This window comes from Streptococcus sp. 27098_8_91 (genome assembly GCF_041432385.1).
In the GTDB taxonomy this organism is placed as follows: Bacteria; Bacillota; Bacilli; order Lactobacillales; family Streptococcaceae; genus Streptococcus.
In genome coordinates this window covers 1-196,438 of sequence record NZ_JAPVZN010000003.1, presented here as the reverse complement: position 1 = coordinate 196,438, position 196,438 = coordinate 1, and the positions used below count along the sequence as shown (strand labels likewise).

Below are 196,438 nucleotides of genomic sequence, written 5' to 3'. Positions count from 1 at the left end.
TAATCCGCCATAGCTCAGTTGGTAGTAGCGCATGACTGTTAATCATGATGTCGTAGGTTCGAGTCCTACTGGCGGAGTATGTAGACGTTCCGAGGAACGTCTTTTTTTATCTTTCAGGGGTCATCTTGATCCTTTTTAATTTTGCTCTTTATTAATATTTAATATCTTTTATAAGTTTGTTAGATTTGAGTGTTTTATTTGAAGTAATTTTTATTCCTTTTAATAGGTCTTAAAAGATTTTCTAGGCATTCTATTTCTTTTATCAGCGATAGCTGATAAATAATGTTCAGAAATATTAGTAAAATCCATTTATTTCGGTTGTCCATTTTGTCTTAATAAGCCATTAGAATGTTCATTGAGCCCCCGTTGACCAGGACAGTCTGAACCCGCAAAGAAAATATCAATGTCATGCGCATTGGAAATAGATTTCCAATTAGAAAATTCTTTCCCACAATCAAAAGTTATAGACCTAAAAAGGTGGCTAGGGACTTGAGACAACCATTGATTAATAGAAGCCTCAATATCACTTGCTCTCCGTCCATTGGTTTTCAGTGCGATGATGTTTTTGAGCAGCGTTCTACTTTGGTAATAACTGCATTTTTGTATTTTTCTCCCACAATTGTATCCCCTTCTAGATGACCGAATTCCGTCTTAAAATCGGGATAACTGTCTGCTCTCTCACGTAAATCTCTACGAAACGCTTGTTTTTCTTGTTTTTCGCTATGATCATTTGCTTTTCTGGAGGTCCTCTTTCTTAAAAATACCGTGGGTCTGCTAGTCGATAGAGAGTTCTCATAGAATCTGGATGAGCTCCGTTAATGACATCAAGGCTCCAGCTTCTAAATGAGTTTGAATAAAGTTTTTTTCTGCTTGCGAAAGACTGGTTTTATTCCTGCCACAGCGATTCTTATTGACTTTATATTGCTTATAGCAATCATAAGCAGAGTGCCCTTCTTTCAGATAGTTGATGACCTTGTAGATTGTCTGTTTTGATCTTCCTAGTGAGTTCGCAATATCTAGAACTTTTATGTTTTCTTGAAAGTAAGCCTTTATCATTACGAGTTCGTTTGTGGTAAGATGTATATAGGTTATTTATGTTAGTTCCTATCAGACAAATGTGTTAGTTTATCTGAGCCTAACAAAGATGGCTTTTTCTGTCTAGTTTAATTTTACAAATTGGGATTATAAAGTATACTAGCATAATTCCTACAGTATTATTTTCATTACAGAAATTTTAGATGTTTTTTTGAAATGTAGTATTGTGCCCCTGATCTGTTAGTTTTCTTTATCTGTTATTTATTTGAATATTCATTATAGTACATGATGGAAGTATCTGCCCTGGTTCTTCTATTTTTTTGTTATACTCATTTTATCAATAGAAATGGAGTCAAATAAAATGATTGAACAGATTTATGAACAATATCTTGATTTTTATGATGTTATTGAAAAGGAATATAGTTATTTAGTAGATAATGATTTAGAATGGGAAGTTTTTCATCTTCGATTTTTACTCTATTATTTAGTTCGGTACAAGTTTGATATTATGCATCCTTTATTTTCTTACCACTATAGAGCTTGCTACCGTTTGTACATTGAACAGTTATTGATTTCAAATGATTATGTTCTAGTTTAATCTTTATTTATCGTTATTTCCGAACAATTTTATTATTTTATCTTATCATAATAAAAATTTGCAATATTTTTTCAATATGATTTTTTCAATTTTCTCTAAATTCCTAATGTTTCAGGTATTTGGTCTTGAAAAAATAGAGAATCTTTATTATAATAAATTGTAAGATATAATTGCAGGTGAGATTCCTGCCATGTATGTGAGAAAGGAAGAGCCTAAGGGCTCAGACAAGATTATGACTTCAGTTGTTGTTGTAGGTACCCAGTGGGGTGATGAAGGTAAAGGGAAGATTACAGACTTCCTTTCAGCTAATGCAGAAGTGATTGCACGTTACCAAGGTGGTGATAATGCTGGTCACACAATTGTGATTGATGGAAAGAAATTTAAGTTGCACTTGATTCCTTCTGGAATTTTCTTCCCTGAAAAAATTTCTGTCATTGGGAATGGGATGGTTGTAAATCCTAAGTCACTTGTGAAAGAGTTGAGCTATCTTCATGATGAAGGTGTTACAACAGATAATCTACGTATTTCTGATCGTGCGCATGTTATTTTGCCGTACCACATCGAGTTAGACCGTCTGCAAGAAGAAGCTAAGGGTGAAAATAAGATTGGTACTACTATCAAGGGTATTGGTCCAGCTTATATGGATAAGGCTGCTCGCGTTGGGATTCGTATTGCGGATCTTTTGGATAAGGAGATTTTCCGTGAGCGTTTAGAACGTAACCTTGCTGAGAAGAATCGTTTGTTTGAAAAATTGTATGAAAGCAACCCTATTTCAATTGATGATATTTTTGAAGAATATTATGAATATGGTCAACAAATTAAGCAATATGTGACAGATACTTCTGTTATCTTGAATGATGCGCTCGATAATGGTAAACGTGTCTTATTTGAAGGTGCCCAAGGTGTCATGTTAGATATTGACCAAGGTACGTATCCATTTGTTACATCATCAAACCCTGTTGCTGGTGGTGTGACGATCGGTTCAGGTGTTGGTCCAAGCAAGATTGACAAGGTTGTAGGTGTATGTAAAGCCTATACAAGTCGTGTTGGTGATGGGCCTTTCCCAACTGAATTGTTTGATGAAGTGGGAGAACGCATTCGTGAAGTAGGTCATGAGTATGGTACAACTACAGGTCGTCCACGTCGTGTAGGTTGGTTTGACTCAGTTGTGATGCGTCATAGTCGCCGTGTTTCTGGAATTACGAATCTTTCTTTGAACTCTATCGATGTTTTGAGTGGTTTGGATACAGTTAAAATCTGTGTAGCTTATGATCTTGATGGTCAACGCATTGACTACTATCCAGCTAGTCTTGAACAATTGAAACGTTGCAAGCCTATCTATGAAGAGTTACCAGGTTGGTCAGAAGATATTACCGGAGTTCGTAATTTGGAAGATCTTCCTGAGAATGCGCGTAACTATGTTCGTCGTGTGAGTGAATTGGTTGGTGTTCGTATTTCTACTTTCTCAGTAGGTCCTGGTCGTGAACAAACAAATATTTTAGAAAGTGTTTGGTCCTAAGAGATTTTTAAGATTTGTTTAAGATAGGTCGGGTATACTATAGACAGTTACAAGAAGACCTCCTAACTTGTTGTAACAAATATCCTAAACTTTTCTTTTTCATAATAATCTCCCTATAAAGTCACCGCATTCGGTGGCTTTTTTTGTGTTGGGATTCATGATATAATAATAAAACTGACAAGTAGGAAAAGGGAAATTGATGAATTATACAGTTGAAGAAAAAGAAGTCTTTATGAGGGAAGCTTTGAGAGAGGCGAAGATTGCTTTAGAGCATGATGAAATCCCAATTGGTTGTGTGATTGTCAAGGATGGAGAAATCATTGGTCGTGGGCATAATGCGCGTGAGGAGTTACAACGAGCGGTTATGCACGCGGAGATTATGGCCATAGAGAATGCGAACCTGAGTGAGGAGAGCTGGCGCTTGCTGGATTGCACGCTTTTTGTGACTATTGAGCCGTGTGTCATGTGTAGTGGGGCGATTGGGCTTGCTCGTATCCCTAAGGTAGTTTATGGGGCTAAAAACCAGAAATTTGGCGCTGCTGGCAGCCTCTACGATATTTTAACAGATGAGCGCCTCAATCACCGTGTGGAAGTTGAAACTGGGATTTTGGAAAGTGAATGTGCAGGTATTATGCAGGAATTTTTCAGAAATCGACGGAAAAAATAATTTCTCTTTTAAAATCTTGGGAAATGTGGTATAATAACTAATGGAGCAACAGTTCTGCGTGAAGCGGGTCAGGGGAGGAATCCAGCAGCCCTAAGCGAGTGTGAATTGTGTGCTCTTTTTTCGTGCTTTTTTCGAATAAATAAGATAAAATAGCCTAGAATAAAAGACAATAGAAAAGAGAATAATATGAAAATTCGTGGTTTTGAATTGGTTTCTAGTTTTACAGATGAAAATTTATTGCCCAAGCGTGAGACAGCGCATGCGGCTGGTTACGACTTAAAGGTTGCTGTGCGTACAGTTATTGCGCCAGGAGAGATTGTCTTGGTTCCGACAGGGGTTAAGGCTTATATGCAGCCGACTGAGGTTCTCTACCTCTATGATCGTTCTTCAAATCCTCGTAAGAAGGGTTTGGTTTTAATTAACTCAGTTGGAGTCATTGATGGGGATTATTATGGAAATCCTGGGAATGAAGGGCATATTTTTGCGCAGATGAAGAATATCACAGACCAAGAGGTTGTTCTTGAAGTTGGTGAACGTGTGGTCCAGGCTGTCTTTGCTCCTTTCTTAATTGCAGATGGAGATGCGGCTGATGGTGTTCGAACTGGTGGATTTGGATCGACAGGGCACTAGAATGAAGATTATCTTTGTACGTCATGGGGAGCCAGATTATTGTGAGTTAGAGGAGCGTTCTTATACGGGATTTGGGATAGATTTGGCACCCTTGTCTGATAAGGGACGGCAGCAAGCCCAGGAACTGAGAAAAAATCCTTTACTACCTTCAGCTGAAATAATCATATCTTCTGCAGTCACAAGAGCTTTAGAAACGGCTTTTTATGTGGTTTGTGCTACGGGACTTCCTTTGAGAGTGGAGCCATTATTACATGAATGGCAGGTCTATGAAAGTGGCGCAGATAATTTTGAAAAAGCTCGTACTATGTTTCTAGAAAATAAGGGGGAGTTACTTCCTAATAGTCCTATTCAATATGAGACAGCTACGGAAATGAAGTCTCGTTTTCTAGAATGTATGTCTAAGTATCGAGAACATCAGACTGTGGTAGTTGTTGCTCATCGAATGCTCATGCGCCAGTTTGTGCCAAATGAGAAGATTGATTTTTGCCAAGTGATTGAGTGTGAGTTAGAGATATAGAAAGAGGTTTATCATCGCAAAGAAAAAAGCGACATTTGTGTGTCAAAATTGTGAATATAATTCACCAAAGTATCTAGGACGGTGTCCAAACTGTGGATCTTGGTCTTCTTTTGTAGAAGAGGTGCGACCGGGCACTAAGATGAAGATTGTTTTTGTGCGTCATGGAGAGCCAGATTATAGTATGCTTGATAAACTTGAAAATCCGCGACTCTATAGTGGTTTTGGTCGTGATTTAGCACCATTGACAGGAAAAGGTCGCAGTCTGGCAAAAGAAGTTGCTAAAACTGCATGTTTTGGAAAGGCAGAGATTATTATTTCATCGTCTGTGACGAGGGCTTTAGAAACAGCACATTATATAGCGGTTGAAACAGGATTGGACTTATTTGTGGAGCCGTTTTTTCATGAGTGGCGTCCAGACTTAGATGGCACTAACTCTGATTTAACTAGTGTATTGGTAGCTCATGAATATTATCTAAAACATCAAGGAGGTTTATCTGAAGATTCTCCTTATCGCTATGAAACTGATCTAGAGATGCGTCATCGTTTTTTAAGTGCTTTGGAAAAATATAAAAATTATAAAACTATTATCATTGTAACTCACGGAATGCTCATGCGGCAATTTGTACCAGACGAGAAGATTAATTTTTGCCAAGTGATTGAATGTGAGATAGAAATTTAGAAAGAGGTTTATCATCGCAAAGAAAAAAGCGACATTTGTATGTCAAAATTGTGGGTATAATTCCCCTAAATATCTAGGACGTTGTCCAAACTGTGGGTCTTGGTCTTCTTTTGTTGAGGAAGTTGAGGTTACAGAAGTCAAGAATGCGCGTGTGTCCTTAACAGGTGAGAAAACCAAGCCCATGAAACTGGCTGAAGTAACATCCATCAATGTCAATCGAACCAAGACCGAAATGGAGGAGTTTAATCGTGTTCTCGGTGGAGGTGTGGTACCAGGAAGCCTCGTCCTTATAGGTGGAGATCCTGGAATTGGGAAGTCGACTCTCCTCTTACAAGTATCAACCCAGCTGTCTCAAGTCGGAACAGTTCTCTACGTCAGTGGGGAGGAGTCAGCCCAGCAGATTAAGTTACGAGCGGAGCGCTTGGGGGATATCGATAGTGAGTTTTATCTCTATGCCGAGACCAATATGCAAAGTGTTCGTGCAGAAGTAGAGAGAATTCAGCCAGATTTTCTCATCATCGACTCCATCCAAACCATTATGTCTCCTGAGATTTCAGGGGTTCAAGGCTCTGTTTCTCAAGTGCGGGAAGTAACTGCAGAGCTCATGCAGTTGGCTAAGACCAATAACATCGCCATCTTTATCGTCGGCCATGTGACCAAGGAAGGAACCTTGGCGGGTCCGCGTATGTTGGAGCACATGGTGGACACGGTGCTTTACTTTGAAGGGGAGCGCCACCATACCTTCCGTATCTTGAGAGCAGTCAAAAACCGTTTTGGTTCCACTAATGAGATTGGCATCTTTGAGATGCAGTCAGGTGGACTGGTTGAGGTTCTTAATCCGAGTCAAGTTTTCCTAGAGGAGCGTTTAGACGGTGCGACTGGTTCCTCCATCGTAGTGACCATGGAAGGAACACGTCCGATTCTTGCAGAAGTGCAGGCCTTGGTAACACCGACTATGTTTGGAAATGCCAAGAGGACTACAACAGGACTTGACTTCAATCGTGCTAGTTTGATTATGGCTGTTTTGGAGAAACGGGCAGGCTTGCTCCTTCAAAATCAGGATGCTTATCTTAAATCAGCTGGAGGTGTTAAATTAGATGAGCCTGCTATTGACTTGGCAGTTGCGGTTGCTATAGCTTCGAGCTATAAGGACAAGCCAACCAATCCTCAGGAATGTTTTGTAGGAGAATTAGGTTTGACTGGAGAAATTCGGCGCGTCAATCGTATCGAGCAGCGCATCAATGAAGCAGCGAAACTTGGATTTACAAAAATCTATGTACCGAAAAATTCCTTGACAGGTATTAATCCACCTAAGGAGATTCAGGTGATTGGGGTGACGACTATCGGAGAAGTTTTGAAGAAGGTTTTCTCCTAATAGTTGTATCCAGGTATAGATTACTAATCATTTTATTGCTAACATTTATTAAAACAAGGAGGAATTTCTGATGAAATTTTCTATGGACAGTCATATGCAATTTCCTTTGGTAGAGTTGTCTCTCAATCAAGGAGAAACCGTCTATATCCAGCGGGGTAGCATGGTCTACCACACACCCAATGTAAGTCTCAATACTCAGCTCAATGCTAGCGGTTCTGGTTTAGGACGTTTTGTCAAAGCTGTGGGGCGTTCCATGGTTTCTGGCGAAAGTACCTTTATCACCCAAGCTATTGCTGAGTCTGACAACGGCAACCTTGCTCTAGCACCAGATACTCCTGGTCAAGTGATTGCTCTGGAACTAGGTGAAAAACAATATCGACTGAATGATGGGGCTTTTCTAGCTCTTGATGGTACGGCCTTCTATACAATGGAACATCAGTCTATTGGTAAAGCTCTCTTCGGAGGGCAAGGCGGTCTCTTTGTGATGACTACCCAAGGCCAGGGAACTCTCTTGGCCAATACTTTTGGCTCTATCAAAAAAATTGAGCTTCAAAACCAAGAAATAACTATTGACAATGCCCATGTGGTGGCTTGGAGTCAATCTTTGGACTATCATATTCACTTAGAAAATGGCTTCTGGCAGTCTATTGGTACGGGTGAAGGAGTGGTTAATACCTTCCGAGGTACTGGTGAAGTCTATGTACAAAGTCTCAATCTTCAGAGCTTTGCAGGTTCACTCAATAAGTATATCCAAAAAGGATCATAAACATAAAACTAGGACAGAAGCCCAAGCTAGAAGCTGGATGTCTCTGTCCTGGTTTTTTAATAAGGAGGTTGACAGCTGACAAGACAAAGAAAAGATGGTAAGATAGAAGATAAATAATTTGGTATTCAAATTATCTGGTAGACTAGAAAGTGAATTGTCATGTCCTATTTTGAAAATTTTTTAAAAGCCAATCAAGCCTATGTAGAACTGCATGGAGATCTTCATTTATCAATCAAACCAAAGACCAAGGTTGCAATCGTAACTTGTATGGACTCGCGTTTACATGTTGCGCCAGCTCTTGGGTTGGCTCTGGGAGATGCTCATATTTTGCGAAATGCGGGTGGTCGAGTGACGGAGGATATGATTCGCTCGCTTGTGATTTCCCAACAACAAATGGGAACAAGGGAAATTGTGGTGCTCCATCATACAGACTGTGGTGCACAGACATTTGAAAATGGTCCTTTTCAGGAGTATTTGAAAAAAGAACTAGGAGTGGATGTTTCTGACAAGGACTTTTTGCCTTTTCAAGACATTGATGAAAGTGTTCGTGAGGATATGAGATTGCTACAGGAATCTCCTCTAATCCCAGATGATGTTGTTATTTCAGGTGCGGTTTACGATGTGGATACAGGAAGGATGACAGTCGTAAAACTGTAAGGATTAAATGTAGAAAGATAGTGTATGAAGAAAAATATTATTTTATTTGTTTTTATTGTATTAGTGTGTATTGGTTTACAGTATGAGACCATGTATTTTACAGATGGATCGATGTCTGGAACGGAATATGGAGTGATGGGACTTTCCATCTTTCTAGCACTCTTTTATATGATTCCAGCTGTTTATCTCCTATACCGCATTGGACATAAATGGGGAACACCAAGAAAGTCTATAACTTTGTCCTTATTGGGTGGGATATTTATTTCGGGTTGGTTATCTAGCTTTGCTAATACCTATATCCATGATTTACTGGGGGATCTTTTCCCAGATAGTGCATTTTTAAATGCCTTTGAAAGTGCCATTGTTGCTCCGATTGTAGAGGAACCTTTAAAATTACTACCTCTTGCCTTTGTTTTGTATTTAATTCCAATTAAAAAATTGAAATCAATCTTTTTACTAGGGATTGCTTCAGGTTTAGGGTTTCAAATGATTGAGGATATCAGCTATATTCGCTCGGATTTACCAGAGGGCTTAGCTTATACAATTTCTCGGATTTTAGAGCGAATAACGTCTGCTCTTGCCTCGCATTGGACTTTTTCAGGACTTGCCATACTAGGTCTTTACTTGCTTTACAGGGCTTATAAAGGTCAGAAGGCAGAACTGAAGTCTGGTTTGAACTATCTTGGTTTGGCTTTTGGAACGCACTTCTTATTCAACTCGCCTATTGTAGAGTTAGAGACAGAGTTGCCCCTTGCTTTTCCTCTTGTAACAGCTATTACTCTTTATAGCTTTTATCAGGCTTTCCACTTTGTTGAGAGGGACAATGATGTGATGACAAAATAGATTTCTTAAAAGATTATAACAAGAGTATAAATGTTTGTTCTTGTTTTATTTTTTATTGAAAAATCAAGAAAAAAGCGCTACAATGGTAGTTGGAAAAATGTTGTGAAAAAACACAAGTGATACATAAATACTGGAGGAAATCATGTCTTTTTCTGATTTAAAGCTGTTTGCCCTTTCTTCAAATAGAGAATTGGCAGAGCGTGTGGCGCAAGAGATTGGGATAGAGTTGGGAAAATCGACTGTACGTCAATTTTCAGATGGAGAAATTCAAGTTAATATCGAAGAATCGATCCGTGGGAAACACGTCTTTATCCTACAATCAACTAGCTCACCTGTAAATGACAATCTGCTAGAAATTTTGATTATGGTAGATGCTTTGAAACGCGCCAGTGCAGAATCTGTCAACGTTGTTATGCCTTACTATGGCTATGCACGTCAGGATAGAAAGGCGAGAGCGCGTGAGCCAATCACTTCAAAACTTGTGGCAAATATGCTTGAAGTGGCTGGAGTGGATCGTTTGTTGACGATTGACTTGCATGCTGCACAGATTCAGGGATTTTTTGATATTCCTGTCGATCACTTGATGGGTGCTCCTTTAATTGCAGACTACTTTGAGCGTCGTGGCATGGTTGGTTCTGACTATGTGGTTGTCAGTCCGGACCATGGTGGGGTGACTCGTGCTCGTAAATTGGCAGAGTTTTTGAAAACTCCGATTGCCATTATTGATAAACGTCGTAGCGTGGACAAGATGAATACCAGTGAAGTGATGAACATCATTGGTAAGGTAGAAGGTAAGACTTGTATTTTGATTGACGATATGATCGATACAGCTGGAACTATTTGCCATGCGGCGGATGCTCTTGCAGAAGCTGGTGCTGTCGAAGTTTACGCAAGCTGTACGCACCCAGTTCTTTCAGGGCCTGCTATGGACAATATCCAGAAATCAGCGATTAAAAAATTAGTTGTTTTGGATACCATCTACTTACCAGAAGAACGTTTGATTGATAAGATTGAGCAAATCTCTATTGCTCACCTTCTTGCGGATGCTATCGTCCGTATCCACGAAAAACGTCCTCTATCTCCATTATTTAGTATTGAGAAAAAAATCTAACGAATTCATTGGATAAGACAAAACTCCTAACAAAGTGATAGACCTTGTTGGGAGTTTTTTGGTAGCAGAATTCTGCAAACCCTTTCAAAATATGCTATACTGATGAAAAAGGAGGATTTTTATGACTCAAGAATTTATCAATCCAAGTGATGGTGTGATTCGTCAGTATCTAGCAACTAGTAAGACTCTAGCAGTAGTGGGCTTGTCTGATCGTGAAGAAACAACTAGCAATCGAGTGACAAAGGAAATGCAGGCTCGTGGCTATAAAATCATACCAGTAAACCCCAAGGCTGCAGGTGGTGAAATCTTGGGAGAAAAGGCTTATGCCAGCCTAGCTGAGATTCCTTTTCCTGTAGATATCGTTAATGTCTATCGTCGTAGTGAGTTTCTACCAGATGTGGCACGAGATTTTCTCAAGGCTGATGCTAAGATTTTCTGGGCGCAACTAGGACTTGAAAGTCTAGAAGCGGAAGAAATCTTGCGTGCTGGAGGTTGCAATGATATCGTGATGAACCGTTGTATTAAGAGAGAACATACACGCTTAATTCTTGAACAATAAAAAGGTAGCTTGCGGGCTACCTTTTGTCTTAGAAAATACCGATGAGTGTTTGCATACCCAGGCTAGTCAGGATGATGGCAATCCAGCAGAAGGCACCAAGAAGAATGGATTTACCGCTGGACTTAATCATAGCAATGAGATTGGTTTTGAGACCGATAGCGCTCATGGCCATGATGATGAGGAATTTAGATAGTTGTTTGAGAGGTGCAAAGAAGCTACTGCTGACACCGAAGGAAGTAAGGATGGTGGTTAGCAGGGAAGCTAGGATGAAGTAGAGAATGAAAACAGGGAAGATTTTTTTAAGTTTTACTCCTTGGTTGTTGCCTCGTTGATGACTTTGCCAGTAAGAGAGGAAGAGAGTGATAGGGATAATAGCTAGGGTACGGGTCAATTTGACGATAGTAGCAGACTCAAGAGTGTTTGTGTGGTAAAGACTATCCCAGGCGCTGGCAGTGGCTGTTACAGAGGAAGTATCATTGACCGCAGTACCTGCAAAGAGGGAGAAGCCCTCATTTGATAGGTGAAGCCAGGTTCCTAGGGTTGGGAAAATAAGCGCTGCTAAGACATTGAAGAAAAAGATAACAGAGATGGATTGGGCGACTTCTTTTTCCTTGGCATGGATGACGGGAGCTGTCGCTGCAATGGCAGAACCTCCACAGATAGAGGAACCAACACCGATCAAGGTAGCTAGTTTTGTATCTAAATCAAAAAAGCGTTGGAAAAGATAAGCTACAATCAAGGCTATAGAAATGGTAGATAGAATGACAGGAAGGGAAGATTTTCCTACTGCAAAAACTTGAGAGATATTGAGTCCAAACCCAAGCAAGATAACAGCATACTGAAGCAATTTCTTGGAGCTGTAAGTCAAACCAGCATCTAGTTGTTTATAGGAAGTGAGAAATGGGTGGAGAATCATGCCAATAAAGATGGCAAAAACAGGAGCTCCTACAACAGGCAGAAAGCCTCCTAAAACCCAAGAGATGATAGAAATGATCAGACAGGCTAACAGTCCTGCCCAATTTTTTGATAGAAATGACATAAAAACCTCCGAAAATAAATACTCCTTATTATAATCTTATCTCGGAAAAAAGTAAATAGAAAGCCTTTGGAAGGCTAATTCTGGATGTAATTTTGCGGTCAGAGAGCTTTTGTAGTATAATAGACATATGTTCTTTAAGCAAGGAGGGTATCTATGGACTTAACCAAGCGATTTAATAAACAATTAGATAAGATTCAAGTTTCCTTGATTCGTCAGTTTGACCAGGCTATTTCAGAGATTCCTGGAGTCCTGCGGTTGACCTTGGGAGAACCAGATTTTACAACGCCAGATCATGTCAAGGAGGCTGCAAAGCGAGCCATCGATCAAGACCAATCCTACTATACAGGGATGAGCGGTTTGTTGACCTTACGCCAAGCAGCTAGTGATTTTGTAAAAGAAAAGTATCAGTTGGACTACAATCCTGAAAATGAAATCTTGGTTACAATTGGTGCGACAGAAGCTTTATCAGCTACTTTGACAGCCATTTTGGAGGAAGGAGACAAGGTTCTCTTGCCAGCTCCTGCCTATCCTGGCTATGAGCCAATAGTTAATCTAGTTGGTGCAGAGATTGTCGAAATTGATACAACTGAAAATGGTTTTGTTTTGACGCCTGAGATGTTGGAAAAGGCAATTTTGGAGCAGTGGGACAAGCTCAAGGCAGTTATTCTCAACTATCCAGCCAACCCTACAGGAATCACTTATAGTCGCGAGCAATTAGAAGACTTGGCAGCTGTTTTACGTAAGTATGAGATTTTCGTAGTCTGTGATGAAGTCTACTCAGAATTGACCTATACAGGGGAAAATCATGTATCGCTGGGTACTATGCTGAGAGATCAGGCCATTATCATCAATGGTCTATCCAAATCCCATGCCATGACAGGTTGGCGTTTAGGTTTTATCTTTGCACCAGCAAACTTTACAGCTCAACTCATCAAGAGTCACCAGTACTTGGTCACTGCCGCAAACACCATGGCTCAACACGCAGCGGTAGAAGCTTTGACAGCTGGTAAGAATGATGCGGAACCTATGAAGAAGGAATATATCCAACGTCGGGACTACATTATCGAGAAGATGACTGCACTTGGTTTTGAGATTATCAAACCAGATGGTGCTTTTTATATCTTTGCTAAGATTCCAGCAGGCTATAATCAAGATTCCTTTGCTTTTCTGAAAGATTTTGCCCAGAAAAAGGCTGTCGCCTTCATCCCTGGTGCTGCCTTTGGACAGTATGGAGAGGGCTATGTTCGCCTATCTTATGCAGCTAGCATGGGAACCATCAGAGAAGCTATGAAACGACTTGAGGAGTACATGAGAGAAGCATGATTCAATCTATCACAAGTCAGGGTTTAGTACTTTACAATCGAAATTTTCGAGAGGATGATAAGCTTGTTAAAATCTTTACAGAACAGGCAGGCAAGCGCATGTTTTTTGTGAAACACGCTGGTCAATCAAAACTGGCTCCGGTTATTCAGCCCTTGGTGCTAGCTCGTTTTCTCTTGCGCATCAATGATGATGGACTCAGTTATATTGAGGATTATCATGAGGTGATGACCTTTCCAGGGATCAATAGTGATCTCTTTACCATGGCTTATGCGACCTATGTGGCAGCCTTGGCTGATGCGAGTTTGCAGGATAATCAGCAGGACGCTCCTTTATTTGCTTTTTTGCAGAAGACATTAGAGCTGATGGAAGAGGGCTTAGATTATCAGGTCTTGACTAATATTTTTGAAATTCAGATTTTGACACGGTTTGGGATTGGTCTAAACTTTAATGAGTGTACTTTTTGTCATCGAGTAGGTCAGGCCTTTGACTTTTCTTTCAAATATGGAGCCTGTCTTTGCCCAGAGCATTATCATGAGGATGAGAAACGATGTCATCTAAATCCCAATATTCCTTATCTGCTCAATCAATTTCAAGCCATTGATTTTGATACTCTGGAGACTATTTCGCTCAAGTCAGAAATTAAGCAAGACTTGCGTAAGTTTATGGACCAGATTTACGAAGAGTACGTCGGGATTCACCTAAAATCAAAGAAATTTATTGATTCCCTAGCCGATTGGGGACAATTACTAAAAGAGGAAGACAAATGAAAAAAATCGCAGTAGATGCAATGGGTGGCGATTATGCACCTCAAGCTATTGTAGAGGGAGTCAATCAAGCTCTTGCTGACTTTTCAGATATTGAGATTCAACTTTACGGAGATGAAAGTAAAATTAAGCAATATCTAACAGCTACAGAGCGCGTTAGTATTATCCATACTGATGAAAAAATCGATTCAGACGATGAGCCTACAAGAGCCATCCGTAAGAAGAAAAATGCCAGTATGGTCTTGGCGGCCAAGGCTGTCAAAGATGGAGAGGCAGATGCTGTTCTTTCTGCAGGAAATACAGGTGCTTTGCTTGCGGCCGGATTTTTCATCGTAGGTCGTATCAAGAATATCGATCGACCTGGGCTTATGTCAACCTTGCCAACTATTGATGGGAAAGGTTTTGATATGCTAGATCTCGGTGCCAATGCAGAAAACACAGCCCATCACCTTCATCAATATGCCATCCTAGGTTCTTTCTACGCTAAAAATGTTCGTGGAATTGCAAAACCACGAGTTGGTTTGCTTAATAACGGGACCGAGAGCAGCAAGGGAGATCCACTCCGCAAGGAAACTTATGACTTGCTAGTAGCTGATGAGAGTTTGAACTTTATCGGTAATGTGGAAGCGCGTGATTTAATGGATGGCGTTGCTGATGTAGTCGTAACAGATGGTTTCACGGGAAACGCTGTGCTCAAATCCATTGAAGGTACAGCCATGGGAATCATGGGCTTACTAAAAAATACCATTACAGGTGGCGGTTTGCGAGCTAAATTAGGTGCTCTTCTTCTTAAGGATAGTCTTAGAGGTTTGAAAAAGCAGCTCAACTATTCTGACGTTGGAGGTGCAGTCTTGTTTGGTGTCAAGGCGCCGGTTGTCAAGACTCATGGATCAAGTGATGCCAAGGCTGTGTACAGTACGATTCGTCAGATTCGTACCATGCTAGAAACAGACGTAGTTGCTCAAACTGCGCGTGAATTTTCAGGAGAATAATATATATGACAGATAAAGAAATTTTTAACCGTATCGTGACCATCATCCAAGAACGTCAAGGAGAAGACTTTGTAGTCACAGAGGCCTTGAGCTTGAAGGATGATTTGGATGCTGATTCGGTAGATTTGATGGAATTCGTACTAACCATTGAGGATGAATTTGGAATTGAAATCAGTGATGAAGAAATCGACCATCTTCAAAGTGTGGCAGATGTATTAAAAGCCATTAAAGATAAAATCTAACATATAGCAACATGCAAGTCATGTTGTTTTTTTGTTTTTCGAAAAAGATAAGATTTTGAAATTTTATAGTTGAGTTTACGAATAAAGAGATAAGAACAAAAAAGGAGGATTGCTGATGTATGTGACAGGTCTTTATCCGTGGTTGATCAAGTGGTTTTTAAAATAAATTTGATTTAATTGTTTATTTTAAAATGATTTCTCGAATAGACAAGTGAGAAGAAGAGGAAGGAGATTACTTCATGTTTATACCAAGCTTGTATCCATGGTTAATTAAGTGGTTTTTGAAATAAATAAATTTATTTTAAATTATTTTTCGAATAGATAAGTAAGAAGAAAAGGAAGGAGATTAGAAATGATTATTTCAGTTATTTATCCAATTTGGCTTTTAAAATGGTTTAAAGGTTAAAAATTGCAAACAAAAAACTATAAAAATAAAGGAGAAAAAAGATGACAAACTTTGACAAAATGGAACAGAACTTTGTAGCTCTTACAGAAGAAGAGCTAATGGAAGTGGATGGGGGGTCGGTTACCGCCGTAGTTGTAGGAGGTGTCTTACTAATTGGTGGTATTGCTTGGGGCTATTTTATGTAATAATAAGGAGAGAAAAAATGAATTTAAATAAATGGACAGAATTGACAGAAGAAGAATTGATGAATACAGAAGGTGGATCAATTACCATAGCCACGGTTGGTGCAGGATTGGCAATTTTCCTTGGTGGTCGATTAATTGGTCAAGATTTAAAACGTAAATTTGGATAGAAGTGAACTTGTATGAAAAATCTAAAAAATGTAATGGGAGCCTTTTTAATTATTTTTGGAGTGCTTTGTATATTGGGGGATTTACATGTAATCACCTTTAATGTTGAAAAATATTTCCAAACAGAGTTATTTGTTCCGATGCTTATTTTGATGATGAGTTATTTAGATTCAGGTAAAGACAAGGTTTAAAGAGAACTATTATTAGTATGTGGCAAATGCTATAGAATAATCATCTTTTAGTTGTTATCAATGAAATAAGAACTAAAAAAATGGAGAAATAAATGAATATCTCAGAAGAATGTGCGGCTATAATTATATCAGCCTCAGGAATAGTAGGACTTTTGGTTGGAGTAGCTATTGGATTAGCTAGTATTATTTAAAAAGGAGTAGATGAAAGATGAAGAAACTGGATGAAAAATTTGCTATTATGACAGAGGAAGACTTGGCTGTAACTAAGGGAGGTTTCATTGTTACTACTTCTACAGCAGTGGCTTGGGGTGTTTTAGGAGTCGTTACCTATATGTATGGGCGTCATTTGGGAAGTAGACGTTAATTTAAAAATTTGTGGCAAATCGTAAAAGAAAATCAAGTATGAATCGCAACACTGATCTCAATACATTGTTACCATAGTTCCTTTGGTGGCAATGGGTCTCAATCTCGTACTTCATGTAATTCGTACAGGTTCGTTGTTATCCTTTGATTGGAAATGGTATTTAGTTGGATTGATTGCCTCAGGCTATTTTGGGATTTTTTGCAACGATTTGTCAAAAAATAATCCAAACTATAAATGATGAATCTGAATGAAAAGATTTTGTGCGTGTGAATGGCGGAAAAACTCTGCCATTCTTGTCAGATAAATAGGAGTCTGCTATGAAAAAATTTTTATTGGGATTTGCTGAAGGTTATTTTATCGTGTCAGTCATTATCTATATTGTAACGTATTTGATTCTGAAAAAACCGATCAATACCTTGTTTTATCTATAAGCCTATCCAATTCTGCTTGGGTTGGTTTATGTAGGATATAAGTACAAAACAAAAGAAAGTAAGATTGGAAATTGATGGAACATCAGATTGGGGTTTGAGATGAAAGTCGTTCAAGTGTTACAAAAAGCTTGGCTAGAGTTTACTGTATGCTGCAGTTCGATGGTTTATATCATTGTTAGAATAGTCGCTGATGTAAACAAAATAAATCTACCTGAATGGTTTGAAAATTTTGACATACCTACAATTTCACTATTCTTGATGGCATTTATTTTACTTTATAGAAGTGAAGAAAAATATGATAAAGGATGATAAAATGAATCTGAACTTTGTGGCTCCAGTATTAGGGCAATCTTGGGGAATATTGGGGTGTTAAGCTGATGAACTGTTGTCTGATTTTAGTTAGAAAGATATTCGTATGTTTAAAAAAGAAGTGATATTATTAGGGCTGCTTCTGCTAGTACGTATTGTACTTTCTATCATGCAAGTTTTAATGGATTTTAAACTATTGCTAGGAAAGTATAGTGTAAATTTCATGGAACTTTCAGATTTATTCTCTTATCCCCTACTTTTTTTAATCATTTACATAGCGGTAAAATATCATGCTATCCAGAAAATAAGAGGTAAAGAAGATAATCAGGATGGCAATAAATAAGACTTAAAAAATTTTTCTAACATTCCTTTTCTTATTTCTGATGAATCTTTTGCTTTTTAAAGTACTTGCTGGTCTAAGCTTTAAGGTGACAATGAGTGAAAAAACTATCTTGTACCACCCTTGTTTTCATTATATGATTGACAAAAAATTGGAAAAGGTAAGAAATATTAATCATTATATTTTCTAGGTAGGACGTTTGTTCTACCTATTTTTATTTAGGAAAAAGTGCTGTTCAGGTGCAGTTATTGTTTTTTTAGAAATAATTTTCTTTTTGCTTCTTTGTTTGTATAAAATAATCTTACAAAGTTTTCTTTGGAGATTGTTAGGAAAAGGAGTAGGATATGAAATTTGGGAAACGTCATTATCGTCCGCAGGTGGATCAGATGGACTGCGGTGTAGCTTCATTGGCCATGGTCTTTGGTTATTATGGTAGTTATTATTCTCTGGCTCACTTGCGAGAGTTGGCCAAGACGACCATGGATGGGACTACGGCTTTAGGCTTAGTCAAGGTTGCTGAGGAGATTGGTTTTGAGACGCGAGCAATAAAGGCGGACATGACCTTGTTTGATTTGCCGGATGTAACTTTTCCTTTTGTGGCTCATGTGCTTAAGGAAGGGAAAATGCTCCATTATTATGTGGTGACTGGGCAGGACAAGAACAATATTCATATTGCTGATCCAGATCCTAGTGTTAAGCTGACCAAGATTTCTCGTGAGCGCTTTGCTAAGGAGTGGACAGGGATCACTATTTTTATGGCACCATCTCCGACTTATAAGCCTCATAAGGAACAAAAAAATGGCCTTCTCTCCTTTATCCCTATATTAGTGAAACAGCGAGGTTTGATTGTTAATATCGTTTTGGCGACCCTCTTGGTAACCTTGATTAACATTGTGGGTTCTTATTATCTTCAATCAATCATTGACACTTATGTACCAGATCAGATGCGTTCAACCTTGGGCATTATCTCAATAGGGCTAGTCATCGTTTATGTTCTTCAGCAAATCTTATCTTATGCTCAGGAGTATCTCTTGATTGTTTTGGGGCAACGCTTGTCCATTGATGTGATTTTGTCTTATATCAAGCATGTTTTTCATTTGCCCATGTCCTTTTTTGCGACACGACGGACAGGGGAAATCGTGTCTCGTTTCACGGATGCAAATAGTATCATTGATGCGCTGGCTTCGACTATTCTGTCAATCTTTTTGGATGTATCTATTGTCTTGATTATTTCAGTAGTTCTATTTTCGCAGAATAGCAATCTCTTTTTCATGAGTTTACTAGCTCTTCCTATCTACACAGTGATTATCTTTGCTTTTATGAAGCCCTTTGAAAAGATGAATCGGGATACCATGGAAGCCAATGCGGTTCTGTCTTCTTCTATCATTGAGGACATCAATGGCATTGAGACCATCAAGTCTTTGACCAGTGAAAGTCAACGTTACCAAAAGATTGACAAGGAATTTGTGGATTATCTAAAAAAATCTTTTACCTACAGTCGGGCAGAAAGTCAGCAAAAGGCTCTGAAAAAGATTGCCCAGCTCTTGCTCAATGTTGGCATTCTCTGGATGGGGGCTCTCCTAGTTATGGACAATAAGATGAGTTTGGGCCAGTTGATCACCTATAATACCTTGCTTGTTTATTTTACAAATCCTTTGGAGAATATCATCAATCTGCAAACCAAACTTCAGACAGCGCAGGTAGCCAATAACCGTCTGAATGAAGTTTATCTGGTTGCATCTGAGTTTGAGGAAAAGAAAACAGTCTCAGATTTGAGCTTTCTAGAAGGAGATCTGACTTTCAAGCAGGTTCACTACAAATATGGCTATGGTCGAGATGTCTTGTCGGACATCAATCTGACTATTCCACAAGGCTCTAAAGTGGCTTTTGTGGGAATTTCAGGATCAGGTAAGACGACCTTGGCTAAGATGATGGTTAATTTTTACGATCCAAGTCAGGGGGAGATTAGCCTGGGTGGCATCAATCTCAATCAGATTGATAAAAAGGCTCTGCGCCAGTATATCAACTATCTGCCTCAGCAACCCTACGTTTTTAATGGAACGATCTTGGAGAATCTTCTCCTCGGAGCTAAGGAGGGGACGACCCAGGAGGATATCTTGAGAGCAGTGGAGTTGGCAGAGATTCGGGAGGATATTGAGCGCATGCCACTGAATTACCAGACAGAATTGACTTCGGATGGAGCGGGCATTTCAGGTGGGCAACGTCAGAGGATCGCTTTGGCGCGTGCTCTCTTGACCGATGCGCCTGTCTTGATATTGGATGAGGCGACTAGCAGTCTGGATATTTTGACAGAGAAGCGAATCGTGGATAATCTCATGGCTTTAGATAAAACCTTGATTTTCATTGCTCACCGCTTGACCATTGCTGAGCGGACAGAGAAGGTTGTTGTCTTGGATCAGGGCAAGATTGTCGAAGAAGGAAATCATGCCGATTTGCTTGCACAGGGTGGCTTTTATGCCCATTTGGTGAATAGTTAGAGAGGAGAAAAGATGCAATCAGAATTTTTAGAAAGTGCGGAGTTTTATAATCGTCGTTATCATAATTTTTCTAGTTATGTGATTTTTCCGAGTTTTATCTTGTTTTTGTTTCTGCTAGTCTTTTCAATCTTTGCACAAAAGGAGATAAGCTTGACAGCTGGGGCTACTGTCGAACCTAGTCGCATCCTTGCCAATATCCAGTCAACTAGCAACAATCGCATTATTGCCAATCATTTGGAAGAAAATAAGTTGGTCAAGAAGGGAGAACTTCTCGTTCAATACCAAGAGGGAGCAGAAGCAGTGCAGGCTGAGAATTATGCTAGTCAGTTGGAAATGCTCAAGGATCAGAAGGTTCAAATGGAGTATTTAAAAGCAAGCCTTCAAGCAGGAAGTGATCAATTTCCAGAAGCAGACAAATTTGGCTATCAGCATAGTTTTTTAGATTATCTAAATCAAGCTGCTAGTCTGCGGAGTCAGGTTGAGCAACAAAATGCTAGTATATCATCTCAAAATGCAGCAGCCAGTGGTAGTCAGGCAGAATTAGGCAATATCATTGGCGAAACCCAGTCCAAAATTAAAGAATATCAGCAAGCCAAGTCTGCCATTCAGGGTGATGGACACTTAGAGAGTGATCATCCAGCTTATGCTATTTATCAGTCTTATCAGTCAACAAAAGAGCAGGGATCGGAATCCAAACAGCAGGCCCTATCTCAAATAGATGCTCAAATCACTCAGTTGGAGTCAACTCTTGCAGGTTATCGAGTACAGTATGCAGGTTCAGGAGCCCAGCAAGCTTATGCATCTGGATTAGGAAGTCAGTTGGAGTCATTAAAATCTCATCAACTAGCCAAGGTAGGTCAGGAATTAACGCTCTTGGATCAGAAAATTCTTGAAGCGGAGTCGGGTAAAAAGATTCAAGGGAATCTTTTAGAGAAGGGGAAAATTACAGCAACAGAAGATGGTGTTCTACATTTGAATCCTGAGCATAGTCGATCTACCATCATTCCAGAAGGAACGATCCTCGCTCATCTTTTTCCGCAGTTGGCTAAAGAGAGGAAGGCAAAACTAACAGCTTATATCAGTTCTAAGGAAGTTGCTGGTCTCAAGCATGGAAATGAGGTACGATTTACAACGGTAACGGATGCCAATAAGCAGCTAGTGTTGACATCCAAGATTACCAATATCGATACCAGTGCGACTCAGACAGAAAAGGGTAATTTCTTTAAATTAGAGGCAGAGACGGATTTGAATGCTGAACAAGCAGAAAAACTTCGTTATGGACTTGAAGGTCGTTTGACTATGATTACAGGTAGGAAGAGTTTTTTACGCTACTATCTTGACCGCTTTTTGAAACGAGAATAAGGTTCGCATTCTAATTCAAATCAATCTTAGAAAATCGCAAATGAAAATTCGTTTGCGATTTTTCTGTACTTTTTCAGATATGATATCAAATATAGTTCGTGAAATATTTGATTTTTAGTATCTGTTGTGTTAGAATGATGTAAAGTAATACGAAAGGCGAACAAAAAATGTCCAGTAAACTTATTTATACGGGAAAAGCTAAAGATATCTATACTACAGAAGACGAAAATGTGATTAAGTCGGTCTACAAGGACCAGGCCACCATGCTGAATGGAGCTCGCAAAGAGACTATTGAGGGTAAAGGTATGCTGAATAATCAGATTTCGTCTCTTATTTTTGAAAAATTGAATGCTGCTGGTGTAGCTACTCACTTTATCGAACGTATTTCTGATACCGAACAACTTAACAAGAAAGTTACCATCATTCCTTTGGAGGTTGTCCTTCGTAACGTGACTGCGGGTTCTTTTTCAAAACGTTTTGGTGTGGAAGAAGGTTTGAATCTGGAAACTCCAATCGTTGAATTTTACTACAAGAACGATGATTTGGATGACCCATTCATCAATGATGAGCATGTCAAGTTCTTGAATATTGCCAACGATGAGCAAATTGCTTATATCAAGGAAGAAACGCGTCGTATCAATGAATTGCTGAAAGATTGGTTTGCACAAATTGGTCTTCGCTTGATCGATTTTAAACTGGAATTTGGTTTTGATAAGGATGGCAAGATTATCTTGGCAGATGAATTCTCACCAGATAACTGCCGCCTCTGGGATGCTGAAGGGCACCATATGGACAAGGATGTTTTCCGTAGAGATTTAGGCAGTTTAACGGATGTATATAAGGTTGTGTTGGAGAAATTGCAGGGCTTGAAATAAGTTGTTTGAAACGAAAAACCTTCGTCTTTCAAGTAAAAGGACTCAGGCTGAAAAGGTCTACTAGACCTTTTCACTCCGTAGAGATTTAGGCAGTTTAACGGATGTATATCAGGTTGTGTTAGAGAAGTTGCAAGACTTGAAATAAGTTGGTTGAAGCGGGAAACCTTCGTCTTCAATAGCCTGTTGGAATAGAAATAAAGGAACTAAAATGGATAAACGTATTTTCGTTGAGAAAAAAGCTGATTTTCGTGTGAAATCGGACTCTTTAGTAAAAGAATTACAGCATAATCTTCAGTTGAAAACTTTGAAGGATCTTCGGATTGTTCAGGTTTACGATGTTTTTGGTTTGGCAGAGGACTTGTTTGCGCGTGCGGAAAAACACATCTTCTCTGAGCAAGTGACTGATACTGTTTTGGACGAGGCTGTGGTTAAAGCTGATCTTGAGAAGTATGCTTTCTTTACCATCGAAAGTTTGCCTGGTCAATTTGACCAACGTGCGGCATCTTCACAAGAAGCTTTGCTTTTGCTTGGTAGTTCAAATGATGTAACAGTGAACACAGCGCAACTTTACTTGGTTAACAAGGATATTGATGCAAATGAGTTGGAAGCTGTCAAAAACTACCTTTTGAACCCAGTGGATTCTCGTTTCAAAGATATCACTGTTGGCATTGCGAAACAGGATTTCTCTGAGTCTGACAAGACCATTCCAAACTTGGATTTCTTTGAAAGCTATACGGCAGAAGATTTTGCCAAGTATAAGGCTGAGCAAGGCTTGGCCATGGAAGTAGATGACCTTCTTTTCATTCAAGATTACTTCAAGTCAATTGGACGTGTACCAACTGAGACTGAGTTAAAGGTTTTGGATACTTACTGGTCAGACCACTGCCGTCATACAACTTTCGAGACTGAGTTGAAAAACATCGACTTCTCAGCTTCTAAATTTGAAAAACAATTGCAAGCGACTTATGACAAGTATATTGCCATGCGTGATGAGTTGGGACGTACCGAGAAACCTCAAACCTTGATGGATATGGCCACTATTTTTGGTCGCTATGAGCGTGCCAATGGTCGTTTGGATGACATGGAAGTGTCTGATGAAATCAATGCCTGCTCAGTTGAAATTGAAGTGGATGTTAATGGTGTGAAAGAACCATGGCTTCTCATGTTCAAAAACGAAACTCATAACCACCCAACTGAAATTGAACCATTTGGTGGGGCGGCTACTTGTATCGGTGGTGCCATTCGTGACCCATTGTCAGGACGTTCATACGTTTATCAAGCCATGCGTATCTCAGGTGCTGGTGATATTACAGCGCCGATTTCAGAAACTCGTGCTGGTAAATTGCCACAACAGGTTATTTCTAAAACAGCGGCTCATGGTTATTCTTCATATGGGAACCAAATTGGTCTTGCAACAACTTATGTTCGTGAATACTTCCACCCAGGTTTCGTTGCTAAGCGTATGGAGCTAGGTGCCGTTGTCGGTGCGGCTCCTAAGGAAAATGTGATCCGTGAAAAACCTGAAGCTGGTGACGTGATTATCTTGCTCGGTGGTAAGACTGGACGTGACGGTGTCGGTGGTGCGACAGGTTCTTCTAAAGTTCAAACGGTTGAATCTGTTGAAACAGCTGGTGCTGAGGTTCAAAAAGGGAATGCCATCGAAGAACGTAAGATTCAACGTCTTTTCCGTAATGGGGATGTGACACGTCTGATCAAGAAATCAAATGACTTTGGTGCTGGTGGTGTCTGTGTGGCTATCGGTGAATTGGCTGATGGTCTTGAAATTGACCTAGACAAAGTGCCATTGAAATACCAAGGTTTGAATGGTACAGAAATTGCTATCTCTGAATCTCAGGAACGTATGGCTGTCGTGGTTCGTCCCGAAGATGTAGATGCCTTCGTGGCTGAATGTAACAAAGAAAATATTGATGCTGTTGTGGTGGCGACAGTAACTGAAAAACCAAATCTTGTCATGCACTGGAATGGTGAAACAATCGTGGACTTGGAGCGTCGTTTCCTTGATACAAACGGTGTACGTGTGGTTGTAGATGCTAAGGTGGTTGACAAGGATGTCAAGCTTCCAGAAGAACGTCAAACATCTGCTGAAACCCTTGAAGCTGATACTCTTGAAGTCTTGGCTGACCTTAACCATGCAAGTCAAAAAGGTTTACAAACCATCTTTGATAGCTCAGTTGGTCGTTCAACAGTTAACCACCCACTTGGTGGTCGCTACCAAATCACACCAACTGAAGCTTCTGTACAGAAATTGCCAGTTCAACATGGCGTGACTACAACTGCTTCTGTTATGGCGCAAGGATTCAATCCTTATGTAGCAGAATGGTCTCCATACCATGGTGCTGCTTATGCGGTTATCGAAGCAAGCGCTCGTTTGGTTGCTGCTGGTGCCAACTGGTCTAAGGCTCGTTTCTCTTATCAAGAATACTTCGAGCGTATGGATAAACAAGCAGAGCGTTTTGGTCAACCAGTAGCTGCTCTCCTTGGATCCATTGAAGCTCAGATTCAACTTGGTTTGCCATCTATCGGTGGTAAAGACTCTATGTCTGGTACCTTTGAAGAATTGACCGTACCACCAACCTTGGTTGCTTTTGGGGTAACAACTGCAGATAGCCGTAAGGTTCTTTCTCCAGAATTTAAGGCTGTTGGTGAAAATATTTACTATATTCCAGGTCAAGCTTTGGCACAAGAAATTGATTTTGATCTTATCAAGTCTAACTTTGCTCAATTTGAAGCAATTCAAGCTGACCATAAAGTCACATCTGCATTAGCTGTCAAATATGGTGGTGTGGTTGAAGCTCTTGCCCTTGCAACATTTGGTAACCATATTGGTGCAAACGTCGAATTAGCAGACCTTGACACTAGCTTGACAGCTCAATTGGGTGGATTCGTCTTCACATCGCCTGAAGACATTGCAGGTGTTGCCAAGATTGGACAAACAGTAGCTGACTTTACACTTTCTGTCAATGATGTAACGCTTGATGGACACAAGCTTGACAGTGCCTTCCAAGGTAAATTGGAAGAGGTCTACCCAACGGAATTTGCACAAGCAACTGAGTTGGAAGAAGTACCTGCGGTGGCATCAGATGCTGTGATCAAAGCTAAAGAAACAGTTGAGACACCAGTGGTTTACATCCCAGTGTTCCCAGGTACTAACTCTGAGTACGATTCAGCTAAGGCCTTTGAAAAAGAAGGTGCAAAAGTCAACTTGGTACCATTTGTAACACTTAATGAAGAGGCTATTGTCAAGTCTGTTGACACCATGGTTGACAATATCGAAAAAGCTAACATTATCTTCTTTGCAGGTGGCTTCTCAGCTGCGGATGAACCAGATGGATCAGCTAAATTTATCGTGAACATCTTGCTCAATGAAAAAGTGCGTGCAGCTATCGATAGCTTCATCGAAGGTGGTGGTTTGATTATCGGTATCTGTAACGGATTCCAAGCTCTTGTCAAATCAGGTCTTCTTCCATACGGTAACTTTGAAGATGCAAGCAGTACGAGTCCAACCCTCTTCTACAATGATGCCAACCAACACGTGGCTAAGATGGTTGAGACACGTATTGCCAACACCAACTCACCATGGCTTGCCGGAGTTGAGGTTGGTGACATCCATGCCATCCCAGTATCACACGGTGAAGGTAAATTTGTCATGACAGCTGAGGAATTTGCAGAGCTTCGTGACAATGGTCAAATCTTTAGCCAATATGTTGACTTCGAAGGCCAACCAAGCATGGATTCAAAATACAATCCTAACGGATCTGTGAATGCGATTGAAGGTATCACCAGTAAGAACGGTCAAATTATTGGTAAGATGGGTCACTCAGAACGTTTCGAAGACGGTCTCTTCCAAAATATTCCAGGAAATAAAGACCAACACCTCTTTGCATCAGCGGTTAAATACTTTACTGGAAAATAAGATTTGCAGATTTTCTAATAGATAGTATCAATAATGTAAAAGTCATGTAGGTCTAGCTCATGATGATTGCAAATGTTTTGTTTTGCGAGTGAAGCGAGCTTCTACCGTATCATTCCGCTCTACTGAAGGAATGATACACAAATAAAAATTAGGTATATAAAATGAAATACGAAGTAAAATCTCTTAATGAAGAATGTGGTGTTTTTGGTATCTGGGGTCACCCAGACGCTGCCAAATTGACCTATTTTGGACTCCATAGTCTTCAGCACCGTGGTCAGGAGGGGGCAGGAATCCTCTCCAATGACCAAGGGAAATTGAAGCGTCATCGTGATATGGGGCTTTTATCAGAAGTCTTCAAAAATCCTGCGAATTTGGATAAATTGACAGGAACTGGAGCGATTGGGCACGTGCGTTATGCGACTGCGGGAGAAGCTTCTGTAGACAATATCCAACCTTTCCTCTTCCGCTTTCACGATATGCAGTTTGGTTTGGCTCATAATGGGAATCTGACCAATGCAGAATCGCTCAAGCAAGAATTGGAACAAAGAGGAGCGATTTTCAGCTCAACCTCTGACTCAGAAATCTTGGCTCACCTTATTCGCCGTAGCCACAATCCAAACCTGATGGGTAAAATCAAGGAAGCACTCAGTCTTGTTAAAGGTGGTTTTGCTTATCTCTTGATGTTTGAAGATAAGTTAATTGCAGCGCTTGACCCAAATGGCTTCCGACCTCTGTCAATCGGGAAAATGGCTAATGGAGCAGTAGTGGTTTCATCTGAAACCTGTGCCTTTGAAGTAATCGGTGCTGAGTGGATTCGCGACGTAAAACCAGGCGAGATTGTCATTATTGATGACAATGGCATCCAGTATGACAGCTATACAAATGATACTCAACTGGCTATCTGTTCCATGGAGTATATCTACTTTGCCCGTCCTGACTCCAATATCCATGGTGTCAATGTCCATACGGCTCGTAAGCGAATGGGAGCTCAATTAGCACGTGAGTTCAAGCATGAAGCTGACATTGTGGTCGGTGTGCCAAACTCCTCACTCAGTGCAGCGATGGGCTTTGCCGAAGAATCAGGTCTGCCAAATGAAATGGGTCTTATCAAGAACCAATATACACAACGGACATTTATCCAACCGACTCAAGAATTGCGCGAGCAAGGGGTTCGGATGAAATTGTCTGCCGTTTCTGGTGTCGTTAAAGGCAAACGTGTGGTCATGATTGATGACTCTATCGTGCGAGGAACAACATCTCGTCGTATTGTCCAACTCTTGAAAGAAGCGGGGGCATCAGAAGTTCACGTTGCCATCGGTAGCCCTGCTCTTGCCTATCCTTGTTTCTACGGGATTGATATCCAGACACGTCAGGAGTTGATTGCGGCCAATCATACCGTTGAGGAAACTTGCCAAATCATTGGTGCGGATAGCCTGACTTATCTTTCGATTGATGGCTTGATTGACTCTATTGGGATTGAAACAGATGCGCCAAATGGCGGTCTCTGTGTGGCTTACTTTGATGGGAAATATCCAACTCCTCTCTATGATTATGAAGAAGAATATCGTAGAAGTTTAGAAGAAAAAACGAGTTTTTACAAATAAAATTCCCCATTGGAGGAAAGGAAAAGGAATAAACAAATGACAAATAAGAATGCATACGCTCCACGTCTCACTACTGACTAAAAGCTAAAGCATTTGTCAGTAGACGCTTTCTCCTATGGGACCAAAGCTAGAGACCTGACTAGTATTTTTAGATAAAATAATCGTTTATCTAAAAATACGTCGTAGTCTTTCTCAAAAAAGAAAAGGAATGAATAAAATGACAAATAAAAATGCTTATGCGCAATCGGGTGTGGACGTTGAAGCGGGTTATGAAGTTGTTGAACGGATCAAAAAACACGTGGCTCGTACAGAACGCGCAGGTGTTATGGGAGCTCTGGGTGGTTTCGGTGGCATGTTTGATCTTTCAAAGACAGGTGTCAAAGAACCTGTTTTGATCTCAGGGACGGACGGTGTCGGAACCAAACTTATGCTGGCTATCAAGTACGACAAGCATGATACCATTGGTCAGGACTGTGTGGCCATGTGTGTCAACGATATCATCGCTGCAGGTGCAGAGCCTCTTTACTTCTTGGACTATATCGCAACTGGTAAAAATGAACCAGCTAAACTAGAACAAGTTGTTGCTGGTGTGGCTGAAGGTTGTGTGCAAGCTGGTGCAGCCCTTATCGGTGGTGAAACGGCTGAAATGCCTGGTATGTACGGTGAAGATGACTATGACTTGGCTGGTTTTGCTGTTGGTGTTGCAGAAAAATCTCAAATCATCGACGGTTCAAAAGTAGCTGACGGAGATGTGATTCTTGGACTTGCCTCAAGCGGAATACATTCAAATGGTTACTCACTTGTTCGTCGTGTCTTTGCTGATTACACAGGGGAAGAAGTTCTCCCAGAGTTGGAAGGTAGAAAACTTAAGGACGTCCTTTTGGAACCAACTCGTATCTATGTCAAAGCAGCTTTGCCACTCATCAAAGAAGAATTGGTTAACGGTATTGCCCACATCACAGGTGGTGGTTTCATTGAAAATGTACCACGTATGTTCGCGGATGACTTGGCTGCTGAAATTGATGAAAGCAAGGTTCCAGTTCTTCCAATTTTCAAAGCTCTTGAAAAATATGGCCAAATCAAACACGAAGAAATGTTTGAAATCTTCAACATGGGGATTGGTCTCATGCTTGCAGTAAAACCAGAAAATGTGGAACGTGTCAAAGAACTTCTCGACGAACCTGTCTATGAAATCGGTCGGATTGTCAAGAAGACAGATGCAAGTGTGGTGATTAAATAATGGCTAAAAAGATTGCTGTTTTTGCCTCTGGCAACGGCTCAAACTTTCAGGTGATTGCAGAACAATTTCCAGTAGAATTTGTCTTTTCAGATCACCGGGATGCCTATGTCTTAGAACGTGCCGAAAAGCTTGGTGTTTTATCTTATGCCTTCGAACTCAAAGAGTTTGAGAACAAGGCAGACTATGAAGGTGCCATCGTCGAACTCTTGGATGAACACCAGATTGACTTGGTTTGTCTGGCAGGCTATATGAAAATCGTCGGCCCCACCTTACTAGCAGCTTATGAAGGCCGTATCATCAATATTCATCCAGCTTATCTCCCTGAATTTCCAGGAGCTCATGGTATTGAGGATGCTTGGAATGCAGGCGTTGACCAGTCTGGCGTGACTATTCATTGGGTGGACTCTGGTGTCGATACCGGTAAGGTCATCAAACAAGTCCGTGTGCCACGTCTTGAAGGGGATACCCTTGATACTTTCGAGACTCGAATCCACGAAACAGAGTACAAACTTTATCCAGAAGTCTTGGATAGTTTGGGAGTGGGGAGTAGATAAGAAGTAAATCAAGTTTTGATTTTGCAATATTGCTAGGAGAAAAAATGATTGAGATAAAATTAGTAGATGAGAACAGTTTTCAGGCAGTGCTGGATTTGAAAATATCTGAAGCTGATGAACGAGCACGTTTCGTGGCTCCAAATGTACGCTCTTTAGCTGACGCATGGCTCTACCGAGAGAATGGGGATGTGTTTCCAATGGCAATCTATTGGAATAAGCTTGTAGTTGGTTTTCTCCTGTTGGAAATAGATAAGGATGAAGCGGAATACTTTATCTGGAGGATAATGATTGGCCAGCAGTACCAAGGAATAGGTTATGGACGAAAAGCCTTGGAAGTTTTGATCAAAAAGGCTCAGATGGATAGAGCTTGCAATCATATTATCGCAGATTATGTAGTTGGAAATGAAAAAATGAAGTACCTGCTGACTAGTTTGGGTTTTCAGGAAACAGGATTTATAGAAGAAAATAACGAAGTCGCTATGCGGTTGGATCTAAAGAAAGAGGAATAGAATGACTAAACGTGCACTAATTAGTGTCTCAGATAAAGCGGGCATTGTAGAATTTGTCCAAGAACTCAAAAAACTCGGTTGGGATATTATCTCAACAGGTGGTACCAAAGTTGCCCTTGACAATGCTGGGGTGGACACCATTGCTATCGATGATGTGACTGGTTTCCCAGAAATGATGGATGGTCGTGTCAAGACTCTCCACCCAAATATCCACGGAGGTCTCCTCGCTCGTCGTGACTTGGATAGCCACCTAGAGGCTGCTAAGGACAATAAGATTGAGTTGATCGACCTTGTTGTGGTCAACCTTTATCCATTTAAGGAAACGATTCTTAAACCAGACGTGACTTACGCTGACGCAGTTGAAAACATCGATATCGGTGGTCCATCCATGCTTCGTTCTGCAGCAAAGAACCACGCTAGCGTCACAGTTGTGGTAGATCCTGCTGACTATGCGGTTGTTTTGGACGAATTGGCAGCAAACGGCGAAACATCTTACGAAACTCGCCAACGTTTGGCAGCAAAAGTATTCCGTCACACAGCAGCCTATGATGCCTTGATTGCAGAATACTTCACTGCTCAAGTGGGTGAAGAAAAACCTGAAAAACTCACATTGACTTATGACCTTAAGCAACCAATGCGTTACGGTGAAAATCCTCAACAAGATGCAGACTTCTACCAAAAGGGTTTGCCAACTGCTTACTCAATTGCTTCAGCGAAGCAGCTTAACGGTAAAGAATTGTCCTTCAACAATATCCGTGATGCTGATGCCGCTATCCGTATCATCCGTGACTTCAAAGATCGTCCAACTGTTGTGGCTCTCAAACATATGAACCCATGTGGGATTGGTCAAGCTGACGATATCGAAACTGCTTGGGATTACGCTTATGAGTCTGATCCAGTGTCTATCTTTGGTGGTATTGTCGTTCTCAACCGTGAAGTAGATGCTGCGACAGCTGAGAAGATGCACGGCGTTTTCCTTGAAATCATCATCGCACCAAGCTATACGGATGAAGCGCTAGCTATTTTGACCAACAAAAAGAAAAACTTGCGGATCCTTGCCTTGCCATTTGATGCTCAAGACGCTAGCGAAGTAGAAGCAGAATACACTGGTGTTGTTGGTGGTCTCCTCGTTCAAAACCAAGACGTGGTCAAAGAAAGCCCAGCTGACTGGCAAGTGGTGACTAAACGCCAACCAACTGAGACAGAAGCGACAGCTCTTGAGTTTGCTTGGAAGGCTATCAAGTATGTCAAATCAAATGGTATCATCGTGACCAATGATCACATGACACTTGGTGTTGGCCCTGGGCAAACCAATCGCGTGGCTTCAGTTCGTATTGCTATTGACCAAGCTAAAGACCGTCTTGACGGCGCTGTTCTTGCTTCAGATGCCTTCTTCCCATTTGCGGATAACGTGGAAGAAATCGCCAAAGCAGGTATCAAAGCTATCATCCAGCCTGGAGGCTCTGTCCGTGACCAAGAATCCATCGAAGCTGCTGATAAATACGGCTTGACCATGGTCTTCACAGGAGTGAGACATTTTAGACATTAATATATAATTAATTCCATCAGTTATGATGGAATTTTGCTATAATATAGACAAAAGAATAAGAGATATTAAAGGTGTTATGATGGCTGAGTTAGTGTATACATATATAGAAAAAATGGATATTGGTATTAAAAACAGTGAGATATTTTTTTCGGAGGAACATAAGTTTAGCATGAAAGAAAGAACTTTGTTTTATACAGAGAATAAAAACAAAAGGTTTTTTGGTGAAAAAATATCTAACTTGTCATTAATTGTTGGAAAAAATGGTATAGGTAAAAGTAGTTTATTGGATTTAATTTCTTTTTCGAATAAAAATATCAATTTACGAAGAGGAGGAAATAGTTACGTTAATATTTTTCATATTAAAGATAATATTTTTTTTATTGAGGGAAGTTCAAGTTTAATTAATCAAATAAATAATCTGAAATCGAATGAAGGTTTATTTATGATTATTGGGAACAATAAGTTTGTGCCATATGATAATAAAGTAGATATTGAATTGCAAATATCCTTAGTAAGATCTAGCCCGATTGTAAGTTGGTTTAGCAGAGATTTACATAGATATTTTAATTCAAATAAGAGTCCTATAGTAAGGAATGTAAAACGTGTATCATCTGCTGAGAATGTATTTCGATTTATAGTAGAAGCTAAAAATAGCAATGTCACAGAGAAACAAATATTCTTAAGGGTTAATCAAAAACAGTTTTATTCTACCAATAGTCCAGCAATATTAGATAAGATTTATGGTAATAACAGAATTACGAATATTGAAAATGAGTTAGCAGAAAGTTTGAAAAGGAAACTAAGATTGGGAGAAGGAGAGGATGCAGTAAGTTTTAATAGTCGAACAGTTCAAAACAACTTTTTTAGAGAACATAAGGAATATTTTTTTATAGTTCAGTTTTTAGAAAAATATTTATTGTATCTTATAGAATTTCTCGAAAAAAAAGGGGAATCCAGAAATAAAATCTATTCTATTATTAAAGATAAAATAAGTCATTCAGAATTTATTGAAATCAATCCGACAAATTTATTATATTTGTTGGATAAAAATTATTCAGAGAAATTTTTAATTTATAAAATAGATATTTTAAAAAACATAGTAAATGATTTAAGAGGTTGGAGTGAGAGGATAAAATATTTTGAAGGAAAAAGTGATAGAGATACTCCGTTTATTGAGCGTGAAGATTTAAATACTCTTATTTCTAACTTTAAGAATTCGGGGGAGTATGGATATTTCCAAGGGGGCTCTTATAAAATTGAGGTATCTAGTTCTTCTTTGAAGAACAAAGATATAAATTTTAAATTTATTGAATTACTTATGGTAGAATTTTCGGATTTATTCTCAGTTCAATTTGAAAATCTAAGCGACGGAGAGATTGTCTATTTTAACACGTTTTCTTCAATATTCATGGAAATAAGGAAAGCGAATAAAGATGGAAGAGATTGTGTGCTAGTATTAGATGAACCTGATTTGAACCTTCATCCAGAGTGGTGTAGAAGGTTTATTGATGATTGTATCACTCTTGTTAATAACTATTCAGATGTGAATGTCCAATTTATTATAGCGACGCATTCGCCATATATGATTTCAGATGTTCCCAAAGAAAACGTTTTTTCTCTGGAAGTGAAAGAGAAGATGGTAGAAATCAAAAGAGCAGAAAAAACTTTTGCCGCAAATATTATTGATATACTGTCAGATACTTTCTTCTTGGACTACTCAATCGGAGAATTTGCTAGAAAAAAATTATTAAAACGTGATAAAGAGATTTATCAATATATTGATGATCCAGTTTTGAAGATACTAATTGAAAGAAGTATAGAAGATAGTGATTAAATTAGAATTACCTCAGGAACCACAAATAAAAGAAATTAATGCATGTTTCGAAAATTACTACAAGAGTTTATTAGAAAAATTATCTACGGGAGGAAATACGTATAGAATAATTCCAGAAATTTTGAAATTATGTGGCAATATGAATAATTTTAAATTATTGATAACTGATGAATGGTTTAATATAAAAAACAAATCAGACAGTTTATTGTTTGAGTATTATTTAGTAGGTAGATTTTATTTGGAGCTAAAAAAAATGAAAGCTTCGGATGAAAAGAAATATAGAATAGAGTGGGTTTCTAATATTCTGCAATGTACAACTCACTATCCCAAAATGGAAGAATTAATTGATTGTAATTATCTCTACTATAGGACTGCTAATTTTTCTAATTTTAAAAAAGAAAATAATAAGGTTTTTAGTAAATTTATAGAATTGAATGAAAAACTCGAAAAATTTTTAAATTATAAGCAGTTTAGAAAATTATATAGAGTAAGATTATGGGGGTTATACAGCTGCGAGGTTTGTCCGTATTGTAATTCAAACTCTATTGTTAACCATAGAAAATTTACGACGGCAGATATAGAGCATTTTTACCCTCAATCAATCTTTTCTCTATTTTGTGTATCAAAATTCAATTTAGTTCCATCTTGTAAAGATTGTAATCAACAGTTTAAAGGGTCAAAATACTTTCACTATAACCCTCGTTATTATGGGCTTGATGAATATTTTAAATTTAATTTTTCTGTCAATGCCTCTTTTGAGCAGACAATTGATAATTACTTATCACATTCTAGAGATATTGAAAAGGATAATATTATTTTAACAACAACATTATACACTAAAGATAAGTATGTTAAAAAAACATTATCAGATTTAGCTATTGAGATTCGATATAATGCTTTAACTAGTAATCTAGATGCTGTATTTGATTTCATACAGCACACTAGAAAGCTTAGAAATGGATCATTAAAACATTTAAAAGAGTTTGAAGATGAAGAAGGTATTTTTCGCTTACTTTTTTCATTAGATAGAGAAGTTTATAGGAATCGAAAATTTATGAATGTACAAAAGGGAAAATTTAAAGCAGATATAATTGATATGTTTCAGGATTACATAGGAGAGCTTTTGTAGATTTTGTTTTTGTTGATAAAGTGAAAGTAATCTTTAAAACCGGCATCAAGGCCATCATCCAGCCAGGGGGGTCAGTCCGTGACCAAGAGTCTATCGAAGCTGCTGATAAATACGGCTTGACCATGGTCTTTACAGGCGTGAGACATTTTAGACATTAAGAAAATAAAAGGGAAGAAAACAGTTTCTTTCCTTTTTTTACTTTAAAAGCGAAACGAAACAAGATTAAAACGAACGTTTATGATATAATGTTAGTAAATAATTCGCAAAAGAGGTTAAGAGATGAAACTGTTAGTTGTCGGCTCGGGTGGTCGTGAACATGCCATTGCTAAGAAGTTACTTGAGTCAAAAGACGTTGAAAAAGTCTTTGTAGCTCCTGGAAATGACGGGATGACTCTGGATGGTCTGGAATTGGTGGGTATCTCTATTTCCGAACATTCTAAATTGATTGAGTTTGCAAAAGTCAATGATATCGCTTGGACCTTTATCGGGCCAGATGATGCCCTTGCGGCTGGTATCGTGGATGATTTTAATAAAGCTGGTCTCAAGGCTTTTGGTCCGACTAGATTGGCAGCGGAGTTGGAGTGGTCTAAGGATTTTGCTAAGGAAATCATGGTCAAGTACGGCGTTCCGACAGCAGCCTATGGAACCTTCTCAGATTTCGAGGAAGCCAAGGCCTATATCGAAGAGAAAGGCGCTCCAATCGTAGTCAAAGCAGATGGGTTGGCGCTTGGGAAAGGTGTCGTCGTTGCTGAGACAGTCGAGCAAGCAGTAGAAGCCGCTCACGAGATGCTTTTGGACAATAAATTCGGAGACTCAGGTGCGCGTGTGGTTATCGAGGAATTCCTTGACGGGGAGGAGTTCTCACTCTTTGCCTTTGTCAATGGTGACAAGTTCTATATCATGCCAACAGCTCAGGACCACAAACGTGCCTATGATGGCGACAAGGGGCCTAACACTGGTGGGATGGGTGCCTATGCGCCAGTTCCTCACTTGTCACAGAGCGTGGTTGACACAGCGGTTGACACCATTGTCAAGCCAGTCCTCGAAGGCATGATTAAAGAAGGTCGTCCTTATCTTGGTGTACTTTATGCCGGTCTTATCTTGACAGCTGATGGGCCCAAAGTCATCGAGTTCAACGCTCGTTTTGGAGATCCTGAAACGCAAATCATCTTGCCTCGTTTGACATCTGATTTTGCGCAAAATATCACGGATATTTTGGATGGCCAAGAGCCGGCCATCACTTGGACGGACAAGGGTGTGACACTAGGTGTGGTTGTAGCATCAAACGGCTACCCACTCGCTTATGAGAAAGGTGCCAAGCTTCCTACCAAGACAGAAGGCGACATCATCACTTACTATGCCGGAGCTAAATTTGCTGAAAATGGGCAAGACCTTCTTTCAAACGGAGGCCGTGTTTACATGCTGGTTACCACGGCTGATACCGTCAAAGACGGCCAAAACATTATCTACAAGGAACTCAACAAACAAAACACAGAAGGCCTCTTTTACCGAACAGATATTGGAAGTAAGGCAATTAAGTAAAGATATAAGAATATGCGACGAAGTCGCCAAACCCGATAATGGTCGCCGTGGTGAAAAGACCAGAACAGTATCTGTTCTGGTCGGAGAAACTTTGAGACCTTAGGCTCAAAGTTTAGGAATGAAACCGAAGGTTTGCTTCCGTCCCCACCACCTAAGACCATTATCAAAAAAGAAAAAAAGGAAAAATTATGACTAAACCAATTATTTCCATCATCATGGGCTCAAAATCCGACTGGGCAACCATGCAAAAAACCGCAGAAGTCCTAGACCGCTTCGGTGTAGCCTACGAAAAGAAAGTTGTCTCTGCCCACCGCACACCTGACCTTATGTTCAAACATGCGGAGGAAGCCCGTAGCCGTGGCATCAAGGTTATCATAGCAGGTGCGGGTGGTGCTGCTCACTTGCCAGGCATGGTCGCTGCTAAAACTACACTTCCAGTCATCGGGGTACCCGTCAAGTCTCGTGCTCTTAGCGGTGTGGATTCACTCTATTCAATCGTTCAGATGCCAGGTGGAGTACCAGTCGCAACTATGGCGATTGGTGAAGCAGGGGCGACAAACGCTGCTCTCTTTGCCCTTCGTCTCCTTTCAGTAGAGGATCAGGCTATTGCAATAGCGTTAGCAGATTTTGCAGAAGAACAAGGAAAAATCGCAGAGGAGTCTAGTAATGAGCTCATCTAAAACAATCGGAATTATCGGTGGCGGTCAGCTGGGTCAGATGATGGCCATTTCTGCTATCTACATGGGGCACAAGGTCATCGCGCTGGATCCTGCGGCAGATTGCCCAGCCTCTCGCGTTGCAGAAATTATCGTGGCGCCTTATAATGATGTGGATGCCCTTCGTCAGTTGGCAGAGCGCTGTGATGTTCTCACTTATGAATTCGAAAATGTCGATGCTGACGGTTTGGATGCGGTTATCAAAGAAGGTCAGCTTCCTCAAGGAACCGACCTGCTCCGCATTTCCCAAAATCGCATTTTTGAAAAGGACTTTCTTTCAAACAAGGCCAAAGTCACCGTTGCACCTTACAAGGTTGTGACCTCAAGTCAAGACTTGGCAGATATCGACCTATCGAAAAACTATGTCCTCAAGACGGCGACCGGTGGCTACGATGGGCATGGACAAAAAGTTATTCGCTCAGAAGCAGACTTGGAAGAAGCTTCTGCACTAGCAGATTCAGCAGACTGCGTCTTGGAAGAATTTGTCAACTTTGACCTGGAGATTTCTGTCATCGTGTCTGGAAATGGCAAGGACGTGACAGTCTTCCCAGTTCAGGAAAATATCCACCGCAACAACATTCTTTCAAAAACCATTGTGCCTGCTCGCATTTCAGAAAGTCTAGCTGAAAAAGCCAAGGTCATGGCAGTACGAATAGCAGAACAACTAAACCTTTCTGGAACCCTCTGCGTGGAAATGTTTGCGACAGCTGATGACATCATTGTCAACGAAATAGCGCCACGTCCACACAATTCAGGCCATTACTCGATTGAAGCTTGTGACTTCTCCCAGTTTGATACTCATATCTTGGGCGTTCTCGGAGCACTACTCCCAGCAATTCACCTTCATGCTCCTGCTGTTATGCTCAATGTTCTCGGCCAACACGTCGAGGCTGCTGAAAAATATGTCACAGAAAATCCAAGCGCCCACCTCCACATGTATGGTAAAATAGAAGCGAAGCACAACCGCAAGATGGGACATGTGACTTTGTTTAGTGATACGCCAGATAGTGTGGATGAGTTTGGGAAAGAGATAGATTTTTAAGAGGTGAGTTTGAAAAAGTGTTCTTAAATTTTAAAAAATTTTTAAGTTTATGTAGTATTGGAGTATTTTTATTAGCAGTATGTTCAAATAACAAAACTTTATTATTAATATCCTGCATATTACTTTTCTTCATTTCTAGATATTATTATATTAAAGGAGACAACCCGTTTAACAATATAAAGAATTTAATTAAAGAAGTAAGGGATAAAAATTATTTTTACATTTTAGATGAATCTATGAAAACAGATATTGAAAAAAGAAGAATTATAGATAAACGTTTATTCGAATTTTCGTCTTTTATTATCATGCTAATAATGAGTGTGTTTGCATTAATTCTTATTTTTTTTTCAAATGAAGTTGTTATATTCGTTATAAGGATAATAAGCTACATTTTATTTTTTGTAGATTTGATGATATATTTGTTGAGATATAGGTACTACTGGGTTAGCTTCCAATATTACTTAATTCCAATAACAGTTTCAATATTAATACTTAATTCCTTTGAGGATATTCAAAAGTTTAGTGTAATTTTATTTTACTTTTTTTTAGTGCTTATTTGTTACCTTGCTCTAACAATTGTTTTACCTCTCCCCTACCTAAGAAAAGTTTCGAAAAGCACATTTTTTGTGGGAGTTATCTTATCGGTTACTATTCCAATAATCATTAATAATTTTTTAAATCCATATATGGTGGATGCAATAAAAAAGTGTATCCAAATTGTTGTAACTCCAGAAATGATAGAACAAATTGGATTACCTAAGGAAATAAATGAATACTTTAGCAATAAACAATTAGCTGATATTATTAGTCAATATAGAGAGATTGTTGTAGATGTAAAATTGGATGCTGAAAAAGAGGTGTTTACAACCATCGGAAATATGTGTATTTCATCTTATACTTTAGGAACATTAATAATAAATTATAAGATAAAGCTCGGAGAATATATTGCAAAAGAAAAGTATAGACAGCTAAGTAAATATACTGGAGTAGATTTGTATAAGGAGATTCGCGATTGTGTATTTTATGGTGGTGAAAACTATAAAGATAAAATAATGGAAAATAGAAATTACGCAGAATTAGTTCAAATAAATGAATTAAATAAAGATATCCCCAATCAAAATGTTCCAAATCCCTTTTTTTTAAGAATGTTACTATAATTACATTTATGAAAATGTAAAAACGGAGTTTGAAGAGCTGATTACTCAATACTCTGAAAACCATTTAGCTTAGCGATTTATGATTTGTCGTTGGATGTCTATCTCGACATTTTATCGCACTATCCGTCTGTATGGATTGGGAAAGAGGAGTTTGAATAGTGAATTAAGTTTTGATTATATCTTTCTTATCTGAGGACGAATATGTCTGTTATAAATATTGAAATAAGTAATATAAGAATAAATCAATTATTGAAAGTGAGTGATAATTAGAATGAATGAGTTTAGTCAGTTTATTCCACAAAACATAGTAACTAAATTTAAACAATTCGAAGCTAAGATGAAAGATAATCTTCAAGAGTATGTAATGTTAAACAAAGCAATGAGGGGGTATAATCTTGAGGATATTCCTTATCCGAGTATATATTCTGGTGAGTTAATTTATTCTAAGGCGGCATTTTATTCTGGCAAGAAATCTCATTTTATAGATTTTAAAAATACAAAGCTTCACTTTATTGAAGCCATCACAATGTTTGAGAGTTATATTAACTATTTAGCTGAAATTAATTTTAATAATTTCCCTAGGAAATTAGGCGAGTCACCTTTGGACTCCTCAAAGTTAATGAACTTAATCTATGAGTACGATCGTTCTGAGGATATTATCGAAAAAATTATTGAAGAAAAAGTTCGATCAATTTTTTATGGTAATCCTAAAAATATTTTTTTAAAGGATCCATGTAAGTTGGAATTAAAAAATTATTTTAATGATAATTATAGAGAAGAAATTACATATTTTTCGAATATAATTGCTAGAAGAAATGCCATAATCCACAATAATTCACGAGTGGATACAAAATTTTTAAAAGAATGTAAAAATTCAAATTATAATATAAATGAAAAAATTATTATAAGCGAAGAGTATTTATTGGCGACAATCTCCCTTCTTGTTGGTTTAGCTGGGGAAGTTACATCATTATATTTAGAAAATGTTTATAAATTTTCTCCGAGAAAAACTTCGATTCTATATGATAGTACAAAAAAATTTAGAACTCTATGTAGAATAGGTGATTTGTTAAAGGTTTTATAGTTATGGAAATAGAAATTATAGATTCTTCTTTATCCGGTTACTCTGAGGATGCGAAGAATAATATTAAGGAAGCGATTGAAGAGTATTCAGAAATACTAATTGAAGAAACTGATAAGGTAGAAAAAACTCATAGGAGTAGAACATCTTCGAGCGTTAAAGAAGTAGTTGGAAGTCATGTTTTAGAGGCGAATTCTAATCTTAAAGAGAATTTTAGACAATCCAAACGAGATAAAATAATTATAGGAATACTTCAAGTGTTTACATCAATATTATCGGTCGTAGTAGGATGGATGTGGGATAGTGATGCTAATAAAATTAATTTACCAATGTTTATTCTTATAATAGCTGTCACTTTACTCATTTTATTTGCACAGTTTTATTACACTGTGTTAAAGGAGAGATAATGCTTATGAATAATAAAATATTTGATTACTTAGATGACGCGGCAGAGGAATATAAAAAATTATTATTGAAAAAACTTATGGAAGATTCTAGAGATGTAGGTGATATTACGGTAAATAACTTAGTAATTATAGATGAAAAAATAAAGGTTCCTTTACGTAATAAACTGGAGAATCGTTACAGTAGATTTCAACTATTAGGTCTATTATATGCTTTTAGTGGCTTAATGCTACTGTTATTTTCTTTTGTTTACAAATCGGATTATTTATATTCTAGAGATAGTATCTTTGTTATAATATCAATAGTGTTAATATTTTTAGGAGTATATATATATTTGTTTACACTTCTTTCTAAAAATTTAAAACTAAGAAGAAGATATAATTTGGAGAAAAGTAATGTTTCCCTTGATAGTCTTATTATTTCTCAATATAGAAGATTAGAATATATTTTGAAAGAGTGCATTCCAAATGCGCCAGAGAAATCAATACAAATAGCCTTGATGGAACTCAAGGATAAAAAAATTATTACGGATGAAGAATTAAATTTTCTAAGAGATTTTATAGGGCTTAGGAATCATTTTGTACATTATAGAGACGATGCAGTAGATTATTATAATAGTTTCAAGGTGATTTTTCGTGCTGAGGAAGTAATTAATAGATTAGAAAAAGAGATTTAAACTAGTCTTTTAATTGATTCTTTATTATTCTTGGTAAGAAATTTGAAGTAGAAAAAGAAAGGAAAATAAAACAATGATCGAACGTTACTCTCGCCCAGAAATGGCGAACATTTGGAGTGAAGAAAATAAATACCGTGCTTGGCTTGAGGTGGAAATCTTGGCTGACGAGGCATGGGCTGAGTTGGGGGAAATCCCTAAGGAAGATGTGACTTTGATTCGCGAAAAAGCGGACTTTGACATCGACCGTATTTTGGAAATCGAGCAAGAGACTCGTCACGATGTGGTGGCTTTCACGCGTGCGGTTTCTGAGACGCTTGGTGAAGAGCGTAAGTGGGTTCACTATGGCTTGACTTCTACTGACGTGGTGGATACGGCCTACGGTTACCTCTACAAGCAGGCCAACGACATCATCCGTCGTGACCTTGAAAACTTCACCAACATCATCGCTGACAAGGCTAAGGAGCACAAGTTCACCATTATGATGGGTCGTACCCACGGTGTGCACGCTGAGCCGACAACTTTTGGTCTTAAATTAGCAACTTGGTACAGCGAAATGAAGCGCAATATCGAGCGTTTCGAGCATGCGGCTGCTGGTGTAGAAGCTGGTAAGATTTCTGGTGCGGTTGGGAACTTTGCCAACATTCCACCATTTGTTGAAAAATACGTCTGCGAAAAATTGGGTATCCGTGCTCAGGAAATTTCTACACAGGTGCTTCCTCGTGACCTTCACGCTGAGTACTTTGCAGTTCTTGCCAGCATCGCGACTTCCATCGAGCGTATGGCGACGGAGATTCGTGGCTTGCAAAAGTCTGAGCAACGCGAAGTAGAAGAGTTCTTTGCCAAAGGTCAAAAAGGTTCATCTGCTATGCCTCACAAACGCAACCCTATCGGTTCTGAAAACATGACAGGTCTTGCGCGTGTTATCCGTGGTCATATGATTACAGCCTATGAGAATGTCGCTCTCTGGCATGAGCGTGATATCTCTCACTCATCAGCTGAGCGCATCATTACACCAGATACGACCATTTTGATTGACTACATGCTCAACCGCTTTGGAAATATCGTCAAGAACTTGACGGTCTTCCCAGAAAACATGATCCGCAACATGAACTCAACTTTCGGTCTGATCTTTAGCCAGCGTGCTATGTTGACCTTGATTGAGAAAGGCATGACCCGTGAGCAAGCCTATGACTTGGTACAACCAAAAACAGCTTACTCTTGGGACAATCAAGTAGACTTTAAACCTCTTCTCGAAGCAGATCCAGAGGTGACTTCACGTTTGACACAAGAGGAAATTGATGAAATCTTCAACCCTCTTTACTACACCAAACGAGTGGATGATATCTTTGAGCGCCTCGGGCTTGGTGACTAATATTTTGTAATAGACCCACAAGCAAAATAGTTTTTATATCTAATGCAAAGAGCGAGACTTAAGTCCCGCTTTTTATCTTATATCAAAAGATTCATCTTTAATCTTTTTTCTTGCTAAGTCCGTAAGCTGTAAGAGCTGACATAAGACCAGTAGCAATTAACCATTCTGAGCCTTGAGTTCCTGTTTCAGGTAGTTTTTTCTCTTTTGCTACAGGAGCTGGACCTTGAGGAAGAGCTTTATTTTCCTTAGCAGGAACAGTTGCTGGAGCTGGCTCGCTTGGGATTTCTAGTGTTGGTTTTTCTTCGGCGATGGCAGCTTGTCCATGTTCATCACCAGCATGAGTGACAGGGTTCCCCACTTCAATCACTTGAGTAACAGGTTCTTGCGCTACGACACTTGTAACCAATGTTCTAACTTCAGTTCCGTCTGCAGCCGTAGTTACAGAATAGAAATGACTACGACGACCGTTTACACCTTCAGTCACGATACGAGATTGTCCTTTAGGTAACTGATTAGTTTCACGAGTGATGGTTGTAAATGGAATTTCTTCATTTTGGATGTCAACTCTTGGTTTGTTTTCAGCGATAGTAGCTTGTCCTTTTTCATCACCAAGGTGAGTAACAGGGTTCCCCACCTCTACCACTTGGGTGATAGGTTCTAGGCTTATTTCACTGCTTACTAGAGTTTTAACTTCAGTTCCATCTGTAGCCGTAGTTACAGAATAGAAATGACTACGACGACCGTTTACACCTTTGATCACGATACGAGATTGTCCTTTAGGTAATTGATTAGTTTCGCGAGTGATGGTTGTGAATGGAATTTCTTCATTTTGGATGTCAACTCTCGGTTTTTCTTCAGCGATAGTTGCTTGCCTATGTTCATCACCAAGGTGAGTAACAGGGTTCCCCACCTCTACCACTTGGGTGATAGGTTCTAGGCTTACTTCACTGCTTACTAAAGTCTTAACTTCAGAACCATCAGCAGCAGTAGTCACAGAATAGAAATGTGTACGACGACCGTTGACACCTGCAGTTACTAGACGAGTTTGTCCCTTAGGTAGCGAAGGAGTCTCGCTAGTGATCGTTGTAAATGGAATTTCTTCATCTTCGATGACTACACGAGGTTTGTTTAGCACAGGAGCTTGACCTTTTTCGTCTCCTACATGTGTTGCTAATGTTCCAACTTCGACAACTTGATTGACAGCTTCTTTCGTTACTTGATCTTCAAGAACTGTTTCTGTCTGCTTGCCATTTTCAGTCACAACTGAAAGATACTTAGTACGTTCTCCTTTGACACCAACAGTGATGACTTTCTCTTGTCCTGCTGGAAGGTTAGGATTCTCTTTCTTAACGATCTCAAACGGAATTTCTTCTGTCTTAACAAGAAGCTCTGGTCGGTTTTCAACTGTAGCAGCAGTTTCACTCTCATCGAGGCTTCCTGAGTGAGTGGCAGCTGGTTTAAGACCAAGTCTAGCAGCTTTGAGATTAGCTACAAGTGTGTCCAATTCAGCTTGTTTGTTACGATTGAGGTTGTAGTTAAGAGCGTCTTTAGCAGCCTTGAGAGCATCGAGACTTTCTGTGCTATATCCTTCTAAGTTTTCAGGGATTTGAGCAAGTTCCTCGCGTAGCGCTTTGTAGTCAGCACGGAAGTAGTCCTTGTTGTGGTCTGCAAAGGCAGTCATGAGTTCAAAGATTTCTTCTTCCTTGTATTCTGCGCTTGGTCGATCAGCCCAGATAGCTAACATACTACCAACAGTAGGTAGGTCAACTTCAGGATATTTAGTTGATGCTAGTTGGTTAAATGGAGTTTTTTCAGTATTTTCAATAGCTTTCTTGAGGAAGCCACCACCATCTTCTGGTTTTTGACCGAGAATGTAGTACCAATCTCCATTCGTGTTAAGGAATTTGTACCCCTTACTTGCTAGATATTGAGGAGATGCAAGGTTGTAACCCCACCATCCTTTAGACCAGTAAGAGATGATAACGTCTTTATCAAACTCAACATCATCCTTGTCTTCATAGTAGAAGCCATCGTTAAAGGCCATTGGTTGAAGACCTTTTTCTTTAGCCATGGCAGCTAGGCTATTAGCATAATCCGCAAACTTACCATAGAGTCCATACCACTTGAGGTAGTACCAACCTTGAGCATTGGTAGCGTCATTGGCATACTCATCTGTACCATAGTTGAAGATCTTAGTCTTGCCTGCAAAGAAGTCCATGTACTTGCCAATAAGGGCTTTTGTAAAGTTCATTGCTTCTTCGTTTTCAAGGTCCATAGTTGTTTTTGAAACCTTGTCAAAATTAGCTTGAGGGTTTGCGATGCCTAATTTTTCCATAGCAACAAGCATAGCATCCATGTGACCTGGGCTATTGATAGCTGGGATTAGTCCAATACCTTTGTTTTTAGCATACTGGATAAGCTCAGTGATTTCGGCTTGGTTCAAAGTAGTTCCATTAGGATCATCGTAGTAAGATTTTGTTCCTTCGATGATGGCGTTTTTCACATCGTCGCTTGCATAAGTCTTGCCGTTTGCTGAGATACTCATATCATCAAGTAAGAAGCGAAGTCCATCATTTCCAAGGAGGAGATGAAGGTCAGAGTATCCAAGTTCGCTGGCTTTGTCAACGATTCGTTTAAGTTGGTCTAGCGTGAAGTATTTACGACCAGCATCGATAGAGATTACCTTATTTTTAGCTAGTTTTTCAACTTCGCGTTTAGCATCTTCTTCTTTTTGAGCTTCTGGAGTGAAGGTCAAGTTGCTAACAGCTTCTTGGAGTTTTGCAATCGCTTGATCAATGCTATCTTGTTCAGCACGGCTGAGGTTGCTATTGAGAGCACGGATGGCTTTTTCGGCTTCTTTAACGGCTGCAATACTTTCTTCTGTGTAGCGAGTAAGGTCTGTTGGAACTTCTTTCAGAGCTTGTTCAGCAGACTCGTAATCAGCAGCGAAATATTCAGCATTTGAGTTTGCGAATTGACGCATGAGTTTGAAGAGACGAGATGGAGAGTAGCGAGCAGATGGAGTATCAGCCCAAGCTGCTACCATACCACCAATAATAGGAACGTCAGCTCCTTCTGTTTTTGGTACAGAAGTGATCGGTGTGCTCTTAATGCCGTTCAATCCTTGATCAAGGTTGTACCAACCTTGTCCGTCAGCATTACGGCCGAGAACATAGTACCAAGCATCGTTAGTATTGAGGATTTCGTGTCCTTTTTCAGCTAGTAACTTAGAAGAAGCGACATCGTAACCACCCCAGCCACCAGTCCACATAGAGACGATGATGTCCTTGTCAAAGGTACCAAAACTTGTATCGCTATTATAGTAGATACCGTCGTTGAAGGCCATAGGTTTTAGACCGTGAGATTTGACGATACGAGCTAGGTCATTTGCATAGGCGATGAATTTGTCATAGCCTTTGTCTGGGAATCCATCTTCTGGATACCATTTATAGGCTTGAAGCACGCTCCATCCCTTAGCATCTGTAGCGTCGTTAGCGTACTCATCCAAACCGATGTTGAAGATTTCAGACTTACCAGCAAAGTAGCCTGCATACTTATCAATCAAAGCTTTTGTGAAGGCAACAGCTTTTTCATTGTCAAGGTCAACAGTACGTGCTGATTCTTTACCAAAATAGTTAAAGTTAGGCTTTTCAATACCTAGTTTTTTCATGGCATTGAGGATAGCATCCATGTGACCAGGACTGTTCACTGTTGGGATAAGGCCGATACCTTTATCCTTAGCATAGTTAATCAAGTCGGTCATTTGGCTTTCAGTTAGATGATTGCCGTTTGGATCGTTGTAGTAGGCATTTGTTCCGTTTTCAACAGCGCGTTTGACATCATCGCTTGCATAAGTCTTGTCCCCTACAGTTAGAGACATATCATCAAGCATAAAACGCAAGCCGTCATTTCCGACTAGGAGATGAAGATCAGTATAGCCATAGTGTTTGGCTTTGTCGATGATTTCTTTCAGTTGTTCAGGAGAGAAGTATTTACGCCCTGCATCGATTGAAACGATTTTCTTTTTAGCTAGTTTTTCATTGACTTGAGCTGCTTTCTCTGTAGCGACTACAGGAGTTTCAACTTTAGCAACTTCTTTGTTTTCTGCCTTTTCTGGTTCTGGCTGCTTAGCTTCTTCAGTTACTTCTGGTTTTGCTGGAGTTTCTTCGGTTGTAACAGTTTTTTCTACAATAGGTGCAGGAGTAGCTTCAACTTTTGGTGCTTCAGTGTTTGTTACAGGTGTCACTGGAGCTGCAGGAACTACGGCTTCTGGTGTAGGACTAGTTTCAAGTTTTTCTTCGCTGGCCTGTGGAGACGATTCTCCTGCGGCTTGGATAGTAGGTTGATTCTCTGTTGTAGTAGGTACGACTCCATCAGCGGCAACAGCTTGCGCATGAAAGGCAAAGCCGATCAAGACAGAGGCTGCTCCGATTGCGTATTTACGAATAGAGAAACGCTGTTTATTTTCTGGTTTCATTAAATAACCTCCTAATTTATTGTTTTGGTAGCGTTTTCACAAACTGATTCCATTGTATTATCTGAATCTAGTAAAGTCAAGTATTTTAATAAAATACCTATAAAAAATATAAGAAGTTATTTAATTTGAACTGCTTTTCAATCTTTACTCTGTTTTTAGTAAAATTTCTCCAAATTATAGTTTAAAGCCATTTGATATTTCCTACTAAAAGCTAGCGTGTTATAATGAAAAATAGAAAAGCCTGAAACGATTGTCTCAGACTTTTTAATGTTTAGTGATCGCGATCACATGAGATAAATTTAATCTTATAGAAATCAGAACGTTTGTATGTTTCAATGTATTCCAACACTTGGCCAGTTGACTCAAGTTTAGTTGTCTTGGTTTGGAGAACAGTTGGGAACTGAGAGTCGATTCCTAGGATAGAAGCAGCATGTTCTGGAGTTGGAAATACAATTTCATTGATTTCTTCAAAATGCTCGTCATTCATGTGAATGTGGTAGTCCAATTTGAAACGATTATAGATAGAACTATAGTATTCAAGATTTGGATAGTTTGCATTGATGTATTGTTCAGGGATATAAGATGTGTGGTAGATATAAGTAACACCGTTAGATTCACGGATACGTTCGATTTTGTAATAAAATTGATCGCCACGCAATCCCAATTTTTCTAAGTAGTTAAGATCGTTACCGCGTTCAATGGAAAGAACAGTGACTTTATCGTCCTTGGTTTCAAAAATTTCTACATCAGAAAATTCTACGAGTTTGTGCTTGCGAGCGCGAGCTACAAAGGTTCCTTTTCCTTGTTGGCGGACAATATAACCGTCTTTAGCAAGGTCGTTTAAGGCGCGAACAACAGTGATCGAACTTACGTCATACATTGCAATCAATTCTGCTTCAGTGTAGAACTTGTCGCCACTTGCAAATTGACCTGAAATGATTTTGTTTTTCAATTCATCTTTGATATATTGATACTTTGGAATTGCCATATTTTTACCTCATTTTTTCCTTCTCCATCTTCGATTTTATCATAAATGGTTTGGAAATGATAGTAAATAATGTAAAAAAAATAAAATAATAGGCTAAGTGATTGACTTACATATTATTTGAGGTTATAAACTTATATATTTATGCTATCTGGATCGAAAATATTTAAGAAAAAAATTTTTTTAAAAGAATTTTAGAAAATAATTCAGTAAAAAAAAGAAAAATTTTAAATAATTTTTGAAAAATCTATTGACAAGATGGATTCATTAGTTTATCATTTAATATAACAACAAATGAAAGCGCAAACGAAAAAGTATGGGGTGGTAAAATGACAAGGTTTAAAATTGAGGATGACTTTTACCTAGATGGGAAGCCATTCAAAATCTTATCTGGTGCCATTCATTATTTTAGAATTCCTGAAGAAGACTGGTATCATTCATTGTACAATCTCAAGGCTTTAGGTTTTAACACTGTTGAAACCTACGTCGCTTGGAATTTGCATGAGCCAACTGAAGGAAACTTCAATTTTGAAGGCAATCTTAATATTGACAAATTTCTTCAGACAGCTCAGGATTTAGGCTTGTATGCTATTGTACGACCATCTCCTTTCATCTGTGCAGAGTGGGAATTCGGTGGTTTACCAGCATGGCTTTTAAATAAAGACATGCGAATCCGTTCCTCTGATCCAGCCTTTGTTGAAATGGTAGGACGTTACTATGATCATTTACTTCCACGTCTTGTTTCAAGATTGTTGGATAATGGTGGTAACATCCTCATGATGCAGGTTGAAAATGAGTACGGTTCATACGGTGAGGACAAAACCTACTTGCGTGAGATTCGCCGATTGATGGAAGAACGTTCAGTGACTTGTCCGCTCTTTACATCTGATGGTCCATGGCGAGCAACTCTGAAAGCTGGTACCTTGATTGAAGATGATCTCTTTGTGACAGGGAACTTTGGTTCAAAAGCAAACTTTAACTTCTCGCAAATGCAAGAGTTCTTTGATGAGTATGGCAAGAAATGGCCACTCATGTGTATGGAATTCTGGGATGGATGGTTTAACCGATGGAAAGAACCAGTCATCACGCGTGAGCCAGAGGAGTTAGCAGAAGCCGTACATGAGGTACTAGAGCAAGGCTCTATCAACCTTTACATGTTCCACGGTGGAACCAACTTTGGTTTTATGAATGGTTGTTCAGCTCGAGGAACTATTGATTTACCACAAGTAACATCTTATGATTATGACGCTCTCCTTAATGAAGCTGGCAATCCAACTGCTAAATACATGGCAGTTAAAGAAATGATGGCGACTTACTATCCTGAGTATCCACAATTAGAACCGCTTTACAAAGAGAGCATGGAAGTTGAAAACATTCCACTGGTTGAGAAAGTTTCTCTGTTCGAAACCTTGGATAGCTTAACAAGTCCTATCGAGAGTCTCTATCCTAAGAAAATGGAAGAGTTGGGACAAAGCTACGGTTATCTACTCTATCGTACAGAAGCTAGTTGGGATGCAGAAGAAGAACGTATCCGTATCATTGACGGTCGAGACAGAGCTCAGCTATTTGTAGATGGTAAATGGGTTACAACTCAGTACCAGACAGAAATTGGTGAGGACATCTTCTATCAAGGAGAAAAGAAAGCGCTCTCTCGTTTTGATGTCCTGGTAGAAAATATGGGGCGTGTCAATTACGGGCATAAGTTCCTAGCAGATACACAACGAAAAGGGATTCGTACAGGTGTCTGCAAAGATCTACACTTCATGCTGAACTGGGAACATTATCCGCTTCCACTAGATAATCCTGAAAAGATTGATTTCTCAAAAGGATGGACAGAAGGACAACCTGCCTTTTACGCCTATGACTTTGAAGTTGAGGCTCCGAAGGACACCTACTTAGAACTATCTGAGTTTGGTAAAGGGATTGCCTATGTCAATGGCCATCATCTAGGTCGTTTCTGGAATGTTGGTCCAACCTTATCGCTTTATATTCCGCACAGCTATCTCAAGGAAGGTGCTAACCGCATCATTATCTTTGAAACTGAAGGGGAGTATAGAGATCACATACACTTAACTCGTAAACCTACACTAAAACATATAAAGGGGGAAAATTTATGACAATTGTAGGATGCCGTATTGATGGACGTTTGATCCACGGACAAGTAGCAAACCTTTGGTCTGCTAAACTGAATGTTTCACGTATCATGGTCGTTGACAATGAAGTTGTTAACAACGATGTTGAAAAGAGCGGATTGAAACTTGCAACACCACCAGGTGTAAAACTTAGTATTTTGCCAGTTGAAAAAGCTGCAGCCAATATCCTTGCTGGAAAATATGATAGCCAACGTTTGTTTATCGTTGCTCGTAAACCAGACCGCTTCCTTGGATTAGTGGAAGCAGGGGTACCGCTTGAAGCAGTCAATGTTGGTAATATGTCTCAAACACCAGAAACACGTTCTATCACACGTTCAATCAACGTTGTAGATAAAGACGTAGAAGATTTCCACAAATTGGCGGAAAAAGGTGTTAAACTTACTGCTCAAATGGTTCCAAATGATCCAGTTTCAGACTTTTTGAGCTTATTAAAATAGGAAAAAATTTTTAGGAGGTCATTGTTATGATACAATGGTGGCAAATTTTACTTCTCACTTTGTACTCAGCTTATCAAATCTGTGATGAGTTGACGATCGTTTCTTCTGCAGGTTCCCCTGTATTCGCTGGTTTCATTACTGGTTTGATCATGGGAGATTTGACAACTGGTTTGTTTATCGGTGGTAGCTTGCAGTTGTTTGTCCTTGGGGTAGGTACCTTCGGTGGTGCTTCTCGTATCGATGCAACTTCTGGTGCGGTTCTTGCGACAGCTTTCTCAGTTTCACAAGGTATCGAAACAGATCTTGCGATCACTACAATCGCTGTACCAGTAGCGGCACTTTTGACTTACTTCGACGTACTTGGTCGTATGACTACTACATTCTTCGCACACCGTATTGATGCTGCGATCGAACGCTTTGACTATAAAGCAATCGAACGTAACTACCTTCTTGGTGCGCTTCCATGGGCTGCTTCTCGTGCCCTTCCAGTATTCTTCGCCCTTGCTTTTGGTGGAGAATTCGTACAAGCAGTTGTAAATCTTGTTAAAGAATTCCAATGGGTTGCAGACGGTTTGACTCTTGCAGGTCGTATGCTTCCAGGTCTTGGATTCGCTATCTTGCTTCGTTACCTTCCAGTTAAACGTAACCTTCACTACCTTGCTATGGGATTTGGTTTGACAGCTATGTTGACTGTACTTTACTCATACGTAACAGGTCTTGGTGGAGCAGTTGCTGGTATCATTGGCACTCTTCCTGCTGACGTTGCTGAAAAAATTGGCTTTGCCAACAACTTCAAAGGTTTGTCTATGATCGGTATCTCTATCGTAGGTATCTTCCTTGCAGTTGTTCACTTCAAGAACAGCCAAAAAGTTGCTGTAGCAGCACCTTCTACACCATCAGAAAGTGGGGAAATTGAAGATGACGAATTCTAATTACAAATTAACAAAAGAAGATTTTAATCAAATTAACAAACGTAGCTTGTTCACTTTCCAATTGGGATGGAACTACGAACGTATGCAAGCATCAGGTTACCTTTACATGATCTTGCCACAATTGCGTAAAATGTATGGAGATGGAACTCCTGAGTTGAAAGAAATGATGAAAGTTCATACTCAATTCTTCAACACTTCACCATTCTTCCACACAATCATCGCTGGTTTTGACCTTGCCATGGAAGAAAAAGATGGCGTTGGCTCAAAAGATGCGGTTAACGGTATCAAGACAGGTTTGATGGGACCATTCGCTCCTCTTGGAGATACTATCTTTGGTTCACTTGTACCTGCTATCATGGGATCTATCGCTGCAACAATGGCTATCGCTGGTCAACCTTGGGGTATCTTCCTTTGGATCGCAGTTGCAGTAGCGTATGACATCTTCCGTTGGAAACAGTTGGAATTTGCTTACAAAGAAGGGGTTAACCTCATCAACAACATGCAAAGCACTTTGACAGCTTTGATTGAAGCTGCATCTGTACTTGGTGTCTTCATGATGGGTGCTCTTGTAGCAACAATGATCAACTTTGAAATTTCATACAAATTACCAATCGGTGAGAAAATGATTGACTTCCAAGATATCTTGAACTCAATCTTCCCACGCTTGCTTCCAGCAATCTTCACTGCCTTTATCTTCTGGTTGCTTGGTAAGAAAGGTATGAACTCTACAAAAGCTATCGGTATCATCATCGTGCTTGCCTTGGCTCTTTCTGCCTTTGGTAAATTTGCACTTGGAATGGGCGCATAATTTATGACTAAATCATTAATTTTAGTGAGTCATGGACGTTTTTGTGAAGAACTTAAAGGTAGCACAGAAATGATTATGGGTCCACAAGAAAATATTCATGCAGTTGCTCTTCTTCCAGAAGATGGACCAGAAGATTTCACTGCGAAATTTGAAGCCGCTATCGAAGGTTTGGATGATTTCCTAGTCTTTGCTGACCTCCTTGGTGGAACACCATGTAATGTGGTGAGCCGTCTGATTATGGAAGGTCGTGACATTGAACTTTACGCAGGAATGAATCTTCCAATGGTTATTGAATTTATCAATGCAAGCCTTACTGGCGCTGATGCAGATTATAAAAATCGTGCTTCAGAAAGTATTGTCAAAGTTAATGATTTATTGGCAAGCTTCGACGACGATGAAGATGAATAAGGTGTAATAACAGAAATACTGTTAGAACATATTTCATAGAATATAAATGGGAATGGGGCTTACTCCCATTCCCATATTTTAAATAAAAAACAATATAATAATAGATTAGAGGAACTCAATGCTAGATTATACAAAAGAAGAATTGCTTGAGTTGGGGGCAGAAATCACAACTCGCGAAATTTACCAACAACCAGACATTTGGAAAGAAGCTTTTGAAACTTATCAAGCACGACGTGATGAAATTGCAGCTTTCTTGCAAGGAATTGCAGATAAGCATGACTATATCAAAGTAATCCTAACTGGTGCTGGAACTTCTGCTTATGTAGGTGATACTCTAGTTCCTTACTTTAAGGAAGTTTATGATGAACGTAAATGGAACTTTAATGCTATTGCGACAACTGATATCGTAGCAAACCCACAAACTTATTTGAAAAAAGATGTGGCGACTGTTTTGGTATCATTCGCGCGTAGCGGAAATTCGCCTGAGAGTGTGGCAACAGTTGACTTGGCTAAGGCCTTGGTTGATGAACTTTATCAAGTAACCATCACTTGTGCGGCTGAAGGGAAATTGGCTCTTCAAGCGCATGGTGATGACCGTAACCTCTTGCTCTTGCAACCAGCTGCTTCTAACGATGCTGGCTTTGCTATGACTTCAAGCTTCACTTCAATGATGTTGACAGCGCTCTTGGTATTTGATCCAACAGACTTTGCTGTTAAAGCTGAACGTTTCGACGTGCTATCTAGTTTAGCTCGCAAAATTCTTGACAATGTGGCAGATGTCAAAGAGTTGGTTGACCTAGACTTTAACCGAGTGATTTATCTAGGTGCGGGCCCATTCTTCGGACTTGCTCACGAAGCCCAGCTTAAAATTTTGGAATTGACTGCTGGTCAAGTCGCGACTATGTATGAAAGTCCAGTTGGCTTCCGTCACGGTCCAAAATCTCTTATCAACGAAGATACAGTCGTTTTGGTATTTGGTACTACAACAGATTACACTCGTAAATATGACTTAGACTTGGTTCGTGAAGTTGCAGGCGACCAAATTGCTCGATGTGTTGTTCTCTTGAGCGACCAAGCCTTCGGACTTGAAAATGTTAAGGAAGTCGCGCTTGGGTGCGGTGGGGTTCTGAATGATGTTTACCGTGTCTTCCCTTACATCGTTTATGGTCAGTTATTTGCTCTCTTGACTTCACTTAAAGTTGGTAACAGACCAGATACACCATCACCTACAGGTACAGTGAACCGTGTTGTTCAAGGTGTCATTATTCACGAATTTGAAAAATAAGGAAGAATCTATGAGTAAATTAACATTAAGCCCAAATAAACTTGCTTGCTTGCAAAAACTCTCAGACGAAAATGGGATCATCTCAGCTCTTGCTTTTGACCAACGTGGTGCTTTGAAACGCCTCATGGCTCAATACCAAACAGAAGAGCCAACAGTAACTCAAATGGAAGAACTCAAAGTATTGGTAGCGGATGAATTGACTAAATACGCTTCATCTATGCTTCTTGACCCTGAGTATGGACTTCCAGCTACAAAAGCTCTTGATCCAAAAGCTGGTCTTCTCCTTGCTTATGAGAAAACTGGATACGACACAACAAGTACAAAACGCTTGCCAGACTGCTTGGATGTTTGGTCTGCAAAACGTATCAAAGAACAAGGGGCAGATGCTGTTAAGTTCTTGCTTTACTATGACGTAGATAGCTCTGACGAACTTAATCAACAAAAACAAGCCTACATCGAACGCATTGGTTCTGAGTGTGTGGCTGAAGATATTCCATTCTTCCTTGAAATTCTTGCTTACGATGAAAAGATTGCTGACGCTGGTTCTGCAGAATACGCTAAAGTAAAACCACACAAGGTTATCGGCGCTATGAAAGTCTTCTCAGATCCACGTTTCAACATCGATGTCTTGAAAGTAGAAGTTCCAGTTAACGTGAAATACGTTGAAGGCTTTGGTGATGGAGAAATCGTTCATACACGTGAAGAAGCTGCTACCTTCTTTAAAGCCCAAGACGAAGCTACTAACCTTCCTTACATCTACTTGAGTGCAGGTGTATCAGCTAAACTTTTCCAAGAAACTCTTGTCTTTGCTCACGAATCAGGCGCAAACTTCAATGGTGTTCTTTGTGGACGTGCAACATGGGCTGGATCTGTTGAAGCTTACATCAAAGATGGAGAAGCAGCAGCTCGCGAATGGCTTTGTACAACTGGATTTGAAAACATTGATGAACTCAATAAAGTACTTCAAACAACAGCTACTTCATGGACTGAACGTGTAGAAGCATAGATCAGAAATAGAAGAAACGACTTTTGTTAATAAAATATCTATGGTTTCTTGACAAAGGTGTCTGTAAATCATACAATAAAACCATAGAACGTGAATGCGCTTTCTATGGTTTGTTTACTTAATTGAATTAGAAAAAGGAGAGAAGGATGAAAGCATACACAGAACGTGTATTTGGGAAAGTTGATGGCAAGGATGTCCTCGCTTACCGTTTTGAAACGGAGGCAGGATACCAACTGGAAATCATGACTTATGGAGCAACAATTTTACGCTATGTAACTCCAGATAAGACTGGCAATTTTGCCAATGTTATCCTAGGTTTTGACGATTTCGAAAGCTATGTGGGAAATAGCCCTAAACATGGAGCAAGTGTAGGTCCAGTGGCAGGTCGTATTGCAGGAGCAACATTTGAACTCAATGGTAAGACCTATGATCTTGAAGTCAACAATGCTAGCAACTGTAACCACAGTGGCTCAACTGGTTGGGATTCTAACTTGTTTGAGCTAGTCGAAGTGAGTGACCATGGTTTGACTCTTTACACAGAAAGAACAGATGGGACTGGAGGTTTCCCTGGAAATCTTAAGATCTGGATTAGCTACAACTTGGAAGAAAGTGGTGCCTACGAAGTTAGCTACAAGGTGACGACAGACCAGGATACCTTGGTCAATCCAACCAACCATAGCTATTTTAACCTGTCAGGCGATTTCACTCAGACTGTTGACCGCCATGTTTTCCAATTGAATACAGAGGGGATCTATCCAATCGCTCCTGACGGTGTCCCAGCTAAAACTCCAGATGCTAATCGTGATGTGGTCAAACATATCTATAATGGTGCCTTGTTGAAAGATATCTTTGCAGAAGAAGATGAGCAAATCCAACTCGTATCTGGTTTGGACCATCCATTTGCTCTTCCTGCAGGACATGACAATGCTGGCTTCCTCTATGACCAAGGTTCAGGTCGCTTCTTGCTCTTCAAGACAGAGGCTCCTTGCTTTGTGGTCTACACAGCAAACTTTGTGGATGAGAGTGTCATCATCGCTGGTCAGCCAATGATTCAGCACAATGGAATTGCTCTTGAGGCGCAAGCTTTGCCAGATGCTATTCATAGCGACCTTAAAGATCAAGTCATCCTCAAAGCAGGTGAAACATTCGCCAGCAAAACTCGTTATGAGCTTGTTGTGAAATAATGATTGTTTTCTGAGTAAACCTAGACTTTAACCGTTAGTTATTTACTAGCTGTTAGAATCTAGGTTTTTTGATTCTTGAAAAATAAGGAAATAATCTAAAGTTTAGAAGATAATTCTATATATCAAATATTCTTACTGAATAAAGATGATTGACTTATATTGATAGTTGAATGCGACAATAATATCTAATAGATATATTTATATGATAGCTCTTTTGCTAAAAATAAGGTATAATTAAAATGGAATAAATCTAGGCTTTTGACTAAAAAATACTAGATTTTTATAAAGATTTTTGGGAAAAAAACTCTCTATAGAAGACTCGTGTTCTTGGTCAAAGTTATAAGGGGAAGATTAGCAATGGTATCAGTATCTGGAAAATTCTGTATATTTTTACATAAAAATAAGCAACATCAGCGCTTTTTTTAACTGTTACCCGATGGTCAAATCAAGGATATTGGTGGAACCGGTCAGAGGAGTTGACTACTGAGAGGCTGGATAAAATCATGAGTAAAGATATCTCAGCTTTCATCAGAGAATTTTTCCGCAAACTATAGAAAGCTAGTAGTGAATTGGGAATCCTACTGAAGAACCGTTTTTCATAACTTTGGAAAAGTATAAAGAGAAATATAAAAATGACAGAAAAATTAGTATAATTGTATCAGTTTACAACGTTGAAAACTACTTACGACAATGTCTAGATAGTATTCTCAATCAAACCTATCAAGATCTAGGGAAAAACTGTGCTGCCCTTAGATATTGTAGCCCATCAAGCAGAACTCTTTGATAAAGTAATCGCCCATGAAGAACCTCAAAAATGGTAGATGAAATTCGACAGATTTTATTAGTTAATAGAAAAAGAAAATAAACGTTAGATAAAAGGGATTGAAAAATGAAGAAAGCAATCGTACTTGGAGCAGATAATGGATATATGGATAAGGTGGAAACTACTATCAAGTCTGTTTGTGCTTATAACGATAATATAAAATTTTATGTTTTTAATGACGATCTACCTTCGGAATGGTTTCGTATTATGAATCAGCGATTGAAAGCTATTCATTCAGAAATTGTAAATGTAAAGATTTCTAATAATCATCTCCGAAAATATCATTTACCAACGGCGCATTTATCATACGCAGCTTATTTTCGCTTTTTTATTCCAGACATACTGAAGGAAGATAAGGTTTTATATCTTGATTCGGATATTATTGTCAATGGAGATTTAACACCCCTTTTTGCAATAGATCTAGGTGATAGCCCAGTCGCAGCAGTTAGAGATGAATTGCAGCAAACAAATTTCAATTCAGGCGTTTTATTGATAAATAATGCCCATTGGAGAGAGCATGCGATTTCAACAAAATTGTTTGAATTAGCAGATCAGTACCATGAAGTTGAGTTTGGTGATCAAGGAATTTTAAACCGATTTTTTGTAGGGCAATGGAAAGAGCTAGACGTCAATTACAATTTTATGGTTGGAATGGATACTATTGCGACACGTTTTCAAAAAGATGAATGGTATGTAAAAGCGAATCAATATGAATCAGAGGTTTCTGTTATTCATTATACAGACGAAAAACCATGGTCAGCTGTATATAATAATCGCTTGGGAGATAAGTGGTGGTTCTTCTATGCTTTAGATTGGTCAGATATTATCTTACGGAAAGAGATTATCAAACATGGTTTAGATGAGCTTACAGAAAAAGAAAAATATCATACTGCAATCTTTACAAATGCTTGCGAGATGGAGCACTTGGAGTTTTTGATAAAAGCACTACCTGAGGTTCATTTTCATATTTTGGCTCATACAACTTTTGCCTCCCAAGTGGTCGATTTACAACGATATTTAAATGTGTCCATTTATCCACAGTTCAATCCTTATAATTTTGAAAATGTTCTTAGCAAAATCGATTTTTATTTGGATATCAATCATTTTAACGAAATTATGAATATCACTCAGGAGATTCATAAATTAGGGAAACCGATCTTTGCTTTTGATAATACCAGTAAGGACCCAACAGGAGGAAGTCAGATTTTTTCTTCACAAACTCCTGAAGTGATGGTAGTGGCGATTAAAGCTTACCTCAATTCGTTAGATAAATGAGAAAGTTTTAGTAGATAATCTAATCATTCGCTAGTTCACTTCTTTTATGGAGTCTATGATTTGATGCTTGTGATTAGAGTTTAGTTTGGAGTTAAAGAATGCTTTACACTTTTAATCTTATGGTGGGTTTAGAACCAAATGGTGTAGATGTTGCTCAAGCATATCGCGGGAAGGTTTTTCGCGACTTGGACCTTCCTGCCAGTTTTGTTTTTACACAGGTCCCTCCTCGCTTTAAATGGGACTATTACCTTTCTTTGGGTCATCTTGAGGAAGAAATCCTATTAGCACATATGTTGTTGACAGATCAGCGTGATATGAGCTTGGGGATCCGTATAGATGATATGAAGCAGCTCTTACACCTGACTGCTGAATATAAGGAAAATAATTGTGAATTGATTTTTCAAGAACAAGATGGTGTGACTACCATTCTACATAAAAACAGTCTAAAACCGGATTATGTGGATTATGTAGATTATTATGTATTTGGTCGTTTACTTCGTAGAGAACATTATGGTAAGAAAAAGCTGTTCACAGAATTTTTTACAGCAGTGGATGCTGGATTTGGTCTAGAAGCTAGAGTTGTTCGCCGACTGTTTCATAATAGAGATGGTTCCATAGCCTTTGAAGAGATTAAGAAAGAACCAGGTGAGGATACTGAAGCAGTTTATCGGTGTGGATCGGAGTGGTTCTATAGTGAGTCTGAATTTTTAGAGCGAGCCTTATCAGAGTTGCAGTTTAGTAAAGAGGATCATGTATTTATTGATCGTCTAGAGAATCTTCCCTTCACATCACCTCTTTTACGTTTAAAAGGAGAAGCAAGATTATCCTGTGTTGTGCACTCTATTCATTATTGGGGAGATCAGATCAATTCTGAATACTATCACCTTTTTCAATATGCCGAGGAATTTGATGATATTTTAGTATCAACGCAATCACAGAAGGATGAATTGGAAAAACATTTAGCATTACTAGGGAAAACTGGTCAAGTTCGCGTTCTTCCAGTAGCTGCCCTAGAACAGTTGCAATTAGCTGATGAACGAAAACCTTATTCTGTGATGATTGCCGTGCGGTTTGAACGCCGAAAACGGTTAGACTTAGCAATCAAAGCCATCGTTGCTTTTCATGAAATTTTTCCAGACGTCAACTTAGATATCTATGGGCAAGGGATGCTATGGCAGGATATTGAAGCAGAGATTGCCAATCTAGAAGCACAAAATTATATCCATCTTAAGGGGCATCAGACAATTTCAAACCGTTTCAAAGAGTATGAACTTTATTTGGCTACCTCGGAATGGGAAACTTTTGGTATAACTTTGTTAGAAGCAATTGGTTCTGGACAAGCTCTTGTTGGTTTAGATGTACCTTATGGAAATCAGACCTTTATTCAAGAGGGTAAAAATGGTTATTTAGTTCCTTTTGATGCTCGTTCGGATGAGGAAATTGTGGTTGATTTAACAAAAGCTTTAGAGAAAGCCTTCAAACAGATCAAACAGCTGAGGGAAGGCTCTTACCGCTTGGCTGAAGAATATTTATCAGACTGCATAACAAAACAATGGTATGAATTTTTGACTAGAGAATGGGAATAAAAAAGCAATGATGTATTATTATCTGACGAGGGAATGGTCTTCAGATGACGATCGCCTAAAAAAAGATTTAGAACTCATGGGGATGGATCTGAAACCATTAACGATTAACAATATTTTTACTAGTTTTTTTTCTAATCATGAAAATTCAAGTCCCTTACACATGACTCAACTTCCCTTACCTCGATTTTGGGAGGTTCTTTCTACAGGTGATATCGTAGCGGAAGGAAATAAAAAAGGGAAGATTTTCTGTTATCCTCAGTGGCCACAAATGGTGGAGTTAGTCGAATGGTATGATAACAAAGGTGTTTGTTGTGCAAGAGATCATTACGATTTATCGGGAACTTGTTTTCATAGAGAAATTTGGAGTGGTGGGAAAAAAGAGATAGACGTTTATGGTCAGGAAAATCAAGAGCAACTCTATCTTTTTTCATCTCATGATCGTGCACTTTATCGAGAAGCGAACGGTCAGGAACAGGGGCTTTCTTCAATTGATGAAGCAAGAAAACTGATTTTAGATAAACAATTATCTACAGGTGATTGTTTAGTATTATCAGATATAAGCTTACTTAGGGATATGCCTAACCTCTCATCTAATCAGTTAGTATTTTATATGAGAGAAGAGTTATCCGCGAAAGATATTTGGTATCTAAAAGATCGTTGTGGGAAACTACTGACTCGAGATTTGAAATTAAAGACAGACAATATGAATCTTCCCCTGATTTATCTACCAACCTTTCTTGGCGCCTTTAGGGAGTTTCGTCCGCATATTTTAATTTTGACAGACACGCAAGAACTAGAGCAAATTGAAGTCCTTGTATCTGCCCTACCGAATTTTGAATTTCATATTGCTGCGCTAACAGTAATGGGAGGGCGTTTATTAGATCTGGATTGTCATGCAAATGTTCATCTCTACCCAGGCCTGTCTAGAGAGATATATGAGAAACTTTTACAAACGTGTAGCATTTATCTGGATATTTCTCATGCTCAGGAAATACTTGATGGTAGCCGTGCAGCTCTTGAAAATGGCATGATCCTTTATACTTTTAAGGAAACGTGTCATCAACCAGAGTTTTATGCCACTGACCATCTGTTTCCAAGGGATTGTATCGCAGAGATGATTGACGAACTATCCCAACTTGCAAATCCAGAAAAATATCAATCTGCTTATGATAAACAAAAGATGAATCCGTACTTAGCGATCAGGGAAGAGTTGAAGTTACTTTTTTAAATGATGGATAAATAAAGGAAGTATCGTGAAAGCTTTAGAGTAGATCTTCTTAGATAAAGATATCAATAACTATATAGCGTTTAGCTTAGTATTTCACTTGCTGACAATTTGTATTTCAATCATCAACTTAGTAGGGAGAAATATAATCAAGAGTTTGTGGCTAAGAGGATATGATTGTATCGATTCAGAAATATTTGAAGAAACTAGACTAAAAATTGAGTAAAGAAAGAAATAAAAATAGAAAAAATAAGTGTTATCGTTCCTGTTTATATGTCAGAGGCCTATCTTGAAAATGTTTAGATAGCATTCTTCAACAAACTTATCAAAATCTTGAAGTTATTTTAATCAATGATGGTTCAACTGACGGTTCAGCAGCTATTTGTCAACGATATAAAAATCAAGATGCGCGTGTTAAAGTTTACCATAAGCCAAATGGAGGAGTTGCTTCCCAGTCGTAATCGTGCCTTGGAAGCTGTGACAGGTGATTACATTGTCTTTGTGGATAATGATGATTGGCTAGAGTTAGACCATATCCAAAGCCTTTATGATTTATCAGATATTGCAATTGGTAATTTCACTCAGTTTATTGAAGATCAGGGGAGTTTTTTAATCCATGTAGGTGCAGACAACTATTTTGAACAAGTGTTCAGCCCTTTTGATTGGTTCCATCATCAATATGATGGAAAGTATAATCTTAGTCAATGTTTTACAGTTCTGTGGGCAAAACTCTATAAAGCAGAGCTTTTCAAGGATATTGTCTATCCAACGGATCAGAAGGTAGAGGACGATTATACGACCTATAAGGTTTACCCTCAAGCAGATAATATTGCCTATATGAATAAAGCCATTTATATTCATAGAAAACGCTCCACAAGTGTGACGAGAACAGTTAATCTTGCAGACGTTTATCCGTTAAAAAGTATTGAAGAGCGTCTGACTATTTTGAATCTGATTGGGGCACCTCAGGAGTTGTTGGATAAGGAAATTCAGGCTTATAAATGGCGATTATCCATTCATGAAGAAGAATCATTGAAACGCGGAGATATGGAAGCTTATCAACAGATTTTGGTGAAAAAAGCTATTGAGACCAAGCGTCGGTGAGAGTTATAAGTCTTATAGAATAGTTGATTAAAAAAAATAATTGCTACAAATTGTCGTGAAATAATAAAAATTCTCTGAAGTCATAGGATTTCAGAGAATTTTTTCTTATTCTTCATCTGGTGTGAGAATCATCGGAATGATGATTGGTTCACGTTCAGTATTTTCGTAAAGGAATGGTCGAATGGCATTTACGATAGCGCCATTGACAGACTGGACGCTGGCATCTTTGTTTTTCAAAGCGATACGAATAGCATTGAAAAGGATGCGTTGACTTTGGCGAATCAAGTCGCCGGACTCTCTCATGTAGACAAATCCACGGCTGAGAATATCTGGTCCAGATAGGATCATTTGAGACTTGAAGTCAACGGTTGCGACAGCCAGTACAACACCATCTTCAGATAGGTCTCGGCGATCTTTGAGGACAGCAGCGCCGATTTCACCGATACGATTTCCATCGACATAGATATCCTGAGCGTTGAAATGACCAGCGATGCGGGCAGAATTTGCAGTGAGGGCAAGCACATCACCATTACTCATGATAAAGATATTGTCCTTCTCTACGCCAGTATCCACCGCCAGTCCAGCGTGGACTTTCTGCATGCGGTATTCACCGTGAACAGGCATGAAGTATTTTGGCTTAATCAAGCGGAGCATAAGTTTTTGCTCTTGCTGACCACCGTGTCCAGATGTATGGATGTTGTTAATCTTACCATGGATTACTTCAACACCGGCTTCAGAAATGATGTTAATCAGCTTGTTAACGCTAGTGGTGTTTCCTGGAATTGGGCTAGATGAGAAGATGACAGTATCGCCAGGTTGGAGTTGCACTTGACGGTGAGTTCCGTTAGCGATACGAGAGAGGGCTGCCATAGGCTCGCCCTGACTACCTGTACAGAGGATGAGAACCTCGCCTGCAGGATAGTCTTTGATTTCATTTGGTTCGATGAAGGTTCCCTTAGGAGCTTTGATGTAGCCAAGCTCGATTCCGTTGACAATGGCCTTTTCCATAGAGCGACCAAAGACAGCGATCTTACGCCCAGTCTTGACAGCGGCTTCCGTTGCTTGCTGGAGACGGAAGATATTTGAGGCAAAGGATGCAAAGATGATACGTCCTTCGATACCTTGGATAATCTTCATGATCGACTGGCCGACAACCTTTTCAGAGTTTGTAAAGGTTGGAACCTCAGCATTGGTCGAGTCAGAGAGTAGGCAAAGCACTCCGTCTTCACCTAGGGCTGCCATACGGTGCAAGTCTGCAGGTTCACCAACTGGTGTAAAGTCAAACTTGAAGTCTCCCGTACAAACGATTTTCCCTTGAGGTGTATGGATGACGATTCCCAATGGCTCTGGAATCGAGTGGGTTGTTCTAAAGAAAGTTGCTTTAAGGTTTTTAAAGGTCAACTCCGTATTGTGGTTGATTTCGTGAAGTGTAGCATTGCGCAAAAGTCCATGCTCTTCGAGTTTTCCACGGATTAAGGCAAGGGCCAGTGGACCAGCATAGATAGGGATGTTTGCTTGCTTGAGCAAGAAAGGAATCCCTCCGATATGGTCCTCGTGTCCGTGTGTAATCAAGAGAGCCTTGACGCGGTCGATATTTTCTACAATGTAGGAGTAATCAGGGATAACGTAGTCGATACCAAGTAGGTCATCCTCAGGGAATTTAATCCCTGCATCAACGATGATGATTTCGTCTTGGTATTCGATACCATATGTGTTTTTTCCGATTTCTCCTAGACCACCAATGGCAAAAACGCCGACTTCTTCTGGTTTAAGAGTGTAGGCCATATTAGAACTCCGTAATTTCGAATGCGCCAGTTTCTTTTTCGTAGTCTAGCAGTTTGTCAGACAAGAGTTCGATATACTCGATATTATATTCTGGACGATTTTCTTCGACAAGTTGGCGAGCAGCGATACGTCCTTCAAGTTCTGAACTAGCATCGATGTCTAAGTATAGTGAGCGTGTTGTTTCACGACGTGGGCTACGGTCTTTTGTTTCTTGATAAAAAACTTTGTAAATCATATGTTTCCTTTCTGCTTTCAGGTCAGCTATATTCAAAAATGCTCAGTTTGAAGCTGGTTTGATTCCAGTTCATTTTTTGTCTTTATTGACCTTGATTCGTTACAATTATCTCAATTATAACATAAAAAGGGGAATTAGTAAAAGCAGGAAACATGAAAGTAAGGAGCTTGAAATGGGTTTCATTATACCTTGTATAAGTATTTGAAGACATCCGATGCAAGTGCTATAATAAAGTTAGAAAAGAGGTTTTTCTTGATTAAGGAGGACTAGCTATGCTTGATTTTGTGTTTCACCTATTTGGATGGAAATTCTACATATTGCTACAACTGCTTGGGCTCCTTTTCGTTAGATGATGATTTTGAAATATTTGCCTTTAGAATTGGAGAAAGGAGGCTCTCTATGTTTCAACTAGCTATCGCGATTCGTCTCTTGGTATTTGCTGTTTTTGTTGCCTGTGTTTACGGTGGCAATCTAGTATTTGTTCGGCTGGAACATAGAAAAACAGCTGTACACTGGAAAATTCTCTTTGTAACACTGTATTCCATTTTCCTCCTTCTTGTAACCTATGTGGTTTGGCTTGTATTTTACTTTGGTTTGAATGCTTAAGTACTTGTCCTGTCTGTTTGGCAGGACATTTTTGCTTCAAAACAAAGAAAATTCCCATGCGCCTTCTTTTGTAGTATAATAGTAAACAGACAAAAAGATAGGAATGTGTTATGAAAGTATTAGCATTTGATACGTCTAGCAAGGCTCTGTCTCTAGCCATTTTAGAGGACAAGCAGCTTCTTGCCGAGACGACAATCAATATCAAAAAAAATCACAGTATTACCCTTATGCCAGCCATCGATTTTTTGATAGCTAGTCTAGATTTGACGCCCAAAGATTTGGATCGAATCGTTGTAGCAGAGGGGCCAGGTAGCTACACAGGTTTGCGAATCGCGGTAGCAACTGCCAAGACCTTGGCTCATACCCTGAACATTGAGTTAGTGGGGATGTCTAGCCTTTTGGCTCTGGTACCAAGCCAGCAAGTAGGTCTTGTAGTACCTTTGATGGATGCGCGTCGCAACAATGTTTACGCAGGATTTTATGAAAATGCTCAGCCTGTCTTTCCAGAGGCGCATCTGTCCTTTGCAGAAGTTTTGGAGCAAGTCAAAGATGCTGAACAAGTCACTTTTGTCGGTGAAGTAGGAGCCTTTGTGGAGCAGATTCAAGAACAACTACCACAGGCTAACTATCAGGAAACCTTGCCAAATGCGGCTAATCTAGCTCTTTGGGCTTGGGATAAGGAAGCAGAATCCTTGCATGACTTTGTGCCAAATTACCTCAAACGTGTTGAAGCTGAGGAAAACTGGCTCAAAAATCACACTGAGTCTGGAGAATCTTACATCAAACGCCTATGATTGAAATCAAACGAATCCAACAGCAACCTGACTTGGCGCAGGCAATTTACGCTGTCATGACGGATGTTTACCCAGTCAGTCCTTGGACGCTGGAACAAATCCAAGCAGACCTGTCCCAAGACCAGACTTGGTATGCTCTAGCTTATGATGGGGAAGAAGTGATAGGTTTTCTAGCAATTCAGGAGAATCTTTTTGAAGCAGAAGTCTTGCAAATCGCTGTCAAGAAAGCTTATCAGGGGCAGGGGATAGCATCAGTCTTATTTGCTCAATTACCGACAGACAAAGAGATTTTTCTCGAAGTCAGAAAGTCAAATCAACGAGCGCAAGCATTTTACAAGAAAGAAAATATGGCAGTCATCGCTGAGCGAAAGGCCTATTACCATGAACCAGTAGAGGACGCCATCATCATGAAGAGAGAAATAGATGAAGGATAGATATATTTTAGCATTTGAGACATCCTGTGATGAGACCAGTGTCGCCGTCTTGAAAAACGACGATGAGCTCTTGTCCAATGTCATTGCTAGTCAAATTGAGAGTCACAAACGTTTTGGGGGCGTAGTGCCGGAAGTAGCTAGTCGTCACCATGTCGAGGTCATTACAGCCTGTATTGAGGAGGCGCTAGCAGAAGCAGGGATTACGGAAGAGGACGTGACAGCTGTGGCGGTCACCTACGGACCAGGATTGGTCGGAGCCTTACTAGTTGGTTTGTCAGCTGCCAAGGCCTTTGCTTGGGCACATGGACTTCCGCTGATTCCCGTTAACCACATGGCTGGCCACCTCATGGCAGCTCAGAGCGTGGAGCCTTTGGAATTCCCCTTACTAGCTCTATTAGTCAGTGGTGGACACACAGAGTTGGTCTATGTTTCTGAGGCTGGTGATTATAAGATTGTTGGTGAAACTCGTGATGATGCGGTTGGTGAAGCCTATGACAAGGTCGGTCGTGTCATGGGCTTGACCTATCCAGCAGGTCGGGAGATTGACGAGTTAGCTCACCAAGGTCAGGATATTTATGATTTCCCTCGTGCCATGATTAAGGAAGACAATCTGGAGTTTTCATTCTCAGGTTTGAAGTCTGCTTTTATCAATCTTCACCACAATGCTGAGCAAAAGGGAGAAAGCTTGTCCAAGGAAGACCTATCTGCTTCTTTCCAAGCAGCAGTCATGGATATTCTCATGGCTAAAACCAAGAAAGCCTTAGAAAAATACCCTGTTAAAACCCTGGTTGTGGCTGGTGGTGTAGCTGCAAATAAAGGTCTTAGAGAACGTCTAGCAGCCGAAATTACCGATGTCAAAGTTATCATTCCAACTCTGCGACTTTGCGGAGACAATGCGGGAATGATTGCCTATGCTAGCGTCAGCGAGTGGAACAAAGAAAACTTTGCAGGCTTGGAGCTAAATGCCAAACCTAGCCTCGCTTTTGATACTATAGAATGAAAAGTCAGCTTGAAGCTGGCTTTTTTGCTAAAATATTTTATAATATGTTAAAAAAGTAAAAGTTTTTACGAATAGAATAGTAAAGGGAATTTTTAAAAGGGAGTTTGTCTATGATTGAAAAACAGGAATTAGGAGAATTTTACAAGGAATTACGCCTGGCGAGAAAGCTCAAGCAGTCAGATGTGGCTTGTGCAGGACTAACAGCCTCTCAGCGATCCAAGTTTGAACTAGGGCAGTCCATGCTGTCTGCGGATAAGTTGATCCTAGCGATCCAAGGGATAAATGTGACCTTTGATGAGTTTGGTCACAAGCTCAACAACTACCAAGAATCTCCACATATGAAATTTGGTAGAAGGCTTGTGGATCGCTTTGCCCATCAAGATATAGCTGGTTTAGAGCAACTCTTGGAGGAAGTCGAGCAAGAACAGATGGCGCAGACCTATCGTCGCTTGAATGCCATCGTGATTAAAGATGCTATCCATTCACTAGATAAAAGCTACCCACTAGCAGAGGAGGATAGTGAGTTTTTAACCACCTATCTCTATGCTATCGAGTCTTGGACCTGGTTTGAACTCTATATCTTTTGCAATACTATGCTTTTTTAAGCAATCAAGATCTGATCTTTTTATCAACCTCTTTACTCGAAAAATCCAAGGAATTTAAAGAATTGGCACACAATAGACTGTATATGAAAAGTTGCTTTCTAAATATCATCTCAGAGCTCATGGAGCGCAAACTTTTCTCTTACATCCCAATCTTTGAAGCCGAGTTGGAGAGCATACTTCGCCCGTACGATGTTTTTGAGAAATTACTGTGGCAGTTTTTAAAGAAAATGAGTGTTTTCCTTCAGACCAAGGGAAGCAATCAAAAAGAGATTGAACACTTTATCCAATCTCTGCAAATATTAGAAAATCCACAATTAACAGCCCTTTTTGAACTACGCTTATAGCAGTATAAAGCACTTATCGATTAGTTAGAAATCGCAAATGTGAAATTCCTACCAGAAAAAATGTCAAATATGCGATTTTTTAAAATATGGAATTTTTCGTGTTATACTGTCTTCATTCCATAGTATAGGAGAAAAAAATGAAAAAGATCATCTCACGCTACTACTTTTTTGTAGCCATTCTACTTGTCATTGCTTACCAGTACTTCAGTGGTCTGGTTTTAAACAATGATTTTACTGCTGGTCTATCTAAATTTGGCTATTATTTTTCGGATATGATGTTGAACTTTCTTGTGGTTCTGCTTGTTTTTATTTTTATGGTAGGGGCAGGAAAATGGCAACAAATCAATAGTAGAAAATTTAAAGGATCCTATCTTTTTTATTCCTTTTTAGCTTTTCTTGCTTTATTTATTTGGAATTTTATTAAATTTTTCCTATTCCCACCTACCCAAAATGGACTTGCTTACCAACTCGCTGCTCCGACTTTTACAGGCGCTACGGCATTTTTGATGTATTTTTTCTATCCTGTGATTGCAGGTCCCATTTTTGAAGAGATGATTTATCGTGGATTGGTGATGACCGCTTTGGAAAAAGGGAAGAAATGGGGACTGGATGTGCTTGGTTCTGCTGCTTTATTTGGAATCTTGCATATCAGTAATTATGGTTGGGTCTTGACAGACTTTTTCGTATATATGGGCGGCGGTATTATATTTGCGGTCTTGTTTAGAGTGACAAAGTCTATTTATTGGCCTATTGGACTGCATATAGTCTATAACGGTATCGGGCATATACTCCCGTTGCTGTTTTAGAGGATTTTGAGAATCATAAATCAAGGGAAGAATCCTCGTCGTGGTGCTTTTGCTTGGGTTGTAGATCCAACAGGTGAGTTGTTTAAGCGTAGTAGAAGGTAGGATGCTATAGGAGTTGATTAAATGAAGAAAATGAAAGAAATGAAATTTCACCTAGCAACTGTCTTGTTGCTTTTGACCTATTACTTCATTTTTAATGTCATACCAGACTTAGATTTTACTGTAGCTTTGTCTGATGAGATCTACTATGTATTCCAGGTTTTATTGGTACTTATCCTGGGAACTGTATCTACAATTATTTTTGTCAAAAGTGAACATTGGAAAGAGTACGGTCGCTTCCAGTTTCGTTGGTCTTACCTAGGTGTTTTCTTTCTTTCTTTTTTCTTATTATTTGTGTGGGCAAATCTAGCAACACGTATCTTTCCTCGTACGCAAAATGGAAGTACGGTAGTGGAAGTAGCCACCAGTTTGACAGGAATTAGCTATTTTATTACGCGTGTACTCTACGGTAGCCTTATCGCACCTATAGCAGAAGAAATCGTGTGTCGTGGTTTTTTGATGACAAGCTTGTCTAAATTTAAAAACTACTATATTGATGTTCTTGTTTCTGCTGCCATATTTGGCGCTATGCATGTTTTACAGCATGGTTGGATAACGACAGATTTCATACTCTACTTTGTAATGGGCTTGATATTTTGCATGATGTTTCGCTGTACACGCTCTATTTATTGGACTATAGCTTTACATGCTTCATGGAATACCTTCTTGCTTATTGTTAGTTTATTGGTATTTGGATTTTAGAAGGGTGATATATGAAAAAGATAATCTCACGCTACTACTTTTTTGTAGCCATTCTACTTATCATTGCGGACCAGTTCTTCATCCGTCTGGTTTTACACAGCGACTTGGCTGCTGGTCTATCTGATTTTAGCTATTACTTTTCGGATATGATATTAAATTTTCTTGTAGTTTTGCTTGCTCTTGTTGCCATGATTTGGTCAGGAAAATGGCAACAAATCAATAGCAGAAAATTTAAATGGTCCTATCTTTTCTATTTCTTTTTAGCTCTTCTAGCTTTTTTTGTTTGGAATTTCGTTACATTTTTTATTTTCCCGTCCACCCAAAATGAAATTTCTTATCAACTGGATCTTCCTACTTTTACAGGTCTTACTGCATTTTTGATGTATTTTTTCTATCCAGTGATTGCAGGTCCCATTTTTGAAGAGATGATCTATCGTGGATTGGTGATGACCGCTTTGGAAAAAGGGAAGAAGTGGGGACTGGATGTCCTTGCTTCTGCTGCTTTATTTGGGATTTTGCATATCAGTAACCATGGTTGGGTATTGACAGACTTTTTCGTATATATGGGTGGTGGTCTAATAATGGCAGTCTTTTTTAGAGTGACAAAGTCTATTTATTGGTCTATTGGACTGCATATAGTTGATAATGCCATTGCTCAAATTCTGCCCTTGTTATTTTAGTGGGTTTTAAGAATCTTAAATCAAGGGAAAAGTCCTAATTGCGGTGCTTTTGATTGGATAAAAGGGATTTGGGTAAGTTTAGCTGGAAGATGGTGTAACTAAAACTTAAAAGGATCAACGATGAAAAGGAAAGAAACGAAATTCTACTTGTCAACTGTTTTGATAATAATCATCTATTACTTAATTTTCAATTTTGTAGCAAGGTTAGAATTTGTTAACCAATTATCAGATTTTGGATTTTATGGCTTACAAATTTTGTTGATCGCCCTTGAGGGGATTGCTGCTACAGTGGTTCTTGTAAAGAGTCAAGGTTGGAAAGAATGCGGTCGCTTCCAGTTCCGTTGGGCTTATCTGGGTGTCTTCTTTCTTTTCTTTATACTGATGTTTGTGTGGGTAAATATAACGACTCTGATTTTTCCTAGCACGCAAAATGGGAGCGAAATCATGAAAGAAGCTACTAATTTGACAGGAATTAGTTACTTTATAATGCGCATTCTCTATGGCAGTCTCATTGCTCCTATCGTTGAAGAGTTAGTTTTTCGTGGGCTTCTGATGACGGCATTGTCCAAATTTAAAAAGCACTATATAGATGTCGTCATTTCCTCCACACTCTTTAGTCTTATCCATGTTTTACAGTATGGCTGGGTGTTAACAGACTTCATCGTTTATGCAGGAGCAGGTCTCTTGTTCTGTATGCTATTTCGTTATACTCGTTCAGTTTATTGGCCAATGGCTCTTCATATCTTGTGGAATACATTTTTAATCATTGCCAGTTTATTGGTATTTGGGTATTAAATCTAAAATAGTTTATAAGTTGCATCGTAAGACTGGCCTCCCAGTCTTTTTCTGTTCTTGTCAATCAGCAGACTTTTTTCTATTTTACGAATATGTTATAATAATGTTTGCTGTGACTGTTTGGAAAGCAGTTGCTGAAGGAATGATTAGTGAGGAAATCTATGAAAGAAAAAGGATTTTGGGAGGGTGTGCAGGCTGCGGTGCCGACAGCTCTGGGCTATGTTAGTATCGGTCTTGCCTGTGGGATTATCGGTGCGCCCTATGTGACATCTGTAGAGATGGGCTTGATGAGCCTCTTTGTTTATGCTGGGAGTGCTCAGTTTGCCATGATAGCCTTGATAGCAGTTCAAGCGCCTGTGGCAGCCATTGCCATGACGGTCTTTTTGATTAATCTGCGTCTCTTCTTGCTGAGTTTGCATGCGTCGACTTATTTCCGTCATACAAGTCTCTGGCACAATATCGGCATGTCCAGCCTCTTGACCGATGAGACCTATGGCGTTTTGATGGGTGAGTTGGTGCATACGGATAAGGTCAATCCTATGTGGATGCACGGGAACAACCTTAACAGCTATGTGGCTTGGTTTGTCGGAACTGTAGTCGGAACTGCTCTAGGTGGACTTCTACCAAATCCAGAAATTTTTGGCTTAGATTTTGCTCTAGTGGGGATGTTTATTGGGATTTTTACTTCCCAATTTCAGATTATGCAAAAACGGATTCCTTTGCGCAATCTCTTCATAATTTTAGCAGTTGTAGCTGTATCTTTCTTTTTGCTCTTGACGGTGGTGTCTCAGTCATTAGCTGTTCTGTTTGCGACCTTGCTAGGTTGTACCATGGGGGTGGTCTTGGATGGTCAGTAAGTATATTTTATTAGCAATTGTCTTTTCTGGCCTGGTGACTTGGATTCCAAGAATGATTCCTTTTATCCTAGCCAAGTACAAGGGTTTGCCTGCTATTGTCGAGCGTTTTTTGAAATTTCTACCAGTTTCTATTATCTTTGCCTTGATTCTTTCAAGTGTGGTGACAGGAAAAGTTGGAAGCCTTCCGCAGATAAAGTGGTTAGACTTTTTAGCAGTCTTTCCAACGGCTTTTGTAGCCTTTCGTTACCGTAATCTGGTTGGGACTGTTCTCTTTGGAGTGGTCTTGATAGCAGTCCTACGTTTGGTCTTTTAATCAGCCATAAAGAAAACCTATCACAAATATAGAAATCATATAATAGCGTAATTCCTTTTTTTCTGTTAAAATAAGATTGTATTCTATTTTGGAGGATTTATCATGAAAAAAATCGTTAAATATTCATCACTTGCTGCTCTAGGGCTTGTAGCCGCAGGTGTATTGGTAGCTTGCTCAGGCGGTGAAAAGAAAGATGCTGCATCTGGTGAAGCAACATCTAGTAAAAAAGAAATTATCGTTGTAACCAATGCTACACCAAAACCATTCAACTATGAAGAAAATGGCGAATTGACTGGTTACGAGATTGAAGTGGTTCGCGCTATCTTTAAAGATTCTGACAAGTATACTGTCAAGTTTGAGAAGACAGAGTGGTCAGGTGTTTTTGCAGGACTTGATGCTGATCGTTACCAAATGGCTGTTAGCAACATCAGCTACACTAAAGAACGTGCTGAAAAATACCTTTATGCAGCTCCAACTGCTAAAAACCCTAACGTTCTTGTAGTGAAAAAAGATGACTCTAGCATCAAATCGTTTGATGATATCGGTGGAAAATCAACAGAAGTTGTTCAAGGAACAACATCTGCTAAACAGCTAGAAGACTACAACAAACAACACTCAGATAACCCAACTATCCTTAACTACGTTAAAGGGGACTTCCAACAAATCATGGTACGTTTGAGTGATGGCCGATTTGACTACAAGATTTTTGATAAAATCGGTGTAGAGACAGTCATCAAGGACCAAGGTTTGGATAACTTGAAAGTTATCGAACTTCCAAGCGACCAACAACCTTACGTATACCCACTTCTTGCCAAAGGTCAAGATGAGTTGAAGGCATTTGTGGACAAACGCATCCAAGAATTATATAAAGATGGAACCCTTGAAAAGCTATCTCAACAGTTCTTTGGCGGTTCTTATCTGCCAGCAGAAGCTGATATTAAATAAATTTTTAAATCATCCATTCTCTCGTAGATGGATGATTTTGTAACTTTTAGACATATAGTTTAAAACTATATATCTGACTATCTAATAACAATTTGTGAAATCAAACAAATTGTGAGATACTAGTACGGTATTATTTTTAAAGGAGAACGAATCATGAAAATCAAAAAATGGTTAGGCGTAGCAGCTATCGCTACAGTAGCAGGCCTTGCACTTGCAGCTTGCGGAAATTCAGACAAGAAAGCAGACAATACAACTACAGTTAAAATTGCGACTGTTAACCGTAGCGGTTCAGAAGAAGCACGCTGGGACAAAGTCCAAGAATTGGTTGAAAAAGACGGAATTAAATTGGAATTCACAGAGTTTACAGACTACTCACAACCAAATAAAGCAACTGCTGATGGTGAAGTAGACTTGAACGCTTTCCAACACTACAACTTCTTGAACAACTGGAACAAAGAAAACGGTAAAGACCTTGTAGCGATTGCAGATACTTATATCTCACCAATCCGCCTTTACTCAGGTAAAAACGGGGAAGAAAACAAGTACACTAAAGTGGAAGAAATCCCAAATAACGGTGAAATCGCAATTCCAAACGATGCTACTAACGAAAGCCGTGCCCTTTACCTTCTTCAATCAGCTGGTTTGATTAAATTGGATGTTTCAGGAACTGAACTTGCTACAATCGCAAACATCAAAGAAAATCCAAAGAACTTGAAAATCACTGAGTTGGACGCTAGCCAAACAGCTCGTTCATTGACTTCAGTTGATGCTGCAGTTGTAAACAACACTTTTGTTACAGAAGCAAAATTGGACTACAAGAAAGCACTCTTTAAAGAGCAAGCTGACGAAAACTCAAAACAATGGTACAACATCATCGTTGCGAAAAAAGATTGGGAATCATCACCTAAAGCTGATGCAATCAAGAAAATTATCGCAGCTTACCATACTGATGAAGTGAAAAAAGTCATCGAAGAAACTTCAGACGGCTTGGATCAACCAGTTTGGTAATAAACACAGGGAGGTGGGAGAGATTTTTTCCACCTCTTGCTTTTATATAGAGACTAAAGAAAAGGAACATCCACTTGTATTGATTCCAAAGGTACAAGTCCTAGTAGAAAGGTAGAGAGAAAATGGTTTTCCCTAGCCAAGAAGAACAAATTGAAAAGTTTGAAAAGGATCATGTAGCGCAACATTACTTTGAAGTGTTGCGGACCTTGATTTCTAAAAAATCAGTCTTTGCCCAACAAGTCGGCCTTAAAGAGGTGGCTCGTTATCTAGGCGAAATCTTCAAGCGTGTAGGTGCAGAGGTCGAGATTGATGAGAGTTATACGGCACCCTTTGTCATGGCGCATTTTAAAAGTTCACGCCCAAATGCCAAGACTATCATTTTCTACAACCACTATGACACAGTACCTGCGGATGGCGACCAAGTCTGGACAGAGGATCCATTTACGCTTTCTGTCCGTGATGGCATCATGTATGGACGTGGGGTTGATGATGACAAGGGACATATCACCGCCCGCTTGAGTGCTCTTAGAAAATACATGCAGCATCATGATGATCTACCAGTCAATATCAGTTTCATCATGGAAGGTGCAGAAGAATCTGCCTCTATGGACTTGGACAAATATCTAGAAAAACATGCGAACAAGCTTCGTGGTGCAGATTTATTGGTCTGGGAACAAGGAACCAAAAATGCCTTGGAACAGCTAGAAATCTCTGGTGGAAACAAGGGAATTGTGACTTTTGATGCCAAGGTCAAGAGTGCCGATGTGGATATCCACTCTAGCTATGGAGGTATTGTGGAGTCAGCTCCATGGTATCTCATTCAAGCCTTGACCAGTTTGCGAGCTGCAGATGGCCGTATCTTGGTTGAAGGTCTGTACGAAGAAGTACAAGAGCCGAATGAACGAGAGTTAGCCTTGGTTGAAACCTATGCCCAACGCAATCCAGAGGAAGTCAGCCAGATTTATGGCTTGGAATTGCCACTTTTACAAGAGGAACGTACAGCCTTTCTCAAACGGTTCTTCTTTGAACCAGCACTCAATATCGAAGGGATTCAGTCTGGTTATCAGGGGCAAGGAGTTAAAACGATTCTACCAGCAGAGGCTAGTGCCAAGCTAGAAGTTCGTTTGGTTCCTGGCTTGGACCCGCATGATGTTTTGGATAAAATCCGGAAACAACTAGACAAAAACGGCTTTGATAAGGTAGAATTATACTATACCTTGGGTGAGATGAGTTATCGAAGCGATATGAGTGCACCATCTATTCTCAATGTTATTGAGTTGGCCAAGAAATTCTATCCACAGGGCGTATCTGTCTTGCCAACAACTGCAGGGACAGGACCTATGCATACGGTCTTTGATGCCTTAGAAGTACCTATGGTTGCCTTTGGTCTAGGAAATGCTAATAGCCGAGACCATGGTGGAGATGAAAATGTGCGAATCGCAGATTATTACACCCATATTGAATTAGTAGAGGAGCTGATTAGAAGCTATGAGTAGAGATATTATCAAGTTAGATCAGATCGACGTGACTTTTCACCAAAAGAAAAGAACCATCACAGCGGTCAAGGATGTGACAATTCACATCCAAGAAGGGGATATCTACGGAATCGTTGGATATTCTGGAGCAGGGAAATCAACCCTAGTTCGTGTGATTAACCTCTTGCAAAAACCATCTGCAGGTCGAATTACTGTAGACAATGATGTAATTTTTGATGGCAAGGTTACCTTAACTGCGGAGCAATTACGTCATAAACGTCAAGATATAGGGATGATTTTCCAACACTTTAACCTGATGAGCCAGAAAACAGCAGAGGAAAACGTAGCCTTTGCCCTCAAACACTCTGGCCTCAGCAAGGAAGAAAAGAAGGCTAAAGTAGCTAAGTTGTTGGACTTAGTTGGTCTTGCAGATCGTGCCGAAAACTATCCTTCACAATTATCTGGTGGTCAAAAACAACGTGTGGCTATTGCGCGTGCCTTGGCCAATGATCCAAAAATCTTGATTTCAGACGAGTCAACTTCAGCTCTTGATCCAAAGACAACGAAACAGATCTTGTCACTCTTGCAAGAATTGAACCGTAAACTAGGTTTGACCATTGTCCTGATTACACACGAGATGCAGATTGTCAAAGATATTGCTAACCGTGTTGCTGTTATGCAGGATGGTCGATTGATTGAAGAAGGTACCGTTCTTGAAATCTTCTCTGATCCTAAGCAACCATTGACTCAGGACTTTATCTCGACTGCGACAGGTATCGATGAAGCTATGGTCAAGATTGAGAAACAAGAAATCGTGGAACACCTATCTGAGAATAGCCTCTTGGTGCAACTCAAGTACGCAGGAGCTTCTACAGATGAGCCACTTTTGAATGAATTGTACAAACATTACCAAGTAACAGCCAATATTCTCTATGGAAACATTGAAATTTTGGATGGTACTCCTGTGGGTGAACTTGTGGTTGTCTTGTCAGGAGAAAAAGAAGCCTTGGCAAGTGCTCAAGATGCTATCCGTCAGGCTGGTGTGCAACTAAAAGTATTGAAGGGAGGACAGTAAGATGGCAGAATTGATTAAAGCATACTTACCAAACGTCTATAAGATGGGTTGGTCTGGTCAAGCTGGCTGGGGAACAGCAATCTACTTGACCCTTTATATGACGGTTCTTTCCTTCATCATCGGAGGTTTCCTAGGGCTGGTTGCAGGGCTTTTCCTTGTCTTGACAGCTCCAGGTGGTGTCTTGGAAAATAAAGTTGTTTTCTGGATTTTAGACAAGATTACCTCTATCTTCCGTGCGGTGCCATTTATCATTCTCTTGGCTGTATTGTCACCCTTCTCTCATCTAATCGTAGGGACAAGTATCGGACCAAATGCGGCTATTGTACCCCTATCTTTTGCAGTCTTTGCCTTCTTTGCTCGTCAGGTACAGGTGGTATTGGCAGAGCTAGATGGCGGTGTCATCGAGGCAGCTCAAGCTAGCGGAGCTACTTTCTGGGACATCGTAGGTGTTTACCTATCGGAAGGTCTACCAGACTTGATCCGTGTGACAACTGTGACCTTGATCTCACTAGTTGGTGAAACAGCTATGGCGGGAGCGGTCGGAGCAGGTGGTATCGGTAACGTAGCTATCGCCTATGGATTTAACCGTTTCAATCATGATGTAACAGTCCTTGCGACACTCATCATTATCCTGATTATCTTTACAATTCAGTTCTTGGGAGACTTTTTGACCAAGAAATTAAGCCATAAATAAAAAAGAGCCAGCTGGCTCTCAGATTGAAGAAAAAGTCAATTTTGGACAATTTTCTTCAATCTTTTTCTATTATTAGAGAAAATAAAAAACTCTTAATACTCTTCGAAAATCAATTTCAAACCACGTCAACGTCGCCTTGCCGTACTCAAGTACAGCCTGCGGCTAGTTTCCTAGTTTGCTCTTTGATTTTCATTGAGTATAAAAAGAGCATAGAACAGCAATTCTAAGAGTTTTCACTATATGGTAACCAACCTCTATAGGGGCAATTTTTAATTATGGATAGGGGTTGACTACTTTTGAAGAGCCGTGTGGCTCTTTTTATAAACTATATTTGTTATTCAAGTGGAATAAACTTTTGGAAGTATGGTATAATGAGAAAGCATATTTCGATATGACTAAGGTAGTGATCTATCTGTAGAGAATTATGAAATGATAAAGGAGTTCGGCTAGTATGAATTATTTTGAGGGGAATGAGTTTTTCCTTCTATTGTTTGTAGTTTTACTGATTGGCTTTGTTTTAAACTACTTTGGCAAGCGTAAGGATTATTATATTTTAAGTCTGTCAATTTTATTTGCAGGAGCCATCTATGGTAAGAGTAAAGCCATGGTTGTTTATTTACTGGCATTCATCATTTACCAGTATTTTCTGGTTTTCATAGCACAAAGAATGGATTCAAAACGGTTGAAGCCACTGGTTATGTTATCCATTTTACCTTTAGTAGTCAATAAAGTCTTTGCCTTAACCCAGCTACATTTGTTGGCTTTTATTGGGATTTCTTATATGTCCTTTAAAACTATCCAAATCATGCTGGAAATATCGGATGGTTTAATCAAAGAAAAAATCAGTGTAAAAGATTATCTTCAGTTTCTACTCTTTTTCCCTACAGTTAGTTCGGGACCAATCGATCGTAGCAGAAGATTTCTAAAAGAGATCAATGAAGTCATGCCTAGAAAAGACTACCTAGAGTTAGCAGGTGATGGTATTTATCGCATTGTTCTAGGCCTTCTCTACAAGGTGGTTCTATCAACCTATATTTACCAGATGCTGCTTGCTCTAAGCAATACTGGTACAGTTGTCTACTCAATCAAATATATGTATTTGTATACACTCTATCTGTTCTTTGACTTTGCGGGTTATAGTTTGATGGCTGTTGGGAGCAGTAATATTTTGGGCATTCAGACACCGATGAATTTCAATAAGCCTTTCTTGAGTATTGATATCAAGGATTTCTGGACTAGATGGCACATCACCTTGTCAACTTGGTTGAGAGATTTTGTATTTTCAAGAGTTTTGATGCAGGTTATCAGAAAAAAATGGTTTAAGAATAGATTGCACAATGCAGCCTATGCCTATATGGTCAATATGCTAGTCATGGGATTTTGGCATGGAATTAGTGTCAGCTATATCGCTTATGGATTTTACCATGGCGTTCTGATGTCTGGATTTGAAATTTATCAAAAGAAAAGCACTTTTTATAAGAAACATAAGAATAAAACTTGGTACAAACTAATGAGTTGGTTTGTGACCATGAATTTAGTTATGGTTGGTTTCTTTATCTTTTCAGGAGAACCTTATAAGATTATCAGGATAATTTTAAGTAGATAAAGAAATTTAAAGGAATCTGCTAAATCAAGGAGATTGGACAAAACAAGATGATTAAGTTAAAAGCATTTTTACTATCGCTTGTGCTCGTAATTGCGACACTTGCCCTTTTAAATGTGACATATGTCAAGAAGGTTGATGATTATTATAAAGTCAAGGACAATAGTATTCGCTACAGCACTTCTTATGAAAAGTATAAAAGTAGGGATATTCTAACAAATAATATCACTCCCAACACACTAGTTCTACTGGGTTCCTCAGAGTTAGTTGCGACGGTAAAGGAAGATTACCATCCTAATAAAATTTTTAACTACAATGATTTTAATATCATGCAGATAGGAACCAGTTATTCTCAAAATATCATTCAAGCTACAACCTTGGGCTCGATTGAAGGAGCTATGAGTAAGCGAAAAGTAGCCATCGTAGAGTCTGTTCAATGGTTCGAAAAGGATGGAACCCATCAAGATGCTTTTTTAAATAAGGCTTCTCAGGAACACATTTTTCACATGCTAGATAACGAGAAAATCAGTAAGGAAACCAAAGAAAAACTGATCAATCGCATTATTGAGATTACCAAAGGGAATAAACAACAGAACGATATCTATAAAAAGTATAAAAGCTACTTTATAGAAGGAAAAGGAACCATTGTTGATAAAAAACTATTGGAGTTAGATAACACGATTTATTCCTTTAAGCTTAAACAAAAATTCTATGAAAATCATGCCAAATCAGATTATCCTTCATTAGGGGATAAAACACCTGACTATAATTGGGAGCAGCTGACAGATCAGTTTGTAGCAGAAGTTAAAAAGAAAACAGACAATAATGATTATGCTGTAGATAACAACTACTACAATACTTATTTGAAAGATCGCTATGCTTCATTAAAAGATTCTAATAAAGATTTGAGCTACCTGGAGTCACCAGAGTATTCAGATATGGAACTCTTCTTGACAGTTGCTAAGGAATTGGGAATTGAAGTTGAAGTTATTATACTCCCAGTAAATGGTAAGTGGAATGATTACACAGGTGTTTCACGAGAAATGCGTGAAGAAACTTACAAAAAAATAGAAAATGTTGCCCAAAGCCATGGTGCTACTGTGTTAAACTATGGAAATAAAGAGTATGAAGATTACTTTTTATTTGACGTGATGCACGTTGGGGTGAAAGGATGGATGGAAGTTGAAAAAGAACTTTACAAATTTGCAAATGAAACTAACTGACACACAACGTTTACTATTGTGGACCTTGTTTTTCTACACGGTTATTTTAAGCATCGTGATTTATTCTCTTGTCACAGATTTTTCAAACATCCAAGAATTTATTTACAGTGAATTTTAAATATTTCATTAAAAAAGCCCCTTGTCTCAAATAAATATTAGAGACAAGGAGCTTTTTTGTTACTGTTTATGTGTTAATTTCTTGCTAAGGGCTTGTCCGATCAAGGCACCAAGTAGAGCACCGATAAGGACGCTTGCTACAAAGAGAAGGATGGTAGTGAGATTTGGTGCAACCATGATGCGATCGATATAGTCCTGGGATTTTCCGCGAGCTACGAGAGTTGCGATATAGGCTTGAGGAGTTATCCACATAAGTAGGATGGGACCAGTAGTACCAAAAGCAAAAACTAGGAAGGAAAGAAGGTTCTTGACCTTATCTTTGTAGTGGCCAAGATGAGCAATGCCATCTGCAACAAGTCCACAGATGATTCCTGGCAGGAAGGCTCCAGCTCCATGCTTGCTCCCGAGGAAAAATAGAGAAATTACAAGTCCAATCGTAGTAATCGCTCCAAAACGAGGCACTTTTTCTAAAAGGATCATATAGACGCTACCACCCACAAGAGCAGAAAAGGCAGGGGCGTAAAACATATTTCCAGTGTGGTCGACAAGGTTTCCTAGTAGAACCCCTACTCCGATGCAGAGAAAGTAGACAAGGGCAGCCACAAGAGTTGTCAAGATATTCTTTTTCATAAGTTCTCCTTCGTATATCTGATGTTATTCATTGTATCATGCCTGTGGCAGATTGTAAATGCTAGCTTGGAACTAGTATTTATTAGGAAATGTGGTAAAATAGGAAAAAATAAAAGACGAGTGGTAAGAGGATGAAGAATTTAGGAAAAGTTTTTAAAGAGTTACGAGAATCAAGAAAAATTTCCTTGAGAAAAGCAACAGGTGGACGCTTTTCAGCATCCTTATTGTCGCGTTTTGAAAATGGTCAGAGTGAAATATCTGCTCCAAAGTTAATAACAGCTTTGGAGAATATTCATGCGAGTATGGAAGAATTGTTATTTTTGGCGAGAGGTTTTCATCAAGATGCCTATTCTGAATTTAGAAACAGAATAGTTGAGGCTATTGACCCTCAAGATTTGACATCCTTGCGCACTCTCTACCAGAGAGAGTATCAACAACTTCCTTTTTCAAAAGATAGACAGCAACATATTCTCAATGCTATTTTAATAAAATCCTATATGAAAGCCATTGATGAGACGGTTACATTGACCGCTGAGGAAGAAAGAGTCCTACATGATTATCTATTTTCTGTCGAAATTTGGGGACACTATGAATTGTTGTTCTTTTCTTCCTGCTCTCCGCTTTTATCAGTCCAGCTTTTTACAAAGTACTCTCGAGAAATGTTGCGGAAGTCAGATTTCTTGCAAGGAGTTGGGAAAAATCGAAATATAATGCATACCTTGCTCCTCAATGGTTTTATGGCCTGTATTGAAGTTGATGATGTTACCAATGCCCTTTATTTCAAAAAACAAATTGAAAAGAACTTCTTTGAAGAAAATGAAACCTATTTTCGAATAGTCTACCTCTGGGCAGAAGGTTTGCTTGATAGTAAGCAAGGAAGAGCAGAGGAAGGGCAGAGAAAGATGGAGGACGCTATTCGTATTTTCGAGATGATTGGTTGTAGCAGATCTGCTGACTATTATAGAAGCACCATGGAGTGTTGAATATCTGCAACTAGATAAAATAACTTGAAACGATAGGACTGTGAAGATACTTATTAGCATTAGACAAATTCTATCGTTTTCGTTATCAGTTTAGTCTGTTGCATATATTCAAAAATGTCTTCTCGTAAGATTCTTGATGCTATACTAGAGCTACCATAAAAGTAGTATGTGAGAAAGAGAGGAATCTATATGAAACTATTACTAAGAAATCAAGCATACAGAGTTTTGAGTTTATCACGATTTTTCAATGCTTTTGGAGCTTCCATTTTTAATTTAGTGTTTGTGGTCTATGCCTCGACTTTGCCAGAGGCTTCTGTTGCCGTTGCCATGGCGAATGTTGTGATGATGCTTCCAACTCTTTTTACAGTTTTTGTGGGGATTCGGGCAGATTATACCAAGGACAAGGTCAAATGGATGACCTATGTCGGTTTATTTCAGGCGGTTTTATTTTTTCTAGCAGCCCTAGTTGTTCAGCAAGCTAGTTTCTTTGCCTTTTCGACCCTTTGCCTCATCAATGTCATTAGTGATGTAGCCAGTGATTTTGCGGGTGGCTTGCGAATGCCTCTCGTTAAAGAAAAGGTAGCAGAGTCAGATCTGATGGAGGCCTATTCCTTTTCTCAGTTTATTACCTACATCTCTGCGATTGGCGGCCAAGCTTTTGGAGTTTGGCTATTAGGGGTGTCAACACAGAACTTTTCGCTCGTAGCGGTAATCAATGCCATATTTTTCCTAGTGTCAGCTCTCGTTCTCTTTTTAGGAAGGGCTGAATTAGGCTTATCAACTCCACTTGTTGATAGTAAATCACTGAAAAATGAGAAACTTTCTATCAAAGATCAATTTTTAACGATTTACCGAAACTTACGCCTCGTTTTTCTTAAAAGTGGACAGAAAAACTTTGGTTTTATGCTCTTTGCTATCTTGATTATCAATGCTTTGGGTGGTGCCTTAGGTGGTATCTATAACATCTTCCTTTTAAATCATTCCTTACTGAATTTTTCCTACAAGGATGCATTGTTTATCTTACAATTGATTACCTTATTAGCGGTTATCATCAGTAGCCTTACGGGCAATGATTATTTTGGGAAGCAATCTCTGCCTAGATTGATGATGTGGGTTACATTAGGAGCCAGTCTAGTTGGTCTATCTAATTTGTTAAACCAAGTCTTGCTCGGGATGCTTTTCGTCTTTTTTACCATGTATGTTTCTGGGAAAATTTCTCCAAAAATTAGTGCTCTGCTCATGAAAAATCTTGCTCCAGAGGTTCTCTCTCGTACTAGTAATTTTTTAGGTTTGTTGTTTACTCTATCTATACCAGTGGGGACGGCCTGTTTTTCACTGGTGGCAGTATGGGATATACAGTTAACATGGGCTCTGTTTGTTGGGCTTTCCTTGCTTGCGATTCTCCTAGCTAGTCTTAACCTCAAAAATGAAATTTAGGTGTTAGTCTTCTTTTCACACTGTCGCTATCCCTTCATTTATGGTAAAATAGGACTATTAAGTTAGAAAGAGGATTCCCTATGAAATTACAAAAACCAAAAGGAACGCAGGATATTTTACCTGCTGAGTCTGCCAAATGGCAGTACGTTGAAGGCTTTGCGCGTGAAATCTTCAAACGCTACAACTACGCAGAAGTACGTACCCCAATTTTTGAGCACTACGAAGTCATCAGTCGTTCTGTTGGAGACACAACGGATATCGTAACCAAGGAAATGTACGATTTTTACGACAAGGGAGATCGTCATATTACCCTCCGTCCAGAAGGAACTGCTCCAGTCGTTCGTTCTTATGTGGAAAACAAACTCTTCGCCCCAGAAGTGCAAAAGCCAAGCAAGTTCTACTACATGGGTCCAATGTTCCGCTATGAGCGCCCACAAGCAGGTCGGTTACGCCAATTCCACCAGATTGGTGTGGAGTGCTTTGGCTCTAGCAATCCAGCTACCGATGTAGAAACGATCGCTATGGCAGCCCACTTCTTGAAAGCAATCGGCATTCAAGGCATCAAACTACATCTCAACACTCTTGGAAATCCTGAGAGCCGTGCGGCCTATCGTCAAGCCTTGATTGACTACTTAACACCGCTCAAGGAGACCTTGTCTAAGGATAGCCAACGTCGTTTGGAGGAAAATCCTCTCCGTGTCTTGGACTCTAAGGAAAAAGAAGACAAGGTAGCTGTGGAGAATGCACCATCTATCTTGGATTACCTGGATGCAGAAAGCCAAGCTCACTTTGATGCTGTTCGTCAGATGTTGGAAAATCTCGGAGTAGCCTATATCATCGATACCAACATGGTGCGTGGTTTGGACTACTATAACCACACGATTTTTGAGTTTATCACAGAAATCGAGGGCAATGACTTGACCGTCTGTGCGGGTGGTCGCTATGATGGCTTAGTTGCCTATTTTGGTGGTCCTGAGACTGCTGGATTTGGTTTTGGACTTGGTGTAGAGCGCCTGCTTTTGGTCCTTGAAAAACAAGGTGTAGCACTTCCTATCGAAAACGCCCTAGATGTCTATATCGCAGTCTTGGGAGAAGGAGCAAATGTTAAGGCCTTGGAATTAGTACAGGCTCTTCGCCAACAAGGTTTCAAAGCAGAGCGTGATTACCTTAACCGCAAGCTTAAAGCTCAGTTTAAGTCAGCCGATGTCTTTGCGGCTAAGACTATCATCACTCTAGGAGAGAGTGAAGTCGAAAGCGGACAAGTGACAGTTAAGAATAACCAAACTCGAGAAGAAGTTCAAGTTTCGCTTGGTGCTATCAGTCAAAACTTCTCAGAAATCTTTGAAAAACTAGGATTTTAATAGCATATAAACTGGTCAGGATACTATTCCTGACCGTTTTCTTTTGCAAAATGACAAAAATCTTAAACTTTTTGACAAATATACTTGTCAAAAATAAAAAGATGTGTTACAATGAAATCAAGTTAAGAAAAGTATAGCAGAAAGGAACGATTATGTGGGCATTAGGATTTGTACCTCTTGTGTTTATGTTTTATCTCTATCATACCCAAAGGGTCAAGAAACTAGAGAATAAAATCAAAAGAATTGAGCAAAAACAGAAAGGAAATAAAGAAATGTCAAGATTATTAAAAGAATTGATTGGGAAAAAACCAACAATCTTTGGACAAGTTTTTGGGACAGACAATTGGGAAGTTGTAGATGTTGATGAGGAGTGGGTCAAGCTACGACGTGTAGATAAAAAGGGAAAAGAAAAATTCAAATTACAACGCATTGAGGATATCCAAACGATTCAATTTGACGGAAAGTAGGTGTGTGACATGCAACTAAAAAATCGTCTAAAAGAGCTTCGGGCTCGTGATGGTCTCAATCAAACCGATTTAGCCAAGCTAGCAGGGATTTCCAGACAGACCATTAGTCTACTGGAGCGAGATGAGTACACCCCGTCCATTATCATTGCCCTGAAAATATCTCAAATTTTCAACGAAACAGTCGAATCGGTATTTCGCTTGGAGGAGGACGAGTGATGAATAAGTTTAAAGTGATTTATTACATGAGTGTTCTTGCCCTCATTGTGAATGCTTTCGCTATGGTTGGAACATTACTGGGGTGGTTCTATTTTGTTGAAAGTAAGTATTTGTTTTGGCTTAATTTAGCCCTCTTGTCCATTTTCAATCGGTTGAAGAAAAAGGAGAAAAATGATGAACAAGTATAAAGTGATTTATTATGTAGTTGCCCTAGCTTTATTAGTCAGCGTATTTCTACTGATTGGGATGGACCTAGGCTGGTTTAATCCATATCAAAGCAACCAATTTATTTGGGCCTACTTTGCTCTTATCCCAGTCGTTGACTGGATTGAAAAGAAAGTAAACAATTTAGCAAGTGAAAAAGGAGAATGAATATGAAAAAGAATAAGAAAGGTGGCTTGTTATTTTTAATGTCTGTTGTCTTTGGAGGGTTCTTGGGCGGTTTTGTAGGGATGTTTAAGGCACGTGCCGAATCCTACGAAGTTATTTTAGATGTAAAAGTCTTGATACCCTGGATATCAGCTATTTGTTTACTGATAGGTTTCATTAGCATTCTTTTAACTTTCAATTTCTTAAAGAAAAGCAGAAAATTTCACTCCTTGTATCAAGAGGAAATGGATGATGATCTGAATGAAAGCTATTATGTGCAAATGTATCGGAATCTTGAGTTTGGAAGTATTGCTTTTAATAGTGCAAGTGTAGCGATTTTATTGGCTCTCTTCATTTCAGCAAGTGAAGTGGTTATACTAAATAGAAGCAATCTAACCTTATCTCTTTCTTTTTTGGCATTAGTGTTGACTTTTAATGCTCAAAAATATTTTTATAAAACCATTGCGATTGTTCGCCAGTTTGATATGGTATTTTTCTCTATGCCAAAGGATATCTTAGGTTATGTCAATTCTTGCGATGAAGGGGAGCGCCAGGCTAATTTGGAACAGAGTTTTCGGATTTTATTCCAATTACATCAGTATGTCTTGCCAGCTTTGTACTTTCTGATTGCTCTCTTTTCTTTACTGACAGGAGAGATTCAGTTACTAGCCTTCTTGTTTGTCGGAGCAATCCATATTTATATCAATGTGATGCAGTTACCTATGGTGAAACGTTATTTCAAATAGGAAAGATCACTGAAACTACTTAAGGTTATTGACTAGTTTAGATAGAGGTCAGAAAATGAATAATAATCGTAGATGGTTGAGAGTAGTAATGTGTATGTTAAGTGCTTTTGTAGTAGCCTTTGCCTACACTCTTAGAGGGATAGTTGAACAGATTCAAATGGAACAAGTCTTACCTACTATTTATGGAATCGCTCTTGTTATTGGAGGACTTTCCTTCGTTTTAGCCATGTATTATCTTGGTAAAAGTCGCGAAATTTATACTCTTTATCAAAGGGCGACAGAGGAAGAAGATAGTGACCAGACCTATGTAAGAGCTTATCGTTACTTGGATTATGGTTCAGTTTCTTCCAATGTTTTGATGATAGCAATGATGACTAGTGGGATCATACTGATTTCTCCGATATTTAAAAATACCTTGCTAATTCTTCCTACTCTTATTCTATTATGCTTATACATTATTGTTGCCAATTACTTGTTGCGAACTATTTTTATCGTTCGACACTATAAACTGTCTGCTTATTACACTCCAAAAGATATTTTAACCTATCTTAACAGTTATGATGAGGGAGAAAAGCAGGCAGAGATGGAGAGTGCCTTTTTAACTCTGTTTAGGCTGGATCAAATTATACTGCCATTGCTCTATATTTTACTGATAGTATTATCAGTTATTTTACGAGAAATACAAGTAGTTGCCTTAGTTCTTTTGATTATCATCCATCTTTATATAACTATCGCACAATTAAGAAAAACAAAACGTTATTTTAAATAGGAGAATCTTATGAAAACACTTAAAAACATTGGCTGGTTTGTTCTAGCTTTCTTATCATTTTTGTTTATCTACGGTTTTATTCAGGCTTTACCTCTGATTGCTCTTGGTTCAGGTGCACCTATAGTCGGTGTTCTTCCGCTTTATATTCTATTGGCAGGAGCTTTTACCTTCTTAACATACAAGTGGTATAAGACAGGAACTGTTACGATAGAAAAAACGGGCCTTAACAAATACATCTGGTTGCCTGCCTTGGTATGGGTCCTTATCATTGTTGTACAATCTTTCTTACCAAATGATCCATCTGTCAGTCAACAGACGGCAGAACAATTGACTCATAATCAACCTCTCTTCTCTTTCTTCATGATTGTTGTCTTTGCACCCCTGACAGAAGAGTTGACCTTTAGAGGTATGTTAGCTCGTTATGTCTTCCCTCAGCAGGATAATGTTAAGCAGACTGCTCTCTTTTTACTAGTAACAAGCATCATTTTTGCACTCGTTCATTTCCCTGGCACTCCTCAACAATTCCTAGTTTATGCTTCACTTGGTTGTAGTTTGGGATTGGCCTATGTGAATAAAGGAGGGCTTGCCTACAGTATAGGATTACATGCCTTGAACAATTTAATTTCATTTGTGATGATAATGATGCTATAATAGACTCAGGAGGAAGTCATGAAACGAGTGATATTATTAGCAGTGATTCAGGCAGTTGTTCTCTTCTTCATTATTGGAGGGCTTGCCTATGCTTTTAAAGGGGATTTCTTTTATAACTATCTAGCAGTTATCTTTGCACCAATTGCAGGTATTATGCGATTTGCGACAGCCTATGCAACGGAGATTGTTCTCCCTAAAAAGGCTGCAGAGATTGCTGAAAAGCGAAAAAAATAAAGAAATACCAAGTAAAATAAGATCCAGCGAATGACTTTGCTGGATTTTTTCATTTATAGCAGGATTCTTCTCAACTTTTCTGATGATTTTCATGAAGAGCCTGCGCTTTTATGGTAAAATAGTAACAGAATAAAAGAGGAGATAAAACATGAAACGTAGTATGTATGCTGGTCGTGTTCGTGAGGAACACATCGGACAAGAAATTACCTTGAAAGGATGGGTAGCCCGTCGTCGTGACCTTGGTGGTTTGATCTTTATCGATCTTCGTGACCGTGAAGGAATCATGCAGTTGGTTATCAACCCAGAAAAAGTATCTGCAGAGGTGATGGCAACAGCTGAAAGCCTTCGTAGTGAATTTGTCATCGAGGTGACTGGTCAAGTTGCTGCACGTGAGCAAGCCAATGATAAGTTGGCGACTGGTGCAGTTGAATTGAATGTAACAGCTCTTTCTGTACTTAACACAGCCAAAACAACACCATTTGAAATCAAGGATGGCATTGAAGCGAACGATGATACGCGTCTACGTTACCGTTATCTTGACCTTCGTCGTCCAGAAATGTTGGAAAATCTTAAACTTCGTGCCAAAGTAACACATTCTATCCGCAACTACTTGGATGAGTTGGAATTTATTGATGTGGAAACGCCATTCCTTTCTAAGTCAACACCAGAGGGGGCGCGTGACTATTTGGTGCCTTCTCGTGTCAATAAGGGTCATTTCTATGCCCTTCCTCAAAGTCCGCAGATTACAAAACAGTTGTTAATGAATGCGGGATTTGACCGTTACTACCAAATCGTCAAATGTTTCCGCGATGAAGATTTACGTGGAGACCGTCAACCTGAGTTTACACAGGTCGACTTGGAAACTTCATTCCTTACTGAGCAAGAAATTCAAGATATCACAGAAGGTTTGATTGCGCGCGTGATGAAGGAAACAAAAGGCATCGAAGTAACACTGCCATTCCCTCGTATGAAGTATGATGATGCCATGGCTCTTTATGGTTCTGACAAGCCTGATACTCGTTTTGAGATGTTGCTTCAAGACTTGACAGATCTTGTCAAGGGTGTAGATTTCAAAGTCTTCACAGAAGCTCCTGCGGTTAAAGCAATTGTAGTTAAAGGTGCAGCAGACAACTACTCTCGTAAAGATATTGACAAGATGACAGAGGTGGCCAAGCAGTATGGTGCTAAAGGTCTTGCTTGGGTCAAGGTGGTTGATGGAGAATTAAACGGACCAGTTGCCAAGTTCTTGACTGGTATCCAAGAAGAATTGACAACAGCGCTTGGTCTTGAAGATAAAGACTTGGTTCTCTTTGTTGCTGATACGCTTGAAGTAGCTAATGCAACACTTGGAGCCCTTCGTGGACGTATTGCTAAAGAATTAGGCTTGATTGATCAGGATAAATTTAACTTCCTTTGGGTTGTTGACTGGCCAATGTTTGAATGGTCTGAAGAAGAGGGACGTTATATGAGCGCCCACCATCCATTTACTCTTCCTCAGGCAGATACTGCTCATGAGTTAGAGGGTGATTTGGCTAAGGTCCGTGCCATTGCCTATGATATCGTCCTAAACGGTTATGAACTTGGTGGCGGTAGCCTTCGTATCAACCAAAAAGAACTTCAAGAACGTATGTTCAAAGCTCTTGGTTTCTCAGTTGAAGAAGCCAATGACCAGTTTGGTTTCCTTTTGGAAGCTATGGACTATGGCTTCCCACCACACGGTGGCTTGGCGATCGGGCTTGACCGCTTTGTAATGCTCTTAGCAGGAGAAGAAAATATCCGCGAAGTCATTGCCTTTCCTAAGAACAACAAGGCAACTGACCCAATGACACAAGCACCATCAACAGTAGCTCTTAAACAACTAGAGGAACTTAATCTACAAGTAGAACAAGATGAAACAAACGAAACTAACTAAAAAGTGGTACCATTATCTTCGCCGCTTTGCGTATCGAGTAAAGATTTTGCGTGTTTTACAGAGTATCTCCCGAGAAAAATACGATGAAAAAATCTCAGCTTCTCTGGTATATGGTTTTCTATCAGCAGTAGCTGTCAATTTCTTTTTCCAACCAGGGCACGTTTATTCAAGTGGTGCGACAGGTTTGGCCCAGATTATATCTGCCCTTAGTAACCACTGGTTTGGTTTTCATTTCCCGATATCGGTAGCATTTTATGCCATCAATATTCCTCTCATGATTTTGGCCTGGTATCAAATTGGACATAAGTTCACAATTTTTACCTTTATCACGGTATCCATGAGCTCACTCTTTATCCAGTTTGTGCCTGTGGTGGTCTTAACAGAGGATCCCATCATCAATGCCCTTTTTGGGGGTGTTGTCATGGGGCTTGGAATCGGATTTGCGCTACGTCATAATATCTCCAGTGGCGGAACAGATATTGTCAGCCTAACCATTCGTAAGAAGACAGGTCGTAACGTCGGAAGTATCTCTTTTTTGGTTAATGGTACAATTATGCTGATTGCTGGAGTGACCTTTGGTTGGAAATATGCCCTTTATTCCATGATTACCATCTTTGTCTCAAGTCGTGTGACAGATGCAGTTTTCACCAAGCAAAAACGTATGCAGGCGACGATTGTGACCAATAATCCTGATGCAGTGATTGAAAAAATCCACAATAAATTACATCGTGGAGCGACCATCATTCATGATGCGGAAGGGACCTATAACCACGAGCGTAAAGCGGTTTTGATTACGGTTATCACTCGCGCAGAATTCAATGATTTTAAACTGATTATGAAACAAGTGGATCCGACGGCCTTTGTTTCTGTTTCGGAAAATGTCCATATCCTAGGACGATTTGTCGAAGTCGAAAACTAAAGATTTCAGGACATCTTCAAATTCCATTAGTGATACCTTGCTCTAGTTTACTAATAGTTATTTATAACAATGAATAGAACGAAAAACCCAACTCTGGAACACATTGTCAGAGTTGGGTTTTTTTATTTTTCAACGATTTTGTGGGCAATCAACTGGCGGTAACAAATTTGTTTGTTGTTTTTAGCATCATTGATGATCTGGAGAATAGTTTCAAAGGAAACACGACCAAGCTCCAAACTATTGATATCGACATAGGCCGCCAAGTTGAGTTTGGGATTGACTGAGTCGAAGCTGAGGACAGGGACATCCAGTTGGTGTTTTGCGATGTAATCACAGACCCCTGCAGCAAGGAGACTATCAATGGTAATAATAGCGTCAATATTTGGATTGTGTTTGAAGAGAAGTCTACTAAAGCGATAACCATTATCTTCAAGAAATTCAGTAGCAAAGTAAGTCAGATTAGTATCGAGAGGAAGTTGGTGTTGTTTTAGAGCTAGCTCGTAACCTGTCAGACGGTCTAGTGTTACGAAGAGTCGCTTAGTACCTCCGATAAAGGCAATTCGCTTGCATCCTTTTTTGATGAAATACTCTGTCGCATCAAAACCAGCTTGGACATTGTCATTATCGACAAGTGGAATGAAGGGAGATAGAGATTTACCTAAGATAAGGAAAGGAAATTGCTCGTCTACTACTAACTTAACCAAAGGGTCCTCTTCTTGGGCATAGAGGAAAATCAAACCGTCTACACGCTTACCATAGACCATCTGAGAAATAGCTTTAAGACGCTCTTTGGCATCTTTACCTGTCGCAATCTGAATGGCGTAGTGGTTTTCAGAGGCGACTTGGGCGATACCACGGAGGACAGATGGGAAGAAAGGATTTTGATAGAAGGCATCTGAGTCGTCAGGAAGCACCAAGCCAATAACTTGGGTATAACTGCTTACCAAGCTACGAGCGTTGAGGTTGGGGTGGTAATTGAGCTCCTTCATAGCCTTGCGAACGCGTTTTTTTGTTTCATCGCTAATGGTTGATTTATTTTGAATAACACGGGTTACGGTTGAAGGTGAAACACCAGCAGCCTTGGCCACGTCTTTAATCGTAACAGGCATAATAATCTCCTACTTATGGTAGTCTGGATCACGGAAATGCGTTTTGTAAAAGATAGTGACCAGGTATAGAACAAATAAAATATTTTGAACAGTAATCAAAGTTGCCATATTTTGGCCTAGGAGACCGAGAATCATGGCAAGTAAGGTTGGTAATCCTAAACAGTTCAAAATGAAATGATAGCACTCTTTGTAGCTTTTAAATGAAAAGAGACGCGATTTTTTCGTGAAGTAGATCAAGAGGCTAGCACCTAAAGCAACAATAAAAAAATTAAGTCCAAAGAGGAAGCTAGAACCAAGCACAAGAAAGAGACTAATATAGACGCGATTCTGTTGATACCAGTCTTTAGAAATGGCTTGTGTTAAACTTTCCTTGCTTTGGAAGCTCTCAGTCGTTATCGCGTGATAGCGAATGCTGGTCAATTCTTTTCCTTGCTTGCTGATGATGAGTTTCTCAGGTTCAAAGTTCAGAAGTAATTCCTCAGGGAAGTTTGAACTAGAAGGGTCTCCGATTTGGATAGAAGCTTGATGAGGAGATGAACCTGTATAGCTCAACTTACCATCTACAATCTTTGCATTGGCAGCCAAATCCTGAACCACACTATCCGCCAAAGGAGTGTAGACATCATCGATGAAAGTTTCTAAAGGATAAGTTTCCTGAGAACTGTTCTGGATGGCAATAGGGACCATAGACAAGCTAATCAGGAAAATACTGGTAAAAATCAGTTGAAACCAGTTGAGACCAAAACGTTGAGATAGGGGCTTACGAAATCCCCAAATACTATTAAAATAAGAAAATGGATATGGCAACATAATTCTCTTTCTAAGGCATTTTTCTATATGAGTATTATATAGAGAAATGTGTTTAATTTCAAGTGGGTCAGGTACAATGCTGGTTGAAAGTAGGCTTTTGCTTTAAATTGTTCACAAACAAGAAGCCTTACCTTAAACTTTTATTTCTCATCAGATTATCTAAGTAAGGACAAGTTCCAAAATGAAAAAGGGTGGCGGGGGGTATATTACCCCTTGTCGCCACCGCTTGTAAGTCCTGAAACGAAGTTCTTTTGCAAGAAGAAGAAAAGTGTACAGATTGGAAGAGCGATGAGGATAGCACCTGCTGAGAAGTAGGCAATCTTCAAGTTCTTCGCATTGCTAACGAAGGTTTGTAGACCAACGGCAACTGTAAAGTATTCTTTCTCACGAAGCAAGAAACTAGAGAGGATGTAGTCTCCGAAAGGTCCCATGAAGGCCCAGAGTGCTTGTACCGCCACCATTGGGCGAACAAGAGGGAGAACGATTTGCCAGAAGCGGCGGAAGTGTCCTGCACCATCAAGTTTTGCAGACTCATCAAGAGACATTGGCACGGTGTCAAAGTAACCTTTCATCAACCATGCATTCATAGGGATACCACCACCGACGTAGAGGAAGATGAGGAACCAGCTATGATTAAGGGCGTTCAACATGAGGGCCATAACGAAGAAGGCAGTCAAAGCAGCCATTGTAGGCACCATTTGGATAATCAAGAAGAAGACCAAACTTTGCTTACGAGCCAAGAAGTTGTAACGGCTGTAGGCATAACCAGCAAGTACGATAATACTTGTTTGTACAACCATGGTGATCAAAGCGATGATCAAAGTATTAAGGTACCATGTACCGTACAAGGTTTCTGTAAAGAGCCCTTTGAAGTTATCAAGACTAAAGTTGACATTGCTGTCGAGTTTAAAGGCCACAACGTTACCAGCCTTGAAGGCAGACATAATCGTGATTAAAAGAGGATAGATAATGACGATTGAAAGTCCGATCAAGTAGAGGTAAGTGAGGGTTTGAGTCAGTCTACGTTTGAGTTTGATTGAGTTATTCATCTTAGACGTCCTCCATATCAAATGCGTGTAGTTTCTTGAAGGCAATCATAGAAATAGAGATGACAATGATTGAAATAATCAAGGTAACGGCAGCTGCCATAGAGTATTGAGGAGCTGTACCTGTTGTTAAACGGTAAATCCATGAGATCAAGATATCGGTTGAACCAGCTCCACCACCGACACTACCAGGACCACCGCCATTGAAGAGGTACATGATAGAGAAGTTGTTGAAGTTGAAGGTGTATTGGCTGATCAAAGTAGGCGCCGCAACAGCCAAGATCATTGGGAAAGTGATGTTGCGGAATTTTTGCCAAGCGTTTGCACCGTCGATATAAGCTGCTTCATACAAGTCGTTTGGAATAGACTGTAGGATACCGAGAGTAAGGACATAGATATAAGGGAATCCAAGCCAACCTTGCATCATAATCAAGGCAACCTTAGTCCAAGTAGGGTCTGTTTTCCAAGGGATGAGTGCCCCGTCAAGGAATGGAAGAACCTTAGCAAAAAGTGGCAAAACTTGAGTGTTGATAGCACCAACACTATCGTTGAACATGTTTGAGAATGTCAAGATAGTGATGAAGGCTGGAACAGCCCAAGGTAGAAGGAAGATAACACCAAAGATACGTTTCCCTTTGATGAATGGTTGGTTAGCAATAATAGCTGTAAAGATACCGAGTACGATTTGCAAAGTCGATGCAGATAAAGCCCAGATAATAGTCCAAGAAAGAACAGAACCGAAGGCTGAACGGAAGGTACTCAAACTCCAGATATTTGTGAAGTTAGTCAATCCAACCCAATCCAACAATTTATTTGGTGGTAAATGTTGGAAATCGTAGTTAGTAAAGGCAATCATCAAGGTTACAATAACTGGGAAGATGATGGCAAATGTCATGGCAACGTAAGATGGGATAATGAGCAAGTATGGGAATCCATTTTCATAGATACCTTTAATCATATCCTTAAGTGTCAATGGGACAGGAATGCCATTATTGATACGTTTTGCAATGGTATGAGCATCTTTAATATTGAGAATATAAAATGCTAGATAAACAATTACAAAAATAGAGTGAAATGCACCACGAATCAACATAAAGAGAGAGTTGTCACGGCCAGGTTTTTCACCGAGTGTGATCAAGTTGCTCAATTCAGGTGCTGCAAGTACTATAAAATAGAGGACAAAAGCTAATGTTACAGCAAGGAAGATAAAACCTTTGGCTTTTTGTTTGTTATAGATTTGCCCCAACCCAGGAATCAATGAAAGCAAGGCTGCTTTTCTTGGTTGTTGTTCCATGAGTACTCCTTTCATAAGATGTGAACGTCAAGCTGAGTTCTGTTAATATCTAAAAATCAAGGGGGATAAATTTTAAATCCCCCTTGAATCAATCAATTAGTTACCAAATTTTTGTTGGATTGTTTCTTTGATCAATGTTACAGCATCATTTGCAGCTGTTTTAGCATCTTTCTTACCGCTTACAGCGTCAAAGAGCATTGTTTTAGCTGGGTCCCAAACTGTTGACATTTGAGAGATGTTTGGCATTGGTTGAGCGTTCTTGAACTGTTTGATAACAGCAGTAGTCAACTCATCGTTTTTACCTTCAGCGTAAGTACGAGCTTCAGTGTTAGCTGGGATTTCGTTTGTTGCATCGTAGAATGCTTTTTGTTGGTCAGTTGAAACAAGGAAGTCTACGAATTTTTGAGCTCCTTCAAGGTTCTTAGTGCTTGATGGGATGATCCAAGCTTTACCACCACCAAAGGCTGCGTAGTTTTTACCGTTTGGAAGAGTTGGGATAGTTGCAACACCGTAGTTTACTTTAGCATCTTTGAATGCTTGAGCTTTCCAAGGTCCATCAATGATAGCAGCTGTTTTACCTTCTTGGAATTGAGTTTGGATCAAGTTTCCAGCACCTTCAGTATCTTGCATACCTTTAGGCCATTTGTCATACCAAGTTTTAGCGTAGTTGATACCTGCAATAGCACCATCGTTAGCAAGACCAATATCTTTAGGGTCTTTACCGTTTTGTCCAAACACGTAGGCACCATTACCAGCAAGAAGTCCATATGCGTAGTAGAAGTTAGTCCAGTCAGCTAGGAAAGCAGTAGTTTTTCCGTCTTCACCAGCGAAGGCATATTTGCTATCTTTAGCAAGTTCTTCCAAGTCAGCAAATGTCTTAGGAGCTTCTTTCACTAAGTCTTTGTTATAGTACATAACAAGTGACTCGATAACGGCTGGAGCCCCATAAACTTTACCACCAACAGTTACAAGAGATTTAGTAGTATCGTCTGTTTTAGCACCGTCACTCAAAGTAACTTCTGAAAGTTGTCCGTCAGTACCAAGGCTACCTACACGGTCGTATGGTGCCATCATGACGTCAGCAGCTTTACCTGATTGGTTATCAAGTGAAAGATTGTCAAGTCCACCTAATTGGTCCCCTGTTTTAATAGTAACTTTTACACCAGCTTCTTTTTCGTAAGCTTTGGCAGCTGATTCTGCAAAAGCTTTATATTGATCTTCAACGTAGAAAGTGATTTCTTTCGCTTCTGATGAACCAGAGTCAGCAGTTTTATCAGCAGTTTTGCTTCCACAAGCTACTAAAAGTAAGCTAGCAAGAGTAGCAGTACCAAGTACAGCTGCGCTCTTCATGAATTTAGTTGACATAGTGTATTCCTCCTAAAGAATAACAAATTTTGATTTCAAGGAAACGCAAACGTTTTCTCTTATGAACTCAGTATAGCACAAACAGAAAACGGTTGCAAGTGTTTTTTTGAAAAAAATTTAAAAAGCTTGTAACTGGTTAATCTCTAAAATTGGTTATATAATAGGAAGGAAAGGATGAAATCATATAAATTTCAATTCAAGAATAATTTAAGGGAAACGTTTGCATAGTTTGTAGATGTTTTTGTAGAGGTGAAAAAATAAGAATATAGTTTTTTAAAAAAGCTATAAAGTAAATAAATTGAAAAGTTTTTTGTTGAAACGCTTGCATTTCTTTTTGAAATGGGTTATACTTTACTTGGCGCAAACGTTTGCGCTTGTAAAAATGAAATATTTAACTACAAACACTTGAGGTGCTATTATGAAAAAACGTCAAAGTGGTGTGTTGATGCACATCTCATCACTTCCAGGGGCTTACGGAATCGGATCATTTGGTCAAAGCGCCTATGATTTCGTTGACTTCTTGGTTCGTACCAAACAACGTTACTGGCAAATCCTTCCATTAGGAACAACAAGCTACGGAGATTCTCCTTATCAATCTTTCTCAGCCTTTGCTGGAAATACTCATTTTATCGATCTTGATGTTTTGGTAGAGCAAGGCTTGTTAGAAGCAAGTGATCTTGAGGGAGTAGACTTCGGTAGCAACCCAACTGAAGTTGATTATGCTAAGATTTATTACGCACGTCGTCCGCTTCTAGAAAAAGCAGTTAAACGTTTCCTTGAAGTTGGAGATGTCAAAGATTTTGAAAAATTTGCTCAAGAGAACCAATCATGGCTTGAACTCTTTGCTGAGTATATGGCGATCAAAGAGCATTTTGACAACCTTGCTTGGACTGAATGGCCAGATGCTGATGCTCGTGCTCGCAAAGTTTCAACTCTTGAAAGCTACCGTGAACAATTGGCAGACAAACTTGTTTTCCACCGAGTAACCCAATATCTCTTCTTCCAACAATGGTTGAAATTGAAAGCATACGCTAACGAAAACCACATCGAGATTGTAGGGGATATGCCAATCTATGTTGCTGAAGATTCAAGCGATATGTGGGCAAATCCACACCTCTTTAAAACTGATGAAAACGGAAAAGCAACTTGCATTGCAGGATGCCCACCAGATGAGTTTTCTGAGACAGGTCAGCTTTGGGGGAATCCAATCTATGACTGGGAAGCAATGGATCGCGATGGTTATAAATGGTGGATTGAACGCTTGCGTGAAAGCTTTAAGATTTACGACATCGTGCGTATCGACCACTTCCGTGGATTTGAGTCTTACTGGGAAATTCCTGCGGGTTCTGAAACAGCGGCACCTGGTAAATGGGTGAAAGGACCTGATTACAAACTCTTTGCAGCTGTTAAAGAAGAACTTGGTGACTTGAACATCATCGCAGAAGACCTTGGATTCATGACTGATGAAGTCATCGAGCTTCGTGAGCGCACTGGATTCCCAGGAATGAAAGTCCTTCAATTTGCTTTCAATCCAGAACACGAAAGTATCGACAGCCCACACTTGGCACCAGCAAACTCAGTTATGTATACAGGAACACACGATAACAACACTGTTCTTGGTTGGTACCGTGATGAGATTGATGATCCAACTCGTGAGTATATGGCTCGCTACACAAACCGTAAAGAGTACGAAACAGTGGTGCATGCTATGCTTCGTACTGCTTTCGCATCAGTAAGTTTCATGACGATTGCCACTATGCAAGATTTGCTAGAGTTGGATGGTTCAGCTCGTATGAACTTCCCATCTACCCTTGGTGGAAACTGGTCATGGCGTATGACAGAGGAACAATTGACTCCTGCTGTCGAAGAAACTTTGCTTGACTTGACTACAATTTATCGCCGTATCAATGAAAATTTGGTAGAATTAAAGAAATAAGACATTATCAGGAGACACAAAAATGTTACCATTAAAAGAATTTGTACAAAATCGTTACAATAAATCTATCGCAGAATGCAGCAACGAAGAGCTTTATCTTGCTCTTCTTAACTACAGCAAACTTGCTAGTAGCCAAAAACCAGTCAACACTGGTAAGAAAAAAGTTTACTACATCTCAGCTGAGTTCTTGATTGGTAAACTCTTGTCAAACAACTTGATTAACCTTGGTCTTTATGACGAAGTTAAAAAAGAACTTGCAGCTGCAGGTAAAGAGTTGATCGAAATCGAAGAAGTAGAATTGGAACCATCACTTGGTAATGGTGGTTTGGGACGTTTGGCAGCCTGCTTTATCGACTCAATCGCTACACTTGGTTTGAATGGTGACGGTGTTGGTTTGAACTACCACTTCGGTCTTTTCCAACAAGTGCTTAAAAACAACCAACAAGAAACGATTCCTAATGCTTGGTTGACTGACCAAAACTGGTTGGTTCGCTCAAGTCGTAGCTACCAAGTACCATTTGCAGACTTTACTTTGACATCAACTCTTTACGATATTGATGTTACTGGTTATGAAACAGCAACTAAAAACCGTTTGCGTTTGTTCGACTTGGATTCAGTTGATTCTTCAATCATTCAAGATGGTATCAACTTTGATAAGACAGATATCGCTCACAACTTGACTCTTTTCCTTTACCCAGACGATAGCGATAAACAAGGTGAATTGCTCCGTATCTTCCAACAATACTTCATGGTTTCAAACGGTGCGCAATTGATCATCGATGAAGCGATCGAAAAAGGCAGCAACTTGCACGACCTTGCTGACTACGCAGTTGTACAAATCAACGATACTCACCCATCAATGGTTATTCCTGAATTGATCCGTCTTTTGACTGAACGTGGTATCGAACTTGATGAAGCAATTTCAATCGTTCGTAGCATGACTGCTTACACAAACCACACAATCCTTGCTGAAGCCCTTGAAAAATGGCCTCTTGAGTTCTTGCAAGAAGTGGTTCCTCACTTGGTACCAATCATCGAAGAATTGGATCGTCGTGTGAAAGCAGAATACAAAGATCCAGCTGTTCAAATTATCGACGAGAGCGGACGTGTTCACATGGCTCACATGGATATCCACTACGGATACAGCGTTAACGGGGTAGCAGCACTTCACACTGAAATCTTGAAAAATTCTGAGTTGAAAGCTTTCTACGACCTTTACCCAGAAAAATTCAACAACAAAACAAACGGTATCACATTCCGTCGCTGGCTCATGCATGCCAACCCAAGACTGTCTCACTACTTGGATGAGGTTATTGGAGAAGGTTGGCACCATGAAGCAGATGAGCTTGAAAAACTCTTGTCTTATGAAGACAAAGCAGCGGTCAAAGAAAAATTGGAAAGCATCAAAGCTCACAACAAACGTAAATTGGCTCGTCATTTGAAAGAACACCAAGGTGTGGAAATCAATACAAACTCTATCTTTGATATCCAAATCAAACGTCTTCACGAGTACAAACGCCAACAAATGAACGCTTTGTACGTGATCCACAAATACCTTGATATCAAAGCTGGTAACATCCCTGCTCGCCCAATCACAATCTTCTTTGGTGGTAAAGCAGCTCCAGCCTACACAATTGCTCAAGACATCATCCACTTGATTCTTTGCATGTCAGAAGTTATTGCTAACGATCCAGCAGTAGCTCCACACTTGCAAGTAGTTATGGTTGAAAACTACAACGTTACTGCAGCAAGCTTCCTTATCCCAGCATGTGATATCTCAGAACAAATCTCACTTGCTTCTAAAGAAGCTTCAGGTACTGGTAACATGAAATTCATGTTGAACGGAGCTTTGACTCTTGGTACTATGGACGGTGCTAACGTGGAAATCGCTGAGTTGGTTGGAGACGAAAACATTTACATCTTCGGTGAAGATTCAGAAACTGTTATCGACCTTTACGCAAAATCAGCTTACAAATCAAGCGAATTCTACGCTCGTAAAGCGATCAAACCATTGGTTGACTTTATCGTTAGCGATGCAGTTCTTGCAGTTGGTAAGAAAGAACGCTTGGAACGTCTTTACAATGAATTGATCAACAAAGACTGGTTCATGACTCTTCTTGACTTAGAAGACTACATCAAGGTTAAAGAGCAAATGCTTGCTGACTACGAAGACCGTGATGCATGGTTGGATAAAGTGATCGTCAACATTGCTAAAGCAGGATTCTTCTCATCTGACCGTACAATCGCTCAGTACAACGAAGATATCTGGCACTTGAACTAATACTCTTCGAAAATCTCTTCAAACCGCGTCATCGTCGCCTTGCCGTACTCAAGTACAGCCTGCGGCTAGTTTCCTAGTTTGCTCTTTGATTTTCATTGAGTATAAGATACGAAATTTTATAGTTATTACATATCTAGAAAAAAAGCGAGTTTCAATTGAAATTCGCTTTTTTGAATGTTATGGATTTGAGGTTGACTGGTCTCAAAAGAAAAAATAATTTGTCAATAATTTCTAGACTTAAAAATCAGACCTAGAGAACACTAAGAAGGCTGGTTGTATTACCTTTAAACCTCAGGTTCTTATTAGCTGTTACCTCAAATTTCTTGTATTCGTTTACAAACAGTATTATAATAGTATTATAGTAAAGAAAGAAGGTGTTCTTATGTGGAAAAAATATTTTTCAAAATATAAATGGACTGATTTATTTTGGATTATTTTTGTAATTTGGTCATGCCTTTATATGGGTAATAGTTCTTCGTTTCCGCTTACTCATCAAGAAATCTCTTTTCATGGCTGTTGTTATGGGGCGTCACTTGCCTTATATCACTTGCTATTTATTGATAAATTTGTCATTTCAAATCGAAAATAAATGGAGAGGTCAAAATTTTTTATACTTTTCGGAAAGACAGTGAAAAATCGTGTTTTAAACCCGCATCTCAAGAAGAGGTGCGGGCTTGGTTTTATCTCATAAACTAGTTTACAGGGCTTTCCCGACAAGAATCTCTGCTTCGATGGTGATCTCTGTCAGTTGGCTCCAATCAATCTTGCTCTGGTCGACATGAAAAAGCAGGGGCGTCATGCTGAGCAAGGCTTGGCGTTGCTCTACGGTGATAGACTTGGTCAGGGAAGCAATCTGACTAGATTGGATGCTGAAGTGTCCTTGGAAGTGTTCCTTAATATCTTGATTAGAATAATCCTTCTTTGTCAGCTGATCCTGTACCATCTGACGGATTTCCTTGAGGTGGTTTTCAGTAGGAATGACCTTGATTAAGATGCCGTCCTTTGATAAGACTCGTCGGAATTCTCCGTAGTTGGCAGGGGAAAAGATATCAAGTAAGATATCCATACTGGCATCTTGCAGAGGAAGGCGAGAAAGGTCCCCAACGAACCAATTGACTGCCCAGTTTGGTTCGCTCTTGGTAGCGATTTGGACAGAATCTTTAGAGATGTCGAAGGCATAGAAGGTTTTGTCAGGATGCCTTTCTTGAAGCTTGCGAGAATAGAATCCTTCGCCGCAACCGATATCTAAAATTGTTTTGGCATTTTTTGAGTTTGCAAGCAAGTCAGATACAGCATCTAAAATAGCTTGGTAAAAGCCGGCTTCTAGGATTTGTTGACGGTTTTGAAAATTTTCCTTGTCGTAGTTAGCAGATTGTTTGATTTGAGGGGCTAGATTGATATAGCCGAATTTCGCCAAGTCAAAAGAATGGCGATTGCTACATTTGAGACTGCTCTCTACCAGAGTCAGATTTTCTTGGCAGATAGGACAGGCAAAGGCGGTCGCAGCAGCGAAGCGCTGGAGTTTGGGTTTGAGATTTGTATTCATAGTTTAAGTGTATCAAAAGAGGCAAATGAAAGCAACTTTAGGAATAAGTAGATGGGAGATTCAGTAGAAATAAAACTAATACTCTTCGAAAATCAAATTCAAACCACGTCAACGTCGCCTTGCCGTACTCAAGTACAGCCTGCGGCTAGTTTCCTAGTTTGCTCTTTGATTTTCATTGAGTATAATTCTCCAATTTATAAAATAAAATTGCTTTTATATCTAAATTGCTATATAATAATGATAAGGAGGAAATAAGTATGTTAAAAGAAGTATTAAGCGTCGCAAAAGTTGCGAAAAAATCATCACTCTTTTTGGGTGGTGTCGCATTTGGTACCCTTGGTTTGAAGATCTTGGCAAGTAAGGAAGCTAAAAAAGGTTATTCTAAAGCTTTAGCTAAGGCTTATAAGTTAAAAGACGAGCTAGATGCATCTGTTTCTGTTGTGAAGCAACATGGAGACGATGTCTTGCAAGATGCCAAATATTTGTACGAGCAAGAGAAAAAAGAAGAGCAATTAGATAGCCTTATAGGGGAATAATATGTCTTTTAAAGTGCTACATAGAGGATACCAACATATCCGCCTATCATCTTCTTTTTCACTCACCTTGGATATTCAAGACTATCTTCGTTCCTTGGCGAGAGATGAAAAGGGGATTGAGTCCATCCAGTTTTACATGGATCAACAGCACTTTACTCTACGTATAAAAGAAGGCTTTTCTGTATTAGATAATGCAGAAGCCTTTTTAAAAAGAATTGATAAAGGGAAAGTTTCTGAGTTGATGACTCTTCCCATTCGTAGAGAAGAGAGTGCTTATTCTATTGTTTCAGGTGCAGCGATTAAGCGTGTGCTTTTTCGTAGTCTTGTACCGTTTCCTATTCGCTATATATGGACTTGTTATCAGGCTTTGGGTTATGTTAGAGAAGCCTATCAGACTCTAGCGCGTAAGGAACTAACGATGGAGGTCTTGGACTGTTCAGCGATTTTATTGTCCTTATTTATGAACCAATCCAAGACGGCAAGTAATATCATGTTTATGCTTGATTTGGGGAATCATTTAGATCAGTGGTCTTTGAAAAAAACTGCAACAGATTTAGAACAAAGCCTTCTTGCAAAAGAGAGCGATGTATTCTTAGTACAGGGCGATACGGTTGTTAGTATCAAGAGTTCCGATGTTCAAATAGGAGATGTCTTGGTCTTATCTCAAGGAAATGAAATTCTATTTGATGGACAAGTAGTTTCAGGTTTAGGTATGGTCAACGAAAGTTCCTTGACGGGAGAGAGTTTTCCAGTTGAAAAAAGAGAGTCTGATTTGGTTTGTGCAAATACAGTATTAGAAACTGGAGAGTTACGCATTCGTGTAACCGATAATCAGATGAACAGCCGGATTTTACAACTGATTGAGTTGATGAAAAAATCTGAAGAAAACAAGAAAACGAAACAACGCTATTTCATCAAGATGGCGGACAAGGTCGTCAAATATAATTTCTTGGGGGCTGGGCTGACTTACCTATTAACGGGTTCTTTTTCTAAGGCTATCTCTTTCCTATTGGTCGATTTCTCCTGCGCTTTGAAAATCTCTACTCCTGTAGCTTATTTGACAGCTATCAAGGAGGGGTTGAACCGTGAAATGGTGATTAAGGATGGAGATGTTCTGGAGAAATACCTGGAAGTTGATACCTTCTTATTTGATAAGACTGGGACAATCACAACTAGCTATCCGATAGTTGAAAAGGTGTTACCTTTTGGAGACAATAGTGAGGAAGATATTCTCAGAATCAGTGCCTGTCTTGAGGAACACATTTATCATCCTATTGCTAATGCTATCGTCAAGCAAGCTGAGATAGAGGGAATTGAACATGAGGAAATGCATGGGAAACTCCAATATATCGCAAGTAAGGGGATCAAATCTCATATAGATGGCCAACCAGTTCTTATTGGGAATTATGTCTTGATGCAGGATGAGCAGATTCATATCAGTTCAGAACAAAATGCTTTAATTGAAGAGTACAAGAGTCACTACAATCTCTTATTCTTAGCCTACCAGAATGAATTGATTGGAATGTTCTGTATTCATACTCCTTTGAGAAAAGAAGCAAAAGCAGCCTTGGAGAAACTTAAGGCACAAGGGAAAAAATTGATTCTGGCAACAGGGGACACCTTGGTTAGAACAGAGGAATTAGTCAAAGATTTGCCCTTTGATCAGGTCTATACAGACTTGAAACCTGATGGGAAATTTGAGCTAGTAGAGGAACTGCAGAAAGCAGGTCACACTATTTTGATGGTTGGAGATGGATTGAATGACTCAGCAGCTCTAACCCTATCAGATATCGGTGTGGTGATGAATGAGAGTGCAGACATTTCTAAGCAGATGAGCGATATCTTATTGTTAGATAATCGCTTGGATTTCTTCCAAGAGTTGGATTGGCTATCATCATCTTTGCAAACACTCATCAAGAAGAATATTCAAGATACCGTTATCGTAAATAGTAGTTTGATTGGCTTTGGCTTGTTTAATTGGCTCAGTCCTTCAAATCTCTCTATCTTACATAATCTAACAACCTTACGTATTGTACTGCGTAGCCTGTCTATTAAGGCTAGATAGATATGGTTATCAACAACAAAAAGGAGTTACCTTTCTCGAGGTTAACTCCTTTATTTATAGATCAATGTTGAACAGTTTAGTAAGTCAATACAAAGTATTTTTTCTTCCCACGACGGATAACAGTCAGTTCGTTTTCTAACTTATCTGCGTCACTCAAGACATAGTCAAGGTCTTGGATGCGGTCGCCGTTGACGTAGATAGCTCCGTTTTGGACGTCTTCACGGGCTTGGCGTTTTGAGTTAACTACACCAGATGAGACGAGCAGTTCCACGATATTGTGGTTTTCATCTGCTTGAACTTGGTAGTTTGGCACACCACGAAGTCCTTGTTTTAGCTCTTTGACAGAAAGGTTTTTGATGTTTCCTGCAAAGAGTTGCTCAGTGATGTTAAGGGCTTCTTTGTAGGCTTCTTCTCCGTGGACAAGAGTCACGACTTCACGAGCGAGGACTTTTTGAGCCAAGCGTTCGTGTGGTGCTGCTTCGAATTGTTTACGGATGTCTTCAATCTCGTCTAATGACAAGAAAGTAAAGATTTTCAAGAAGCGTACAGCGTCAGCATCCATGACGTTCATCCAGAATTGGTACATTTCGTATGGAGAAGTCTTTTCAGGGTTGAGCCAAACAGCATTCCCTTCTGATTTACCAAATTTCTTACCGGTTGCGTCTGTGATGAGTGGGACAGTAATTACGTGACCAGTCTTGTCAGCCTTACGACGAAGCAACTCAGTGCCAGCTGTCATGTTTCCCCATTGGTCAGAACCACCGATTTGAAGGGTTACATTGTGTTCTTGGTTGAGGACAAAGAAGTCATAACCTTGCATGATTTGGTAGGCAAACTCAGTGTAAGAAATCCCTGTTTCAATCCGTTTTTTAACAGACTCCTTGCTCATCATGTAGTTGACAGTGAAGTATTTTCCGATATCACGGAGGAAGTCAATGAAGCTGATGCTGCCAAACCAGTCGTAGTTGTTGACCATGACAGCTTTATTTTCACCATTTTCAAAATCAAGAAAGCGAGAAAGTTGTCCTTGGATAGACTTGACCCAGCCATCTACTGTGTCTTTTGTTTGGAGACTACGCTCAGCATCTTTGAAGGACGGATCTCCGATGAGACCTGTAGCACCGCCAACGAGCGCATAAGGTTTGTGACCTGCTAACTGCAAACGACGACTTGTCAAGATTGCGACAAGGTGGCCTAGGTGAAGGCTGTCAGCAGTTGGATCGTAGCCAGTATAATAAGAAACTTGACCTTCTTCTAGGGCTTTACGCAAAGCTTCTTCATCAGTCGTTTGAAAAATCAAACCACGCTCTTTTAGCTCATCAAAAATGTGCATGTGTCTTTTCTCCTTTTTAAAATATTGTTTCTACCTATTTTACCACAAACTTGGCAAATAACCTAGTAAAATCGGGAAGAAAGTTGCTGCTTGGACTTTTTTGGAAACGAGTGAAATATGGTATAATAGCACTAGCTTATACTCAATGAAAATCAAAGAGCAAACTAGGAAGCTAGCCGAAGGCTGCTCAAAACACCGTTTTGAGGTTGTGGATAGAACTGACGAAGTCAGTAACACATATACGGCAAGGCGAGACTGACGTGGTTTGAAGAGATTTTTGAAGAGTATTATTTTCAGAGAAATAGATAAAAACAGTTGAGAAAGGGGCTGAAAGATGTCTCATATTATTGAATTGCCAGAAGTATTGGCCAACCAGATTGCAGCAGGAGAAGTTATCGAGCGTCCTGCTAGCGTTGTCAAAGAATTAGTTGAAAATGCTATCGATGCTGGCTCAAGCCAGATTATCGTTGAGATTGAAGAAGCTGGTCTTAAGAAAATCCAAATCACCGATAATGGACATGGGATTGCCCACGATGAAGTCGAGTTAGCTCTCCGCCGTCATGCGACCAGTAAGATTAAGAATCAAGCGGATCTTTTTCGGATTCGGACTCTCGGTTTTCGTGGTGAAGCTCTGCCCTCTATCGCATCTGTCAGTGTTTTGACTTTGTTGACTGTGGTGGATGGCGCAAGTCACGGGACCAAGTTAGTGGCTCGTGGGGGAGAAGTAGAAGAAATCATACCAGCGACCAGTCCTGTTGGGACCAAGGTTTGTGTGGAAGACCTCTTTTTCAACACACCAGCTCGTCTCAAGTATATGAAGAGCCAGCAGGCAGAATTGTCCCATATCATTGATATTGTTAACCGTCTAGGATTGGCCCATCCTGAGATTTCCTTTAGCCTGATTAGTGATGGCAAGGAGATGACACGAACAGCTGGCACGGGTCAACTGCGTCAGGCCATTGCTGGGATTTATGGTTTAGCTAGTGCCAAAAAAATGGTTGAGATTGAGAATTCTGACCTAGACTTTGAAATTTCTGGTTTTGTGTCCTTGCCGGAATTGACGCGGGCTAATCGTAACTATATCAGCCTCTTCATCAATGGCCGTTATATCAAGAACTTTTTACTCAATCGTGCTATTCTTGACGGTTATGGCAGTAAGCTCATGGTGGGGCGTTTTCCACTGGCTGTCATTCATATCCATATTGACCCTTATCTAGCGGATGTCAATGTGCATCCAACCAAGCAAGAGGTGCGAATTTCCAAGGAAAGAGAGCTGATGGCACTGGTTTCAGAAGCTATCGCAAAGAGTCTAAAGGAACAGGCCTTGATTCCAGATGCCTTGGAAAATCTTGCAAAGTCTACCGTACGCAATCGTGAAAAAGTAGAGCAAACCATTCTCCCACTTAAAGAAAATAATCTTTACTACGAGCAAACGGAGCTGACAAGACCGCCTCAAGCTGAGGTGGCAGACCATCAGGTGAACCTGACGGAAGAAAGACAGGATTTGACCTTGTTTGCTAAGGAAACTTTGGATCAGATGACTAAACCAGCTAAACTGCATTTTGCAGAGAGAAAGCCTGCTAGCTATGACCAACTAGACCATCCAGAGCTAGACCTAGCTAGTCTGGATAAGGCTTATGATAAGCTGGAGCGAGAAGAATCTTCAAGCTTCCCAGAGTTGGAATTTTTCGGTCAGATGCATGGAACCTATCTCTTTGCCCAAGGTCGAGATGGGCTCTACATCATAGATCAGCACGCGGCTCAGGAACGGGTTAAGTATGAGGAGTACCGTGAGAGCATTGGCAATGTTGACCAGAGCCAGCAGCAACTCCTAGTGCCTTATATTTTTGAATTTCCTGCGGATGATGCCCTTCGTCTCAAGGAAAGAATGTCTCTTTTAGAGGAAGTAGGCGTCTTTCTAGCAGAGTACGGGGAGAATCAATTTATCCTACGGGAACATCCTATTTGGATGGCAGAGGAGGAAATCGAGTCTGGAATCTATGAGATGTGCGACATGCTCCTTTTAACCAAGGAAGTTTCGATCAAGAAATACCGGGCAGAGCTAGCTATCATGATGTCCTGCAAACGGTCTATCAAGGCCAACCATCGTATCGATGACCACTCAGCTAGACAGCTGCTCTATCAGCTTTCCCAATGTGACAACCCCTACAACTGTCCACACGGACGTCCTGTTTTGGTTCACTTTACCAAGTCGGACATGGAAAAGATGTTCCGTCGCATTCAGGAAAATCATACTAGCCTCCGAGAGCTAGGAAAATACTAATACTCTTCGGAAATCTCTCTAAACTGCGTCAGCCTTACCTTGCCTGACTCAAGTTATGCCTACGGTTAGCTTCCTAGTTTAGATTTGATTTTCATTGAGTATAAATTGAAGGGAAAATTATGTACGAATATCTAAAGGGTATTATTACCAAAATTACTGCTAAATATATCGTCCTTGAGGCAAATGGTATCGGTTATATCCTGCATGTGGCTAATCCCTATGCTTACTCAGGACAAGTTAACCAAGAAGCGCAAATCTATGTGCATCAAGTCGTTCGCGAAGATGCTCATCTACTTTACGGCTTTCGCTCGGAAGATGAGAAAAAGCTTTTTCTTAGTTTGATTTCGGTGTCGGGTATTGGTCCTGTTTCTGCTCTTGCTATCATCGCGGCTGATGACAATGCAGGGCTTGTACAAGCTATTGAGACCAAGAATATCACCTACTTGACTAAATTCCCTAAAATCGGTAAGAAAACAGCCCAACAGATGGTGTTGGACTTAGAAGGGAAAGTTGTTGTGGCAGGAGACGATCTCCCTGCTAAAACTGAAGCTCCATCTAGCAGTGACAACCAAGAACTGGAAGAAGCTATGGAAGCTATGTTGGCCTTGGGCTACAAGGCGGCTGAGCTCAAGAAAATCAAGAAATTCTTTGAAGGAACTTCGGATACAGCAGAAAATTACATCAAATCTGCCCTTAAGATGTTGGTGAAATAGGAGAAGTCTATGCCAAAACGCTGTGGCTGGGTTAAAATGAACAACCCGCTATATGTAGCCTACCACGATGAAGAGTGGGGCCAGCCCCTTCATGATGACCAAGCTCTTTTTGAGTTGCTCTGTATGGAGACCTATCAGGCGGGCTTATCTTGGGAAACGGTGCTTAACAAACGCCAAGCTTTTCGTCAAGCTTTTCATGACTATCAAGTTCAAGATGTTGCGGACATGACTGATGAAGAATTGGAAGCTTTGATGGATAATCCAGTTATCATCCGCAATCGTGCCAAGATATTTGCGACGCGAGCAAACGCGCAGGCTTTTCTACAAGTTCAGGCAGAATTCGGAACTTTTGATGCTTATATTTGGTCTTTTGTCGGTGGGAAGACGATTGTGAATGATGTGCCTGACTACAGCCAGGCGCCTGCCAAAACAGCTCTATCTGAAAAATTATCCAAAGATCTCAAAAAACGAGGCTTTAAGTTTACAGGTCCTGTTGCAGTTTTGTCATTTCTACAAGCTGCAGGTTTGGTTGATGACCACGAGAATGATTGTGAATGGAAGGATCTTAAATGATGTTTGACAAAAATAAGGGAATTCTGATTTTTGTGATTCTCTATACAGTTCTCTTTGTTTTTGATGGTATACGAGTATTTGATGCTCCATTGCCTTCTTCTGCAGGGACTTATTTGGTCTATACCATCATGTTTGTGTATGGTTGCTTCTTATTTAAGTCCCTATTGCTCCAAAAGTGGGAAGAGGTTAGAAATTCTAAAAGGAAATTTATCTTTGGCGTCTTAACAGGGTGGATTTTTCTCTTTCTGATGACTGTTGTCTTTGGCTTTGTATCAGAGATGTTGAGGCAGTTTTTTGGGCTGGTCGGACAAGGTCTAAACCAGTCGAATATTCAAAGTACCTTTCAAGAGCAACCACTACTGATAGCCGTTTTCGCCTGCATCATAGGACCTATAGTGGAAGAGCTCTTTTTCCGTCAAATTTTATTGAGATATTTGAGGAAAAATCTGCCAACTTGGCTGAGTGTCTTTTTGGTCGGCCTTGCCTTTGCGCTTACTCATATGCACAGTTTGTCTTTATCAGAGTGGGTCGGTGCAGTCGGTTACCTAGGTGGTGGTCTTGCCTTTTCAATTATTTATGTGAAAGAAAAGGAGAATATCTACTATCCCCTACTTGTTCACATGTTAAGCAACAGTCTTTCCTTGATCATTTTAGCTATCAGTAGTATGTGATGAAAATACTAGTAATGATAATGAGAAAAAGCTGAGAAATTCATCTCAGCTTTCTTTGTTATAGTCAAATCGAATGACTTGCTCCGTTGCGTCTACATACGCGTGGATTCCAAAGGGAACAATTGCTCTTGGTGTGGCATGGCCAACGTTTAGATTATAGACAATCGGGATATTGCTGTCAATGATGTCCATTAAAGCCTCCTTATAGTCGTCATAGAAGGTTTCATCCATAGGTTTTCCGACCAAGAGTCCACTGATGGCTTCAAATATCCCAGTTTCTTTTAAAGCCTGCAACATTTTTTTGAAATCATCAGGTTCAGGCTTTTCTTGACTTGTTTCTAGCAATAGAATCTTTCCTTCCCAGTCGGATAAGTCAGGGAAAAGTTTGTATTTTTGGCAGAGGTCTGTGCTATCTGAGTGTAGAGAGTTGTCAAAAATATCATAGAGAGACTCAAGACAACCACCGAGGATTTCTCCCTCAAACTGAGCATTGCCTTGTAACAAGTCAAAACCTGTATTTACATGGCTGACACGAGGTGTTCCCAAAGCTTTGGGACTGAAGTCAGTTCTTTCCTCATACCAAACGTCACTAGGTCGAATTTCTAAGATTCTTCCCGTCTCAATCAATTCTTTGAAGTAGTGGAGGCTATATGGCAACATTTCTTTGTCTAACTCACAAATGTCTGCTAGAAATGATTGGCCGTAAAAAGTCTTGATTCCCAGTTTATGCAACATGAGATGGTTCATGGTTGTATCTGAGAAGCCAAGAAACATTTTTTGATTGATAACCTTTTGTAGTTGGTCATTTTCAAAAAGATAAGGTAGTAAGCGATAGGTATCGTCTCCACCGATGGCGCATAGGATCATGTCGATACTATCATCAGAAAAGGCTTGAATCAAATCCTCTGCACGAGCTTCAGGATGTTCTTTTACAAAGTCTAAGCCTTTTAGTGAATTAGGTAAAAAGATAGGCTTGAGTCCTAAGTCCTTGAGACGTTGGATACCCAAGTCCACTTCATGTTTGACAAAGTCCTCTCCGATAATGCCACTAGATAAACTAATAATACCAATAGTAGAAATCATATCTCATCCTCCTAGAAATAGATTGAGCTTATTTTATCACAAAAGATGAGGGGGAACAACAAGAATTAGAGCCAGAAGAAGGCTTTTAGATCAAGAAAGTAAGCAAAAAGCAACCAATCGTGTGGTTGCTTTTTATAGTAGTTGTATTCTTATAGAGCAGTAAGGAAAGTCAGTCCGCCAAGGATAACCCCGGCTGAGTTTGGAATGATTAGAATCCAGTCTTTCTTAGGCTCTTTTGTCCATCCATAAATGACCCAGATTAAGCAAGAGACTGCTGCTGATAAAGGTTGGAATGGTTGAGCTTTGTTCCCTTGTAAATTGGCAAAAATTTGGGGGATGTAGGCTATAAATACAATAATCCCGATAAAGGCACCAATTGAACCGACAATTTGATTAATTCTCTGTTTAGTCATATATATTTCTCCTTATTGCTTTATTAGTATAACAGAAAAACAGCTTGGATTCAAGGATAAAACCTTGGGATTCTAAGGGAAGCCTTTACATTAGAACGTTTTTAGAAAATGTAGCTACTTTTCTTTGGAGAATCAAAAAATACTTTGGAGCCATAATAAAAGTAGTCTGTCTACAAAACACACTACTTTTTTTGTTTATCTTAATATCTAGCTGGTCCTGCACTTGCGCTCTTGATGTTGAACCGTTTTTTGAGGTAGAAACGTAGGGCAAGGAGAGCTCCTCCAATCACCAATAAAACAAGTGGTGGGAGACTGATGTTGATGGCTTGTGGAAGGAAGTTACTCAAGAAGAGGATGAAGACCCAGGCAAACATGGTTGCTAGCATGACCAAAAGTGATTTCCAGAATGGTGGGCGTTGGCTACGGTCAGTATCTGGTCCGTAGTAGCGGTAGATGAAGTGGTAGAGAAGGTAAAAGGCAACTCCACCAAAGGCCCCTACACTGATAAGTGTTACCAACCCGTAGGCCACAGGTTGGTTTGAGAAGAAGCTCATCAAGGCGCTAACTACTGCAAATAATCCTGTGATGAAAAGGGCTGAATCCAACATCATCAATTTTGGATCGTCGTTTTCTTTTGGATGTTCTTTTTCGTACTGCTCTTTTTCGCTGAAACTATGAGCCCAGTGAGTTGGTGCTCCGTAGATAGAACGAGCTGTCACTCCCTTTGGTTGTTCTTCAAGGATATGAGGAATGACTTCTTCAAGGATAGCCTTGATTTCAGCATCTGTTTTTCCGTCCTTGAGAAATTGCTGGGTTGCAATATGGATAAATTCCTGGTTTTTCTTTGTTAATTCTTTTAAATCAATCTGTGACATAATAACTCCTGTTTAGAACCATTTTTTATGGATGAGGTAAAGAGTGAGAGAAACACTCATAGCAAAGGCGATAAAGACGATGAGCCAGAAAGCATGCGGTTCTCCGTTTAAAGGGATTTCATTATCCTTAAAGTTCATTCCGTAAGCAGAGAAAATCATAGTCGGCACAGACATAACGATGGTCACGAGGGCCAAGGTTTTCATGATATTGTTCTGGTTGTTTGAAATGATAGAGGCAAAGGTCTCTGTCATAGAGTGAAGGACGTTTCCATAGATATCCGCCATCTCGATGGCCTGTTGCGTTTCAATCAAGGTATCTTCCAGTAGATCTTCGTCTTCAAGGTATTTCTTGATATTGCTAGTTGCGCTGGTCAACTTTTTAATCACGCGCTCATTTGTCTTAAGTGAAGCTTTGAAGTAGACGATAGTCTTTTCCAACTCCATGAGTTCGATCAATTCTTCGTTTCGAGTAGATTTGTGAAGTTGACTCTCAATCTGCTCACTTTTACGTTCGATTGAACGGAGGGCGGTTAGGTAAATCTCCGCATTACGGTAGAGGATTTGGAAGATGAAGCGCGAACGCATGAAGGTATAGAAATTCCGAAGTCTACGATTGATAAAGACATCAAGAAGTGGTAGAGGCTCCAAACAAGTGGTAATAATAGCCTCCTCGGTGATGATAATACCAAGCGGGATGGTTACGTAGTAGGTGCGGTTATTTCTTTCCTCTGTGACTGGAACGTCTACGATAATCAGGGTATACTCGTCTTCAATGGTAATACGAGACATTTCTTCCGCATCGAGCGGTGCACGAAGGTCAGCAATATCGATATCGAAGGCGTTGGCGATTTCGAGAGATTCATTTTGAGTCGGATTGACGAGATTGATCCAAGTACCCGGTTCAAGCGTATCGATCTCTTTAAATTCAGTTGTTGTAGAGAGAAAAACTTGTTTCATATCCCTTATCCTTTCTCATTTTTCAGATTTTTTCACACCGTACTATTATACTACAAAATCGGCCTTTTGGGTAATAGAATCTCACTTTTTTTGGTATAATGGTAAGCAATAATGGACTAGAAAGAACAAAGATGCAAGATAAAATTGTCATTCATGGGGCGCGTGCCCATAATTTAAAAAATATTGATGTGGAGATTCCACGAGACAAGCTGGTTGTCGTGACTGGTTTGTCAGGTTCAGGGAAATCCAGTCTGGCCTTTGATACCCTCTATGCGGAGGGACAACGTCGCTACGTAGAGAGTTTGTCAGCCTACGCTCGTCAGTTCTTGGGAAATATGGAAAAACCAGATGTAGATGCCATTGATGGTCTCAGCCCAGCTATTTCCATCGACCAGAAAACGACTAGTAAAAATCCTCGCTCGACGGTGGGAACAACGACTGAAATCAATGACTATCTGCGTCTCCTCTACGCGCGTGTGGGGACGCCTTACTGTATCAACGGGCATGGGGCTATCAAGGCTTCTTCTGTGGAGCAAATCGTGGATAAGATTTTGGAGTTACCTGAACGCCAGCGTCTGCAAATCTTAGCTCCAGTTATTCGTAAGAAAAAAGGACAGCACAAGAGCGTTATTGAGAAGATTCAGAAAGATGGGTATGTTCGTGTCCGTGTGGATGGGGAAGTCTATGATGTGACCGAAGTGCTAGAGTTGTCTAAGAGCAAGCAACACAATATTGATGTCGTGGTTGACCGTATTGTCATCAAGGAGGGCATTCGTAGCCGTCTCTTTGATTCCATTGAGGCTGCCCTTCGCATTGCAGAAGGTTATGTCATTATCGACACTATGGACGATTCTGAGTTGCTCTTCTCTGAGCATTATGCCTGCCCAGTTTGTGGATTTACTGTCCCAGAGTTAGAGCCTCGTCTCTTCTCATTCAATGCTCCTTTTGGTTCTTGTAGTGAGTGTGACGGCTTGGGCATCAAGCTGGAGGTGGATACTGATTTGGTAGTACCGGATGCCAGCAAAACGCTACGCGAGGGAGCCTTGGCTCCTTGGAATCCTATCTCATCCAACTACTATCCAAACATGCTAGAGCAGGCTATGACAGCTTTTGGAGTGGATATGGATAAGCCTTTTGAGAACTTGTCAGAAGAAGATAAGAACTTGATTCTCTATGGATCTGATGGTAAGGAATTCCATTTCCACTATGAGAATGAATTCGGCGGAGTTCGCGACATCGACATTCCTTTTGAAGGTGTTATAGGGAATATTAAGCGACGTTACCATGAAACCAATAGTGACTACACCCGTACACAAATGCGTCTTTATATGAATGAGCTAACTTGTGGCACTTGTCATGGTTATCGTCTCAATGACCAAGCCTTATCTGTTCGTGTAGGAGGAGAGAAAGGACCTCATATCGGAGAAATTTCAGACCTCTCCATCGCAGACCATTTGGAGGCTATTGATCGGTTGGCTCTATCAAAAAATGAAGCCATTATTGCTCGTCCCATTCTTAAGGAAATCAAAGACCGCTTGACCTTCCTCAATAATGTGGGTCTCAACTATCTGACCCTTTCTCGTTCAGCAGGAACCCTATCAGGTGGGGAGAGCCAGCGTATTCGCTTGGCGACTCAGATTGGTTCCAATCTCTCAGGAGTGCTTTATATCCTAGACGAGCCGTCAATCGGTCTTCACCAGAGGGACAATGACCGTCTGATTGCCAGTCTGAAAAAGATGCGGGATTTAGGAAATACTCTCATCGTGGTAGAACACGATGAAGATACCATGCGTGAGGCGGATTATTTGATTGACGTTGGGCCTGGTGCAGGGGTCTTTGGTGGAGAGATTGTAGCAGCAGGAACGCCTAAGCAGGTGGCTCGCAACAGTAAGTCAATTACAGGACAGTATCTATCAGGAAAACGTGCCATTCCAGTGCCGTCAGAACGCCGCGTTGGAAACGGTCGCTTTATCGAGGTGACTGGGGCGCGTGAGAATAACTTGCAAAATATCACCGCTCGTTTCCCTCTCGGAAAATTCATTGCGGTGACAGGAGTCTCTGGTTCAGGGAAGTCGACCCTCATTAACAGTATTCTCAAAAAAGCGATTGCTCAAAAATTAAATCGCAATTCAGACAAACCTGGGAAGTTTAAGACTATTACAGGAATCGAGCATATCGATCGTCTGATTGATATTGACCAGAGTCCTATTGGAAGAACACCAAGGTCCAATCCTGCAACCTATACAGGTGTCTTTGATGACATTCGAGACCTCTTTGCTCAGACAAATGAGGCCAAGATTCGTGGTTATAAGAAAGGGCGTTTCAGTTTCAATGTTAAGGGTGGTCGCTGTGAGGCCTGCTCAGGTGACGGGATTATCAAGATTGAGATGCACTTCTTGCCAGATGTTTATGTGGCTTGTGAAGTCTGCCACGGAACTCGCTACAACAGTGAAACGCTTGAAGTTCATTACAAGGAAAAGAATATTTCGCAAGTCTTGGATATGACTGTTAATGATGCGGTGGAGTTCTTCCAACATATTCCGAAAATTCAACGCAAACTTCAGACTATCAAGGATGTGGGACTTGGTTATGTGACCTTGGGGCAACCTGCTACCACTCTTTCTGGGGGAGAAGCCCAGCGTATGAAGTTGGCTAGTGAACTTCACAAACGATCGACAGGAAAATCTTTCTACATTCTGGATGAGCCGACGACAGGACTCCATACAGAGGATATCGCTCGCTTGCTTACAGTCTTGGCTCGCTTTGTAGACGATGGCAATACAGTTCTCGTCATTGAGCACAATTTAGACGTTATCAAGACAGCAGACCATATTATTGACTTGGGGCCTGAAGGTGGTGTCGGTGGTGGAACCATCATCGCAACAGGAACTCCAGAAGAAGTAGCGGCCAATGAAGCCAGCTACACAGGACAGTATTTGAAAGGAAAGTTACATCATGAATAAACGTGTACAAGCATTTTTAGATAAAATGCAAGAAAAAGAACTAGATGGAATCATTATCAATAACCTTAAAAATGTCTACTATTTGACAGGATTTTGGGGTTCAAATGGGACAGTCTTTATCAGTCGTGACCGTCAAGTCTTGGTAACAGATGCCCGCTATATTATCGCTGCTAAGCAAGAAGTTACCGGCTTTGAGATTTTTGCAGAACGTGATGAGTTGGCAACTATCGCAAAGATTGCAAAAGATATGGGCCTTTCTCGTATCGGGTTTGAAGATGAGATTTCAGTTTCTTATTACCATCGCATGCAAACCGCCTTTGAAGGTCTGGAATTGCTCCCTCAAACTCAGTTTGTTGAAGCCCTTCGTATGATTAAGGACGAGACAGAAATTGCGACTATTCGCAAGGCATGCTCTATCTCTGACCAAGCTTTCCACGATGCTCTTGACTTTATCAAGCCAGGGAAGACAGAAATTGAAATTGCCAACTTCCTTGACTTCCGCATGCGTGAGTTGGGAGCATCTGGCTTGTCTTTTGACACTATTCTAGCTAGCGGTATCAACTCTTCCAAACCCCATGCCCATCCTATGCACAAACCAGTGGAGCTGGGAGAAGCTATTACCATGGACTTCGGTTGCCTTTATGACCACTATGTCAGCGATATGACCCGGACCATTTATCTCGGTCATGTCAGTGACGAGCAAGCAGAGATTTACAATACGGTTTTGAAGGCCAACCAAGCTCTGATAGACCAAGCTAAGGATGGCTTAGGTTTCCGTGATTTTGATAAAATCCCTCGTGATATCATTGTGGAAGCAGGCTATGGAGAATATTTTACTCACGGTATCGGGCATGGTATCGGACTTGATATTCACGAAGAACCTTACTTTAGCCAAACTTCCAAAGAAGTTATCAAAACTGGTATGGTCTTGACTGATGAACCAGGTATTTATATTGAAGGTAAATACGGGGTTCGTATCGAAGATGATATCTTGATTACAGATACAGGTTGTGAGTTATTAACCCTTGCTCCAAAAGAATTAATCGTAATCTAAGAAAAATGAGATAAATCGTTGACTTTTACTAGTTAAAGGTTTATACTGAAAGGCGGAAACGGTAGGTGAGGCTACCATAGGGATACGGATGACTACCGCAAAGCAGTGGAGACACTACTCGTTGGTCAACAGTCCTGGTCGCGAAGGTCAAGACTAAGCTCATTACATCGCCCTATGGAGTTAAAGCTTGAACGAAAACAGATAATAAGTTTTTTAGTCCTGCCATTTTATGGCAGGACTTTCTGCTGTTTTAGAAGAAAGGAGACAAACGATGCAAATTGACGATCATCCAGAACCGCGCATACACAGCCAATCGCTGATTTGTGTCGTTTTGTCCTTATAAAGCGATTGGTTCCTGTGTATGAAATTATCATTCATACAGATAGGAGAAACCAATGAAAACTACAAAAGAAAGACTAGCAGCAGCTATTCAAACCCCATTAAAAGATAGTCTAGCTTTTTACCATACAAGTCTAAAAGGCTTAGACCAAGAACAAGTCGAAGAAAACCGTGACTTGTATGGTGAAAACACCATTACCAAGGGTCAAGAGGATTCCATCTTTAAGAAGATTTATGAGTCCATTATAAATCCTTTCACAATCATTTTGCTTGTGATTGCCTTTATCTCTCTCGTTACAAACGTTTGGCTTGCCAAACCTGGCCAAGAGGACCCTACGACCTCTATTATTATCGTTGTCTTGGTTTTGATTTCAGGAGGCATCCGTTTTGTCCAAGAGTTGCGGAGCGACAAGGCGACAACCAATCTTTCAAAAATGATTGTCAACACTGCAACTGTTATTCGTGATGGTCACGAGAAAGAGTTACCAATCGATGAGCTGGTTGTGGGAGACCTCGTGAAATTGAGTGCGGGAGACATGATTCCAGCAGATGTCATCTTGTTCGAATCCCGCGACTTTTTCGTTCAACAGTCAGGCTTGACTGGAGAAAGTGATGCAGTTGAAAAGCTAGCTTTAAATAAAGCCACTGGTCAAAATGTAGATAGCCTCTTAGAAGCAGAATCTTTGGCATTCATGGGGACAAACGTTATCTCAGGAAGTGCTACGGCTATGGTTCTAGCGGTTGGGGATGACACCATGATGGGAGCCATCGAACAAACTCTCAACACCTATGATGAGCCAACTTCTTTTGAACGTGAAATGAACAGCATTTCTTGGCTCTTGATCCGCTTGATGCTTGTCATGGTTCCAATCGTGTTTTTCGCAAATGGATTGACCGATGGAGACTGGCTAGAGGCTGGAGTATTTGCCTTGAGCGTCGGTGTCGGACTGACACCAGAAATGCTTCCGATGATTATCACAGCCAGCTTAGCAAAAGGTTCCATTATCATGGCCAAGGAAAAGGTAGTTATCAAAAAACTCAATGCTATCCAAGACTTAGGAGCAATCGATATCCTTTGTACGGATAAAACTGGAACTCTAACGCAAGATGAGATTGTCTTAGAATATCCCTTGGATATCCATGGTGATTTGGATATGGCGGTCTTAAGAAGAGCTTATCTAAATTCACATTTTCAAACAGGTTTGAAAAACTTGATGGACCGTGCCATTATCAGTAGAACAGAAAAAGAAGCCAAAGAACATGCTATTCTACAAAATTTGGATAAAATTTTCCAAAAAATAGATGAACTGCCTTTTGATTTTGAGCGTAGACGCATGAGTGTTATCGTCAAAGATGACAGCAATGTTGTTAGTATGGTGACCAAAGGCGCTTTGGAAGAAATGTTGAACATTTCAACATATGTAGAATACCGAGGAGAAATGATTCCTCTTACTGAAGACATTCGTCAAGAAGTACTGGCAGAAGTTGGTCAATTAAACCGTCAAGGTTTACGTGTATTAGGTGTTGGTTACAAGTCAGGTCTACGTGAAGATTATGCCTATGCTGTGACTGATGAAAGTGACATGATCCTTACAGGTTACCTTGCCTTTTTGGATCCACCAAAACCATCTGCAGCACCCGCTATCCAAGCCCTACTTGAACATGGTGTCAGAACAAAAATTTTAACTGGAGATAACGAAAAAGTAACCCAAGCTATCTGCGAAAAGGTTGGATTGGACGTTGAACATATGCTCTTAGGTGCTGACATTGATCAAATGACAGACCAAGAATTGGCAGAAGTGGTTGAAAAAGTAACAGTCTTTGCCAAATTATCTCCTGACCAAAAAGCCCGCATCATTCTACAGTTAAAGAAAAATGGTCACGGTGTTGGTTATATGGGGGACGGTATTAATGACGCTCCATCCATGAAGGTGGCAGATGTCGGTATTTCTGTAGATACAGCAGTCGATATCGCCAAGGAAACAGCGGATGTTATCTTGCTAGACAAGGATCTCATGGTTCTGGAAAAGGGTATCGTTGAAGGCCGGAAGGTCTACGCTAACATGACCAAATATATTAAGATGACCGTTAGTTCAAACTTTGGGAATATCTTCTCACTATTGGTTGCAAGTATTTTCTTGCCATTTTTACCAATGGCTCCTGTTCATCTCATTGTCCTAAACCTAGTCTACGATTTATCTTGTGTGGCATTGCCATTTGATAATGTGGATCAAGACTTCCTAAAACAACCCCATACATGGGAAGCAAAATCCATTACTAGATTTATGGTTTGGATGGGCCCAATCTCATCTGTCTTTGATATTTTAACCTTTATCTTCCTCTACTTTATCATTGTTCCTATGGTAACAGGTCATCACTATGTTCATGGGTCAGAATCTGCCCTTCAGTTTATTATCTTGTTCCAAACAGGATGGTTCATCGAATCTATGTGGTCTCAAACCATGGTTATCCATATGCTTCGTACAGCAAAAGTTCCTTTTGTACAAAGCAGACCAGCTTGGCTTGTGATTTTGATGACAGTGGTTGCAGCCTTTTTCGTAACCAGTCTACCTTATGGACCACTAGTAAATATCCTTCGTCTAGCACCCTTAGGGCTTCCTTACTTCTTGTTCTTAATCTGTATTATTTTCTTGTATATGTTTAGCGTCACAGTTATAAAGAAATTTTACATTAAGAAGTATAAAGAATGGTTATAGTTCGTATTTTGTCAAGAAAAAAGTTCAAAAATTGCCAAAAAAGTTAAAATTTTTTAAAAATAGGTCGCAAGTCCGATGTTTTTTATGGTATAATAGTCTAAACTGATAGTAACATGTAGCGAAAGGGGTAGGTACATGATCAAAATTTATACAGTCTCAAGTTGTACTAGCTGTAAAAAAGCGAAGACCTGGCTCAATGCCCACCAGTTAAGTTATAAAGAACAAAACCTCGGTAAGGAAGGAATTTCGAGAGAAGAACTACTTGATATTTTGACAAAAACAGACAATGGAATTGCAAGTATCGTATCATCGAAAAATCGTTATGCAAAGGCCCTTGGTGTTGATATCGAAGATTTGAGTGTGAATGAAGTGCTCAACCTGATTATGGAAACACCACGTATCTTGAAAAGTCCGATTCTTGTAGATGAGAAACGCCTACAAGTCGGCTATAAAGAAGACGATATCCGTGCCTTTTTGCCACGCTCTGTCCGTAATGTGGAAAATGCAGAAGCGCGTTTACGTGCGGCTCTATAAAACATCAAGGCTGGGAGCGACTCCTGGCCTTCTCTAATATTTAAATTGGATAACATGTGAGGATTTATGAAAAAGTTAGTCATTGGAACATTCGCAGCACTATTTTTGCTCGTTGGATGTGGTCAGAAAAAAGAAACAGCAGCTTCAACTACTGAGAGTTCTCAAGAAGCCCTGCAGTCAACCTTGCCCGTATTAGAAAATGCAACCAAGAATACGGTTGTGACCAAGACCTTGGTGTTGCCAGCTGATGAGAGTGGTGCTCAGCAAACTCAAATCATTACCTACAAAGGTAGTCAATTTTTGAGCTTGACCATTCAGCAAAAACGTCCCGTATCAGAAGATTTAAAAACTTATATTTCTGAACGAGGATTAGATGAAGCTAAAAAAGCTCTTAAAGAAGCTGAGGACAAGGATGAGTCTGTGCAAGCAGCTCGAAAAATTTCAGGCTTTACTATTGAAACGACTCTTTTAAATGAGAAAGAAATGGAAACCAAGACTAGCTATGATTTCCAAACGATGGATATTAAAAAAGCCAGTGAAAACGAATACTTGAAGAATGTTGGACTGGAAAATCTATTGAAAAACGAACCAGAGGACTATATCGCAAATCGTGTTGCAAATGGGGCAACAGTCCAGTAAAAAGTCAGAGAAAATCAGCAGAATCAGACTGTGTGATTTGTAGAACGACCGCGAATATGCTATAATAGTACTATTCTAAGGAAAGAGGGTGTTAGAATGGGATTTACTGAAGAAACCGTACGTTTTAAATTGGACGATTCCAATAAAAAAGAAATCAGTGAAACATTGACAGATGTCTATGCTTCTTTGAATGAAAAGGGCTATAACCCTATTAACCAGATTGTGGGCTATGTTCTCAGTGGAGACCCAGCTTACGTTCCTCGTTATAACAATGCACGAAATCAAATCCGTAAGTATGAGCGAGATGAAATCGTTGAAGAATTGGTCCGCTACTACCTAAAAGGACAAGGAGTCGATCTATAATCTATGAGAATTATGGGATTGGACGTTGGTTCAAAAACGGTAGGGGTGGCCATTAGCGATCCGCTCGGTTTTACAGCTCAAGGGCTTGAAATCATCCAAATCAATGAAGATCAAGGTCAGTTTGGTTTTGAACGCCTCAAAGAATTGGTTGAAGCCTATAAAGTGGAGCAATTTGTTGTCGGTTTGCCTAAAAACATGAACAACACAAGTGGCCCACGGGTGGAAGCTAGTCAGGCATATGGCGAGAAGTTGGTAGAGCTCTTTGGCTTACCGGTAGATTATCAAGATGAACGCTTGACTACGGTTGCCGCTGAGCGTATGTTGATTGAGCAAGCAGATATTAGTCGCAATAAGCGTAAAAAAGTTATTGATAAATTAGCTGCTCAATTGATTTTGCAAAATTATTTAGATAGAAAATTTTAAGACAGAGGAGAAACTATGTCACACGATCACAACCACGATCACGAAGAACGTGAACTTATTACACTTGTAGATGAGCAAGGAAACGAAACTTTGTTTGAAATCCTTTTGACCATTGACGGAAAAGAAGAATTTGGTAAAAACTATGTTCTTCTTGTACCAGTTAACGCAGAAGAAGATGAAAACGGCGAAGTTGAAATCCAAGCTTATTCATTCATCGAAAATGAAGATGGAACAGAAGGCGAATTGCAACCAATCCCTGAAGATTCAGAAGATGAATGGAACATGATTGAAGAAGTCTTCAACAGCTTTATGGAGGAGTAAAAACGTTCGGGGAACGTTTTTAGCCCTGCGCTAGAAATTAGAAACGCAGGTAGTCTGGGAGACTGTATCAGCCCTGCTTCTAGAAATAAGAAAAAGCAGGAACGTCCGAGGGGTATTTTTCTCCCATACTAGAATTAAATACTAGCTAATGAAGTAAAAAGCGAAGAGAATCTTCGCTTTTTTGTTAAGGATTAAGGAGATTAAGCGTGTTTGAAGTAGAAAAATGGCTTCATAGTCGAATCGGTTTGAATTTTAGATCAGGTTTGGGGCGGATGCAGAGTGCGGTAAACTTGCTGGGAAATCCTGAGCAAGCCTATCCTATTATCCATGTGACAGGGACAAATGGAAAAGGTTCAACCATTGCCTTTATGAGAGAGCTCTTTGTTTCTCATGGTAAGAATGTGGGAACCTTTACTTCCCCTCACATTGTTAGCATTCATGATCGGATTTGTATCAATGGTCAACCCATATCGGACGTAGACTTTATCCGTTTAGCAAATCAAGTTAAGGAAATGGAGCAAAGACTTCTAGAAACCCACGATCAGCTATCTTTTTTTGAATTGTTAACTGTGATTGCTTTGCTTTATTTTAAAGAACAAGAGGTGGACCTAGTTCTATTGGAAGTTGGAATTGGTGGCTTGCTTGACACGACCAATGTGGTGACTGGAGAGATCGCAGTTATTACATCAATCGGCCTAGATCATCAGGAGACCTTGGGCAATAGTCTGGAAGAAATCGCAGAACAGAAGGCAGGGATTTTTAAGCCAGGAAAGGTATCAGTGATTGCAAACTTAGCTCCTGAAGCCCAGCTCGTTTGTCAAAAGATAGCAGAAGATTTAGATGTCACTCTCTATCAAGCTGACCGAGATTTTTCTTTCAAATCAGGACATTTTTCTTCTTCTTCTCTAGCGGATTTGACCCGACTAAAACTGGGTTTGGAAGGAGCTTATCAAGAGGAGAATGCTGCTTTAGCTTTGCAGGCATTTCTGTTGTTTATGGCAGCGAGAGGTGAAAAGATCAATGAGGAAGTTGTCCGGTGTGCTTTGAAAACAACCAGATGGGCTGGGCGTCTAGAAGCTGTTACGGAGCACATTTATCTAGATGGTGCCCATAATCTACCGGCTTTAGAACGATTGGTTGAATTTATCCAGGAAAAAATTCAGCAAGGTTATCATCCCCAAATCCTTTTTGGAGCTTTAAAGCGTAAAGATTACAGTGGCATGCTTGCTTATCTGACAGATCATTTACCTGATACAGCTCTCTATGTGACGAGTTTTGACTATCAGGGATCTTTGGAGGAGCAGGATTTGAGCGGCTATCATAGAGTTGCTTCCTATCGAGACTTTATAGATGATTTTGAAAAGTCTGCAGGGGAGAAAGACATACTGTTTGTTACAGGTTCCCTCTATTTTATATCTGAAGTTCGTGCCTACCTTATAAAAACATAGTTGCTTGATAGACCTTGTTTCCTTTATTTGATATAGTATAAGTAGAATAGTTCTGCAGTTTTTCTGCCTTTATCTCCTGAAAGAAAGGAGACATTATGTCACTAAAAATATTTACACTTTCTCTTGCTACTGTAGCAAGTCTTAGTCTTTTAGTTGCTTGCTCGTCAACAACTAAGTCGACACCTTCATCCCAAGCAAGCACTAGCTCTGAAGCGAGCACTAGTCAAGTATCAGAAACCAGTGCTTCTAGTTCTACTACTAGTGCAAAGACTGACACAACTACTAATATAGATGGGACCTACAAGGGGCAAGACGAGGGTGATAGCATTACTCTTATAGTCACTGGAAATACCGGAACGTGGACAGAAGTTGAAGCGGACGGAGATCAAGAGGTTAAGAAGGTGACCTTCGAACCAGAAAATCAGAGAGTCTTTATTGGAGACGATATCAAGATTTATGTGGCAGAAGAGAACCAGATTATTATCGATGACATGGACCGCGATGTTTCTGATCGTATCGTTTTAAAGAAATAGACATCATTTGTTGGGATTTGGATCTGGCTAAAACAGGTGCAAATCCTTTTTCGTTGACTTTGAGCTCAAAAAAATTCCATACTTTTAAGATAGCTAATGTCTACCACAAAAGTATAGAATGAGTGAAATTAAAGAAATCGTTCTTGTAAAAACTGAGCGACGCCATCTTCTTCGTTGGTTAATGGTAATTGTTCGTCTGCGAAAGGTAACAGAGCAGGATTTGCGTTTTTCATGGCATAGCCTTTACCTGCAAAAGAAAGCATCTCTTGGTCATTATGTTCGTCACCAAAGGCAATTAAATTCTGTTTGTCTATATTCATGACATTGAGAAGATATTCAAGGGCAAAGGCCTTGTGAACTCCTTTGGGAGTGCATTCGAGAATGTTCAAAGGGCCACCCCAAGTGTTAATATTGAGTTGGTGCTTGTAGAAGCTGTTCATCTCTTCTGCTAGTGCATATTTATCGTCTGCCCTAGTTTGTAATAGAATACAGTTAGGCCCCTTGGTTACTAAATCAGACTGGAATTGATTTTCAGGGCGAAAGTTTTCAACACCAAATAATTTAGGGTCGGCAATTTCTTTGTTCGGGGCTGTAATGTAAAACTTTTTACGGTATTCGCCTGCGATAAAGTCTGCCTCAATATCCTCTTTTCGTTTCACGATATCCAAGAGGTATTTTTTGTCCACAGTCAGACACTTTTCATGTTTCCAAGTCTTACCTGGCAGATGAGTAAGTGAACCGTTGAAGTTGATCATAGGGGTTTCAAGTTCAAGTTGATCATAAAAATCTTTGGCCATACGGTAAGGGCGACCAGTTGCGATAACGATTTGGTGGCCTTTTTTTGAGATTTTCTTAATCGTTTCAATAGTAAAATCAGAAAGTTTGCTTTCAGAGTTGAGCAAGGTTCCGTCCAAATCGACGGCAATCATTTTTTTAGTCATAAAATCCTCCCGAATCTAGTTTCAGATAAGATGTTTTCTATTATATCAGAAAGTGACTAGAAAAGCTGATAATAAGCGAAAATAGAGAGAATAATATCTCATAAGAATTTTTAAAATTAGAAAAACATCTTGAAAATATGAATGATTAGTGATATAATAGCAGTATTGTTCGTAAAATGATAAAGGAGATTAAAAATGGACAAACTATTTAAACTAAAAGAGCACGGGACAGATGTCCGTACAGAGGTTCTTGCTGGTTTAACAACTTTCTTTGCAATGAGTTATATTCTCTTTGTAAACCCTCAAATGCTTTCACAAACAGGAATGCCTGTTCAGGGTGTATTCTTGGCGACAATTATCGGTTCTGTTGTGGGAACTTTGATGATGGCTTTCTATGCTAACTTGCCATATGCGCAAGCTCCAGGTATGGGACTAAATGCCTTCTTCACATTTACCGTCGTATTTGGGATGGGTTATAAATGGCAAGAAGCCCTTGGGATGGTCTTCATCTGTGGGATTATTTCATTGATTATTACATTGACCAATGTTCGTAAAATGATCATCGAATCTATTCCTACAACTCTTCGTTCAGCGATTTCAGCTGGTATTGGGGTTTTCCTTGCTTATGTTGGGATTAAGAATGCTGGTCTCTTGAAATTCTCGATTGACCCAGGTACTTATACAGTAGCAGGTGAAGGAGCAGATAAGGCTCAAGCAGCACTTACTGCAAACTCAGCAGCTGTTCCAGGATTGGTAGACTTCAATACACCAGCTGTCTTGGTAGCTCTTGCAGGTATTGCCATTACTATCTTCTTCGTTGTTAAGGGGATCAAAGGTGGTATCATCCTTTCTATTTTGACAACGACAGTTCTTGCCATTGCTGTTGGTCTTGTTGATTTGTCTAGCATTGATTTTGCAAGCAATAATCTTTCATCAGCAGTTAACGACCTAGGAACCTTGTTTGGTGCTGCTCTTGGTTCAGAAGGATTGGGATCTCTGATTTCAAACACTTCTCGTTTGCCAGAAACCTTGATGGCCATTCTTGCCTTCTCATTGACAGATATTTTTGATACTATCGGTACTCTTATCGGTACTGGTGAAAAAGTTGGTATCATTGCAACAAGTGGTGAAAACCATGAGTCAGCTAAGTTGGATAAGGCTCTTTACTCTGACTTGGTGGCAACTTCAGTAGGTGCTATTGCAGGTACTTCAAACGTTACAACTTATGTTGAGTCTGCAGCTGGTATCGGTGCTGGTGGACGTACTGGTTTGACAGCTTTGGTTGTTGCCATCTGTTTTGCCCTATCAAGCTTCTTTAGCCCACTTCTAGCAATCGTTCCAACAGCTGCAACTGCACCAATTTTGATTATTGTCGGAATTATGATGCTCTCTAACTTGAAAAATATTCCTTGGGATGATATGGCTGAAGCTGTTCCAGCTTTCTTCACATCTATCTTTATGGGATTCAGCTACTCAATCACGCAAGGGATTGCTGTTGGTTTCTTAACTTATACTTTGACGAAGGTTGTCAAAGGTCAAGTGAAAGATGTGCATGTCATGATTTGGATTTTGGATGCTTTGTTCATCTTGAACTACATCAGTATGGCTCTTAACTAATGATAAAAACAAAAAAAGAGGGGAGTCTCCTCTTTTTTTGTTGATGGAAATATCACAAAATAAAACTTTTTGGTATAATAAGTACATGTACACAAAAAATGAAGATGAGTTGGTTGCACTTGGGGAAAAGCTAGGGCACTTGTTAGAAAAAAATGATGTGTTGATTTTGACTGGTGAATTAGGTGCTGGGAAAACAACGCTAACAAAGGGTCTGGCTAAGGGATTAGGCATTCATCAAATGATTAAGAGTCCTACTTATACCATTGTTAGAGAATATGAAGGACGTCTACCCTTATATCACTTAGATGTTTATCGCATCGAAGGGGATGCAGATTCTATCGACTTGGATGAATTTCTTTTTGGTTCAGGTGTAACGGCTATTGAGTGGGGACATCTATTGGGGGAAAATCTTCCATCGGATTATCTGGAGTTAGAAATCCTTAAAAAAGATGAGGGCCGAGAAATCGTCTTTCATGCTCATGGCCAAAGAGCGACAGAACTTTTGAAAGGATTGACGGATGGAGTATGATCTTTTAATCCGTGAAGCGGAAATCCAGGATGCTTCAGCGGTCATTGCTCTCTTGGATCAGATTGGTCAAGAGTCTAATTTTACCAGTCTGGATGAAAATGGGATTGCAATGAGTGAGTCTGAGATGCAACATTTTTTGGATAAGCAGGCCCAGTCGGATAATCAAATTACCCTACTCGCTTTTTTGAATGATGAGTTAGTAGGAATCATCAATATAACAGCTGATCAACGTCCGCGAGTTCGTCATATTGGAGATGTCTTTTTAGGAATAAAAAAAGCTTACTGGGGAAATGGTCTCGGTAGTATCTTGATGGAAGAAACTATTGAATGGGCCAAATCAAGTGGTAGTATTCGACGGTTACAATTGACAGTTCAAAAAAGAAATCTTGCCGCGGTGCATCTGTATGAAAAAATGGGCTTTATCATAGAAGGATTACAGGAACGTGGTGCTTGTATAGAAGGAGGAGAGTTTCTAGATGTTTACCTAATGGGTCAACTGATAGACGAATAAGAGTATGGTAAAAAAAATAATTGGAATGTTTTTGGGTTTGGTCCTTGTGACTGTGCTAGGTGTAGGTGCTTATGCCTATACAATTTATCAGCAAAGTACGCAAACTTTAGCTAAAACCTATAAAAAAATCGGTGAAGAAACCAAGGTCATTGAAGCGACCGAACCTCTGACGATTTTGCTTATGGGCGTGGATACAGGAAATGTTGAGCGTACAGATCCATGGGCTGGGAATAGTGATTCAATGATCTTAGTGACAGTGAATCCTAAAACTAAGAAGACAGTCATGATGAGTTTGGAGCGTGATATTCTCACACAAATCCAACAACCAGATGGTAGTGTTAGAGAAGCGAAACTCAATGCTGCCTATGCTGATGGCGGAGCAGAGTTGTCTATTTCAACGATTCAAAAGATGATGAACATTCATATCGACCGTTATGTGATGGTCAACATGCATGGCCTTCAAAGAATGGTTGATGCTGTGGGTGGAATTACAGTCAACAACACTCTTGGTTTCCCAATTTCTATTCAAGATCAGGAACCTTTTAATACGATTTCGATTGGAGTCGGTGAGCAAACCCTCAATGGTGAAGAAGCCCTTGTTTATTCACGCATGCGTTATCAGGATCCTGAAGGGGACTATGGTCGTCAAAAACGCCAGCGTGAAGTGATTCAAAAGGTTGTCGAGAAAATTCTTAGTTTGAACAGTGTGAGTCACTACCAAGAGATTCTGAAGGCTCTTAGTGACAACATGCAGACAAATATCGAGATTACAACGACAACCATTCCTCAGTTAATGGGTTATCAAGATTCCTTTAAAAATATAGAAACCCAACAATTACGTGGTGAAGGTGAAATGATTGAAGGGATTTCTTACCAAATCGTTTCTGGTGAGCATATACTAGAGATGCAAAATCTTTTACGCCGTTCGCTCGGACAACCAGAGGTTACGAATTTGGAGACCAATATAGTCTTGTATGAGAATCTTTTTGGCCACTTGCCACCATCTTCTGAAGAGTCAGAATAACAAGAAATTATCCATCAAATCGTAGGAATTATCCTGCGATTTTTTCAAAGAAATCCGAATAGGTAAGTAGGAGGAAAAAATGAAAGCAGAAATTATAGCTGTTGGAACAGAGATTTTGACAGGTCAGATTGTCAATACCAATGCTCAATTTTTGTCTGAAAAGTTGGCTGAAATTGGTGTAGATGTCTATTTTCAGACAGCTGTAGGAGATAACGAGGCTCGTCTCTTATCCTTGTTAGAAATTGCTCAGAATCGCAGTAGTCTAGTCATTTTAACAGGTGGCTTGGGACCGACGGAAGATGATTTGACCAAGCAAACTTTGGCCCAATTTTTGGGACGCGACTTGACTTTTGATCCTCAGGCTCAGGCTAAGCTAGATGACTTTTTTGCTCATCGACCAGACTATGCTCGTACTCCTAACAACGAGCGCCAAGCTCAGATTGTTCAAGGTTCAACTCCATTACCAAACGAAACAGGACTGGCAGTCGGTGGTATGATCGAGGTGGCTGGGGTAACCTACGTTGTTCTACCAGGACCTCCAAGTGAATTGAAACCTATGGTCTTAAATGAGTTGCTTCCAAGATTGACAACAGGATCTAAGCTCTATTCACGTGTGCTACGTTTCTTTGGGATTGGTGAGAGCCAGCTAGTGACCATTCTATCAGATTTGATTGACCAACAGACGGATCCAACCTTGGCACCTTATGCTAAAACTGGGGAAGTGACGCTTCGCTTATCGACCAAGGCTAAGAGTCAAGAAGAAGCGGATCGTGTTCTAGATACTTTAGAACAAAAAATCCTTGAAAGAGAAACCTTTGAGGGTGTTTCACTTCGAGAAATTTGCTATGGCTATGGGGAAGAAACCAGTTTGGCTAGCCTGGTAGTAGAAGAGTTGAAAAAGCAAAAGAAAACTATCACTGCAGCAGAAAGCTTGACTGCAGGTCTTTTTCAAGCTACTTTGGCTGATTTCTCAGGTGTATCTGCTATCTTTAAAGGTGGTTTTGTGACCTATAGCCTTGAAGAAAAAGCTAAGATGCTTGATATTCCAAATGCTGAATTGGAAAAACACGGAGTCGTCTCAGCCTTTACTGCTGAAAAAATGGCTGAACAGGCGCGAATCAAGACTCAGTCAGATTTTGGCATTAGTTTGACAGGAGTGGCTGGACCAGATAGCCTAGAAGGTCAACCAGCAGGTACAGTCTTTATCGCTTTGGCGCAAGCTTCGGGGACAGAAGTTATCCAGGCCAATATCGCAGGTAGAAGTCGTGCAGATGTGCGAGAAATTGCAGTCTTACATGCTTTTAACCTAGTTCGCAAAGCTTTATTAAGTGCTGGAGATTTGTTATAATAGAAGAAGGTCTAAGGACTATTAGAATACAGGAGAATAAAATGGCGAAAAAACCAACAAAAAAATTAGACGAAATTGGCAAAAAATTTGGTGCTGATCGTGAAAAAGCCCTAAACGATGCCCTTAAATTGATTGAAAAAGATTTCGGTAAGGGATCAATCATGCGCTTGGGTGAACGTGCAGAGCAAAAGGTCCAAGTGATGAGCTCAGGTTCTTTGGCTCTTGATATCGCACTCGGATCAGGTGGTTATCCAAAGGGACGTATCATCGAAATCTACGGTCCAGAATCATCTGGTAAGACAACAGTAGCCCTTCACGCTGTAGCGCAAGCCCAAAAAGAAGGCGGAATTGCTGCCTTTATCGATGCGGAGCACGCGCTTGACCCAGCCTATGCAGCAGCGCTTGGTGTTAATATCGATGAATTGCTCTTGTCACAACCAGACTCAGGGGAGCAAGGTCTTGAAATTGCTGGGAAATTGATTGACTCAGGTGCAGTTGATCTTGTTGTTATCGACTCAGTTGCTGCCCTTGTACCTCGTGCAGAAATCGATGGAGATATCGGAGATAGCCACGTTGGTCTTCAAGCTCGTATGATGAGCCAGGCTATGCGTAAACTCGGAGCTTCTATTAATAAGACTAAGACAATTGCTATCTTTATCAACCAATTGCGTGAAAAAGTAGGAGTTATGTTTGGTAATCCAGAGACAACTCCTGGTGGACGTGCTCTTAAATTCTACGCTTCTGTCCGTTTAGATGTTCGTGGAAGCACACAAATCAAGGGAACTGGTGACCAAAAAGATACTAGCGTAGGTAAGGAAACCAAGATTAAGGTTGTTAAAAACAAGGTGGCTCCACCATTTAAAGAAGCCTTTGTTGAAATCATGTATGGTGAAGGAATTTCAAGAACTGGTGAGCTCTTGAAGATTGCAAGTGATCTTGACATCATCAAGAAGGCAGGAGCATGGTACTCTTATAAAGACGAAAAGATCGGTCAAGGTTCTGAAAATGCTAAGAAATACTTGGCGGATCACCCAGAAGTCTTTGACGAGATTGACCACCAAGTTCGTGTCAAGTTTGGCTTGATTGAAGATGATGCGGTAGCTGATGAAAAAGTTGCACCTGTGGAATCAGAAGTAGCTAATCAAGAAGTGACTCTTGACCTTGGCGATGATCTTGAAATCGAAATTGAAGATTAAAAAGTAAAAGTGGCGGAGGAATCCCCACTTTTTTTGCTATATGAGAATAAAGAAACAAGGTTATGAGAGCAGGAATGACAGATTTTCACAGTAAAAATGAGGAAGACTATTGCAAAAGATTTGATGATAAAATAAATTGAAAATAAAAGTAATACCAAGGAGATTGTTGGTATGGAAAAACGTTTAGTTCGCAATGTTCAAGAGAAAAAAATTGCTGGTGTTTGTGCAGGGCTTGCTGACTATTTAGATATTGATGCAACACTTGTTCGTGGGCTTTGGATTCTCTTCACACTACTAGGTGGATCAGGAATTCTTGCCTATCTCATTCTCTGGCTCATCATGCCAGAAGCTGGAACAAAAGCGTAAACTTAGTGACATTTTTATAAGAGAAATCAAGATAAGGCTGAAACAAAATTGTTTCAGCCTTATTTATAGTGGATTGAAATAAGGGATGAACAATTCGATTAGGAAAGTCAAACTTATTTCTAGAAATATTTTAGAATTCGTAGCGTACTATTCTAGATTCAATCTACTATAATTTTGTTGTGTAGCAGATTGAATAGAAAACACTATAGTAGATTCAAATAAGGGATGAACAATTCGATTAGAAAAATCAAACTTATTTCTAGAAATATTTTTAGCAGTCGTGATGTACTATTATAGATTCAATCTACTATAATTTTGTTGTGTAGCAGATTGAATAGAAAATACTATAGTAGATTCAAATAAGGGATGAACAATTCGATTAGGAAAGTCAAACTTATTTCTAGGAATATTTTTAGCAGTCGTAATGCACTATTCTAGATTCAATCTACTATATTTTGATGGATTTAGCAAAACTTTCTGCTATTTGATTTCGGAATCACAAAAAAATCACCTGTAGTGCAGGTGATTGGGTATTCATTGTAGAGAAATTTGCAGTTTCTTACTGGGAAGTTCAAGACTGCAGTATAGGTTAGTGGTCGCTGAAACGACGGTACTCGATGTGGAAGTCGAAATAATTTTCTTCTTGCAATTTTTGAAAGATATCACGGTAGGCTTCTTCATCAAAGTGGTCACCACGATATAGAATCTCAAAACTAAGACCTTCGTACTCCAAAAAAGCATTGGCGATTTTGAAGCCATTTTGTTTATAAAATTCCATGCGAGCTTTTCGCTGTTCGAGGTTATCGCATTCCTCATCCAAACGTTCAACTTCAAGAATCATGGTACGCTGGTAAAAATCAATCAGCTTTTCAATGATTTCTTTGCCATAGCCGTGGCTACGCAAATGAGGCATAATGGCAAAAAAGCTTATGTAGAAAGCCTTTTGATTAGAAATGGCAAAGGCAAATCCTACAAATTCCTCTTCGTTGTAAAAGGCGAAAAAGTGGGCATCGTCTCGATCCTGGTAACTTAAAAATTCTTCCAAAGAGACGCGTTCTTCTTCAGGAAAGGCTTCTTTGTTTAATTGGTCGACTTTTTCAAGGTCTGGGAATGCATCTGTAATTAACTGGCTGGTTAAGCTCATACATACTCTCCTTTTCTGTCACGATTATACCAGATTGTTTGTAACTAGGCAACGCTTTCTTATCCAAACTCTCTTGTTCCCCTACTAGAAAGCTGATATAATAGCCTTATGAATAAAAAATCAACGGTGGACCTGATTCATGGTCCCATACTTCCCGCGCTAATTAGTTTTGCATTCCCGATTCTACTGTCCAATATCTTTCAGCAACTTTATAATACGGCTGATATTTTGATTGTTGGGTATTTTTTAGGGCAAGAATCCTTGGCGGCAGTCGGAGCAACGACAGCCATTTTTGATTTGATTATCGGTTTTGCTCTCGGAGTCGGCAATGGAATGGGTGTTGTTATTGCACGTCTCTACGGCGCTCGCAATTTTGCTAAAATTAAAGAAGCTGTCGCAGCAACTTGGATTTTAGGTATTATCTTGAGTGTGCTTGTCATGTTGATGGGCTTTTTTGGTCTTTATCCACTCTTACAGTACCTAGAAACACCTGCAGAAATTCTCCCTCAGTCCTATGAATATATCTCCATGATTGTTAGCTGTGTGGGAGTGAGCTTTGCTTATAATCTTTTTGCAGGTTTGCTACGCTCTGTTGGTGATAGTCTTGCTGCGCTTGGTTTTCTTATTTTCTCAGCCATCGTTAATGTCATCCTGGATTTATATTTTATTACGCAATTGCAGTTGGGGGTTCAGTCTGCAGGTCTTGCAACGATTATCTCCCAGGGCTTGTCAGCTATCCTTTGTTATCTCTATATCCGAAAGAGTGTTCCAGAGCTCCTTCCTAGGTGGAAAGATTTTAAATGGAATAAGGCCCTCTATGTCGATCTCTTAGAGCAGGGGCTAGCCATGGGCTTGATGGGTTCAATCGTCTCTGTCGGAAGTGTTATTTTGCAATCCTCTGTCAATAGTTTTGGAGCAGTCATTATCAGCGCTCAGACAGCAGCACGCCGAATCATGGCCTTTGCCTTATTGCCAATGACGGCTATCTCAGCATCGATGACTACTTTTATCTCTCAAAACTTTGGTGCAAAACGTCCAGATCGCATTGTCCACGGTCTTCGACTAGGGAGTTATATCAGTATGGCTTGGGCAAGCTTTGCATGTGTATTTCTATTTTTTGCAAGTCCTAGCCTAGTTTCTTTCCTGGCAAGTTCGACAGACGGTTACTTGATTGAAAATGGGGCTTTGTACCTACGCATCAGTTCGGTATTCTATCCGTTTTTGAGTCTTTTATTGATCTATAGAAATAGCTTGCAGGGTCTCGGTCAAAAATTCTTGCCACTTGTATCAAGCTTTATCGAGTTTTTGGGCAAAATTATTTTCGTCGCTTGGATTATTCCTTGGACAGGTTATACAGGTGTGATTCTATGTGAGCCCCTTCTCTGGCTAGTTATGACTGCTCAACTTTACTTCTCACTTTCCAAACATCCATGGATCAAAAAAGGCAAAAAACTCTTGGCTACTGGCGGGAAATCCTAGCTTAATTTACTAAAGAAAATCCGTTTCCTCTAGTGAAAATCGGATAGACTTGTGTTATAATAAGAAAGATTAAAATGTGAAAAAAGGAGATTCCTAATGGGACGTAAATGGGCCAATATCGTAGCTAAGAAAACGGCTAAAGATGGAGCTAACTCTAAAGTATATGCAAAATTTGGTGTAGAAATCTATGTAGCAGCTAAAAAAGGTGAACCAGATCCAGAACTAAACACTGCTTTGAAATTCGTTATCGATCGTGCCAAACAAGCACAAGTGCCAAAGCACGTTATTGATAAGGCTATCGATAAGGCAAAAGGAAACACAGACGAAACCTTTACAGAAGGACGTTACGAAGGATTCGGACCAAATGGTTCTATGTTGATCGTTGATACTTTGACTTCAAACGTCAACCGTACAGCTGCGAATGTTCGTGCTGCCTTTGGTAAAAACGGTGGAAATATGGGAGCTTCAGGTTCTGTATCTTACCTCTTTGACAACAAGGGTGTTATCGTTTTTGCAGGTGATGATGCTGATGCTATCTTTGAACTCTTGCTTGAAGCAGATGTCGATGTAGACGATGTAGAAGCAGAAGAAGGAACAATCACTGTCTACACTGCACCAACTGATCTTCACAAGGCTATCGTTGCTTTGCGTGAAGCTGGTATTGAAGAATTCCAAGTAACTGAATTGGAAATGATTCCTCAATCAGAAGTTGAGTTGTCAGGTGAAGATTTGGAAACATTTGAAAAACTCTACGGAGTCCTTGAAGACGACGAAGACGTACAAAAAATCTACACAAACGTAGACGGATTCTAAGAATAAAAATAACCCCTTTGAAAATTCAGTGTTTTCAAGGGGTTTGTTTATCCTGTGATGACAAAAGGGCAGGAAAGAGACGAAAATCTCTTTTGCTCAAAACGTTATTAGTAATCTATAATTGTCCATAATCCAATGGATTGTGGAAATATCGTGGTGCGGGGATTTAGAAATCGAGACTTGGTCTACCGATTGCTATTCCCGGCACCTTTTTAGTTATGTTAAACCTTCACTCCAGAATCAGATTGTTCTTTTCGATCCAGTCCGACAGCAAATTTATGAATCAGAAGAAACTGGCCATTTTCCTGCTTTACAAAGTTTAAAACAACTGCCTTACTAGATGAACCTAGGGAGAGATAGGTGATTCTTTTGGTTTCATAATCACTGTCACTTGAATCTACTTCAGAATCTGGAATCCCATGTTCACTGATAATGTCTTTGTAATTGCTACCTCCTTGCCCTTGGTTGGAAGGGGCACCCTCTATTAAGGCATCAAACTGTTCTTGAGTCCAGGTAAAGATCTCTTCTTCCTCTTCATATTCATCAATGGTACTATTTGGCCAATCTTCATTGGTTGGTTCTTCCATGAGATAATTAGAAGAGCTACGATAGCCTCTTATAAAATCAGCGAAGATAGGAGTGAATAGCAGTTGGCTTATCAGTACAATGATAATGGAAATGAGGCCAAAGCTTGAACCAATCATAGCTAATGTTTTTTGATTTTGGAGATTGAGGCCAATGCCGATGACTCCTAAGATCAAGGCAACAAATCCAAAGAGAAAGGATAGACCATTGATAATTGGTATCCAAGAACCAAGAAGTGCCAGGGCTCCAAAAATGACAGCAAGGGTTCCTAAGGTTTTATACTCTTCTTGTTTCATGTGTGAATTTCTCATTTCTAGTAAACTGGATTCGTATCTATGTGAGATAGTGTTTATTATAGATAAAATAAGAGCTTATGTCAATTTCTGCTTAGATAGTTCTCAAGGAAACTTTTTTCTTGACATCCTATTTGAAAGTGATAAAATAGTTCTCATGAAAACCAATTGGTTCTCGTGAGAACTATTTATGTGTAAAAAGGAGCAATCATGGATAAGCCGATGTTAGCTTTTAAACGTTTTGGTCATCAGGTTCACCTTATGGTGCAACAGGAAGCTAAACGTTGTGGTATTGAATTTATGGGTGGACCGCAGGGCCAAGTCATACGATTTTTAGACTATCGTGAGGAGTCTGAACAGGCGGTGTTAATCAAGGATATTGAACAAGAACTCAATATTACCAAGTCAGTTGCTAGTAATTTGGTTAAGCGTATGGTGCAAAATGGTTTGGTAGAGTTGGAGGCGAGTCCAAGTGATAAACGGGCGAAATTTGTTCATTTGACCGAAAAATCACGCTCTCAAATGAAGCAAGTTAAGTCTTTCTTTGATCGAATTGACAGTAGTTTACTTGATGGCATTTCCGAAGAGAATCTCCTTATCTTTGAAGAAGTCATGGGCCAACTACAAGCAAATGTAGAAAAAATAGGAGGGAAGAATGAAGAAACTCGCTAAGCGTATCACAGGAAAAGAGTGGGGCATGATTCTAATAACTGTTCTCTTTACCTGTTGCTCGGTCTATCTAGAGTTAGAAGTACCGACTTACGTTTCAAAAATAACAGAATTACTCGGAACGCCAGGTACGGAATTGGGAGACCTTTGGTCGCCAGCAACTAAGATGATGGGTTTGTCATTCTTAGCCTTCCTATCATCTGTAACAGTTGGATTTTTTGCCGCTCGAGTTGCAGCATCCTATACGGCTCATCTACGAAGCGATATTTTTAATCGTGTTTTGGATTACTCTCAGACAGAAATTAAACGTTTCTCAATCCCCAGTCTATTGACTCGGACGACTAATGATATCACGCAGATTCAGATGCTCTTTACCATGGGACTCCAAGTGGTCACTCGCGGACCAATCATGGCGCTTTGGGCTATTGGGAAAATCCTTGGCAAGTCTGAATACTGGATTTGGGCAGTAGTGGTGGCAGTCATTGTCAATGTTCTGATGACAACTGTCTTGATGACTTTGGCCTTTCCTAAACAATCTGTCATTCAAAAATTGACAGATAAGCTGAACAGTATTACTCGTGAAAGCTTGACAGGGATTCGGGTTGTTCGTGCATACAATGCTGAGGAATACCAAGATAAGAAATTCGAAGAAGCCAATGATGAAGTCACACGAATCAATCTCTTTGTCAGTCGCTTAATGGCTATTATGAATCCTATTATGATGGCGATTTCTAGCGGCTTGGTCCTTGCCATTTACTGGATTGGTGCTTATCTTATCAACGACGCTAGCTTGACAGAGCGTCTACCCCTCTTTAGCGATATGGTGGTCTTCATGTCCTATGCTATGCAAGTGGTAATGGGCTTCTTACTCATGGGTGCTCTCTTTATCGTTCTTCCTCGTACCTTGGTTTCTGCAGGTCGTATCAATCAAGTCTTGGACCTTTATTCCTCTATTGAAAATCCTAGTCACCCACAGACGGCAAACTCTTCTGTAAAAGGTCAAGTGGAATACCGCGACGTAACCTTCCGCTACTCTAAAAACTCAGAAGCAGTTGTGGAACATGTCAGCTTCAAGGCAGAAGCAGGGCAAACCATTGCCTTTATCGGCTCAACTGGTTCTGGGAAATCTACTCTAGTTAATCTCTTGCCTCGTTTTTATGATGTGTCAGAGGGAGAAATTCTAGTAGATGGCGTCAATGTGAAAGATTACTACTTGGAAGATTTGCGTAATAAGGTTGGCTATATCCCTCAAAAAGCTGTGCTCTTTTCTGGAGATGTTAAGGACAATCTCGACTTTGGTAAGAGTCAAGAAACGCCACTAAGTGAAACGGCCATGTGGCAAGCTTTGGAATTGGCTCAATCTAAAAACTTTATAGAGGATAAGGAAGCTGGTCTTGACTCAGAAGTGGCTCAAGGTGGGACCAATTTCTCAGGTGGACAGAGACAACGTTTGGCCATTGCACGCGCCTTGGCTCGTAAACCAGAGATTCTCATTTTTGATGATTCGTTCTCAGCCTTGGACTACAAGACAGATCGTATCTTGCGTCAAGTATTAGCTGAAAAAACACAATCCATGACCAAATTAATCGTTGCCCAACGCATTTCAACCATTATGGATGCAGACCTGATCTTAGTCTTGGATCAAGGTAAAGTCGTGGGGCAAGGCACCCACAAGGAACTTCTTGCAAGCAATGAAGTTTACCAAGAAATTGCCTATTCACAACTATCGAAGGAGGAATTGGAACATGGAAAATAAGAAAATGTCCTTATGGAAACAGTGTAGACCTTTTCTAGCAGGTCTCCAACTTCCCCTACTAATCGCAGTTGTGACGGCTATCTGTTCAAGTATTATCACGGTTTATGGACCAACTAAGATCAAAGAAATTACCAATTTGATTTCAGATGGGTTAATGACAGAGATTGATCTAGAGGCTGTCTCAAGTATTGCTAGCTTTTTGGTTATCCTCTATGTGCTTGGGATTATCCTGAACTATACGCAAGCCTACATTTTCTCAACTAGTATCCAACATTTCTCAAAACGTTTGCGGACAGCTATTGCTGAGAAAATCAATCGCTTGCCACTTGCTTATTTTGACCGTCATTCTCAAGGGGACACCCTTTCTCGTGTGACTAATGACGTTGATACAGCAGCTCAGTCTCTTAACCAAAGCCTTGGGACAGTTCTTTCAGCTAGCTTTTTACTGATTGCTGTTTTGATTACCATGTTTGGTATGAACTGGATTTTGGCACTGGTAACCGTTGTTTCAACCCTTATTGGATTTGCGGCGGTCTCAGTGATTATGGCTAAATCTCAAGGCTACTTTAAAGCTCAACAAAACAACCTAGCAGCTGTAAATGGCTATGTGGAAGAAATGTACTCTGGCCACAATGTGGTGACTAGCTATAATGCTGTGGAACCAACAAAAGAAACATTTGCAGGCTTGAATCAGAATCTACATGATAGCATTTGGAAATCTCAGTTTATCTCTGGAATTATGATGCCTGCCATGGTCTTTGTAGGCAACTTTAGTTATGTTCTAGTCATTATCGTCGGTGCTGCCTTGGCTCTTGAAGGGTATATCAGTATCGGGATTATTGTAGCCTTCATGGTTTATGTTCGAACATTCTCACAACCCTTATCACAGATTGCCCAGGGAATTACCAGCTTACAACAAGCTAGTGCAGCCATGACTCGTGTCTTTGAATTTCTAGGTGAAGAGGAAATGGAAGATGAATCTCATAAGGAAAGACAATTGACCAACATGAAGGGTGAAGTGGTCTTTGACAGAGTTTCATTTGGCTACACACCGGAGCGAACAATCATTCACGACTTTTCTGCGACAGCTCATGCAGGTCAAAAGGTTGCCATTGTTGGACCAACTGGTGCTGGGAAGACGACCATTGTTAACCTCTTGATGAAATTCTATGAGATTGATAAGGGAAGTATTCGCATTGATGGTGTAGATACCAAGGCTATGAAGCGCTCAGAAGTGCACGATGCCTTTTCAATGGTCTTGCAGGATACCTGGCTCTTTGAAGGAACCATTCGTGACAATCTCATCTACAATCAAACAGGTATCAGTGATGAAGGTGTGATTGAAGCTGCCAAAGTAGTAGGAATCCACCACTTCATCACAACCTTACCTGATGGATACGATACTGTTTTGGATGATACAGTGACCTTGTCAGTCGGGCAGAAACAACTCTTGACCATTGCTCGTGCTCTGCTCAAAGATGCTCCGCTCTTGATTCTGGACGAAGCAACATCCTCAGTCGATACTCGTACGGAGGAGTTGATTCAAAAGGCTATGGACCGTTTGATGGAGGGACGCACATCCTTTGTCATCGCCCACCGCTTGTCAACCATCCGCAATGCTGACTTGATTCTGGTCATGAAAGAAGGAAACATTATCGAGCAAGGCAATCATGAGGAACTCATGGCTCAAGGTGGTTTCTATGCCGACCTCTACAATAGTCAATTTACAGAAGACCAAGCAGAAGAATAAATCAAAAGAAGGCTTGACGGCCTTCTTTTTCTGCACTATACTAGAGTAGGAGATGCTAGCAGACTCGTTCTGTCAGGCTTCTTGTGTAAAATCTAGAAACAACGAGAAAACAGATGAAAAACTATCAAGAGTGGTACGAGAAGAGGAAATCAAGTCTCATTCGATATCCACAACTATTACACTTGATGCGAGTCTTTAATCGCATGATGACAGTTCTGATGCCCTTGGCTTACTTGACCTTGTTGGGGACAAACTTTGTAAGTAAAGGGGTTGGGAAAGAACTTTCTGCCTATATTTTGGTGCCAGCTTTTGGCTTTGTCCTATTGACGCTTGTTCGTAAGTGGATCAATCAACCGCGTCCCTATGAAACTTGGGAAATTGTCCCGCTACTAGATAAAGATAGCTCTGGGAATTCAATGCCTAGCCGTCATGTCTTTTCGGCAACCATTATTTCCATGGCTTGCCTGCATGCAAATCTTCCTGTGGGGTTGATGTTATTGGTCTTGTCAGCTTTTCTCGGTTTTGTGCGAGTCTTGGGGGGAGTGCATTATCCCAAGGATGTTTTAGTTGGCTACGCCTGTGGTCTAATCTGGGGAATTCTTTTCTTTATTTTCTAAAAAGCAAAGCAAGTGGGCTTGGCCTCGTAACCACTTACGGGTAAAAAGTGACCACTTGCTTTTTTGCCCTTGTAAAGTCTTCTGGCCTTTGGTATAGTAGATGCAGAAAGGAGATAGGATGAAGTTACGAATCGAGATTGATAGTGAATTAACTGAGATAGAGATTGTCATCAAGGCTGCAGCTCTTACAGATGAGATAGCTGACTTGCAACGACTCTTGCAAGAAACCAAGGCTCCTAGGTTGATCTTTTACAAGGGGACGGGTGAGTATTACTTAGACTTGGCAGAAATCCTCTTCTTTGAGACGGAAGGGAACAAGATTTACGCCCATACCCAGAAAGAAGCCTACGAAGTTCGACTCAAGCTTTATGAGTTAGAGTCCATCCTGCCCCGCTATTTCAGTCGGGTATCCAAGTCGACCATTGCCAATCTTCGGCAGGTCTACTCGGTGGATAAGTCCTTCTCAGGGACAGGCACTATTTCCTTTTATCAGACCCACAAGGAGGTTCATGTGTCACGGCACTACCAATCCCTCCTAAAAGAAAATCTAAGAAACATGAGGTAAGAACATGAAAAAGAAAGTATTTGGTATTGTGTTGCTAGTATTGGCAGCTTTAGTATTGCTGCAGGGGAATTTTGGAATCCCTTCACTTGAAGGGAAAATTTGGCCCTTGATTGGTATTGGCTTTTTTGCCTATCAATCAGTTGGAGCTTTGCTTCGTCATCATTTTACTTCAGCCTCTTTTACAGCCCTAGTAGCCCTCATGATTGCCAATCATTTTTATGACATTTTATCGATTCCAAATCAGTCACTGTTCTGGGCTAGTATTCTAATTGTACTTGGAGTTAGTTCTTTGACTCACTCTAACAGAACATGGAATGGGAAAAAATGGTGGTTCGATGGTGAAAAGACCATTCTTTTAGATAAGGAAGTCGCTTTTGGGACAGGTACATTTTACAAGCAAGACCAAGAATTGGTAGAGGATCAAGTAGAAGTTGGTTTTGGCAATGCCAAGATTTATTATGACAATGCAGAGATGTTAGGTGATTTTGCAACTCTGGATATCGAAGTTGGTTTTGGCAATGCAGTTATCTATGTTCCCCAACATTGGAGAGTTGATTTGAAGGTGGAAACTTTCTGTGGTGTAGCCAAGGCAGATGCTCCTCTAGCCCCAACCAGCAAAACCTTGATTATCCGTGGGGATGTGGCCTTTGGGAAGTTGGGAATTGTCTACGTTAAATAAAAAAATCTTCCAATTCCCTTGCAAAAATGAAGAAAGTGTGATAACATAGTACGGTATGTGGTGCTAGCACATCCGCTATATTAGATCTAATAGGAGGAAAACACAATGGCTAAAGTATGTTACTTTACAGGTCGTAAGACTGTATCAGGAAACAACCGTTCACACGCGATGAACCAAACAAAACGTGCCGTAAAACCAAACCTTCAAAAAGTTACTGTTCTTATCGATGGTAAACCTAAAAAAGTTTGGGCTTCAGCTCGTGCTTTGAAATCAGGTAAAGTTGAACGCGTTTAATAATAAAAGTAAAGGAGACCTTAGGGTCTTTTTTCTTTTATTGTGGGTATAACATCATTTGAAAAATAGAGTAAATATCCGCTGATACAGTATTCTGCTTTTACACTTGGACTGAAATATGATAAAATAGAGTATCAACTAGTTGAGGTAAAAAGGATGACTGTAAAAATTAATACAAAAGATGGTCAAATCGAACTAACGGATGAAGTGATTGCAACCGTCGTAGGTGGAGCAACAACTGAGATTTTTGGTGTGGTCGGTATGGCTAGTAAAAATGCCCTCAAAGATAATTTCCAAGCCTTGTTAGGTAAGGAAAATTATTCCAAAGGTGTCGTCGTAAAAGCGGCCGAAGATGGCAGTATTGCAGTTGATGTATATACCGTGTTGAGCTACGGAACAAAGATTAGCGAAGTGTCAAAAAACATTCAAGAGCGTGTTCGTTTTAGTTTGGAAAACCAGCTTGGAATTACTGCTCAGACTGTAAATGTCTACATTCAAAATATCAAAGTTGTAGGAGAATAACCGTGTCAAAAATTACTACTAGCTTATTTCAAGAAATGGTGCAGGCTGCATCAACTCGCTTGAATAAGCAAGCTGAATATGTCAATTCATTAAACGTCTTCCCAGTTCCAGATGGAGATACAGGAACAAACATGGGAATGACTATCGAAAATGGTGCTAAAGAAGTAGCAGACAAACCAGCTTCAACTGTTGGTGAGGCTGCAAGTATCTTGGCTAAAGGTCTGTTGATGGGTGCGCGTGGGAACTCAGGAGTTATCACTTCTCAGCTTTTCCGCGGATTCTCGCAAGCCATTAAGACAAAAGAAGAGTTAACAGGGAAAGACCTAGCTCTTGCCTTCCAATCTGGTGTTGAAGTAGCCTACAAGGCTGTTATGAAGCCAGTTGAAGGAACAATCTTGACTGTATCACGTGGTGCTGCCATCGGTGCTAAGAAAAAAGCCGAGCAGACAGACGATGCCATTGAGGTTATGCGCGCTGCCTTAGAAGGAGCTAAAACAGCCCTTGCTAAGACTCCGGACATGCTTCCAGTCTTGAAGGAAGTTGGTGTTGTGGACTCTGGTGGTCAAGGTTTGGTCTTCATCTATGAAGGTTTCCTTTCAGCTCTTACTGGCGAATACAGCGCTTCTGAGGACTTTGTCGCTACTCCAGCCAACATGAGTGAAATGATCAATGCAGAACACCATAAGTCTGTAGCTGGACATGTGGCAACAGAAGATATCACTTTTGGTTACTGTACGGAGATCATGGTTGCCCTTAAGCAAGGTCCAACTTATGCTAAAGACTTTGACTACGATGAATTCCGTAACTACTTGAATGACCTTGGGGATTCTCTACTTGTTGTTAATGATGACGAAATCGTTAAAGTTCACGTCCATACAGAAGATCCAGGTCTTGTCATGCAAGAAGGTCTCAAATATGGTAGCTTGGTTAAGGTTAAAGTCGATAACATGCGTAACCAACACGAAGCGCAAGTGGAAAAAGAAGCTAAAGTCAGCAAACCAGCTGAAGAAAAAGAATATGCTCTTATCGCAGTAGTAGCTGGACAAGGATTGGCAGACATCTTCCGTGCTCAAGGTGTGGACTATGTCATCGAAGGTGGACAAACCATGAACCCTTCGACAGAAGACTTTATCAAGGCTGTTGAGCAAGTCAATGCTCGCAACATCATTTTCTTGCCAAACAACAAAAATATCTTTATGGCAGCTCAATCTGCAGCTGAAGTCTTAGAACAACCAGCTGTTGTGGTAGAAGCTCGTACCCTTCCTCAAGGATTGACTAGCCTTCTGGCATTTGACCCAAGCAAGTCTATCGAAGAGAATAAAGAACGCATGACTGCAGCCCTTGGTGATGTGGTCAGTGGTAGTGTAACAACAGCCGTTCGTGACACGACTATCGATGGTTTGGAAATTCATGAAAATGATAATCTTGGTATGGTAGACGGTAAGATTCTCGTATCAAACCCTGATATGCACCAAACTCTGACTGAAACATTGAAACATATGTTGGATGAAGACAGTGAAATCGTAACCTTCTATATCGGTGAAGATGGAAGCGAAGAATTGGCTAACCAAATTGCCCAAGAAATCGCAGAAGAATTCGAAGATGTAGAAGTAGAAATCCACCAAGGTCAACAACCGGTTTATCCATACCTTTTCAGTGTGGAATAGGAGACTTTGAATGAAGAAAGTTTTAGGATTGATTTTTGCAGCGTTACTTGCTCTTGCTGGCTGTGGTCAAACCAACACCGCAACAACAGAGTCAAGTAGTACAGCAAGTTCGGTTGATTCATCTAGTCAGTCGAGTCAGGTAAAAGAAGAAAAAACAAAAATCCTTAAAGGGAAAATGGATGAATTTGATGTCACTATGACATTTGTTTATACGGATGTTGTTAAACACTTCAAGATGGAGATGCTCGGGAAAATGAACATGGAGATTCCTGCTGGAGTTACTCCTGAAGAATTCCAAGCAATCTTCCGTGAAGCTATGGAAGATAGTCCAGAGTATCTTGAAATCAAGGACGAGCCTGGTGTTAATGTAGAATATTTTATCACCGAGGACAAAAAGATGAGAGTCGTTATGGAACTCGATCTTGAAAAAGCAGATTTAGATAAAGTAAAAAACACATATTTCTTTAAATCACTAGCGGATGGTATAGAAGACTTTAAAAAGCCTAATGCACTATTCGCTGCATTAAAATTACAGGGATTTAAAGAAGAATAAAAAAAGAGGTCGGGATTTTCCCGATCTTTTTTGGTTTGCAATGAGTTTTAGATCCAGTAGCTGATTGGGGCTAGAAAAGTGACCCAATCTAGTAATTTCTGTTCCATCATTTTTAATGACATTTGTCATATCTCCTCATGACAGAAGCTTCTAGTAATTTTACCTTCAAAGAATTATACTAGATGTATCAAATGGAGGAAGAAAAAAATGAAACATAAAGTAATTGTCGCAATGAGTTTAGTAGCAGCAGGAGTCATGACTTATCTCATGTTTTCAGGATTGGACGAAGGCTTCTATCATTTTCCTTGGGAGTTATTTGCAGGCTTTGGCATGATGTCTTGGTTGATCCGAGAAGGTTTGAAATTGGTCTCAGATGTGAAAAAGGAGTTTGAAAAATGAAAAAAGCGATTCTCTATCTTTTTATTGGACTATCACTAGTGGTATGGTTGGTCGAAATGTTTACAGGGTGGTTTGACCAAGCCTTCCTTCACCAAGTCATTCGCGGTGCTTGGGGTCTAGGATTTATGATTTTTATCGTCTTTCCGATGGGAAAGGAGTGGCTGAAAGGAGAGTATCATGAACATGATTAAAGTAGAAAGCCTAAATAAAAACATCAAGGGCAAGGCTATATTGAAGGATATTTCTTTTGAGGTAGCTGAAGGTGAATGCGTCGCCTTGATTGGTCCCAATGGTGCTGGGAAGACCACACTCTTGGACTGTTTGCTTGGAGATAAGCTGGTTACTAGTGGTCAAGTATCTATCCAAGGCTTGCCAGTGACGAGCTCTAAGTTAGACTACACTAGATCCTATCTCCCTCAAGAAAATGTTATTGTTCAGAAATTAAAGGTCAAAGAGTTGATTGCTTTCTTTCAAAGCATCTATCCAAATCCCTTGAGCAATCAGGAAGTCGATCAACTATTGCAGTTTGATCAGCAACAAAAAGAGCAATTTGCAGAAAAACTGTCAGGTGGGCAAAAGCGTCTCTTCTCTTTTGTTTTGACCTTGATTGGGCGACCAAAGCTTGTCTTTTTGGATGAGCCTACTGCAGCCATGGATACCTCAACCCGTCAACGCTTTTGGGAAATTGTTCAGGAGCTAAAAGCTAAGGGAGTTACCATTCTCTATTCGTCCCATTATATCGAAGAGGTAGAGCATACAGCGGACCGGATTTTGGTTTTAAATAAGGGAGAGTTGATTCGCGATACAACACCTCTAGCTATGCGCAGTGAGGAGATTGAAAAGCACTTTATCCTTCCTCTAGCATACAAGGAAGTTGTCGAACAGTCAAACTTGGTTGAAAACTGGTCACAAAAACAAGATGCTCTGCAAGTAGTTACACGTGAAGCGGATGCTTTTTGGCAACTGTTAGTGCAAGCAGGATGTAGGATTCAAGAAATTGAAGTCAATAATCGTAGCTTGTTGGATACAATCTTTGAAGAAACACAAAAAGGAGATGACTAAGATGAAACGATGGATCGCATTAAACAAGATAGAATTTCTATTGACCAAACGACAATTAGTCTATTATCTGTTATCCGTAGGGATGCCGACAGCCTTCTATTTATTCTTTTCAGGTATGTACCAGGAAACACCAGGTGGACCAGCTAATTTTATGCGCGACTACCTCATCTCCATGACGGCTTTTTCCATGATGTCGACAGCTATCTTTTCATTCCCAGTTGTTTTACATACCGATAAAATCAACAACTGGCAGAAAACATTACGCCATACTCCAGTAAATATGGTAGAATATTATCTATCAAAGATAACAAGTATGATGGTTGATTATTTGGTCTCAATCCTGGTTGTTTTCTCAGTTGGGCATTTTGTAAGAGGTGTGGATATGTCTCTTGGAAACTGGATTGGGGCTGCGTTCTTGCTGATAGTAGGAAGTGTTGCCTTTGTAGCACTTGGCTTAACCTTGACTCTCTTGCCGTCCAGTCAGTTGATGTCTGTCGTAGGCAATCTTCTTTACTTTGGCTTGGCTGTGTTAGGCGGACTCTGGATGCCTGTCTCTTTATTTCCAGACTGGATGCAAGCAATCGGGAAGCGTCTACCAAGCTATCAGTTGATGGAATTGATCAAGACCTTCTTAAATGAGGGTGGCATCAATTTATCAGCCACAATTTATCTACTTGTTTTTTCAGCAGTTTTATTTGGTTTGACTATTTACCTTCAAGGTCATAAGGAGAATGCTTAATGCTTGAAAGACTAAAAAGCATACACTATATGTTTTGGGTCAGTTTAATTTTTATGATTTTCCCCATCCTACCTGTAGTGACCGGGTGGCTTTCTGTCTGGCATTTATTGATTGATATTCTATTTGTAGTGGCGTATTTAGGCGTTTTAACAACTAAGAGCCAGCGCCTATCTTGGCTTTTCTGGGGGATCATGCTGACTTATGTAGTTGGGAATACTGCCTTTGTTGCTGTTAATTATATCTGGTTTTTCTTTTACCTTTCTAATCTCTTAATTTATCATTTCAGGGTGCGGAGTCTTCGTTCTCTGCATGTCTGGACATTTCTTCTTGCTCAAGTTTTTGTTGTTGGTCAACTCATGATGTTTCAGTCAGTCGAAACTGAGGTTGTAGCCTTTGAGCTTGGGATTCTTACTTTTGTCGATTTGATGACATTGGGTTTGGTTCGGATTCGTATTGTGGAGGATTTGAAAGAAGCTCAGGCTAAGCAAAATGCCCAGATAAATCTATTGCTTGCTGAAAATGAACGTAGTCGTATCGGTCAGGATTTGCATGATAGTCTGGGGCATACCTTTGCTATGCTGAGTGTCAAGACAGATTTAGCCTTGCAGTTGTTTCAGATGGAGGCTTATCCACAGGTGGAAAAGGAATTAAAAGAAATTCACCAGATCAGCAAGGACTCCATGAATGAAGTGCGAACCATAGTGGAAAATCTAAAATCACGGACCCTAGCTTCAGAACTTGAGACTGTTAAGAAGATGCTGGAAATTGCTGGGATTGAAGTTCAGGTTGACAATCACTTGGACAAGGCTAGTTTGACCCAGGATGTAGAGTCGACGGCTGCTATGGTTTTGTTAGAACTGGCGACCAATATCATCAAGCATGCCAGCGCTAAAAAAGCCTACCTAAAACTGGAACGTACAGATCAGGAATTGGTCCTGACAGTTAGAGATGACGGGAAAGGATTTGCAACTGTAAAAGGAAATGAACTTCATACAGTCCGTGACCGTGCAGCAGCCTTCTCAGGTAAAGTAGAGCTGATCAGTTTGAAACATCCAACAGAGGTGAGCGTGCATCTGCCTTATAAGGAGAGAAAGTAGATGAAAGTATTAGTCGCAGAAGATCAAAGTATGCTTAGAGACGCCATGTGCCAGCTCTTAAGCTTTCAACCAGATGTGGAGACTGTCTTGCAGGCGAAAAATGGAGCTGAAGCTATTGAGGTTTTGGAGAAAGAAGCAGTAGATATTGCCATCCTTGACGTCGAAATGCCAGTCAAGACAGGACTCGAAGCACTTGAGTGGATCAAACAAGAAGTTCCTGAAACCAAGGTGGTTATCGTTACGACCTTTAAACGCCCAGGTTATTTTGAACGAGCTGTCAAAGCAGGAGTTGACGCCTATGTCTTGAAAGAGCGAAGCATCGCTGAGCTCATGCAAACCCTGCATACGGTGTTAGAGGGACGCAAGGAATATTCTCCAGAGCTGATGGAAGTCATGATGACCCATCCCAATCCCTTGACCGAACAAGAAGTCGCTGTTTTACATGGAGTTGCCCAAGGCCTCTCCAACCAAGAAATTGCTGACAAACTTTACCTCTCAAACGGCACCGTCCGTAATTATATGACCAACATCCTCTCCAAACTAGGCGCCAGCAACCGAACCGAAGCAGCCAAAACTGCCGAAGAAGAAGGCTGGTTGTGAGGAGAAAGAAAAAATCTCTTAGAAATGAATCTAAGAGATTTTTTGTGTTATGTGGCTATTAGTCTGTCTCGCTCCGTGAGGTGCGAGACAAATAAACCACCCGCTTAGCGGGTGCGCGTCGAAGGTTATACCAAAAAAACTCCGAACGCGATACAATAAAGGTGTTCAAGCCAATTGTAAAGCGAAAGGAGAAAACCATGGCACAAAAGTCTCATAGTTTATCATACACAAAGTAGCACTGTTCTATCACATTGTGTTCACCCCTAAGTATAGACGAAAAGTCATCTATAATCAATATCGGAGTAGTTTAGGTGAAATATTTCATCGCTTGTGTAGTTATAAAGGTATTGAAATTATCGAAGGACACTTGATGCCAGATCATGTACATATGTTAGTAAGTATTCAACCGAGGATAAGTGTTTCAAGTTTTATGGGATATTTAAAAGGTAAGAGTGCACTCATGATGTTTGACAAACACGCCAATTTGAAATATAAGTTTGGCAATCGGCGTTTCTGGGTGGAAGGTTATTATGTGAGTACAGTAGGGCTTAGTGAAGCCACAATAAGGAAATACATCCAAGATTAAAGAAATTATCCAGTGGATGATTTCTTCACGAGTATAAAAAATTTGAGAACGAGTATGGCATGATATAGTACTAGATAAATTAAGTGTAAAAGAATATGAGGATCCCTTTAGGGATAGTGGTAAGTAATACTCACGCCTCTTTAAGAGGCAAGTGACGAGTCAAGAGCAATAAGGTTTGAACAACGTGAAAGCCAGCGTCTTTAGGCGCTGGCTGGTAATTTGAGCTTATAGACCTGGTGTAAACCACCCGTTAGACGGGAGGTTTGGATTGTTACCTTGAACGGTATACGTTGAAACGCTGTATGCAGAACGACAGGTACGGTGGTATGAGAGGGTCTAGAAATCAACCCTTACTTGAAAGGTAGTATAGAAGTTTAGGCCTTATCTAATTGCAATAGAGCTTCAATCTCTGCTAGTGTGCTAGCTTGCGAAATAGCACCACGGAGTTTAGCTGCACCTGATGTTCCACGGAGGTAGTGAGGAGCGAGGCCACGGAATTCACGTACTGCGACGTTTTCTCCTTTGAGGTTAATCAAGCGTTTCAAATGTTCGTAGGCGATTTTCATCTTGTCCTCAAAGGTCAAATCAGGTAGGATTTCTCCTGTTTCAAAGTAGTGGTTGATTTGGTTAAAGAGGTAGGGATTTCCCATGGCTGCGCGGCCAATCATGACTGCATCAGCACCGACTTCTTCGATGCGTTGCTTGGCTTCTTGGACCGTACGGATATCACCGTTGGCGATAAATGGAATCTTGGTCAAAGCTTGAGCGACCTTGTGCAGGGTCTCAAGGTCTGCGTGACCTGTATACATTTGCTCACGGGTACGGCCATGCATGGCGAGGGCAGAAACACCTGCTGCTTCAGCAGCGAGGGCATTTTCTACTGCAAGAGACGGGTCAGCCCAGCCGGTACGCATTTTGACAGTAAGGGGGATATCAAGGACAGACTGGACCTTGTTGATGATAGAGTAAATCTTATCTGGATCCTTGAGCCACATAGCGCCAGCTTCGTTCTTCACGATTTTGTTAACTGGGCAGCCCATGTTGATATCCACGATATCGGTCTTGGTGTTTTTTTGGATGAATTCTGCTGCGCGTGCTAGGCTATCCTCATCGCTACCAAAGAGTTGGATAGAGACTGGATTTTCGCCTTCGTCGATATGAAGCATATGCAGGGTTTTTTCGTTGTTGTATTGGATTCCCTTGTCAGAGACCATTTCCATGACAACGAGTCCAGCTCCGAGCTCTTTTGCGATGGTACGAAAGGCTGAGTTGGTCACGCCAGCCATAGGCGCTAAAACGGTACGATTGGGAATCTCAACATTGCCAATCATAAAAGGTGTATTAAGATTTGTCACGAATGAGTTCCTCCAGGTCGTTTTCATCAAAGTTGTAAGTAGTTTGGCAGAATTGACAAGTGATTTCTGCCCCGTGGTCTTCCTCTTTCATTTCCTGTAGGTCTGAGCTTGGAAGGCTGGCAAGAGCGTTCATAAAGCGCTCATGGCTACAGTCACATTGGAAACGGATTTCTTCTTCAGAAAGACGCTTGTAGGCCTCGTCACCGTAGATAGCCTTGAGGAGGGCTTCGATATGGTCTTCACTTTCTAGAAGAGTCGATATAGCTGGCATTTCTTGGATGCGTTTTTCAAAGCGAGCAATCTCTTCTTCCTTGGCTCCTGGCAAGACTTGGACTAGGAAACCACCTGCAACCTTGACCTTATCTTCCTCGTCCAAAAGGACATTGAGGCCGACTGCTGAAGGTGTTTGTTGGCTTTCAGTCAGGTAAAAGGCAAGGTCTTCACCGATTTCTCCAGAGATGAGAGGAGTCATAGAGTTGTAAGGATTTCCAGTACCGTAGTCTGTGATAACGAGGAATTGACCATTGCCAACAAAAGGTCCGACTAGAACTTCACCAGTTGCAGTCTTTTTGATGTCAACACCAGGATTTTGAACGTAGCCTTTGACGTTCCCCTTGGTATCTGCGACAGTGATAATGGCCCCTAGAGAGCTAGATCCCAGTACCTTAACTGTTAGTTTGGTATTCCCTTTTTCATTGGCTGCGAGAATCTGGCTAGCGATAAGAGTTCGACCAAGTGCTACAGTTGAGCTAGCTTGGGTTTGGTGTTTTTCTTGAGCAGTGCGGACGGTTTCCGTGCTATCAAGGACAAAAGCACGAAAGGCTCCGCTTTCTGATATTGTTTTAATAATTTTATCCATAGCTACTATTTTAGCATAAAAATGCCCAAAGGGGGAGCCGTGTGTTTGCTGATTTTCAGGATAATGGACCAGGAAATCAGCATGAAAATAAAAAGAGAAACAGATTATTTCAGCATTTGTAAGATTTATGCTATGCTTAAGGTAGAAAATGAAAGGGGTAACAAATGTATTTAGGAGATTTGATGGAAAAGGCCGAATCTGGCCAATTTTCAATCCTTTCCTTTCTATTACAAGAGTCTCAGACGACCGTCAAGGCTGTAATGGAAGAAACAGGATTTTCAAAAGCAACCCTAACCAAATATGTCACCCTGCTCAATGACAAGGCTATGGATAGTGGCTTAGAGCTGACTATTCACTTAGAAGATGAAAATCTGCGTCTGTCAATTGGTGCAGCTACCAAGGGGAGAGATATCCGGAGCTTATTTTTGGAGAATGCTGTTAAATACCAGATTTTGGTTTATCTTCTCTACCACCAACAGTTTTTAGCCCATCAGCTGGCTCAAGAATTGATGATTAGTGAGGCTACGCTTGGCCGCCACTTAGCCAGTCTAAATCAGATTTTGTCAGAATTTGACTTATCCATCCAAAATGGACGTTGGCGAGGCCCAGAGCATCAGATTCGCTATTTCTATTTCTGTCTTTTCCGCAAGGTCTGGTCCAGTCAGGAGTGGGAAGGTCACATGCAGAAACCAGAGAGAAAGCAGGAAATTACTACACTAGAAGAAATCTGCGGTGCGAGTTTGTCTTCGGGGCAGAAATTGGACTTGGTTTTGTGGAGTCACATCAGTCAGCAACGTCTTCGGGCCAATGCCTGTCAGTTTCAAGTCATAGAAGAGAAAATGCGAGGGTATTTTGACAATATTTTCTACCTTCGTTTGCTGAGAAAGGCTCCGTCCTTTTTCGCTGGGCAACACCTTCCTCTAGGAACTGAGGATGGTGAGATGATGATTTTCTTCTCTTTCCTCCTATCTCATCGCATTCTTCCTCTTCATACTATGGAGTATATCCTTGGTTTTGGAGGGCAGTTGGCAGATTTGCTGACGCAATTGATTCAAGAAATGAAGAAGGAGGAGTTGCTGGGTGATTATACAGAGGACCATGTTACCTATGAACTCAGTCAGCTTTGTGCCCAAGTCTATCTCTATAAGGGCTATATTTTACATGATCGCTATAAGTACCAGTTAGAGAATCGCCATCCTTATTTGTTGATGGAACATGATTTTAGGGGAACGGCAGATGAGATTTTTCATGCTCTACCTGCCTTTCAGCAGGGGACGGATTTGGATAAGAAAATTCTCTGGGAATGGCTCCAGTTGATCGAGTATATGGCTGAAAATGGTGGTCAGCATATGCGGATTGGTCTGGATTTGACATCTGGTTTTCTTGTCTTTTCAAGGATGGCAGCCATTTTGAAACGGTATTTGGAATACAATCGTTTTATTACTATTGAAGCCTATGACCGAACTCGACATTATGATTTGCTGGTTACCAATAACCCGATTCATAAGAAGGAGCAGACACCAGTCTATTATTTAAAAAATGACTTGGATATGGAAGATTTGGCAGGGATTCGTCAGTTATTATTCACTTAAAAGACTTGGTGCTTCCAGGTCTTTTTTGTGAAATTTACACAATCTCCTCACATTTTTTTAAAAATTAAAAAAAGTTGATAAACAAGAAAGCGCTTTATTTTGTATACTAGTTACTGTAAAGAGGAGACATCCTCAAGAACATTATCAGGAGGACAGCACATGTCACAAGAAAAATACATCATGGCCATTGACCAGGGAACTACAAGTTCTCGTGCCATTATTTTCAACAAAAAAGGAGAAAAAGTTAGCTCGAGTCAAAAAGAGTTCACTCAGATTTTCCCTCAGGCAGGTTGGGTTGAGCACAATGCCAATGAAATTTGGAACTCTGTTCAGTCAGTTATTGCGGGTGCTTTCATCGAAAGTGGTGTGAAACCAAGTCAGATTGAGGCAATCGGGATTACTAACCAACGTGAAACAACGGTCGTTTGGGATAAGAAAACAGGGCTTCCTATCTACAATGCTATCGTTTGGCAATCACGCCAAACTGCTCCTCTGGCTGAACAACTAAAAAGCCAAGGTTATGTGGAAAAATTCCATGAAAAGACTGGTTTGATCATCGATGCTTACTTCTCTGCGACCAAGGTTCGTTGGATTTTGGACCATGTAGAGGGCGCTCAAGAGAGAGCTGAAAAGGGTGAATTGCTCTTTGGTACCATTGATACTTGGTTGGTTTGGAAATTGACTGACGGTGCGGCTCACGTGACCGACTACTCAAATGCAGCCCGTACCATGCTTTATAACATTAAAGAACTTAAATGGGATGATGAGATTTTGGAAATTCTCAACATTCCAAAGGCTATGCTTCCAGAAGTTCGTTCTAACTCTGAGATCTACGGTAAGACAGCGCCATTCCATTTCTACGGTGGAGAAGTGCCAATCTCAGGTATGGCTGGTGACCAACAGGCAGCCCTCTTTGGACAGTTGGCCTTTGAACCTGGTATGGTTAAAAATACTTATGGAACAGGTTCTTTCATCATCATGAATACTGGTGAAGAGATGCAGTTGTCTGAAAATAACCTCTTGACAACGATTGGTTACGGAATCAATGGCAAGGTTTACTATGCCTTGGAAGGTTCTATCTTCATCGCAGGAAGTGCCATTCAATGGCTTCGTGATGGACTTCGCATGGTCGAAAATTCACCAGAATCTGAAAAATACGCTCGTGATTCTCACAACAATGATGAAGTTTATGTCGTTCCAGCCTTTACAGGTCTAGGTGCTCCATACTGGAACCAAAATGCTCGCGGTTCTGTCTTTGGATTGACTCGTGGAACAAGTAAGGAAGATTTTATCAAGGCAACTCTTCAATCAATTGCTTATCAAGTGCGTGATATTATCGATACGATGCAAGTGGATGCTCAGACAGCTATACAGGTCTTGAAAGTAGACGGTGGTGCAGCTATGAACAACTTCCTCATGCAGTGTTCCAAGCTGACATCTTGGGAATCGACATTGCACGCGCCAAAAACTTGGAAACAACAGCTCTAGGAGCAGCCTTCCTAGCTGGTTTGTCAGTAGGGTACTGGAAAGACTTGGATGAGTTGAAACTCTTGAACGAGACAGGAGAACTCTTTGAGCCATCTATGAACGAATCTCGCAAGGAACAACTCTACAAGGGTTGGAAGAAGGCTGTGAAAGCAACCCAAGTCTTTGCGGAAGTAGACGACTAATACTGGAAGAATAAAGCGACTTAGTTAGAAAGTGTGTAAATATGGAATTTTCAAAGAAAACACGTGAATTATCAATTAAAAAAATGCAGGAACGTACCCTGGACCTCTTGATTATTGGTGGAGGAATCACAGGGGCTGGTGTAGCTTTGCAGGCGGCAGCTAGCGGTCTTGAGACTGGATTGATTGAAATGCAAGACTTCGCAGAAGGAACATCTAGCCGTTCAACAAAATTGGTCCACGGAGGTCTTCGTTACCTCAAACAATTTGACGTAGAAGTTGTATCAGATACGGTTTCAGAACGTGCAGTGGTTCAACAAATTGCACCACATATTCCAAAACCAGATCCAATGCTCTTGCCAGTTTACGATGAAGATGGAGCGACCTTTAGCCTCTTTCGTCTCAAAGTAGCTATGGACTTGTACGACCTTTTGGCAGGTGTTAGCAACACACCAGCTGCTAACAAGGTTTTGAGCAAGGAAGAAGTTTTAGAACGCCAGCCAAACTTGAAGAAAGAAGGCTTGGTAGGAGGTGGGGTTTACCTTGACTTCCGTAATAACGATGCGCGTCTCGTGATTGAAAACATCAAACGTGCCAATCAAGACGGTGCCCTCATTGCCAACCACGTTAAGGCAGAAGGCTTCCTCTTTGACGAAAGTGGCAAGATTACAGGTGTTGTAGCTCGTGATCTCTTGACAGACCAAGTCTTTGAAATCAAGGCCCGTCTGGTGATTAACACAACAGGTCCTTGGAGTGATAAGGTACGCAATTTGTCTAATAAGGGAACACAATTCTCACAAATGCGTCCAACTAAGGGAGTTCACCTAGTTGTGGATTCAAGCAAGATCAAGGTTTCACAGCCTGTTTACTTTGACACAGGTTTGGGAGATGGTCGTATGGTCTTTGTTCTCCCACGTGAAAACAAGACTTACTTTGGTACAACTGATACAGACTACACAGGTGATTTGGAACATCCAAAAGTAACTCAAGAAGATGTAGATTACCTACTTGGCATTGTCAACAACCGCTTCCCAGAAGCAAATATTACTGTTCAAGATATTGAAAGTAGCTGGGCAGGTCTTCGTCCATTAATCGCAGGCAATAGCGCTTCTGACTACAATGGAGGGAATAACGGAACTATTAGTGATGAAAGCTTTAACAACTTGATTGCGACTGTTGAATCTTATCTCTCTAAAGAAAAAACGCGTGAAGATGTTGAGTCTGCTGTCAGCAAGCTTGAAAGCAGTACCTCTGAGAAACATTTGGATCCATCTGCAGTTTCTCGTGGTTCGAGCTTGGATCGTGATGATAATGGCCTTTTGACCCTTGCTGGTGGTAAAATCACAGACTACCGTAAGATGGCTGAAGGAGCTATGGAGCGCGTGGTTGACATCCTCAAAGCAGAATTTGACCGCAGCTTTAAACTGATTAACTCTAAGACTTACCCTGTTTCAGGTGGAGAATTGAACCCAGCAAATGTGGATTCAGAAATCGAAGCCTTTGCGCAACTTGGAGTGTCACGTGGTTTGGATAGCAAGGAAGCTCACTACCTAGCAAATCTCTATGGTTCAAATGCACCGAAAGTCTTTGCTCTTGCTCATAGTTTGGAACAAGCGCCAGGACTTAGCTTGGCAGATACTTTATCACTTCACTATGCAATGCGCAATGAGCTAGCTCTTAGCCCAGTTGACTTCCTTCTTCGTCGTACCAACCATATGCTCTTTATGCGTGATAGCTTGGACAGCATTGTAGAGCCAGTTCTAGATGAAATGGGACGTTTCTACGAATGGACAGAAGATGAAAAAGCAACTTACCGTACTGATGTCGAATCAGCTCTTGCTAACAACGATTTAGCAGAATTAAAAAATTAAGAAAAATAAAAGAGGTGGAGGTCAGGACTCCTAGTCTGCCCTCTTCTTTTTAACGGAGACAGAAAGATGATGAATGAATTATTTGGAGAATTTTTGGGAACTTTAATCCTCATTCTTCTAGGAAATGGTGTTGTTGCAGGTGTGGTTCTTCCTAAAACCAAGAGCAACAGTTCAGGTTGGATTGTGATTACCATGGGTTGGGGAATTGCAGTTGCGGTTGCAGTCTTTGTATCTGGCAAGCTCAGTCCAGCTCATTTAAACCCAGCTGTGACCATTGGTGTAGCCTTAAAAGGTGGTTTGCCTTGGGCTTCCGTTTTCCCTTACATCCTAGCTCAGTTCGCAGGGGCTATGCTCGGTCAGATTTTGGTTTGGTTGCAATTCAAACCGCATTATGAGGCAGAAGAAAATGCAGGAAATATCTTGGCAACCTTCAGTACTGGTCCAGCCATCAAGGATACTGTATCAAACTTGATTAGCGAAATCCTTGGAACATTTGTTTTGGTGTTGACAATCTTTGCTTTGGGTCTTTACGATTTTCAGGCAGGTATCGGAACCTTTGCAGTGGGCACTTTGATTGTTGGTATCGGTCTATCACTAGGTGGGACAACAGGTTATGCCTTGAACCCTGCGCGTGACCTTGGACCTCGTATCATGCACAGCATCTTGCCAATTCCAAACAAGGGAGACGGAGACTGGTCTTACGCTTGGATTCCTGTTGTAGGACCTGTTATCGGAGCAGCCTTGGCCGTGCTTGTGTTCTCACTTTTCTAAGATAAAAGAGCTATTTGTAACAAAGTTTGAGATTGGATTCTCAAACTTTGTTGTTTTTTGAGGGCAAAACATTAATATTTTAACTTGTCTTAAAATAAGCTAAAATGTGCTTTCTAAAAATGGTAAACAGTTGAAAATAGAGGGAATAAAGTGGTAAAATGGGAACAAGAAAAAATAGTAATTGTTTGTGGAAAAATTGACGGAAATTTACAGAAAAGAAATCGATCATGGATAGAAAGAAACCATTATATATTTTTTTAGGGCAAACGGTCCTGTATTTTATTGTTTTACTGGGTTTGCTTTACTTTTTTAGTTACCTAGGTCAAGGTCAGGGTGGCTTTATCTACAATGAATTTTAACTTTAAGGAGAAAACGAACTGTGTCTAATAAACCGATAAAAGATATGATTGAAGTGATTGAGTACTTCGCCCAAACTCAGCCTGGCTTTCCAGTCTATAATGTTCTTGGTGAGGAACGTACCTATGGTGATTTGAAGGCTGATTCGGATAGTTTGGCTGCAACCATCGATCAACTAGATTTACCTGAAAAATCTCCTGTAGTCGTTTTTGGTGGTCAGGAGTATGAGATGTTGGCTACCTTTGTAGCCTTGACCAAGTCAGGTCATGCCTACATTCCAATTGACAGTCATTCGGCCTTGGAGCGCGTGTCTGCCATTCTTGAAGTGGCTGAGCCAAGCTTGATCATTGCTATTTCAGACTTTCCATTGGAGCAGGTCTCTACACCAATGATGAATCTAGCTCAGGTTCATGAAGCCTTTGTTCAGGGGGTAAGCTATGAGATGACGCATCCAGTCAAGGGAGATGATAACTACTACATCATCTTTACTTCTGGTACGACTGGTAAGCCAAAAGGGGTGCAAATTTCGCATGATAATCTGCTCAGCTTTACCAACTGGATGATTACGGACAAGGAATTTGCGACGCCAGAGCGTCCACAAATGCTGGCTCAGCCACCTTATTCTTTTGACTTGTCTGTCATGTATTGGGCACCGACCTTGGCTCTTGGAGGAACCCTTTTTGCTCTTCCATCAGCTATCACTCAAGACTTCAAACAACTCTTTGCAACTATCTTTTCTCTTCCGATTGCTATCTGGACTTCGACACCATCTTTTGCAGATATGGCCATGTTGTCTGAAGATTTCAATGCTGAAAAGATGCCAGATATTACCCATTTTTACTTTGATGGGGAAGAGTTGACCGTTAAAACTGCTCAAAAATTACGCGAACGTTTCCCAAATGCGCGCATCATCAATGCTTACGGGCCAACAGAAGCAACAGTTGCTTTGTCAGCAGTCGCTATTACAGATGAGATGTTAGCAACTTTGAAACGTCTTCCAATTGGCTACACCAAAGAAGATTCTCCAACCTTTATCATTGATGAGGAAGGGAACAAATTGCCAAACGGAGAGCAAGGGGAGATTATCGTATCTGGTCCAGCTGTTTCAAAAGGCTACATGAACAATCCTGAAAAAACAGCTGAAGCCTTCTTCGAATTTGAAGGTTTGCCAGCCTATCATACGGGAGATGTCGGAACAATGACAGATGAAGGTCTCCTTCTCTATGGTGGACGGATGGACTTCCAGATCAAGTTTAACGGTTACCGCATTGAGCTAGAGGATGTTTCTCAAAACTTGAACAAATCCAAGTACGTTGAATCTGCTGTTGCAGTTCCACGTTACAACAAAGACCACAAGGTTCAAAACCTCTTGGCCTATGTCATCTTAAAAGACGGCGTTAAAGAACAATTTGAGCGCGAAATCGATATCACGAAAGCGATCAAGGAAGACTTGGAAGATATTATGATGTCTTACATGATGCCGTCTAAGTTCCTTTACAGAAAGGAATTACCACTAACTCCAAATGGCAAGATTGACATTAAAGGCTTAATCAATGAGGTAAACAATAGATGATGGAGCTTCTTAAACAGCTTCCTCATATCGAGCCTTATGGAAATCTACAGTACTTTGTCTACGTGATTACCGCTACCTTGCCCATCTTTATCGGTCTTTTTTTCAAAAAACGCTTTGCTTGGTATGAAATGCTGGTTAGTATCTTCTTTATCGTTACCATGTTGACGGGTGGCAAGACCAATCAGTTGGCTGCCTTGGCTATTTACCTATGCTGGCAAATTGTACTGGTTCTTTTATACAAGCAGTATCGAAAAAGTAAGGATGGCAAGTGGGTATTCTACCTAGTTAGTTTTCTGTCTCTCCTTCCGATTATCTTTGTCAAGGTGCAGCCTGCTATCAATGGAACGCAGTCTTTGCTTGGATTTTTGGGAATTTCTTACCTGACATTTCGTTCGGTGGGAATCATCATCGAACTTAGAGATGGAGTCATTAAGGATTTGAAGATGTGGGAGTATTTGCGTTTTCTTCTCTTTATGCCGACATTTTCAAGTGGTCCTATTGATCGTTTCAAACGTTTTAATGAAAATTATCAGACGATTCCAGAGCGGGATGAGTTGATGGATATGCTAGCCGAGTCCGTTCGGTATATCATGTGGGGATTTCTGTATAAATTTATCCTAGCTCATATTTTAGGCGAGATTTTATTGCCACCGCTAAAGAATTTAGCTTTACAAACAGGTGGCTTCTTTAACTACTACGTAGTTGCAGTCATGTACACATTTGGTCTGGAGCTCTTCTTTGACTTTGCGGGTTATTCCATGTTTGCTCTAGCTATTTCAAATCTGATGGGGATTCGTAGTCCGATCAACTTCAACAAACCTTTCTTGTCAAGGGATTTAAAAGAGTTTTGGAATCGCTGGCACATGAGTTTATCCTTCTGGTTCCGTGACTTTGTCTTTATGCGCATGGTCATGGTGATGACGAGAAAGAAGCTTTTTAAGAATCGAAATGTGACTTCAAGTGTCGCCTATATCCTGAACATGCTCCTTATGGGGTTCTGGCATGGGATAACTTGGTTTTACATCGTCTACGGACTCTTTCATGGAGTGGGCTTAGTCATTAATGATGCCTGGGTTCGAAAGAAAAAAACGCTCAATAAAGAACGGAAGAAAGCAGGGCGACCTCCCTTGCCTGAGAACCGTTGGGTTCAGTTGCTTGGCATGGTGATAACCTTCCATGTCGTGATGGTTTCATTCTTAATCTTTTCTGGATTTTTGAATGATTTATGGTTTAAAAAATAAAAGGAATTAAAAAATGGATATCAAATCAGAAGTTATTGAAATTATTGATGAATTATTTATGGAAGATGTATCTGACATGATGGATGAAGATCTTTTTGACGCAGGTGTCTTGGACAGCATGGGAACCGTTGAATTGATCGTGGAAATCGAAAATCGCTTTGATATTCGTGTCCCAGTTACAGAATTTGGTCGTGACGACTGGAATACAGCTAATAAAATCGTAGTAGGGATTACGGAGTTAAAGAATGCTTAAACGCCTGTGGTTAATCTTCGGGCCCATTCTTACTGCAGGTTTATTGGTTCTTCTACTCATTATTTTCTATCCTAGTAGTAAGAGTCATAATTTAATGGAGGAAAAATACTCTGCAGCCTCAATAAGTGCAGAAAGTTTCAAAGAGAGAAGCCAAAAAGTGAGAGCTCTCACGGATCCTAATATACGTTTTATACCCTTTTTGGGTTCGAGTGAATGGATTCGTTTTGATAGCATGCATCCAGGAGTATTAGCTGAAAAGTATAATCGCTCCTATCGTCCTTATTTTATGGGGCAGGCAGGAGCAGCTTCTCTTAGTCAGTACTTTGGACTACAACAAATCACATCTGAGCTTGAAAACAAACAAGCGGTATTTGTAATCTCTCCGCAATGGTTTACAAAAGAGGAGCATGATGCGCCTACTTTTCAAAGCTTTTTTAACAATGACCAGTTGACGGCCTTTTTGGAAAATCAATCCGGAGATCTGGCTGCTCAATATGCGGCCACTAGACTCTTGAAGCAAAATCCAAGAGTACCGATGAAGGGGATTGTTGAGAAGCTTGCCAAGAATGAACAATTGTCAGACTTTGATCAAACGATGGTTAATCTCTCTGCCGAGTTCAATGAAAGACAAGCTGCTCTTTTTGGTCAATTCTCCATTCATGGTCGATTAAAGTACAAGGATCATATTGAAAAATATTTGAGCAGTCTCCCAGACCAATTTTCGTATGAAGAATTGGAAAATATTGCTCGTAAGGATGCAGAAGAAAATACGACCAATAATGATTTGGGGATGGAAAACCATTTTTATACCACTCAGCTTAAGAAGGACTTAAAAAATTTAGAAGGCTATCAAAAGAATTATAACTTTCTCCAATCAACTGAGTACAATGATTTGCAGCTAGTGCTTGATCAATTTGCCAAGTCTAAGGTTAATGTGCTCTTTGTCTTTCAACCTGTCAATAAAAAATGGATGAACTATACAGGTTTGAGCGAAGAAATGTATCAACACTCTATTGAAAAAATTCGTTACCAGTTGGAAAGTCAGGGTTTTACCAACATTGCTGACTTTTCAAAAAATGGTGGAGATCCCTACTTTGTTAAGGATACGATTCATATCGGTTGGTTGGGCTGGTTGGCGTTTGATAAGGTTGTGAATCCCTTTTTGAGCAATCCGATAACAGCACCTAATTACCAAATGAATGACCGTTTCTTTAGCCAGGATTGGGCAAATTACGATGGGAATATTAAAGATTTTCAATAATATAGAAAAGGAGTTTGAACTTTTTGTTCAGACTTTTTTTATGAAATGTCGGATAGCTTATCCTAAATAAGGCTAAAAGTTTTAAAATGATGCTAAATAGCGTATAATGATAAAAGAAAGAAGAGAAAGGGATTTCAATATGAATAAACGTTTTTTGTTGCCTGTCCTATCGACAGCCCTATTAGCTCCAGCCTTTTTAGCTGGACAAGTCTATGCTGAAGAAAGTACTAGTACTTCAGAAGCTCCAGAAGTTGTGAGTACTGCAGAAGCACCAGTAGTAGCAGCGGCTCCTGAGGTTGTTACAAGTCCGGCAACACCAGCTGAAGAGGCTGCAACTCAAAAAGAAGAAAAAGATACTGTTATCTTGCACACCAATGACGTGCATGGTCGTATCGTAGAAGAAAAAGGAGTAATCGGAGATGCCAAGCTCGCGACAGTTATTGAGAAGGAGCGAGAAAAGGGCAGCCAAACGACTCTAGTAGTAGATGCAGGGGATGCCTTCCAGGGTCTGCCGATTTCAAACTCTACAAAGGGTGAAGCTCGTGCCAAAATCCTAAATGAGATGGGCTACGATGCTATGGCTGTAGGAAATCATGAGTTTGACTTTGGACTTGACGAAGCTAAAAAATACAAAGAAATCTTGAACTTCCCACTGCTTAGCTCAAATACTTATGTAAACGGAGCTCGTCTATTTGAAGCAGCAACAATTGTTGATAAGAACAAGAATGTTGAAGGTGATGAGTTTGTCGTCATCGGTGTGACAACACCTGAAACAGCTACTAAGACCCACCCTAAAAATGTTAAAGGCGTAACCTTTACAGAACCGATTGCAGAGGTTAACAAGGTTATCGAAGAAATTCAAGCTAAAGCCTTGGCAGAAGGCAAAGACTACAAACACTATGTTGTTCTCGCTCACTTGGGAGTTGATACAACAACACCTGTAGAATGGCGTGGTTCAACACTTGCAGAAGCACTTTCAAAAAATCCTTTGTTGAAAGGTAAGCGTGTTACAGTGATTGATGGTCACTCTCATACAGTAGAATCTACTACCTATGGTGACAATGTGACTTACAACCAGACAGGAAGCTATCTCCATAACGTTGGTAAAATCACTTACAACTCTCGTCAATTATTAGGAAATCCAAGCCAGGTACCTGCTGCAGATGCTAAGAAATTAGAAGCCAATCCAAAGATTGCAGCCATGGTCAAAGAAATCAAAGAAAAATATGATGCTGAAAATGCTGTAGAAGTTGTTTCAAATAGCCCAGTTGAATTGAACGGTGACCGTGAAAATGTCCGTGTCCGCGAAACCAACCTTGGAAATGTCGTCGCAGATTCTCTCTACCAGTACGGTCAAACAGGATTTAGTCATCCAACAGATATTGCTGTGACAAATGGTGGAGGCTTGCGTGAAACAATTGCCAAGGATAAACCAATTACAAAAGGAAATGTCATTGCAGTTTTACCATTTGGGAACACAATCTCACAAATCCAAGTAACTGGTCAGCAAGTTCTGGATATGTTTGAAAAATCACTCGGATCTATCTTGCAGGTTGATAAGGCAGGAAAAACTGTCTTGGATGAAAATGGTCAACCATTGCTAGAACCAAGTGGTGGATTCTTACAGATTTCAGGAGCCAAGGTCTACTACGATACAAACCTAGTCGCAGGTAAACGCGTCCTGGCTATTCAAGTGAAGAATCGTGCAACTGGTCTTTATGAAAAACTAGATTTGGCGAAAGTCTACTACCTAGCAACCAATGACTTCCTTGCAGCAGGTGGTGACGGTTATACCATGCTTGGTGGTGATAGAGAAGAAGGTCCTTCAATGGATGCTGCTTTTGAAGACTATCTAAAAACAGCTGATTTGACTCAGTATGAAAAGGTAAATCCAAATTCACGCACGATTTCTGTGGACTCAAAAACATTTAAACTTCCTGAAGAAGGTAAAGAGCAAGATCCAGCTAAACCAGTAGAAGACCAAGCAACAAAACCGACTCAACCTTCTACTGTAAAAGTTGATTATAAGGTTGCAGATAAGTTTGCTAAGAAAACAGTAGTCTCAGAGAAACTACTTCCAAATACAGGTAGTGAGCAATCTATTTTCATGATGCTACTTGGTATGATTCTTGGAGCGACAGCCCTCTGGACTAGCCGTAAACAAGAAAAATAATTCTACAAGATGAAAACATCACAGGTGTTTTCATCTTTTTTCTTGACTCCTTGCTTGGATGTGATATACTTAACTAGTAAAGGAATGGTTTGAATTTGATTTTTGAAGAGTATGAAAACCTTGTATTTATAGAAATTCCGTTCTGAGAAAGGAGCAAATCATGAGACAGTTGGCAAAAGATATCGATCGTTTTTTAAATGAGATTATTCTCAAGGCGGAAAACCAACATGAAATTCTCATTGGTCATTGCACCAGTAATGTGGCCTTGACGAATACCCAGGAGCATATTCTCATGCTTTTATCAGAGGAGTCGCTCACCAACTCTGAGTTGGCGCGTCGTCTCAATGTTAGTCAAGCTGCCGTTACCAAGGCTATCAAATCCTTGGTTAAAGAGGGGATGTTAGAGACATCTAAGGATCCCAAGGATGCGCGCGTTATCTTCTATCGATTGACAGACTTAGCACGACCAATTGCTGAGGAACACCACCATCATCATGAACATACCCTCTCGGCTTATGAGCAGGTTGCCACTCAGTTCACACCAAACGAACAAAAAATTATCCAGCGGTTTTTAACTGCTTTAGTAGGAGAAATCAAGTAATGAGATACATCACAGTAGAGGATTTGTCCTTCTATTATGACAAGGAACCTGTGCTTGAGCATATCAATTACAGTGTTGATAGTGGGGAATTTGTCACACTGACAGGAGAAAATGGAGCGGCAAAGACTACTCTTATCAAGGCTAGTCTTGGAATTCTTCAACCACGAATTGGGAAAGTAACCATCTCAAAGATAAATATTCATGGGAAAAAGCTAAGAATCGCCTATCTTCCTCAGCAGATCGCCAGTTTTAATGCAGGTTTTCCTAGTACTGTTTATGAGTTTGTCAAATCAGGTCGCTACCCAAGAAAGGGCTGGTTCCGTCGTTTGAATGCTCATGATGAAGAACACATTAAGGCTAGTTTAAACTCAGTTGGTATGTGGGAACATCGGGATAAACGCATTGGTTCTCTCTCTGGTGGGCAAAAGCAAAGAGCGGTCATTGCACGTATGTTTGCTTCAGATCCAGATATCTTTATCTTGGATGAGCCGACAACAGGGATGGATGCAGGTACCAAGAATGAATTTTATGAGCTCATGCACCATAGTGCCCACCATCATGGCAAGGCTGTTTTGATGATTACTCACGATCCTGAAGAAGTCAAGGATTACGCAGATCGCAATATCCACCTTGTCCGTGACCAAGATTCGCCATGGCGTTGTTTCAATGTCCATGAAAATGATCAGGAGGTGGACCATGTTTAATCTATTTTCTTATGATTTTATGCAGCGGGCCTTTTTAGCGGTTATTGCCATGAGTCTCTTTTCACCAGTTCTTGGGACTTTCCTCATTTTGCGCCGTCAAAGTCTCATGAGTGATACTCTGAGTCACGTCTCCCTTTCAGGGGTTGCTTTTGGTTTGGTTTTGGGGATTTCTCCAACCATCTCAACCATTGCCATTGTCTTGATTGCGGCGGTCTTTCTTGAATATCTACGTACGGTTTACAAGAGCTTTATGGAGATTGGGACAGCCATCCTCATGTCTACAGGACTTGCAGTTTCACTTATTGTTATGAGTAAGGGGAAGAGTTCTAGTTCGATGAGCTTGGACCAATACCTTTTTGGTTCTATTGTGACTATTAGTCAAGAGCAGGTAATTGGGCTCTTTGTCATTGCAGCGGTTGTTTTAATCCTGACCTTCCTCTTTTTGAGACCCATGTACATCTTAACTTTTGACGAGGATACAGCTTTTGTAGATGGTCTTCCAGTGCGTACTATGTCTATCCTCTTTAACATGGTGACGGGTGTGGCTATTGCCCTCATGATCCCAGCAGCGGGTGCTCTTTTAGTATCGACTATCATGGTCTTGCCAGCTAGTATTGCGTTGCGTTTAGGAAAGAACTTTAGTTCCGTGATGATTCTAGCTAGTGCCATTGGATTTCTAGGTATGGTGGCGGGACTCTATATTTCCTATTATGCAGAGACACCACCAAGTGCAAGTATCACCCTTATCTTTGTAGTTGTCTTCTTGTTAGTCAGCTTACTCAAACGTTTTATCAAATAGGAGAAGAAAATGAAAAAACTAGGCCTACTTTTGGCAAGTCTTGTGACAGTCTTCTTAGTCGCTTGTTCTAATCAAAAACAGGCAGACGGAAAATTAAATATTGTCACAACTTTCTATCCTGTCTACGAATTTACCAAGCAAGTAGCAGGAGATACAGCCAATGTCGAGCTCTTGATTGGGGCAGGGACAGAACCACATGATTATGAACCATCGCCTAAGGCAGTTGCTAAAATCCAAGACGCTGATGCCTTTGTTTATGAAAATGAGAACATGGAAACATGGGTTCCAAAACTTTTAGATTCACTAGATGAGAAAAAAGTAAAAACAATCAAGGCTACTGGAGATATGTTGCTTCTTCCAGGAAGTGAAGAAGAGGAAGCCCATGACCATGGTAAAGAAGGCCATCATCACGAGTATGACCCTCACGTATGGTTGTCTCCTGTGCGTGCCATTAAGCTTGTAGAGCATATCCGTGATAGTCTTTCAGCTGACTATCCAGATAAGAAGGCGACTTTCGAGCAAAATGCAGCTGCCTATATCGAAAAACTGCAAGCCTTGGATAAGGCCTATACTGAAGGGCTTTCTAATGCTAAACAAAAGAGTTTTGTGACTCAACACGCGGCCTTTCGTTATCTAGCCTTGGACTACGGACTTAATCAAGTCTCTATCTCTGGTCTTTCACCAGATGCTGAGCCGTCAGCAAGCCGCTTGGCAGAATTGACCGAGTACATCAAGAAAAACAAGATCTCTTATATCTACTTTGAAGAAAATGCCTCTCAAGCTCTAGCCAATACTCTTTCAAAAGAAACAGGAGTTAAGTTAGACGTTCTGAATCCTCTGGAAAGCTTGACTGAAGAGGACATGAAGGCCGGTGAGAACTATATCTCTGTCATGGAGAAAAATCTCAAGGCCCTCAAGCAAACAACTGATCAGGCTGGGGCAGAAATTGAATCAGAAAAAGCAGAGGAAACTAAAACCGTTCAAAATGGTTACTTTGAGGATGCTGATGTCAAGGATCGTACCCTAAGTGATTATGCTGGCAACTGGCAGTCGGTCTATCCTTTCCTTGAGGACGGTACTCTTGATCAAGTATTTGACTACAAGGCTAAATTGACTGGCAAAATGACCAAGGATGAATACAAAGCCTACTATCAAAAAGGCTATCAAACTGATGTATCTAAGATTAATATCACGGATAACACTATGGAATTCATCCAAGGTGACCAAAGTAAGAAATATACCTACAAGTATGTCGGCAAGAAAATTTTGACTTATAAGAAAGGGAATCGAGGAGTTCGTTATCTTTTTGAAGCGACAGACGCGGATGCTGGACAATTCAAGTATGTTCAATTTAGCGACCACAATATCGCACCAGTTAAGACTGGGCATTTCCATATCTTCTTTGGAGGTACTAGCCAGGAAGCCCTCTTTGAAGAAATGGATAACTGGCCAACCTATTATCCAGAGAATTTATCTGGTCAAGAAATCGCCCAAGAAATGCTGGCTCATTAAGATACGATTCACATGATAAAAGCGAACAGGAAAGTTTTCTGGTTATCAGAATCCTCTCTTGTCCGCTTTTTTGAGTTTTGTCAGTTAAAGAGCTTTTGCACTTCTTCTTGTACTTATGGCCTTATTGAATACCAAGTTTTCATTACTTGTCAAAGCCTTGTAAAGCCTTTTCGCGTTCTTCTACTTGTCCCTTGGCATCTAGTTTATTACCACCGTAAACTGCTGTTTCCCATGATCCATACATTGGATTTGGGAAGATGATGAATTTTTCACCAAATTCTTTTTGCAATTCTTCAAGTTGTTTGTCACGATCAGCTTCAGAAGTCTTAGAAAATTCTGCAAAGTCTACAAGGTTATCACCAAATAGTAACACAAGATTTGTCTTTTCTTGAACCGCTTGTCGACGACCTTCTTTGGATTTTACACCACTTTCTAGGAACATGAGGTGATCACGTCCTTGTACAGGAATACCTTCGCTTTCTAGATTTTTAATGGTAGCATCTACTTGGTCGACTGAACGGTCAGAAATATAGTAGATTTGGACACCGTTTTGATCGGCAAACTGAAGAAAATCTTTAGCACCTGGGACGGCTTTTGCTGCAGCTTTTTGGACCCAAACATCCCAATTTTCAGGTGTGAATGCTGTTCCATCTTTGACATTTTGAACTTGATATGGACTGTTATCTAGGACCGTTTCGTCCAAGTCCAAAACAATCGAATAAGGCTTGTCTGATTCTGTTTTCAGTAATTCCTTTAGACGATCTGTAGCAACATTATAGCCTTGTAGATACAAGGCTTTTGTTTCGGCTGCTTTTTGATACCAGAGAGTTGACATGGTATTTTCTCTAGACCGTAGTTGGTCGTAAGTCATTGTAATCTGATTGTCAGATGAGTTATTAGCGGATGTTTGTGTTTCTGTGGATTTTGTGGCGCAGCTGGTCAATAAGATGACAGATGCAAGTGCAGAAACGATTGTAACAGTGGTTTTAGCTGTTTTCATAAAATGTCTCCTGTCTATTAATTTCAATAACAGTATAGCATGAGGGAATAGTTAAGGCAAGCGTTTTCCTAAATATGGACTTGATTTTTCAAAGAAAGATGTAGATAATTAACGGATTAGAGGAAGAGAAAAATATTTTAAACCCTTGAAAAATCAAAGAAAATTAGGTATAATATGAATAATCATTTGTCGTAGGTTTTGTCTGAAATATTGTCCGGACAAGGCTCACAGCAGTTAAATCTCCTGAAAAAGTCGGATTTAGCTGCTCTTTTTGTGCTTTTTTTCAGGTTTTTCGACCTTTGTAACAAAGATTTAAAGATTCTGAAAATTAGTCAAGGGGGATAAGTTGATAGGGTTTTTAGAACCATCTAACGATAATTACTAGCTTAGATCACTAAGCTTGGAACTTTATTTAAAAAGGAGAATCATCTTGGCAGGACATGACGTTCAATACGGGAAACATCGTACCCGTCGTAGTTTTTCAAGAATCAAAGAAGTTCTTGACTTACCAAATTTGATTGAAATTCAAACTGATTCATTCAAAGATTTCCTAGACCATGGTCTGAAGGAAGTGTTTGAAGATGTATTGCCAATTTCAAACTTCACAGACACAATGGAGTTGGAATTTGTTGGCTACGAAATCAAAGAACCTAAATATACGCTTGAAGAAGCTCGTATCCACGATGCCAGCTACTCAGCACCTATCTTTGTAACCTTCCGCTTGATTAACAAAGAAACTGGCGAAATCAAGACACAGGAAGTATTCTTTGGTGATTTCCCAATCATGACTGAGATGGGAACCTTTATCATCAACGGTGGTGAACGTATCATCGTATCACAGTTGGTGCGTTCTCCAGGTGTTTACTTTAATGACAAGGTAGACAAAAATGGTAAAGTGGGTTACGGTTCAACTGTTATCCCTAACCGTGGAGCTTGGTTGGAACTTGAAAGCGACTCAAAAGACATCGCCTACACTCGTATCGACCGTACTCGTAAGATTCCATTTACGACCTTGGTTCGTGCGCTTGGTTTCTCAGGCGATGATGAAATCTTTGATATCTTTGGCGACAGTGATCTTGTTCGTAACACTGTTGAAAAAGATATTCACAAGAACCCAATGGACTCTCGTACAGACGAAGCTTTGAAGGAAATTTACGAACGCCTTCGTCCAGGTGAGCCTAAGACTGCTGAAAGCTCACGTAGCTTGCTTGTAGCTCGTTTCTTTGACCCACGTCGTTATGACTTGGCTGCAGTTGGTCGTTACAAGATCAATAAAAAACTCAACGTTAAAACACGCTTGCTCAACCAAACTATTGCTGAACCATTGGTAGACCCTGAAACAGGTGAAATCTTGGTAGAAGCTGGAACAATCATGACTCGTAGCGTGATTGAAAGCATTGAAAGTCATTTGGATGGCGATTTGAACAAGATTGTCTACATTCCAAATGATGCTGCTGTAGTAACAGAGCCAGTTGTTCTTCAAAAATTCAAGGTTGTTGCACCAACTGATCCAGATCGTGTTGTAACTATCATCGGTAATGCAAATCCAGATGACAAGGTTCGTATCGTAACGCCTGCAGATATCTTGGCTGAGATGAGCTACTTCCTCAACTTAGCAGAAGGTATTGGTCGTGTGGATGATATCGACCACCTTGGAAATCGTCGTATTCGTGCTGTTGGTGAATTGCTTGCTAACCAAGTGCGTCTTGGACTTTCACGTATGGAACGTAACGTTCGTGAACGTATGTCTGTTCAAGATAACGAAGTACTAACACCACAACAAATTATCAATATCCGTCCAGTAACTGCAGCAATCAAAGAATTCTTTGGTTCTTCTCAATTGTCACAGTTCATGGACCAACACAACCCGCTTTCTGAGTTGTCACACAAACGTCGTTTGTCTGCCTTAGGACCTGGTGGTTTGACACGTGACCGTGCTGGATATGAAGTGCGTGACGTGCACTACACTCACTATGGTCGTATGTGTCCAATCGAGACACCTGAGGGACCAAACATCGGTTTGATCAACAACTTGTCTTCATACGGACATCTTAACAAGTATGGTTTCATTCAAACACCATATCGTAAGGTTGATCGTGAAACTGGAAAAGTAACTAACGAAATCGTTTGGTTGACAGCCGATGAAGAAGATGAGTACACAGTAGCACAGGCTAACTCTAAATTGAACGCAGATGGCACTTTTGCTGAAAAAGTTGTCATGGGACGTCACCAAGGGGTTAACCAAGAATACCCAGCTTCAAGTGTTGATTACATGGACGTTTCTCCAAAACAGGTAGTTGCCGTTGCGACAGCATGTATTCCTTTCCTGGAAAACGACGACTCCAACCGTGCCCTCATGGGTGCCAACATGCAACGTCAGGCTGTACCATTGATTGATCCAAAAGCACCTTACGTTGGTACTGGTATGGAATATCAAGCAGCCCATGACTCTGGAGCGGCTGTTATTGCTCAGTATGATGGTAAAGTTACTTATGCCGATGCTGACAAAGTAGAAGTTCGTCGTGAAGATGGCTCATTGGATGTTTACCATATCCAAAAATTCCGTCGTTCAAACTCAGGTACTGCCTACAACCAACGTACGCTTGTTAAAGTTGGTGATCTTGTAGAAAAAGGCGACTTTATTGCAGATGGACCTTCTATGGAAAATGGAGAAATGGCGCTTGGACAAAACCCAATCGTTGCCTACATGACATGGGAAGGTTATAACTTCGAGGATGCCGTTATCATGAGCGAACGCTTGGTGAAAGACGATGTCTACACATCTGTCCACCTTGAAGAATACGAATCAGAAACTCGCGATACAAAGCTTGGGCCTGAAGAAATTACTCGTGAAATTCCAAACGTTGGTGAAGATGCTCTTAAAGACCTTGACGAAATGGGTATTATCCGTATCGGTGCTGAGGTTAAAGAAGGAGATATCCTTGTAGGTAAAGTAACACCTAAGGGTGAAAAAGATCTTTCTGCTGAAGAACGTCTCTTGCACGCTATCTTCGGAGATAAATCTCGTGAAGTTCGTGACACTTCTCTTCGCGTACCACACGGTGCCGATGGTGTTGTTCGTGATGTTAAAATCTTTACACGTGCAAATGGAGATGAGTTGCAATCAGGTGTTAACATGCTGGTTCGTGTTTACATCGCTCAAAAACGTAAGATTAAGGTCGGAGATAAGATGGCCGGACGTCACGGAAACAAAGGGGTTGTTTCTCGTATCGTTCCTGTAGAAGACATGCCTTACCTTCCAGACGGAACTCCAGTCGATATCATGTTGAACCCTCTAGGGGTGCCATCACGTATGAATATCGGTCAGGTTATGGAGCTTCACCTTGGTATGGCTGCACGTACTCTTGGTATTCACATCGCAACACCAGTCTTTGACGGAGCAAGTTCTGAAGACCTTTGGTCAACTGTCAAAGAAGCAGGTATGGATAGCGATGCCAAAACAATCCTTTACGATGGACGTACTGGTGAGCCATTTGACAACCGTGTATCAGTTGGTGTCATGTACATGATCAAACTCCACCACATGGTTGATGATAAATTGCACGCTCGTTCTGTCGGACCTTACTCGACCGTTACCCAACAACCACTCGGAGGTAAAGCTCAGTTTGGTGGACAACGTTTCGGTGAGATGGAGGTTTGGGCGCTTGAAGCCTATGGTGCATCAAACGTACTTCAAGAAATCTTGACTTACAAGTCTGATGATATCAACGGACGTTTGAAAGCTTATGAAGCTATTACAAAAGGAAAACCAATTCCAAAACCAGGTGTTCCAGAATCCTTCCGAGTTCTTGTTAAAGAATTGCAATCACTTGGTCTTGACATGCGTGTCCTTGACGAAGATGATCAAGAAGTTGAACTTCGTGATCTTGACGAGGGCATGGACGAAGATGTCATCCACGTAGATGACCTTGAAAAAGCACGTAAAAAAGCTGCTGAAGAAGCAAAAGCTGCTTTTGAAGCTGAAGAAGGTGCAAAAGCGGAAGCAACAGAAGAAGCTACTGAACAAGAATAAGTAGCTCACTTAGAATAGAAAGGGAAGAAATAGTGGTTGACGTAAATCGTTTTAAAAGTATGCAAATCACACTAGCTTCTCCAAGTAAAGTCCGTTCATGGTCTTATGGAGAAGTCAAAAAACCTGAAACAATCAATTACCGTACGTTGAAACCAGAACGTGAAGGACTATTCGACGAAGTCATCTTTGGTCCTACAAAAGACTGGGAATGTGCTTGTGGTAAGTACAAACGTATTCGTTACAGAGGGATTGTTTGTGACCGTTGTGGTGTTGAAGTAACGCGTACAAAAGTTCGTCGTGAACGTATGGGACACATCGAGTTGAAAGCTCCTGTATCTCATATCTGGTATTTCAAGGGAATTCCAAGCCGTATGGGCTTGACCCTTGATATGAGCCCTCGTGCCCTCGAGGAAGTAATCTACTTTGCTGCTTACGTGGTGATTGATCCAAAGGATACACCACTTGAGCACAAATCTATCATGACAGAGCGTGAATATCGTGAGCGCTTGCGTGAATATGGCTACGGATCATTCGTTGCTAAAATGGGTGCCGAAGCTATCCAAGACCTCTTGAAACAAGTAGATCTTGAAAAAGAAATTGCTGAACTCAAAGAAGAATTGAAGACAGCAACTGGACAAAAACGTATCAAAGCCATCCGTCGTTTGGATGTTTTGGATGCCTTTTACAAGTCTGGAAATAAACCTGAATGGATGATTCTTAACATCCTTCCGGTTATTCCACCAGATCTTCGTCCAATGTTGCAGTTGGATGGTGGCCGTTTTGCCTCATCTGACTTGAACGACCTTTACCGTCGTGTTATCAACCGTAACAACCGTTTGGCTCGTTTGCTTGAGTTGAACGCACCAGGTATCATCGTTCAAAATGAGAAGCGTATGCTTCAAGAAGCGGTTGACGCTTTGATTGACAATGGTCGTCGTGGTCGTCCAATTACAGGACCAGGTAGTCGTCCACTTAAATCATTGAGCCACATGCTCAAAGGTAAACAAGGACGCTTCCGTCAAAACTTGCTCGGTAAACGTGTGGACTTCTCAGGACGTTCCGTTATCGCCGTTGGTCCAACTCTTAAGATGTACCAGTGTGGTGTGCCACGTGAAATGGCGATCGAGCTCTTTAAACCATTTGTGATGCGTGAAATCGTTGCACGTGATATCGTGCAAAACGTCAAAGCTGCTAAACGCTTGGTCGAACGCGGAGATGAGCGTATCTGGGATATCCTTGAAGAAGTGATCAAAGAACACCCAGTACTTCTTAACCGCGCACCGACCCTTCACCGTTTGGGTATCCAAGCCTTCGAGCCAGTCTTGATTGATGGTAAGGCCCTTCGCTTGCACCCGCTTGTCTGTGAAGCCTACAATGCCGACTTTGACGGGGACCAAATGGCCATTCACGTACCGCTTTCAGAAGAAGCCCAAGCAGAAGCTCGTATCTTGATGCTCGCTGCTGAGCATATCTTGAACCCGAAAGATGGTAAACCAGTTGTTACTCCATCTCAGGACATGGTTTTGGGTAACTACTACTTGACTATGGAAGAAGCTGGTCGTGAAGGTGAAGGAATGGTCTTCAAAGACCGTGACGAAGCTGTCATGGCTTACCGCAATGGTTATGTTCACCTTCACTCACGTGTAGGTATCGCAACAGACAGCCTTAACAAACCATGGACAGAAGAGCAAAAACATAAAGTCTTGCTTACAACTGTTGGTAAGATCCTCTTCAACGATATCATGCCAGAAGGTCTACCTTACTTGCAAGAGCCAAATAATGCTAACTTGACAGAAGGTGTTCCAGATAAATACTTCTTGCCACTAGGTGGAGATATCAAGGAAGCTATCAGCAAACTTGAGCTTAACCCTCCATTCAAGAAGAAAAACCTTGGAAATATCATCGCTGAAATCTTCAAACGTTTCCGTACGACAGAAACTTCTGCCCTACTTGACCGTATGAAGAACCTCGGTTACCACCACTCAACTCTTGCAGGATTGACAGTGGGTATTGCCGATATCCCAGTTGTTGAAGACAAGGCTGAAATCATCGAAGAATCACACAAACGTGTAGAACAAATCACAAAACAATTCCGTCGTGGTATGATCACAGACGACGAGCGTTACAATGCCGTTACAGCTGAATGGCGTGCTGCCCGTGAAAAATTGGAGAAACGCTTGATTGCCAACCAAGATCCTAAGAACCCAATCGTTATGATGATGGACTCTGGAGCCCGTGGTAACATCTCAAACTTCTCACAGCTTGCCGGTATGCGTGGTCTGATGGCGGCTCCGAACGGACGTATCATGGAATTGCCAATCCTTTCAAACTTCCGCGAAGGTTTGTCAGTACTCGAAATGTTCTTCTCAACTCACGGTGCCCGTAAAGGTATGACTGATACGGCCCTTAAGACAGCCGACTCAGGTTACTTGACTCGTCGTTTGGTTGACGTTGCCCAAGACGTTATCATCCGTGAGGATGACTGTGGAACAGACCGTGGTCTCTTGATCCGTTCTATCGCAGAAGGAAAAGAGATGATCGAATCTCTCGAAGAACGTCTCAATGGTCGTTACACTAAGAAAACTGTTAAACATCCAGAAACTGGTGTAGTTATTATCGGTCCAAATGAGCTGATTACAGAAGACAAGGCGCGTGAAATTGTCAACGCTGGTGTGGAAGAAGTGACTATCCGCTCTGTATTTACATGTAACACTCGTCACGGTGTCTGCCGTCACTGTTATGGTATCAACTTGGCGACTGGTGATGCGGTTGAAGTTGGTGAAGCAGTTGGTACAATCGCTGCCCAATCTATCGGGGAACCTGGTACACAGCTTACAATGCGTACCTTCCACACGGGTGGGGTTGCCTCAAATACCGATATCACTCAGGGTCTTCCTCGTGTCCAAGAAATCTTTGAAGCCCGCAATCCTAAAGGGGAAGCGGTTATCACAGAGGTTAAAGGACAAGTTACAGCTATCGAAGAAGATGCATCAACTCGTACTAAGAAAGTCTTTGTTAAGGGTGAAACTGGCGAAGGTGAATATGTCGTTCCGTTTACAGCTCGTATGCGTGTTGAAGTCGGCGATCAAGTTTCTCGTGGTGCAGCATTGACAGAAGGTTCTATCCAACCAAAACGTCTCCTTGCTGTACGTGATGTCTTGTCAGTTGAAACCTACCTTCTCGGTGAAGTACAAAAAGTTTACCGTAGCCAAGGGGTAGAAATCGGTGACAAACACATTGAGGTAATGGTTCGTCAAATGATCCGTAAAGTCCGTGTCATGGATCCAGGAGATACAGACCTTCTCATGGGTACCCTCATGGATATCAATGACTTTACAGATGCCAACAAAGATGTCCTTATCGCAGGTGGAGTTCCAGCGACAGGTCGCCCTGTCCTTATGGGAATTACAAAAGCCTCACTTGAAACCAACAGTTTCTTGTCAGCGGCTTCCTTCCAGGAAACAACTCGTGTCCTTACTGACGCGGCTATCCGTGGTAAGAAAGACCATCTCCTTGGACTTAAAGAAAATGTTATCATCGGTAAGATCATCCCAGCTGGTACAGGTATGGCACGTTACCGTAACCTTGAACCACAAGCTATCAATGAAGAGTCTTACCTAGCATCTTCTCAAGAAGAAACTTCAGTAGATACGACTGTAGAAGAAGTCGTTGAAACTGTTGAAGTAAGCGAATAAGTAGGTGTTGCTTAAGGTCTGAAATGAAAAGATTAATCATTCACTATAGATTCTTAAGAAGGATCCACTAGATAAAAAAGCGAACAAGGCAGAATTCTGATTGTCAGAAAACTGGATTTGTTCGCTTTTTGTATTTAAGGTTAGACTTGTGTTTTATAGTAGATCGAATACAAAACAGCACACTGTGAATTCTAAAAAATGCTAGAAATTGACTTAACTGCTCTAGTAAATTTGTTCAGATTTTATTTCATTTCACTATAATTTGCTCTAGATTCAAAACTATGCTACAATCATCTAAAACAAGCAAAAAAGAAATAACATGAAAACAGAATATCAAAAAATGATCGCAGGAGAACCCTATCACCCATTCGACCCAGACCTCCGTTCTCTAGCACAAACAGCGCGACAAAAGCAAGCAGCTTTTAATGGAGAAGTCGATCCAGTAAAAGGTATGGAAATCATCAAAGGATGGTTTGGTTCTACCGGAGAAAACCTTTATGTCAATCCTCGATTGGTGGTGGATTATGGAGTTAATATCCATTTAGGAGAAAATTTTTATTCCAATTGGAATTTGACCATGTTGGACGTATGTCCGATCACGATTGGTGATAATGCCATGATTGGTCCTAATTGTCAGTTTTTAACACCTCTTCATCCGCTGGATCCCGATGAACGAAACTCGGGACTAGAATTTGGCAAACCCATCACGATTGGTAAGAACTTTTGGGCAGGTGGTGGTGTCATTGTCCTACCGGGTGTTACTTTAGGGGATAATGTCGTTGCAGGAGCAGGAGCGGTCATTACAAAATCTTTTGGAGATAATGTCGTTTTGGCAGGAAATCCAGCACGAGTTATCAAAGAGATTCCAGTTAAAGGAAATTAAAGGTTGTAGAAAGAGAAAGTGAAGTCTTTTTCAAAAGAGCTCTTTGAAATCGAAAAGCCTAACCAGTCTCAGTATCAAAAACTTATTGCTAGCAAAAAACGAGGTCGGAATTTTTATCCCAGCCTCGTTTTTCGTCTTTAGAGATTTTTTCTCTTTTTAGCTTTTTTAGTTAGAGCCACATCGCATTGATCAATATTTTGTGTAAGATAGCTAGTCACTTGGAAATCATCGACCTCTGTTTTTAGCTCGACTTCATAGACAATGCTAAGGTTGTCCCCTGCATTTGTGCTATTGATCGTAATCATGTCAATTTCTGAGCAGAATTGGTCAAGAGCAGATTGGATAGCATCTTGAATCTTCTCTTGATTAGTTACCGTGATTGTCAAAAGTCTACGGCGTTGATTGTCAGATTTAACTTGTTGATTCTCCAAAAGGAACCAAACGCCCAAGATAAAGAGTGTGAAGAGAATGGCCAGGAAGAGATAGCCTGTTCCACAAGCCAAACCGATAATCATGGCAAGGAAAATCGCAATCAGTTCTCTTGAACCACTCGTTGCAGAACGGAAACGAATCAAACTAAAGGTTCCGGCTACAGCAATTGACGTACCCAAGCTCCCATTGACCAGAAAAATAACCAAGGTCATAAGGCAAGGAAGCAGAGTCAAGCTGATAGCAAATTCTCTGGTGTAGAGGGTTCGATATTTGTAGGTCCAAGTAAGTGCCAAACCGAGGACTAGACTGACTAGAAGTGCCAGCAGTAGTTGGAAGGGATCTGCACTTGCAGTGGCGTTGTTGAAAATGGAATTAAATAGATTAAGCATAAGCGGTACCTGCGCTTTCTATACTGGGACGTGGTGCATAAGGAAGCCCTTGAGATTTGTGGTAAGCACAACTGTATTTTGAAAATTTGTGCTCCATCAAACCATACTTCTTTAGAATGTCTTGTAACCACTGAGGTTTGTTTCCAGGAGCTTTAATCTCCATAATCACAGTATTGTCATCTAATAGAGGAGCCCCTTGATTTCCTGCGAAGAGACTGACATTTTCATCTCTATAGATTAGATTTTGGTCAATGGTGATACGAATTTTATTATAGTCGTAGCCCTCGATGTATTTTTTTTCTTTTAATGAATAACGATCGTAGTAGATGTACATACGAGGCTTGATAGCGAGTTTGTAATCATGCTGAAGTTTTTTCACTTTTTCAATGACGACTGTATCAGTAATGCTAGCATCCAAGTGCCCTTTGGTTATGAAATTGATGATGGAACTAGGAGTTGAGAGCAGTCGGTACTTGCGACCAATCCCTTCTTGGTCCTTAGTTTTGATTTCTAAAAAAACTTGACTATCTATTTTAGCTTGGCTGAGATAGGTCCGCATCCGTACCTTTTCTTTTCGTTTGTCGCCAAGATGCTCATCTTGGAGAATATCAAAGTCTTCTGTATCAAAGTAGATATTTGATATTGTTGAAATTGGATAGTCGTCTTCTACCAAATATTTCTTTAAATCCTGAACCAGTTTGTCTAATATTTTTTTGGAGACAACATATTTGGTTTCAATCCGTTTAAAAGTTGTTTCGATTGGTTTCATAAGTCCTTCTCCTCTAATCTTAGGTTATACTATTTTTAAACAAGGACGAGCTTGTTTGTCTAGGATTTTAAAGAGTTTATCTAAAACTTTTGTTAAATTTAACTTAATTGAAACTAAACTTAAGAAAACTTTCAGAAAAAGTTTAGGCTTATTTTAGGAAAGTCACGTAGACTAAGAGCATGTAAAATGAAAGTCGAGGAAACGAGCATGAAAGCAAAAAAATGGACATTCTTATTAACGAGTATAGCAACTCTAGCACTAGTAACAGCTTGTACCCAGTCAACTTCAAATACAACAGCTAGCAATACTGCGACAACGAAAACGACATCAACTACAGAAGCTAAGAAAACTAGCTATTTTACAGACAAGGACTATGATACTTCTTATGATGAAAAGACAGCAGCAACTGTAACCTTGTCAGAATCAACAGCGAAGGTATCAGGTGATGGAGTTGCCGTATCAGGATCTACCGTTACAATCTCCAAGGCAGGAACCTATGTCATATCTGGTCAATCCGACGGAGTTCAAATCAAGATTGAAGCCGAAAAGACTGATGATGTACATATTGTTCTAAAGGGTGTGACCATGACCAATACCAATGCTGCTATATCTGCAACATCAGCCGGTCATGTTTACCTAACTCTAGCAGATGGCACAACTAATAGCCTATCAGATTCAGCAACTAATAGTGACGAAAAAGCGGATGCAGCGCTCTTCTCTAAAGTGGACTTGACCATCAACGGTAAAGGAACTCTCAATGTAGATGGTAAGAAAAACAATGGTATCAAGGCAAATGATACACTTCACATCACAGGTGGAAGCTACAACATCACAGCAGTCGGGGATGCCTTTAATGTTAATGATGAACTCAACATTACCGGCACAACTATGACTATCGATGCCAAGGAAGACGGAGTTAAGGTCGACAATGATGAGGACACATCTGTAGGAACCATGTATCTCTCTGACAATACCATCACTGTTACTGCTGGAGATGATGGTATCCACGCATCAGGTGATTTGGTTATTGATAGTGGTACCTATACCGTTAAGAATTCTACAGAAGGGCTTGAAGGTAAGTCAATTACTATCAACGGTGGAGATATCGCCATCTATTCAACGGATGATGGTGTCAATGCAGCCAACAAAAATGCTCAACAAAGTGAAATTTTCTTCACTATGAATGGTGGGAACTTGACGGTTGAAGTTGGTCAAGGGGACACGGATCCAATTGACTCAAATGGTAATATTACAGTTAATGGAGGAACCATCAAAATGACTGGTCAAACTGGTTTTGACTTTGATGGAACAGCGACTCACACAGGCGGAGACATCTATTTCAATGGTGAAAAACAGACTGAGATTGTCAATTCGATACCTGGTGGAGGTGGACCTCAAGGAAATGGAGGCCCTGGTGGACGACCATAAAAAAATCTCCTTTCTCGAAAGAGAAGGGAGATTTTTTTTCAATTTTCTACTTTCTACTTGACAAGTGAGCGTTCACTCACTATAATAGTCTCATGATTAAAAAGTGAGTAAACACTCACCTGAGAGGATTCAAATGAAAAAATTGTTACATTTAAAAGATTTAGAAAAATCTTTTGGTCGTCAAATGGTCTTAGATCACGTTGGTTTTGATTTAAAGCCTGGAGAAATCATTGGTCTAATCGGTCCATCAGGTGCTGGTAAATCAACTATGATTAAAACCATGCTAGGAATGGAAAAGGCGGATAGCGGTATCGCTTTAGTCTTGGACCATACTATGCCAAATCGTCATATTTTAGGTGATATTGGCTATATGGCTCAGTCTGATGCTCTTTATGAGGCCTTGTCAGGTCAAGAAAATCTAGAATTTTTTGGTCAGCTAAAAGGGCTATCCAAAAGAGATCTGACAGCTGAAATTGCCCATGTGGCTCAAGTTGTGGATCTGACAGAGCATTTGAATAAAACGGTATCCGGTTATTCTGGAGGAATGAAGCGACGCTTGTCTTTAGCCGTCGCGCTTCTGGGGAATCCTCAGCTCTTGATTTTGGACGAACCGACAGTTGGAATCGACCCTTCTCTTCGAAAGAAAATCTGGAAAGAATTATTCGCGCTTAGAGACAATGGGGTAGGGATATTAGTTACTACCCATGTTATGGATGAAGCAGAGTTAACGGATAAGGTCGGCTTATTATTAGGTGGAAAAATCATTGCTTTTGATACACCGCAACACTTAAAAGATAGTTATCAAGTTTCAAGTATTGAAGAAGTCTTTTTGAAAGCAGAAGGAGAGTAAGATGAGAACCATTGCTATTGCTAAAAAAGTTATCAAAGAATTGCTTCGTGACAAACGAACCTTGGCTATGATGTTTGTAGCGCCGGTATTTATTATGTGGCTGATGAACCTCATGTTTTCAGCTAGTACAACCGTGAATGTCAAGTTAGCGACACAAGATCTACCAACTGGTTTGGTAACAAAAATGGATGAGCTCGATCATGTGGACGTCGAGACTTATCAAGACTTAGATCAGGCTAAAAAAGCTCTAGCTGACGAGAAAGTAGATGCAGTCATATCGTATAAAGATGGTGAGTATCAGGTCGACTACGCAAATACGGATGCTTCTAAAACAACTATGACACGACAAGTGTTACGAACAAGTATCGTCAATGAAGGCACCGATCAGTTATTATCTCGTGTCAAACAAGCTCTTCCACAATTGAAATTAGATGAAAAGGCGCCTGAAATCAAAGAATCTTACCAATATGGAGATAAAAATACTGGATTCTTTGCACGTATGATTCCAATTTTAATTGGCTTTGTGGTCTTCTTCTTTGTCTTTTTGATTTCTGGTATGGCACTGTTGAAAGAGCGAACAAGTGGAACCTTGGATCGCTTGTTAGCAACCCCAGTGAAACGTTCTGAAATCGTCTATGGCTATATGTTGTCTTACGGTATTATTGCGATTTTTCAAACGGCAGTTGTCGTTTTAGCAGCAATTTGGCTACTAGATGTAGAAGTTGTAGGAAATATTTTAAATGTTATAATAGTTAATGTGGTACTGGCTCTTGTAGCACTAGCTTTTGGAATTCTCTTGTCTACTCTAGCAAAATCAGAATTCCAAATGATGCAATTTATTCCTCTCGTGATTATGCCCCAACTTTTTTTCTCAGGAATTATTCCATTGTCATCCATGGGAGAATGGGCTCCAACTGTGGGGAAATTTTTGCCATTAACCTATTCTGGTGATGCAATAAGCCAGATTATTCTTTACGGACACAATCTTGGTGATATTTTGTCAAATCTTGGTGTTTTAATGATTTTCTTGATCATTTTAACAATTCTCAATATTGTTGGATTGCGTCGTTATCGTAAAGTTTAGAAATCAACATAAATAATGCTAAAAAGGTGTGAAGATTGGATGGATAAGACTGTTTTTGAATCGTTTGAAGATTACTTAGAAGAAGCGAATTACCCTCAAGGAAAGAAAAAAATCATGCAGGCAGCAGTGGATCTCATATCAACCAGGAGTTACCATGGGACCTCAACTCTTCACATAGCTGAGCGTGCTGGACTAAGCCAGGCAACTTTGTTTAAGTATTTTAAGACGAAGGATGATTTACTGACGGCTATTTTACATCCTGTAGTCCCAGGCATTCTCGGTAGTTTTTTTGAGGAACTCTTAGCTTTTGAAACGACAGAAGAGAGGGTTCGTTATCTCGTCCATAATCGTATGAGCTATCTCAAAAAAAATCGTGCCTTGATGAAAATCATTCTACAAGAGAGTTTTTCAAATAAAAAACTAAAAAATGAACAGATTTTTATCTGGAATGCTATTCAAGATAAACTTCGAGTGCTTCATAAGGAATTGCTAGCAGATCCACGTGTAAATCCAGAGATAACGATTCCTCAAATGGTTCGCATCTGTATAGGTCCATTGTTAGCTTACTTCTCTCAACTATATGTCGTTGGCGTCAATGGCGAAATGAGAGAAGAGGACTTAGGCTTATTGGAAAAACAAATCTTAGGTGGTTTGTGGAAATAGGAGGAGTATAGGAATTAGTTCTTTTTGCTTTAGGTTGAGCAACACATCATAAGAAGTATTTTCTAATATTAAAAAACATAATAATTTAAAGAAAAAACTCTTATCCCTAGTATATTAACAGCTTGGAATAAGAGTTTCTTATGTTATTAGGACGAGAAAGAATTATTCTCCGTCTTTTTTAAAGATGTTTTTTACGCCAGATACTGCACCTTCGACAGCTTCTTTTGCATCTTCAGCAACTTCTTTAGCTTTTGAAGCTACCTTTTCTGCAGCTCCTTCTGTTTGAGTTTTTGTATCGCCAGTTAGTTTACCAAAACCTTCTTTAACAGAACCTTTAGCTTGGTTGAATTTTTCTTCGATTGACATGGGGGATACCTCCGTTAATTTTTTGTATTATCTAAACTAAATCAGATATTAATTTCAGTATATACCCTTTTGTACTAAAAAGCAAAAAACTGATACGAAAAGCATCAGTTTATTTTTTTAATAGGTTACAATGTTCAATTGACCTTTATCATATTCAGCAATAAAGATATTTGAGACTTCTTCGAAACCTTCTTCTTTCAATTTCTCAGTTAGCCACTCCTCGGATTTGCCAATGGTTTCTAAGATTTCAATTTGGACAACACCGTCTGTAATGACTGGGTACTTAGGATTCTCGTCACCTATTCTTACGACAATCAGCTGTCCATTTTGCTCAATCACAGCTCTCTTGACTTCTTTCAATTGGAAAATCCCTTGAGAGCGCAACTTAAGAGCTACATCTGCCGCTGCAAGACCTTTTGAGCGACAGGCTTCTGGATCTAACTTACCATTTTTAATGATAATAGTTGGTTTTCCGTCAATCAGATGTTTGATGAAGGAAACATTGGTATTCAACCATTTAAGGAGTAAAATGAGAATAGTCCAAATAATGAGGATAACAATGTATTGGATGATGGTAATAGAACTATTGTAGATAACCCCACCGATAATACCCCCGAGAACAAAGTTCTGGATTTGGTCCACTGCAGAACTTGGTGCTAGATTTCCTTTACCTGTTACGTTAATAACAAAAACAAGAGAAAGAAGCCCCAAGGCCAATTTAATTGCAATTGTAGCAAAAAAGCTTATCATTTTTCAACCTCCACGAGTTCAACATCTGATTTATAGAGTTCCATTTTTTCTAATAAATAGCTATCTTGGTCAGTCCCGCTAATGGCACGATAAAAATGTTCGCCAACCTTAATAATAGCTCCATCAGTTACTGCTGAGGTATTGACATAGACCTCTTTTTTATCTACACCTAATTCTTTTGAAACGACTTCGATAAAGTTTAGGGAAGAGCGGAATTGATTATCATTGGATTGACTGTTTTGAAGATTCGTAATGCTTATCAAAACGAATGCGATTAAGGTCAAAATAGAAATGAGCGATAATTCACGGAACTTACTTCCTCTCTTATCTTTAAAAGCCTTAAATGCAAAAAATCCAGTCACGATAAGCAGTAAAGCTGATACAATAATCATGACCCAATTCTGTTGACTAATCTGACTGAGCACATAGTCATAGGAATAGAATTTCATAAGAACCTCCACTTTTTTTAAAAATTCAATCTATTATAAACTATTTCTTAAGCTATAGCAATTTTATTATGACGAAAAAAGCATTTAATTGTTGTTTCCTATTTAAATTCAATTTTTCTGAATTGCGACTCGACCTTGACTTTCTTTCTATTTTTGATACAATAGTAAAAATTTAGAGGAGGTATTCTATGATTCAGAAACACGCTATTCCTATTTTAGAGTTTGATGACAATCCTCAAGCAGTTATCATGCCCAACCATGAAGGCTTAGATTTACAGTTGCCAAAGAAGTGCATCTATGCGTTTTTGGAGGAGGAGATTGACCGCTATGCTCAGGAAGCGGGAGCAGAGTGCGTTGGGGAGTTTGTGTCTGCCACTAAAACCTATCCTGTTTATGTCATGAGTTACAAGGGTGAGGAAGTGTGTCTGGCTCAGGCTCCTGTTGGTTCTGCCCCTGCAGCCCAGTTTATGGATTGGTTGATTGGTTACGGTGTGGAGAAAATCATTTCCACTGGAACCTGTGGTGTCCTAGCCGATATAGAGGAAAATGCCTTTCTAGTTCCAATCAGAGCATTGCGTGATGAAGGAGCTAGCTACCATTATGCACCTCCTTCTCGTTATATGGATGTTCATGTAGAAGCTGTTTCTGCCATCGAGCAAATCTTGGAACAACTAGGTGTCCCTTATGAAGAGGTTATGACTTGGTCGACAGACGGATTTTACCGAGAAACAGCTGAAAAAGTTGCTTATCGCAAGGAAGAAGGCTGCGTAGTTGTGGAGATGGAGTGTGCAGCTCTTGCGGCAGTAGCTCAGCTTCGCGGAGCAGTTTGGGGTGAGTTGTTGTTTACGGCAGATTCTTTGGCAGATCTTGATAACTATGACCAACGCGATTGGGGTGCAGAAGCTTTTGATAAGGCGCTAGGTATCTGCCTTGAGATCGTTAGTCATATGTGAGTATTCTCAGATTTTTGTGGTACAATGTAGCTATGTTATTAAAATCAATTGTTGAAAAAATAAATACCATTCTAGGGCGTTTATCACCCGCTCGGAGAATCTTTTTAAGTTTTGCTTTGGTTATCCTCTTGGGGTCTCTCCTTTTGAGTCTGCCATTTGTACAATCTCCAACATCTCATGCCGGTTACTTTGACCATTTATTTACAGCCGTATCTATGGTCTGTGTGACAGGACTTTTTACCTTACCTGTCGCTTCGACCTACAATGTCTGGGGGCAGCTGATCTGTATGTTCTTGATTCAGATTGGTGGTTTGGGTCTCATGACCTTTATCGGAATTTTCTATATCCAGGGCAAGCAAAAACTCAGTCTTCGAGGTCGAGAAACGATTCTGGAGAGCTTTAGCTTCGAAGAAACCCAGTCTCTGAGGGATTTTCTACGTTCCATCTTCGTGACGACTTTTCTAGTAGAAGGATTCGGAGCCTTTCTGCTAAGTTTTCGTTTTGTCCCCGAGTTTGGCTGGGGACGAGGTATTTTAACGTCTATCTTCTTGGCGATTTCAGCTTTCTGCAATGCTGGATTTGATAATTTTGGTAGCACGAGTTTGCTAGCCTTTCAGACAGACCCATTGATTAATCTAGTGATAGCAGGCTTGATTATTACAGGTGGCCTAGGTTTCATGGTCTGGTTTGATCTAGCTACCCAGTTAGGAAAGAAGAAAAAGCGTCGTCTTCGTTTCCATACTAAGCTAGTCCTCTTCTTAACAGCGGGGATTTTATTTGCTGGAACAGTTTCAACCCTCTTGATAGAGTGGAACAATTCGGGAACGATTGGCAATCTCAGCTTCCCAGATAAATTGCTAGTTAGTTTCTTCCAAACTGTCAGCATGCGGACGGCAGGATTTGCTTCTGTTGATTTTACTCAGGCTAGGCCTGTTACCTTGATGATCTATATTTTGCAGATGTTTCTGGGTGGGGCACCTGGCGGAACAGCAGGAGGACTTAAAATCACAACCTTCTTTGTTCTATTAGTATTTGCGCGCAGTGAACTTTTAGGGCTACCTCATGCAAATATAGCTCGGAGAACGATTGAACCTCGGACAGTCCAAAAATCATTCAGTGTGTTTATTGTTTTCTTATTGACTTTTCTGGTTGGCTTGATTTTACTAGGAATAACAGCAGAAGGGAATCCGAAATTTATCTACCTGATGTTTGAAACTATTTCAGCGCTTGCCACGGTTGGAGTAACTGCTAATTTGACACCAGAGTTAGGTAAGCTAGCGCTTAGTGTCATTATGCTACTGATGTTTATTGGGCGAATCGGACCTCTGACGCTATTAGTTAGTTTGGCTGAGTATCGACCAGATAAGAAAGATATGATCCACTATATGAAAGCAGATATTACCATAGGATAAGAAAGGATAAACTATGTCAGTTCGGACAATCGGAATTTTAGGCTTGGGTATTTTTGGAAGTAGTGTTCTGGCTGCTCTCGCCAAGCATGATGTAAATATTATCGCTATTGATAATCATGAGGAACGAATCAATCAATTTGAACCAGTCTTGGTGCGTGGTGTTGTTGGAGATATCACAGATGAGGACCTCTTGCTATCGGCTGGAGTTGATACCTGCGATACCGTAGTCGTCGCAACTGGTGAAAATCTAGAGTCTAGTGTTCTTGCAGTCATGCATTGCAAGAGTCTAGGGGTACCGACTGTTATTGCTAAGGTTAAAAGCCATACAGCAAAAAAAGTCCTTGAAAAAATCGGTGCAGACTCAGTCATTTCACCAGAGTTTGAGATGGGTCGTTCGTTGGCACAGACGATTCTCTTTAATAACAGTGTAGATGTCTTTCAGTTGGACAAGAATGTCTCGATTGTCGAGATGAAAATTCCACAGTCCTGGGCAGGGCAGAGTCTTAGTCAACTAGACCTTCGAGGGCGATACAATCTCAATATCCTTGGCTTTCGTGATCATGAAAATGCTCCCTTGGATGTTCAATTTGGGCCAAATGACCTTTTGAAAGCCGATACCTACATCATGGCGGTGATTAATAACCAATATTTGGATACCCTAGCAAACCTTAGTGAGTAGAAGAGGAATGACTATTCTTTTTTTCAACGACTATTGAGTCAATATAAGTATTTTATAAGAGGGATTTAAGAAAAATTTTAACTTTTTCTTAATCCTTTTTAATTTTAGGAGATTATACTAGAGTCATCAAATAAAGAAAAACTCTAAGGAGAATCCTATGAAATTCAATCCAAATCAGAGATATACTCGTTGGTCTATCCGCCGTCTTAGTGTCGGTGTTGCCTCAGTTGTTGTGGCTAGTGGCTTCTTTGTCCTAGTTGGTCAACCAAGTTCAGTACGTGCCGATGTGGTCAATCCAACCCCGACTCAAGTCTTGCCAGATGCAGATGCGGTGAGTGCAAAGAGCGATTTACCAGTAGAGCTATTCAAAGAAGCAGTTGATACAGCTCTTTCTTCAGAACAGTCTGTTCCAACACCTAAAGCAAGTTTGGATACGACAAGCTCTTCAGAAAAAGCGGACGCAATTGCTAAAGAGTCGGTAGTAGCACCAAAAGAAGAAATGCAAGCAAAGCCAGAATCTAAGAAAGAAACAGAAGATGCGGTTAAACCTTCGACAAATCCTGCGCCTATAGTTTCTGGACAAGACCGTGAAGCAAATGAAGCTCAACCAGCAACAACTCCAGCTGAAGTACAAAAAGGTGTGGCCGACAATACCAAAGACACAGTAGATGTACCAGCTACTTACTTGGATAAAGCCAACTTCCCAGGGCCATTCACAGCTGGTGTCAACCGAGTTATTCCATACGAGTTCTTCGCTGGTGACGGCATGTTGACTCGCCTTATCTTGAAAGCTTCTGACAAGGCCCCATGGTCAGACAACGGATCAGCTAAAAATCCTGCTCTTCCACCAGTAGAAAAATTGGGCAAAGGCCTTTACTTCTATGAAGTGGATTTAGCAGGGACTCAAGGAAAATCAGATAAGGACTTGCTTGACCTCTTGAAACAAAACGGCACTCAAAGCTATAAAGCTACCATTAAAGTGTACGGTGCTAAAGATGGCAAGGCTGATTTGAGCAATCTCGTAGCGACAAAAGATTTGGATGTCAACTTGAATGGCTTAACAACTCCAGCTGAAGTCCAAAAAGGCGTGGCTGACAATACTAAAGACACAGTAGATGTTCCAGCTACTTACTTGGATAAAGCCAACTTCCCAGGTCCATTCACAGCCGGTGTTAACCAAGTTATCCCATATGAATTCTTCGCCGGTGACGGCATGTTGACTCGCCTTATCTTGAAAGCCTCAGACAAGGCCCCATGGTCAGACAACGGTTCAGCTAAAAATCCAGCTCTCCCATCAGTAGAGAAATTGGGCAAAGGTCTCTACTTCTATGAAGTGGATTTGGCAGGTACTCAAGGCAAATCAGATAAAGAGCTGCTTGACCTCTTGAAACAAAACGGTACACAAAGCTATAAAGCTACCATCAAGGTTTACGGTGTAAAAGACGGCAAGCCTGATTTAACTAACCTTGTAGCGACTAAGGATTTGGATGTCAACTTGAATGGCTTGACTACTCCATCTGAAGTTCAAAAAGGCGTGGCTGACAACACTAAAGCCACAGTAGATGTCCCAGCTACCTACCTTGATAAAGCCAATTTCCCTGGTCCATTCACAGCCGGAGTCAACCAAGTCATTCCGTATGAATTCTTCGCCGGTGACGGTATGTTGACTCGCCTGATTTTGAAAGCATCCGACAAGGCTCCATGGTCAGATAACGGTTCGGCAAAAAATCCAGCTCTCCCACCAGTAGAGAAATTGGGCAAAGGCCTCTACTTCTACGAAGTGGATTTGGCCGGCACCCAAGGTAAATCTGATAAAGAGCTTCTAGACCTCTTGAAACAAAACGGTACACAAAGCTATAAGGCTACCATCAAGGTTTACGGTGTAAAAGACGGCAAGCCTGATTTAACTAACCTTGTAGCGACTAAGGATTTGACAGTAAACTTGAATGGACATCAGTCTCTTACTCCGATGAAATCGCAGATGCCAGCTGCTAGCCAGGATAAGATGATGCCTAACAAAGAGCAGGATAAAACCATGAATGCTAGCCAGCCTATGGCAACACCAAGCATGAAACAAGATCAAGCTCCAGCAGCCTCAAGAAAAATGTCTGATGAAGGCAAGATGGCAGCTAATAACAAGGCGTCAAATCCAATGATGGCTGATAAAATGAAAGACCAAAAAGACATGCTTCCATATACTGGCGAAGCCCAAACATCAATGGCTACTCTTGGATTCTTTGGACTCGCCTTGGCCGGACTGTTAGGTGGTCTCAGTTTGAAAGCTAAAAAAGAGGAAAATGACTAGTCTAGCTACAGACTTTCTATCTAGGATTTGAAAAATCCAGATAGCGATTAGAATGTTCGTAAAGCGATTAAAATAGTGTTATACTATTGTGGTATAGCACTGTTTTTTTCAAAGGAGAGACAGATGGGAAAGACAATTTTACTCGTTGACGACGAGGTAGAAATCACAGATATTCATCAACGCTATCTGGTTCAGGCAGGGTATCAGGTTTTGGTGGCTCATGATGGAGTAGAGGCTTTAGAAATATTCAAGCGAAAACCTATTGATTTGATTATTACAGATATCATGATGCCTCGGATGGATGGTTATGATTTGATTAGTGAGGTCCAGTATCAATATCCGGATCAGCCTTTTCTCTTTATTACGGCTAAGACCAGTGAGCAGGACAAGATTTACGGTCTGAGCTTAGGGGCAGATGACTTTATTGCCAAGCCTTTTAGCCCACGTGAGCTGGTTTTGCGTGTCCACAATATCTTGCGTCGCCTTCATCGTGGAGGTGAGACAGAGGTCGTCAGTCTCGGAGATTTACGGATGAATCACGGTAGCCATGAGGTCCAAGTCGGAGATGTGGCGCTTGATTTGACAGTCAAATCCTTCGAACTTCTATGGCTTTTAGCTAGTAATCCAGAGCGGGTTTTCTCTAAGACAGACCTCTATGAAAAGGTCTGGCAAGAAGATTATGTGGATGATACCAATACCTTGAATGTTCATATTCATGCTCTTCGACAGGAGTTGGCTAAACATGCCAGTGCAGAAACTCCCACCATCAAAACCGTTTGGGGCTTGGGCTACAAAATTGAGAAAGCACGAGGTAGTTAATGAAATTAAAAAGTTATATTCTAGTGGGTTATATCATTTCAACACTTCTAACGATTATCGTGGTTTTTTGGGCAGTCCAGCGAATGTTAATTGACGAAAGAGAGATTTATTTCCTAGTGGGAATGACTCTCATGGCAAGTTTTGTCGGTGCTGGGATTAGTCTCTTTCTCCTATCGCCTGTCTTTACATCATTGGCCAAACTTAAGGAACATGCCAAGCGAGTAGCGGACAAGGATTTTCCTTCAAATCTGGAGGTTCAAGGGCCTGTAGAATTTCAGCAGTTAGGGCAAGCTTTCAATGAAATGTCCCATGATTTGCAAGCGACCTTTGATTCCTTGGAAGAAAGCGAACGAGAAAAGGGCTTGATGATTGCCCAACTGTCGCATGATATCAAGACTCCCATTACTTCGATTCAAGCGACGGTAGAAGGGATTTTGGACGGAGTTATCAAGGAAGGAGAACAAGCCCATTATCTAGCAACCATTGGACGCCAGACAGAAAGGCTTAATAAACTGGTTGAAGAGTTGAATTTTTTGACTCTAAACACAGCTAGAAATCAGGCAGAGACAACTAGTAAAGACAGCATTTTTCTGGATCAGCTCTTGATTGAGTGTATGAGTGAGTTTCAGTTCTTGATTGAGCAGGAGGAGCGAGATGTCCACTTGCAGGTAATTCCAGAGTCTGCCCGGATTGAAGGAGATTATGCCAAACTTTCTCGCATCTTGGTGAATCTGATCAATAACGCTTTTAAATACTCAGCTCCAGGAACCAAGCTGGAAGTGGTGGCTAAGCTGGAGAAGAACCAGCTTTCAGTCAGTGTAACGGATGAAGGGCAGGGCATTGCCCCAGAGGATTTGGAAAATATTTTCAAACGCCTTTATCGTGTAGAAACTTCTCGTAACATGAAAACAGGTGGTCATGGCTTAGGTCTTGCGATTGCGCGCGAATTGGCCCATCAATTAGGTGGAGAAATCACAGTTACCAGCCAGTACGGCCTAGGAAGCACCTTTACCCTCCTTCTCAATCTCTCTGGCAATGAAAATAAAGCTTAAACCCCCTTTACAAATCTAACCATTCATGGTACAATATCCATTGTGTGAAATATCAGCAGGAACGCATGAAGCTCGTCAACAGATGTCTTCTGATAAGTAACCTTGGCTGTTTAGGCGAAGGGCATCTGCACGAATCAGGGCTTTCTAAGTGACTATTTCCACCGAAATATTATTTATATCAGGAGGACATACACATGTCACGTTATACAGGACCATCTTGGAAACAAGCTCGTCGCCTTGGCCTTTCACTTACAGGTACAGGTAAAGAATTGGCACGTCGTAACTACGTACCAGGACAACACGGACCAAACAACCGTTCTAAATTGTCAGAATACGGTTTGCAATTGGCTGAAAAACAAAAACTTCGTTTCACTTACGGTGTAGGTGAAAAACAATTCCGTAACTTGTTCGTACAAGCTACAAAAATCAAAGACGGAATCCTAGGTTTTAACTTCATGCTTCTTTTGGAACGTCGTTTGGATAACGTTGTTTACCGTCTTGGTCTTGCGACTACTCGTCGTCAAGCTCGTCAATTCGTAAACCACGGTCATATCCTTGTTGACGGAAAACGCGTTGATATCCCATCATACCGCGTAACTCCAGGTCAAGTGATCTCAGTTCGTGAAAAATCATTGAAAGTTCCAGCAATCCTTGAAGCAGTAGAAGCTACTCTTGGACGTCCAGCATTCGTATCATTCGACGCTGAAAAATTGGAAGGTTCATTGACTCGTTTGCCAGAACGTGATGAAATCAACCCAGAAATCAACGAAGCCCTTGTCGTTGAATTCTACAACAAAATGCTTTAATTTTAAGAAATATCTTACAGAAAGCCTACAACAGTGGGCTTTTTTCTTTACATGAAAATTAGACTGTGAAAAACTAGTCACCTTTATGTGAATTACAAACTCATAATCAATAACATTACAGACTCAAAAAAACACAAGACAGAAACCAAAGCCCTTCTTTCCCCCTTTCTCTGCTATACTACAAGCAGAGAAAGGGGGAAAGCAAATGCTTGAAAAGTATTATGAGAAGGTAAAAGGAATTGTCCATAGATGTCGAAAAGATTACTATCTCCACCTGTGGGAAAAAGAGGATTGGGACCAAGAAGGACTGATCTGTCTCTATGAACTCCTCGAAGCCCATCCAGAATTAGTGGAAGAGGAAAAGAAACTCTACGTCTACTTCAAAACAAAATTCCGCAATCGAATCCTAGATAGCGTCAGAAAGCAAGAGAGTCAAAAACGTCGCCTAGACCGAATGGCCTACGAAGAAGTAGGGGAGATTAGCCATCGCCTACCAGAAGGAGGATTGTGGCTGGATGATTACTACGCCCTTCATGAATTGTTGAATACTTATAGAAGAAAGTTACCAGAAGATAAGCAAGAAGCCTATGAACGCCTCTGGGCAGACGAACGATTTAAAGGCCGCAAAGCCCTTCTCAGAGATCTGAAGGAAACATTACAAGACTTCTAAAAAAAATTAAAAAAAGGTGTTGACAAAGTAAGAAAAGTCGGTATAATAGTAAGAGTTGAAAATAACAACTCCGGTCCGTTGGTCAAGGGGTTAAGACACCGCCTTTTCACGGCGGTAACACGGGTTCGAATCCCGTACGGACTATAGTATGAAGCAGATGAAACACTAGATGAAAAAAATTAAAAAAAGTTTCAAAAAAGTGTTGACAAGCGAAAGCGACTGTGATATACTAATATAGTTGTCGCTTGAGAGAAGTGAGTGACAAAGACCTTTGAAAACTGAACAAGACGAACCAATGTGCAGGGCACTACAACTAAGGTTGTAGTACTGAACAATGAAAAAACAATAAATCTGTCAGTGACAGAAATGAGTGAGAACTCAAACTTTTAATGAGAGTTTGATCCTGGCTCAGGACGAACGCTGGCGGCGTGCCTAATACATGCAAGTAGAACGCTGAAGGAGGAGCTTGCTTCTCCGGATGAGTTGCGAACGGGTGAGTAACGCGTAGGTAACCTGCCTGGTAGCGGGGGATAACTATTGGAAACGATAGCTAATACCGCATAACAGTAGATGTTGCATGATATCTGCTTGAAAGGTGCAATTGCATCACTACCAGATGGACCTGCGTTGTATTAGCTAGTTGGTGAGGTAACGGCTCACCAAGGCGACGATACATAGCCGACCTGAGAGGGTGATCGGCCACACTGGGACTGAGACACGGCCCAGACTCCTACGGGAGGCAGCAGTAGGGAATCTTCGGCAATGGACGGAAGTCTGACCGAGCAACGCCGCGTGAGTGAAGAAGGTTTTCGGATCGTAAAGCTCTGTTGTAAGAGAAGAACGAGTGTGAGAGTGGAAAGTTCACACTGTGACGGTATCTTACCAGAAAGGGACGGCTAACTACGTGCCAGCAGCCGCGGTAATACGTAGGTCCCGAGCGTTGTCCGGATTTATTGGGCGTAAAGCGAGCGCAGGCGGTTAGATAAGTCTGAAGTTAAAGGCTGTGGCTTAACCATAGTACGCTTTGGAAACTGTTTAACTTGAGTGCAAGAGGGGAGAGTGGAATTCCATGTGTAGCGGTGAAATGCGTAGATATATGGAGGAACACCGGTGGCGAAAGCGGCTCTCTGGCTTGTAACTGACGCTGAGGCTCGAAAGCGTGGGGAGCAAACAGGATTAGATACCCTGGTAGTCCACGCCGTAAACGATGAGTGCTAGGTGTTAGACCCTTTCCGGGGTTTAGTGCCGCAGCTAACGCATTAAGCACTCCGCCTGGGGAGTACGACCGCAAGGTTGAAACTCAAAGGAATTGACGGGGGCCCGCACAAGCGGTGGAGCATGTGGTTTAATTCGAAGCAACGCGAAGAACCTTAC

The 196,438-nt window shown here is 40.4% G+C and carries 183 protein-coding genes, 2 tRNA genes, 1 rRNA gene, 1 other RNA gene, 7 pseudogenes and 1 riboswitch; of the genes and pseudogenes, 165 read left to right on the top strand and 29 right to left on the bottom strand.

Features of this window, described 5'->3' with window-relative positions:
* Positions 1-3 precede the first annotated feature (3 nt).
* Positions 4-77 (top strand) — tRNA-Asn (locus tag O3611_RS04630).
* Between the two features lie 232 nt (positions 78-309).
* Here the strand turns inward: O3611_RS04630 and O3611_RS04625 are convergent.
* The gene (locus tag O3611_RS04625) at positions 310-552 is read right to left on the bottom strand and encodes an IS30 family transposase (RefSeq protein WP_371607964.1); all 243 of its coding nucleotides are present in this window, start codon (positions 550-552) and stop codon (positions 310-312) included.
* A gap of 844 nt (positions 553-1,396) precedes the next feature.
* On the opposite strand from O3611_RS04625, the gene comW reads away from it, so the two are divergent.
* From comW to O3611_RS04560, 13 genes are all read left to right on the top strand, one after another.
* Positions 1,397-1,633, top strand: coding sequence for a sigma(X)-activator ComW (gene comW / locus O3611_RS04620; RefSeq protein ID WP_075231179.1), 237 nt, complete (start codon positions 1,397-1,399; stop codon positions 1,631-1,633).
* A 232-nt stretch (positions 1,634-1,865) separates the two neighbouring features.
* Positions 1,866-3,152: an adenylosuccinate synthase gene (locus tag O3611_RS04615; RefSeq protein WP_371607963.1), complete on the top strand. Its 1,287-nt coding sequence runs from the start codon at positions 1,866-1,868 to the stop codon at positions 3,150-3,152.
* 199 nt (positions 3,153-3,351) lie between these two features.
* Positions 3,352-3,819, top strand: a complete 468-nt coding sequence (tadA, locus tag O3611_RS04610) for a tRNA adenosine(34) deaminase TadA (RefSeq protein ID WP_075231178.1) — start codon at positions 3,352-3,354, stop codon at positions 3,817-3,819.
* Positions 3,820-3,851: 32 nt separating this feature from the next.
* Positions 3,852-3,950, top strand: an RNA gene (ffs, locus tag O3611_RS04605) — signal recognition particle sRNA small type.
* 55 nt (positions 3,951-4,005) lie between these two features.
* On the top strand, positions 4,006-4,449 hold the full coding sequence (locus O3611_RS04600) for a dUTP diphosphatase (protein WP_000701987.1): 444 nt from the start codon (positions 4,006-4,008) through the stop codon (positions 4,447-4,449).
* The gene (locus O3611_RS04595; RefSeq protein WP_083301263.1) at positions 4,409-4,966 is read left to right on the top strand and encodes a histidine phosphatase family protein; all 558 of its coding nucleotides are present in this window, start codon (positions 4,409-4,411) and stop codon (positions 4,964-4,966) included. Before O3611_RS04600 ends, O3611_RS04595 begins: the two co-directional genes overlap by 41 nt.
* 139 nt (positions 4,967-5,105) lie before the next feature.
* Entirely contained in the window at positions 5,106-5,645 is a 540-nt protein-coding gene (locus tag O3611_RS04590) for a histidine phosphatase family protein (RefSeq protein WP_075231176.1), read from the top strand.
* A 13-nt stretch (positions 5,646-5,658) separates the two neighbouring features.
* Positions 5,659-7,020, top strand: a complete 1,362-nt coding sequence (gene radA, locus O3611_RS04585) for a DNA repair protein RadA (RefSeq protein ID WP_083301262.1) — start codon at positions 5,659-5,661, stop codon at positions 7,018-7,020.
* Positions 7,021-7,090: 70 nt separating this feature from the next.
* On the top strand, positions 7,091-7,786 hold the full coding sequence (locus O3611_RS04580; protein WP_371607962.1) for a TIGR00266 family protein: 696 nt from the start codon (positions 7,091-7,093) through the stop codon (positions 7,784-7,786).
* A gap of 159 nt (positions 7,787-7,945) precedes the next feature.
* Entirely contained in the window at positions 7,946-8,443 is a 498-nt protein-coding gene (locus O3611_RS04575; RefSeq protein WP_075229721.1) for a carbonic anhydrase, read from the top strand.
* 24 nt (positions 8,444-8,467) lie between these two features.
* On the top strand, positions 8,468-9,286 hold the full coding sequence (locus O3611_RS04570) for a PrsW family glutamic-type intramembrane protease (protein WP_371607961.1): 819 nt from the start codon (positions 8,468-8,470) through the stop codon (positions 9,284-9,286).
* Positions 9,287-9,428: 142 nt separating this feature from the next.
* Positions 9,429-10,397: a ribose-phosphate diphosphokinase gene (locus tag O3611_RS04565; RefSeq protein ID WP_075231173.1), complete on the top strand. Its 969-nt coding sequence runs from the start codon at positions 9,429-9,431 to the stop codon at positions 10,395-10,397.
* A 121-nt stretch (positions 10,398-10,518) separates the two neighbouring features.
* Positions 10,519-10,956: a CoA-binding protein gene (locus O3611_RS04560; protein ID WP_371607960.1), complete on the top strand. Its 438-nt coding sequence runs from the start codon at positions 10,519-10,521 to the stop codon at positions 10,954-10,956.
* A gap of 28 nt (positions 10,957-10,984) precedes the next feature.
* Here the strand turns inward: O3611_RS04560 and O3611_RS04555 are convergent, their stop codons facing one another.
* Positions 10,985-11,995, bottom strand: coding sequence for a YeiH family protein (locus tag O3611_RS04555; RefSeq protein WP_371607959.1), 1,011 nt, complete (start codon positions 11,993-11,995; stop codon positions 10,985-10,987).
* A gap of 153 nt (positions 11,996-12,148) precedes the next feature.
* On the opposite strand from O3611_RS04555, the gene O3611_RS04550 reads away from it, so the two are divergent.
* The 31 genes and pseudogenes from O3611_RS04550 to purB all read left to right on the top strand — a co-directional run bounded on the left by O3611_RS04550 (position 12,149) and on the right by purB (position 42,786).
* Complete coding sequence (locus O3611_RS04550) at positions 12,149-13,318, top strand: pyridoxal phosphate-dependent aminotransferase (RefSeq protein WP_311522406.1); 1,170 nt, start codon at positions 12,149-12,151, stop codon at positions 13,316-13,318.
* Positions 13,315-14,085 (top strand): DNA repair protein RecO, encoded by a 771-nt coding sequence (gene recO, locus O3611_RS04545; protein ID WP_311522407.1) that lies wholly within the window; start codon positions 13,315-13,317, stop codon positions 14,083-14,085. The genes O3611_RS04550 and recO overlap by 4 nt, the downstream gene beginning before the upstream one ends.
* Positions 14,082-15,074 carry a phosphate acyltransferase PlsX gene (plsX, locus tag O3611_RS04540; protein ID WP_311522408.1) on the top strand — a complete coding sequence of 331 codons (993 nt, stop codon included), beginning with the start codon at positions 14,082-14,084 and terminating at the stop codon, positions 15,072-15,074. The genes recO and plsX overlap by 4 nt, the downstream gene beginning before the upstream one ends.
* Positions 15,075-15,079: 5 nt before the next feature.
* Entirely contained in the window at positions 15,080-15,316 is a 237-nt protein-coding gene (locus tag O3611_RS04535) for an acyl carrier protein (protein WP_311522409.1), read from the top strand.
* Between the two features lie 447 nt (positions 15,317-15,763).
* The gene (locus tag O3611_RS04530; protein WP_075229712.1) at positions 15,764-15,907 is read left to right on the top strand and encodes a class IIb bacteriocin, lactobin A/cerein 7B family; all 144 of its coding nucleotides are present in this window, start codon (positions 15,764-15,766) and stop codon (positions 15,905-15,907) included.
* A gap of 17 nt (positions 15,908-15,924) precedes the next feature.
* Complete coding sequence (locus tag O3611_RS04525; RefSeq protein ID WP_311522410.1) at positions 15,925-16,074, top strand: class IIb bacteriocin, lactobin A/cerein 7B family; 150 nt, start codon at positions 15,925-15,927, stop codon at positions 16,072-16,074.
* Positions 16,075-16,086: 12 nt separating this feature from the next.
* On the top strand, positions 16,087-16,263 hold the full coding sequence (locus O3611_RS04520; RefSeq protein ID WP_000793176.1) for a hypothetical protein: 177 nt from the start codon (positions 16,087-16,089) through the stop codon (positions 16,261-16,263).
* Between the two features lie 208 nt (positions 16,264-16,471).
* Complete coding sequence (locus O3611_RS04515; protein ID WP_162837517.1) at positions 16,472-16,627, top strand: hypothetical protein; 156 nt, start codon at positions 16,472-16,474, stop codon at positions 16,625-16,627.
* 317 nt (positions 16,628-16,944) lie between these two features.
* A pseudogene (locus tag O3611_RS04510) lies at positions 16,945-17,133 on the top strand (hypothetical protein).
* Positions 17,134-17,157: 24 nt separating this feature from the next.
* Positions 17,158-17,367 carry a bacteriocin immunity protein gene (locus tag O3611_RS04505; protein WP_315640242.1) on the top strand — a complete coding sequence of 70 codons (210 nt, stop codon included), beginning with the start codon at positions 17,158-17,160 and terminating at the stop codon, positions 17,365-17,367.
* Positions 17,368-17,473: 106 nt separating this feature from the next.
* Complete coding sequence (locus O3611_RS04500; RefSeq protein ID WP_315640244.1) at positions 17,474-17,710, top strand: hypothetical protein; 237 nt, start codon at positions 17,474-17,476, stop codon at positions 17,708-17,710.
* A 341-nt stretch (positions 17,711-18,051) separates the two neighbouring features.
* Complete coding sequence (gene comA, locus O3611_RS04495; protein ID WP_371607958.1) at positions 18,052-20,205, top strand: peptide cleavage/export ABC transporter ComA; 2,154 nt, start codon at positions 18,052-18,054, stop codon at positions 20,203-20,205.
* 12 nt (positions 20,206-20,217) lie between these two features.
* Complete coding sequence (locus O3611_RS04490; protein ID WP_371607957.1) at positions 20,218-21,567, top strand: bacteriocin secretion accessory protein; 1,350 nt, start codon at positions 20,218-20,220, stop codon at positions 21,565-21,567.
* A 167-nt stretch (positions 21,568-21,734) separates the two neighbouring features.
* Complete coding sequence (gene purC / locus O3611_RS04485) at positions 21,735-22,442, top strand: phosphoribosylaminoimidazolesuccinocarboxamide synthase (protein ID WP_371607956.1); 708 nt, start codon at positions 21,735-21,737, stop codon at positions 22,440-22,442.
* Between the two features lie 208 nt (positions 22,443-22,650).
* Complete coding sequence (locus tag O3611_RS04480) at positions 22,651-26,376, top strand: phosphoribosylformylglycinamidine synthase (protein ID WP_371607955.1); 3,726 nt, start codon at positions 22,651-22,653, stop codon at positions 26,374-26,376.
* 161 nt (positions 26,377-26,537) lie between these two features.
* On the top strand, positions 26,538-27,980 hold the full coding sequence (gene purF / locus O3611_RS04475) for an amidophosphoribosyltransferase (protein WP_371607954.1): 1,443 nt from the start codon (positions 26,538-26,540) through the stop codon (positions 27,978-27,980).
* 217 nt (positions 27,981-28,197) lie between these two features.
* On the top strand, positions 28,198-29,220 hold the full coding sequence (gene purM / locus O3611_RS04470) for a phosphoribosylformylglycinamidine cyclo-ligase (protein ID WP_371607953.1): 1,023 nt from the start codon (positions 28,198-28,200) through the stop codon (positions 29,218-29,220).
* Positions 29,220-29,774: a phosphoribosylglycinamide formyltransferase gene (gene purN / locus O3611_RS04465; RefSeq protein ID WP_248034513.1), complete on the top strand. Its 555-nt coding sequence runs from the start codon at positions 29,220-29,222 to the stop codon at positions 29,772-29,774. The genes purM and purN overlap by 1 nt, the downstream gene beginning before the upstream one ends.
* A gap of 44 nt (positions 29,775-29,818) precedes the next feature.
* Entirely contained in the window at positions 29,819-30,283 is a 465-nt protein-coding gene (locus O3611_RS04460) for a GNAT family N-acetyltransferase (RefSeq protein WP_371607952.1), read from the top strand.
* Position 30,284: 1 nt separating this feature from the next.
* Complete coding sequence (gene purH, locus O3611_RS04455) at positions 30,285-31,832, top strand: bifunctional phosphoribosylaminoimidazolecarboxamide formyltransferase/IMP cyclohydrolase (RefSeq protein WP_371607951.1); 1,548 nt, start codon at positions 30,285-30,287, stop codon at positions 31,830-31,832.
* Positions 31,833-31,911: 79 nt separating this feature from the next.
* Entirely contained in the window at positions 31,912-33,666 is a 1,755-nt protein-coding gene (locus tag O3611_RS04450) for an AAA family ATPase (protein ID WP_371607950.1), read from the top strand.
* Positions 33,659-34,795 (top strand): hypothetical protein, encoded by a 1,137-nt coding sequence (locus O3611_RS04445; RefSeq protein WP_371607949.1) that lies wholly within the window; start codon positions 33,659-33,661, stop codon positions 34,793-34,795. The genes O3611_RS04450 and O3611_RS04445 overlap by 8 nt, the downstream gene beginning before the upstream one ends.
* Positions 34,796-34,797: 2 nt before the next feature.
* Positions 34,798-34,953 (top strand): annotated as a pseudogene (locus tag O3611_RS04440) (IMP cyclohydrolase); the annotation flags it as partial.
* A 121-nt stretch (positions 34,954-35,074) separates the two neighbouring features.
* Positions 35,075-36,337 (top strand): phosphoribosylamine--glycine ligase, encoded by a 1,263-nt coding sequence (purD, locus tag O3611_RS04435; RefSeq protein ID WP_371607948.1) that lies wholly within the window; start codon positions 35,075-35,077, stop codon positions 36,335-36,337.
* Between the two features lie 188 nt (positions 36,338-36,525).
* Positions 36,526-37,017: a 5-(carboxyamino)imidazole ribonucleotide mutase gene (gene purE, locus O3611_RS04430; protein ID WP_371607947.1), complete on the top strand. Its 492-nt coding sequence runs from the start codon at positions 36,526-36,528 to the stop codon at positions 37,015-37,017.
* A complete protein-coding gene (purK, locus tag O3611_RS04425; protein WP_371607946.1) occupies positions 37,004-38,095 on the top strand; it encodes a 5-(carboxyamino)imidazole ribonucleotide synthase in 1,092 nt (363 codons plus the stop codon). The genes purE and purK overlap by 14 nt, the downstream gene beginning before the upstream one ends.
* A gap of 17 nt (positions 38,096-38,112) precedes the next feature.
* Positions 38,113-39,252 (top strand): hypothetical protein, encoded by a 1,140-nt coding sequence (locus tag O3611_RS04420; protein WP_371607945.1) that lies wholly within the window; start codon positions 38,113-38,115, stop codon positions 39,250-39,252.
* A 337-nt stretch (positions 39,253-39,589) separates the two neighbouring features.
* A complete protein-coding gene (locus tag O3611_RS04415; protein WP_371607944.1) occupies positions 39,590-40,336 on the top strand; it encodes a hypothetical protein in 747 nt (248 codons plus the stop codon).
* Positions 40,337-40,338: 2 nt separating this feature from the next.
* On the top strand, positions 40,339-40,740 hold the full coding sequence (locus O3611_RS04410; RefSeq protein ID WP_371607943.1) for a hypothetical protein: 402 nt from the start codon (positions 40,339-40,341) through the stop codon (positions 40,738-40,740).
* 5 nt (positions 40,741-40,745) lie between these two features.
* Positions 40,746-41,414, top strand: coding sequence for a hypothetical protein (locus O3611_RS04405; RefSeq protein WP_371607942.1), 669 nt, complete (start codon positions 40,746-40,748; stop codon positions 41,412-41,414).
* A 73-nt stretch (positions 41,415-41,487) separates the two neighbouring features.
* Positions 41,488-42,786 (top strand): adenylosuccinate lyase, encoded by a 1,299-nt coding sequence (gene purB / locus O3611_RS04400; protein WP_371607941.1) that lies wholly within the window; start codon positions 41,488-41,490, stop codon positions 42,784-42,786.
* Between the two features lie 97 nt (positions 42,787-42,883).
* Here purB and O3611_RS04395 read toward each other — a convergent pair whose 3' ends face one another.
* Positions 42,884-47,263 (bottom strand): G5 domain-containing protein, encoded by a 4,380-nt coding sequence (locus tag O3611_RS04395; protein ID WP_371607940.1) that lies wholly within the window; start codon positions 47,261-47,263, stop codon positions 42,884-42,886.
* 271 nt (positions 47,264-47,534) lie between these two features.
* Positions 47,535-48,251, bottom strand: coding sequence for a GntR family transcriptional regulator (locus O3611_RS04390; RefSeq protein WP_045762517.1), 717 nt, complete (start codon positions 48,249-48,251; stop codon positions 47,535-47,537).
* Positions 48,252-48,577: 326 nt separating this feature from the next.
* Here O3611_RS04390 and O3611_RS04385 point away from each other — a divergent pair, with 326 nt between their 5' ends.
* The 13 genes and pseudogenes from O3611_RS04385 to O3611_RS04325 all read left to right on the top strand — a co-directional run bounded on the left by O3611_RS04385 (position 48,578) and on the right by O3611_RS04325 (position 62,474).
* Positions 48,578-50,365, top strand: a complete 1,788-nt coding sequence (locus tag O3611_RS04385) for a beta-galactosidase family protein (RefSeq protein ID WP_371607939.1) — start codon at positions 48,578-48,580, stop codon at positions 50,363-50,365.
* Positions 50,362-50,838 (top strand): PTS system mannose/fructose/N-acetylgalactosamine-transporter subunit IIB, encoded by a 477-nt coding sequence (locus O3611_RS04380; protein ID WP_000156977.1) that lies wholly within the window; start codon positions 50,362-50,364, stop codon positions 50,836-50,838. Before O3611_RS04385 ends, O3611_RS04380 begins: the two co-directional genes overlap by 4 nt.
* Before the next feature lie 26 nt (positions 50,839-50,864).
* Positions 50,865-51,770, top strand: coding sequence for a PTS mannose/fructose/sorbose/N-acetylgalactosamine transporter subunit IIC (locus tag O3611_RS04375; protein WP_075232293.1), 906 nt, complete (start codon positions 50,865-50,867; stop codon positions 51,768-51,770).
* Positions 51,757-52,578, top strand: a complete 822-nt coding sequence (locus O3611_RS04370) for a PTS system mannose/fructose/sorbose family transporter subunit IID (protein ID WP_000185293.1) — start codon at positions 51,757-51,759, stop codon at positions 52,576-52,578. The genes O3611_RS04375 and O3611_RS04370 overlap by 14 nt, the downstream gene beginning before the upstream one ends.
* A gap of 3 nt (positions 52,579-52,581) precedes the next feature.
* A complete protein-coding gene (locus O3611_RS04365) occupies positions 52,582-52,986 on the top strand; it encodes a PTS sugar transporter subunit IIA (protein ID WP_075232294.1) in 405 nt (134 codons plus the stop codon).
* 118 nt (positions 52,987-53,104) lie between these two features.
* The gene (locus O3611_RS04360) at positions 53,105-54,271 is read left to right on the top strand and encodes an SIS domain-containing protein (RefSeq protein ID WP_075232295.1); all 1,167 of its coding nucleotides are present in this window, start codon (positions 53,105-53,107) and stop codon (positions 54,269-54,271) included.
* Between the two features lie 10 nt (positions 54,272-54,281).
* Positions 54,282-55,277 (top strand): tagatose-bisphosphate aldolase, encoded by a 996-nt coding sequence (lacD, locus tag O3611_RS04355; protein ID WP_248034502.1) that lies wholly within the window; start codon positions 54,282-54,284, stop codon positions 55,275-55,277.
* A gap of 146 nt (positions 55,278-55,423) precedes the next feature.
* Complete coding sequence (locus O3611_RS04350) at positions 55,424-56,461, top strand: aldose epimerase family protein (protein WP_371607938.1); 1,038 nt, start codon at positions 55,424-55,426, stop codon at positions 56,459-56,461.
* Positions 56,462-57,065: 604 nt separating this feature from the next.
* A complete protein-coding gene (locus O3611_RS04345; RefSeq protein WP_371607937.1) occupies positions 57,066-57,245 on the top strand; it encodes a glycosyltransferase in 180 nt (59 codons plus the stop codon).
* Between the two features lie 105 nt (positions 57,246-57,350).
* On the top strand, positions 57,351-58,559 hold the full coding sequence (locus tag O3611_RS04340) for a glycosyltransferase family 8 protein (RefSeq protein WP_371607936.1): 1,209 nt from the start codon (positions 57,351-57,353) through the stop codon (positions 58,557-58,559).
* Between the two features lie 98 nt (positions 58,560-58,657).
* The gene (locus tag O3611_RS04335; RefSeq protein WP_371607935.1) at positions 58,658-60,145 is read left to right on the top strand and encodes a glycosyltransferase; all 1,488 of its coding nucleotides are present in this window, start codon (positions 58,658-58,660) and stop codon (positions 60,143-60,145) included.
* A gap of 7 nt (positions 60,146-60,152) precedes the next feature.
* Positions 60,153-61,373 (top strand): hypothetical protein, encoded by a 1,221-nt coding sequence (locus O3611_RS04330; RefSeq protein ID WP_371607934.1) that lies wholly within the window; start codon positions 60,153-60,155, stop codon positions 61,371-61,373.
* A gap of 237 nt (positions 61,374-61,610) precedes the next feature.
* Positions 61,611-62,474, top strand: a pseudogene (locus O3611_RS04325) (glycosyltransferase family 2 protein).
* A 105-nt stretch (positions 62,475-62,579) separates the two neighbouring features.
* Here the strand turns inward: O3611_RS04325 and rnjA are convergent.
* Together rnjA and O3611_RS04315 are read right to left on the bottom strand one after the other, a co-directional pair.
* Complete coding sequence (gene rnjA, locus O3611_RS04320) at positions 62,580-64,259, bottom strand: ribonuclease J1 (RefSeq protein ID WP_371607933.1); 1,680 nt, start codon at positions 64,257-64,259, stop codon at positions 62,580-62,582.
* Position 64,260: 1 nt separating this feature from the next.
* On the bottom strand, positions 64,261-64,494 hold the full coding sequence (locus O3611_RS04315) for a DNA-dependent RNA polymerase subunit epsilon (RefSeq protein ID WP_000639568.1): 234 nt from the start codon (positions 64,492-64,494) through the stop codon (positions 64,261-64,263).
* 399 nt (positions 64,495-64,893) lie between these two features.
* Between O3611_RS04315 and O3611_RS04310 the strand changes: the two genes are divergently transcribed.
* The 18 genes and pseudogenes from O3611_RS04310 to dltD (O3611_RS04225) all read left to right on the top strand — a co-directional run bounded on the left by O3611_RS04310 (position 64,894) and on the right by dltD (O3611_RS04225) (position 80,552).
* Positions 64,894-65,100 carry a hypothetical protein gene (locus O3611_RS04310; RefSeq protein WP_075232301.1) on the top strand — a complete coding sequence of 69 codons (207 nt, stop codon included), beginning with the start codon at positions 64,894-64,896 and terminating at the stop codon, positions 65,098-65,100.
* A gap of 110 nt (positions 65,101-65,210) precedes the next feature.
* On the top strand, positions 65,211-65,894 hold the full coding sequence (gene tsaB, locus O3611_RS04305) for a tRNA (adenosine(37)-N6)-threonylcarbamoyltransferase complex dimerization subunit type 1 TsaB (protein WP_075232302.1): 684 nt from the start codon (positions 65,211-65,213) through the stop codon (positions 65,892-65,894).
* Positions 65,891-66,328, top strand: coding sequence for a ribosomal protein S18-alanine N-acetyltransferase (gene rimI / locus O3611_RS04300; RefSeq protein WP_075232303.1), 438 nt, complete (start codon positions 65,891-65,893; stop codon positions 66,326-66,328). The genes tsaB and rimI overlap by 4 nt, the downstream gene beginning before the upstream one ends.
* A complete protein-coding gene (tsaD, locus tag O3611_RS04295) occupies positions 66,318-67,328 on the top strand; it encodes a tRNA (adenosine(37)-N6)-threonylcarbamoyltransferase complex transferase subunit TsaD (protein ID WP_153224601.1) in 1,011 nt (336 codons plus the stop codon). Before rimI ends, tsaD begins: the two co-directional genes overlap by 11 nt.
* 110 nt (positions 67,329-67,438) lie before the next feature.
* Positions 67,439-68,277, top strand: a pseudogene (locus O3611_RS04290) (MutR family transcriptional regulator).
* Between the two features lie 137 nt (positions 68,278-68,414).
* Positions 68,415-69,083, top strand: a complete 669-nt coding sequence (locus O3611_RS04285) for a lysostaphin resistance A-like protein (protein ID WP_371607932.1) — start codon at positions 68,415-68,417, stop codon at positions 69,081-69,083.
* A gap of 123 nt (positions 69,084-69,206) precedes the next feature.
* Positions 69,207-69,884, top strand: a complete 678-nt coding sequence (locus O3611_RS04280; RefSeq protein WP_371607931.1) for a lysostaphin resistance A-like protein — start codon at positions 69,207-69,209, stop codon at positions 69,882-69,884.
* 11 nt (positions 69,885-69,895) lie between these two features.
* Positions 69,896-70,564 carry a CPBP family intramembrane glutamic endopeptidase gene (locus O3611_RS04275; RefSeq protein ID WP_281335530.1) on the top strand — a complete coding sequence of 223 codons (669 nt, stop codon included), beginning with the start codon at positions 69,896-69,898 and terminating at the stop codon, positions 70,562-70,564.
* Positions 70,565-70,684: 120 nt separating this feature from the next.
* A complete protein-coding gene (locus O3611_RS04270; RefSeq protein ID WP_281335529.1) occupies positions 70,685-71,359 on the top strand; it encodes a type II CAAX endopeptidase family protein in 675 nt (224 codons plus the stop codon).
* A 161-nt stretch (positions 71,360-71,520) separates the two neighbouring features.
* A complete protein-coding gene (locus O3611_RS04265; protein WP_371607930.1) occupies positions 71,521-72,216 on the top strand; it encodes an AzlC family ABC transporter permease in 696 nt (231 codons plus the stop codon).
* The gene (locus tag O3611_RS04260; RefSeq protein ID WP_371607929.1) at positions 72,206-72,529 is read left to right on the top strand and encodes an AzlD domain-containing protein; all 324 of its coding nucleotides are present in this window, start codon (positions 72,206-72,208) and stop codon (positions 72,527-72,529) included. Before O3611_RS04265 ends, O3611_RS04260 begins: the two co-directional genes overlap by 11 nt.
* Before the next feature lie 102 nt (positions 72,530-72,631).
* Positions 72,632-73,474 carry an amino acid ABC transporter substrate-binding protein gene (locus O3611_RS04255; RefSeq protein ID WP_049502808.1) on the top strand — a complete coding sequence of 281 codons (843 nt, stop codon included), beginning with the start codon at positions 72,632-72,634 and terminating at the stop codon, positions 73,472-73,474.
* Between the two features lie 153 nt (positions 73,475-73,627).
* On the top strand, positions 73,628-74,482 hold the full coding sequence (locus tag O3611_RS04250; protein ID WP_000694516.1) for a MetQ/NlpA family ABC transporter substrate-binding protein: 855 nt from the start codon (positions 73,628-73,630) through the stop codon (positions 74,480-74,482).
* 122 nt (positions 74,483-74,604) lie between these two features.
* Complete coding sequence (locus tag O3611_RS04245) at positions 74,605-75,978, top strand: M20/M25/M40 family metallo-hydrolase (protein ID WP_371607928.1); 1,374 nt, start codon at positions 74,605-74,607, stop codon at positions 75,976-75,978.
* Entirely contained in the window at positions 75,971-77,032 is a 1,062-nt protein-coding gene (locus O3611_RS04240; RefSeq protein ID WP_371607927.1) for a methionine ABC transporter ATP-binding protein, read from the top strand. The genes O3611_RS04245 and O3611_RS04240 overlap by 8 nt, the downstream gene beginning before the upstream one ends.
* Before the next feature lies 1 nt (position 77,033).
* A complete protein-coding gene (locus O3611_RS04235; protein WP_004250431.1) occupies positions 77,034-77,726 on the top strand; it encodes a methionine ABC transporter permease in 693 nt (230 codons plus the stop codon).
* A gap of 451 nt (positions 77,727-78,177) precedes the next feature.
* Positions 78,178-79,332 carry a D-alanyl-lipoteichoic acid biosynthesis protein DltB gene (dltB, locus tag O3611_RS04230; RefSeq protein ID WP_371607926.1) on the top strand — a complete coding sequence of 385 codons (1,155 nt, stop codon included), beginning with the start codon at positions 78,178-78,180 and terminating at the stop codon, positions 79,330-79,332.
* A 47-nt stretch (positions 79,333-79,379) separates the two neighbouring features.
* Positions 79,380-80,552 carry a D-alanyl-lipoteichoic acid biosynthesis protein DltD gene (gene dltD / locus O3611_RS04225; RefSeq protein ID WP_371607925.1) on the top strand — a complete coding sequence of 391 codons (1,173 nt, stop codon included), beginning with the start codon at positions 79,380-79,382 and terminating at the stop codon, positions 80,550-80,552.
* A 177-nt stretch (positions 80,553-80,729) separates the two neighbouring features.
* Here the strand turns inward: dltD (O3611_RS04225) and O3611_RS04220 are convergent, their stop codons facing one another.
* Positions 80,730-81,299 (bottom strand): MptD family putative ECF transporter S component, encoded by a 570-nt coding sequence (locus tag O3611_RS04220; protein WP_371607924.1) that lies wholly within the window; start codon positions 81,297-81,299, stop codon positions 80,730-80,732.
* A gap of 131 nt (positions 81,300-81,430) precedes the next feature.
* Here O3611_RS04220 and O3611_RS04215 point away from each other — a divergent pair, with 131 nt between their 5' ends.
* The 13 genes and pseudogenes from O3611_RS04215 (at position 81,431) to O3611_RS04155 (ending at position 91,363) form a co-directional block, all read left to right on the top strand.
* Positions 81,431-82,282 (top strand): Rgg/GadR/MutR family transcriptional regulator, encoded by an 852-nt coding sequence (locus O3611_RS04215; protein WP_371607923.1) that lies wholly within the window; start codon positions 81,431-81,433, stop codon positions 82,280-82,282.
* Between the two features lie 189 nt (positions 82,283-82,471).
* The gene (locus O3611_RS04210) at positions 82,472-83,719 is read left to right on the top strand and encodes a transporter (RefSeq protein WP_371607922.1); all 1,248 of its coding nucleotides are present in this window, start codon (positions 82,472-82,474) and stop codon (positions 83,717-83,719) included.
* An 80-nt stretch (positions 83,720-83,799) separates the two neighbouring features.
* Positions 83,800-85,080, top strand: a complete 1,281-nt coding sequence (gene hisS / locus O3611_RS04205; RefSeq protein ID WP_049548749.1) for a histidine--tRNA ligase — start codon at positions 83,800-83,802, stop codon at positions 85,078-85,080.
* Positions 85,080-85,547, top strand: a pseudogene (locus O3611_RS04200) (hypothetical protein). Before hisS ends, O3611_RS04200 begins: the two are co-directional and overlap by 1 nt.
* A 9-nt stretch (positions 85,548-85,556) precedes the next feature.
* The gene (locus O3611_RS04195; protein ID WP_057488194.1) at positions 85,557-85,763 is read left to right on the top strand and encodes a helix-turn-helix transcriptional regulator; all 207 of its coding nucleotides are present in this window, start codon (positions 85,557-85,559) and stop codon (positions 85,761-85,763) included.
* A complete protein-coding gene (locus O3611_RS04190) occupies positions 85,763-85,951 on the top strand; it encodes a hypothetical protein (protein ID WP_075229661.1) in 189 nt (62 codons plus the stop codon). The genes O3611_RS04195 and O3611_RS04190 overlap by 1 nt, the downstream gene beginning before the upstream one ends.
* A complete protein-coding gene (locus tag O3611_RS04185; RefSeq protein WP_371607921.1) occupies positions 85,938-86,135 on the top strand; it encodes a hypothetical protein in 198 nt (65 codons plus the stop codon). Before O3611_RS04190 ends, O3611_RS04185 begins: the two co-directional genes overlap by 14 nt.
* Positions 86,132-86,878 (top strand): DUF3169 family protein, encoded by a 747-nt coding sequence (locus O3611_RS04180; RefSeq protein ID WP_371607920.1) that lies wholly within the window; start codon positions 86,132-86,134, stop codon positions 86,876-86,878. Before O3611_RS04185 ends, O3611_RS04180 begins: the two co-directional genes overlap by 4 nt.
* 55 nt (positions 86,879-86,933) lie before the next feature.
* Positions 86,934-87,647 (top strand): DUF3169 family protein, encoded by a 714-nt coding sequence (locus O3611_RS04175; protein WP_371607919.1) that lies wholly within the window; start codon positions 86,934-86,936, stop codon positions 87,645-87,647.
* 9 nt (positions 87,648-87,656) lie between these two features.
* Positions 87,657-88,298: a lysostaphin resistance A-like protein gene (locus O3611_RS04170; RefSeq protein WP_371607918.1), complete on the top strand. Its 642-nt coding sequence runs from the start codon at positions 87,657-87,659 to the stop codon at positions 88,296-88,298.
* Between the two features lie 18 nt (positions 88,299-88,316).
* Positions 88,317-88,532 carry a hypothetical protein gene (locus O3611_RS04165; RefSeq protein ID WP_049508793.1) on the top strand — a complete coding sequence of 72 codons (216 nt, stop codon included), beginning with the start codon at positions 88,317-88,319 and terminating at the stop codon, positions 88,530-88,532.
* Between the two features lie 148 nt (positions 88,533-88,680).
* Positions 88,681-90,444, top strand: coding sequence for an aspartate--tRNA ligase (aspS, locus tag O3611_RS04160; RefSeq protein ID WP_371607917.1), 1,764 nt, complete (start codon positions 88,681-88,683; stop codon positions 90,442-90,444).
* Entirely contained in the window at positions 90,422-91,363 is a 942-nt protein-coding gene (locus O3611_RS04155) for a YitT family protein (protein ID WP_371607916.1), read from the top strand. The genes aspS and O3611_RS04155 overlap by 23 nt, the downstream gene beginning before the upstream one ends.
* 122 nt (positions 91,364-91,485) lie before the next feature.
* Here O3611_RS04155 and O3611_RS04150 read toward each other — a convergent pair whose 3' ends face one another.
* The 5 genes from O3611_RS04150 to O3611_RS04130 form a co-directional block, all read right to left on the bottom strand.
* Positions 91,486-92,472, bottom strand: coding sequence for a LacI family DNA-binding transcriptional regulator (locus O3611_RS04150; RefSeq protein ID WP_311522485.1), 987 nt, complete (start codon positions 92,470-92,472; stop codon positions 91,486-91,488).
* Between the two features lie 9 nt (positions 92,473-92,481).
* Positions 92,482-93,282 carry a DUF1189 family protein gene (locus O3611_RS04145; RefSeq protein WP_311522486.1) on the bottom strand — a complete coding sequence of 267 codons (801 nt, stop codon included), beginning with the start codon at positions 93,280-93,282 and terminating at the stop codon, positions 92,482-92,484.
* Between the two features lie 206 nt (positions 93,283-93,488).
* Positions 93,489-94,331, bottom strand: coding sequence for a sugar ABC transporter permease (locus O3611_RS04140; RefSeq protein WP_006149616.1), 843 nt, complete (start codon positions 94,329-94,331; stop codon positions 93,489-93,491).
* A 1-nt stretch (position 94,332) separates the two neighbouring features.
* On the bottom strand, positions 94,333-95,622 hold the full coding sequence (locus tag O3611_RS04135; RefSeq protein ID WP_311522487.1) for an ABC transporter permease subunit: 1,290 nt from the start codon (positions 95,620-95,622) through the stop codon (positions 94,333-94,335).
* A 96-nt stretch (positions 95,623-95,718) separates the two neighbouring features.
* Entirely contained in the window at positions 95,719-96,987 is a 1,269-nt protein-coding gene (locus O3611_RS04130) for an extracellular solute-binding protein (protein ID WP_075232327.1), read from the bottom strand.
* A 418-nt stretch (positions 96,988-97,405) separates the two neighbouring features.
* Between O3611_RS04130 and malQ the strand changes: the two genes are divergently transcribed.
* From malQ to O3611_RS04115, 3 genes are all read left to right on the top strand, one after another.
* Complete coding sequence (gene malQ / locus O3611_RS04125) at positions 97,406-98,923, top strand: 4-alpha-glucanotransferase (RefSeq protein WP_248034473.1); 1,518 nt, start codon at positions 97,406-97,408, stop codon at positions 98,921-98,923.
* Between the two features lie 22 nt (positions 98,924-98,945).
* Positions 98,946-101,204 (top strand): glycogen/starch/alpha-glucan family phosphorylase, encoded by a 2,259-nt coding sequence (gene glgP / locus O3611_RS04120; protein WP_371607915.1) that lies wholly within the window; start codon positions 98,946-98,948, stop codon positions 101,202-101,204.
* A 382-nt stretch (positions 101,205-101,586) separates the two neighbouring features.
* On the top strand, positions 101,587-101,793 hold the full coding sequence (locus O3611_RS04115; RefSeq protein ID WP_371607914.1) for a hypothetical protein: 207 nt from the start codon (positions 101,587-101,589) through the stop codon (positions 101,791-101,793).
* A 108-nt stretch (positions 101,794-101,901) separates the two neighbouring features.
* Here the strand turns inward: O3611_RS04115 and O3611_RS04110 are convergent, their stop codons facing one another.
* The gene (locus tag O3611_RS04110; RefSeq protein ID WP_371607913.1) at positions 101,902-102,750 is read right to left on the bottom strand and encodes a putative RNA methyltransferase; all 849 of its coding nucleotides are present in this window, start codon (positions 102,748-102,750) and stop codon (positions 101,902-101,904) included.
* Between the two features lie 257 nt (positions 102,751-103,007).
* Here O3611_RS04110 and O3611_RS04105 point away from each other — a divergent pair, with 257 nt between their 5' ends.
* Both O3611_RS04105 and O3611_RS04100 read left to right on the top strand, forming a co-directional pair.
* Positions 103,008-103,286, top strand: coding sequence for a DUF6110 family protein (locus O3611_RS04105; RefSeq protein WP_000910903.1), 279 nt, complete (start codon positions 103,008-103,010; stop codon positions 103,284-103,286).
* Between the two features lies 1 nt (position 103,287).
* Positions 103,288-105,351 (top strand): heavy metal translocating P-type ATPase, encoded by a 2,064-nt coding sequence (locus O3611_RS04100; protein ID WP_061863685.1) that lies wholly within the window; start codon positions 103,288-103,290, stop codon positions 105,349-105,351.
* Positions 105,352-105,427: 76 nt separating this feature from the next.
* Here O3611_RS04100 and tyrS read toward each other — a convergent pair whose 3' ends face one another.
* On the bottom strand, positions 105,428-106,684 hold the full coding sequence (tyrS, locus tag O3611_RS04095) for a tyrosine--tRNA ligase (RefSeq protein ID WP_036758166.1): 1,257 nt from the start codon (positions 106,682-106,684) through the stop codon (positions 105,428-105,430).
* 334 nt (positions 106,685-107,018) lie between these two features.
* Between tyrS and mutL the strand changes: the two genes are divergently transcribed.
* The 4 genes from mutL to O3611_RS04075 all read left to right on the top strand — a co-directional run bounded on the left by mutL (position 107,019) and on the right by O3611_RS04075 (position 110,925).
* A complete protein-coding gene (mutL, locus tag O3611_RS04090) occupies positions 107,019-108,968 on the top strand; it encodes a DNA mismatch repair endonuclease MutL (RefSeq protein WP_371607912.1) in 1,950 nt (649 codons plus the stop codon).
* Positions 108,969-109,087: 119 nt separating this feature from the next.
* A complete protein-coding gene (ruvA, locus tag O3611_RS04085) occupies positions 109,088-109,681 on the top strand; it encodes a Holliday junction branch migration protein RuvA (RefSeq protein ID WP_371607911.1) in 594 nt (197 codons plus the stop codon).
* A 9-nt stretch (positions 109,682-109,690) separates the two neighbouring features.
* Positions 109,691-110,254 carry a DNA-3-methyladenine glycosylase I gene (locus O3611_RS04080; RefSeq protein WP_371607910.1) on the top strand — a complete coding sequence of 188 codons (564 nt, stop codon included), beginning with the start codon at positions 109,691-109,693 and terminating at the stop codon, positions 110,252-110,254.
* Entirely contained in the window at positions 110,251-110,925 is a 675-nt protein-coding gene (locus O3611_RS04075) for a lysostaphin resistance A-like protein (protein ID WP_371607909.1), read from the top strand. Before O3611_RS04080 ends, O3611_RS04075 begins: the two co-directional genes overlap by 4 nt.
* A 45-nt stretch (positions 110,926-110,970) precedes the next feature.
* Here O3611_RS04075 and O3611_RS04070 read toward each other — a convergent pair whose 3' ends face one another.
* The 4 genes from O3611_RS04070 to O3611_RS04055 all read right to left on the bottom strand — a co-directional run bounded on the left by O3611_RS04070 (position 110,971) and on the right by O3611_RS04055 (position 114,253).
* Positions 110,971-112,008 carry a S66 peptidase family protein gene (locus tag O3611_RS04070; RefSeq protein ID WP_371607908.1) on the bottom strand — a complete coding sequence of 346 codons (1,038 nt, stop codon included), beginning with the start codon at positions 112,006-112,008 and terminating at the stop codon, positions 110,971-110,973.
* 149 nt (positions 112,009-112,157) lie between these two features.
* Entirely contained in the window at positions 112,158-112,421 is a 264-nt protein-coding gene (locus O3611_RS04065; protein ID WP_004250486.1) for a SemiSWEET family transporter, read from the bottom strand.
* Between the two features lie 200 nt (positions 112,422-112,621).
* Positions 112,622-113,296, bottom strand: coding sequence for a DUF1129 domain-containing protein (locus O3611_RS04060; RefSeq protein ID WP_006146142.1), 675 nt, complete (start codon positions 113,294-113,296; stop codon positions 112,622-112,624).
* Between the two features lie 12 nt (positions 113,297-113,308).
* A complete protein-coding gene (locus tag O3611_RS04055; RefSeq protein ID WP_371607907.1) occupies positions 113,309-114,253 on the bottom strand; it encodes a magnesium transporter CorA family protein in 945 nt (314 codons plus the stop codon).
* A gap of 131 nt (positions 114,254-114,384) precedes the next feature.
* Between O3611_RS04055 and uvrA the strand changes: the two genes are divergently transcribed.
* The 10 genes from uvrA to O3611_RS04005 all read left to right on the top strand — a co-directional run bounded on the left by uvrA (position 114,385) and on the right by O3611_RS04005 (position 125,587).
* Positions 114,385-117,216: an excinuclease ABC subunit UvrA gene (gene uvrA, locus O3611_RS04050; RefSeq protein WP_371607906.1), complete on the top strand. Its 2,832-nt coding sequence runs from the start codon at positions 114,385-114,387 to the stop codon at positions 117,214-117,216.
* Positions 117,209-118,270 carry a Xaa-Pro peptidase family protein gene (locus tag O3611_RS04045; RefSeq protein ID WP_075232339.1) on the top strand — a complete coding sequence of 354 codons (1,062 nt, stop codon included), beginning with the start codon at positions 117,209-117,211 and terminating at the stop codon, positions 118,268-118,270. The genes uvrA and O3611_RS04045 overlap by 8 nt, the downstream gene beginning before the upstream one ends.
* 53 nt (positions 118,271-118,323) lie before the next feature.
* Positions 118,324-118,477: riboswitch (M-box (ykoK) riboswitch) on the top strand.
* 188 nt (positions 118,478-118,665) lie between these two features.
* Complete coding sequence (gene mgtA, locus O3611_RS04040; protein WP_371607905.1) at positions 118,666-121,326, top strand: magnesium-translocating P-type ATPase; 2,661 nt, start codon at positions 118,666-118,668, stop codon at positions 121,324-121,326.
* A 135-nt stretch (positions 121,327-121,461) separates the two neighbouring features.
* Positions 121,462-121,860: a transcriptional regulator Spx gene (gene spx / locus O3611_RS04035; RefSeq protein ID WP_000591164.1), complete on the top strand. Its 399-nt coding sequence runs from the start codon at positions 121,462-121,464 to the stop codon at positions 121,858-121,860.
* Positions 121,861-121,926: 66 nt separating this feature from the next.
* Positions 121,927-122,499, top strand: a complete 573-nt coding sequence (locus O3611_RS04030; protein ID WP_371607904.1) for an SP0191 family lipoprotein — start codon at positions 121,927-121,929, stop codon at positions 122,497-122,499.
* Between the two features lie 96 nt (positions 122,500-122,595).
* Positions 122,596-122,862 (top strand): IreB family regulatory phosphoprotein, encoded by a 267-nt coding sequence (locus O3611_RS04025; protein ID WP_000507060.1) that lies wholly within the window; start codon positions 122,596-122,598, stop codon positions 122,860-122,862.
* Between the two features lie 3 nt (positions 122,863-122,865).
* Positions 122,866-123,285, top strand: coding sequence for a Holliday junction resolvase RuvX (gene ruvX / locus O3611_RS04020; protein ID WP_371607903.1), 420 nt, complete (start codon positions 122,866-122,868; stop codon positions 123,283-123,285).
* Positions 123,286-123,300: 15 nt separating this feature from the next.
* A complete protein-coding gene (locus O3611_RS04015; protein WP_000017624.1) occupies positions 123,301-123,606 on the top strand; it encodes a DUF1292 domain-containing protein in 306 nt (101 codons plus the stop codon).
* A gap of 206 nt (positions 123,607-123,812) precedes the next feature.
* Positions 123,813-125,054, top strand: a complete 1,242-nt coding sequence (locus tag O3611_RS04010) for a folylpolyglutamate synthase/dihydrofolate synthase family protein (RefSeq protein ID WP_371607902.1) — start codon at positions 123,813-123,815, stop codon at positions 125,052-125,054.
* Positions 125,055-125,149: 95 nt separating this feature from the next.
* The gene (locus O3611_RS04005) at positions 125,150-125,587 is read left to right on the top strand and encodes an SP_0198 family lipoprotein (protein WP_315640332.1); all 438 of its coding nucleotides are present in this window, start codon (positions 125,150-125,152) and stop codon (positions 125,585-125,587) included.
* A gap of 128 nt (positions 125,588-125,715) precedes the next feature.
* On the opposite strand, the gene O3611_RS04000 is transcribed toward O3611_RS04005, so the two are convergent.
* Entirely contained in the window at positions 125,716-126,528 is an 813-nt protein-coding gene (locus O3611_RS04000; protein WP_315640333.1) for a Cof-type HAD-IIB family hydrolase, read from the bottom strand.
* A 195-nt stretch (positions 126,529-126,723) separates the two neighbouring features.
* Here O3611_RS04000 and O3611_RS03995 point away from each other — a divergent pair, with 195 nt between their 5' ends.
* The 7 genes from O3611_RS03995 to O3611_RS03965 all read left to right on the top strand — a co-directional run bounded on the left by O3611_RS03995 (position 126,724) and on the right by O3611_RS03965 (position 133,119).
* Positions 126,724-128,145 (top strand): NCS2 family permease, encoded by a 1,422-nt coding sequence (locus O3611_RS03995; RefSeq protein ID WP_315640334.1) that lies wholly within the window; start codon positions 126,724-126,726, stop codon positions 128,143-128,145.
* An 85-nt stretch (positions 128,146-128,230) separates the two neighbouring features.
* Positions 128,231-128,674: a tRNA (adenosine(37)-N6)-threonylcarbamoyltransferase complex ATPase subunit type 1 TsaE gene (gene tsaE, locus O3611_RS03990; RefSeq protein WP_371607901.1), complete on the top strand. Its 444-nt coding sequence runs from the start codon at positions 128,231-128,233 to the stop codon at positions 128,672-128,674.
* The gene (locus O3611_RS03985) at positions 128,664-129,185 is read left to right on the top strand and encodes a GNAT family N-acetyltransferase (protein WP_281335277.1); all 522 of its coding nucleotides are present in this window, start codon (positions 128,664-128,666) and stop codon (positions 129,183-129,185) included. The genes tsaE and O3611_RS03985 overlap by 11 nt, the downstream gene beginning before the upstream one ends.
* Before the next feature lie 4 nt (positions 129,186-129,189).
* Positions 129,190-130,209: an LCP family protein gene (locus O3611_RS03980; RefSeq protein WP_075232346.1), complete on the top strand. Its 1,020-nt coding sequence runs from the start codon at positions 129,190-129,192 to the stop codon at positions 130,207-130,209.
* Between the two features lie 79 nt (positions 130,210-130,288).
* Positions 130,289-131,557, top strand: a complete 1,269-nt coding sequence (locus O3611_RS03975; protein ID WP_371607900.1) for a competence/damage-inducible protein A — start codon at positions 130,289-130,291, stop codon at positions 131,555-131,557.
* 41 nt (positions 131,558-131,598) lie between these two features.
* Entirely contained in the window at positions 131,599-132,753 is a 1,155-nt protein-coding gene (gene recA / locus O3611_RS03970) for a recombinase RecA (protein WP_001085523.1), read from the top strand.
* Between the two features lie 171 nt (positions 132,754-132,924).
* Positions 132,925-133,119 carry a PspC domain-containing protein gene (locus O3611_RS03965; protein ID WP_371607899.1) on the top strand — a complete coding sequence of 65 codons (195 nt, stop codon included), beginning with the start codon at positions 132,925-132,927 and terminating at the stop codon, positions 133,117-133,119.
* Between the two features lie 589 nt (positions 133,120-133,708).
* Here O3611_RS03965 and O3611_RS03960 read toward each other — a convergent pair.
* Positions 133,709-134,263, bottom strand: a complete 555-nt coding sequence (locus O3611_RS03960; protein ID WP_371607898.1) for a GNAT family N-acetyltransferase — start codon at positions 134,261-134,263, stop codon at positions 133,709-133,711.
* Between the two features lie 108 nt (positions 134,264-134,371).
* Between O3611_RS03960 and O3611_RS03955 the strand changes: the two genes are divergently transcribed.
* On the top strand, positions 134,372-135,742 hold the full coding sequence (locus O3611_RS03955; protein WP_371607897.1) for an MATE family efflux transporter: 1,371 nt from the start codon (positions 134,372-134,374) through the stop codon (positions 135,740-135,742).
* Between the two features lie 96 nt (positions 135,743-135,838).
* Positions 135,839-136,555 (top strand): YebC/PmpR family DNA-binding transcriptional regulator, encoded by a 717-nt coding sequence (locus O3611_RS03950; RefSeq protein WP_371607896.1) that lies wholly within the window; start codon positions 135,839-135,841, stop codon positions 136,553-136,555.
* 221 nt (positions 136,556-136,776) lie between these two features.
* Here O3611_RS03950 and O3611_RS03945 read toward each other — a convergent pair whose 3' ends face one another.
* Complete coding sequence (locus O3611_RS03945; protein ID WP_371607895.1) at positions 136,777-137,436, bottom strand: hypothetical protein; 660 nt, start codon at positions 137,434-137,436, stop codon at positions 136,777-136,779.
* A gap of 207 nt (positions 137,437-137,643) precedes the next feature.
* On the opposite strand from O3611_RS03945, the gene O3611_RS03940 reads away from it, so the two are divergent.
* The 17 genes and pseudogenes from O3611_RS03940 to tnpA all read left to right on the top strand — a co-directional run bounded on the left by O3611_RS03940 (position 137,644) and on the right by tnpA (position 151,115).
* A complete protein-coding gene (locus O3611_RS03940; protein WP_371607894.1) occupies positions 137,644-138,105 on the top strand; it encodes a MarR family winged helix-turn-helix transcriptional regulator in 462 nt (153 codons plus the stop codon).
* Positions 138,089-139,858, top strand: a complete 1,770-nt coding sequence (locus O3611_RS03935) for an ABC transporter ATP-binding protein (RefSeq protein WP_075232353.1) — start codon at positions 138,089-138,091, stop codon at positions 139,856-139,858. Before O3611_RS03940 ends, O3611_RS03935 begins: the two co-directional genes overlap by 17 nt.
* A complete protein-coding gene (locus O3611_RS03930) occupies positions 139,848-141,608 on the top strand; it encodes an ABC transporter ATP-binding protein (protein ID WP_075232354.1) in 1,761 nt (586 codons plus the stop codon). The genes O3611_RS03935 and O3611_RS03930 overlap by 11 nt, the downstream gene beginning before the upstream one ends.
* Before the next feature lie 113 nt (positions 141,609-141,721).
* Positions 141,722-142,225: a phosphatase PAP2 family protein gene (locus O3611_RS03925; RefSeq protein WP_075232355.1), complete on the top strand. Its 504-nt coding sequence runs from the start codon at positions 141,722-141,724 to the stop codon at positions 142,223-142,225.
* A 118-nt stretch (positions 142,226-142,343) separates the two neighbouring features.
* A complete protein-coding gene (locus O3611_RS03920) occupies positions 142,344-142,790 on the top strand; it encodes a LytTR family DNA-binding domain-containing protein (RefSeq protein WP_371607893.1) in 447 nt (148 codons plus the stop codon).
* Between the two features lie 4 nt (positions 142,791-142,794).
* Entirely contained in the window at positions 142,795-143,469 is a 675-nt protein-coding gene (locus tag O3611_RS03915) for a hypothetical protein (RefSeq protein WP_371607892.1), read from the top strand.
* Between the two features lie 105 nt (positions 143,470-143,574).
* A complete protein-coding gene (gene rpmB / locus O3611_RS03910) occupies positions 143,575-143,763 on the top strand; it encodes a 50S ribosomal protein L28 (RefSeq protein WP_001140948.1) in 189 nt (62 codons plus the stop codon).
* A gap of 156 nt (positions 143,764-143,919) precedes the next feature.
* Positions 143,920-144,285 (top strand): Asp23/Gls24 family envelope stress response protein, encoded by a 366-nt coding sequence (locus O3611_RS03905; protein ID WP_000216442.1) that lies wholly within the window; start codon positions 143,920-143,922, stop codon positions 144,283-144,285.
* Positions 144,286-144,287: 2 nt separating this feature from the next.
* Entirely contained in the window at positions 144,288-145,952 is a 1,665-nt protein-coding gene (locus O3611_RS03900) for a DAK2 domain-containing protein (RefSeq protein ID WP_371607891.1), read from the top strand.
* Positions 145,953-145,962: 10 nt separating this feature from the next.
* A complete protein-coding gene (locus O3611_RS03895) occupies positions 145,963-146,505 on the top strand; it encodes an SP0191 family lipoprotein (RefSeq protein ID WP_248034427.1) in 543 nt (180 codons plus the stop codon).
* A 207-nt stretch (positions 146,506-146,712) separates the two neighbouring features.
* Positions 146,713-146,904 (top strand): hypothetical protein, encoded by a 192-nt coding sequence (locus tag O3611_RS03890; RefSeq protein ID WP_000681201.1) that lies wholly within the window; start codon positions 146,713-146,715, stop codon positions 146,902-146,904.
* Entirely contained in the window at positions 146,901-147,095 is a 195-nt protein-coding gene (locus tag O3611_RS03885; protein WP_075232359.1) for a hypothetical protein, read from the top strand. The genes O3611_RS03890 and O3611_RS03885 overlap by 4 nt, the downstream gene beginning before the upstream one ends.
* Positions 147,082-147,966 carry an ABC transporter ATP-binding protein gene (locus O3611_RS03880; protein WP_075232360.1) on the top strand — a complete coding sequence of 295 codons (885 nt, stop codon included), beginning with the start codon at positions 147,082-147,084 and terminating at the stop codon, positions 147,964-147,966. Before O3611_RS03885 ends, O3611_RS03880 begins: the two co-directional genes overlap by 14 nt.
* A gap of 1 nt (position 147,967) precedes the next feature.
* Positions 147,968-148,705, top strand: coding sequence for an ABC transporter permease (locus tag O3611_RS03875; protein ID WP_371607890.1), 738 nt, complete (start codon positions 147,968-147,970; stop codon positions 148,703-148,705).
* Positions 148,705-149,802: a sensor histidine kinase gene (locus O3611_RS03870; RefSeq protein WP_371607889.1), complete on the top strand. Its 1,098-nt coding sequence runs from the start codon at positions 148,705-148,707 to the stop codon at positions 149,800-149,802. Before O3611_RS03875 ends, O3611_RS03870 begins: the two co-directional genes overlap by 1 nt.
* Positions 149,803-150,402, top strand: a complete 600-nt coding sequence (locus O3611_RS03865; RefSeq protein ID WP_000866708.1) for a response regulator transcription factor — start codon at positions 149,803-149,805, stop codon at positions 150,400-150,402.
* A gap of 197 nt (positions 150,403-150,599) precedes the next feature.
* Positions 150,600-151,115, top strand: a pseudogene (gene tnpA / locus O3611_RS03860) (IS200/IS605 family transposase).
* 247 nt (positions 151,116-151,362) lie between these two features.
* On the opposite strand, the gene dusB reads toward tnpA, so the two are convergent.
* Both dusB and hslO read right to left on the bottom strand, forming a co-directional pair.
* Entirely contained in the window at positions 151,363-152,343 is a 981-nt protein-coding gene (dusB, locus tag O3611_RS03855) for a tRNA dihydrouridine synthase DusB (RefSeq protein ID WP_185776724.1), read from the bottom strand.
* Complete coding sequence (hslO, locus tag O3611_RS03850) at positions 152,330-153,202, bottom strand: Hsp33 family molecular chaperone HslO (protein ID WP_000357854.1); 873 nt, start codon at positions 153,200-153,202, stop codon at positions 152,330-152,332. The genes dusB and hslO overlap by 14 nt, the downstream gene beginning before the upstream one ends.
* Positions 153,203-153,366: 164 nt before the next feature.
* Here hslO and O3611_RS03845 point away from each other — a divergent pair, with 164 nt between their 5' ends.
* The 14 genes and pseudogenes from O3611_RS03845 (at position 153,367) to O3611_RS03780 (ending at position 169,577) form a co-directional block, all read left to right on the top strand.
* On the top strand, positions 153,367-154,794 hold the full coding sequence (locus O3611_RS03845; protein WP_371607888.1) for a helix-turn-helix domain-containing protein: 1,428 nt from the start codon (positions 153,367-153,369) through the stop codon (positions 154,792-154,794).
* Between the two features lie 159 nt (positions 154,795-154,953).
* Positions 154,954-156,464 (top strand): annotated as a pseudogene (gene glpK, locus O3611_RS03840) (glycerol kinase GlpK).
* Positions 156,465-156,505: 41 nt separating this feature from the next.
* On the top strand, positions 156,506-158,332 hold the full coding sequence (gene glpO / locus O3611_RS03835) for a type 1 glycerol-3-phosphate oxidase (RefSeq protein ID WP_371607887.1): 1,827 nt from the start codon (positions 156,506-156,508) through the stop codon (positions 158,330-158,332).
* Between the two features lie 66 nt (positions 158,333-158,398).
* Entirely contained in the window at positions 158,399-159,103 is a 705-nt protein-coding gene (locus tag O3611_RS03830; RefSeq protein WP_000980822.1) for an MIP/aquaporin family protein, read from the top strand.
* Between the two features lie 227 nt (positions 159,104-159,330).
* Positions 159,331-159,462, top strand: coding sequence for a teichoic acid D-Ala incorporation-associated protein DltX (locus O3611_RS03825; RefSeq protein ID WP_000375187.1), 132 nt, complete (start codon positions 159,331-159,333; stop codon positions 159,460-159,462).
* Positions 159,463-159,482: 20 nt separating this feature from the next.
* Positions 159,483-161,033: a D-alanine--poly(phosphoribitol) ligase subunit DltA gene (gene dltA / locus O3611_RS03820; protein ID WP_371607886.1), complete on the top strand. Its 1,551-nt coding sequence runs from the start codon at positions 159,483-159,485 to the stop codon at positions 161,031-161,033.
* Positions 161,030-162,274 (top strand): D-alanyl-lipoteichoic acid biosynthesis protein DltB, encoded by a 1,245-nt coding sequence (gene dltB / locus O3611_RS03815; protein ID WP_371607885.1) that lies wholly within the window; start codon positions 161,030-161,032, stop codon positions 162,272-162,274. Before dltA ends, dltB (O3611_RS03815) begins: the two co-directional genes overlap by 4 nt.
* 13 nt (positions 162,275-162,287) lie before the next feature.
* A complete protein-coding gene (gene dltC, locus O3611_RS03810; RefSeq protein WP_075232372.1) occupies positions 162,288-162,527 on the top strand; it encodes a D-alanine--poly(phosphoribitol) ligase subunit DltC in 240 nt (79 codons plus the stop codon).
* Complete coding sequence (dltD, locus tag O3611_RS03805) at positions 162,520-163,788, top strand: D-alanyl-lipoteichoic acid biosynthesis protein DltD (RefSeq protein WP_371607884.1); 1,269 nt, start codon at positions 162,520-162,522, stop codon at positions 163,786-163,788. Before dltC ends, dltD (O3611_RS03805) begins: the two co-directional genes overlap by 8 nt.
* A 139-nt stretch (positions 163,789-163,927) precedes the next feature.
* Positions 163,928-165,961, top strand: coding sequence for a cell surface ecto-5'-nucleotidase Nt5e (nt5e, locus tag O3611_RS03800; protein ID WP_371607883.1), 2,034 nt, complete (start codon positions 163,928-163,930; stop codon positions 165,959-165,961).
* A 160-nt stretch (positions 165,962-166,121) separates the two neighbouring features.
* Positions 166,122-166,562: a zinc-dependent transcriptional regulator AdcR gene (adcR, locus tag O3611_RS03795; RefSeq protein ID WP_371607882.1), complete on the top strand. Its 441-nt coding sequence runs from the start codon at positions 166,122-166,124 to the stop codon at positions 166,560-166,562.
* Entirely contained in the window at positions 166,562-167,266 is a 705-nt protein-coding gene (locus O3611_RS03790) for a metal ABC transporter ATP-binding protein (protein WP_371607881.1), read from the top strand. The genes adcR and O3611_RS03790 overlap by 1 nt, the downstream gene beginning before the upstream one ends.
* A complete protein-coding gene (locus O3611_RS03785) occupies positions 167,259-168,065 on the top strand; it encodes a metal ABC transporter permease (protein ID WP_371607880.1) in 807 nt (268 codons plus the stop codon). Before O3611_RS03790 ends, O3611_RS03785 begins: the two co-directional genes overlap by 8 nt.
* Positions 168,066-168,074: 9 nt before the next feature.
* Positions 168,075-169,577, top strand: a complete 1,503-nt coding sequence (locus O3611_RS03780; protein ID WP_371607879.1) for a zinc ABC transporter substrate-binding protein AdcA — start codon at positions 168,075-168,077, stop codon at positions 169,575-169,577.
* Positions 169,578-169,719: 142 nt separating this feature from the next.
* On the opposite strand, the gene O3611_RS03775 is transcribed toward O3611_RS03780, so the two are convergent.
* Positions 169,720-170,577: a 5'-nucleotidase, lipoprotein e(P4) family gene (locus O3611_RS03775; protein WP_045762615.1), complete on the bottom strand. Its 858-nt coding sequence runs from the start codon at positions 170,575-170,577 to the stop codon at positions 169,720-169,722.
* Between the two features lie 430 nt (positions 170,578-171,007).
* Between O3611_RS03775 and O3611_RS03770 the strand changes: the two genes are divergently transcribed.
* From O3611_RS03770 to O3611_RS03760, 3 genes are all read left to right on the top strand, one after another.
* Positions 171,008-174,610 (top strand): DNA-directed RNA polymerase subunit beta, encoded by a 3,603-nt coding sequence (locus O3611_RS03770; protein WP_301559182.1) that lies wholly within the window; start codon positions 171,008-171,010, stop codon positions 174,608-174,610.
* Positions 174,611-174,642: 32 nt separating this feature from the next.
* Positions 174,643-178,305: a DNA-directed RNA polymerase subunit beta' gene (gene rpoC / locus O3611_RS03765; protein WP_322741458.1), complete on the top strand. Its 3,663-nt coding sequence runs from the start codon at positions 174,643-174,645 to the stop codon at positions 178,303-178,305.
* Between the two features lie 319 nt (positions 178,306-178,624).
* Positions 178,625-179,188, top strand: coding sequence for a sugar O-acetyltransferase (locus tag O3611_RS03760; RefSeq protein WP_371607878.1), 564 nt, complete (start codon positions 178,625-178,627; stop codon positions 179,186-179,188).
* A 137-nt stretch (positions 179,189-179,325) separates the two neighbouring features.
* Here O3611_RS03760 and O3611_RS03755 read toward each other — a convergent pair whose 3' ends face one another.
* Together O3611_RS03755 and O3611_RS03750 are read right to left on the bottom strand one after the other, a co-directional pair.
* Positions 179,326-180,009 (bottom strand): DUF4956 domain-containing protein, encoded by a 684-nt coding sequence (locus O3611_RS03755; protein WP_371607877.1) that lies wholly within the window; start codon positions 180,007-180,009, stop codon positions 179,326-179,328.
* A complete protein-coding gene (locus O3611_RS03750) occupies positions 180,002-180,778 on the bottom strand; it encodes a polyphosphate polymerase domain-containing protein (RefSeq protein WP_371607876.1) in 777 nt (258 codons plus the stop codon). The genes O3611_RS03755 and O3611_RS03750 overlap by 8 nt, the downstream gene beginning before the upstream one ends.
* 207 nt (positions 180,779-180,985) lie before the next feature.
* On the opposite strand from O3611_RS03750, the gene O3611_RS03745 reads away from it, so the two are divergent.
* The 4 genes from O3611_RS03745 (at position 180,986) to O3611_RS03730 (ending at position 184,803) form a co-directional block, all read left to right on the top strand.
* Positions 180,986-182,206, top strand: a complete 1,221-nt coding sequence (locus tag O3611_RS03745; RefSeq protein WP_371607875.1) for a carbohydrate-binding domain-containing protein — start codon at positions 180,986-180,988, stop codon at positions 182,204-182,206.
* A gap of 133 nt (positions 182,207-182,339) precedes the next feature.
* Positions 182,340-183,056 (top strand): ABC transporter ATP-binding protein, encoded by a 717-nt coding sequence (locus O3611_RS03740; protein WP_042759577.1) that lies wholly within the window; start codon positions 182,340-182,342, stop codon positions 183,054-183,056.
* Between the two features lies 1 nt (position 183,057).
* Positions 183,058-184,140, top strand: a complete 1,083-nt coding sequence (locus tag O3611_RS03735; protein WP_006154045.1) for an ABC transporter permease — start codon at positions 183,058-183,060, stop codon at positions 184,138-184,140.
* Positions 184,141-184,179: 39 nt separating this feature from the next.
* A complete protein-coding gene (locus O3611_RS03730) occupies positions 184,180-184,803 on the top strand; it encodes a TetR/AcrR family transcriptional regulator (protein WP_049508119.1) in 624 nt (207 codons plus the stop codon).
* A gap of 162 nt (positions 184,804-184,965) precedes the next feature.
* Here the strand turns inward: O3611_RS03730 and O3611_RS03725 are convergent, their stop codons facing one another.
* From O3611_RS03725 to O3611_RS03715, 3 genes are all read right to left on the bottom strand, one after another.
* Positions 184,966-185,169 (bottom strand): CsbD family protein, encoded by a 204-nt coding sequence (locus tag O3611_RS03725; protein WP_006153995.1) that lies wholly within the window; start codon positions 185,167-185,169, stop codon positions 184,966-184,968.
* Positions 185,170-185,286: 117 nt separating this feature from the next.
* Positions 185,287-185,919, bottom strand: coding sequence for a DUF421 domain-containing protein (locus O3611_RS03720; protein ID WP_371607874.1), 633 nt, complete (start codon positions 185,917-185,919; stop codon positions 185,287-185,289).
* Positions 185,916-186,368 carry a DUF3290 family protein gene (locus O3611_RS03715; RefSeq protein ID WP_371607873.1) on the bottom strand — a complete coding sequence of 151 codons (453 nt, stop codon included), beginning with the start codon at positions 186,366-186,368 and terminating at the stop codon, positions 185,916-185,918. Before O3611_RS03715 ends, O3611_RS03720 begins: the two co-directional genes overlap by 4 nt.
* 188 nt (positions 186,369-186,556) lie before the next feature.
* Here O3611_RS03715 and O3611_RS03710 point away from each other — a divergent pair, with 188 nt between their 5' ends.
* The 10 genes from O3611_RS03710 to O3611_RS03665 form a co-directional block, all read left to right on the top strand.
* Positions 186,557-187,321, top strand: coding sequence for a nucleoside phosphorylase (locus tag O3611_RS03710; protein WP_371607872.1), 765 nt, complete (start codon positions 186,557-186,559; stop codon positions 187,319-187,321).
* A gap of 32 nt (positions 187,322-187,353) precedes the next feature.
* A complete protein-coding gene (locus O3611_RS03705; RefSeq protein ID WP_371607871.1) occupies positions 187,354-188,733 on the top strand; it encodes a TrkH family potassium uptake protein in 1,380 nt (459 codons plus the stop codon).
* A gap of 13 nt (positions 188,734-188,746) precedes the next feature.
* Positions 188,747-189,412 (top strand): TrkA family potassium uptake protein, encoded by a 666-nt coding sequence (locus O3611_RS03700; protein ID WP_371607870.1) that lies wholly within the window; start codon positions 188,747-188,749, stop codon positions 189,410-189,412.
* A 157-nt stretch (positions 189,413-189,569) separates the two neighbouring features.
* Positions 189,570-191,717, top strand: a complete 2,148-nt coding sequence (locus O3611_RS03695; protein ID WP_371607869.1) for an SSURE domain-containing protein — start codon at positions 189,570-189,572, stop codon at positions 191,715-191,717.
* 123 nt (positions 191,718-191,840) lie between these two features.
* A complete protein-coding gene (locus O3611_RS03690) occupies positions 191,841-192,536 on the top strand; it encodes a response regulator transcription factor (RefSeq protein ID WP_248034394.1) in 696 nt (231 codons plus the stop codon).
* The gene (locus tag O3611_RS03685; protein WP_371607868.1) at positions 192,536-193,588 is read left to right on the top strand and encodes a sensor histidine kinase; all 1,053 of its coding nucleotides are present in this window, start codon (positions 192,536-192,538) and stop codon (positions 193,586-193,588) included. Before O3611_RS03690 ends, O3611_RS03685 begins: the two co-directional genes overlap by 1 nt.
* A 194-nt stretch (positions 193,589-193,782) precedes the next feature.
* On the top strand, positions 193,783-194,394 hold the full coding sequence (gene rpsD / locus O3611_RS03680) for a 30S ribosomal protein S4 (protein ID WP_371607867.1): 612 nt from the start codon (positions 193,783-193,785) through the stop codon (positions 194,392-194,394).
* 205 nt (positions 194,395-194,599) lie between these two features.
* Positions 194,600-195,064 (top strand): sigma-70 family RNA polymerase sigma factor, encoded by a 465-nt coding sequence (locus tag O3611_RS03675; protein WP_371607866.1) that lies wholly within the window; start codon positions 194,600-194,602, stop codon positions 195,062-195,064.
* Between the two features lie 72 nt (positions 195,065-195,136).
* A tRNA-Glu gene (locus O3611_RS03670) sits at positions 195,137-195,208 on the top strand.
* Positions 195,209-195,449: 241 nt separating this feature from the next.
* A 16S ribosomal RNA gene (locus O3611_RS03665) occupies positions 195,450-196,438 on the top strand; the annotation flags it as partial.

Coding starts and splice junctions, on each gene's coding strand:
- O3611_RS03830 (WP_000980822.1), top strand. CDS start 158,399: ATGATGAATGAATTATTTGGAGAATTTTTGGGAACTTTAATCCTCATT.
- O3611_RS04310 (WP_075232301.1), top strand. CDS start 64,894: ATGTTTCAACTAGCTATCGCGATTCGTCTCTTGGTATTTGCTGTTTTT.
- O3611_RS04590 (WP_075231176.1), top strand. CDS start 5,106: ATGAAGATTGTTTTTGTGCGTCATGGAGAGCCAGATTATAGTATGCTT.
- O3611_RS03690 (WP_248034394.1), top strand. CDS start 191,841: ATGGGAAAGACAATTTTACTCGTTGACGACGAGGTAGAAATCACAGAT.
- O3611_RS04330 (WP_371607934.1), top strand. CDS start 60,153: ATGATGTATTATTATCTGACGAGGGAATGGTCTTCAGATGACGATCGC.
- O3611_RS04075 (WP_371607909.1), top strand. CDS start 110,251: ATGATGTTTGACAAAAATAAGGGAATTCTGATTTTTGTGATTCTCTAT.
- O3611_RS04190 (WP_075229661.1), top strand. CDS start 85,763: ATGAATAAGTTTAAAGTGATTTATTACATGAGTGTTCTTGCCCTCATT.
- rnjA (WP_371607933.1), bottom strand. CDS start 64,259: ATGGCCTACACTCTTAAACCAGAAGAAGTCGGCGTTTTTGCCATTGGT.
- O3611_RS04250 (WP_000694516.1), top strand. CDS start 73,628: ATGAAAATCAAAAAATGGTTAGGCGTAGCAGCTATCGCTACAGTAGCA.
- O3611_RS03925 (WP_075232355.1), top strand. CDS start 141,722: ATGAAAAACTATCAAGAGTGGTACGAGAAGAGGAAATCAAGTCTCATT.
- O3611_RS04000 (WP_315640333.1), bottom strand. CDS start 126,528: ATGACTAAAAAAATGATTGCCGTCGATTTGGACGGAACCTTGCTCAAC.
- O3611_RS04100 (WP_061863685.1), top strand. CDS start 103,288: ATGTCTTTTAAAGTGCTACATAGAGGATACCAACATATCCGCCTATCA.
- O3611_RS04480 (WP_371607955.1), top strand. CDS start 22,651: ATGGATAAACGTATTTTCGTTGAGAAAAAAGCTGATTTTCGTGTGAAA.
- O3611_RS03940 (WP_371607894.1), top strand. CDS start 137,644: ATGGATAAGCCGATGTTAGCTTTTAAACGTTTTGGTCATCAGGTTCAC.
- O3611_RS04005 (WP_315640332.1), top strand. CDS start 125,150: ATGTCACTAAAAATATTTACACTTTCTCTTGCTACTGTAGCAAGTCTT.
- ruvA (WP_371607911.1), top strand. CDS start 109,088: ATGTACGAATATCTAAAGGGTATTATTACCAAAATTACTGCTAAATAT.
- mgtA (WP_371607905.1), top strand. CDS start 118,666: ATGAAAACTACAAAAGAAAGACTAGCAGCAGCTATTCAAACCCCATTA.
- O3611_RS04070 (WP_371607908.1), bottom strand. CDS start 112,008: ATGATTTCTACTATTGGTATTATTAGTTTATCTAGTGGCATTATCGGA.
- purF (WP_371607954.1), top strand. CDS start 26,538: ATGAAATACGAAGTAAAATCTCTTAATGAAGAATGTGGTGTTTTTGGT.
- hisS (WP_049548749.1), top strand. CDS start 83,800: ATGAAATTACAAAAACCAAAAGGAACGCAGGATATTTTACCTGCTGAG.
- O3611_RS04360 (WP_075232295.1), top strand. CDS start 53,105: ATGCTAGATTATACAAAAGAAGAATTGCTTGAGTTGGGGGCAGAAATC.
- O3611_RS03700 (WP_371607870.1), top strand. CDS start 188,747: ATGTCAGTTCGGACAATCGGAATTTTAGGCTTGGGTATTTTTGGAAGT.
- aspS (WP_371607917.1), top strand. CDS start 88,681: ATGAAACGTAGTATGTATGCTGGTCGTGTTCGTGAGGAACACATCGGA.
- O3611_RS04170 (WP_371607918.1), top strand. CDS start 87,657: ATGAAAACACTTAAAAACATTGGCTGGTTTGTTCTAGCTTTCTTATCA.
- dltB (WP_371607885.1), top strand. CDS start 161,030: ATGATGGAGCTTCTTAAACAGCTTCCTCATATCGAGCCTTATGGAAAT.
- dltD (WP_371607884.1), top strand. CDS start 162,520: ATGCTTAAACGCCTGTGGTTAATCTTCGGGCCCATTCTTACTGCAGGT.
- O3611_RS04045 (WP_075232339.1), top strand. CDS start 117,209: ATGAATAAACGTGTACAAGCATTTTTAGATAAAATGCAAGAAAAAGAA.
- O3611_RS04245 (WP_371607928.1), top strand. CDS start 74,605: ATGGTTTTCCCTAGCCAAGAAGAACAAATTGAAAAGTTTGAAAAGGAT.
- O3611_RS04595 (WP_083301263.1), top strand. CDS start 4,409: ATGGTGTTCGAACTGGTGGATTTGGATCGACAGGGCACTAGAATGAAG.
- O3611_RS03705 (WP_371607871.1), top strand. CDS start 187,354: ATGTTATTAAAATCAATTGTTGAAAAAATAAATACCATTCTAGGGCGT.
- O3611_RS04270 (WP_281335529.1), top strand. CDS start 70,685: ATGAAAAGGAAAGAAACGAAATTCTACTTGTCAACTGTTTTGATAATA.
- purN (WP_248034513.1), top strand. CDS start 29,220: ATGGCTAAAAAGATTGCTGTTTTTGCCTCTGGCAACGGCTCAAACTTT.
- O3611_RS04350 (WP_371607938.1), top strand. CDS start 55,424: ATGAAAGCATACACAGAACGTGTATTTGGGAAAGTTGATGGCAAGGAT.
- O3611_RS04285 (WP_371607932.1), top strand. CDS start 68,415: ATGAAAAAGATCATCTCACGCTACTACTTTTTTGTAGCCATTCTACTT.
- adcR (WP_371607882.1), top strand. CDS start 166,122: ATGAGACAGTTGGCAAAAGATATCGATCGTTTTTTAAATGAGATTATT.
- O3611_RS03885 (WP_075232359.1), top strand. CDS start 146,901: ATGAAAAAAGCGATTCTCTATCTTTTTATTGGACTATCACTAGTGGTA.
- tadA (WP_075231178.1), top strand. CDS start 3,352: ATGAATTATACAGTTGAAGAAAAAGAAGTCTTTATGAGGGAAGCTTTG.
- tyrS (WP_036758166.1), bottom strand. CDS start 106,684: ATGCACATTTTTGATGAGCTAAAAGAGCGTGGTTTGATTTTTCAAACG.
- O3611_RS03935 (WP_075232353.1), top strand. CDS start 138,089: ATGAAGAAACTCGCTAAGCGTATCACAGGAAAAGAGTGGGGCATGATT.
- O3611_RS04240 (WP_371607927.1), top strand. CDS start 75,971: ATGAGTAGAGATATTATCAAGTTAGATCAGATCGACGTGACTTTTCAC.
- uvrA (WP_371607906.1), top strand. CDS start 114,385: ATGCAAGATAAAATTGTCATTCATGGGGCGCGTGCCCATAATTTAAAA.
- O3611_RS03895 (WP_248034427.1), top strand. CDS start 145,963: ATGAAGAAAGTTTTAGGATTGATTTTTGCAGCGTTACTTGCTCTTGCT.
- O3611_RS04525 (WP_311522410.1), top strand. CDS start 15,925: ATGAATTTAAATAAATGGACAGAATTGACAGAAGAAGAATTGATGAAT.
- O3611_RS04115 (WP_371607914.1), top strand. CDS start 101,587: ATGTGGAAAAAATATTTTTCAAAATATAAATGGACTGATTTATTTTGG.
- purD (WP_371607948.1), top strand. CDS start 35,075: ATGAAACTGTTAGTTGTCGGCTCGGGTGGTCGTGAACATGCCATTGCT.
- O3611_RS04105 (WP_000910903.1), top strand. CDS start 103,008: ATGTTAAAAGAAGTATTAAGCGTCGCAAAAGTTGCGAAAAAATCATCA.
- purB (WP_371607941.1), top strand. CDS start 41,488: ATGATCGAACGTTACTCTCGCCCAGAAATGGCGAACATTTGGAGTGAA.
- O3611_RS04460 (WP_371607952.1), top strand. CDS start 29,819: ATGATTGAGATAAAATTAGTAGATGAGAACAGTTTTCAGGCAGTGCTG.
- O3611_RS04175 (WP_371607919.1), top strand. CDS start 86,934: ATGAATAATAATCGTAGATGGTTGAGAGTAGTAATGTGTATGTTAAGT.
- O3611_RS03905 (WP_000216442.1), top strand. CDS start 143,920: ATGACTGTAAAAATTAATACAAAAGATGGTCAAATCGAACTAACGGAT.
- O3611_RS04575 (WP_075229721.1), top strand. CDS start 7,946: ATGTCCTATTTTGAAAATTTTTTAAAAGCCAATCAAGCCTATGTAGAA.
- ruvX (WP_371607903.1), top strand. CDS start 122,866: ATGAGAATTATGGGATTGGACGTTGGTTCAAAAACGGTAGGGGTGGCC.
- O3611_RS03975 (WP_371607900.1), top strand. CDS start 130,289: ATGAAAGCAGAAATTATAGCTGTTGGAACAGAGATTTTGACAGGTCAG.
- O3611_RS04365 (WP_075232294.1), top strand. CDS start 52,582: ATGACTAAATCATTAATTTTAGTGAGTCATGGACGTTTTTGTGAAGAA.
- O3611_RS03985 (WP_281335277.1), top strand. CDS start 128,664: ATGGAGTATGATCTTTTAATCCGTGAAGCGGAAATCCAGGATGCTTCA.
- O3611_RS04515 (WP_162837517.1), top strand. CDS start 16,472: ATGAAGAAACTGGATGAAAAATTTGCTATTATGACAGAGGAAGACTTG.
- O3611_RS03760 (WP_371607878.1), top strand. CDS start 178,625: ATGAAAACAGAATATCAAAAAATGATCGCAGGAGAACCCTATCACCCA.
- O3611_RS03845 (WP_371607888.1), top strand. CDS start 153,367: ATGTATTTAGGAGATTTGATGGAAAAGGCCGAATCTGGCCAATTTTCA.
- O3611_RS04415 (WP_371607944.1), top strand. CDS start 39,590: ATGAAAGATAATCTTCAAGAGTATGTAATGTTAAACAAAGCAATGAGG.
- O3611_RS04255 (WP_049502808.1), top strand. CDS start 72,632: ATGAAAAAAATCGTTAAATATTCATCACTTGCTGCTCTAGGGCTTGTA.
- O3611_RS04280 (WP_371607931.1), top strand. CDS start 69,207: ATGAAGAAAATGAAAGAAATGAAATTTCACCTAGCAACTGTCTTGTTG.
- O3611_RS04600 (WP_000701987.1), top strand. CDS start 4,006: ATGAAAATTCGTGGTTTTGAATTGGTTTCTAGTTTTACAGATGAAAAT.
- purH (WP_371607951.1), top strand. CDS start 30,285: ATGACTAAACGTGCACTAATTAGTGTCTCAGATAAAGCGGGCATTGTA.
- O3611_RS03775 (WP_045762615.1), bottom strand. CDS start 170,577: ATGAAAACAGCTAAAACCACTGTTACAATCGTTTCTGCACTTGCATCT.
- malQ (WP_248034473.1), top strand. CDS start 97,406: ATGAAAAAACGTCAAAGTGGTGTGTTGATGCACATCTCATCACTTCCA.
- O3611_RS03745 (WP_371607875.1), top strand. CDS start 180,986: ATGAAAGCAAAAAAATGGACATTCTTATTAACGAGTATAGCAACTCTA.
- O3611_RS03720 (WP_371607874.1), bottom strand. CDS start 185,919: ATGATAAGCTTTTTTGCTACAATTGCAATTAAATTGGCCTTGGGGCTT.
- O3611_RS03875 (WP_371607890.1), top strand. CDS start 147,968: ATGAAACGATGGATCGCATTAAACAAGATAGAATTTCTATTGACCAAA.
- O3611_RS04180 (WP_371607920.1), top strand. CDS start 86,132: ATGAATATGAAAAAGAATAAGAAAGGTGGCTTGTTATTTTTAATGTCT.
- O3611_RS04395 (WP_371607940.1), bottom strand. CDS start 47,263: ATGAAACCAGAAAATAAACAGCGTTTCTCTATTCGTAAATACGCAATC.
- O3611_RS04080 (WP_371607910.1), top strand. CDS start 109,691: ATGCCAAAACGCTGTGGCTGGGTTAAAATGAACAACCCGCTATATGTA.
- O3611_RS03710 (WP_371607872.1), top strand. CDS start 186,557: ATGATTCAGAAACACGCTATTCCTATTTTAGAGTTTGATGACAATCCT.
- glpO (WP_371607887.1), top strand. CDS start 156,506: ATGGAATTTTCAAAGAAAACACGTGAATTATCAATTAAAAAAATGCAG.
- O3611_RS04505 (WP_315640242.1), top strand. CDS start 17,158: ATGAAAGTCGTTCAAGTGTTACAAAAAGCTTGGCTAGAGTTTACTGTA.
- O3611_RS03980 (WP_075232346.1), top strand. CDS start 129,190: ATGGTAAAAAAAATAATTGGAATGTTTTTGGGTTTGGTCCTTGTGACT.
- O3611_RS04565 (WP_075231173.1), top strand. CDS start 9,429: ATGTCTTTTTCTGATTTAAAGCTGTTTGCCCTTTCTTCAAATAGAGAA.
- O3611_RS04015 (WP_000017624.1), top strand. CDS start 123,301: ATGTCACACGATCACAACCACGATCACGAAGAACGTGAACTTATTACA.
- glgP (WP_371607915.1), top strand. CDS start 98,946: ATGTTACCATTAAAAGAATTTGTACAAAATCGTTACAATAAATCTATC.
- O3611_RS04335 (WP_371607935.1), top strand. CDS start 58,658: ATGCTTTACACTTTTAATCTTATGGTGGGTTTAGAACCAAATGGTGTA.
- O3611_RS04065 (WP_004250486.1), bottom strand. CDS start 112,421: ATGACTAAACAGAGAATTAATCAAATTGTCGGTTCAATTGGTGCCTTT.
- rpsD (WP_371607867.1), top strand. CDS start 193,783: ATGTCACGTTATACAGGACCATCTTGGAAACAAGCTCGTCGCCTTGGC.
- O3611_RS03675 (WP_371607866.1), top strand. CDS start 194,600: ATGCTTGAAAAGTATTATGAGAAGGTAAAAGGAATTGTCCATAGATGT.
- O3611_RS04520 (WP_000793176.1), top strand. CDS start 16,087: ATGAAAAATCTAAAAAATGTAATGGGAGCCTTTTTAATTATTTTTGGA.
- nt5e (WP_371607883.1), top strand. CDS start 163,928: ATGAATAAACGTTTTTTGTTGCCTGTCCTATCGACAGCCCTATTAGCT.
- lacD (WP_248034502.1), top strand. CDS start 54,282: ATGAGTAAATTAACATTAAGCCCAAATAAACTTGCTTGCTTGCAAAAA.
- O3611_RS04220 (WP_371607924.1), bottom strand. CDS start 81,299: ATGAAAAAGAATATCTTGACAACTCTTGTGGCTGCCCTTGTCTACTTT.
- O3611_RS04055 (WP_371607907.1), bottom strand. CDS start 114,253: ATGAAACAAGTTTTTCTCTCTACAACAACTGAATTTAAAGAGATCGAT.
- O3611_RS03955 (WP_371607897.1), top strand. CDS start 134,372: ATGAATAAAAAATCAACGGTGGACCTGATTCATGGTCCCATACTTCCC.
- O3611_RS04555 (WP_371607959.1), bottom strand. CDS start 11,995: ATGTCATTTCTATCAAAAAATTGGGCAGGACTGTTAGCCTGTCTGATC.
- tsaD (WP_153224601.1), top strand. CDS start 66,318: ATGAAGGATAGATATATTTTAGCATTTGAGACATCCTGTGATGAGACC.
- comA (WP_371607958.1), top strand. CDS start 18,052: ATGAAATTTGGGAAACGTCATTATCGTCCGCAGGTGGATCAGATGGAC.
- O3611_RS04370 (WP_000185293.1), top strand. CDS start 51,757: ATGACGAATTCTAATTACAAATTAACAAAAGAAGATTTTAATCAAATT.
- O3611_RS03725 (WP_006153995.1), bottom strand. CDS start 185,169: ATGTCAATCGAAGAAAAATTCAACCAAGCTAAAGGTTCTGTTAAAGAA.
- O3611_RS04615 (WP_371607963.1), top strand. CDS start 1,866: ATGACTTCAGTTGTTGTTGTAGGTACCCAGTGGGGTGATGAAGGTAAA.
- recO (WP_311522407.1), top strand. CDS start 13,315: ATGATTCAATCTATCACAAGTCAGGGTTTAGTACTTTACAATCGAAAT.
- O3611_RS03740 (WP_042759577.1), top strand. CDS start 182,340: ATGAAAAAATTGTTACATTTAAAAGATTTAGAAAAATCTTTTGGTCGT.
- O3611_RS03865 (WP_000866708.1), top strand. CDS start 149,803: ATGAAAGTATTAGTCGCAGAAGATCAAAGTATGCTTAGAGACGCCATG.
- O3611_RS04450 (WP_371607950.1), top strand. CDS start 31,912: ATGGCTGAGTTAGTGTATACATATATAGAAAAAATGGATATTGGTATT.
- O3611_RS03930 (WP_075232354.1), top strand. CDS start 139,848: ATGGAAAATAAGAAAATGTCCTTATGGAAACAGTGTAGACCTTTTCTA.
- O3611_RS03785 (WP_371607880.1), top strand. CDS start 167,259: ATGTTTAATCTATTTTCTTATGATTTTATGCAGCGGGCCTTTTTAGCG.
- O3611_RS04140 (WP_006149616.1), bottom strand. CDS start 94,331: ATGAATAACTCAATCAAACTCAAACGTAGACTGACTCAAACCCTCACT.
- O3611_RS04260 (WP_371607929.1), top strand. CDS start 72,206: ATGGTCAGTAAGTATATTTTATTAGCAATTGTCTTTTCTGGCCTGGTG.
- purK (WP_371607946.1), top strand. CDS start 37,004: ATGAGCTCATCTAAAACAATCGGAATTATCGGTGGCGGTCAGCTGGGT.
- tsaB (WP_075232302.1), top strand. CDS start 65,211: ATGAAAGTATTAGCATTTGATACGTCTAGCAAGGCTCTGTCTCTAGCC.
- hslO (WP_000357854.1), bottom strand. CDS start 153,202: ATGGATAAAATTATTAAAACAATATCAGAAAGCGGAGCCTTTCGTGCT.
- O3611_RS04165 (WP_049508793.1), top strand. CDS start 88,317: ATGAAACGAGTGATATTATTAGCAGTGATTCAGGCAGTTGTTCTCTTC.
- O3611_RS03960 (WP_371607898.1), bottom strand. CDS start 134,263: ATGAGCTTAACCAGCCAGTTAATTACAGATGCATTCCCAGACCTTGAA.
- O3611_RS04155 (WP_371607916.1), top strand. CDS start 90,422: ATGAAACAAACGAAACTAACTAAAAAGTGGTACCATTATCTTCGCCGC.
- O3611_RS04530 (WP_075229712.1), top strand. CDS start 15,764: ATGACAAACTTTGACAAAATGGAACAGAACTTTGTAGCTCTTACAGAA.
- O3611_RS04215 (WP_371607923.1), top strand. CDS start 81,431: ATGAAGAATTTAGGAAAAGTTTTTAAAGAGTTACGAGAATCAAGAAAA.
- O3611_RS04265 (WP_371607930.1), top strand. CDS start 71,521: ATGAAAGAAAAAGGATTTTGGGAGGGTGTGCAGGCTGCGGTGCCGACA.
- dltC (WP_075232372.1), top strand. CDS start 162,288: ATGGATATCAAATCAGAAGTTATTGAAATTATTGATGAATTATTTATG.
- O3611_RS03750 (WP_371607876.1), bottom strand. CDS start 180,778: ATGAAACCAATCGAAACAACTTTTAAACGGATTGAAACCAAATATGTT.
- O3611_RS04235 (WP_004250431.1), top strand. CDS start 77,034: ATGGCAGAATTGATTAAAGCATACTTACCAAACGTCTATAAGATGGGT.
- O3611_RS04535 (WP_311522409.1), top strand. CDS start 15,080: ATGACAGATAAAGAAATTTTTAACCGTATCGTGACCATCATCCAAGAA.
- O3611_RS04185 (WP_371607921.1), top strand. CDS start 85,938: ATGAACAAGTATAAAGTGATTTATTATGTAGTTGCCCTAGCTTTATTA.
- O3611_RS04210 (WP_371607922.1), top strand. CDS start 82,472: ATGAAACTATTACTAAGAAATCAAGCATACAGAGTTTTGAGTTTATCA.
- O3611_RS03950 (WP_371607896.1), top strand. CDS start 135,839: ATGGGACGTAAATGGGCCAATATCGTAGCTAAGAAAACGGCTAAAGAT.
- O3611_RS04500 (WP_315640244.1), top strand. CDS start 17,474: ATGTTTAAAAAAGAAGTGATATTATTAGGGCTGCTTCTGCTAGTACGT.
- O3611_RS03695 (WP_371607869.1), top strand. CDS start 189,570: ATGAAATTCAATCCAAATCAGAGATATACTCGTTGGTCTATCCGCCGT.
- O3611_RS04380 (WP_000156977.1), top strand. CDS start 50,362: ATGACAATTGTAGGATGCCGTATTGATGGACGTTTGATCCACGGACAA.
- mutL (WP_371607912.1), top strand. CDS start 107,019: ATGTCTCATATTATTGAATTGCCAGAAGTATTGGCCAACCAGATTGCA.
- rpmB (WP_001140948.1), top strand. CDS start 143,575: ATGGCTAAAGTATGTTACTTTACAGGTCGTAAGACTGTATCAGGAAAC.
- O3611_RS04410 (WP_371607943.1), top strand. CDS start 40,339: ATGGAAATAGAAATTATAGATTCTTCTTTATCCGGTTACTCTGAGGAT.
- O3611_RS04110 (WP_371607913.1), bottom strand. CDS start 102,750: ATGAATACAAATCTCAAACCCAAACTCCAGCGCTTCGCTGCTGCGACC.
- O3611_RS04375 (WP_075232293.1), top strand. CDS start 50,865: ATGATACAATGGTGGCAAATTTTACTTCTCACTTTGTACTCAGCTTAT.
- O3611_RS04405 (WP_371607942.1), top strand. CDS start 40,746: ATGAATAATAAAATATTTGATTACTTAGATGACGCGGCAGAGGAATAT.
- comW (WP_075231179.1), top strand. CDS start 1,397: ATGATTGAACAGATTTATGAACAATATCTTGATTTTTATGATGTTATT.
- O3611_RS04150 (WP_311522485.1), bottom strand. CDS start 92,472: ATGCCTGTTACGATTAAAGACGTGGCCAAGGCTGCTGGTGTTTCACCT.
- O3611_RS03945 (WP_371607895.1), bottom strand. CDS start 137,436: ATGAAACAAGAAGAGTATAAAACCTTAGGAACCCTTGCTGTCATTTTT.
- O3611_RS04340 (WP_371607936.1), top strand. CDS start 57,351: ATGAAGAAAGCAATCGTACTTGGAGCAGATAATGGATATATGGATAAG.
- O3611_RS03730 (WP_049508119.1), top strand. CDS start 184,180: ATGGATAAGACTGTTTTTGAATCGTTTGAAGATTACTTAGAAGAAGCG.
- O3611_RS03685 (WP_371607868.1), top strand. CDS start 192,536: ATGAAATTAAAAAGTTATATTCTAGTGGGTTATATCATTTCAACACTT.
- O3611_RS04390 (WP_045762517.1), bottom strand. CDS start 48,251: ATGGCAATTCCAAAGTATCAATATATCAAAGATGAATTGAAAAACAAA.
- dltB (WP_371607926.1), top strand. CDS start 78,178: ATGAATTATTTTGAGGGGAATGAGTTTTTCCTTCTATTGTTTGTAGTT.
- O3611_RS04385 (WP_371607939.1), top strand. CDS start 48,578: ATGACAAGGTTTAAAATTGAGGATGACTTTTACCTAGATGGGAAGCCA.
- plsX (WP_311522408.1), top strand. CDS start 14,082: ATGAAAAAAATCGCAGTAGATGCAATGGGTGGCGATTATGCACCTCAA.
- O3611_RS03920 (WP_371607893.1), top strand. CDS start 142,344: ATGAAGTTACGAATCGAGATTGATAGTGAATTAACTGAGATAGAGATT.
- O3611_RS04060 (WP_006146142.1), bottom strand. CDS start 113,296: ATGTCACAGATTGATTTAAAAGAATTAACAAAGAAAAACCAGGAATTT.
- O3611_RS04315 (WP_000639568.1), bottom strand. CDS start 64,494: ATGATTTACAAAGTTTTTTATCAAGAAACAAAAGACCGTAGCCCACGT.
- O3611_RS03735 (WP_006154045.1), top strand. CDS start 183,058: ATGAGAACCATTGCTATTGCTAAAAAAGTTATCAAAGAATTGCTTCGT.
- rimI (WP_075232303.1), top strand. CDS start 65,891: ATGATTGAAATCAAACGAATCCAACAGCAACCTGACTTGGCGCAGGCA.
- dltD (WP_371607925.1), top strand. CDS start 79,380: ATGATTAAGTTAAAAGCATTTTTACTATCGCTTGTGCTCGTAATTGCG.
- tsaE (WP_371607901.1), top strand. CDS start 128,231: ATGTACACAAAAAATGAAGATGAGTTGGTTGCACTTGGGGAAAAGCTA.
- O3611_RS03715 (WP_371607873.1), bottom strand. CDS start 186,368: ATGAAATTCTATTCCTATGACTATGTGCTCAGTCAGATTAGTCAACAG.
- purE (WP_371607947.1), top strand. CDS start 36,526: ATGACTAAACCAATTATTTCCATCATCATGGGCTCAAAATCCGACTGG.
- O3611_RS04580 (WP_371607962.1), top strand. CDS start 7,091: ATGAAATTTTCTATGGACAGTCATATGCAATTTCCTTTGGTAGAGTTG.
- O3611_RS04030 (WP_371607904.1), top strand. CDS start 121,927: ATGAAAAAGTTAGTCATTGGAACATTCGCAGCACTATTTTTGCTCGTT.
- O3611_RS03880 (WP_075232360.1), top strand. CDS start 147,082: ATGAACATGATTAAAGTAGAAAGCCTAAATAAAAACATCAAGGGCAAG.
- O3611_RS04560 (WP_371607960.1), top strand. CDS start 10,519: ATGACTCAAGAATTTATCAATCCAAGTGATGGTGTGATTCGTCAGTAT.
- O3611_RS03755 (WP_371607877.1), bottom strand. CDS start 180,009: ATGCTTAATCTATTTAATTCCATTTTCAACAACGCCACTGCAAGTGCA.
- O3611_RS03870 (WP_371607889.1), top strand. CDS start 148,705: ATGCTTGAAAGACTAAAAAGCATACACTATATGTTTTGGGTCAGTTTA.
- O3611_RS04275 (WP_281335530.1), top strand. CDS start 69,896: ATGAAAAAGATAATCTCACGCTACTACTTTTTTGTAGCCATTCTACTT.
- O3611_RS04550 (WP_311522406.1), top strand. CDS start 12,149: ATGGACTTAACCAAGCGATTTAATAAACAATTAGATAAGATTCAAGTT.
- O3611_RS04195 (WP_057488194.1), top strand. CDS start 85,557: ATGCAACTAAAAAATCGTCTAAAAGAGCTTCGGGCTCGTGATGGTCTC.
- O3611_RS04490 (WP_371607957.1), top strand. CDS start 20,218: ATGCAATCAGAATTTTTAGAAAGTGCGGAGTTTTATAATCGTCGTTAT.
- purC (WP_371607956.1), top strand. CDS start 21,735: ATGTCCAGTAAACTTATTTATACGGGAAAAGCTAAAGATATCTATACT.
- O3611_RS03825 (WP_000375187.1), top strand. CDS start 159,331: ATGGATAGAAAGAAACCATTATATATTTTTTTAGGGCAAACGGTCCTG.
- O3611_RS03915 (WP_371607892.1), top strand. CDS start 142,795: ATGAAAAAGAAAGTATTTGGTATTGTGTTGCTAGTATTGGCAGCTTTA.
- O3611_RS03790 (WP_371607881.1), top strand. CDS start 166,562: ATGAGATACATCACAGTAGAGGATTTGTCCTTCTATTATGACAAGGAA.
- spx (WP_000591164.1), top strand. CDS start 121,462: ATGATCAAAATTTATACAGTCTCAAGTTGTACTAGCTGTAAAAAAGCG.
- O3611_RS04145 (WP_311522486.1), bottom strand. CDS start 93,282: ATGTTGCCATATCCATTTTCTTATTTTAATAGTATTTGGGGATTTCGT.
- O3611_RS04025 (WP_000507060.1), top strand. CDS start 122,596: ATGGGATTTACTGAAGAAACCGTACGTTTTAAATTGGACGATTCCAAT.
- O3611_RS03995 (WP_315640334.1), top strand. CDS start 126,724: ATGGACAAACTATTTAAACTAAAAGAGCACGGGACAGATGTCCGTACA.
- O3611_RS03780 (WP_371607879.1), top strand. CDS start 168,075: ATGAAAAAACTAGGCCTACTTTTGGCAAGTCTTGTGACAGTCTTCTTA.
- O3611_RS04135 (WP_311522487.1), bottom strand. CDS start 95,622: ATGGAACAACAACCAAGAAAAGCAGCCTTGCTTTCATTGATTCCTGGG.
- O3611_RS03890 (WP_000681201.1), top strand. CDS start 146,713: ATGAAACATAAAGTAATTGTCGCAATGAGTTTAGTAGCAGCAGGAGTC.
- purM (WP_371607953.1), top strand. CDS start 28,198: ATGACAAATAAAAATGCTTATGCGCAATCGGGTGTGGACGTTGAAGCG.
- recA (WP_001085523.1), top strand. CDS start 131,599: ATGGCGAAAAAACCAACAAAAAAATTAGACGAAATTGGCAAAAAATTT.
- O3611_RS04570 (WP_371607961.1), top strand. CDS start 8,468: ATGAAGAAAAATATTATTTTATTTGTTTTTATTGTATTAGTGTGTATT.
- O3611_RS04130 (WP_075232327.1), bottom strand. CDS start 96,987: ATGTCAACTAAATTCATGAAGAGCGCAGCTGTACTTGGTACTGCTACT.
- O3611_RS03965 (WP_371607899.1), top strand. CDS start 132,925: ATGGAAAAACGTTTAGTTCGCAATGTTCAAGAGAAAAAAATTGCTGGT.